This is a genomic window from Mycobacterium riyadhense (assembly GCF_963853645.1).
Classification (GTDB): Bacteria; Actinomycetota; Actinomycetes; order Mycobacteriales; family Mycobacteriaceae; genus Mycobacterium; species Mycobacterium riyadhense.
On record NZ_OY970456.1, the window covers coordinates 5400813 to 5631498 of the forward strand.

The 230686-nt window shown below is 65.6% G+C and carries 183 protein-coding genes, 1 tRNA gene and 4 pseudogenes (2 of these 188 only partly in view); 87 read left to right on the top strand and 101 right to left on the bottom strand.

Translation table 11 applies throughout. The features are described from left to right. Positions 1 to 1056, bottom strand: the 5' portion of a protein-coding gene (locus AADZ78_RS23805; protein WP_085249634.1) for a M18 family aminopeptidase. Its footprint begins 210 nt before the window's first position; the window shows 1056 of its 1266 coding nt (coding positions 1-1056); its start codon is at positions 1054 to 1056; its stop codon lies beyond the left edge, outside the window. A 6-nt stretch (positions 1057 to 1062) separates the two neighbouring features. Between AADZ78_RS23805 and AADZ78_RS23810 the strand changes: the two genes are divergently transcribed. From AADZ78_RS23810 to AADZ78_RS23825, 4 genes are read left to right on the top strand one after another with little or no spacing between them, the layout of a single operon-like run. Then, on the top strand, positions 1063 to 2100 hold the full coding sequence (locus tag AADZ78_RS23810) for a Dyp-type peroxidase (RefSeq protein WP_085249633.1): 1038 nt from the start codon (positions 1063 to 1065) through the stop codon (positions 2098 to 2100). After that, positions 2097 to 2903: a family 1 encapsulin nanocompartment shell protein gene (locus AADZ78_RS23815; protein ID WP_085249632.1), complete on the top strand. Its 807-nt coding sequence runs from the start codon at positions 2097 to 2099 to the stop codon at positions 2901 to 2903. The genes AADZ78_RS23810 and AADZ78_RS23815 overlap by 4 nt, the downstream gene beginning before the upstream one ends. Continuing rightward, on the top strand, positions 2878 to 3135 hold the full coding sequence (locus tag AADZ78_RS23820; protein WP_372510544.1) for an SDR family NAD(P)-dependent oxidoreductase: 258 nt from the start codon (positions 2878 to 2880) through the stop codon (positions 3133 to 3135). The genes AADZ78_RS23815 and AADZ78_RS23820 overlap by 26 nt, the downstream gene beginning before the upstream one ends. A 5-nt stretch (positions 3136 to 3140) precedes the next feature. Further along, positions 3141 to 3218: a hypothetical protein gene (locus tag AADZ78_RS23825; protein WP_239656391.1), complete on the top strand. Its 78-nt coding sequence runs from the start codon at positions 3141 to 3143 to the stop codon at positions 3216 to 3218. Between the two features lie 5 nt (positions 3219 to 3223). Here the strand turns inward: AADZ78_RS23825 and AADZ78_RS23830 are convergent, their stop codons facing one another. The 4 genes and pseudogenes from AADZ78_RS23830 to AADZ78_RS23840 form a co-directional block, all read right to left on the bottom strand. Further along, positions 3224 to 4588, bottom strand: coding sequence for an HNH endonuclease signature motif containing protein (locus AADZ78_RS23830; protein ID WP_085249631.1), 1365 nt, complete (start codon positions 4586 to 4588; stop codon positions 3224 to 3226). A 105-nt stretch (positions 4589 to 4693) separates the two neighbouring features. Next, the gene (locus AADZ78_RS29290; RefSeq protein WP_169726251.1) at positions 4694 to 4906 is read right to left on the bottom strand and encodes a 2Fe-2S iron-sulfur cluster-binding protein; all 213 of its coding nucleotides are present in this window, start codon (positions 4904 to 4906) and stop codon (positions 4694 to 4696) included. Continuing rightward, a pseudogene (locus AADZ78_RS23835) lies at positions 4890 to 5195 on the bottom strand (MOSC domain-containing protein); the annotation flags it as partial. The pseudogene AADZ78_RS23835 and the gene AADZ78_RS29290, both read right to left, overlap by 17 nt. Next, positions 5146 to 5454, bottom strand: a pseudogene (locus AADZ78_RS23840) (alcohol dehydrogenase); the annotation flags it as partial. The pseudogenes AADZ78_RS23835 and AADZ78_RS23840, both read right to left, overlap by 50 nt. A 153-nt stretch (positions 5455 to 5607) precedes the next feature. Between AADZ78_RS23840 and AADZ78_RS23845 the strand changes: the two are divergent. From AADZ78_RS23845 to AADZ78_RS23855, 3 genes are read left to right on the top strand one after another with little or no spacing between them, the layout of a single operon-like run. Then, positions 5608 to 5817: a hypothetical protein gene (locus AADZ78_RS23845; RefSeq protein ID WP_139828576.1), complete on the top strand. Its 210-nt coding sequence runs from the start codon at positions 5608 to 5610 to the stop codon at positions 5815 to 5817. 24 nt (positions 5818 to 5841) lie between these two features. Beyond that, positions 5842 to 6420 (top strand): hypothetical protein, encoded by a 579-nt coding sequence (locus tag AADZ78_RS23850; protein ID WP_085249629.1) that lies wholly within the window; start codon positions 5842 to 5844, stop codon positions 6418 to 6420. After that, entirely contained in the window at positions 6421 to 6717 is a 297-nt protein-coding gene (locus AADZ78_RS23855) for a hypothetical protein (protein ID WP_085249628.1), read from the top strand. A gap of 2 nt (positions 6718 to 6719) precedes the next feature. Here the strand turns inward: AADZ78_RS23855 and AADZ78_RS23860 are convergent, their stop codons facing one another. After that, a complete protein-coding gene (locus tag AADZ78_RS23860) occupies positions 6720 to 8582 on the bottom strand; it encodes a PPE family protein (protein ID WP_085249627.1) in 1863 nt (620 codons plus the stop codon). Between the two features lie 157 nt (positions 8583 to 8739). Between AADZ78_RS23860 and AADZ78_RS23865 the strand changes: the two genes are divergently transcribed. The 3 genes from AADZ78_RS23865 to AADZ78_RS23875 all read left to right on the top strand — a co-directional run bounded on the left by AADZ78_RS23865 (position 8740) and on the right by AADZ78_RS23875 (position 11285). Continuing rightward, a complete protein-coding gene (locus AADZ78_RS23865) occupies positions 8740 to 10215 on the top strand; it encodes a dihydrolipoyl dehydrogenase family protein (protein WP_139828574.1) in 1476 nt (491 codons plus the stop codon). A 14-nt stretch (positions 10216 to 10229) separates the two neighbouring features. Further along, positions 10230 to 10691: a cupin domain-containing protein gene (locus AADZ78_RS23870; protein ID WP_085249626.1), complete on the top strand. Its 462-nt coding sequence runs from the start codon at positions 10230 to 10232 to the stop codon at positions 10689 to 10691. A 123-nt stretch (positions 10692 to 10814) separates the two neighbouring features. Beyond that, complete coding sequence (locus AADZ78_RS23875; protein ID WP_139828573.1) at positions 10815 to 11285, top strand: hypothetical protein; 471 nt, start codon at positions 10815 to 10817, stop codon at positions 11283 to 11285. Between the two features lie 25 nt (positions 11286 to 11310). On the opposite strand, the gene purQ is transcribed toward AADZ78_RS23875, so the two are convergent. From purQ to AADZ78_RS23905, 6 genes and pseudogenes are all read right to left on the bottom strand, one after another. Continuing rightward, positions 11311 to 11985 carry a phosphoribosylformylglycinamidine synthase subunit PurQ gene (gene purQ, locus AADZ78_RS23880; RefSeq protein ID WP_085249625.1) on the bottom strand — a complete coding sequence of 225 codons (675 nt, stop codon included), beginning with the start codon at positions 11983 to 11985 and terminating at the stop codon, positions 11311 to 11313. Further along, positions 11982 to 12221 (bottom strand): phosphoribosylformylglycinamidine synthase subunit PurS, encoded by a 240-nt coding sequence (gene purS / locus AADZ78_RS23885; protein WP_085249624.1) that lies wholly within the window; start codon positions 12219 to 12221, stop codon positions 11982 to 11984. Before purS ends, purQ begins: the two co-directional genes overlap by 4 nt. A gap of 142 nt (positions 12222 to 12363) precedes the next feature. Further along, positions 12364 to 12855: a 6-pyruvoyl trahydropterin synthase family protein gene (locus tag AADZ78_RS23890; protein WP_085249623.1), complete on the bottom strand. Its 492-nt coding sequence runs from the start codon at positions 12853 to 12855 to the stop codon at positions 12364 to 12366. 42 nt (positions 12856 to 12897) lie between these two features. Next, entirely contained in the window at positions 12898 to 13335 is a 438-nt protein-coding gene (locus AADZ78_RS23895; protein WP_085249622.1) for a 6-pyruvoyl trahydropterin synthase family protein, read from the bottom strand. A 157-nt stretch (positions 13336 to 13492) separates the two neighbouring features. Then, on the bottom strand, positions 13493 to 14245 hold the full coding sequence (locus AADZ78_RS23900; protein ID WP_085249621.1) for an LLM class flavin-dependent oxidoreductase: 753 nt from the start codon (positions 14243 to 14245) through the stop codon (positions 13493 to 13495). 52 nt (positions 14246 to 14297) lie between these two features. Continuing rightward, a pseudogene (locus AADZ78_RS23905) lies at positions 14298 to 15022 on the bottom strand (ATPase). On the opposite strand from AADZ78_RS23905, the gene AADZ78_RS23910 reads away from it, so the two are divergent. Then, positions 14999 to 15637 (top strand): MBL fold metallo-hydrolase, encoded by a 639-nt coding sequence (locus AADZ78_RS23910; protein ID WP_085249619.1) that lies wholly within the window; start codon positions 14999 to 15001, stop codon positions 15635 to 15637. The pseudogene AADZ78_RS23905 and the gene AADZ78_RS23910 overlap by 24 nt on opposite strands. A 106-nt stretch (positions 15638 to 15743) precedes the next feature. Here the strand turns inward: AADZ78_RS23910 and AADZ78_RS23915 are convergent, their stop codons facing one another. Then, positions 15744 to 16448, bottom strand: a complete 705-nt coding sequence (locus AADZ78_RS23915) for a DUF2334 domain-containing protein (RefSeq protein WP_085249618.1) — start codon at positions 16446 to 16448, stop codon at positions 15744 to 15746. A 99-nt stretch (positions 16449 to 16547) separates the two neighbouring features. Here AADZ78_RS23915 and AADZ78_RS23920 point away from each other — a divergent pair, with 99 nt between their 5' ends. Beyond that, entirely contained in the window at positions 16548 to 18137 is a 1590-nt protein-coding gene (locus AADZ78_RS23920) for a DHA2 family efflux MFS transporter permease subunit (protein ID WP_085249617.1), read from the top strand. A gap of 5 nt (positions 18138 to 18142) precedes the next feature. Here AADZ78_RS23920 and AADZ78_RS23925 read toward each other — a convergent pair whose 3' ends face one another. Further along, entirely contained in the window at positions 18143 to 18706 is a 564-nt protein-coding gene (locus tag AADZ78_RS23925) for a TetR/AcrR family transcriptional regulator (protein ID WP_085249616.1), read from the bottom strand. A gap of 88 nt (positions 18707 to 18794) precedes the next feature. Here AADZ78_RS23925 and AADZ78_RS23930 point away from each other — a divergent pair, with 88 nt between their 5' ends. Continuing rightward, complete coding sequence (locus AADZ78_RS23930) at positions 18795 to 19241, top strand: DoxX family protein (protein WP_085249615.1); 447 nt, start codon at positions 18795 to 18797, stop codon at positions 19239 to 19241. Here AADZ78_RS23930 and AADZ78_RS23935 read toward each other — a convergent pair. Together AADZ78_RS23935 and AADZ78_RS23940 are read right to left on the bottom strand one after the other, a co-directional pair. Next, on the bottom strand, positions 19170 to 21332 hold the full coding sequence (locus AADZ78_RS23935; protein ID WP_085249614.1) for a S9 family peptidase: 2163 nt from the start codon (positions 21330 to 21332) through the stop codon (positions 19170 to 19172). The two genes, AADZ78_RS23930 and AADZ78_RS23935, sit on opposite strands and share 72 nt — an antisense overlap. Next, on the bottom strand, positions 21329 to 22222 hold the full coding sequence (locus tag AADZ78_RS23940) for a phosphoribosylaminoimidazolesuccinocarboxamide synthase (protein WP_085249613.1): 894 nt from the start codon (positions 22220 to 22222) through the stop codon (positions 21329 to 21331). Before AADZ78_RS23940 ends, AADZ78_RS23935 begins: the two co-directional genes overlap by 4 nt. A 52-nt stretch (positions 22223 to 22274) precedes the next feature. Here AADZ78_RS23940 and AADZ78_RS23945 point away from each other — a divergent pair, with 52 nt between their 5' ends. Further along, on the top strand, positions 22275 to 22895 hold the full coding sequence (locus tag AADZ78_RS23945) for a hypothetical protein (protein ID WP_085249612.1): 621 nt from the start codon (positions 22275 to 22277) through the stop codon (positions 22893 to 22895). Here the strand turns inward: AADZ78_RS23945 and AADZ78_RS23950 are convergent. The 3 genes from AADZ78_RS23950 to purB are packed head-to-tail and all read right to left on the bottom strand — an operon-like array spanning position 22876 to position 26515. Continuing rightward, complete coding sequence (locus AADZ78_RS23950; protein ID WP_085249611.1) at positions 22876 to 23856, bottom strand: tellurite resistance/C4-dicarboxylate transporter family protein; 981 nt, start codon at positions 23854 to 23856, stop codon at positions 22876 to 22878. The genes AADZ78_RS23945 and AADZ78_RS23950 overlap by 20 nt on opposite strands. Further along, complete coding sequence (locus tag AADZ78_RS23955) at positions 23853 to 25100, bottom strand: cytochrome P450 (protein ID WP_085249610.1); 1248 nt, start codon at positions 25098 to 25100, stop codon at positions 23853 to 23855. The genes AADZ78_RS23950 and AADZ78_RS23955 overlap by 4 nt, the downstream gene beginning before the upstream one ends. Beyond that, complete coding sequence (gene purB / locus AADZ78_RS23960; protein WP_085249609.1) at positions 25097 to 26515, bottom strand: adenylosuccinate lyase; 1419 nt, start codon at positions 26513 to 26515, stop codon at positions 25097 to 25099. The genes AADZ78_RS23955 and purB overlap by 4 nt, the downstream gene beginning before the upstream one ends. Positions 26516 to 26617: 102 nt before the next feature. Between purB and AADZ78_RS23965 the strand changes: the two genes are divergently transcribed. Next, the gene (locus tag AADZ78_RS23965; RefSeq protein WP_085249608.1) at positions 26618 to 27397 is read left to right on the top strand and encodes a DUF429 domain-containing protein; all 780 of its coding nucleotides are present in this window, start codon (positions 26618 to 26620) and stop codon (positions 27395 to 27397) included. Here the strand turns inward: AADZ78_RS23965 and AADZ78_RS23970 are convergent. Further along, positions 27350 to 27973, bottom strand: coding sequence for a TetR/AcrR family transcriptional regulator (locus AADZ78_RS23970; RefSeq protein ID WP_139828572.1), 624 nt, complete (start codon positions 27971 to 27973; stop codon positions 27350 to 27352). The genes AADZ78_RS23965 and AADZ78_RS23970 overlap by 48 nt on opposite strands. Before the next feature lie 55 nt (positions 27974 to 28028). On the opposite strand from AADZ78_RS23970, the gene AADZ78_RS23975 reads away from it, so the two are divergent. The 6 genes from AADZ78_RS23975 (at position 28029) to AADZ78_RS24000 (ending at position 36487) form a co-directional block, all read left to right on the top strand. Further along, entirely contained in the window at positions 28029 to 28940 is a 912-nt protein-coding gene (locus tag AADZ78_RS23975) for an alpha/beta hydrolase-fold protein (RefSeq protein ID WP_085249606.1), read from the top strand. A gap of 72 nt (positions 28941 to 29012) precedes the next feature. Next, positions 29013 to 30596, top strand: a complete 1584-nt coding sequence (locus AADZ78_RS23980; RefSeq protein WP_085249605.1) for a gamma-glutamyltransferase family protein — start codon at positions 29013 to 29015, stop codon at positions 30594 to 30596. Positions 30597 to 30694: 98 nt separating this feature from the next. Next, positions 30695 to 31486 carry a hypothetical protein gene (locus AADZ78_RS23985; RefSeq protein ID WP_239657037.1) on the top strand — a complete coding sequence of 264 codons (792 nt, stop codon included), beginning with the start codon at positions 30695 to 30697 and terminating at the stop codon, positions 31484 to 31486. Further along, entirely contained in the window at positions 31483 to 33627 is a 2145-nt protein-coding gene (locus AADZ78_RS23990; protein WP_085249604.1) for an Rv1355c family protein, read from the top strand. The genes AADZ78_RS23985 and AADZ78_RS23990 overlap by 4 nt, the downstream gene beginning before the upstream one ends. Positions 33628 to 33724: 97 nt before the next feature. Then, positions 33725 to 35242: a serine/threonine-protein kinase gene (locus tag AADZ78_RS23995; protein ID WP_085249603.1), complete on the top strand. Its 1518-nt coding sequence runs from the start codon at positions 33725 to 33727 to the stop codon at positions 35240 to 35242. A gap of 504 nt (positions 35243 to 35746) precedes the next feature. Continuing rightward, positions 35747 to 36487 (top strand): class I SAM-dependent methyltransferase, encoded by a 741-nt coding sequence (locus AADZ78_RS24000; protein ID WP_239656681.1) that lies wholly within the window; start codon positions 35747 to 35749, stop codon positions 36485 to 36487. On the opposite strand, the gene AADZ78_RS24005 is transcribed toward AADZ78_RS24000, so the two are convergent. After that, positions 36454 to 37233 carry a class I SAM-dependent methyltransferase gene (locus AADZ78_RS24005; protein ID WP_085249601.1) on the bottom strand — a complete coding sequence of 260 codons (780 nt, stop codon included), beginning with the start codon at positions 37231 to 37233 and terminating at the stop codon, positions 36454 to 36456. The genes AADZ78_RS24000 and AADZ78_RS24005 overlap by 34 nt on opposite strands. Before the next feature lie 126 nt (positions 37234 to 37359). Between AADZ78_RS24005 and AADZ78_RS24010 the strand changes: the two genes are divergently transcribed. Both AADZ78_RS24010 and AADZ78_RS24015 read left to right on the top strand, forming a co-directional pair. Further along, the gene (locus AADZ78_RS24010) at positions 37360 to 37710 is read left to right on the top strand and encodes a hypothetical protein (RefSeq protein ID WP_085249600.1); all 351 of its coding nucleotides are present in this window, start codon (positions 37360 to 37362) and stop codon (positions 37708 to 37710) included. Continuing rightward, positions 37691 to 38602: a hypothetical protein gene (locus AADZ78_RS24015; RefSeq protein ID WP_085249599.1), complete on the top strand. Its 912-nt coding sequence runs from the start codon at positions 37691 to 37693 to the stop codon at positions 38600 to 38602. Before AADZ78_RS24010 ends, AADZ78_RS24015 begins: the two co-directional genes overlap by 20 nt. A gap of 12 nt (positions 38603 to 38614) precedes the next feature. On the opposite strand, the gene purD is transcribed toward AADZ78_RS24015, so the two are convergent. The 6 genes from purD to AADZ78_RS24045 all read right to left on the bottom strand — a co-directional run bounded on the left by purD (position 38615) and on the right by AADZ78_RS24045 (position 43712). Further along, a complete protein-coding gene (gene purD, locus AADZ78_RS24020; RefSeq protein WP_085249598.1) occupies positions 38615 to 39886 on the bottom strand; it encodes a phosphoribosylamine--glycine ligase in 1272 nt (423 codons plus the stop codon). Positions 39887 to 39955: 69 nt separating this feature from the next. Beyond that, on the bottom strand, positions 39956 to 40390 hold the full coding sequence (locus AADZ78_RS24025) for a carboxymuconolactone decarboxylase family protein (RefSeq protein ID WP_085249597.1): 435 nt from the start codon (positions 40388 to 40390) through the stop codon (positions 39956 to 39958). Next, positions 40387 to 41259: an NAD(P)-dependent oxidoreductase gene (locus AADZ78_RS24030; RefSeq protein ID WP_085249596.1), complete on the bottom strand. Its 873-nt coding sequence runs from the start codon at positions 41257 to 41259 to the stop codon at positions 40387 to 40389. Before AADZ78_RS24030 ends, AADZ78_RS24025 begins: the two co-directional genes overlap by 4 nt. Further along, complete coding sequence (locus AADZ78_RS24035; RefSeq protein WP_204903313.1) at positions 41252 to 41365, bottom strand: uridylate kinase; 114 nt, start codon at positions 41363 to 41365, stop codon at positions 41252 to 41254. The genes AADZ78_RS24030 and AADZ78_RS24035 overlap by 8 nt, the downstream gene beginning before the upstream one ends. A 103-nt stretch (positions 41366 to 41468) precedes the next feature. Then, on the bottom strand, positions 41469 to 42221 hold the full coding sequence (locus AADZ78_RS24040; protein ID WP_423752177.1) for an SDR family oxidoreductase: 753 nt from the start codon (positions 42219 to 42221) through the stop codon (positions 41469 to 41471). A gap of 12 nt (positions 42222 to 42233) precedes the next feature. After that, the gene (locus AADZ78_RS24045; RefSeq protein ID WP_085249594.1) at positions 42234 to 43712 is read right to left on the bottom strand and encodes an aldehyde dehydrogenase; all 1479 of its coding nucleotides are present in this window, start codon (positions 43710 to 43712) and stop codon (positions 42234 to 42236) included. Between the two features lie 209 nt (positions 43713 to 43921). Here AADZ78_RS24045 and AADZ78_RS24050 point away from each other — a divergent pair, with 209 nt between their 5' ends. The 9 genes from AADZ78_RS24050 to AADZ78_RS24090 all read left to right on the top strand — a co-directional run bounded on the left by AADZ78_RS24050 (position 43922) and on the right by AADZ78_RS24090 (position 52433). Next, positions 43922 to 44536 (top strand): TetR/AcrR family transcriptional regulator, encoded by a 615-nt coding sequence (locus AADZ78_RS24050; RefSeq protein WP_085249593.1) that lies wholly within the window; start codon positions 43922 to 43924, stop codon positions 44534 to 44536. Next, positions 44533 to 45741, top strand: a complete 1209-nt coding sequence (locus AADZ78_RS24055; protein WP_085249592.1) for a cytochrome P450 — start codon at positions 44533 to 44535, stop codon at positions 45739 to 45741. The genes AADZ78_RS24050 and AADZ78_RS24055 overlap by 4 nt, the downstream gene beginning before the upstream one ends. Beyond that, positions 45742 to 46569 (top strand): SDR family oxidoreductase, encoded by an 828-nt coding sequence (locus AADZ78_RS24060; protein ID WP_085249591.1) that lies wholly within the window; start codon positions 45742 to 45744, stop codon positions 46567 to 46569. It abuts the gene before it with no gap. Positions 46570 to 46577: 8 nt separating this feature from the next. Then, entirely contained in the window at positions 46578 to 47918 is a 1341-nt protein-coding gene (locus AADZ78_RS24065; RefSeq protein ID WP_276063091.1) for a cytochrome P450, read from the top strand. 8 nt (positions 47919 to 47926) lie between these two features. Further along, positions 47927 to 48142 carry a ferredoxin gene (locus tag AADZ78_RS24070; RefSeq protein WP_085249590.1) on the top strand — a complete coding sequence of 72 codons (216 nt, stop codon included), beginning with the start codon at positions 47927 to 47929 and terminating at the stop codon, positions 48140 to 48142. Positions 48143 to 48144: 2 nt separating this feature from the next. Continuing rightward, positions 48145 to 48690, top strand: coding sequence for a nuclear transport factor 2 family protein (locus AADZ78_RS24075; protein WP_085249589.1), 546 nt, complete (start codon positions 48145 to 48147; stop codon positions 48688 to 48690). 152 nt (positions 48691 to 48842) lie between these two features. Continuing rightward, entirely contained in the window at positions 48843 to 49970 is a 1128-nt protein-coding gene (locus AADZ78_RS24080) for an NDMA-dependent alcohol dehydrogenase (RefSeq protein WP_085249588.1), read from the top strand. 18 nt (positions 49971 to 49988) lie between these two features. After that, positions 49989 to 51998, top strand: a complete 2010-nt coding sequence (locus tag AADZ78_RS24085) for an FAD-dependent oxidoreductase (protein WP_085249587.1) — start codon at positions 49989 to 49991, stop codon at positions 51996 to 51998. A 15-nt stretch (positions 51999 to 52013) separates the two neighbouring features. Next, positions 52014 to 52433 carry a ketosteroid isomerase family protein gene (locus tag AADZ78_RS24090; protein WP_085249586.1) on the top strand — a complete coding sequence of 140 codons (420 nt, stop codon included), beginning with the start codon at positions 52014 to 52016 and terminating at the stop codon, positions 52431 to 52433. Between the two features lie 4 nt (positions 52434 to 52437). On the opposite strand, the gene AADZ78_RS24095 is transcribed toward AADZ78_RS24090, so the two are convergent. Both AADZ78_RS24095 and AADZ78_RS24100 read right to left on the bottom strand, forming a co-directional pair. Beyond that, the gene (locus AADZ78_RS24095) at positions 52438 to 53856 is read right to left on the bottom strand and encodes a hypothetical protein (RefSeq protein WP_085249585.1); all 1419 of its coding nucleotides are present in this window, start codon (positions 53854 to 53856) and stop codon (positions 52438 to 52440) included. Positions 53857 to 53958: 102 nt separating this feature from the next. After that, the gene (locus AADZ78_RS24100; RefSeq protein WP_239656680.1) at positions 53959 to 54918 is read right to left on the bottom strand and encodes a C1 family peptidase; all 960 of its coding nucleotides are present in this window, start codon (positions 54916 to 54918) and stop codon (positions 53959 to 53961) included. Positions 54919 to 54970: 52 nt separating this feature from the next. Between AADZ78_RS24100 and AADZ78_RS24105 the strand changes: the two genes are divergently transcribed. Beyond that, entirely contained in the window at positions 54971 to 55375 is a 405-nt protein-coding gene (locus tag AADZ78_RS24105) for an HIT family protein (RefSeq protein WP_085249584.1), read from the top strand. An 8-nt stretch (positions 55376 to 55383) separates the two neighbouring features. Here the strand turns inward: AADZ78_RS24105 and AADZ78_RS24110 are convergent, their stop codons facing one another. The 3 genes from AADZ78_RS24110 to AADZ78_RS24120 all read right to left on the bottom strand — a co-directional run bounded on the left by AADZ78_RS24110 (position 55384) and on the right by AADZ78_RS24120 (position 58961). Beyond that, positions 55384 to 56826, bottom strand: a complete 1443-nt coding sequence (locus tag AADZ78_RS24110) for a sensor histidine kinase (RefSeq protein WP_085249583.1) — start codon at positions 56824 to 56826, stop codon at positions 55384 to 55386. A gap of 33 nt (positions 56827 to 56859) precedes the next feature. Further along, positions 56860 to 57582, bottom strand: a complete 723-nt coding sequence (gene phoP, locus AADZ78_RS24115; protein WP_085249582.1) for a two-component system response regulator PhoP — start codon at positions 57580 to 57582, stop codon at positions 56860 to 56862. A 209-nt stretch (positions 57583 to 57791) separates the two neighbouring features. After that, the gene (locus tag AADZ78_RS24120) at positions 57792 to 58961 is read right to left on the bottom strand and encodes an RNA-guided endonuclease InsQ/TnpB family protein (RefSeq protein ID WP_085249663.1); all 1170 of its coding nucleotides are present in this window, start codon (positions 58959 to 58961) and stop codon (positions 57792 to 57794) included. 113 nt (positions 58962 to 59074) lie between these two features. On the opposite strand from AADZ78_RS24120, the gene AADZ78_RS24125 reads away from it, so the two are divergent. Both AADZ78_RS24125 and AADZ78_RS24130 read left to right on the top strand, forming a co-directional pair. Continuing rightward, a complete protein-coding gene (locus AADZ78_RS24125) occupies positions 59075 to 59800 on the top strand; it encodes a hypothetical protein (RefSeq protein ID WP_085249581.1) in 726 nt (241 codons plus the stop codon). 28 nt (positions 59801 to 59828) lie between these two features. Further along, a tRNA-Thr gene (locus AADZ78_RS24130) sits at positions 59829 to 59903 on the top strand. Positions 59904 to 59957: 54 nt separating this feature from the next. Here the strand turns inward: AADZ78_RS24130 and AADZ78_RS24135 are convergent. Continuing rightward, positions 59958 to 60686: a SagB/ThcOx family dehydrogenase gene (locus tag AADZ78_RS24135; protein ID WP_211286223.1), complete on the bottom strand. Its 729-nt coding sequence runs from the start codon at positions 60684 to 60686 to the stop codon at positions 59958 to 59960. Between the two features lie 242 nt (positions 60687 to 60928). Between AADZ78_RS24135 and AADZ78_RS24140 the strand changes: the two genes are divergently transcribed. After that, positions 60929 to 61069, top strand: a complete 141-nt coding sequence (locus tag AADZ78_RS24140; protein WP_204081163.1) for a hypothetical protein — start codon at positions 60929 to 60931, stop codon at positions 61067 to 61069. Positions 61070 to 61514: 445 nt separating this feature from the next. Here the strand turns inward: AADZ78_RS24140 and AADZ78_RS24145 are convergent, their stop codons facing one another. Continuing rightward, positions 61515 to 62255, bottom strand: coding sequence for a DUF732 domain-containing protein (locus AADZ78_RS24145; protein WP_085249580.1), 741 nt, complete (start codon positions 62253 to 62255; stop codon positions 61515 to 61517). A gap of 178 nt (positions 62256 to 62433) precedes the next feature. Between AADZ78_RS24145 and AADZ78_RS24150 the strand changes: the two genes are divergently transcribed. Both AADZ78_RS24150 and AADZ78_RS24155 read left to right on the top strand, forming a co-directional pair. After that, positions 62434 to 63066, top strand: a complete 633-nt coding sequence (locus AADZ78_RS24150) for a nucleotidyltransferase domain-containing protein (protein WP_085249579.1) — start codon at positions 62434 to 62436, stop codon at positions 63064 to 63066. Next, on the top strand, positions 63063 to 63464 hold the full coding sequence (locus AADZ78_RS24155; protein ID WP_085249578.1) for a hypothetical protein: 402 nt from the start codon (positions 63063 to 63065) through the stop codon (positions 63462 to 63464). The genes AADZ78_RS24150 and AADZ78_RS24155 overlap by 4 nt, the downstream gene beginning before the upstream one ends. A 378-nt stretch (positions 63465 to 63842) precedes the next feature. Here the strand turns inward: AADZ78_RS24155 and AADZ78_RS24160 are convergent, their stop codons facing one another. Then, positions 63843 to 64745 carry a winged helix-turn-helix transcriptional regulator gene (locus AADZ78_RS24160; protein ID WP_085249577.1) on the bottom strand — a complete coding sequence of 301 codons (903 nt, stop codon included), beginning with the start codon at positions 64743 to 64745 and terminating at the stop codon, positions 63843 to 63845. Between the two features lie 56 nt (positions 64746 to 64801). Here AADZ78_RS24160 and AADZ78_RS24165 point away from each other — a divergent pair, with 56 nt between their 5' ends. Continuing rightward, entirely contained in the window at positions 64802 to 65623 is an 822-nt protein-coding gene (locus AADZ78_RS24165) for an enoyl-CoA hydratase/isomerase family protein (protein WP_085249576.1), read from the top strand. A gap of 18 nt (positions 65624 to 65641) precedes the next feature. Here the strand turns inward: AADZ78_RS24165 and AADZ78_RS24170 are convergent, their stop codons facing one another. The 6 genes from AADZ78_RS24170 to AADZ78_RS24205 form a co-directional block, all read right to left on the bottom strand. Further along, positions 65642 to 66517 (bottom strand): cyclopropane mycolic acid synthase family methyltransferase, encoded by an 876-nt coding sequence (locus AADZ78_RS24170; protein WP_239655037.1) that lies wholly within the window; start codon positions 66515 to 66517, stop codon positions 65642 to 65644. A gap of 299 nt (positions 66518 to 66816) precedes the next feature. Then, positions 66817 to 68505: a histidine phosphatase family protein gene (locus tag AADZ78_RS24180; RefSeq protein WP_085249574.1), complete on the bottom strand. Its 1689-nt coding sequence runs from the start codon at positions 68503 to 68505 to the stop codon at positions 66817 to 66819. A gap of 1402 nt (positions 68506 to 69907) precedes the next feature. Continuing rightward, positions 69908 to 70906, bottom strand: a complete 999-nt coding sequence (locus tag AADZ78_RS24190; protein WP_204805030.1) for an NAD-dependent epimerase/dehydratase family protein — start codon at positions 70904 to 70906, stop codon at positions 69908 to 69910. A gap of 104 nt (positions 70907 to 71010) precedes the next feature. Beyond that, positions 71011 to 72024: a 4-hyroxy-2-oxovalerate aldolase gene (locus AADZ78_RS24195; RefSeq protein ID WP_085249572.1), complete on the bottom strand. Its 1014-nt coding sequence runs from the start codon at positions 72022 to 72024 to the stop codon at positions 71011 to 71013. 85 nt (positions 72025 to 72109) lie between these two features. Next, positions 72110 to 73792: a thiamine pyrophosphate-binding protein gene (locus AADZ78_RS24200; protein WP_085249571.1), complete on the bottom strand. Its 1683-nt coding sequence runs from the start codon at positions 73790 to 73792 to the stop codon at positions 72110 to 72112. Next, positions 73768 to 74133 (bottom strand): cupin domain-containing protein, encoded by a 366-nt coding sequence (locus AADZ78_RS24205; RefSeq protein WP_085249570.1) that lies wholly within the window; start codon positions 74131 to 74133, stop codon positions 73768 to 73770. Before AADZ78_RS24205 ends, AADZ78_RS24200 begins: the two co-directional genes overlap by 25 nt. Before the next feature lie 90 nt (positions 74134 to 74223). On the opposite strand from AADZ78_RS24205, the gene AADZ78_RS24210 reads away from it, so the two are divergent. Next, positions 74224 to 75819, top strand: coding sequence for a DHA2 family efflux MFS transporter permease subunit (locus AADZ78_RS24210; protein WP_085249569.1), 1596 nt, complete (start codon positions 74224 to 74226; stop codon positions 75817 to 75819). Between the two features lie 31 nt (positions 75820 to 75850). Here AADZ78_RS24210 and AADZ78_RS24215 read toward each other — a convergent pair whose 3' ends face one another. Beyond that, a complete protein-coding gene (locus AADZ78_RS24215; protein WP_239655035.1) occupies positions 75851 to 76237 on the bottom strand; it encodes a hypothetical protein in 387 nt (128 codons plus the stop codon). Between the two features lie 239 nt (positions 76238 to 76476). Here AADZ78_RS24215 and AADZ78_RS24220 point away from each other — a divergent pair, with 239 nt between their 5' ends. Both AADZ78_RS24220 and AADZ78_RS24225 read left to right on the top strand, forming a co-directional pair. Continuing rightward, positions 76477 to 76860: a hypothetical protein gene (locus AADZ78_RS24220; RefSeq protein WP_139828570.1), complete on the top strand. Its 384-nt coding sequence runs from the start codon at positions 76477 to 76479 to the stop codon at positions 76858 to 76860. Positions 76861 to 76899: 39 nt separating this feature from the next. Beyond that, on the top strand, positions 76900 to 77163 hold the full coding sequence (locus AADZ78_RS24225) for a hypothetical protein (protein ID WP_085249567.1): 264 nt from the start codon (positions 76900 to 76902) through the stop codon (positions 77161 to 77163). Positions 77164 to 77177: 14 nt separating this feature from the next. On the opposite strand, the gene AADZ78_RS24230 is transcribed toward AADZ78_RS24225, so the two are convergent. Beyond that, positions 77178 to 78053: an alpha/beta fold hydrolase gene (locus tag AADZ78_RS24230; protein ID WP_204903311.1), complete on the bottom strand. Its 876-nt coding sequence runs from the start codon at positions 78051 to 78053 to the stop codon at positions 77178 to 77180. A gap of 162 nt (positions 78054 to 78215) precedes the next feature. Between AADZ78_RS24230 and AADZ78_RS24235 the strand changes: the two genes are divergently transcribed. After that, positions 78216 to 81266, top strand: coding sequence for a patatin-like protein (locus tag AADZ78_RS24235; RefSeq protein WP_085249566.1), 3051 nt, complete (start codon positions 78216 to 78218; stop codon positions 81264 to 81266). Between the two features lie 87 nt (positions 81267 to 81353). On the opposite strand, the gene AADZ78_RS24240 is transcribed toward AADZ78_RS24235, so the two are convergent. Beyond that, positions 81354 to 82043, bottom strand: coding sequence for a GAP family protein (locus AADZ78_RS24240; RefSeq protein ID WP_085249659.1), 690 nt, complete (start codon positions 82041 to 82043; stop codon positions 81354 to 81356). Positions 82044 to 82138: 95 nt separating this feature from the next. On the opposite strand from AADZ78_RS24240, the gene AADZ78_RS24245 reads away from it, so the two are divergent. Together AADZ78_RS24245 and AADZ78_RS24250 are read left to right on the top strand one after the other, a co-directional pair. Further along, the gene (locus AADZ78_RS24245; protein ID WP_239656679.1) at positions 82139 to 83377 is read left to right on the top strand and encodes a multidrug effflux MFS transporter; all 1239 of its coding nucleotides are present in this window, start codon (positions 82139 to 82141) and stop codon (positions 83375 to 83377) included. Positions 83378 to 83389: 12 nt separating this feature from the next. Beyond that, positions 83390 to 84790 carry an amidohydrolase family protein gene (locus AADZ78_RS24250; protein ID WP_085249565.1) on the top strand — a complete coding sequence of 467 codons (1401 nt, stop codon included), beginning with the start codon at positions 83390 to 83392 and terminating at the stop codon, positions 84788 to 84790. Positions 84791 to 84818: 28 nt separating this feature from the next. Here AADZ78_RS24250 and AADZ78_RS24255 read toward each other — a convergent pair whose 3' ends face one another. Beyond that, entirely contained in the window at positions 84819 to 85964 is a 1146-nt protein-coding gene (locus AADZ78_RS24255) for a TDT family transporter (protein WP_085249564.1), read from the bottom strand. 102 nt (positions 85965 to 86066) lie between these two features. On the opposite strand from AADZ78_RS24255, the gene AADZ78_RS24260 reads away from it, so the two are divergent. Together AADZ78_RS24260 and AADZ78_RS24265 are read left to right on the top strand one after the other, a co-directional pair. Further along, a complete protein-coding gene (locus AADZ78_RS24260) occupies positions 86067 to 86309 on the top strand; it encodes a hypothetical protein (protein ID WP_085249657.1) in 243 nt (80 codons plus the stop codon). 31 nt (positions 86310 to 86340) lie between these two features. After that, entirely contained in the window at positions 86341 to 86748 is a 408-nt protein-coding gene (locus tag AADZ78_RS24265; RefSeq protein ID WP_085249563.1) for an integrase, read from the top strand. 18 nt (positions 86749 to 86766) lie between these two features. On the opposite strand, the gene AADZ78_RS24270 is transcribed toward AADZ78_RS24265, so the two are convergent. Beyond that, positions 86767 to 87516 carry a DUF2510 domain-containing protein gene (locus AADZ78_RS24270; RefSeq protein ID WP_085249562.1) on the bottom strand — a complete coding sequence of 250 codons (750 nt, stop codon included), beginning with the start codon at positions 87514 to 87516 and terminating at the stop codon, positions 86767 to 86769. Between the two features lie 31 nt (positions 87517 to 87547). After that, positions 87548 to 88219 (bottom strand): LppP/LprE family lipoprotein, encoded by a 672-nt coding sequence (locus tag AADZ78_RS24275; protein ID WP_204801633.1) that lies wholly within the window; start codon positions 88217 to 88219, stop codon positions 87548 to 87550. A gap of 245 nt (positions 88220 to 88464) precedes the next feature. On the opposite strand from AADZ78_RS24275, the gene AADZ78_RS24280 reads away from it, so the two are divergent. Together AADZ78_RS24280 and AADZ78_RS24285 are read left to right on the top strand one after the other, a co-directional pair. Next, complete coding sequence (locus AADZ78_RS24280) at positions 88465 to 90000, top strand: LCP family protein (protein ID WP_085249560.1); 1536 nt, start codon at positions 88465 to 88467, stop codon at positions 89998 to 90000. Positions 90001 to 90366: 366 nt separating this feature from the next. Next, positions 90367 to 92025 (top strand): PPE family protein, encoded by a 1659-nt coding sequence (locus tag AADZ78_RS24285; RefSeq protein ID WP_085249559.1) that lies wholly within the window; start codon positions 90367 to 90369, stop codon positions 92023 to 92025. Between the two features lie 15 nt (positions 92026 to 92040). On the opposite strand, the gene AADZ78_RS24290 is transcribed toward AADZ78_RS24285, so the two are convergent. From AADZ78_RS24290 to AADZ78_RS24325, 8 genes and pseudogenes are all read right to left on the bottom strand, one after another. Beyond that, positions 92041 to 92832, bottom strand: a complete 792-nt coding sequence (locus AADZ78_RS24290; RefSeq protein ID WP_085249558.1) for an SDR family NAD(P)-dependent oxidoreductase — start codon at positions 92830 to 92832, stop codon at positions 92041 to 92043. Positions 92833 to 92835: 3 nt separating this feature from the next. Further along, a complete protein-coding gene (locus AADZ78_RS24295) occupies positions 92836 to 93669 on the bottom strand; it encodes an SDR family oxidoreductase (RefSeq protein WP_085249557.1) in 834 nt (277 codons plus the stop codon). 104 nt (positions 93670 to 93773) lie between these two features. Then, positions 93774 to 94721, bottom strand: a complete 948-nt coding sequence (locus AADZ78_RS24300) for an enoyl-CoA hydratase (RefSeq protein ID WP_085249556.1) — start codon at positions 94719 to 94721, stop codon at positions 93774 to 93776. A 75-nt stretch (positions 94722 to 94796) separates the two neighbouring features. Next, positions 94797 to 101309 (bottom strand): type I polyketide synthase, encoded by a 6513-nt coding sequence (locus tag AADZ78_RS24305; RefSeq protein WP_085249555.1) that lies wholly within the window; start codon positions 101307 to 101309, stop codon positions 94797 to 94799. Positions 101310 to 101543: 234 nt separating this feature from the next. Then, entirely contained in the window at positions 101544 to 102953 is a 1410-nt protein-coding gene (locus tag AADZ78_RS24310; protein WP_085249553.1) for a cytochrome P450, read from the bottom strand. A 420-nt stretch (positions 102954 to 103373) separates the two neighbouring features. Next, positions 103374 to 121112, bottom strand: a pseudogene (locus tag AADZ78_RS24315) (amino acid adenylation domain-containing protein); the annotation flags it as partial. Beyond that, complete coding sequence (locus tag AADZ78_RS24320; RefSeq protein ID WP_085252587.1) at positions 121109 to 124003, bottom strand: type I polyketide synthase; 2895 nt, start codon at positions 124001 to 124003, stop codon at positions 121109 to 121111. The pseudogene AADZ78_RS24315 and the gene AADZ78_RS24320, both read right to left, overlap by 4 nt. Before the next feature lie 257 nt (positions 124004 to 124260). Continuing rightward, positions 124261 to 125874 carry a DHA2 family efflux MFS transporter permease subunit gene (locus AADZ78_RS24325; protein WP_085252612.1) on the bottom strand — a complete coding sequence of 538 codons (1614 nt, stop codon included), beginning with the start codon at positions 125872 to 125874 and terminating at the stop codon, positions 124261 to 124263. Between the two features lie 222 nt (positions 125875 to 126096). Here AADZ78_RS24325 and AADZ78_RS24330 point away from each other — a divergent pair, with 222 nt between their 5' ends. From AADZ78_RS24330 to AADZ78_RS24340, 3 genes are all read left to right on the top strand, one after another. Beyond that, complete coding sequence (locus AADZ78_RS24330; protein ID WP_085252588.1) at positions 126097 to 127596, top strand: tryptophan 7-halogenase; 1500 nt, start codon at positions 126097 to 126099, stop codon at positions 127594 to 127596. Between the two features lie 93 nt (positions 127597 to 127689). Beyond that, positions 127690 to 127854, top strand: a complete 165-nt coding sequence (locus AADZ78_RS24335) for a hypothetical protein (RefSeq protein ID WP_139828972.1) — start codon at positions 127690 to 127692, stop codon at positions 127852 to 127854. Next, on the top strand, positions 127854 to 129323 hold the full coding sequence (locus tag AADZ78_RS24340) for an alpha,alpha-trehalose-phosphate synthase (UDP-forming) (protein ID WP_085252589.1): 1470 nt from the start codon (positions 127854 to 127856) through the stop codon (positions 129321 to 129323). The genes AADZ78_RS24335 and AADZ78_RS24340 overlap by 1 nt, the downstream gene beginning before the upstream one ends. 189 nt (positions 129324 to 129512) lie before the next feature. On the opposite strand, the gene AADZ78_RS24345 is transcribed toward AADZ78_RS24340, so the two are convergent. From AADZ78_RS24345 to AADZ78_RS24360, 4 genes are all read right to left on the bottom strand, one after another. Further along, positions 129513 to 129923 carry a PIN domain-containing protein gene (locus AADZ78_RS24345; RefSeq protein WP_085252590.1) on the bottom strand — a complete coding sequence of 137 codons (411 nt, stop codon included), beginning with the start codon at positions 129921 to 129923 and terminating at the stop codon, positions 129513 to 129515. Between the two features lie 2 nt (positions 129924 to 129925). Beyond that, positions 129926 to 130138, bottom strand: coding sequence for a hypothetical protein (locus AADZ78_RS24350; RefSeq protein WP_239655031.1), 213 nt, complete (start codon positions 130136 to 130138; stop codon positions 129926 to 129928). A 293-nt stretch (positions 130139 to 130431) separates the two neighbouring features. Further along, positions 130432 to 131238, bottom strand: a complete 807-nt coding sequence (locus AADZ78_RS24355; RefSeq protein ID WP_085252592.1) for an ABC transporter permease — start codon at positions 131236 to 131238, stop codon at positions 130432 to 130434. Beyond that, positions 131235 to 131924, bottom strand: coding sequence for a phosphate ABC transporter ATP-binding protein (locus tag AADZ78_RS24360; protein WP_204080524.1), 690 nt, complete (start codon positions 131922 to 131924; stop codon positions 131235 to 131237). Before AADZ78_RS24360 ends, AADZ78_RS24355 begins: the two co-directional genes overlap by 4 nt. A 194-nt stretch (positions 131925 to 132118) precedes the next feature. On the opposite strand from AADZ78_RS24360, the gene AADZ78_RS24365 reads away from it, so the two are divergent. Together AADZ78_RS24365 and AADZ78_RS24370 are read left to right on the top strand one after the other, a co-directional pair. Beyond that, positions 132119 to 132421 (top strand): PadR family transcriptional regulator, encoded by a 303-nt coding sequence (locus AADZ78_RS24365; RefSeq protein WP_085252593.1) that lies wholly within the window; start codon positions 132119 to 132121, stop codon positions 132419 to 132421. 524 nt (positions 132422 to 132945) lie between these two features. Further along, on the top strand, positions 132946 to 133527 hold the full coding sequence (locus AADZ78_RS24370; protein WP_085252594.1) for a hypothetical protein: 582 nt from the start codon (positions 132946 to 132948) through the stop codon (positions 133525 to 133527). A gap of 91 nt (positions 133528 to 133618) precedes the next feature. Here AADZ78_RS24370 and AADZ78_RS24375 read toward each other — a convergent pair whose 3' ends face one another. The 12 genes from AADZ78_RS24375 to AADZ78_RS24430 form a co-directional block, all read right to left on the bottom strand. Further along, the gene (locus AADZ78_RS24375; protein WP_139828974.1) at positions 133619 to 134101 is read right to left on the bottom strand and encodes a mammalian cell entry protein; all 483 of its coding nucleotides are present in this window, start codon (positions 134099 to 134101) and stop codon (positions 133619 to 133621) included. A gap of 11 nt (positions 134102 to 134112) precedes the next feature. Continuing rightward, positions 134113 to 134862, bottom strand: coding sequence for a mammalian cell entry protein (locus AADZ78_RS24380; RefSeq protein ID WP_085252596.1), 750 nt, complete (start codon positions 134860 to 134862; stop codon positions 134113 to 134115). Continuing rightward, positions 134862 to 136544 (bottom strand): virulence factor Mce family protein, encoded by a 1683-nt coding sequence (locus AADZ78_RS24385; protein ID WP_085252597.1) that lies wholly within the window; start codon positions 136542 to 136544, stop codon positions 134862 to 134864. The genes AADZ78_RS24380 and AADZ78_RS24385 overlap by 1 nt, the downstream gene beginning before the upstream one ends. A gap of 10 nt (positions 136545 to 136554) precedes the next feature. After that, positions 136555 to 137706, bottom strand: a complete 1152-nt coding sequence (locus tag AADZ78_RS24390) for a virulence factor Mce family protein (protein ID WP_085252598.1) — start codon at positions 137704 to 137706, stop codon at positions 136555 to 136557. Next, positions 137706 to 139109, bottom strand: coding sequence for a virulence factor Mce family protein (locus AADZ78_RS24395; protein ID WP_085252599.1), 1404 nt, complete (start codon positions 139107 to 139109; stop codon positions 137706 to 137708). The genes AADZ78_RS24390 and AADZ78_RS24395 overlap by 1 nt, the downstream gene beginning before the upstream one ends. Then, a complete protein-coding gene (locus tag AADZ78_RS24400; protein WP_085252600.1) occupies positions 139106 to 140167 on the bottom strand; it encodes a virulence factor Mce family protein in 1062 nt (353 codons plus the stop codon). The genes AADZ78_RS24395 and AADZ78_RS24400 overlap by 4 nt, the downstream gene beginning before the upstream one ends. Further along, positions 140157 to 141209, bottom strand: coding sequence for an MCE family protein (locus AADZ78_RS24405; RefSeq protein WP_085252601.1), 1053 nt, complete (start codon positions 141207 to 141209; stop codon positions 140157 to 140159). The genes AADZ78_RS24400 and AADZ78_RS24405 overlap by 11 nt, the downstream gene beginning before the upstream one ends. Beyond that, positions 141209 to 142411 (bottom strand): virulence factor Mce family protein, encoded by a 1203-nt coding sequence (locus AADZ78_RS24410; protein ID WP_085252602.1) that lies wholly within the window; start codon positions 142409 to 142411, stop codon positions 141209 to 141211. The genes AADZ78_RS24405 and AADZ78_RS24410 overlap by 1 nt, the downstream gene beginning before the upstream one ends. A gap of 4 nt (positions 142412 to 142415) precedes the next feature. Then, positions 142416 to 143258 (bottom strand): MlaE family ABC transporter permease, encoded by an 843-nt coding sequence (locus tag AADZ78_RS24415; RefSeq protein WP_085252603.1) that lies wholly within the window; start codon positions 143256 to 143258, stop codon positions 142416 to 142418. 61 nt (positions 143259 to 143319) lie between these two features. Beyond that, on the bottom strand, positions 143320 to 144084 hold the full coding sequence (locus AADZ78_RS24420; RefSeq protein ID WP_085252604.1) for an MlaE family ABC transporter permease: 765 nt from the start codon (positions 144082 to 144084) through the stop codon (positions 143320 to 143322). Between the two features lie 238 nt (positions 144085 to 144322). Beyond that, on the bottom strand, positions 144323 to 145231 hold the full coding sequence (locus AADZ78_RS24425) for a 3-oxoacyl-ACP reductase (RefSeq protein WP_085252605.1): 909 nt from the start codon (positions 145229 to 145231) through the stop codon (positions 144323 to 144325). 33 nt (positions 145232 to 145264) lie between these two features. Next, on the bottom strand, positions 145265 to 145456 hold the full coding sequence (locus AADZ78_RS24430; protein ID WP_085252606.1) for a ferredoxin: 192 nt from the start codon (positions 145454 to 145456) through the stop codon (positions 145265 to 145267). 161 nt (positions 145457 to 145617) lie between these two features. On the opposite strand from AADZ78_RS24430, the gene AADZ78_RS24435 reads away from it, so the two are divergent. The 5 genes from AADZ78_RS24435 to AADZ78_RS24455 all read left to right on the top strand — a co-directional run bounded on the left by AADZ78_RS24435 (position 145618) and on the right by AADZ78_RS24455 (position 154548). Further along, the gene (locus tag AADZ78_RS24435) at positions 145618 to 146799 is read left to right on the top strand and encodes an acyl-CoA dehydrogenase (RefSeq protein WP_085252607.1); all 1182 of its coding nucleotides are present in this window, start codon (positions 145618 to 145620) and stop codon (positions 146797 to 146799) included. 27 nt (positions 146800 to 146826) lie between these two features. Further along, on the top strand, positions 146827 to 147918 hold the full coding sequence (locus tag AADZ78_RS24440) for an acyl-CoA dehydrogenase family protein (RefSeq protein WP_085252608.1): 1092 nt from the start codon (positions 146827 to 146829) through the stop codon (positions 147916 to 147918). A gap of 5 nt (positions 147919 to 147923) precedes the next feature. Beyond that, the gene (fadD17, locus tag AADZ78_RS24445) at positions 147924 to 149429 is read left to right on the top strand and encodes a long-chain-fatty-acid--CoA ligase FadD17 (RefSeq protein WP_085252609.1); all 1506 of its coding nucleotides are present in this window, start codon (positions 147924 to 147926) and stop codon (positions 149427 to 149429) included. Between the two features lie 156 nt (positions 149430 to 149585). Further along, the gene (locus AADZ78_RS24450) at positions 149586 to 153800 is read left to right on the top strand and encodes a PE family protein (RefSeq protein WP_085252610.1); all 4215 of its coding nucleotides are present in this window, start codon (positions 149586 to 149588) and stop codon (positions 153798 to 153800) included. Positions 153801 to 153834: 34 nt separating this feature from the next. Beyond that, positions 153835 to 154548 carry a serine hydrolase gene (locus tag AADZ78_RS24455; RefSeq protein ID WP_085252611.1) on the top strand — a complete coding sequence of 238 codons (714 nt, stop codon included), beginning with the start codon at positions 153835 to 153837 and terminating at the stop codon, positions 154546 to 154548. 68 nt (positions 154549 to 154616) lie between these two features. Here AADZ78_RS24455 and AADZ78_RS24460 read toward each other — a convergent pair whose 3' ends face one another. Beyond that, positions 154617 to 154772 (bottom strand): hypothetical protein, encoded by a 156-nt coding sequence (locus tag AADZ78_RS24460; RefSeq protein ID WP_264033178.1) that lies wholly within the window; start codon positions 154770 to 154772, stop codon positions 154617 to 154619. 295 nt (positions 154773 to 155067) lie between these two features. Between AADZ78_RS24460 and AADZ78_RS24465 the strand changes: the two genes are divergently transcribed. Then, entirely contained in the window at positions 155068 to 165786 is a 10719-nt protein-coding gene (locus tag AADZ78_RS24465; RefSeq protein WP_341343622.1) for a PE family protein, read from the top strand. 19 nt (positions 165787 to 165805) lie between these two features. Here AADZ78_RS24465 and AADZ78_RS24470 read toward each other — a convergent pair whose 3' ends face one another. Further along, positions 165806 to 167350 (bottom strand): acetolactate synthase large subunit, encoded by a 1545-nt coding sequence (locus tag AADZ78_RS24470; protein ID WP_085252582.1) that lies wholly within the window; start codon positions 167348 to 167350, stop codon positions 165806 to 165808. Beyond that, a complete protein-coding gene (locus tag AADZ78_RS24475; RefSeq protein WP_085252581.1) occupies positions 167347 to 168180 on the bottom strand; it encodes an amidohydrolase family protein in 834 nt (277 codons plus the stop codon). The genes AADZ78_RS24470 and AADZ78_RS24475 overlap by 4 nt, the downstream gene beginning before the upstream one ends. A gap of 127 nt (positions 168181 to 168307) precedes the next feature. On the opposite strand from AADZ78_RS24475, the gene AADZ78_RS24480 reads away from it, so the two are divergent. Continuing rightward, a complete protein-coding gene (locus AADZ78_RS24480; RefSeq protein WP_204903308.1) occupies positions 168308 to 175030 on the top strand; it encodes a PE family protein in 6723 nt (2240 codons plus the stop codon). Positions 175031 to 175033: 3 nt separating this feature from the next. Here the strand turns inward: AADZ78_RS24480 and AADZ78_RS24485 are convergent, their stop codons facing one another. Both AADZ78_RS24485 and AADZ78_RS24490 read right to left on the bottom strand, forming a co-directional pair. Next, positions 175034 to 175801, bottom strand: a complete 768-nt coding sequence (locus AADZ78_RS24485) for a fructosamine kinase family protein (protein WP_085251104.1) — start codon at positions 175799 to 175801, stop codon at positions 175034 to 175036. Then, positions 175798 to 177444: an acyl-CoA synthetase gene (locus tag AADZ78_RS24490; protein ID WP_085251105.1), complete on the bottom strand. Its 1647-nt coding sequence runs from the start codon at positions 177442 to 177444 to the stop codon at positions 175798 to 175800. Before AADZ78_RS24490 ends, AADZ78_RS24485 begins: the two co-directional genes overlap by 4 nt. 140 nt (positions 177445 to 177584) lie before the next feature. Here AADZ78_RS24490 and AADZ78_RS24495 point away from each other — a divergent pair, with 140 nt between their 5' ends. Continuing rightward, complete coding sequence (locus AADZ78_RS24495; protein WP_239655310.1) at positions 177585 to 178319, top strand: crotonase/enoyl-CoA hydratase family protein; 735 nt, start codon at positions 177585 to 177587, stop codon at positions 178317 to 178319. A 74-nt stretch (positions 178320 to 178393) separates the two neighbouring features. On the opposite strand, the gene AADZ78_RS24500 is transcribed toward AADZ78_RS24495, so the two are convergent. Beyond that, the gene (locus AADZ78_RS24500; protein WP_085251107.1) at positions 178394 to 179605 is read right to left on the bottom strand and encodes a cytochrome P450; all 1212 of its coding nucleotides are present in this window, start codon (positions 179603 to 179605) and stop codon (positions 178394 to 178396) included. A gap of 28 nt (positions 179606 to 179633) precedes the next feature. On the opposite strand from AADZ78_RS24500, the gene AADZ78_RS24505 reads away from it, so the two are divergent. After that, on the top strand, positions 179634 to 180344 hold the full coding sequence (locus AADZ78_RS24505; RefSeq protein WP_085251108.1) for an acetoacetate decarboxylase family protein: 711 nt from the start codon (positions 179634 to 179636) through the stop codon (positions 180342 to 180344). A gap of 65 nt (positions 180345 to 180409) precedes the next feature. Here AADZ78_RS24505 and AADZ78_RS24510 read toward each other — a convergent pair whose 3' ends face one another. Continuing rightward, positions 180410 to 181441: an LLM class F420-dependent oxidoreductase gene (locus AADZ78_RS24510; protein WP_085251109.1), complete on the bottom strand. Its 1032-nt coding sequence runs from the start codon at positions 181439 to 181441 to the stop codon at positions 180410 to 180412. A 154-nt stretch (positions 181442 to 181595) separates the two neighbouring features. On the opposite strand from AADZ78_RS24510, the gene AADZ78_RS24515 reads away from it, so the two are divergent. The 7 genes from AADZ78_RS24515 (at position 181596) to AADZ78_RS24545 (ending at position 188518) form a co-directional block, all read left to right on the top strand. Further along, the gene (locus tag AADZ78_RS24515) at positions 181596 to 182588 is read left to right on the top strand and encodes a Zn-ribbon domain-containing OB-fold protein (protein ID WP_085251110.1); all 993 of its coding nucleotides are present in this window, start codon (positions 181596 to 181598) and stop codon (positions 182586 to 182588) included. A 16-nt stretch (positions 182589 to 182604) separates the two neighbouring features. Further along, positions 182605 to 183663 carry a thiolase domain-containing protein gene (locus tag AADZ78_RS24520; RefSeq protein ID WP_085251111.1) on the top strand — a complete coding sequence of 353 codons (1059 nt, stop codon included), beginning with the start codon at positions 182605 to 182607 and terminating at the stop codon, positions 183661 to 183663. Positions 183664 to 183712: 49 nt separating this feature from the next. Continuing rightward, positions 183713 to 184882 (top strand): thiolase domain-containing protein, encoded by a 1170-nt coding sequence (locus tag AADZ78_RS24525; RefSeq protein ID WP_085251112.1) that lies wholly within the window; start codon positions 183713 to 183715, stop codon positions 184880 to 184882. A gap of 8 nt (positions 184883 to 184890) precedes the next feature. Next, entirely contained in the window at positions 184891 to 185772 is an 882-nt protein-coding gene (locus AADZ78_RS24530; protein ID WP_085251200.1) for a TIGR03619 family F420-dependent LLM class oxidoreductase, read from the top strand. Further along, positions 185769 to 186173: a nuclear transport factor 2 family protein gene (locus AADZ78_RS24535; protein WP_085251113.1), complete on the top strand. Its 405-nt coding sequence runs from the start codon at positions 185769 to 185771 to the stop codon at positions 186171 to 186173. The genes AADZ78_RS24530 and AADZ78_RS24535 overlap by 4 nt, the downstream gene beginning before the upstream one ends. 289 nt (positions 186174 to 186462) lie before the next feature. Further along, entirely contained in the window at positions 186463 to 186603 is a 141-nt protein-coding gene (locus AADZ78_RS24540) for a hypothetical protein (RefSeq protein ID WP_169726333.1), read from the top strand. Continuing rightward, the gene (locus AADZ78_RS24545; RefSeq protein ID WP_085251114.1) at positions 186593 to 188518 is read left to right on the top strand and encodes a hypothetical protein; all 1926 of its coding nucleotides are present in this window, start codon (positions 186593 to 186595) and stop codon (positions 188516 to 188518) included. Before AADZ78_RS24540 ends, AADZ78_RS24545 begins: the two co-directional genes overlap by 11 nt. 485 nt (positions 188519 to 189003) lie before the next feature. Here the strand turns inward: AADZ78_RS24545 and AADZ78_RS24550 are convergent, their stop codons facing one another. Genes AADZ78_RS24550 through AADZ78_RS24560 form a run of 3 tightly spaced genes read right to left on the bottom strand, consistent with a single transcriptional unit; the run spans position 189004 to position 194970 of the window. Continuing rightward, positions 189004 to 189219, bottom strand: coding sequence for a DUF1778 domain-containing protein (locus AADZ78_RS24550; RefSeq protein ID WP_085251115.1), 216 nt, complete (start codon positions 189217 to 189219; stop codon positions 189004 to 189006). A gap of 26 nt (positions 189220 to 189245) precedes the next feature. Then, positions 189246 to 191936 carry a site-specific DNA-methyltransferase gene (locus tag AADZ78_RS24555; protein WP_085251116.1) on the bottom strand — a complete coding sequence of 897 codons (2691 nt, stop codon included), beginning with the start codon at positions 191934 to 191936 and terminating at the stop codon, positions 189246 to 189248. Beyond that, complete coding sequence (locus AADZ78_RS24560) at positions 191926 to 194970, bottom strand: BPTD_3080 family restriction endonuclease (RefSeq protein ID WP_085251117.1); 3045 nt, start codon at positions 194968 to 194970, stop codon at positions 191926 to 191928. The genes AADZ78_RS24555 and AADZ78_RS24560 overlap by 11 nt, the downstream gene beginning before the upstream one ends. 83 nt (positions 194971 to 195053) lie before the next feature. Between AADZ78_RS24560 and AADZ78_RS24565 the strand changes: the two genes are divergently transcribed. After that, positions 195054 to 195371, top strand: a complete 318-nt coding sequence (locus AADZ78_RS24565) for a helix-turn-helix domain-containing protein (RefSeq protein ID WP_085251118.1) — start codon at positions 195054 to 195056, stop codon at positions 195369 to 195371. 146 nt (positions 195372 to 195517) lie between these two features. Here AADZ78_RS24565 and AADZ78_RS24570 read toward each other — a convergent pair whose 3' ends face one another. Then, complete coding sequence (locus AADZ78_RS24570; RefSeq protein WP_085251119.1) at positions 195518 to 196042, bottom strand: gamma carbonic anhydrase family protein; 525 nt, start codon at positions 196040 to 196042, stop codon at positions 195518 to 195520. A gap of 116 nt (positions 196043 to 196158) precedes the next feature. Between AADZ78_RS24570 and AADZ78_RS24575 the strand changes: the two genes are divergently transcribed. Both AADZ78_RS24575 and AADZ78_RS24580 read left to right on the top strand, forming a co-directional pair. Continuing rightward, on the top strand, positions 196159 to 197316 hold the full coding sequence (locus tag AADZ78_RS24575) for a Rieske 2Fe-2S domain-containing protein (RefSeq protein ID WP_085251120.1): 1158 nt from the start codon (positions 196159 to 196161) through the stop codon (positions 197314 to 197316). A gap of 5 nt (positions 197317 to 197321) precedes the next feature. Continuing rightward, positions 197322 to 197765, top strand: a complete 444-nt coding sequence (locus tag AADZ78_RS24580) for a hypothetical protein (protein ID WP_085251121.1) — start codon at positions 197322 to 197324, stop codon at positions 197763 to 197765. A 138-nt stretch (positions 197766 to 197903) separates the two neighbouring features. On the opposite strand, the gene AADZ78_RS24585 is transcribed toward AADZ78_RS24580, so the two are convergent. From AADZ78_RS24585 to AADZ78_RS24615, 7 genes are all read right to left on the bottom strand, one after another. Beyond that, positions 197904 to 199058: a sulfotransferase family protein gene (locus tag AADZ78_RS24585; RefSeq protein WP_085251122.1), complete on the bottom strand. Its 1155-nt coding sequence runs from the start codon at positions 199056 to 199058 to the stop codon at positions 197904 to 197906. Next, positions 199058 to 199831, bottom strand: coding sequence for an SDR family oxidoreductase (locus AADZ78_RS24590; protein ID WP_085251123.1), 774 nt, complete (start codon positions 199829 to 199831; stop codon positions 199058 to 199060). Before AADZ78_RS24590 ends, AADZ78_RS24585 begins: the two co-directional genes overlap by 1 nt. 4 nt (positions 199832 to 199835) lie before the next feature. After that, positions 199836 to 200975, bottom strand: a complete 1140-nt coding sequence (locus AADZ78_RS24595) for a hypothetical protein (protein ID WP_085251124.1) — start codon at positions 200973 to 200975, stop codon at positions 199836 to 199838. A 285-nt stretch (positions 200976 to 201260) separates the two neighbouring features. Further along, positions 201261 to 203042, bottom strand: coding sequence for a PPE family protein (locus tag AADZ78_RS24600; protein ID WP_085251125.1), 1782 nt, complete (start codon positions 203040 to 203042; stop codon positions 201261 to 201263). A 111-nt stretch (positions 203043 to 203153) separates the two neighbouring features. Beyond that, complete coding sequence (dmpG, locus tag AADZ78_RS24605) at positions 203154 to 204194, bottom strand: 4-hydroxy-2-oxovalerate aldolase (RefSeq protein WP_085251126.1); 1041 nt, start codon at positions 204192 to 204194, stop codon at positions 203154 to 203156. After that, positions 204191 to 205108 carry an acetaldehyde dehydrogenase (acetylating) gene (locus AADZ78_RS24610; protein ID WP_085251127.1) on the bottom strand — a complete coding sequence of 306 codons (918 nt, stop codon included), beginning with the start codon at positions 205106 to 205108 and terminating at the stop codon, positions 204191 to 204193. Before AADZ78_RS24610 ends, dmpG begins: the two co-directional genes overlap by 4 nt. 11 nt (positions 205109 to 205119) lie before the next feature. Then, a complete protein-coding gene (locus tag AADZ78_RS24615) occupies positions 205120 to 205905 on the bottom strand; it encodes a 2-keto-4-pentenoate hydratase (RefSeq protein WP_085251128.1) in 786 nt (261 codons plus the stop codon). A gap of 84 nt (positions 205906 to 205989) precedes the next feature. Here AADZ78_RS24615 and kstD point away from each other — a divergent pair, with 84 nt between their 5' ends. The 3 genes from kstD to AADZ78_RS24630 all read left to right on the top strand — a co-directional run bounded on the left by kstD (position 205990) and on the right by AADZ78_RS24630 (position 208937). Then, positions 205990 to 207672 carry a 3-oxosteroid 1-dehydrogenase gene (kstD, locus tag AADZ78_RS24620; protein ID WP_085251201.1) on the top strand — a complete coding sequence of 561 codons (1683 nt, stop codon included), beginning with the start codon at positions 205990 to 205992 and terminating at the stop codon, positions 207670 to 207672. Position 207673: 1 nt separating this feature from the next. Next, a complete protein-coding gene (locus AADZ78_RS24625) occupies positions 207674 to 208534 on the top strand; it encodes a MaoC/PaaZ C-terminal domain-containing protein (protein WP_085251129.1) in 861 nt (286 codons plus the stop codon). A gap of 157 nt (positions 208535 to 208691) precedes the next feature. Further along, a complete protein-coding gene (locus AADZ78_RS24630; protein ID WP_139828778.1) occupies positions 208692 to 208937 on the top strand; it encodes an antitoxin in 246 nt (81 codons plus the stop codon). Positions 208938 to 209025: 88 nt separating this feature from the next. Here AADZ78_RS24630 and AADZ78_RS24635 read toward each other — a convergent pair whose 3' ends face one another. From AADZ78_RS24635 to AADZ78_RS24660, 6 genes are read right to left on the bottom strand one after another with little or no spacing between them, the layout of a single operon-like run. After that, complete coding sequence (locus AADZ78_RS24635; RefSeq protein ID WP_085251131.1) at positions 209026 to 210183, bottom strand: lipid-transfer protein; 1158 nt, start codon at positions 210181 to 210183, stop codon at positions 209026 to 209028. Next, entirely contained in the window at positions 210183 to 210572 is a 390-nt protein-coding gene (locus AADZ78_RS24640; RefSeq protein WP_085251132.1) for a MaoC family dehydratase, read from the bottom strand. The genes AADZ78_RS24635 and AADZ78_RS24640 overlap by 1 nt, the downstream gene beginning before the upstream one ends. Further along, entirely contained in the window at positions 210569 to 211498 is a 930-nt protein-coding gene (locus tag AADZ78_RS24645; protein WP_085251133.1) for a bifunctional MaoC family dehydratase N-terminal/OB-fold nucleic acid binding domain-containing protein, read from the bottom strand. Before AADZ78_RS24645 ends, AADZ78_RS24640 begins: the two co-directional genes overlap by 4 nt. Next, positions 211495 to 212658, bottom strand: a complete 1164-nt coding sequence (gene fadE29, locus AADZ78_RS24650; protein ID WP_085251134.1) for an acyl-CoA dehydrogenase FadE29 — start codon at positions 212656 to 212658, stop codon at positions 211495 to 211497. Before fadE29 ends, AADZ78_RS24645 begins: the two co-directional genes overlap by 4 nt. Next, entirely contained in the window at positions 212643 to 213680 is a 1038-nt protein-coding gene (locus AADZ78_RS24655; RefSeq protein WP_085251135.1) for an acyl-CoA dehydrogenase family protein, read from the bottom strand. Before AADZ78_RS24655 ends, fadE29 begins: the two co-directional genes overlap by 16 nt. Continuing rightward, positions 213680 to 214936, bottom strand: coding sequence for a cytochrome P450 (locus AADZ78_RS24660; protein ID WP_085251136.1), 1257 nt, complete (start codon positions 214934 to 214936; stop codon positions 213680 to 213682). Before AADZ78_RS24660 ends, AADZ78_RS24655 begins: the two co-directional genes overlap by 1 nt. Before the next feature lie 160 nt (positions 214937 to 215096). Between AADZ78_RS24660 and AADZ78_RS24665 the strand changes: the two genes are divergently transcribed. The 3 genes from AADZ78_RS24665 to AADZ78_RS24675 are packed head-to-tail and all read left to right on the top strand — an operon-like array spanning position 215097 to position 217119. Beyond that, positions 215097 to 216260 carry a steroid 3-ketoacyl-CoA thiolase gene (locus AADZ78_RS24665; RefSeq protein ID WP_085251137.1) on the top strand — a complete coding sequence of 388 codons (1164 nt, stop codon included), beginning with the start codon at positions 215097 to 215099 and terminating at the stop codon, positions 216258 to 216260. 6 nt (positions 216261 to 216266) lie between these two features. Further along, a complete protein-coding gene (locus AADZ78_RS24670) occupies positions 216267 to 216653 on the top strand; it encodes a hypothetical protein (RefSeq protein WP_085251138.1) in 387 nt (128 codons plus the stop codon). 10 nt (positions 216654 to 216663) lie between these two features. Continuing rightward, positions 216664 to 217119, top strand: coding sequence for a nitroreductase family deazaflavin-dependent oxidoreductase (locus tag AADZ78_RS24675; RefSeq protein WP_085251139.1), 456 nt, complete (start codon positions 216664 to 216666; stop codon positions 217117 to 217119). Between the two features lie 51 nt (positions 217120 to 217170). Here the strand turns inward: AADZ78_RS24675 and AADZ78_RS24680 are convergent, their stop codons facing one another. Next, entirely contained in the window at positions 217171 to 218085 is a 915-nt protein-coding gene (locus AADZ78_RS24680) for an SDR family oxidoreductase (RefSeq protein WP_085251140.1), read from the bottom strand. A gap of 17 nt (positions 218086 to 218102) precedes the next feature. Next, complete coding sequence (locus tag AADZ78_RS24685) at positions 218103 to 218891, bottom strand: SDR family oxidoreductase (RefSeq protein WP_139828782.1); 789 nt, start codon at positions 218889 to 218891, stop codon at positions 218103 to 218105. 63 nt (positions 218892 to 218954) lie between these two features. On the opposite strand from AADZ78_RS24685, the gene echA20 reads away from it, so the two are divergent. Genes echA20 through ipdC form a run of 4 tightly spaced genes read left to right on the top strand, consistent with a single transcriptional unit; the run spans position 218955 to position 222397 of the window. Further along, the gene (gene echA20, locus AADZ78_RS24690; RefSeq protein WP_085251141.1) at positions 218955 to 219698 is read left to right on the top strand and encodes a (7aS)-7a-methyl-1,5-dioxo-2,3,5,6,7,7a-hexahydro-1H-indene-carboxyl-CoA hydrolase; all 744 of its coding nucleotides are present in this window, start codon (positions 218955 to 218957) and stop codon (positions 219696 to 219698) included. Further along, a complete protein-coding gene (gene ipdA, locus AADZ78_RS24695) occupies positions 219698 to 220573 on the top strand; it encodes a cholesterol ring-cleaving hydrolase subunit IpdA (protein WP_085251142.1) in 876 nt (291 codons plus the stop codon). Before echA20 ends, ipdA begins: the two co-directional genes overlap by 1 nt. A gap of 1 nt (position 220574) precedes the next feature. Continuing rightward, complete coding sequence (gene ipdB / locus AADZ78_RS24700) at positions 220575 to 221327, top strand: cholesterol ring-cleaving hydrolase subunit IpdB (protein WP_085251143.1); 753 nt, start codon at positions 220575 to 220577, stop codon at positions 221325 to 221327. After that, positions 221327 to 222397, top strand: a complete 1071-nt coding sequence (gene ipdC / locus AADZ78_RS24705; protein ID WP_085251144.1) for a (3aS,4S,5R,7aS)-5-hydroxy-7a-methyl-1-oxo-octahydro-1H-indene-4-carboxyl-CoA dehydrogenase — start codon at positions 221327 to 221329, stop codon at positions 222395 to 222397. Before ipdB ends, ipdC begins: the two co-directional genes overlap by 1 nt. Before the next feature lie 13 nt (positions 222398 to 222410). Here the strand turns inward: ipdC and AADZ78_RS24710 are convergent, their stop codons facing one another. Then, complete coding sequence (locus AADZ78_RS24710; RefSeq protein ID WP_085251203.1) at positions 222411 to 222860, bottom strand: DUF488 family protein; 450 nt, start codon at positions 222858 to 222860, stop codon at positions 222411 to 222413. 85 nt (positions 222861 to 222945) lie between these two features. Between AADZ78_RS24710 and AADZ78_RS24715 the strand changes: the two genes are divergently transcribed. Together AADZ78_RS24715 and nrdF are read left to right on the top strand one after the other, a co-directional pair. After that, the gene (locus tag AADZ78_RS24715; RefSeq protein ID WP_085251145.1) at positions 222946 to 224964 is read left to right on the top strand and encodes a fatty acid desaturase; all 2019 of its coding nucleotides are present in this window, start codon (positions 222946 to 222948) and stop codon (positions 224962 to 224964) included. A gap of 91 nt (positions 224965 to 225055) precedes the next feature. Beyond that, complete coding sequence (gene nrdF / locus AADZ78_RS24720) at positions 225056 to 226024, top strand: class 1b ribonucleoside-diphosphate reductase subunit beta (protein ID WP_085251146.1); 969 nt, start codon at positions 225056 to 225058, stop codon at positions 226022 to 226024. Between the two features lie 76 nt (positions 226025 to 226100). Here the strand turns inward: nrdF and AADZ78_RS24725 are convergent, their stop codons facing one another. The 3 genes from AADZ78_RS24725 to kstR2 all read right to left on the bottom strand — a co-directional run bounded on the left by AADZ78_RS24725 (position 226101) and on the right by kstR2 (position 228840). Continuing rightward, positions 226101 to 226958 carry a hypothetical protein gene (locus AADZ78_RS24725; protein ID WP_085251147.1) on the bottom strand — a complete coding sequence of 286 codons (858 nt, stop codon included), beginning with the start codon at positions 226956 to 226958 and terminating at the stop codon, positions 226101 to 226103. 105 nt (positions 226959 to 227063) lie between these two features. Next, positions 227064 to 228239: a steroid 3-ketoacyl-CoA thiolase FadA6 gene (gene fadA6, locus AADZ78_RS24730; protein ID WP_085251148.1), complete on the bottom strand. Its 1176-nt coding sequence runs from the start codon at positions 228237 to 228239 to the stop codon at positions 227064 to 227066. 1 nt (position 228240) lies between these two features. Then, entirely contained in the window at positions 228241 to 228840 is a 600-nt protein-coding gene (gene kstR2 / locus AADZ78_RS24735; RefSeq protein ID WP_085251149.1) for a TetR family transcriptional regulator KstR2, read from the bottom strand. A gap of 134 nt (positions 228841 to 228974) precedes the next feature. On the opposite strand from kstR2, the gene AADZ78_RS24740 reads away from it, so the two are divergent. Continuing rightward, positions 228975 to 230543, top strand: coding sequence for a PPE family protein (locus AADZ78_RS24740; protein ID WP_085251204.1), 1569 nt, complete (start codon positions 228975 to 228977; stop codon positions 230541 to 230543). Positions 230544 to 230560: 17 nt separating this feature from the next. Next, positions 230561 to 230686, top strand: the 5' end (the start) of a protein-coding gene (locus tag AADZ78_RS24745; protein WP_085251150.1) for a PPE family protein. Its footprint extends 1479 nt past the window's final position; only the first 126 of its 1605 coding nucleotides appear in the window; its start codon is at positions 230561 to 230563; its stop codon lies off the right edge, out of view.

Here is a 230686-nt window from a genome sequence, read left to right on the forward strand (position 1 = left end):
CTGACAGGCGAGCGCGAATGCCGCCGCAGTGCGGCCATCGGTGGCATACCGCAGGTTCGGGTGCACCTTGAGCACCGGTCCACCGTTGACCTCGATCAAATGGCCGGGCTCGTGGCGCTCGGGGTAGTTGGGATGCGTGGCGTGTGCCATGTCGGCGGAGGCCAGCAGCGAAACGGGCAGTCGCCGCAGGAAGTCTTCCCGGCTGCCTCCGCCGGCGAGCACAATGCGTTCCAGCACGGTGATCAGCAGGTTGGACTGTGCGCCGTGGTCTGAGGTCGATCCCACCTCCTCATGGTCGAAGATCACCAGCACCGGCACGTTGTCGCGCGGCTGCGCGGCCAGCAGGGCTTCCAGACCCGCGTAGCAGCTCGCCTGATTGTCCAGCCGCGGCGCACTGAGCAGGCTGGCGTCGGCGCCGATAACCGCCGACGGGGTCAGGTCGTGCGTCATCAGGTCCGCGGCAAGCACGTCGGATGCGGGCACACCGGCGCGCTCGGCGACGTAGCCCACGAATGAACCCGTTTCCCGGCCGATCCCCCACACCGCGTTAATGTGCCGTTGCGGATCCAGCGTGACGGACTTGCGGTCCTCGGCCAGATGAATGGCCAGCTGCGGCACCCGCAGGATCGGATCGTCGATCCGAACCAGCCGGTGAGTGACCCGGGCGCCGTCTCGCACCGACAATCGTCCACTGATGCCCAGGTCACGGTCCAGCCAGGAGTTCAGCCACGCTCCCCCGTACGGCTGCAGGGCCACCACCTGCCAACCGGCGACCTGCCGGTCCGGGTGTTGCTTGACCCGCAGATTGGGGCTGTCGGTGTGGGCGCCGACGATCCGGAAGGCTCCGTGACTTTCTTGGTGTCCGTGGGAATTCCATGCCACCAGCGAGCCGGCGCGGACGATGAAGTGGCGGCCCGGTTGGCCCGGCCAAGGGTCGGCTTCGTTGAGTTCGATGTATCCGGCATCGAGCAACCGTCGGGCCACGGTCGCGCACGCGTGAAACGGCGAGGGGGACTCATCGATGAATTCGCATAAACCCTGTGCAGTGGCCGCCATGTAGCAATGTCTAGCATCAAGCCTGTGCCCGCTGTTCAGCCCCAGCCGGTTCTGGCACCGTTGACGCCAGCCGCCATCTTCCTGGTGGTCACGATCAACGACGGTGGCGAGGCGATGGTCCACGATGCACTACCGGACTTGTCCGGTCTGGTGCGCGCGATCGGCTTCCGTGACCCGACCAAACACCTGTCGGTGGTGGCCTCGATCGGGTCCGGCGCCTGGGACCGACTATTCAGCGGACCTCGGCCCGCCGAGCTGCATCCGTTCATCCCGCTGGCCGGGCCGCGGCACGTCGCCCCGGCTACTCCGGGCGACCTGTTGTTCCACATCCGCGCCGAGACGTTGGACGTCTGCTTCGAGCTGGCCGGCCGCATTGTCAAGTCGATGGCCGGCGCGGTGACCGTTGTGGACGAGGTGCATGGGTTCCGGTTCTTCGACAACCGTGATCTGCTGGGCTTTGTCGACGGCACCGAAAACCCTGGCGGCCCAATCGCCGTCAGCGCCACCACGATTGGTGATGAGGATCCCGACTTTGCGGGCTCATGTTATGTACACGTGCAGAAGTACCTGCATGACATGGCCTCGTGGGAATCGCTATCGGCCACCGAGCAGGAACGCGTGATCGGCCGCACGAAGCTGGATGACATCGAACTCGGCGACGACGTCAAGCCGTCGAACTCACATGTCGCGCTCAATGTCATCACCGACGAGGACGGCACCGAGCGCAAGATCGTGCGGCACAACATGCCGTTCGGGGAAGTTGGCAGGGGTGAGTACGGCACCTACTTCATTGGCTATTCCCGCACCCCGGCGGTGACCGAACAGATGCTGCGCAACATGTTTCTCGGCGATCCACCGGGCAACACCGACCGCATCCTGGACTTCTCCATTGCGGTCACCGGCGGACTGTTCTTTTCCCCCACCATCGACTTCCTCGACGATCCACCGCCCCTGCCCGGCGGGCAGGTGAGAGCCCCCGCAGATACTCCTGCTTCTGACGACGGATCACTCGGGATCGGCAGCCTGAAAGGAACATCTCGATGAACAATTTGTACCGCGATCTCGCACCGGTCACCGAATCCGCTTGGGCAGACATCGAATTGGAGGCCGCCCGCACGTTCAAACGCCACATCGCGGGTCGCCGGGTCGTCGACGTCAGCGAGCCCGGTGGACCGGTCACCGCCGCGGTCAGCACCGGGCGGCTGATCGACGTGCAGGCGCCCACCGACGGCGTGATCGCCCACCTGCGGGATAGCAAACCCCTGATCCGCCTGCGAGTTCCGTTTACCTTGTCGCGCAATGAGATCGACGACGTCGAGCGTGGTTCGAAGGACTCCGATTGGGAACCGGTCAAGAAGGCAGCCAAGAAGTTGGCCTTCGTCGAGGACCGCAGCATCTTCGAGGGTTACGCTCCCGCGTCGATCGAGGGTATCCGGCACGCGAGCTCGAACCCCGCGCTGACCTTGCCCGACGACCCGCGCGACATTCCTGACGTGATCAGCCAGGCGTTGTCGGAACTGCGGTTGGCCGGTGTGGACGGGCCGTATTCGGTGCTGTTGAGCGCCGACGTCTACACCAAGGTCAGCGAAACAACCGAACACGGCTATCCCATCCGCGAGCATCTGAACCGGCTCGTCGACGGGGAAATCATCTGGGCGCCGGCCATCGACGGTGCTTTCGTGTTGACCACTCGCGGCGGTGACTTCGACCTACAGTTGGGTACCGATGTGTCGATCGGTTACCTCAGCCATGACGCCGATACGGTGCAGTTGTACCTGCAGGAGACATTGACGTTCCTGTGCTACACGTCCGAGGCATCGGTTGCGCTCAGCCCGAAGCCGGAATAAATCCCAACGCCCGTGTGCTTTCGGGGAGCTGACAACAACATTTGCCGGCTCCACCGCACTGGTCACGGGTGCCACGGCGGGTATTGGTCGCGAAATTGCTCTACAACTGGCTGCTCTTGGCAGCGAAGTCGTCGTGCACGGACGAAGTGCCGAACGCGGCGCCGGTGTGGTGCGGGAGATCGAGAACGCAAGCGGCAAGGCACGTTTGCGCGCGAAATCGCCAACGCAGTAGTCTTTTTGGGCTCACCAGAGGCCAGTTACATTAACGGCGCGGTCTTGCACGTGACCGGCGGGCAGCAAGCGATCGCGCCCTAGCCTAGCTACGCTGGGTCCTCGTCATCCCCGTCGTACAGCAGCTTTTCGGGGTGGTGGAAGCTATTCGTTCGCGGTTGTCCGTGATCAAGGTGTGGTGGTGGGATCCATTCGGTGTCGCCTCTGGCGTTTTTGCGGGTGGTCCAGCCCTTTTCGGCCAGTGGGTGATGCCCGCCGCAGGCGAAGGTCAAGTCGTTGACATCGGTGGTGCGGCACTGGGCGTACGGGGTGAGGTGATGGACTTCGGAGTAGTAGCCCGCCACGTCGCAACCCGGCGCCGAGCAGCCACGATCCTTGGCATACAACACAATTCGCTGCCCCGGCGAGGCCAGCCGCTTGGTGTGATACAACGCCACGGCCTTGCCCTTGTCGAAGAGCGCCAGATAGTGATTTGCGTGGCGGCCCAAACGGATGACATCCGATATCGGCAAGATGGTGCCCCCACCGGTCAGGCCCCGGCCCGCCGCGGCCTCCAACTCTTGCAGCGTGGTGGTCGCGATAATGCTGGCCGGCAGTCCGTTGTGTTGACCCAGCTCGCCGCTGGCCAGCAGTCCGCGCAGGCCGGCCAGCAGCCCATCGTGATTGCGTTGGGATTGGCTGCGGGTGTCGCGGCGCACCGCCTCCTCGGTGGCTTCCCCGTCCACACACGGGGTGTCATCCAGCGGGTTGCACATGCCCGGGGCGGCCAATTTGGCCAGGGCGGCTTCCAGGGTGGCCCGTAGCTCCGGGGTGATCAGGCCGCTGAGGCGCGACATGCCGTCGAATTCCTGGTTGCCGATGGTGATCCCGCGCCGTCGGGCCCGGTCGTCGTCGGTGTAGGTGCCATCGGGATTGAGGCAGTCCAGGAGCACGCCGGCGTACTTGGACAGCTGATCGGGCCGGTACTTGCTGGCCTTGTCGGCAAGATCGGCTTCGGCGGCTTCGCGGGTGAACAGATCCACCGCGGCGGGCAGCTTCTTGAAGAACGTGCGGATCTCGCGCACGTGGCCCGCGCCGATCTGCCCGGCGCGCTGGGCCGCCGCGGTGGCGGACAATTGCGGGGGCAACGGCTCGCCCGTTAATGCGCGACGCTCACCCAGCTCTTCGGCTTCGGCGATGCGCCGGTTGGCCTCCTTTTGAGTGAGGCGCAGCCGATCGGCCAACGCCGAGCCCAGCGTGCCGCCCAGCTCCTCCTCGCTGGCCTGCGCAGCGAGTTGATTGATCAACGCATGCCCGGGCACCGGCAACCGACGCGCCACCCGCTCCAGGCGCTCCAACGCCCGCAACCGCTCGGGCGTCGTCAACACATCAAACGCCAGGCCGCACAAGCGATCCAGCTCGGCATCGAGTGCGTCGAAGACCTCAACAATGTCCTCACGCGTGCTCGAACTCATGCCTGCATACTACGAACGGCCACCGACAAGAACGCCTACGTTGAGACAGGTGAAACTAAAGTGACACAAGGGATTTTCCGGTCGGACCTGCCGACAAAACGCCGCCTAAAGATCCAGTACGAGTTCGGTTTCCGTTGCGGCAGAACAGATGAGTACCGATCCGCTGCCCGGCTGCTCGAGCGGCGATTGGACGTACTTGGCCCGTCCGGCAACAACCCTGGTGACACAGACATGACACACTCCGCTGCGGCAGGAGAACCGCGTCGGCACGTCGAATGCGTCAGCGGGTTCAAGGATGCTGCCGCGCAATGGCGTCACCGGCTCGGACCTCGCCCTCGGTGATGACCCGGAAGTAGAAGCCGGGGCGATGCTGCGAGACAAGCAGATTGGGCATCTCGGGTTCGCCCAGACCCATGCCAACCCGGAAGCACGTGACGCGCGGTTGGGTGACCTCGAATTCGGCGCCGTCGATGCGGTACCGGTCCCCAATGCAGACCTCGTCATCCGCGAGTCCAGTGACGGTGAAGTTCTCCCCGAAGTGCCCAGGTTTGAGATCGTCTCGATGCAGGTACGACTTCCAAAAGTCGTACGACTCCATCTGATACAGCCGTAGCGGTGACGCGGGCACCCGCGGCGACTGGCATTTTGAGTGCGGCCTGGCCGAAGGATGACGTGGCGCCGCGGATCACCAGTGTCTGTCGCGCCTTCAGGTTGAGATTGCGGGACAAGCAGGTCCACGCGACCGCATAGGTTTCCGGCAGTGCTTCCAACTGTGACCATGGCAGGTCGGACTCGATGAGGGCGACATTTGCCGCATGCACGCGGGTGTATTCGGCATAGCTGCCGTTGATGGTTCGACCGAGGCCCGCGCAGCATCAAACGGTTCTCCATGCTGGAAGAGCTGGGCGCGTCACGCGTCGAGGCAAAACGGACCGACCTGGCCGCCCACATCGCAGAAGCAAACAGAGTTCGGGCGGCGGTGGTGGTGAAACTGCCGGCTATTCCGCTACCCTCTGCTGGTGCGGAGCAACCGTTCCACCCGGCTGGCCCTGGTCACGGCGCTGTTGGCGTTCATCGTCTGCGTTTGGCCGTCTAAGCCACGCGTACAACCCGTGCGGCTCACCGACGCCGCCATCAAGGAGCCGCTGCGTGGGCTCATCTCCATGGGCGCCTACAAGTTCGCACCGGTCCTCGGCGAGCCCGACAACTCGCTCGACACGGTGCGCTAGAAGACCGGTCTGCTGCAGGGCATCGTGATCTTGGCGTCGTGGCGCTCGCTGGTGCCGACGGCCACGTCCGGCCTCGCGGACAACAACGAGATCGACCAGGGTCTGGCCGCCGTTCGAAAGTACAACCAGGACAATCCGAAAACGCCGCTCGCCGTGAAGATCCGGGTTTGGGGCGGCTTCTGGGCGCCCGACTGGGTCATGCAGGCGAGCGGCGGAAAAATCGGAGTAGTCCACACCAACGGCCAAGGCAACTCCAAGAACCGCGACCTGGGGCACGTGTGGAGCGACGCCTACCACAAGGCCTGGGCGCACCTGCAGGAGCTGCTCGCCGCCAAGTACGACGCCGACCCGCTCGTCCACGAGGTCGCGGTTACCTCGTGCATGATGTTCACCGCCGAGCCGTTTTCCATCGACACTCATCCGGGCGCGCTCGACCCGCTTCGGAAGGCCGGGATGACCGATGCAAACTACAAAGCGTGTCTGAACAACATCGTCGACGACTACGCACCTTGGAAGACAACGCGCTTCGAGACGCCACTGAACCCGTTCAAGGACACCGATAGCGGCAAGCCGGTGCACGATGTGAACTTCACACTCTCGTAGATGGCGGACCGCCGAAAGCGTGCCGGGGATCGCTGTGTGTTCGACAACCACGATCTCGATGTGCAGGCAAAGGTGGACAAGGACCTGCAGACGATCTACGCGGCGATGAAGCGCAGCGGCGCAGAGGTCGAATTCCAGACCGGCGCGGCATCACCATCCGACCTCGCCGGCGTCATCGCCTACGGCGTCTCCAACGGCGCGACAAGCATCGAGCTGTACCAGGACTACGGCGGATTCACGCTGGTGCCCGACGCGGACCTGCGCAAGTACTCAGCGATGCTGATCGACAACCACTGAGCTCACCGGTGGAAGAAGCCCGAGTGCCCGTGATCATCGGGGGGGAAGCTACTTACGTTTCCGACGCCCGAGTTACGGATGCCGGTGTTGAAGAAGCCAGAGTTCTGGAAACCCACGCCATTGTTGACGCTGTTGAAGAAGCCCGAACCGCGATCGCTGGAATTCTGGAAACCCGAGCCGCCGAAGCCCGAGTTGTTGAAGCCAGAAGCATCAGGCCCAGCGTTACGGGCACCCGAGGTGTCGTCACCAGCGTTCGTGAAGCCTGAGGCGTTGTTGCCCTGGTTAAAGAAACCCGATGTGCCAGTACCGGTGTTTGCGAAACCCGAGCTGAGCCCGGGGCCGTTACCCACGTTTCCGAAACCGGTGTTTAGGTTGCCCGAGCTGAAGCCGCCGGTGTTGGTATTGCCGGAGTTGCCGAATCCGGTGTTTACCGCACCGGCATTGGCCCACCCGGTGTTGGCATGTCCTGAATTGAAGAACCCGGTCGAGGACTTGCCCGAGTTGAACATGCCGGTGACCTGCTCGCCGGAGTTGAAGAAGCCCGTGGTGTAGCGGCCCGCGTTGAACGCGCCCGTGACTTCCCCGCCCGTGTTTCCGAAGCCTGTGGTGTTCAGACCCGTATTCCAGGCGCCGGTGACGGTGCCACCCGTGGTTTGGAAGCCCGTATTGTTCGTTCCCGAAATCTCAAAGCCCGTGTTGGCAAAGCCCGAGTTAAAGAAGCCCACGTTGTTGTTGCCGGAGTTGAAGAATCCGATATTGCCGCTGCCTGAATTGCCGAAGCCGATGTTGCCACTGCCGGTGTTCAGACCGCCGATGCCGATCTGATTGTTGCCAGTGAGCCCGATGCCGATGTTGCCGTTGCCGGTGTTGCCGAAGCCAATATTGCCATTGCCGGTATTGCCGAAGCCCCAGTTGCCATCGCCGGTGTTCCCGGAACCCCTGTTGAAGCTGCCGGTGTTTCCGCTACCGATGTTGGAGTGGGCCGCAGTGTCGGTAGGGCCGACGTTTCCGAAGCCAATGTTTCCGTCACCCTTGTTGCCACCGCCGATATTCCCTGTCCCCGCATTGCCGAACCCCACATTCTGTTTACCGCTGTTGCCGCCGCCCACGTTTCCGGTGCCGGAGTTACCACCACCGATGTTCGTATCGCCGTGATTGCCGCCACCAATGTTGGAATTGCCGTTGTTTCCGCTGCCCATGTTGGAATTGCCGGTATTTCCACTGCCCAGGTTGGAACTCCCGATGTTCCCGTTACCCGCATTCTGGTTGCCGGTGTTGCCGTTGCCGACGTTGTTACTGCCCTTGTTGCCGACGCCCCAGTTCTCGGGGATCCCGAGCAGGCTTTGCAGGGACTGTTGCCACGACGTCAACTGCGCAGCCGCCGCGGACGCGCCGGCGTGATAGCCGACCATCGCGGCCACGTCCTGGGCCCACATCTCCTCGTAGCTGCCCTCGACGGCCGCGATCGCGGGCGCGTTTTGCCCGAACAGGTTCGACAACACCAGCGAAACGATCTGAGAACGGTTGACAGCCACCGCTATCGGCTGGACCATCGCCGTGCGTGCCGCCTCAAAGACGCTGGCCACCGCCCGGGCCTGTCCCGCCGCGCCGGCAGCCCGTGCCGCGGCCGCGTCCAGCCAACCTGCATAGGGTGCGGCCGCCGCTACCATCGCTGCCGCCGCCGGACCTTGCCACGCCTGACTTGCTAAACCCGAAGTCACCGAACTGAACGAGGACGCCGCCGCACCCAGCTCGAAGGACAACCCATCCCAGGCCACCGCGGCCTCCAGCAGCGGCCCCGGCCCCGCACCGGTGAACATCAACGCCGAATTGATTTCCGGCGGCAGCAAAGCGAAATTCGCCATCACGACTCCTTGACTCGCCCCACCACGACATCCACTCCCGCAGTGGCAGCAATTAACCTAGCTGCACCGGGCCCACGGTGTGAGCGAATCGGCAATCGCTGTGTACCAGTGATGATTTGGCCTGCGGCGCGCTGGGGATGCGCGTAGCGTCACAGGGATGGCATACGACATGGCATCCGGCCAACAGGAACAGGGCTACGACGTTGTGGTGCTCGGTGCTGGGCCGGTTGGCCAGAATGTTGCCGACCGGGTCCGCGCTTCGGGTCTCAGCGCCGCGGTGGTCGAACGGGAACTCGTCGGAGGCGAATGCTCGTACTGGGCTTGCGTGCCGAGCAAAGCCTTGCTACGTCCGGTCATCGCCGTCTCCGATACCCGAAGAACCGAGGGCGCGCGGGAAGCGGTCAACGGTTCGATAAACCCGGCCGGTGTCTTCAGCCGCCGCGATCGCTACGTCAGCGACTGGGACGACACCGGCCAGGCCGACTGGGTGGCCGGCATCGGCGCGACCCTGATACGCGGACATGGACGGTTGGACGGCCCGCGACGAGTTGTCGTCACCACACCCCGTGGCGCCGAGGTGGTACTGACCGTCGGGCAGGCGGTCGTCATCTGTACCGGCAGCCGGCCAGCGCTCCCCGACCTGCCCGGCCTTACCGAAGCGCGGCCGTGGACCAACCGCGAAGCCACCGACAGCAGCGACGTCCCGAACCGGCTCGCCGTCGTCGGGGCCGGCGGCGTGGGTGTCGAAATGGCAACGGCCTGGCAAGGATTGGGTTCAAAGGTGACCTTGCTGGCTCGAGGATCTCGACTGCTGCCCCGGATGGAGCCGTTTGTGGGCGAGCTTGTTAGCCGCGGACTGGCCGAGGCGGGCGTGGACGTGCGCGTTGGCGTGTCAGTACGCGAACTCAGCCGGGCCTACCCCTATTGCCCCGTGGCCATCGCGTTGAGCGACGGGACCGAGCTCGAGGTCGATGAAATTCTCTTTGCCACCGGCCGAAAACCCCTCACCGACCATATCGGCTTGGAGACGGTGGGACTGACTCCGGGCGGTTGGCTCGACGTCGACGACACCTGCAGGGTGCGCGACGTCGCCGACGGTTGGCTCTACGCGGCCGGTGATGTCAACCATCGCGCACTGCTGACCCATCAAGGCAAGTACCAGGCCCGCATCGCGGGTGCCGCGATCGCAGCACGCGCAGCTGGCCGCCCGGTGGACACCGAGCCGTGGGGGGAGCATTCGACCACCGCCGACCATCACGCGGTGCCGCAGGCCTTCTTTACCGACCCGGAAGCCGCCGCGGTTGGGCTGACGGCGGAGCAGGCTGAGCAGGCCGGGCACCGGATCAAGACGATAGATGTCGAGATCGGCGATGTCGTGATGGGAGCCAAACTCTATGCCGACGGATATACCGGTCGGGCGCGCATGGTGGTCGATGTGGATGGGGGCCATCTGCTCGGCATGACATTGGTCGGCCCGGGCGCTACCGAGCTGCTGCACGCGGCCACGATCGCGGTCGCCGGACGGGTGCCCATTGAACGGCTGTGGCACGCCGTCCCATGTTTCCCGACAATCAGTGAACTATGGCTGAGACTCCTTGAAGCCTACCGGGATTCGTTTTTTGTGGTCGTTTAGCCAAAGGAGCACCCATGGCAACCTCGGACGGATTTCATCCCGATTTCCAACCCGATGCGACGGCGTCAGAAGCGACACGTAATCGGGTGCATCACATCAAGGGATCGGAAATCAGTTCCGACACAGCGCAATCGGATGGACTGCGGCGCTTCGCCGCGCTGAACGGGCGCTCGGTTGGAGCGGAAAAGTTGTGGATGGGCGAGACGCATGTCTCGCCGGAGACCGTCTCGGCTAACCATCATCATGGCGAGTCCGAGACCGCGATCTATGTGCGAAGCGGCAACCCGGAGTTCGTCTTCCATGACGGCGTCCAGGAAGTGCGCATCTCGACTCAACCCGGCGACTACGTCTTCGTGCCGCCATATCTGCCGCATCGGGAAGAGAATCCCGACCCGAAAACACCCGCCGAAGTGGTCATCGCGCGCAGCACCCAGGAGGCCATTGTGGTCAACCTGCCGGACCTGTACCCCCTCTAACCGGATAGCTTGCATCCTTTAGCCGCGCCGACGCGTCCGCTCAGGCAATTCTCAACTGATTCTTCGATGCCGCTTTGCTTGGCTCAAAGGATCTGCATAGGGGGCAGCCCCAGCATTAGTCCCATGATGACTGAGCCGCTCTCGGCAAACTTGATCGAACGCTACCTGCGCACCCGGGGCCGGCGGTATTTCCGCGGCCGGCACGACGGCGAGTTCTTCTTCGTCGCCGATTCGCACCCCCGTCGGCTGCACGTTCATCTGGAGGTCTTACCTGCACACCACAACGCGTTCGCGATCCGGGTCACTCCCGCGTGCTTCTTCCCCGCCACGGACTATGCCCGGCTGACGCAGTTCGCCGATCGGTGGAACGCACGGAACCACGCCGTCACCGCGATCGTGCACGGATCCTCTGATCCACGACGCGTCGTCATCGAGGCACAGCAGTGCCAATGGCTCTCCGAACCTATCCGCTTCGAAGATTTCGCCGACTCGGCCGACCGCACCATCACAACCGCAATCGATCTCTTCGCCGCGCTGGCTCCGATTGTTGAATTATCTTCAGCCACACAATCATTGCTGCTTGACGCCGGTTAGCGAATGGTTTGGCCGTAGCTCGCCGTCAGGCTGCCAGCACCGCGTCCAGCGCTGAATAGAACAGGCCGAGTCCGTCCTCGGACGGACCGGTCAACACTTCGATGGCGTGCTCGGGGTGCGGCATCAGCCCGACGACACGGCGGTTGGCTGAGCTGATGCCGGCGATGTCGTGCATTGAACCGTTGACCTTCTCGCGGTAGCGGAATACGACCCGGCCGTCGCCTTCCAGTTCGTCGAGCACGTCTCGGGGTGCCACATAGCGGCCCTCGCCAGACTTCAGCGGCACCAACAAGTCCGCGTCGGCTTCGAAACGTGATGTCCACGCGGTCGACGTTGACGCCACGCGCAGCCACACGTCGCGGCAGACGAAGTGCAGCCCCACGTTGCGGGTCAGCGCGCCGGGCAGCAGCCCGGCCTCGCACAGCACTTGAAACCCGTTGCAAATCCCCAATACCGGCATGCCGCGGCCGGCCGCGGCGACGACTTCGCCCATGACCGGGGCGAATCGGGCGATCGCACCAGCCCTAAGGTAATCGCCGTAGGAAAAGCCGCCGGGCACAATCACGGCGTCGACAGCCCTGAGGTCGGCGTCAGCATGCCACAGGCTCACCGCGTCGGCGCCGACCTGGCGCACCGCGCGCGCGGCGTCCACGTCATCAAGCGTCCCTGGAAATGTGATGACGCCGATCCGCGCCGTCATTGCGGGTCCCGGCTGATGGTCCAGTCCTCGATCACGGTGTTGGCCAACAGCGATTCGGCGATTTCGGCAAGCACCGAATCGTCAACGGCATCGTCGACCTCCAGCTCAAACCTCTTGCCCTGACGGACGTCTGAGATTCCGGGGTGTCCGAGGCGTCCCAGCGCTCCCACGATCGCCTGACCCTGCGGGTCGAGAATCTCCGCTTTAGGCATCACATGCACGACCACCCGGGCCACCGGCGCTCCTCCTCAGACCTGACCGCTCCGCCCGGCGATGGCAGGCGCCGGTATGGCGCGAGCAAGCAGCCGGGGCAGAGGTTCCGCGCCAACTCTACCGGCGATAGGCCCGGGCCTCGCCAGCTACGCGGTCTTACGCCCGCTAACTGCCCGAGTAAGTGGCCTCAACTGTCTGTTCGCCAAGAACCTTCATTTCTTTGATCCGCAGCTGGTCGGCCAGCCCTTTCTCGTCGATGACAGCCTGGAGGCGGTCGTAGAAGTGGCGTACCAACGCCTCAAAGGTGGGTGAAAAGTCCACGGTGCACAATTTGAGTCCGCCTTTTCGCGTAATCGCGGCGATGTCCTCGTACAGCGGATCATTCTTGTCAACGACAAATGCGTGGTCCACCTCGTCCAGAATCGGCCTAAATGCGTTCTCCAGCAGGTCCGTGTCCAAAAGGAAGTACTGCTCGTCAAGACTGTCCCCGGTAAGCGTTACGGAAACAAAAATCGTGTGACCATGCAGGTTGGCGCATTTATTGGCAACCAATTCTGGGGTATAAAGCTCACTTCCACCGCGGCTGGTCCGCATGTCGTGGGTCCACGTCCGATGCCCCATTTCAAGGCGGATCGTCTGCTTGATCGTGTAGGCCATACGTGCTCCTTGGGTGTATTGACGTGGACTGACTTGGCTTCGTTAGATTCCGTAGCTGGCATTGAGCGTCGACGCGCATCGGAGCTCTGCACGTTTTAAAATGCAGCCGTTGAGATGTAGCTTACCGTTTATCTGCTCGTATATATGCTGCACAAGCCCCTCGATGGTGGGGTTGAAATCAACGGGATACACTTTATCCGCCACGTCCGCAAGCTCGCAGACTTTCAGGAAGTCGTCATATATCGGATCTTCGGTCCAGATAATGAACGAGTGATCCAATGAGTCGATAATCGGCCGCACAACGACAGCGAGTTCATTCGTGTCGAAGACCGTCCTCATGCCATCCAATTCCAGCTGAGACTCGAGAACGAGTTTGAGCTCCCAGGTATGGCCGTGGATGGTTTCTTCTTTCTTATAGTCGAACCCTAGAGATCGATGGCCAGCGTCGAATCGAAACGTCTTCTCGATCGTACGGGCCATCGGGCTCCACCTCCGGGGCCAAGAGCGGAACCGCTCCCAAACGTTAGAAGCGATGACGAACCGACCGGCACAAAGGACCCGTTTCCGGACCCTCTTTACTGGCTTCGCCTAATGAATGTTAGATCCACATCCATGCACGGCCAAGCCCCCTTATCTGTTAGGCGACCAGTATCAACCGGTGGCCGCCCAGGTCCGCAATTCGACCTTGCGCCTCCCCGTCGGGATCGAGGGAGGCTTGGCTGTGTTCCGTCCACGCGCTGAGCTCCAAGGGAGCGCTGGGGTTAGCGGACTGCGCACGCGCATCTCGGGCGGCCTGGAAGAATTCGGCAATCCGAGGGTGGTCGAGACGGACGTTGACTGCATCGCAGCGGGCGCCGGCAACCTTGGCAAGGGCAACGCTATTGACCCCGAGTAGCACCGGCGGGCGGGGCAACGGCAGCGGAAAGCCGGTCCACTTGTCGGCTCGGTGCGGGTCCCACAGGATGTCGCACAGGTCGAGAATTGCGGCAAGGTGCTCATGCCGACGCTGCATCGAGTCATGCAACGGATTCCCAAGCACTTCGTGCTCTTGCGCCCAGTGGGTCCCAGGGGCGGCGCCCGCTCCGATGCCGAATATGAAACGTCCCCCGCTGATCTCTTGCACCGAGGCGGCCGCAACGGCCGTCACGCCCGCCGAACGGTTGGCGGCATTGACCACCAAGGTGCCAATGCCAATCGTGGAGGTGGCTGCGGCCAGAGCTCCGGCCAAGGTAAAACATTCCAGCATTCGGTTACTCGACAACACCGAACCGGACAGGTGGTCATAGACCCACGCAGTCCCGAATCCTTGAGCTTCGGCCTGCGACACCTTGGCCCGAATGTCCGGCCAGACGTGCTTGGCTGCGCTATAGAGAATGTCGAGTGTGACCATCTGCCGAACGTACAGCAAAATACCACTGCCAGAATCGATTTCCGGCTCGACCTCAGCACGAGCCGATGTAGGCCTCGCACAACGGGCGGGTCATGGCGTCCAGTACCGCGGTGTCGGAGCGCACCGACCACGGCACCTTCGGCGGCCCCGACGACCACAGCGTGAGTTCACTGAGCGTGCTGCTCGACACATGCGCGACCAGATAGGTGTGCATGACGACCGGTCCACTGATTACCGCGGCCATCCGGGTCGGTTCGTCGTCAGTGATTGACGGCGATTGCATTGGCGACCCCAGCTGGCAGGCGCGTATGGCGGTGACGGCGGCACCGAACACCGCTGCCGCGATCGCACCCCCGCGGGCTGTGTCACCGCGCCAGTGCAATACCTGAGCCTGCAACTGCCACTGACCGTCGAGGTGGACCACCGTCACTCGACCCGCGACCGCTGAATTGCGGCTGTCCTGTGGGAACGTCGGTGTGGCGCACACTTGCTCGAACTGAAATCGGGGCGTCGTCCCGGTCACCGCGACCGCCGCACCAGCCAGCGCCGGCCAGCCGTACACCGAGTCCAGTGGCACGTCCCGTCGATGGATCCACGCCGTGGCGGGGATCTGATCGCATACCGGCGGGCAGGTTTCCGGCTCCGCCTGTGCGGGTGCTGTCACCACGACAGCGACCACAACGCTGCTGGCGACCAGCATCGCCGCCAGGATCACCCGCATCTGCACCGCCTCATCAGGGCACAATCGTAAACATGCAACTGACGCATTTCGGTCATTCCTGCCTCCTCGCCGAGTTTGGTGAAACGAGCGTGCTTTTTGATCCCGGCACCTTCGCGCACGGCTTCGAGGGGATCACCGGCCTGTCCGCGATCCTGATCACCCACCAGCACCCCGACCACATCGACGTCACACGACTGCCGGCGCTGCTGGATGGCAACCCAAACGCCGTGCTGTATGCCGATTCGCAGACAACAGCGCAATTGGGTGCGCCGTGCCGAGAGGTGCATGTCGGTGACGAACTGTCGGTCGGCGAGCTGACCATCCGTGCAGTGGGTGGCCGGCATGCGGTGATTCATCCGGAAATCCCTGTGATTGAGAACATTTCGTATCTGGTGGATGACGGCGAACACCGAGCCAGGTTGATGCATCCCGGTGACGCACTGTTTGCGCCTGGCGAGCCGGTGGACGTATTGGCCAGTCCCGCCGCTGCCCCGTGGATGCGGATCGCGGAGGCAGTCGACTACCTGCGCGCGGTGTCGCCGGCCCGCGCGGTACCGATCCACCAAGGGATCATCGCCCCCGATGCACGCGGCATCTATTACGGCCGCCTGACCGAGATGACCAACACCGACTTCCAAGTGCTGCCCGAGGAGAGCGCGGTCACCTTCTAGGGCGAGCAGACGCAAAAGCCCCCGACACCCCGTGCGTGCGGGGGCTTTTGCGTCTGCTCGCCGTGGCTAGGTGACGACCCGGGCGCAGCGGGTCGCCGCAATCTGATTACGCAGCGTCGAGAATTGCCTTATCCGGCCGCCAGCGGTATACCGTCGGCGCGCATTCGTGCAGCAACGCAAGGTCGACGGCATCCAGCATGGCCTGCAATGGGCCCGGCTTGCGCAAATGATGGGCGGCTACCGCAACCCGCACGACGCCGCCGCGCCGAGCGATCCGCTGGGCGGACATCACGACCATCCGGCACCACCACGGCTCTGCGAGGAATCCTTCTCCGATGCCCAGCACGCGGGCGCGCACAGTGGTCTTGCGGACCAGGTCGGTAATTCCGTGGAAATCGGCGAGTAGCCGAAAGCCGTTCCCGGGCAACGCTTTGACAACACCGGGCGATACCAACCAGCCCGGCGCCGCAAACAGCCGGGTGCGCAGCCCGAGATGCTCGAGCACCCGGTCGGCGGCCATCAAACGCAGGTTGGCCTCATGTGCGTGCAGCGTCGCGAACTCGCCACGCCGCCTCTTGGTGGCCGCTTCGTCGTAGCCGTGCAGTACCAGCGCATCGCCGCCGGCGCGCCGCGCGGCCAGCCACTCAACGGTGCCCGGGTCGCGGTCGAGTCGGTACTCACCGCGCAGACGCGGAGCCACCAACAGCGATACCGGCACCGAGCGGGCATCCATTTGCCCGCAGAACGCGTCGACGTCGGCCAGGGTGTTGATCCCTATGCCCGAGACCGAGACGATCAGTTTTCCAGACACGCTTGTAGTTTGCCGATTCCAGGTTTCGGGACGGTGAAGTACACGCAGACAGCAGACATATATCCGGACCGCGACGGCCCCCGATATGCTCAAAACTCCATGGATGAGGCGCGTTCCGCACCGGCCGATGCCGCGTTACCCACCACCGCCACGGGCCCGCCCCGCCGCGGCGAACACGTCTACCCCGACAAGCTCGACGCTGGGATCTTTCGGATCGCCGGGGTTTGTGTGCTGGCGTCGCTGATGACGGTCCTGGACGCCACAGTCGTCGCGGTCGCACAGCGCGCCTTCACCGTCGAATTCGGTTCTACCCAGGCGGTCGTCGCATGGACGATGGCAGGCTACACGCTCGCACTGGCGATGGTAATCCCGCTAACCGGTTGGGCAGCCGACCGATTCGGCACCAAGCGTCTCTGGATCGGATCGGTGTTGGCGTTCACGCTGGGCTCACTACTGTGCGCGTTGGCGCCGAATATTGTGTCACTCATAGTGTTTCGGGTTGCGCAAGGCGTTGGGGGCGGCATGTTGCTGCCGCTGGGATTCGTGATCCTAACGCGAGTAGCCGGCCCGAAACGGCTCGGACGCATGATGGCGGTCCTGGGTATCCCGCTGCTCCTCGGCCCGATCGGCGGGCCCATCCTGGGCGGCTGGCTGATTGGCACCTTCAGCTGGCCGTGGATCTTCCTGGTCAACCTGCCGATCGGATTGACCGCGGCCATTCTCGCGACCATCTTGTTCCCCAAGGATCGCCCGGAACCTTCAGAGAGCTTCGACTTGATCGGCGTCCTGCTGTTGTCGCCGGGCCTGGCCACGTTCCTACTCGGGGTGTCGTCCATTCCGGGCCGCGGCACAGTGGCCAATCGCCACGTCTGGATACCGTTGACCATCGGGCTGGTCTTCATCGCAGCGTTTGCCATCCACGCCTGGTATCGCGCTGATCATCCGCTCATCGATTTGCGGCTGTTCAACAACTCGGTGGTCACTCGATCCAATGTGACGGCGCTGGTGTTGGCGTTCGCTTTTTACGGCACCGTGTTGCTACTCCCGAGCTATTTGCAGCAGGTCATGGATCAGACACCGATGCAATCCGGGATACACCTGGCACCGCAGGGAATTGGCGCCATGCTCACTATGCCGTTTGCCGGCGCATTCATGGACAAGCGGGGACCAGGGAAGGTCTGCGTGCTTGGCATTTCGGTGATGACCGCCGGCCTGGGCATCTTCACCTACGGCGTTTACCGGCACGCGGGATACGTCCCAATGCTGCTGGTGGGGCTGGTGATCTTCGGCATGGGCATGGGCTGCACCATGACGCCGCTTTCCGGGGCGGCAGTTCAGACGCTGGCACCACACGAGATAGCCCGTGGTTCTACGCTGATCAGCGTCACCTATCAGGTGGGCGCCTCGACAGGGACCGCGCTGATGTCGGTGATTGTGACCCATCAGTTCAATTGCAGCGAGAACATTTCGGCCGCCAACCAAGTCGCGGCGCTCCAACACGACGCCGCCCGGCGTGGGGTGCCCATCGACCCGTCGGCAATACCGCGGCGCACCCTTACCCCCGACTTCGCCGGCAATGTGCTGCATGATCTTGCACACGCCTACACGGTCGTCTTCGTGATAGGGGTCGCGCTCATGGCTTTGACGATCATCCCGGCGTCGTTTCTGCCGAAAAAGCCGGCCGGCTAGTGGCACTAACCCTCGAACAGCAGCCGAGCTATCCGCGCGACACTGTCCATCGGATCCACAGCCCTCACTTCCGGATTCACCGCGTCATTGAGCCACAGCATCGAAAAGCCGTGTACCAGTGACCAAGCCGCCAGCCGGGCGTAAGCCGGATCTGCCCGGGCGTTGGGGTCGCGCAGCGTCGCCACTCCGCGCGCCAATTCCGCGGCGGCGGCCGCCTCCGCTGCGGTCAGCTCGGCATCCGCGCCGTCAAGCAGCGACCTGTTGAACATCACTTGGTAGTGGCCGGGATGCTCGATGGCAAACCGTACATAGGCCAGAGCTGCGTCGGCGAACTGCGGACGGGCGTCCGCGAGCGCCTCGGCCAGCAGCTGGTATCCCTGAGTCGCAAGCGCGGTGAACAGACCTCGCCGATCGGTGAAGTGGTGCGCGGGCGCGGCATGCGACACACCCGCGTCACGGGCCAACTCGCGCAGCGACACCTGATCGGCGCCCCGTTCGGCCACCAGACGCGCGGCTTCGGTGAGGATCACGCTGCGCAAATCGCCGTGATGGTAAGTCGGCCGGTCCATAGGCCCAGCATAACGACCGAACTTGACACTGACTAGATTGAAGCATATGGTCGATCTTGTCAGTGTCTAGATGCTAGGAGGGGCTGGGATGGCTCCAGTGATCACTCTGCTGTTGGGCAGCATTGTCGCTTGGATCATCGGCTGCTTCGGCGTGGCTTACGTGAACAACTGGACCGCCGCGGTCGCCGTCGGGCTCGCGGCGATGTTCGTGCTCACCGGGGTTGCACACTTCGCGCCGCCGCTACGCGGTGACCTCATTGCGATCGTGCCGCCCCGGTTGCCCGCACCCGGCCTGCTGGTCAGCCTCACCGGCGTGCTGGAGCTGCTCGGCGCCGCCGGTCTGTTGTTGCCCGGCACCCGGGTCGCGGCGGCCGTGTGCCTGCTGGTGCTGATGCTGGTGATGTTTCCGGCGAACGTCTACGCCGCCCGGATGCCCCATCCGCCCAAGTCGATGACGACGCGACTATCCCTGCGTAGTGCCGAGGAGGTCGTCTTTCTGGGCGCCGCCCTTGTCGTGGCCATTGGCAGCATCTAACAACCAGGCGTATTGGAATGCGGTTTCTTTCCAACGCTCGTAGCGGCCGCTGATCCCGCCATGACCGGCGTGCATCTGGGTCTTCAACAGCACCGGGTTGCCGCAGGAATTGGCATCGCTATTGGTATGCCGCAAAGCCGCAACCCACTTGGCCGGCTCAACGTAGTACACCCGGGTATCGTTCAACGACGTCATGGCCAGGATCGCCGGATAGCGCTTGGCTGCGACGTTCTCATACGGCGAATACGACTTCATGTAGGCGTAAACATCGCCGTCGTCCAACGGATTTCCCCACTCGTCCCACTCTGTGACGGTCAACGGCAACGACGGGTCAAGGATCGTGGTCAGCGGATCGACGAAAGGTACCTGAGCCAGGATTCCGGCGAACAGATCCGGGGCCATGTTGGCGACGGCGCCCATCAACAATCCGCCCGCGCTGCCGCCGAAAGCCACCAACCGCTCCGGTCGAGTCAGTCCGGATTCCACCAGATGCTGTGCCACTGCTACGAAGTCGGTGAATGTGTTCTTCTTGTCCAGCAGCTTGCCGTGTTCATACCACAGGCGCCCCATCTCACCTCCGCCGCGAACGTGTGCGACGACAAACACCATCCCACGATCCAACAGCGACAGTCGGGCGATGGAAAACCGTGGATCCTCGCAGATCTCGTAAGCGCCGTAGCCGTAAACCAATGCCGGCGCTGGGAACTCGATACCGGCGCGGTGCACGATCGATACCGGGATCCGGGTGCCGTCGTCGGCGTAAGCCCAGTCGCGACGCTCGACGTAGTCTTCGCGCTGGTAGCCGCCGAGCACCGGCTGTTCTTTCAGCAAGGTGCGTTCGCCGGTGACCAGGTCGATGTCGTAGATCCGCGTCGGGGTGACGAAAGATCCAGCACCAACCCGCAATTTGGGCGAATCCCAGTTCGGATTGGTCCCCAGCCCGGCCGACATCAATTCGGAGTCGAACGAAATCTCCTCGGGCTCACCGTAACTGCCGTCGGACTGCACCGGCCACAGCTGAACCCGGGGCAGCGCCTCACGCCGGTAGCTGACCACCAGATGACTGGCGAAGGCGTCGACGCCGTCGAGTCGGACATCGTCGCGGTGCTGAATCAGGGTGCGTTGCTGCGTCGGATCGCCGACGGGGGCCTCGGCTAGCGTGAAGTTCACCGCACCGTCGTTGTGCAGGATCAAGAAGCGATCCTGCTCACCGACCACCGCGTGCTCTACCGAGTACTCGACGCCGTCACGCCGGGGCAGCACCACAGCGAATTGCGCGTTGGGGTCAGCCGAGTCCGCGTAGCGGACCTCAGAGGTAATCGACGAGCCCGCCGCGATCAACACGTAGGCGTCGCTGCGAGTACGGCCCACCGCGAGCCAGAACCGTTCATCGGCTTCGTGATAGACACGCTCCGACGATTCGCCGGAGCCCAGCCGGTAGCGCCATACCGTGTCCGGGCGCCAGGCCTCGTCCACGGTGACGTAGTAGACGGTCCGGTTGTCGGCCGCCCAGGTCGCTCCGGCGCCGATGCCTGCGATCTCGTCGGGATACTGCTCTGAAGTCCGTAAGTCCCTGAACCGCAAGGTGTATCGCTCGTCACCTACGACGTCGACAGAGTACGCGAGCAGGTTGCCGTCCAGGCTGACACTGGCTGCACCCAGCGCGAAGAAATCGTGGCCATCTGCTTCCAAATTTTCGTCGAGCAACACCTGTTCACCGGATATTTCGGTGTCTTCGTCGAATCTCGGCGGGTTCCAGTCGTCGGGATCAGCTACCGGGCAACGGCAGTGTACGCCGTACTGCTTTCCCTCGAAGGTGCGGGCGTAGTACCACCAATCACCACGTCGAGTCGGTACCGACAGATCGGTCTCCTTAGTACGCGCCTTGATTTCGTCAAAGATCCGTTGCCGCAACGGTTCGAGGTGCGCCGTGGCCTGGTCGGCATAGTCGTTTTCGGCCTCGAGATAGGCGATGACGTCGGGGCTGTCCTTATCGCGCAACCATTCGTAATGGTCAATGAAAACGTCACCGTGGTGCTCACGCCGAGTTCCCACCCGCTTAGCCATCGGCGGAATCGGATTGTCGGTCATGCGCCCGGGCCGATCCAGTCTGCGAAGCGCAGACCTGAAATCCGTTCGTAGACATCGATATAACGGCAGCGGGTGGCTTCGATGATGTCATCCGGAAGCGGCGGCGGTGGTTGGCCGCCGCCACGGTCCCAGTCCGATGCTCCGCTGGTGAGCCAGTTGCGGACGAACTGCTTGTCGAAGCTGGTCTGGACCACACCGGGTCGGTAGTCATCGGCCGGCCAGTACCGCGACGAGTCGGGTGTGAAGATTTCGTCGGCCAGCAGCAGGTTACCGGCGGGGTCGGTGCCGAATTCAAACTTGGTGTCGGCGATGATGATTCCTCGGGTCAGGGCGTGATCGGCGGCTTGCACGTAGATTTTCAGGGTACTGTCGCGCAGCTGGTTGGCGAGCACGCCGCCCACCATCTCGATCACCCGGTCAAACGAGATGTTCTCATCGTGATCGCCCAGTGCGGCCTTCGTCGCCGGGGTGAACAGCGGTGTGGCGAACTTGCTGGCCTCGACCAGACCCGGCGGCAAGGCGATGCCGCACACCTTCCCGGTGGCCTGGTAGTCCAGCAATCCCGACCCGGTCAGGTAGCCGCGGGCCACACATTCCACCGGGAGCATGTCCAGCTTGCGCACCACCAGCGCGCGGCCAAGCACCTCATCGGGGATGCGCGCGTCGTCCGGCGGCCCGGCCAGGTGGTTGGGGGCTTCCACGAGGCCGAAGAAGAACACGCTCATCGCGGTCAGGATGCGGCCTTTGTCCGGGATAGTGCTGTCGAGGACATAGTCGTACGCCGAGATCCGATCGGTGGCGACCAGCAGCAGATGGTCGTCATCGACGCGATAGATCTCACGAACCTTGCCGCTGGCCAGATGCGGGTAGTCGGCTAGTGCGGGGCGCATCGCGTCAGCCTATCCGCCGCTCGGACCGTGGACATGTGCTGGGATCAGCCCTATGAGATCGCGCTTCTTGCCCTACTCCACCAGACCCGTCCGGCTGGCCGCCCAACTATTGAGTGACATCGCCGTGACCGTCTGGACGATGATATGGGTGTTCGTCGGCCTTGCCGTACACAGCGCCATCTCGATAATCGCGGAGGCCGGCCGGCAGGTAGAGATCGGCGCGCACGGCGTCGCCGGCAATCTGGGGTCCGCGGGCCACGACGCGCAGCGTGTTCCGCTGGTGGGCGACGCGCTGAGCAAGCCGCTCACCGCGGCCGCCGACGCGGCCCTCGACATTGCGGGCGCCGGCCACAGCCTGGACACCACGGCGAGTTGGCTTGCGGTGGTGCTCGCGGTGGCGGTCGCCGCGACGCCGATCCTGGCCGTGGCCGGACCATGGCTGTTCCTGCGGCTGCGGTTCTTCCGGCGCAAGTGGGTCGTGACCGCGTTGGCCGCCACGCCGGCCGGCCGGCAACTGCTGGCATTGCGGGCACTGGCCAACCGGTCGCCGGCCAAACTGGCCGCCGTCAGCGCGGATCCGGTCGGTGCGTGGCGGCGCGAGGATCCCACCACCATCCGCGGGCTGGCCGCGCTGGAGCTCCGGGCAGCCGGCATCACGCTTCGCGAACAGTAAGCAGCCCGGCAATGACAACGATCAGCCAGGCCGCCATTGCGATCCAGAAGAACACCAGCGACACGGTGCTCAGCGAACGCTGACCGATCTCGGCTGCCATGGCGTCAGTGGCCGCCGCGTACATACCCAGCGGGAACACCAGGGCCCACCACACGCCAGCGAAGTGCAGCATGCCGGGCCGCCGGTTGATCCGCTGCAGGCCAAAGTAGATCAGCACGGGTATCCACAAGGTCGCCGCCACCCACGTCACCACGGTGATCACTCGCACCGCTGGAGCCAGCCAAACCGGCGCGAGGCTGTGGATGTTGGCGCCGGCCAGCGTCGCAATGGCCAACCCGCCCATCAAGATCCAGGAATCGGGTTCGAAGCCGTTGCGTTCGTGTCGCTCGACGCTCGCCCGCCACAAGATCAGCCACGTCATCAGGCCGTAGAGGCAAAGCGCCACCACCCAGACCGGCACGGCCACCACAAACCACCAGTGTTCGGGGGTGTGGCGGGCTACCTGGGTGGCCACGATCGCCAGGCCGGAGGTGCCCACGCTGGCGAGCTCCCAAGCGCCGTGGGCACGGTCCCGCAGCGTCGCCCACGGCTGCGCCAACATGTTTCGGGTGCTCAGCACCATCAGCACCAGCCACGCCGACAGCGCAACCGCTCCGAGCATGTACATCACCATGCGACGGGATGCCAGCCGGCTGTCAAGCACCGCGCAGGCGGCAACGAATGTGAACAATCGCAGTGTCACATCGGGATCGGTCAAGTCCCACAGGGAATTCCGCCTTCCTACCGCGGCGGCGATAACCAATCCGGCGAGGACTACCAGAGCGGTCGTGGCAAGCACACCCAAGGTGTCGCTGATCCGGACGTAGTGGTGCTGACCCGCGGCTATCGACAAAATCCCGGTCGCCATCACCGCGGCGAATACATCGGGTGCCGGCTCGACATCGGCGAGCCGGAATTTCATTGCGAACCGCGCAATTCCACAACGAGGTGCCGGATGCCGGTATGCCGGTTGCTGCGTGTCCATTCGACGGGCTGTACCACCCGCACGGTCGCGAATCGCGACAGCAGTTCCTCATAGAGCACCCGCAGTTCCAGCCGGGCCAGATTGGCGCCCAGGCAATAGTGCACCCCTTGTCCAAAGCCCAGGTGTGGGTTGGGCTTTCGTGTGATATCGAACTCGTCCGCCCGGTCGAAGACGAGGGCATCGCGGTTGGCCGAGCCCTCCCAGATCTGAACCTTCTGTCCCGCCTCGATCGAGTGCCCGCCGAGCGTGATGTCCCGCGTGGCGGTTCGCCTTTTCGACGGCGACGGCGACGTCCACCGTACGATCTCCTCGATCGCCGTCGGCAGCATGTCGAGATTCCCACGCAGCGCGTGCAATTGCTCCGGATGGTTGGCCAGCGCCAGCAAGCCACCCGCGACCGCGTTACGTGTCGTCTCCGCACCCGCGCTGAACAACAGGCTGAAGAACAGGTACAGCTCGAGATCCGACAGCGCCGGCGCGTTGACGTCGTCGAGCGTCGCGTTGGCGACTACCGACAACATGTCGTCGGTCGGTTCGGCCCGCTTGGCTGCGATCAACTCCTGGCCATAGGTGAACATCCGCGACCCGGCGTCTTCGGCCGACAGCTGGGATAGGGACGCCTTGCGTGAACCGCCGAAGTCGAATTGCGGCTCAATGGCCTCGAATAGCCAATGTCGTTCGGCTTCCGGCACACCCAGCAGGATGCAGATCATCTGCATCGGCAGTTCGGCCGCGATATCAACCAGGACGTCGAACGGTTCGCCTGGCGTCACACCATCCAACAGCCGGCACGCGCGGGCGCGCAGATCGTCCTCGACACGACGGATCATCCGCGGTGTGAGCCCCGAGCTGACCAGTCGCCGAATCTGCGCATGCCGTGGGTCGTCCATCATGTTGAGCACCTGGCCGGCAATGGCCAGGTCCTGCAACAGCGTTCCGCCGAACGGCCTCTCGCCGCCCGTGACTGAGGAGTAGGTCACCGGATCACGCAACACCTCAAGGGTTTCGGCATGGGTGGCCACCGACCAGAAGCCCTCGCCGTCTGGGGTATTGGCCGTTGGCGAGTGCCAGTACACCGGCGCCTCCCGACGATGAATCGCAAAGAGATCATGCGGGAAGCCGTGGGCGAAGTTGTCCAAATCGGTGAAGTCGATGCCTGAGAGCGCGCTGGCGAGAGTCATAGGATCACACCCGGTGTGTACTTGGCCGCGTCTGGGTAGCGGCCTACCAATGTGTCCACCAATGCGGCCATCTCGTCTACTTGATCGCCCGCCGCACCGGTGAATGTCTCCTTGTCGGCCAGCGCGGCATCCAGCGCGTCGCGGCCTAACGGCAGCCGGGGATCAGCGGCCAGCCGGTCCAAAAGGTCTGGCTCTGCCCCCAGTTCGCGCATGGCCAGCGCCGTCGCCACCGCGTGCTCGCGGATCACATGGTGGGCCGACTCGCGCCCCATGCCCGCGCGCACTGCCGCGATCAACACCTTGGTGGTAGCCAGGAACGGCAGATAGCGGTCCAGCTCGCGCTGGATCACCGCCGGGTACGCGCCGAACTCGTCGAGCACCGTCAAAAACGTCTCGATCTGCCCGTCGATGGCGAAGAAGCTGTCCGGCAACGCAACTCGGCGCACCACCGAGCAGAAGACATCGCCCTCGTTCCACTGTGCACCGGCCAATTCGGCCGTCATGGCGGCATAGCCACGCAACACCACCTGCAGCCCGTTGACCCGCTCGCAACTGCGGGTGTTCATCTTGTGCGGCATCGCCGACGAACCGACCTGCCCGGGAGCGAAGCCCTCGGTGACGAGTTCGTGCCCGGCCATCAGCCGGATGGTGTGCGCCAACGAGGACGGGCCGGCGCCGAGCTGTACCAAGGCGGACGCCACATCGTGGTCCAGCGAACGCGGATACACTTGCCCCACGCTGGTCAAAACCGTTGTGAAGCCCAAGAACTCGGCGATGCGACGCTCGAGCTCAGCCAATTTGGCGGCGTCGCCACCCAAGAGATCAAGCATGTCCTGAGCGGTGCCCATCGGACCCTTGATCCCCCGCAGCGGGTAGCGGTCGATCAATTCCCGCACTCTCGTCAGCCCGACAAGTGTCTCCTGGGCCGCCGAAGCGAACCGCTTGCCCAAAGTCGTGGCCTGCGCGGCGACGTTATGGCTGCGGCCGGCCATGACCAAGTCGCGGTAGGCCACCGCCCGCTCGGCAAGCCTCGCGACCACCGCCACCCCGTGGGCGAAGACCAGTTCCAGCGACCGTCGCACCTGCAGCTGCTCGACGTTCTCGGTCAGGTCACGACTGGTCATCCCCTTGTGCACGTGCTCATGACCGGCCAGCGCGTTGAATTCCTCGATGCGAGCCTTGACGTCATGGCGCAGCACCCGTTCCCGGGCTGCGATCGAAGCGAGGTCCACGTCGTCGAGCACCCGCTCGTAGTCGGCGATCGCTTGTTGCGGAACGTCGACACCCAGTTCGGCCTGCGCCCGCAACACGGCCAGCCATAGCCGCCGCTCGGCCACCACCTTGGCCTCCGGCGACCAGATCGCAACCATCTCGGCGCTGGCGTATCGGGTCGCCAGCACGTTCGGAATGCTCACAGACAGACAGCTTACGGTCGTTTCAGATCCCCAACGTCGACTTGTTGGGTAGATCAGCCGGAATCCCTAGAACGAGCCGACGTTGGGTGATTTGGTAAGGCGATGTACTTCGTCGGCGTGGACCTGGCCTGGGCGGGTCGCAATCCCACCGGTATCGCGGTTGTCGACGCCGACGGCTCTCTGGTGCATATTGGCGCAGCCCGCGACGACGCCGACGTGTTGGCGGCGCTACGACCCTACGTCCAGGGCGAGTGCCTCGTCGGCTTCGATGCGCCTCTGGTGGTGACCAACCCAACCGGGCAACGACCCGCCGAGACGGCACTCAACCGTGACTTCCGCAAATTCGAGGCGGGCGCGCATCCAGCTAACACCAGCAAGCCCGAATTTGCCGGGAGGCCACGCGCCGCCCGGCTGGCTGAGGCACTCCAATTGGATCTGGACCCATTTTCCGACGCCACCCGGCGCGCCATCGAGGTCTACCCGCACGCGGCGACTGTGGCACTGTTTCGACTGTCCCGCACACTGAAATACAAGGCCAAGCCCGGCCGTAGCGTCGATCAACTCAAGTCCGAGCTGCTGCGGCTGATGGGCGGCGTCGAGGGGCTTGCGCATGCCCCAGTGCCGCTGCGTGTAATAAGGAACGCGGATTGGGTTTCCCTGCGCCGGCAAGTGTCGGATGCCCACCGCAAGTGCGAGCTGCGTCGCGCCGAGGATCCAGTCGACGCCGTCGTCTGCGCCTATGTGGCGTTGTATACCGAGCGCTGCCCCGCCGACGTCACGATCTACGGGGACGTCGGCACCGGCTACATCGTTACGCCATCGCTACCCGGGGACCTAGATCCGTATAGGCCGCTGATCGACCGGCGCCAGCACGTCAATTAAATCGACCACGGTCGTCAGCGCCGCGGCCCGCGGATCCCGCCCCTCGACCAGCGCGGAGACCACCGAACCGTCGACGGCGCAAATAAGTGTGCATACCAGTTCGATGTGGACCGAACGCCCTGATCTTTCGAGGGCCTCGGCGACCGCCTCGGCGCGTTGGCGCAAGCTACGCCGCATGCTTTCGCGCAGGGCGGGAAAGCGGGTACAGGCGATATGTCGCTCATATCGCGATATCAGCTGCTCGGCGAGCCCCGGACCGGATACATCGCCCACAAGCAAGTCGACTAGCACTTCAGCGGTGGTCTCAGGCCCCCGGCGCCGCCGCGACAGGGCGTTGACCCGTGCCCGCAGCTGCGCTACCTCGATCATCCCGATGTGTTCGACCGCGCGGGCGATCAAATCGTCGAGCGAAGAGAAGTAGTAGGTGGTGGACGCCAGCGGCAGGCCAGCCCGCCGGGCGACCGCCCGGTGGCGTACCGCTTCGAACCCGCCCTCGCCAAGCAGCTCCGCGGCGGCGCTTACCAACGCATACCGCCGACGTTCTCCCTTTGGAGTCACTGCTGCCGTCACGCCCACCCATGCTGCCAGTCAAAGTGGTACTCCATTGCCATTTTGACGAAACGTCCATGGCATGATGACCCGCATGCCAGACTTGAGCCGCCGCGCCGTGCTCGGTCTTGGTGCCGGCGCGGTCTGCGGCGCGGCCGGCGCATATGCGCTCGACATGGTCTTTCAGCCACGAACATCACAGGCCATGCCGCCGTCAGTGACTGGCACAAGCGTTCCACTGGCGCCGGCACGACCGCTCGATCCGGCACCGCCGGCTCAGGCCGCGCCGACGATGGCGACCGGCTCGTTTGTGTCGGCCGCGCGCGGTGGGATTTCGACCAACTGGGCGATCGCGCGTCCGCCGGGCCAGACCAAGCCGCTGCGACCGGTGATCGCGCTACACGGAAAAGGCAGCGACGCATCCACCGTGATGGCCGGCGGCGTGGAGCAGGGACTGGCACAGGCCGTCGACGCCGGGCTGCCGCCGTTCGCTGTGGTCGCGGTCGACGGCGGCGGCAGCTACTGGCACAAGAGGGCGTCCGGCGAGGACTCCGGAGCGATGGTGCTGGACGAGCTCATCCCCATACTGAACTCCCATAGTCTGGACACCTCACGCGTGGCGTTCCTGGGTTGGTCGATGGGCGGCTACGGCGCATTGCTGCTGGGCGGCCGACTCGGACCGGCGCGCACCGCGGCCATCTGTGCGGTGAGCCCGGCGCTGTGGCTGTCCGCCGGTGCGGCCGCACCCGGCGCGTTCGACGGCGCCGACGACTTCTCGGCCAACTCGGTGTTCGGCATGCCCGCGCTCGGGTCCATACCGATCCGGGTGGATTGCGGCGACAGCGATCCGTTCTACGCCGCGACCAAGCAGTTCATAGCTCAATTGCCCAACCCGCCCGCGGGTGGCTTCTCGCCCGGTGGACACAACGGCGGGTTCTGGAGTTCGCAGTTGCCCGCCGAGCTGACCTGGATCGCGCCATTGCTGACGGCCTAGACTCTAGGCCGCGAGCGTAACCCCACTGCGAAAAAAACTCGCTCGATTTCGCAGTGCCGTTACGCTCGCGGGGTGAGCAGGCCTTTCGGTTGGAACTTTCCCTACGCGTGGCCGCGAATGCCTATTCTGGCGGAAAACGTTGTCTGTACGTCACAACCGCTTGCCGCTCAAGCCGGTCTTCGGATGCTTGCCGACGGCGGGAATGCCGTCGATGCGGCCATCGCCACCGCCATCACGCTGACCCTGGTGGAGCCGGTGTCCAACGGGATCGGCTCGGATGCCTTCGCGATCGTTTGGGATGGCGGGCGGGTGCACGGTCTGAACGGGTCGGGCCGTTCGCCTGCGGCGTGGACGCCGGAATACTTCGGCGGTAACGGTGTTCCCGCGCTCGGCTGGAATTCGGTGACGGTGCCGGGCGCGGTGTCGGCATGGGCCGCGCTGCATACCAGGTTTGGCAAGGTTGCATTCGAACGACTCTTCGCGCCCGCTATTTCTTACGGCCGCAACGGCTTTCTTGTCTCGCCGATCGTCGCCGCCCAGTGGGCGGCGCAGGTACCGCTTTTCGAATCCCAACCCGGATTCGCCCAGGCGTTCATGCCCGGCGGGCGAGCGCCGAAACCCGGTGAGCTGTTCAGGTTTCACGACCACGCGAGCACGCTCGAAAAGATCGCCGCAACCAACGGCGAAGCGTTCTACCGCGGCGAGCTGGCGGCAAAACTCGAGGCGCACGCGACGGCCAATGGCGGCGTCCTGCGAGCCAGCGACTTGGCCGCTCATCGCGCCGACTGGGTCGGCACGGTCACCGGAAGCTACCGCGGGTTCACGATCCACGAGATACCACCCAACGGCCAGGGGATCGTGGCCTTGATCGCACTCGGGATCCTTGAACAGTTCGATATACCGTCGTTGCCAGTCGATTCCGCCGATAGTGTGCATTTGCAGATCGAAGCGCTCAAGCTCGCTTTCGCCGACGCGCAGGCCTATGTTGCCGACGTCGACCACATGACAGTGAGCACGCAGCAGCTCCTGGACAGTGAGTATCTAAAGCAGCGAGCCTCGCTCATCGATCCGAAGCGGGCGAAGCCGGCAGCCGCCGGCACCCCCAGGGGCGGCACCGTGTATCTGACCGCTGCCGATGCGGCCGGGATGATGGTGTCGATGATCCAGTCGAACTACATGGGTTTTGGCTCCGGCGTGGTGGTGCCTGGCACCGGCATAGCGCTGCACAACCGCGGCGCGAATTTTACTGTGGAGCATGGACATCCGAATAGAATCGGACCCGGCAAGCGCCCCTATCACACGATCATTCCGGCCTTCGTGACCAAAGACGGCGCACCCGTGATGAGCTTCGGCGTAATGGGCGGCCCGATGCAACCCCAGGGTCATGTACAGGTGCTGGTGCGCATCGCCGACTACGGCCAAAACCCGCAAGCCGCCTGTGACGGCCCTCGGTTTCGCTGGGTACAGGGCCAGCAGGTCAGCTGCGAGCGGGGCCTCCCGCCATCAACCCTCGACGAGCTACGCCAGCGCGGGCACGACGTCATCACCACCGAGGACTACAACTCGTTCGGCAGCTGCCAAGCGATCTGGCGGCTTGACGACGGATATCTCGCGGCCAGTGACCCAAGGCGGGACGGCCAAGCCACGGCGTTCTGAGCACGGGGTCGAACGAAACCTCACAGACTAACCATTTACACGTGTTGAATCAAGCGATTGAACGCGTGTCAAGTTTGCCGTACGGTATTCCAGCAATCGTGAGCGCCACAACCACTCGGCAACTGACCACCCACAATGGAGCAACCGTGAGTATGCCCCTACCCCTAGCTGGTAACGACTTCCACCTCGACCGGAACCTCAGCTGGTGGGATGCCGATACCGAGTGCCAATTTGTCCTATCCCAACCGGCACTAGACCCGCACCTTTGGCAGGAATACGTCGCCGGCTCGTACCGCAGTTATCGCCGGCACGACGTCGAGTGCGCACTCGATCACGCCGCATTGAGAACCGGACATGACACTGTCATGTTTTTCGTCGCATTGGATAAGACCTTGCAGATGCTTGCCGGGGTGCGCGCGGTGGGACCGTTGCGGTCTCCGGACGACGCGCACGCGGTCGTTGAATGGACCGGTCAGCAGGAACAGCAGGCGGTGCGAGCCATGATCGCCGACCGGGTGCCATTCGGCATCCTGGAGATGAAAACGGCGTGGAAAGTCAATGACCCCGCCCGGAATTGTTCGCTGACCGAAATACTCGCCCGGATCGGCTTTCACATGTCAGCGCTGCTCGACGTTCAGTTCTTCATGGCCACAGCCGCGACGTTTCTGTTGGACAAGTGGCGCACATCGGGGGGCGTTGTCGCACCAATTCCCGATACGCCCTATCCCGACGAGCGCTTCCAAACAAGGTTGATGTGGTGGGACAGGCGCACTTTCGCTAAGCACGCGACGCCAGACCAGGCATCGAAGATCCATGTCGAGACCACCCAGCTGCTGCATGCCTTCTATCGACAACCGCGGGCAGGTAACGTTCAAGCGAGCCGGCCATGAATGACTACCCAGCTGAATTAGCATGCCGTGCAACTATTTTCGATGAAGACGATTGCGCCGATAGGCGTGTCTTGGCCGAGTATCACGCCGATCGGCAGATCGAGGTCATAGACCGATGGGAGGAACAGGTCGCCAACGTCCGGCGACTACGGCCCGCGCCCGATCCTCAGTTGCTCGCCGAGTCAAAGCGGTGGGCCTTCTACCCATGGCGTAGCACGCTCGTCAGCATCCTGGGGCCACGCGGGTTCCGCGCGCTAAGGCTGGACCGCAATCGAAATTTGATTACCGCCGCCGAGCAGGATCGCCTCGCCAGGCTACAGGTCGGAGTCGTTGGCTTAAGTGTTGGTCATGCCATTGCGTACATGCTGGCGGCCGAAGGCTTATGCGGCGGAATTCGACTCGCGGACTTCGACATCCTTGAGTTGTCCAACCTCAACCGGGTGCCGGCGACGGTACTCGACCTCGGGCTGAACAAGGCGATTGTGGCTGCCCGACGGATCGCAGAACTCGATCCCTATCTCCCGGTGGTCGTGGAAACGTCAGGATTGTGCGCAGACACCATCGACGGCTTCCTGGACGGACTCGACGTCGTCGTGGAGGAATGCGATTCACTGGATATGAAAGCCCGCGTGCGCACGGCCGCACGTGCATATCGAATCCCAGTGCTGATGGCAACCGGAGACCGCGGTCTGGTGGACGTCGAGCGATACGACTTGGAGCCGTCCCGCCACATCCTGCACGGTCTGCTGGGCGATATCGATGTCACCGAGCTTTCTGGCTTGTCCAGCCGGGCCAAGGTTCCGCATGTCCTGCGCGTCCTCGATGCGGCGCGACTGTCGGCGCGGTCGGCCGCCTCGATGGTCGAGATCGACGAAACCCTGGCAACCTGGCCACAATTGGCCGGTGAGGTGGCGCTCGGTGCCACCGCAGTCGCGGAAGCGGTACGCAGAATCGGTCTCGGCGAAACACTTCGGTCGGGCCGGGTACGTATCGACGTGGCCGAGGCGCTCGACCACCTTGCCGAACCGGATGTCCAAGCCGATGGCTGCCGGGTCGCTGAGCAGTGCGCCGAGCACGTCGAATCGCCGGCATCGTCGGACCTGTCCGGCATCGTTGCCGCCGCCGCAAGCCGAGCGCCGTCAGGAGGCAACTCGCAGCCCTGGCTCATCGAGACGGAGATGGACTCGGTGACCATCAGGCTGGCAGGTGAGCGCACGGCCACGATGGATGTCGACTTCCGGGCCAGCGCTGTCGCGGTTGGTGCGGCCTGGTTCAACGCCAGGGTGGCCGCGGCCAGGTACGGCATGCTTGGTCCGGTTGAACTTAGGGAGCCTGACGATTCGTCGCCCCTGGCCGCGGTGGTGCGACTTACCGGAGGCAGCGATCACGACCTTGCATGCCTCTACCGGCCGATGTTGCAGAGGGAATCGAACCGCCATCTCGGTGTGCCACTTCCCCTCGACGTCGAGCGTGCGGCAGCACTGTCGGCCGCTGCTGCCGCCGAGGGCGCACGATTGCAATTGTTGACCGAGAAGGACGATATCGAGCAGATCGCGGCGATTGTCGCTGCGGCAGACCGCATTCGATACCTGACGCCAAGTTTGCATGCGGACATGTTGTCGGAGATCCGCTGGTATGAAAACGAGTCCTCGGATTCAGGTATTGACGTACGCAGCCTAGAAATGGATCAAAGCGAATTGGCGGGCATCCAAATCGCGAAGCGACCCGACGTGATGAAGTTGCTGGCGGGGTGGGGAGCGGGAAGCGCACTGGGCAACTACTCTCGCGACCGCCTCTGTGCCAGCTCCGGCGTCGGCGTTGTTTCAATTAGTGGCCACAGTCTCCGCGACTACGCCCGCGGTGGAGCCGCATTGGAGGCGGTGTGGATAACCGCGCAGCAACTTGGACTGGGGGTACATCCGATGTCGCCGGTGTTCCTCTTCGCGCGCACCGACGATGAGTTGCAGCGATTGTCACCGACCTTCGCTGCCCCGCTACGCCAGTTGCAGCGCGATTTCCGCGATGTCACGCACACAAAACCCGATGACGTTCATGTGCTGATGCTCAGGTTTTCCTACGCGCCACGCGCATCAGTCCGCAGTCGCCGGCGCACCTGCACCGCGATCGTGTCTAATTGGTGAACCAAAGGTAGCGTACTGGTAAACTGCGGGTTACGTCAGTACACTAATCGCAGGCAGGCGCTGAGCTGCGCCGGCCATCACCGTAACGGGCGGTGCGATGATGGGTTTAGTTCATCGAGGCTCCGGTAGCAGGTTGAATGCCGGCGACGTGTTTGCCGGATACACGATCGTCCGGTTGCTGGGCTCGGGAGGAATGGGCGAGGTCTATCTCGCCCAGCATCCACGGTTGCCCCGCCGAGAAGCGCTCAAGATATTGGGCGATGAGGTATCGGCTGACAACAACTATCGCCGGCGATTCATCAGAGAGGCAGACGTAGCCGCCACGCTGTGGCATCCGAACATCGTGCGCGTCAACGACCGCGGCGAGTTCAACGGACAGCTATGGATCTCGATGGACTTCGTCGACGGAACCGATGCGGCGAGCCTGTTGCGGGACCGCTATCCGGTCGGCATGCCGGCAGACCAGGTAGCCACGATAATCGCAGCGATCGCAGGCGCACTCGACTACGCGCACCAGCAGCATGATCTGATGCACCGCGACGTCAGCCCGGCCAATATCCTACTTAGTAAGCCGGAGCACGGCGATCAGCGAATCCTCTTGGGCGACTTCGGAATAGCCCGGAACATCGGCGACACTGGCGGCCTGACAGCGACAAACATGACCATCGGCACGTTTCCCTACGCCGCACCTGAACAACTAGCGGACGAACCAATTGACGGACGCGCCGATCAGTACGCTCTTGCGGCCACCGCCTACCATCTGCTGACCGGATCGACACTGTTCCCGCACACCAGCCCAGCGGTTGTAATCAGCCGCCACCTGACCGCGGCACCTCCAGCACTCGCGGAGACCCGCGCCACGCTCAGGGCCTTTGATCCGGTGCTTGCCGTAGCTCTCGCTAAGGACCCCACCGATCGATTCGCCCGGTGCACCGATTTCGCCCGCGCGTTCGCACGGGCGGCCGACTCCGGCGGACACCCGACAGCTTTTGCGTGGACCATGCCCGCGCCTGCGGCGCACCGGCCACCACGATGCGCTGACACCGGCGCAGAGCAACGACGCGGTCGGTGGCGGATCTTTGCCGCGGCATCAACGGTGATCGCGCTCGCCGCCGTCGGCGCCAGTGGCTACCCGATCGACAATGACAACGCCGTCTCGCAAGCCGGGCCACCTGCCGCGTCGCCAACTTCGGCGCAGCCGCAACGGACCGCGGACTACATGCCACCACCCGCGCCGCCCCCGGAGCCATTGGCGCCAACGACCCCGAAGGCCGCTCCGCCACCGCCATCCCCAACTCCTGTGTACGTTCCGGCCGCGCCGGCCCCGAAAGGGCCGCGGCAGACGCCGCAGCCACCGACGCCCCCGCAACGACCGACGCCCGGCCCCGACCAGACCTTTCTCAGTCTCGTGTCCGAGATTCCCGGTGTCACCGTCACCGACCCCGCAACCGCCGCCGCCACTGGCCGCGGCGTGTGCACACACCTTCAGAACGGTGGAAGCCCCACTGATGTCGCCGCCGCGACCGTGAACAACAACACCGGGCTCACGCCCGCACAGGCTGCCGCCGGCGTCAACGCGGCGATCACCGCCTACTGCCCCCAATATCGGCAATAGGGAAAAGCGTTCCCCCGCCAGGCTGCTATCGGACGGACAGAATTCGGTAGCGGCCGGTACCGCTATATTTGCATTTTCAGCAATAGCATCTTGCGTTTGGTCGAATGGTGAAAGTGCGCATTACTGTGAGTTTACTGCGCACTCTTGACAGTCGCTCGCCAGTAGTCGATAAATTAGTCACAGCCTAATCAGGCCGTGACATCACAACAGAGTGAAAGGATGAAGCATGGCACGCGCTAGGAACCTTCTGTTGGCAATCATCGGAGTTAAGCAGGGTGGGGCGAGCGTCGAGCACCACCAGCTCGCCATTTTCTAATTTCATTTGCTTTGCGGACCCCTGTTGGTCCGCTATGCCGAACTAGCCGCTTGAGGAAAAACTTCCGACAATTTGTCGGCGCTGCGGATGGCTGGCCCGCATCGAAATCCTTAAGCGGCTAGCGGCGTTTTGACTGAACGCCGATCTTTGTGTCGAACGAATAGTGCCTGCCAACATTGGAGTATTGGGTGTCCAAGAAATATGCGATACGCGACACCAGCAGGGTGACGAATGACGGCACTATGGTTGAGAGCTTGCGTCGTCTGCCCGCGACCGGTCAGGTCGAACGAATCCGGAATCTGATCGAGCCAAAGTGTTGTCTGTTGGATCTCGGCGCAGGCGTTGGACGCCTGGCCAACCCGCTCGCCAAACTCGGCTATCAGGTCACCGCGGTGGACGACTCAGCGGACTTGCTCGCGGAAATTCCCCACGCCCGAAGGGTGTGCGCTCGCATCGAGAAGCTGCGGCTACCTGAGAAATTCGACGCCGTGTTGTTGGCTAGCAGCTTGATCAACTACCCCGGGGTCGAGCTTCGAAGGGGTGTATTGGCCACGGTCGCGCATCATCTCAAGCCGACCGGCAAGGCCGTCATCCAGTGGAGGTCGCCGCTATGGTTTGCATCGCTCAGACAAGGCGGTAGTTCCCAATGGGCTGATGGTCCGCTGGTGCGAATCGCGAACGTCCACACTGACGGTGACGGGTTGGTCAACGGCGACGTGACGTTCGAGTTTGACGGCCAGACGTGGTGCCAACCGTTTCGCCTCGAATACATGACGAGTGCCGAACTCAGAGACGAACTTGGCCGGGTAGGACTGCAATTGGATACGAGTGACCCGGATACGACGGAATGGCTCGAGGTCACTGTCGATGATGCCGGGCTGTCGCGACACCAAGTTCAGACGCAGACGACAACCAGCTGCACCGCGTAGGCCTCGTCGATGACTCCATCGGGAAAGAGCCCAAGCAACGCGGTTCGTTCGTCAGCAATAAGCCGGCTCAGGATGTCTGGCGGGAGGGCTGCGATGTTGGAGCGACTGGCCAGGTGATTCAGATGAGCATCAAGGCGTATCGAGCGCCTCCAGTGCACGTGACGTGTGACCGGGAGCGCACCCGGGTGGCAACGCCGCAGGACTTCGGCGACATTGACACCCGGGGGCAGATGACCGGGGTGCACTCCCGGGAATGCGGGAACCGGGGCATATCGCACCAGGCGGCGCTCCTGCTCGACAGCCCACTCGACATCGGGATCGGCGATATTCCAGAACAACACCATGGCGCCGCCAGGGCGCAACACCCGCACTGCCTCGCGCACCGACCGCGCAGGGTCCGTCCAATGCCAGGATTGGGCGTACGTGATCATGTCGGCACTAACGGCCTTGAACGGCAATGCCTCGCCGACAGCTCGTACCAACGGCACCTCGGGCAACGCGCGCCGAAGTTGAGTAGCCATCGCTGCCCCGGGCTCCGCAGCGACCACCCGGGCACCCCGCTTCAACAGAAGCCCGGTCGCGTGGCCTGTCCCGGCACCAACATCGATCACTTCGGCGCCAAGGAGCGGTCGAGCGGTCAACGCCTCGATCTCCTCGAAAAGACTTGGTGGATATCCGGGTCGGCTTGCCGCATAGGTATCAGCAATCGATTCAAATGCCGACACCCCGTCTCCACCAACAGCCATGACCCTTAGTGTCGCGGATCGATCCCCTCCCGATCACCTTGGGGCAAGCCCACCCGCCCGCTACACGCCGCGGCAACCGGGCCGCATAAATCGACGAAATCGAAATACAACTACGAGAGGTCCCCCATGTCGTCCGTACTTATCGTCACCGCCTGCACGGTGACCGCAGGACTGTTGGTCCGGATGGTCATTGCCGGGTTCATAACTCGTAGTGGGGTGATCTTTTCTTGGCCGATGTTCGCCAATCCTTCTTACTGCTATTTGGAGTTGTCGGTTGACAAACCGACCGGTTCGGAACCTGTCAACTTCTGGGATTACGCGATCAGTGCCGATGTAAGCCTCACATCCGCCGGCGCGCAACGGTTCCTCAACTATCTACGCGAGGTGAAATCGATGCACGTCAATGGCCGGGTGATCATCGACGACGCTCGAGGATTGCAAGAGATGAGAGTGTGCGATGGGCATCTGGTGGGTTGATGCCGTCACCACGGCATTCGACATGCGCGTGTCAGCGCTACCAAGCAACCTCTTTCGGATCGGGATCGCGCTGGCAGCCCTGCTGAAGTTCACCTCCGAGCACATGTCTGGCGCGTGGCACTATCTCGACGAGGGCGGCTACGTGCGGTTCCGCTACCTGGACGCCCACCCGCGCGGACCATTCCGCAGCGTCACGTTCTACCGGTTGGCTTACCTAGCAAAATGGTTGGCCGCCACCGGTCTCTTACTGGGCATCGCACCGCAACTGTGCGCGCTCGTCTTGGCGTGCTGGTTCGCCCTGGAAATCAGCTTCGATTGGAAGTATCACACCATCTTCCTGCTACTGGCCTGCGCTGTACTCAGTGTGGATTGGGGTTCGGGTAGCATTCTGCGACTCGACCGGATGCCGTGCTTACTTGACAGCGGCTGCCGCACCAGTTTGGTCAACGGCGCGACCACCTGGGTGTGGCCAAAATGGATAATCCTGCTGATCGTTACTCAGATGTACTGGGCGAGCGCCTATACCAAGCTGCGCTCGGCGCAGTTTCGATCGGGCAGCGTGCTGGTCAAACTGAGCCGATACCTGTACATTAACCGACCACTGCTGCGGCACTGGGAGTTTCACTACCCGAAGCTGATGGTGAACTACCTCATCGAGGCGCCGATCGCCGTCTGCCGAAGCCGATGGGTGTTGGCGACCTGGGGAACCATCGCAGGCGAGGCGCTACTGCCGATCGGACTGGCCACCCCTGTTCCTGCGATCTACTACGCGGCCTTTGGATTCGGCGCCATCATGCACACGGGATTCACCGTGTTGCTCCCACGTAGACTCATGCCCTTCAGTATCGCTTGCCTTGCCGCCTACCTCATGATCATCCCGATCCAAGGATGAGTCAGCCGCCTGCTAGCCGACGGCGATCTTGCCCGCTGCCGCCCTCAGCGCAATGTCGCTCCGGAAATGACTGCCCGGCAATCGAATCGAGCTCAGGATCGCGTACGCGTGCGCACGCGCGGCGGACAGGTCCGCACCGGTGCCGACCACCGACAGCACCCGCCCGCCCGACGAGACGATCACGCCGTCGTCGCGTTGGGTAGTTCCGGCATGCAACACCCCCTCGGCTTCGGAGCCGACGACGACGTCGCCAACCCGCGGGCGGCCGGGATAGTTTTCGGCGGCCAACACCACGGTCACGGCGGCGCCGCCGCGCCAACGCAACTCACCGAAGTCGGCCAGCTTGCCGGTGCCGGCGGCGTGCAGCAGCTGGCCGAGCGGCGAGTCCAGCAGCGCCAGCACCGCCTGCGTCTCCGGATCGCCAAAACGGCAATTGAATTCGACCACAGCCGGCCCGTTCGCGGTAATCGCGAGCCCGGCATAGAGCAATCCGCAAAACGGGCTCTCCCGCCGAACCAACTCCGCCGCAACAGGTTCGACGATCCGGCTGACTATTTCACGGCACACGTCATCGGGCAGCCATGGCAGCGGCGCGTAGGCGCCCATGCCGCCGGTGTTGGGTCCGGTGTCGCCGTCGCCGACACGCTTGAAGTCCTGCGCCGGCAGCAACGGCACCACGGTTGCGCCGTCGACCACGCAGAACAGCGAGACCTCGGGTCCGTCGAGATAGGACTCCAGCAGCACGGGGTGCCCGGATTCGAGCAGGCCGGCGGCATGGGCGCGAGCGGCATCGCGATCCGGTGTCACCACCACACCCTTGCCCGCTGCCAAGTGATCGTCTTTGACCACCCAGGCCGGGTCACCGGCGGGCGGTCCGAATCGATCGAGGGCGGTGTCCAAATGCGCCGGATTGTCGACGATTTCACCCCTTGCGGTGGGCACGCCCGCCGCGGCCATGACCTCCTTGGCGAATGCCTTCGAGCCCTCGATGCGAGCCGCGTCCTTGCCGGGCCCAAAGCAGACGATGCCAGCGGCCCGCACGGCGTCGCCGACGCCGAGCACCAGCGGCACCTCGGGGCCGATGACCACCATGTCCGCGCCGACCTCGCGCGCCAGGGCGACGACCTCGTCGCCGGCGGTGATGTCTACCTGATGCTGTTCGGCCAGCCGGGCGGTGCCGGCGTTGCCCGGAGCGATAATGAGTCCGGTCACGTCCGGGTCCCTGCTCAGCGCTAGCAGCAGGGCATGTTCACGGGCACCGGAACCGATCACCAGGACGCGCACGAGACGTCAGAGTAGCCGGAGACCCGGCTCCCCACCGGCCGCCCCCTCTCGGCCGCTGGGGAGCGCGAGCTAGTCCGCTTTACCGGCTTCCTTGGCCAGCACCTCGGCGACATTCGCTTTCGTATCCGGCTGGGCGCCGTTCTCGGCTGCCTTCTTGCGCTTGGCCGCCACCCGCTCGATCGCGCTGTTCAGCCTCGATCCGAGTGGGAAGCCGACATAGTGGGTTATGAATACGGCGAGTTCACGCAGCTCGTCGAGGGTGAACTCCTCGTTGTGCAGCACGGCGTTGACCTGGACCTCCAACAGGTCCGACTGACCCTGAGCGGTCAGGACGGCGATCACCGCCATCCGGCGGTCACGCATGGACAGTCCGGGGCGGGTCCAGATCTTGCCAAAGAGGTGATCGACGGTGAGGGCAAAGTATTCGCCCGGCATGTCGGGCATGTCCCAGGCGTACACCTCGTTCATCTTGTCTAGGCCCTTGCGGCGCAATTCGTCCATCACGTCTCCTTCGGCATGTCCGTGCGCGGCACTCCAAGGCCGTACGCCAGTCGCTGCAGGGCCACCCGGGCCAGCGGTAGGTCTACCGATACCGACTCACCCAACGCCAACGCAAGGCTCAGATCCTTCTCCCCCAACTCGCGGGTGTGCTCCAGCAGCGGGCGCAGCGGATCGTCGGGCTCCATCGGCGCCGTCGTCTGACGAAACATGATTGCCGACGCGCCGCCGGTGCGGGAGTCGGTGTGGCGGACCACTTTGGCAAGCGCCCGCAGGCTCAGGCCGCTTGCTTCGGCCAGCCGCTCCGCCTCGGCCGCGGCCGCATAGGAGATAAACGTCAACATGTTGCGCGCCAGCTTCATCCTGGTCCCCGCGCCCGGCTCGCCGGCGTGGATCACCACCGATGCCCACCGCGAAAACGGCTCTTTGATCCGTTGGAACGTCTCGTCGTCGGCGCCCACCATGGTTGCCAGATCACCGTTGGCGGCCGCGCCCGCGCCGCCGCTGACCGGGGCGTCCACGATGTGAATCCCTTGCGGCTGGAACTCGCGTGCCAGCTCAACGGCGGTGGTGTCACTGATCGTGGAATGGATCGCGATGATGGTCCCGGGCTTGGCGTGCGCCGCCAGTCCGTCGTCCCCGGTGATCACCTGGCGCACCTGCGCGTCGTCGAACACGGTGATGCTGATGACGTCGGCATCGGCGACTTCGGCGACGCTGCCCGCCGCGGTGGCGCCGCCGTCGACGAAGGGGGTCATGGCCTCGGCGCGCATATCGAAGACCGTCAGGCCGCCCGGCCAGTCGAGGTAGCGCTTGGCCATTGGCGCGCCCTGGTTGCCCAGGCCGATGTATCCGAGCTTTAGACCTTCAGCCATTTGCGCCGCTCCTCCTCATCACTTCGTTCTGCATCGTCGCCGGCGCGGGCCATTTGCGCCGCTCCTCCTCATCACTTCGTTCTGCATCGTCGCCGGCGGTGGCCATTTGCGCCGCTCCTCCTCATCACTTCGTTCTGCATCGTCGCCGGCGCGGGCCATTTGCGCCGCTCCTCCTCATCACTTCGTTCTGCATCGTCGCCGGCGGTGGCTCATGATCGGATGATCTGTCCGCCATCGACATTGAAGATCTGCCCGGTGATCCAGGAGGCCTGGTCGCTGAGCAGGAACAGGCACATGCCCACCAGATCGTCTGGTGTGCCCATCCGGGACAGCGGCATCTGCTTGACCATGTCTTTGACGAATTCGCCCGGCGTGACGTTCCTGGTCGCTTCGGTGTCGATCGGACCCGGCGCTATCGCGTTGATGCGGATGTTCATTCCGCCGAGCTCACGCGAAAGCTGTTGGGTCAGACCGTTGACGCCCACCTTGGCAAGTCCGTAGAAGTTCGAGTACAGCCACGCCGCGGTTGAGGACTGATTCACGATCGCGCCACCGCCGCGCTTGGCCATCTTCTTGTACACCGCGCGGGTGCACAGCAGCACACCGTCGTGGTTGACGCCCATGAACTTCTTGTAGTAGTCCAACGGCACGGTCAGCAACAGGTCGAGTTTCATGCCGCCGTAGATCGCGGCGTTGTTTACCAGGTAGTCAATGCCACCGAATTCGCTGACGGTGCGACCAGCCATGGCCTGTGCCGACTCCTCGTCGGAAACATCAACGGGCACATGGATTGCCGTGCCGCCGTCGGCGACGATCTGTTTGGCTGCCGACTCGGCAGCATCGGCATTGATATCGGCCACGACCACTGACGCGCCTGCGCGAGCCAGGGCCTCAGCATACGCCCGGCCGATACCCTGCGCAGCCCCCGTGACGATAGCCACCTTGCCGTCGAATTGTGCCACACCGCTCTCCATCTAATTTGCTGCCACCGCAACGAGTTTGGTTTCCAGGTACTCTTCGAATCCGGCAAGCCCCATCTCGCGACCGTTGCCGGATTGCTTGTAACCCCCGAACGGCGCATCAGCGGAATACCAGACACCACCGTTGACGTTGACGGTGCCCACCCGCAGCCGCGCCGCCACCCCCGCGGCCCGGTCCGGGTCAGCGCTATACACGGTGCCCGACAAACCGTACGGCGAATCGTTGGCGATCCGAATGGCGTCATCGTCGCCGTCGTGAGCGATCACCGTGAGCACCGGCCCGAAGATTTCCTCCCTGGCCGGCCGGGCGTCGTTGCTCAGCCCCGCGATCACGGTGGGCTCGATGAAGAAACCGACATCCCTGTCGGCCGGTCGACCACCACCGCAGGCGAACGTCCCGCCTTCGGCGATCGCTAGGTCGAGGTAGCCCTGTACCCGGTCCCGCTGGCGCGCCGAAATCAACGGTCCGCAAACGGTTCCCGGATCGTTGGGATCGCCGGGCTTGATCGACGACATGGTGCCCGCGGCGACGGCGACAGCCTCGTCGTAGCGGGCGCGCGGTACCACCAGCCGGGTGGTGATCGCACAACCCTGCCCGGCGTGCACGGCCGCGGTGAAAGCCGACACCCCACTGGCGGCGGCGAGGTCGGCGTCGTCGAGCACAACGAAAGCCGATTTGCCACCCAGCTCGAGGAACACCTTCTTGACGGTGGCGGCGGCATCGGCCATCACGCTGCGTCCGGTCGCCGTGGAGCCGGTGAACGAAACCATATCTACCCGAGGGTCTTTCGCCAACAAAGCCCCGAGGCTGTGGTCGCTGGAGGTGACGATGTTGACGACACCGGGCGGGAAATCGGTGTGCTCGGCGATGATTTCGCCGAGCACGGCCGCACACCACGGTGTGTCCGGCGCCGGCTTCAGGACGATGGTGTTACCCGCGGCCAGGGCGGGGCCCAGCTTGGCGAGATTGATCTGGTGCGGGAAGTTCCACGGTGTGATGGCGCCGACGACACCGACGGCTTCCCGGGCGATGGTGCGCCGGGTGGGGATTCCCATCGGCGACGCCTGACCAAGGTCCTGGTTCCACACATAGGACTCGGCGGTGTCTGCCGCGAACGCCAGGTCATTGACCGGGCCTTCCAATTGGGCGGCGGCGGTGAGCATCCGCGGTGCACCGACCTCTGCGATGGTCAATTCTCGCAGTTCTTCGATGTGGTGCTGCAGCGCGTCGCGCAGCTGCCGCACACACCGCACTCGCAACTCGGTGTTGCGCGACCAGTCGGTCTCGTCGAAGGCCCGTCGCGCCGCCTCGATGGCGCGGCCCATGTCCTCCGCGTCAGCGTCGGCGGCCAGACCCAGCACCTCCTCGGTGGCCGGGTTGATCGTCGGGAAGGTTCCCGCGCTGCCTTCCGACAGCTTGCCGTCGATGAAGAGTGCGCTCACGCCATTGGCCAATAGCGAGCTGTCGGCCATCTACCACTCCCGCCTGCCGCGCTTGTTATGCAAATGCTCAATAGTGGACAGCTGTCCGATATATCTTTCTCGAACCATAACTGTCGGAGCGCAACGGGTGCAACCTCCGATCTCGTCCGGCGCGCCGCGTCGCCATAAAGTTCGATATTAAGCTGCTTATTCGCAAGCCGTACTTGCCTCACGTCGCAACCATCATCTAGCTTGGACATGTGTCCAGCGATGCACTGGCTTCGGTCATACCCGACACCGGGCAAACACCACGCAACCGCCGCCAGGAGGAAACCTTCCGCAAGGTGCTGGCGGCCGGCATGGAGACCCTGCGGGAGAACTCCTACGCCGACCTGACCGTCCGCATGGTGGCGGCGCGTGCCAAAGTGGCTCCGGCGACGGCTTATACGTATTTCTCGTCGAAGAACCATCTGATCGCCGAGGTGTATCTCGATCTCGTCCGGCAAGTCCCGTTCTTCACCGACGTCAACGACCCGCTGCCCACCCGAGTAGAGCAGGCGCTACGGCATCTGGCCCTGGTGGTCGCCGACGAACCCGAGGTCGGCGCGGCGTGCACCGCTGCGTTGCTCGGCGGTAGCGCCGACCCCGCGGTGCGCGCGGTGCGTGACCGGATCGGCGCGGAGATACATCGCCGCATCGCATCGGCGATCGGTCCGGGGGCCATACCCGACACGGTTTCGGCGCTGGAGATGGCGTTTTTCGGCGCACTGGTACAGGCCGGCAGCGGACAGTTCACCTATCACGAGATCGCCGACCGGCTGACCGACGTCGTCGGCCTCATCCTTGCCGGTGCTGAAAGGGCCGGTGTGACATGACTGTCCGCGTCGACGACCCGGAGCTGGTCTTGGATCCCTACGACTACGACTTCCATGAAGATCCATACCCGTACTACCGGCGGCTGCGCGACGAAGCCCCGCTGTACCACAACGAGCAGCTGAAGTTCTGGGCGTTGTCGCGCCACCAAGACGTACTGCAGGGCTTTCGCAACAGTACCTCGCTATCGAATGTGTATGGCGTATCGCTAGATCCGTCCTCGCGTACCTCCGAGGCGTATCGGGTGATGTCGATGCTGGCTATGGATGATCCCGCGCATTTGCGACTGCGCGCATTGGTGTCCAAAGGATTCACCCCCCGCCGGATCCGCGAACTCGAGCCGCAGGTGCTCGAATTGGCCCGCACTCACCTGGATTCGGCCCTGCAGAGTGAAACTTTCGATTTCGTAGCGGAATTCGCCGGCAAGCTGCCCATGGACGTCATCTCTGAGCTGATGGGCGTTCCCGAACCCGACCGGGCCCGCATTCGCGAACTGGCCGACGGCGTGCTGCACCGTGAGGACGGGGTGGCCGATGTTCCGCCGTCGGCCATGCAGGCATCCGTGGACTTGATGCGGTATTACGTCGATCTGATCGCGGAGTTCCGTAGGCATCCGGCCGACAATCTGACCTCGGCGTTACTTGAGGCCGAGATCGACGGTGACAAGCTCACCAACGACGAGATCATGGCGTTCCTGTTCCTCATGGTGATCGCCGGCAATGAGACCACCACCAAGCTGTTGGCCAACGCCGCGTACTGGGGAGCCCGCAATCCCGACCAGCTGGCCGGGGTGTTCGCCGATCACTCGCGAATTCCGTTGTGGGTCGAAGAAACCCTGCGCTACGACACATCGAGCCAGATCCTGGCCCGCACCGTCGCACAAGACCTCACGTTGTACGACACCACGTTGCGCCAAGGTGACGTATTACTGCTGCTTCCGGGATCGGCTAACCGTGACGACAGGGTTTTCGACCACCCCGACGAATACCGGATCGGCCGCGAAATAGGTTCGAAACTAGTCAGTTTCGGCAGCGGTGCGCACTTCTGCCTGGGCGCGCATCTGGCTCGCATGGAAGCCCGAGTGGCGCTGAGCGAACTATTCAGCCGGATCCGCGGCTACGAGGTGGACGAAGACAACGCGATACGCGTGCACTCCAGCAATGTGCGCGGATTCGCCAATCTTCCAATCACGGTGGAGACCACATAAATGCCTCGCTTCGAACCTCATCCCGCCCGTCGACCCGCGATCGTTGCCGGCGCGTCGTCGGGCATCGGCGCGGCCACCGCGATCGAGCTTGCCGCCCACGGCTTTCCGGTGGCCTTAGGCGCACGCCGCGTCGAGAAGTGCCAGGAGATTGCCGAGAAGATCATCGCTGACGGCGGCGAGGCGATCGCCCTGCCGCTCGACGTAACCGACCCCGACTCCGTCAAAGGCTTTGCACACCAGGCCACCGAGCGGCTCGGCGATATCGAGGTTCTCGTCACCGGCGCCGGCGACACCTTCTTCGGACGGCTGCACGAGATGGACACCGAAGCCTTTGAATCTCAGATCCAGATCCACTTGATCGGCGCCAACAGATTGACCACCGCGGTGCTTGGCGGCATGGTCGAGCGCCAGCGGGGCGACCTGATCTTCGTGGGCTCCGACGTCGCGCTGCGGCAGCGCCCGCACATGGGGGCCTACGGCGCCGCAAAGGCCGCACTGGTAGCGATGGTGACCAATCTGCAGATGGAACTCGAAGGCACCGGAGTTCGCGCGTCGATCGTGCACCCGGGCCCCACCAAGACCGGAATGGGCTGGAACCTGCCGCTTGAGTCGGTCGGACCCGCCCTGGAGGACTGGGCCAAGTGGGGCCAGGCGCGCCACAATTACTTCCTTCGAGCGTCCGACCTCGCCCGGGCGATCACGTTCGTCGCCGAGACGCCCCGCGGGGGATTCATCGCCAGCATGGAGCTGCAGCCCGAAGCGCCGTTGGCCGAGACGAAGGAACGCCAGCAACTCAAGGTCGACGAGAAGGCGCTGAAGAAATCGTGACCACACCGATGGTGCCGCGGGTGTCCGGCGGCCACGAAGAACACGGACACCTCGAAGAGTTCCGCACCGATCCGATCGGGCTCATGCAGCGGGTCCGCGACGAGTGCGGTGACGTCGGATGGTTCCAGCTGGCCGACAAACACGTCATCCTGCTATCCGGCGCCGGCGCCAACGAGTTCTTTTTCCGATCCGCCGACGAGGATCTGGACCAGGCCGAGGCCTACCCATTCATGACGCCGATCTTCGGCAAGGGTGTGGTTTTCGACGCTAGTCCGGAGCGGCGCAAGGAGATGCTGCACAACTCGGCGCTGCGTGGCGAGCAGATGAAGGGCCACGCGGCCACCATCGAGGGCGAAGTCAAGCGGATGGTGGCCGACTGGGGCACCGAAGGCGAAATCGACCTGCTCGACTTCTTCGCCGAATTGACCATCTATACCTCGACGGCCTGCCTGATCGGTCTGAAGTTCCGCAACCAGCTCGACTCCCGGTTCGCGCACTACTACCACGAACTGGAGCGCGGCACCGACCCGCTGTGCTACGTCGACCCGTACCTACCGATCGAAAGCTTTCAGCGGCGCGACCAAGCCCGCGACGATCTGGTGGCGTTGGTGCAGGACATCATGCACCAGCGGCTCGCAAATCCGCCCCGGGACAAGAGTGATCGCGACATGCTCGACGTGTTGGTGTCGATCAAGGACGAAGCGGGCAATCCCCGGTTCTCCGCCGACGAGGTCACCGGAATGTTCATCTCGCTGATGTTCGCCGGACACCACACCAGCTCGGGCACGTCGGCGTGGACGTTGATCGAGCTGATCCGCCACCCCGAGGTCTACGCCGAGGTGCTCGCCGAGCTCGAGGAGCTCTACGCCGACGGCCAGGAGGTGAGTTTCCATGCGCTGCGCCAGATTCCGAAGCTGGACAACGTGGTCAAGGAGACCTTGCGGCTGCACCCGCCGCTTATCATCCTGATGCGGGTGGCCAAGGGCGAGTTTGAGGTCGAGGGCTTCGGAATCCACGACGGGGATTACGTGGCCGCGTCCCCGGCAATCTCGAACCGAATTCCGGAGGACTTTCCCGACCCCGACGCGTTCAACCCGGACCGCTACAACAAACCCGAGCAGGCCGACATCGCCAACCGATGGACGTGGATTCCCTTTGGCGCGGGCCGACACCGTTGCGTCGGAGCGGCTTTCGCGACCATGCAGATCAAGGCCATCTTCTCGGTGTTGTTGCGCGAGTATGAATTTGAGATGGCTCAGCCCGCCGACAGCTACCGCAACGACCATTCGAAGATGGTCGTGCAGCTGGCCAGGCCGGCCAAAGTCCGCTATCGCAAACGCAGCGCTTGAGGATCGACATGGGCTCGCGGGGCTTCAAAGTCGAAGCAGACCTGGAATTGTGTCAGGGCCATGCCATGTGCCAACTCGAGGCACCGGACTTTTTTCGGGTGCCCAAGCGGGGCAAGGTTGAGATCGTCGACCCCGAACCGCCCGAAGAAGCCCGCGACGACATCGAGCGTGCGGTCGAAAGTTGCCCTACCCAAGCACTATTCATTAAAGAGAAAGAAGATTGATCATGGCGTCACTCCCCCGCGAGGAACTGGAGGCTTGGGTCGAGCGCTGGCTGGAAGCCAACCGGGTTGCCGAGCGCGAAGGCGACTGGAAGCGGCTGGCAGAGTTCTACGCCGAAGACGCAACCTACGGCTGGAACATCGGCCCCAAGGAAGACGTGATGTGCGTCGGTATCGACGAGATCCGCGACATCGCCCTCGGCCTGGAGATGGAGGGCCTGGAGAACTGGCAGTACCCGTATCAGAAGGTCATCATCGACGACAAGCAGGGCGAGATCGTCGGCTTTTGGAAGCAGGTCGCCACCGACTCCGACGGCACGCAGTCCGAGATCTACGGCATCGGAGGCAGCTGGTTCCGCATCAACGCCGACGCCAAGATCGAGTGGCAGCGAGATTTCTTCGACTTCGGCCACGTCCAGTCGCTCTACCTGGACCTGATGAAGGCGGGCAAGCTGTCCAAGGGCATGCAAAAGCGAATCGAGCGCAGCCTTGCGGGGGAGAAACTGCCTGGTTACTACCCCCTGGGTAAGGCCCCGGTACCCATCTGGTGAGCCCACCAGGACAGCCAACCAAGCATTTGTTTTGTTGCACACGCTATGCTGACGCAAAATGGAGTGTCTGTGGCACTCGTCACTACGCTGTCGGGCATGACGGAGCCCGGCAGCTCTGATCAGTTCAAAGGCGAAATGGGGTCAGGTACAACGTGAAGACAAAAGGCGCGCTGCTCTGGGAGTTCAACCAGCCCTGGTCCATCGAGGAAATCGAGATTGGCGACCCCGTTAAGGACGAGGTCAAGATCCAGATGGAAGCGGCGGGCATGTGCCACTCCGACCACCATCTGGTCACCGGTGGCATCCCAATGCTGGGCTTCCCGGTGCTCGGCGGACATGAGGGCGCGGGCATCGTCACCGAAGTTGGACCCGGCGTGGAGGACATCGCCCCGGGCGACCACGTGGTGTTGTCGTTCATCCCGTCCTGTGGGAACTGTGCAACATGTCAGGCGGGCATGCGCAACCTGTGCGACCTGGGCGCGGGGTTGTTGAACGGCGCAGCGGTCTCCGACGGCACCTTCCGCATCCAGGCCCGCGGCCAGAACGTCTACCCGATGACCCTGCTGGGCACCTTCTCGCCGTACATGGTGGTGCACCGCAGCTCGGTGGTGAAGATCGACCCGTCGGTGCCCTTCGAGGTCGCCTGCCTGGTCGGCTGCGGCGTAACCACCGGCTACGGCTCGGCGGTCCGCACCGCCGACATCCGCCCCGGTGACGACGTCGCCATCGTCGGCGTCGGGGGAGTCGGCATGGCTGCGTTGCAGGGCGCGGTCAACGCCGGTGCGCGCTTCATCTTCGCGATCGACCCGGTGGAATGGAAGCGCGACCAGGCCCTCAAATTCGGCGCCACCCACGTCTACCCCGATATCGACGCGGCGCTGGCGGGCATCGCCGAGGTCACCTACGGCTTGATGGCCCATAAGGTGATTCTCACCGTCGGCGAACTCAAGGGCTCCGACATGGAGGCTTACCTGACCATTACCGCCAAGGGCGGCACCTGCGTGGTGACGGCGATCGGCAGCCTGCTCGACACCCAGGTAAACCTCAACCTGGCGATGTTGACCCTGATGCAGAAGAACTTGCAGGGCACCATCTTCGGCGGCGGCAATCCGCAGTACGACATCCCGAAGCTGTTGTCCATGTATAAGGCGGGCAAACTGAACCTGGACGACATGGTCACCACTGCCTACAAACTTGAGCAGATCAACGACGGCTATCAGGACATGCTGGACGGCAAGAACATTCGCGGAGTGATCCGGTACACGGACGCTGACAGGTAAGCGGCGCCCGGTCCATCAGTGACCCGCTTTCCGCACCTGTCGGCGCCGGGACGGATCGGCGCCATGACGGTGCGCAACCGCGTGGTCATGGCTCCCATGGAGACGATGTACGGCACCCCGGACGGGCTGCCGTCGGCGCGGACCCGTGACTATTTCGCCGCCCGCGCATCTGGTGGTGTCGGGCTAATCACGTTGGGCGCCACTGGAGTCGACAATCAGCACCCGGAGACACCCGGTGGCCTGCATCTGGCCACCGACGCTGCCGTCGATGCGCACCGCGCTCTGGTCGACGTGGTGCACGAACATGGCGCCAAGATCCAGCCGCAGATTGTGCACGCCGGACCCGACGGCCTGGGACCGGAGATATTCGGTGTCACGTCGCTGGGGCCGTCGGTGATTCCGTCGTATCTGACCGGGCGTCCGTCGGCCGAGATCACCGCCCAGCAACTGGCATGCGTAATGGACTTGTTCAAGGCCGCGGCGCGGCGCGCGGCCGAGGCCGGCTACGACGGTATCGAGCTGCACGCGGCGCATGGCTACATGCTGCTCGGGTCTTTCCTTGCCCCACAGCGCAATCGGCGTACCGACGACTACGGGGGATCGTCACGACGGCGGATGCGGGTGGTGTTGGAGACGCTGACCGCCATTCGATCCGAAATCGGCGACGCGATCCCGATCACGTTGCGCATCTCGGGGTACGAACGCGTTGCCGGGGGCCGACCGATCTACGAAACCGCCTTAGTCGCGCCCGAACTCGTCGCCGCCGGGGTTTCCGCGTTCCATGTCAGCGGCGGCGTCATCGATCGCCTCGTCACCGGCATGGTCAACGGCGCCGACGACGGCGACGAGCTCAACGTGGGCGCCGCGGCCGCCGTCAAGCAGGTGGTCGATGTGCCGGTGATCGCTGTCGGCCGGATCCACGACCCCACCAGGGCCGAGCGAATCCTGGCCGACGGGCGCGCGGACTTCATCGCGATGGGACGGCCGCTGCTGGCCGACCCCGACCTGCCGCGCAAACTGTGGTCCGGACAGGCACACCGGGTCCGCAAGTGCATCTCGTGTGAAAACTGCATCGACGCGATGGAACAACGCTTCTCGGTGGACTGCGCGGTCAATCCCCGCACCGGCAAGGAGCGGGCGCTGGCGGGAGGTCGCGCTGTGCACGCCAAACGGGTGGTGATCGTCGGCGGTGGTCCCGCCGGACTGGAGGCCGCACGCGTGGCCGCCGAACGCGGCCACCAGGTAACGCTCTTCGAGCGTGGCGGGCAACTGGGCGGCGCGCTGCGCTGGGCGTGCGTGCTGCATCCGGAAAACCAGCCGTTCCTGCGGTACCTGCGCGACGAGATCCGGGTGAGCACTGCGAAAGTGCTTTTAGATCACCGTGTTTCAGCAGAGGACGTCGTGGCAACAGCGCCTGACGCTGTCGTGGTAGCCACTGGTGGCCGTGTTACGGTGCCCGAGATTCCCGGTGCTGACCTGCCACACGTCCGCACCGGGCCTGGGCTGCGTGAATTGCTCGATGGCCAGCTGTTCGCCGGCTGGCGACAGCGGTTGGTGCGCCCGGGTCCGGTTCGGCTGGCCACACGGGTATGGATGCCGGTCGGGCGACGCATCACCATTATTGGCGGCGACCTCGTCGCCCTGGAGCTCGCCGAGTTTCTGGCCAGCCGCGGCCGCTTGGTGTCGATACTCGAGGCCGGCAGGGATATCGCCCCGGAAGTGGGCAACAAACGCAAGACCGAACACATGAACCGGCTGGACCACCTCGGCGTTGCCGTTCACGTTCGTGCCGCCGTCGAACGGATCACGCGCGAAGCCGTGGTGTTCACCCCCGCCAGCGGCACCAGCCGCGAATTAGCCGCCGACAGTGTGGTGATCGCCGGAACGGTTGAGCCTGATACATCCCTGTTCGACGAGCTGATAGCCGCATTGCCCGAAACCCAAGTGCACGCCGCCGGCGACTGCAGCGGCCTGGGCCTGATCCGCAAAGCCACCGAAGACGGCGCCCGCGCCGCGTGCGCCATTTAACGACAGGAGATAACCATGACCCAGACAGCCCAATCACCCGCACTCGCCGCATCGCAGTCCTCGTGGCGCTGCGTGCAAGCCCACGACCGCGAGGGCTGGTTGGCGCTGATGGCCGACGACGTCGTCATCGAGGACCCGATCGGCAAGTCCGTCACGAATCCGGACGGTACCGGGGTGAAGGGCAAGGACGGGGTCGCCAGCTTCTACGACACCAACATCGCGGCCAACCAGCTGACGATCACCTGCGAGGAGACCTTCCCGTCCAGCTCACCCAACGAGATCGCCCATATCTTGGTGTTGGACAGCAGGTTTGAGGGTGGGTTCACCAGTTCTGTCCGCGGGGTGTTCACCTATCGCGTCAACGACGCCGGGTTGATCACGAGTATGCGCGGGTACTGGAACCTCGAGACGATGACGTTCGGCAAGCAGGAGTGAGGCCTCAGCCGATACGGCCCAGCCCGGTGATGTTGCCCTGCATGATCTTGTTGTCCATCAACACCATGGTGGCGGTCTGAATCGGGTCGCTGAGGATGCTGGCCGATTTTGGTTGCTGCAGTATCACTTCTCCCGAGGTGGGATCAAGGACGGCGAAAGAAAAGATGTCAGCCGGTGTCGTTGTGTCGAATCCGAAGCGGGTGATGGTGTAGATCAGGCCGTCCCCGATGGACAGGTGCGGTAACGCGGCACTGCGAATGTTACTGTCCCACACGGTATGACAGCCCGGGTTGTCGACGTCCACCCTGGTCATCCCCCCGATGAATGGGGCCGTCGGCGGAACGGCCGGTCCGGCGTCCGGCGGAACCGCCGGATAGGGGTAGCCGTAGGTGCTGGCGATGAACATGGTGCTGCCCACCCCGATCGGGGAGTTCTCACTACCGGGCCCACCCTTGGTCAGGACCGGTTGCTGGCAGATCAGGTTGCCGGTGCCGGACTCGTAGACAAGCGCATGCACCACCGGGTCGGCGTTGTCGACGATGGTCAGGTAATCGGCGCCGGTAGGGCCGAAATACGTTGGGGTAGAACCTGTTCCCCAACTCAGTTGTCCCGGCTTGCGCGCCGGGCCGCGGTCGTAGGCCTGGCGCCATAGGATCTGCGGGTTGCCACCGCCGTCGAGATTCAGCTCGTAGAGGGCAAAGGTGGTGGCCACCCCGACACGATTGGCGGGTGACGACGAGATGCTGTTCGCCACCTGTTCGCCGGGGTCCAGCTGTACGCCGGCAACCCCGCCGCCGACCTTTGACACTCCCACTACCCCGGTGCCGGTGGCGAACCAGACGTTGCCCGCATAGTCGGGTACCACGCCGACGGATTGGTCGCCGGGCGGTATCACGCTGGATACATCGATGGACTCGGCGACGGCCAGGTGCCACCGTCCTTGGCCGTCCTGGCTATGCGCGATGCGCAGTAGGTGGTTGGTGCCGTCGATCATCACCAGTTGGTTGTTGTTGTCCAGGTAGGCGTAGACACCGCCGAGGAGGCCGCCCTTGGCGACCGGCAGGCTAGCCAGCGGGACCACATGCGGGAGGATCCCTCCCGGATCGATCAGGTGGACGGTCGGGGCCTGGTCAACGATGGCAGTACATAGCGCCAACACCAGGCCATCGGTGCCCTGCGTGATCGTCGGACACGCAGCCAACAGCGGGTAGGCGAAGATCGGGACAAAGCGCTTGCCCGGACCCGGAAGCGGTCCCGCGTCGGCCGATCCCGCGTCGTTGTGCATCGACGCCAGGCCGTTGGGAGCCATGAACGGGTTGGGCGGCGCCAGCGGCCCAAACATCGCGGCCGCCCTCGCGGGTGCCGGGACGAGGGTCGTGGCGCACGCGGTTAGTACAGCCAACATAGCCGCAGGTATGCGCACCTAAGACCCCTTCCGTGAATTGGGTCATCGTGGATTTTGGCGGGCATTCAGTACGACATGGACACGCGGCGTTAACGATTCAGCTTCAGCAGTAGCGCTGTGTTATGCAGATTCGGGCACGTACACCCCGTATCCCTGGGCGAGCGATTCCAGGGTGTCATAGGCCATCCATGCGAATCCCTTTTCGCCCCAACGTGTCCCCCAACTGTTCTGAATCCGAACGGCGCCGCTGGATTTCGTGTAGTCATCGTCGTAAGCGACGATGAGCATCACATGGCCGGCTTGCTTGCCGCCCTTGTTCTTGACGAACTGCTTGTTGCCGACGTAGGGAGAGGGCCTGCCGCGGTAGTGCATGAAGTCTGTGTAGAGGGACGTTCCGAAAACGATTGGCATGCCCGACGCGATGACGGTCCGTAGATTAGTCAAACCATCCGGACCGGTGATCTTTGTCGCCTTGTACTCGGGAATCAGGAAGCTGGGTTCCGGCGGTATCGTTTGCGAACCGTACACCGACCAGTTGACTCCACACGACGGTTTGGATGGCCGTCTACCGTGGTTTGGGGCTGCGGCCAACGACGGCGTGCCACCGTTGGATCGAAGCCAATTGAGACACCTGGTGATTTGGCCGCCTTGACAGTTTTCCTCTTTCATCTTGTTTGCGATTTCATACCGAATGTAGGCGTAGTCGGGACCCGCCTGTCGAGCGGGACTGGTCGGCGGAACACCGCTTTTGCGGGCCGCATAGAACGTCGCAAGACCGTATACGGAACCCCAGACGAAACAATTCGGCATGGTCTGCCTGCCAACCGGGGGCAACCATTCGGTTCGAACGGACGCAGCCGACGGCACTTTACCGCGGCGCAGGGGCGTTTCCGGCGTCGCCGTTTCCGGAACGTCGGGATCGTATCCGTAGTCATCGAGCTCGACGGGCTCCTGGTCACTGTGGTTGGGCTCTTCACTGTCCTGGAGCGGCTGCGCGCTGCGGCAGGATGGCAGTGCCGCCGTGAGGGCGCCGACCGCTGAGAACGCGAGCATCGAACGCCTGTCGATCCGTGCCGTCATGCGCACGACCGTACCCAGGGGCCCGCCACCATTACGCACATATGCTTGTCGAATGGCATCGATCTTCACCAAGATCATCAACCGCGAACTTCCCGGGCGCTTTGTTTACGAGGATGACGAGGTGGTGGCGTTCCTGACGATTGAGCCGATGACGCACGGGCACACGCTGGTGGTGCCCCGCGCCGAGATCGATCAATGGCAGGACGTGGATCCAACGGTATTTGGTCGCGTCATGGCGGTGAGCCAACTAATCGGAAAGGCCGTGTGCAAGGCGTTTCGAGCCGAGCGTGCCGGGGTGATCATTGCCGGGCTGGAAGTGCCCCATCTGCATGTGCACGTCTTCCCCACCCGCAGTCTGAGCGACTTCGGTTTTGCCAACGTCAATCGCAACCCGTCACCGGAATCGTTGGACGACGCGCAGTCCAGGATCAAGGCGGCGTTAGCTCAGCTCGCTTAGGGCTGGGCTCAGCTGACCGGCCCACTGACCGGGATGGCCACGTCGCTGACGCGCGGGAGCGTGACCTGAAAGCAGCAACCCTGCCCCGGGGCGGTCGTGACCGTGACGGCGCCGCCGTGGGCGTTGACTAGCGAGTCGACGATGGACAGCCCCAGTCCGGTTCCGCCGCTGGCTCGCGCCCGCGACGAGTCGGTGCGATAGAACCGCTCGAACACCCGCGCCGCATCCTCCTGGCTCATACCCGGACCCTTGTCTGCTACCTCAATCACCGCGTCGTCACCCTTAGTGCCAACCCGCACGGTGACATCGGCGCTTTCCGGGGTGTGCTGCAAAGCGTTCGCCACCAGATTGCTCAGCACCTGTCGAAGGCGCGGTTCATCACCAAACACTTCCGGGGTGCCAGGACCGTCGAGGACTTCCAGGGTGATGGTGCGCTTGGGATCGATCGCCCGTGCGTCGTGCACCGCGTCGCTGGCCAGCACCAGCAAGTCCACCCGGTCGCGTTCGAGTGGCCGTTGCGCATCCAGCCGGGCCAGCATCAACAAGTCGTCCACCAGCAGGCCCATCCGGCTCGCTTCGCTTTCGATCCGCGACAACAGCATGGAAACGTCGCGGGCCGCGCCCTGGCGATACAACTCGGCGAAGCCGCGAATGGTGGTCAACGGGGTGCGCAGTTCGTGGCTGGCGTCGGTGATGAACCGTCGCATGCGGTCCTCTGAACCGCGGGCGGTTTCGGCCGACGACTCCGAGGATGCCACCGCCTGTTGGATCTGGGCGAGCATTCCGTTGAGCGCCGACGAAAGCCGGCCCACCTCGGTGCGGGGATCGCGTTCCGGAACCCGGCTATCCAGCTGACCCGCCGCGATCGCCGCGGCGGTCTGTTCGACTTCGGACAGCGGCTTTAGGCTGCGGTGCACGACCGCATAACCGGCGATGCCAACGACAACCAGCACCGCCACCCCGATGCCCACCTGCAGCCACACCAGAGACCGTACGGTGTGCTGAACATCAGATAAATCGATGGCCACAGTGGTCAGACCGCCCTGCGGCACCCGCACAGTCACTGCGCGCCACTCGATGTCAGACCCGTTCACCGAGGGAAGCGTCGTCGGATCGGGGCCGACATCATTGTCGGCAGGCAGCGCCGGCTCGGCATTGCGGTCGTTGATGGCAACAAAAGTGCGGCCGTCGGGGCTGATGCCCCGCACGTAAAACTTCGATGGTGGCCGGGCCGGGTCGGGGCCTTCTGCGTTGGCCGGGGGCTGCCAGGGGGTTTGCGCCCAGGTGCGGGAGGCATCGAGCAGGGCCGAGTCGATCCGGCTGATCAAACTGTGCTGCAGGATCGAGGTGACCGCGACACCAGAAACCAACAAGCCGCACAGCACCAGCACCAGGGTCGCGGCGACCAGGCTTACCCGCAGCGGCAGTCCACCTCGGCGAAATGTGGCCATTCGTCGCCACCTAGCGGGTCGAGCGGACCATGCTCATCGCGGCTCCCGCAACACATAGCCCACCCCGCGCAAGGTGTGCAGCAGTCGCTTTTCACCGGTGTCGATCTTGCGACGCAGATACGACACGTAAGACTCCACGACGTTGACGTCGCCACCGAAGTCGTAGCGCCAGACGTGGTCGAGGATCTTCGGCTTGCTCAGCACCGTTCCGGCGTTGATCACGAAGTAGCGCAACAGCGTGAATTCGGTGGGCGACAACGACACCGGCTGGCCGGCCTTCCACACCTCGTGGGTCTCCTCGTCGAGTTCGATATCGGCGAACGTCAGACGGGAATTGCGAGGTTCCGCGCTGCCCTTGCCGGCGCGTCGCAGAATGACCCGCAGCCGGGCGACGACCTCCTCCAAACTGAAGGGCTTCGTCACATAGTCGTCGCCACCCAACGTCAGGCCCGCGATCTTGTCCTGCAGCGAGTCTCGGGCCGTCAGGAACAGCGCCGGCGCATCGATGCCGTCGGCGCGCAGCCGGCGCAGCACTCCGAAGCCGTCCATTCCGGGCATCATCACGTCGAGGATCACCGCGTCGGGCCGGCATTCCCTGGCGCGGTCCAGCGCCTGTGCTCCGTTGGTTGCCGTGTAGACCTCAAAACCCTGGAACTTGAGGCTCACGGACAGCAGCTCGACAATGTTGGCCTCGTCGTCGACGACGAGGATGCGGGCCTCCGGTGTGGAGTTTTCGCCTGGGAGTCCTACGGTCATGGGGCCAACCCCATCAGCACTCGGTTTAAAGCTAGCTTCACAATCATTGAGTACTTCCTGCGAGCTCGGTGTCCATAATCTGGTAATAGTCTGCCAGGAAACATCGAATCGGCTTGGACCCATGCGGGATCATCGGGGCGCGCCGTGAATACACTCGCAGGTTGACGTCCTCCACCGGCTAAAGCCGGTGGATTCCAACCCCGTCGGAGCTAGGCAGCAGGAGAACAGAGTTGAGGTTCACGGTTCACAGACCGGCTAGCGCCGAGGTCTCCCCGTGCTGTCACCGCCCGCCCGGCGGCGATATTGCGTGCGGCGTTCACGTCAGCACTACACGGCCCTGCGCCGCAGGCCACGCACTGGAAAACCGCTTGGCTCTTGCGGTTTTCCGGCGCGACGTGCCCGCAGTAAGAGCATCGCTGCGACGTGTACGCCGCCGGGACGAATTCCAGCCGTCCCACGGCCTTGTGCTGCAACCGGGCCACCAGCAGTCCCCATCCCTGGCGGCTGATCTCCCGGTTGAGGCCCCGCTTCTGCGCGACATTGCGCCCGAGGCGCTCCCGAGTACCGCGCGCCGAGCGGGTCATGGCACGCACTTTCAGATCCTCGACCCGGATGGTATCGAAGCGACGCGCCAGGTCGGTGGTGGTCTTTTCCACCCAGTCACGGCGGCGATCGGTTTCCCGGGCGCGCAACCTGGCGATGGCCAGCTTGGTTCGTGCTCGCCGGCGGCATCCGCGTTGCGCCCGGGCCAGACACTGCTGCAGTCGGCGGAGTCGCTGGGTTTCACCCGCGCTCAGGCCCGCAACGCACAGCAGCTCGCCGCTGGACAGTGCCACCGATACCGCCACGCCGCGATCCACACCCACGACGCTGCCATCCTCGGGTCCCGCGATCGGTTCCGGGATGGCCGCAAAAGCGATGTGCCACCGACCCGACCGATCCAAAGTGACGCGGTAAGACTTCACCGTGGCCGGTACGTCGCGGGTCCGCCGAAACCGCACCCAACCAATCTTGGGTATCCATACCTGCCCATAGCGACCGCTGAGTCGCCTAATGTGGCGCGGTTTGAGTCCGACCTGCCGAAACCCTTCGTGCTGGCCGGCTTTACGCCAGGTCGGGCGGCGGTGGGTGCGGTTGCAGAAGTTGCGCATCGCTTGGGCGAAGTCCCGCAGCGCTTGCTGCTGCACGGTCTGCGATCCGGCGGCCAGCCAGTTGTATTCGGCGCGGGCCGCAGTCAACTGGGCACATTGCTCGTGGTAACCAGGCGCGTGCCGGCCCGGCTGCCGGTGCCGCTGTTGCTCGACGGCCAGGTTCCACACAAACCGCGCGTGGCGAGAGTGTTCGGCCAACGCCGCTGCCTGCTCAGGGCTGGGAAACAACCGAAACCTGCACACATCAACAACCTAGGTGTGACTACCGACAACATCTCGAAAGGAGGGAAGCGGCGATTCCTTCCCCGGCTAAAGCCAGGGATCTCCACGCCGCAAATCTGATGAATCTCGCCAAAACCCTCGTGGCCATCGCTACCGCCCCCGCGCGGACGGGGCTGGCGGCCGCCGAGGCGAGCCTCAACTTTGCGGGCGCTGCGGTTGGTGTGGCCAAGAGGTCGCTCGGTGACACCAGCGGCCCGAGCGGGTCCACCGCGATGGCGAACATGTTCGGGATCGACGACGCCCTCGCGCGAGCAAACCGGCTCGCCCGGTTGTTGGACGACGATATGCCACTGGGACGTGCGGTGGCTCCCGACGGGCCGATGGACCGGCTGCTGCGTCCCGGCGGGTTGGTTGACCTGGTGACAGCGCCCGGCGGTTTGCTCGACCGGCTGACCGCGGAGGGCGGCGCGCTGCAGCGGGCTCTGCAACCAGGCGGGCTGGGCGATCGGCTGCTTGGCGAGGACGGGATGGTCGAACGGTTGCTGGCCGAGGATGGGGTAGCCGAGCGGCTGCTCGCCGAAGGAGGCCTGATCGACACATTGACGTCCAAGGACGGACCGCTCGAACAACTTACCGACCTTGCCGACACCCTGGCTCGACTGGCGCCCGGGATGGAGGCGCTGGAGCCCGCCATCGCCACCCTGCAGGACGCGGTTACGGCGCTGACCCTGGTGGTCAATCCGCTCAGCAATATCGCCGAACGCATACCGCTGCCGCGCCGGCCACCGCGACGCTCATCGTCGCGATCGGTGCGTACCGAGCGCGTCATCGACAGCGAAGGGTGAGCCGCTAGGCTTGCACCCGGTTAATCCGGCCTCCTTAGCTCAGTGGTAGAGCACTCGCCTTGTAAGCGAGCGGTCGTCAGTTCAATCCTGACAGGGGGCTCCACTACGAGCTGCACCGCAGGTCAGCGTGTTACTTGACGGCACCTCGCTGTCTTCCTTACCGGCGAGCCCGCGGCCTGCCCACTGGCATCAAACCCAACGCTTGCTCATCCTCCGCCAAACCAAGGGTTGTTTTTACTTGTTCGTCGGAAAATGCGCCTATAAGGGCGGTTCCCAGGTCCAGTGCGGTGGCCTGGAGGTAAACATTTTGGGTGGCGCTGCCGACCTCCATATCTACGTAGCGCTGCGCTCTATCGCCGTATTTGACCTGTGTGCGTTGGTAGACTGCCGCGAATACGATCACAATTGGTGCTTTTCGGATCGGCTCTTGTTTTAGAGCAGCCAAGTAGAGGTCGCCCCGCTTGTCCTGGCTGGATACCTTTAGCAGTTGGTGTCCGGATGGCAGGTACTTATAGATGCCAGTTTCGAGACCATCCACTGCGCCGACCAGCAGGTAAACTTCCAGCGGATAAAGCGCTCCGGCTGAAGGAGCTGTTCGGTAAACGCCCTTGAGGATGATGCCCTGGGCCGACCACAGCAACTGCGAGACTTCTCCCAGGAACAGCGGTGTGTCTGCATAGTTCCGCGTGGATCGCCGGTGTTGCATAGCTGATTCGAACGAGACCGGGCTGTCAAGGCGCACGGCCGGGAGCTGGAGGTGATTCCGGATAGGTTCTGCCTGTTGATTAACTCCCGTGTTGTCCCTGTTTTCTATCAGATAATGCGCCCCCAAAATAGCCATTGTGGTCAAAACCGCCCCAAGCGCTAACCGCCACTTATTCATCATCGCCGATCCTAATAACGTTTCCAGGTTCTGGTTCTACAGGGTGATCGGATATCAGCGATTCTCGATCTGATGCCGTTTCCCGTTTCGGCAGGCGGTGCTGCGCACAAACACCGGGCAGCCGAGGCGTTCGGGAACCTGACGTTCAATTTCAAATTGGCTGCTTCGTATTCCAACGATGCTCGTGGGGCCTTTCTATGTCAAGCTTTTTGGCCGCCAGTTGTATGGTGGCGGGGCGTGGCCCGGTGAGTGACTGGTCCGAAGTGCCGGTGAAGGGGTGTGAGCCGACCGCGCTGGACAGTAGAGCCGCCCCCGCGTCCCGCCGGGCCTGCCCCTACTTCTGGTTTGGCGTCGTGTACGAGTTGGCGGTAGACGACGTTGAGTAGGCATCGTTTCAGGCAGCGCAACGCTTCTCGCAGGCGCTTGCCAGGCGGCTCGTTTTCGTCGGTAGTACGCACATCCGGGGGTGTCGCGGGCGATTTGGGTGAGCGCCATGGTGCCCGGTGACCTCGCGGTGTGGGATGGCTGGTCCGAAGACTGCCAGTCTGGCCGGGCAGTTCAACAGTTCAATCCTGACTGGGGGCTCCAATTCCCGGCGTGCTGATGTCGTCCTCAGGCATCAAAGGTCATCGTCCCGTAAGAAGAAGGGCTATAGGAGAGGTAGATCGGGTTAATGAGGAAGGGCCAAATTCCGGTATCGACCCGACATCCGAATCGCCGGACGACGGGGTTCGGCGCTCCGAAATGGATCTGCCGGCGCAGCAAACGCTAGGGATGCGCCCTTGAACAATCCGTGAGTAATGGTTGAGCGACCAACCGTGCCCGGGGTCACTACTCGCCTGGGAGGGCCGGCAAATGGTCGCGGATACTTTGCAGATCACCTTGGATGCTCTGCATGTCGCGCTGGATGGCTTGCAGATCGGATAGGGAATTCTGCAGGCCTGGCTGCATCGGCGGGGTTGCGGATACGTACTGCGGGCAGTAGGTGACAACGGCCCCAGCGGCGAAGTGGGCGCTTTGATCGGCGTCCCATATCGACGACTGCTGTACGAAGCGGACCGCCTCGGCGAGGTTGGGCTGGCGCTCGAGGAAACCGCAGACCGAATGCGCCTGGGCCGTCGCGTATTCGTGGCTGGGAACCGGCACGCCTTCCTTGTTCAACACGTCGAGGAAGACCCTGTCGGCGAGGTCAATCGGCGTTTGAGCTTGCGGTACTGCGGTTTTGGTTTGCGAAATCGACGGCGGGAGGACTTCCGCCGGCGCCGGCTCTGCCGACTGTTGGTTGTGCCCGCCGAACATCGCTACCAACGCGGCGCCGGCGGCCAGCAGTGATAGCGGCAACAGCGAGAGAGGCCCGAAGCGGCGCGGCACACCTGCACGCATGTGCGGCGTGACGTCGCCGATCGGGTCACCCGCGGCCTCGGTCTTGGACGCCTCGGCGCGATGGCCTAGACGTTCGTCGAGCAGTTTGTCGACCTGTTCGGACGACGGCTGACCGCCCTGCTCACGGACTGATTGGCGCCGCAGGGCAAGAAGTCGCAATTCTGAGTCGATCGTCTCGCGATCGCGCATTCCGTCAGTCTGATGGCGTCCCGGTATCGCCACAAGTCCCACAGACCGCACCGTCGACTCACTTTCTTGCCGTCGCGCCAGCGGTTCCGCCGACCCCAGGGATCGGAAGTACTATAGTACGCTAAAGCGAACTATAGTACGGATAAGACAATGATAGTTGGGGTGAGGAGGGTCTCTGATGCAATTGGACCGGCCCTTTGCGACGGTTACACCGACCCTCGACGGCGACGTGCTGGCGGTCTTGGCAACGCACGATGTCACGTTCACCACAGGTCAGGTTCATCGCATCCTGAACAACTTTTCCGAGGAAGGTATCCGAAAGGTCCTCACCAGACTGGTTGTGCAAGGGGTGGTACTCGCTGATCGGGTCGGCAATGCGTTTGCATACCGGCTGAACACCAATCATCTTGCGGCGGAGCCGATACAGGCTCTGGCGAAGCTGACAAGTACGTTCTTCACACGGCTCGAGCAGCACCTTGAGGGCTGGCAGGCGCCGCCGGTGTACGCCGCAGTGTTCGGATCCGCGACGACAGGAACTATGACGCCGCACAGCGACGTGGACATCTTGCTCGTGCGCGACCACGACTGCTCGGACACCGTCTGGTCAGAGCAAGTTGGCGAACTTGCCACGACGGTTACCGGATGGACAGGCAACGACGCACGCGTCATCGAGTACACCATCGACGAGCTGCGCGCCGCGCGCGCCGAGCCGATGATTCGGGATGTGGTGGATCACGGGCTCACCGTGGCAGGGTCACGAGCCTGGTTGATCAAGCTGCTCCGAGCGCCCAACGAAGCACGATCACAATGACTGGACGCACAAGGAAGAGCTCCGACGCCGTTCGGGCGGGACGGCTGAATAAGGCGACAGAGTTCCACGATGCCGCGACGTTGATTGAAGACCATGCACCGAACGCCGCGATCGATCTCTTCGTCGATGCAGGCATCGCGGCAGCGGACGTCATATGTTGTAGCAAACTCGGCGAGTACTCGATCAGCGAGAACCACAGTGACGCGATCGCCCTGCTCGCGAAGGCCCAGCCCGACGTAGCAAAGTATCTCCGCGCGCTACTGAACGTGAAGTCCAAGGTCGCATATACGCACCAATCGGTAAGTTCGGACGACCACAAGAAAGCGAGCCGTGCCGCCTCGAATCTTGTCGAGGCGGCGCGCCGCATCGCAAAGCCCGCGGCCAGCGAAGAGCGATGACTGCGATAACGCACCAGCTCGCGTTCTTGCCGTCAACTAGCTTTCTTGCCGTCGCGCCGGCTGTTCCGCCGACGCCCGCGCGCGAGACGGTGGGGAACCAGATTCCGTCGAACGCGTTGCGCACCAGCGCGCGGTACATGGCCCGGACGGGTCGCCACTTACGCTCCGACAACTGCGCCGTCGGATCGACGTTGTCGCGGAAGTCTTGCAGCACACCCAAATGCAGCGCGTGCCCTTTCCAATAGACGAGTCGGGCCAGTGCCGCGGACGCCGCGTCAGCGAGCGGAGCGGGCGTCAGTCGGTAGAACGCCGAGCAACGTCAGCGCACGCGCCAGCAGCGAGACTTGGGGCCGGCTGGGCTCTGACACCCGGGTCAGTTTAGGCATTGCTAGTGACTGCAAGATCGGCGCGGGTAATTGGGCTGGTGCAGTTTGAGCAGCTGAGGATCGCGCGCAGCCGGTGTCGGCACGCTTTGTGGCTGAGCATGATCGGCGGCTCGCCGGCGGCGAGCCAGCGGTCTCCCCAAGTGAGCATTGCCAAGGGCACGGGATACAGGTCAAGGCCCTGGTCGGTGAGTTGGTAAGTGTGGCGCGCCCCAGTGGTGGCCGAACGGGTCAGCACTCCTCGCTCGACAAGCCGAGATAGCCTCTGGGACAAGATGTTTGACGCGATCGAGAGCCGCTGTTGGAATTCGTCGAAGCGGTGTGTGCCGAAGAAGCACTCCTGGATGATCAGCGCGCTCCACAGGTCGCCCAGGACCTGCATGGTTCGGGCGATGGACGACGAACGGTTGCGCTCGAGCAGATCGAGCCCCGGCATGCGCTGTCGGCCTACCGATCCGTCGGGGCGTCGCATCGGTTCGGGTGTTCGATCGAACGCGACGTCGCGCGCGACTACCGGTTGTCCGCAATGCTCACAACACATTTCGGCGTGCATTGACCGCCCGCAGCCGAGATGCGTGACCCGCACGGGGGCCACGTCGGCGTCCCCGCACCACCGGTCACCCCAGTGCATGGCGGTCAACAGGCAGCCGAGGAAATCGTCCCCGCGTGCCGTCAGCACATAGTCGGAGCCGCGACGTTCCAATAGCCCCGAGGTGATCAGTTGGTCGAGCCGGGCGGTCAGCGTTGAGCGGGCAATACCCAAGCGCGCCTGAAACTCGTCGAAGCGGCATACGCTGTCGAAGATGGCCTCCCGCAACACCATCCACGACCAGGCATCGCCGACGGCGGCGACGGCGCGAAACACCGAGCAATCCCGCTCCAACCGCACCTGCCGCATCAACCGATCCTATCGAAAAGCTTGCATAACAAGACTAACCGTGCTTGAGTCTCTTTATGCAAGTTAATTCCATGTACCAGAAGCTGCTCATCGACCGGTCCGGACCGGTCACCACGATCACCCTCAACCGTCCCGACGTGCACAACGCGCTCGACCGGGAACTATCCGCCGAGCTCAACCGAGCCGTGCGAGAGATCCGCGACGACCGCGAGTGCAGGGTGGTGATCCTGCGCGGCGCCGGGGAAACGTTCTGCGCCGGTGACGACATCACCGAGTTCAACACCTGGACCCCGGAGGACCCATACTGGCAGGTCCGCAAGTATCAGGAAACCGTGCAGATCATCGAGGACCTCACCCCAATCACCATCGCCGCGGTCGACGGCGTGTGCACCGGTGGCGGACTCGAACTGACGCTGGTGTGCGACTTCGTCATCGCGACCGACCGGTCCCGATGGGGCATGCCCGAAATCGACTGGGACATCACACCGGGCTGGGGTGGCACATCGCGGCTGGCCCGCTTCGCCGGCCGACGTAAAGCCAAGGAGTGGAACCTACTCGGCGCGCTATTCAACGCCGATACCGCCGAACGCTACAACCTGGTGAACCGAATCTGTTCCCCTGAAGACCTCGAGCGTGAGGTCGTCGCACTCACCGAAGTCGTCCTCGCCAAGAACCCCATCACGACTCGGCGGACGAAGTTCATCCTCAACCACGGCGCCGACCTCCACATCTCGGGAGCGCTCGCGTTCGAAGTCCCGATCACGCCCTTTCCCAACGAATCTCAAGGCATCCGGGACTTCACCGATCCACAAGCGCGCGCTGACCGCCGCCGCCTGTCCAAGAACTTCTGGCAAGACCCGGTACGGCAGTCGGACTAAAGCCCCAGCGCCGCTGAACTACCTCTTTACCAGCGTGAACTGGCACAAATCGGTGTAGCCGTCGCGGAACAACTCCGAACAGCCGGTCAGGTACCTCATGTAGCGGTCGTAGACCTCTTCCGACTGGATCGCGATCGCCTCGTCCTTATGCGCCTCCAGGGCCGCCGCCCACATGTCGAGCGTCCGCTTGTAATGCAGCCGCAGCCGGTGGGTCCGGGCAATTGTGAACCCGACCTTCGCGGCGTGCTCCTCGATCATTGCCACCGTCGGCAGCCGGCCGCCGGGGAAGATCTCCTCCAGCAGGAATTTGACGAAATGCATATGCCTGATCGTCAACGGCAGTTGGCGCTCCTCGATCTCCTGTCTGCTCAACACCACGATCGTGTGGAGCAGCATTGTGCCGTCGGGCGGCAGCAGATCGTAGACCTTCTGGAAGAAATGGTCGTAGCGGTCGTAGCCGAAATGCTCCAGCGGGCCGATCGCCACGATCCGGTCGACCGGCTCATGAAACTGCTCCCAGCCCTGCAGCAGTATCCGCTTGGAACGCGTGCTATCCGATGCCGCGAGCTGCTCTTCCACGTAGGCGACCTGGTTCTTGCTCAGCGTCAGACCTACGACATTGACGTCGTGCTTGTCCAACGCTCGCAGCATCGCCGGCCCCCAACCGCAGCCGATGTCGAGCAGCGTCATACCCGGCTGCAGCCCAAGCTTTCCCAGCGCTAGGTCGATCTTGGCGATCTGGGCCTCTTCCAGCGTCATGTCATCGCGCTCGAAGTAGGCGCAGGTGTATGTCCGCGTTGGGTCCAAGAACAGCGCGAAGAAGTCATCGGATAGGTCGTAGTGAGCCTGCACGTCCTCGAAATTTGGCCGCAGGTTCTGTGTTTCTGCTGTCACTGTCGTCCTCGTGTAAACGGCTCGGGCGGGAATCATCGGGTTCCATGGCCCCGCGGACTCCACGCATACATTCCGCACCACCCGGTAAGGGGAGGTTACACGGCTTGCCGTGCAGAATCGCGATGCCGTGACCACCGGCGCGGCGGTCGTGCGTAACCCGCGCGCGAACCTTCCCACGTGGCCTACTTGTGGTGCCGTCGGCGCATCATCTCGGTGATCCAGATGGGCGCGAACGAAGACGTGCAGCCCGGGGAAGTCGGGTAGTCCACCACCCGTTCGGTGGTCAGCGCCACCCATGCTCAGCCGCCCAGAGCGTCGGCCACGTCCTCGGCGACCGCAACGGGGAAGTTGATCGTCGCCGCGCCGACCCGCTCGATGCCGTCTCGAATCGCGACCGCGACCGCCGTCGGATCGCCGGTAAACATGGACTCAATAATGTTCCACGTCGCATATTGCGGCGCCGTGATCAAGTTACGTACGTCGACGAATAGCGCGGTGGGCAACGACGCCGGCGGAACGGGTCTCCCGTCCCAGCTGACCAGCGTCCAGCCATCGTGGGGATTGCCCTCCACCACGACCGTGCCGGTGTTGGGCAGCGTGTGAGCGAGTAGGAGGGGATCGGGGTTGTTGACGTTCATCAGCGTCCCGACCTCGATAGTGAATGCGCTTGAGTAGGCCACCCCGGTGATCTTGCCGTCCGCGCCCACGACCGGGTTCGTCATGGCAGTGCCATAGATCGTTTGAAGCGCGTTGGTGAAGCCCTGGTCGAAAACCACCCCGTTGACGGTGGTGGAGCCCGGGGTCAGCATCGGCACGAGGGGAAATCCGAGCGTCCACGCGATCGGGCCAACTAGATAGAGGAGACCCGCTGGACTGATCTGCGGCAAGCCATCGAAGACGCCGGCACTGATCTCGTTAAGCCCCGGCAACACCTGCACGTTCATCCCCAGCATGGCGCCCAACGGTGCGCCGGTCTGCTGCGTCCTCATCAACTGCGAGTCGAAGAGCCCGGAGAAGGCGCCTTGCGGCGCAAGCACATTGGCGAGGGCCTGCGCCTGTTGCTGGCCCAGCGCAGTGAGCGGAGGTCCCGGCACATTCGTGTCGATCAACCCCGCCGCATTGCTCGCCGTCTGCCCGTGCCGCACGAATTCGATCACGATCGACTGCCCGGTGCCACCGGTGTCGGGGAGCCAGCCGGCGCCAGGATTGCCGATGAATAGCCCCGCACGACCACCTGTCCCGCCGCCCCCGCCAGCGCCGCCGTCGCCGAAGAATATCGCCTGGCCTCCGGTACCACCGGGACCGCCAACACCGCCCATGCCGCCGTTGCCCATGAGCCAGCCGCCGGTACCGCCCGCGCCGCCGGTACCGCCACCGAAGCCGGCGCCACCGGCGCCACCGTTACCGATGAGCCCGGCATTGCCGCCGATGCCGCCGGCCACTGGCCCCATGCCCCCGGTCGGCGTGTAGCCGGCCCCACCGTCGCCGAACAGGATCCCGCCGGCACCGCCATTGGGGTTGGCCGCCGTTCCGGGAGCACCGTTGCCGATGAGACCACGGCCGAACAACGCGGTGGTGGGCGCATTGACAATCGGGGCGAGCACCTGACCGACCGGGCTGCTTATCCAGGCTTCGCCGGCCGTGTGAATCGGACCGTAGACGAACGTCTGGAACCCATCGGAAGCCGCTGCACCCATCGAAGTCGCGATGGTCGCCTCTGCACCCGCATACGATGCCGCCGCTGCACTCAAGGTGCGCAGAAACTGCGCGTGATACGTCGCCGCCTGCGCCGCCGCCGCCTGATACTGCTCGGCGTGCGCGCCAAACAGCGCCGCAATGGCCGCGGACACCTCATCGGCAGCCGCTGCCGCCACCTCGGTCGTCGGGATGACCGCGGCAAGATTGCCGGCCCGCACCGCCGAACCGATCTGCGCTGCATCGGCCGCGGCCGTCGCCAACATGTCCGGCACCACGAGTACAAACGACATCGCCTACCCCCGTGCTATCAAGTACTAGCCATCATGGCGTCCAAAGCCGGAAAAAACGCGTGAATCGATGCGAATGAAGCGGGCGTCGGCGATTGAGATCTCAGTCGCGGGATGCTAGCTGTCGCGCTGGCTGGCAGGCGATGGCCACCCGATGGGGCGCTTCTGCGGGCGAACTAAGCGCAACGCCGGCTCCCGCGGGGCTCGGTTTGTCGTGTCAGCCCAGCGCTGCTGCCGTCAACGCCGCTCACGCCGAAATCACAGCCTTCACAACGGCATTGGCCGGCGTCATGGCGCTTTCGGGCCTCTCAGCACTACTGGCCCGACCCACCGAGCATTTGACGGAAGCAGCTGGCTACTGGGAGTCCATTGGCGAGCGCTGCTATGGCGTAGCCAACCAGGTCTGGCGCGATGCGCTATCGGTCGATTGGCAAGGCGCCACTGCCGACGCGCCGCGCAATGCGAAGCACGCCGACATGCTCACGACCAGCGAGGTGGCCGATCAGTTGCATGAGGCGGCCAAGGTTGCCCGGAGCGGGGCGTCGGATTTGTACGCGGCGCGCTCACGCATCCGGTATGCCGTGAGGAACGCCCGCACGGCGCGATTCCCGACTTGGCTCAATTTGGTGCGCACCATAAATCGGTTACATCGCACGGTCGCAATAGTCACATGTTTCGCTGCGCCCGGGGTACACCCGATGTGCCCGGCTGTGAGCGACAATCGCTTGACCTGCGGCGTTGCGCACAGGTGGGTGGTGACTGTGCGGGTCTCAAGGTGGCGTTGACCTGCAGAAACCGCGTTGTCGCGGTGAGGTGGGCAGCGAGACCATAGCCTGCGGCACAGGCCAGAGTTGCCGATGTGACTAAATAGCAATACAGACAGCTGGAGCACAAACGCGCGTCAATTGAATCATGTGGCGCGCCACCGTAGTTCGCAGTAGCCCCGCTGTGGGCGCTTGACCTTGAGCGCGAATACGGTCATAGCCGACAGGCAGGGGCCGGTACGAGGTCAAGGGGCGAAAAGGCCAAGGACTCTCACCCGTTGCGAGGGTTCCAACACGCAAGAAGTTGTCTCGAAAATGTATCCGCTCAATGGAAGGCAGTGGAGTCGTTGAAGTAGAACTGGGCGTGATGCTGACTCCGCCGTGGGTGAACCACAGTGTGCCCATCAACTGAGGCCACTGCGCGACGTCAGTTCACTGCCGATATGCTGCGAACCATATTGCACCACAGCGATATTGAAACGTGAAAGAAAGCTACACCCTTTCGGGTGACACATGTTTGGACCGAGGGACCGCTGATGTACGTGGCGTACACGGCACCGACGGACGTCGGGTGCATCCCCGGCCTCTGTCTTCCCGGGCTCTAGCAACGAAAGCAAGGCCGAAACCGTTGCTGCGCAGGGCTATACGGTGACACTAGCCACAGGCTCAAATACACCCAGGTGGTAGGGGCTGTTGGCGTATTCCTTGGAGCCCACTAGTTGCGACAGCGGCGTGTGCACCGACTCGCCGTTGGCGAGCCTGGCGGCAATCGCGTTCAGGTCGAACCGCGGGCGCCAGTCCAGGTCACGTCGGGCCCGAGCGTTGACGTACACGCGGTCCAAACGGTCGGGAAACCGCCACCCGAGCTCATTCCACACCGCCGCGGCCAGTGGCACCCGACGCTCGAATACCGTTGCCGCGTCGGTCCGTAGCTGCGCCATGTCCGCGTGGCTGAAGGGTGTGGTAGCGGATATGAGATAGCGCCCGAAGCCGATGCGGGAGGCCCGCTGGGCCGCCTTCAGATGGGCGTCAACGACGTCTTCGAGCGCGATCCGGCGATATGCGTATTCGTTGGCTTTGATGTTGTCCTCGCTGCGGCCGTGGTAAAGGTCTGGCATGTCGTCGCCCTCTACGAAGAATCGAGAGGCGCGCAGTACGACGCAGGCCAGCCCGTCGTTGCGATGGGCCAACTGGCAGAGATCCTCGGCGCTGGCTTTGGTGACGCCGTAAATGTTCTTGGGAACCGGACGGACCGACTCGTCGATCCAGGCCGCGGGCTGGTCGGCCGGCGGTATCAGCGCATCGCCGAAAACCGTTGTCGAAGACGTCATGACGAAGGCACGAACGTTCGCGGCGACGGCGGCATCTAACACCGTCTGAGTACCGATGATGTTGCTGTCCAGGAAGGCCTGACGTGGCAGGAAGGCCAGCTGCGGCTTGTGGTGAGCCGCGGCGTGGAACACCACCTCCACGCCTGCCATCACTTGGCGCATGAGCTCTGTATCACTAATGGAGCCAACAGCATTCGTGTATGCCGAAGGCCGGTTATCGAGGCCGATGACGTCGGCGCCACGCGCGCGCAGGGTGCGCACCAACGCCTCGCCAAGGTGGCCGGAGCTGCCCGTAACGAGGGTGCGCATCCCGGCTTCGGCCGTGAAAGTCGTCGGAGGATCGGCGACGTGTAGCAGCAGCGGGGTGGATCGCATACCGCGCATGCTGGGCGCGGGGAGCATCTGTGTTCCCTTCAGCATGTCCGCATCCCGGCTACCACTCGGTCGATGTCTGCCGCCGATAACCACGGCCCATCAATGGTTTTCGAGGTCTCACGGATGACACGGGACACGGAAAGGTTCGCCATTTCCGCTGACGCGCGGATGTGGTCGACGTGCAACGAATCGAGGCCGTGGAATCCAAACGAGATCTCCCACGGATCGATGCCGTAGCTCTCCGGGGCTCGTCCCAGCATGTCCGACCGCGCCGTATCGAAAATGCGATCCAGGTCGATCCCCGCCAAGTACCCGCGCCGGTGCAGCGCAGCGATGAGGCACTCGGTCTGGCAATTGCCGGCGCCCCGACCGAAGCCCATCAGGGTCCCGTCCAGGAAGTCGGCGCCGGCATCGAACGCCTCCAAGGTGTTCGCGACGGCCATACCAAGGTTGTTGTGTCCGTGGTAGCCGACCGTGACATCGCTCGCGTTGCGGAGGGCTTGGACGTAGCGGCGTACGTCCTCCGGCAGGAAGGTGCCCGTCGTGTCCACCACGTAAACGATCCGGACTCCCAGTTGACTGGCTTGCTTCGCGGCACAGGCCAGCAGATCCGGCTCGAACAGGTGCGACTTCACCAGCTGCACGGAGACCTCGAGACCCTTTGCCTGCGCCCGCTCGACGAAAGGCACCACCTTCTCAAATTCGGTGGCAATCACGCACATACGCAGAAAGTCGAGGTAGTCCCCCGCCAGGTCCACCGATGCGATCGGCACCAGGGCTGGGACGATCACCGCGCCAAGTTTCGCGTTACGCACCACCGAGCGTGCGGCGCGGAAATACTCCTCGTCCGTCTGGGCTGCGATGCCCTGCGCCGCCGTTGCTCCGATGGTGACGCCATGGCCGATTTCAATATAGGGGACACCGGCGGCGTCGAGATCTCCGACGATCCTGCGGACATCGGCTTCGGTGTATTGGAAGTTCACCGCGTAACTGCCGTCACGGACGGTGGTATCGAGGATGACCGGTTCTCGTTGCGTTGTACTGGTGAACATCTGTGTCTCCCTTTGGTCGCTGCGTAAAGGTTGCGTCGGCCGGCTTGCCGGATCCTTGGTGGATTCTTGGAACCGCCGCGCCGCCTTACTTGCCGACGCCGATGTCGGGCTTGTTGACCGCTGGGTCGATCGCGACATCGAGCACGCAGGGGCCGGTGGCGGCCAACGCCTTTTCGATACCAGCGCGAAGCTCGGCGCGCATATCAACCCGAATCCCGTGCGCGCCAAGGGCGCTGGCCATCGCCGCCAGATCGTTCGCGCCGATCCGGGCGACCGACCCAACCGCCGCGGGATCCATCCGCCCCTGGATTGGACCGCTGCTTGCGGTCATTTGTCCGTCGTTCAGAATGACCCACGTCACCGGGATCCCCTGAGCGACCGCGGTGGAAATCTCGGTGCCATGCATCAAGAAGGCCCCGTCCCCGGCGATGCAGATGACCCGCTCGTTGGGTCGCGCCAAGGCCACGCCTATGGCACCCGCGATGCCGCATCCCATGGGCGAAAAGTCAGTGGTTGCAAAGAATCCGCCGGGCCGGCGTACCGGAATGCCGCGAAAGGCCCAATAAATGCAGGTACCAACATCCACGCAAATCGTGGCCGTCCGGCCAAGTTTCGAGTCCAACTCGCGCATGACTTGCAAAGGATGGATGGCTTCTCCCTGGGTTTCCGGGACCGTCAGGGGTGTCGGCGGCGGCACAGCGGCCCGCCGCCGAGGTTGCGACGACCGCCCGGAGCGCACCGATTCCACGAACGCACGACTGGATGTGTTGATCCCGAGCGACGTTTCGACGAGTCGGCCGAACGCCGACGGGTCTGGATCGACGTGGATGACGTCGGCTTTGAGTCCGTTCCAACGGGGTGAAAACGAGCGGGTGACCAAGCCGCCGAACGAGACGCCAACCGCTATCAACAGATCGCACGGCGTATCGAAGAGATAGTCTTCAGCCCTGCCGTCGCCGAATAGGCCAAGCACGCCGAGCGAGAGCGGATGCGTTTCTGGGACGACCCCCCGGCCGTTCGGAGTTGTCGCAAACGGGAGCCCGGCTTGCTCGCAGAACGCGACGATTTCGGAGTGGATGGCGTCGCTGCGGCAGCCATTTCCCAGCAAGAGTAAGGGGGCGGCGGACCGATCTAACCTGCCGATCACCTCATCGGCCAGCTCGGGACCGCAGGGCGCCAGGATTCTCGGGGCCCCAGGACCTGCCACAGCGGCGCCAATCTGATCGACCGGCAGCGGCTCGTCCACCAGATCGCGCGGCAGCGCGATGTGCACAGGTCCCCTCGGCCCGCTGGCCAATGCCCGAAACGCTCGATCGATCTTGCTGCGCGCATTGGCGACCGATTCGATCGACACCGAACAGCGGCACAGTCGGCGGAAGGCCGCACCCAGGCCGAGGCCGTCGTCGCTGGTGTCCTGCTGCGAGCAAAGACCGAATTCTGCGACCGACACCTCGCCGGTGAGGACAAGCATGGGCACGTGGTTCACCGAGGCGTTCGCGACGGCGCTGATGACGTTGGTCGCCCCAGGGCCTGCCGCAAAGACCGCCGCGGGCCTTCCCGACGCCCGGGCGAAGCCGTCGGCCAGGTAGCCGGCGCCGCCCTCGTGCCGCGCCAGCACGATCCGGAAACCGGGATCCTGCGTGACACGAACCAACAACGAGTCGAGCCTAGACGTGGGGAGCCCGCAAAGGACGGATATGCCCGCCTCGCGCATCCGGTGGACAAGATGATCGCCAATGGTGGTCACGGCACGACTCGCTGATCGCATTCCGGCACATAGGCCGGACCACAGGCGCACAAGAACGCCAACGGACCTGGACCGACATTCTGGATCTTTTGCGGGGTCCCCGCCGGTATCCAGACCGTGTCACCGCGTCCCACCATTCGCGACTCGTCACCCACTGAAATGAGCCCACGTCCGGAGAGGACGAAATAGATTTCGTCGGTGTCATCCAAGCGATGCCACATGGTCTCGGCACCGGCGGCCACGGTTGCATGGGCCAGACTGACCGAAGCGATCCCCATGGTGGCCCGGTCCACCAAGAGCCGGATCTCCGACAAGTCCGCCGCCACAAACGGTTCCGCTTCCCTGGCGTTGCTCACGAACATGTCAACAGGGTCTGGCCGCGATCTATATGGATGCTTGGCAAATCCTTGTAACCCCGGCTAGCGCCGCATTTCTGCAGATAGAGTGACACGATGCGCAGCCAGGCGGATCGGCCGCCGCGCGAGGCGGCCCGCACCGGGGATCACCCCGCCACACTGGATTCCAGGCTCTTGATGATCACGGCGGTGTGCACGCTGCTCCCGGTGATGGTGACCCTGGATGCCACCGTCGTCAATGTGGCGCAGCGGACCTTCATCGACCGATTCTCATCGACGCAGGCGGTCGTCGCATGGACCGTGACCGCCTTCACGTTGGCGTTAGCCGCGGTGATCCCCCTCACCGGCTGGGCCGCCAACCGGCTGGGCACTAAGCGGCTGGTTTTGGGTTCGGTGTTGCTGTTTTCCATCGGATCATTGCTATGCGCGCTGGCGTCGAACATCGTGCTGCTGGTGGCTTTTCGGGGTTTGCAAGGTCTTGGTGGCGGAATGCTCCTCCCGCTGCAGCTCATCATCCTGGCTCGTGCGGCCGGCCCCCAACTGTTGGGGCGGGTGTTGACGATCGGCATGGTTCCGGTGTTGCTGGCCCCGATCTGTGGCCCCATTCTCGGTGGATGGTTGATCGACGCGTTCGGCTGGCAGTGGATTTTTCTGATCAACATTCCGATCGGAGTGCTCACGCTGGTATTGGCGGTAAGCGTGCTCCCCCGGGACGTTCCGGTGCCCGCCGAGCCGTTGGACATGCTCGGCATGGTGCTGCTGTCCCCCGGGCTCGTCCTGCTTTTCTATGGCATGTCATTGCTACCCAACCGCGCCGCGATCGCCGACTCCTACATCTGGGTACCAGCGGCCACTGGTTTGCTGCTGATCGTCGCTTTCGTCGTCCACGCACTGCGCCGCGCCGATCATCCGCTGATCGATCTACGACTACTCAACAATCGGGAGGTCGCAGCGGCCAACGCGATCAGATTCCTGTTCGCCGCCAGCTTTTTCGGGTGCTGCCTATTGTTTCCCGGGTACTTCCAACAGGTGCTGTCCAAGACGCCATTGGAGTCTGGGCTGCTCCTGATTCCGCAAACCTTGGGTGCTGCCGCGGTGGTTCCGATTGTGGGACGGCTACTCGAACAGCACGGGGCGCGCGGCATCGTGCTGACCGGGACGACGTTGACCGTCATGGGCATGGGTGTGTTTGTCTACGGAACAAGCCGAGACCATGTGGACCTGTCAGTGCTGCTGACCGGGCTGGCGATGTTTGGCGTCGGCAGCGCCTGCATGATGACTCCGGTTTCCTGGGCGGCGGTGCGCACGCTCAAGCCGAGCGAAGTGGCCCACGGCTCAACGCTATTGACCGTCAACCACAATACGGCTGCATCCATAGGCGCTGCGTTGATGTCGGTGATCCTTACCGCTAGGTTCAACGGCAGTGCCGATATCGCGGCGGCCAATCGGGCGGCTTGGATTCGCGACGAGGCGGCCCGACGGGGCGTGCCGGCCGACCTGTCTAAACTGCCGTCGCACGTTCTCGCGCCGGATTTCCCAGAGCGCCTTGCCAACGACTTGTCCCGCGCTTACGCCGGGGTGTTCGCAGTCGCCTTGATCCTGCTGGCGGCAACCGTCATCCCCGCCTTGTTGCTTCCGAAGATGCCGGCGCATCGAGAGAACCTGATGCACGCCGATCCGCTGCAGACGTAACAGTGGTGCGGGCCAGGCACGGCGGCGCGTCTTAGGTGCCTGTCTCCTCCGATTTGAAGCGGGAGTCGACGACCTCGGCCATTTTCAGGACCGCGTTGGCCAAGGGGTAGTCACCATCCTTGCGTGATTCGATGTACCGTCGAATCCGTTCGTTGGCGAACAGCGCGACACCGGCCTGCTCCAAGTACTGACGCATCTCGTCGATGTCAAGCAGGATCAATTCGTCCTCTCCGCGCCAGCCGAAGGCGATCTGCAGCACGCGCGCGGAGAGGCCAAAGTGTTCTCCGAGCGAGATCAGTTCGGCGTAGCTTGGGAAATCATCGGCGTCCTTGCGCCTGGAATAGGTGGCCTTCGCCAGGTTTAGGGCGGATGCGATTTCGCCGTCTGGAACATCCCGGTTCAGCAGCCACTCAAGCACGCGACCAAGTTCCTTACCGGTCCGCGTTAGTCTCGGCATACCACAAACGGTAGTAGGTGACTCGAAACCAGTCAAAATGGCCTCGCCCGCGGATCTTCTACTCGTGTCCAGCAACTATGATTGATTTCAAGAATGATGTTCCATTTCTGAAATCTATGTCTTATAGTGGGAGCACGGGGCCCCTACTTCGGTACAGAAGACCGATGCGGGAACCGGCACTTGACAACCAGGGAGACGCCATGACGCAGTACATAGCGACCGACCAATCACAGCCGTCGCGTCGGCGCATCACCTCGAGACCGCTGCTGGCTCTGGCGATCGGTGGCTCGCTCGGTGCGGCACTTGTTGCCGCAAGCAGTGCTCAGGCCGACACCACCGACACGACCAGCCCGTCTTATCAGCTGGGCTACAGCAAGGCGATAAAGGACGGCCAACTCACGGCCACCCGCATGCGCGCCGAGGGCTTTTCGATGGAACACATCCCCGTTTCCAGCCGGATTCCCACGATCTGCGCCAAGGAGGCGGCATCTGTCGAGACGTTCCCCAGCCTGGACCACGCCGACTTCCTGCGCGGCTGCGCCGCTGGGGTGCAAAGCCTGGTGGCATCGGGCCTTGGGTCCTGAATCTGGGCGTGCCCGCAGTCGAACGCCTACGATGCCGACGTGGCCACCCCAGAAGATCTCGACGGCACCCTGCAAAGCCTCAGAGCCCGCATCGCGGCCTTAGAGGCATCCCAGGCCGACTTGCACGCAATGTCTGAGGCGATCAAGGCCTTTGGAGACACTCAACAAATGCTTGCCGACGTGCTGCGCGGATTTGGCGGCGGGATAAGAACCACGGTCGACGACTCCAACGAACGCATCCGCTCCATCGAAGCGTCGGCCGCCGAAATCAAAACGCTCCTCGCTCGGGCACTGGAGCGCTGACCACCGCAATCACGTCATCTGGCGTCGGCGTGCCGAGCCAGGAAGTCCAAGACGGCCGCGGCGAAAATATCGTTGCGGTCGCCGGCGACCATGTGTCCCGCGCCGTGCACATCGGCGAACTCGACCTGAGGGAACCGCGCGAGGAATTCGTCGGCGCTCTCCTGCCGGACGAGGTCACTCATCTGGCCGCGAATGAGAAGCATCGGCACGCCGTCGCGCAGGACCGAGGCGACGGCTGCATACAACCGCTCGGCGTCGGTGACCTCAATGGGCGGAAACGCCGCCGTGCCACTGATGAACTGCGGATCCCAGTGCCAGTACCAACGATCACCGCGACGGCGCAGGTTCGTGGTGAGACCTTCTAGATCAGTGGGCCGGGGCCGATGCGGGTTGTACTCGGCAATCACGTCCGCGACCTCGTCGAGTGAGCCGAACCCCGATTCCACCCGGTCGGCCATGAAGGCGTGAATTCGGTTCGCCCCGGACTGGTCCATGTTGGGCACGATGTCCACCAACACGACCGCGCTGGCAATACCCCGCGAGAGCTCCCCCGCCAGCAGCATCGCGGTAAACCCGCCCAGGGATGCCCCCACCAGCACGGGTTGTGCGGGTAAGGCGCGCAGCACCCGTTGGACATCGCGGGCGAAGCTGACAACGCGGTAGTCGCCGTCACTTGACCAGTCCGATTCCCCGTGGCCGCGCAGGTCGATAGTGACGGCTTGCCAACCATGCTCGGCCACCGCGGCCGCTGCCCGGCCCCAGGAGCGGCGGGTTTGCCCACCGCCGTGCAAAAACACCACGGCACGCGCATCCGGATCCCCACAGCGGTCGGCGACGATGCGCACACCGTCACTCCCCTGTATCGAGAACTGTTCAAGTGGTGGGCTCATTTACGAGATCCTAGAACCGACTCAAGCGACGGCCTCGCCGCGCCGACGACGGGGGACCAAATCGGCTGCAGGCGTTAGGCTTAATGTCGATCAAGCTGCGCTCTGGCAAATTTGGCCCAGGGGCCCGGCTCCATCGTGGACCCCGCTACTCGAGGGGTGCGCATGTTATTCGACAGGCCCTCGCCGGTAACGGAGTTGACTCAGGAACTGCGGCTGGCCACCACCATGACGGGTGGAGTCAGTCTCGCGATCTGGATGGCCGGAGTGGCGCGCGAGATCAACCTTCTTGCGCAGGCATCACAGTGGCGCCGAGCGGGGGGAACCTTCCCGACGGACAACCGACTCAGCAAGGAGTCGACCACCTCCCTCAAGCTCTACGCCGAACTCATCGACCTGCTCGACATGGTCGTCGACGTCGACATCCTGTCCGGGACGAGCGCGGGTGGTATCAACGCGGCCTTGCTTGCGTCGTCGCGAGTCTCGGGATCTGACCTGGGCGGGCTGCGCGACCTCTGGCTCGATCTCGGGGCTTTGACCGATCTGCTGCGGGACCCGCGCGACAAATACACACCATCCCTGCTGTACGGCGACGAACGGATGTTCGCCGCGTTGGCGCAGCACATTCCCAAACTCGCGACCGGGCCGTTCCCGCCCGCGCACTTCCCGGCGGGCGCCCGCACCCCGTCGACCACCCTGTACGTCACGACGACGCTGCTCGACGGTGAGACAAGCAGATTCACCGACTCGTTCGGCACGCTCGTTCAAGATGTTGACCGACGCGGACTTTTCACCTTTACCCAGACCGAGCTCGCCAAGGCGGGCACAGTCGGCGCCCTGGCGTTGGCTGCCCGCAGTTCCGCGTCGTTCCCGGTGGCCTTCGAGCCGTCGTTCCTACCCTTCAGCGAAGGAACCGCCGCCAAGGGCGACGTGCCGGCTCGACCCCCGATGGCGCCCTTCACCAACATCACCCGGGCACACTGGGTCGCCGATGGCGGACTGCTCGACAACCGGCCGATTGGCGTGCTGCTCAGGCGGATCTTCGATCGTCCAGCCCGTCGCCCGGTGCGCCGAGTGCTGCTCTTCGTGGTGCCGTCCTCCGGACCGGCGCCGGATCTGGCGACGGAGGTCCCCCAGGCCGATGTGGACGAGCCGCTCGGACTGGTCGACGGGCTGCTCAAGGACCTGGCGGCAATCACCACTCAGTCGATCGCCACCGACCTCCGGGAGATCCGCGCCCATCAGGACCGTATGGACGCGCGAACAGAGACCAAACTTCGCCTCGCGGAGCTCGCGGCGACGCTGCCCGAAGGCCTGCGGCTGCTCACCCCGTCGCTGCTGACGGACTATGCGACTCGCGAGGCGACCAAACATGCCCAAGCCCTTACCGATGCTCTGCTACGCCAGCTCAGTTCCTGGCCACCGGAGTCGGGGCCATCAGCCGAATGCATTCCGCGGCACTGGGAACCCGAACTCGGCGTCGGCAGCGACGCAGAGAAGTTGTGCGGCCGGCAGATCACCGAGTCGATCCTGAGTCGTTGGTCGCAACCGCCCGACCGGCCACTGCCCGACCGTCCAGCCGACTTTGCCCGCTATGGCCAACCGGCGTACGACCTCGCAAAAGGGTGCGCGCTCAACGTGGTTCAGGCGGCATACCAGCTCGCCGAGTCCGATGCCGATATCGCCACATTGGCGGAGCTCACCAAGGGAATCCACCAGGCCTGCCCGCCGCCCGCAGCAGTCGATTTCGGTGCTCTTGTTCGCACGGTGTGCTCAGGTGAGGCGGTCCGGCGAGGTTCGCTGGCCAGCGCCGCCCGCCTGGTGGCCGCGGATTATCTCCAACAGTTGAAGGTGCAAGACGACGTTTGGGAAAGGCTGGGCGGCGTCTTGGCCAACAACTACCAGACCTTGGCGCGGCTGGCCGCCACCGCGGCGCCGGCCAGCCCGCTGCATACCTACCTCGACTACCTGGGGTCGAATGGCGACCCGCCAACCCTGGCAGTGAAATTGTTCGATCTGGCCACAACCCAGCGGGCGATGCTTCCGGCCGAGGCAGACATCGACCAGTCCGTAGAGCTGGTGCAAGTGAGCGCCGATACGCGCAGCCTGCTCGCGCCCGATTGGCAGACGGCTCAGCAGAAGCTAACCGGCATGCAGTTTCACCACTTCGGCGCCTTCTACAAGCGGTCCTGGCGAGCCAATGACTGGATGTGGGGCCGGCTCGACGGAGCGGGTTGGCTCGTCCACCTTCTCCTGGATCCGCGACGGCTGCGGTGGATCGCGCAGACCCGCGCCGTCGCCAACGGAGCCGAAAGCAACGCGCAATGGCTTCTCGATCAGCTCAAAGCTATTGGGACACTCGAGCTTCCGAGTTCAGATGAGGCGCGGCAGATGCTGCTCGGTGAGCTCGCGTTCCTAGACGACCCGGCAACGCCGTTACCGCCCAGCGTTCCCCGCACCTCGATGTGGCTGGCGCAAGCGTGGCAGCAACGGGTTCTCGACGAGGAGCTGGACGGGTTGGCGAACACCGTGATCGATCCCCGGCCGGGACAGCGGCCGGACTGGAGCCCGACGACCTCGCGCACCTGGGCCCAGAAGGTGCTGGCCGCAAGCCCGGGACAGGCCAAATACGCGCTGTTGAACGAAAATCCCGTCGCCAGCGAGACGTTCCTCACCGACAAGGGCTCGCCACTGATGGCACATACCGTCGCCAAGGCCGCTGCGACTGCATCCGGCGCGGCCGGGTCCGTCCGGCAACTTCCCAGCGTGATCAAGCCGCCGGTGGTCACCTTGCGAACGTTGACGCTGGGCGGCTATCGAGTGGTTTCGCTAACCAAGGGCGTTGCAAGGTCGACCATCATGGCCGGCGCGGCGCTGCTCGTGCTCGGCGTTGCAGCCGCGATTCAATCGGTCACGGTCCTGGGTGTGACGGGTCTGATCATGGCGGGAACCGGTAGTTATCTCATCGTCTTGGGAACGTGGCAGTTGTCGAGCCGGCTGTTGTTCGCGCTGCTGTCGGTAACGCTTGTCGGAGCGGTGCTTTCGCTGGCGACGCCGGCCGTCCGCGACTGGTTGTTTGGCGATGAGAAGCACCCCGGCCTGGTTGGCGTTAATGCCTACTGGCTGGGCGCGCAGTGGTGGCACCCGCTGGTTGTGGTGGGAGCGATCGCCTTGGGCGTGACCGTGATCGCCGCCGCCAAGCCCAGGCGCCGGTAAGCTCTGCCGAGCAGACGTAAATTCCCCTAATTCGGTGCCGAATTAGGGGAATTTACGTCTGCTCGCGCGGGGAACTCGCGCGGGAAGTTACAGCGCGTGAATTCCGTTGTAGAGCACCATCAAACCGATCAAGATCAGCACCACCGCGAGCATCGCGGCGTGGTTTTTTTCCATCCAATTCTTGAGCCGGGTCAGCGGTTCGTCGAGGCGATCACCACCGCCGACGTAGGCCAAGATGGGCGCGGCGACCGTCGATGCCGCCACGCCGACAAAGATCACCGCCCCTAGCCACCTGCCCCCGAGGCCGAGCCCGCTGGTGCCGACGGCCAGTCCGGCCGCCACGCACATGATCGATACTTCGGGCCTGACCACCGACAGCACTGCCGCTGTGACCCCCGCGCGTCTCGGGGTGATCGTAGAAAACGTCCGCATCCAGCGTGGCGATTCGCCGTGGCCGTGCCGGGTCAGCCACCGGTATACACCGAACGCGATGAGCGCCGAACCCAGTACTACCCGCACCCAGGAGGCCCACGTCGGGGGAGCCTTGTGCAGACCGTGCAGCGCACCGGATGCCGTGACGAAGGTCGCCGTCAGCGCGGACAGCCCCAACACCCAACCTCCGAGGAAGGCCAGGCTAGCCGGCCGTGGGCGCGGCGCATGTAAGACCAGTACGGCCGGGATGACCGTCAACGGCGAGACGGCGATGACCAGCGCGAGCGGCACGAGATGGGTCAGCACTGGCGCCAAATTTCCTATCACGGGCAGCAATCTTCGCATTACCACCAACGGATCGCGCATCGAACCCGCCCGTACCGGCGACATTGACGCAAAACCTCAAATACTGAGGAGCCGGCATGCGATGATCCGGGCTTGTGGCGGAAATTGTGGGGGACGCCGATCCCGAATCCGGGCTCGCGGCACCACTGCGGCGGCTCGTAGCGATTTTGCTGTTCGTGGTGCCGCTGAGCCAGATTCCGCTTGACCTGTACACACCGGCGCTCCCGCAGATGGTCGTCGACCTACATTCGTCATCGGCGGCGATGCAGCACACGGTCGCGGCCTACGTACTGGGTATGAGCTTGGCATTCATCCCGGTGGGAGTCATCGCCGATGCCCGCGGGCGCAAACCGGTGCTGTTGACGTGCCTGGCCATCGTCGTGGCCATGAGTCTGGTGTGCGCGGCCGCCGATAGTGTGACGCTCCTGCTGGCGGCGCGCTTCGTGCAGGGCGCAGCCGCTTGCGCCTGCATGGTGGTGACCTTCGCGATCGCCGCTGATTGTTTCCGCGGCCCCCGACTGACGTCGGTGTCGGGTCTGCTCGGCACCGCGTGGGGGCTGGCGCCGGTGCTGGCACCCGCTGCTGGCGGCATCCTGGTCCAGTATCTTTCCTGGCGCCTGGTGTTTGTCTGCATTGCCGCCCTCGCCTTACTCGCGGCGGCGATAGTCCTCCTGGCGCTGCCCGAAACTCTTGCACGCCAGGATCGTTCACCGATCAACATCGCAGCGATCGCCCGGGTTATCGCCGAGGCGATCCGCAACCGGGTGTTCCTGTGTTTCGTGCTGGTGTTCGGGCTCATCGCCTCGGCGCAGCTGGCCTTCGGCGTTGCCGGTCCGTTCCTCTACCAGGAGAACCTCGGCTTCTCGCCGGCGGCCTACGGACTGATCGCACTGATTGTCGGGGTGGCCAATCTGTGCGGCGAACTGGCATGCGGCATCTTCGCCGCGCGGCTGTCTACGCGGCGACTGGCCATGGGCGCCCTGACGGTCTTCGGACTTGGCACCGCGGTGCTGCTCGGGTCCGGCTTGCTCGTGGGAAACCATGCCTTGGCGATCACGATCGGCGCGTGCCTAGCGCTGTTGGGTTGCGGCGAGCTTTGTCCGCAGATGTACGGCGAAGCGCTGGGACTGTTCAGTCGCAACCTCGGATTGATCGGTGGCCTCATCAGTGCCGGCACCTACCTGATCATCACCATCGCCATGTTCGTCGTCGGCGCCCTCCCCGAGCATTCGCAGGAACCCATGGCGTGGGTGTTCGTGACTTGCGGCGCAACCTCATTCGCTCTGCTCGCCTGGGCGACATCCAGTCGTCGGCACGCCCGCCAACAAACCTAGTGGGAGGATCGGGTGGCAAGTCGGATTCATCTGGGGCACGTCTTTCACCTCGCCGGCGCTCCGTTGGTGACCGACGCCGCCAACGCCCTGGTGTCAATTCCCGACGGCGCGTTGGTCATCGGCGATGACGGCCGCATCGCCTTCTGCGGCGAGCGCACAGGCATCCCGTCGCAATTTCAATCCGCGCCCACATCCGATCACCGGCCCGGCTATTTGCTGCCCGGCTTTGTGGACACCCACGTGCATTTCCCGCAGACCTATGCCGGTGACTCCTACGGCGGCGGGCAGCTGCTGGAGTGGCTGACCCTGTGCATCTACCCCTCGGAATCCCGGTTCGCCGATGAGAACGTCGCCGCGCAGGCGGCGATCGAGTTCTGCAACCGGCGCATCGCCGCGGGAACCACTGCCGCCATGGTGTTTGGGTCCGCGTTTCCCCACGCTCAGGATGCGTTGTTCACCGAAACCCAGCGTCGTGGACTACGGATCGTCAGTGGGCGCGGTATCCAGACAACCGGCCCCGCGGCGGCGGCACGACTGCTCACCTCGGAACAAGACGCCATCAGGCTGACCCGCGAGGAGATCGACAAGTGGCACGCCGCCGACTCCGGCGATGTGAAGACCGCTCGATTGCACGTCGCGGTCGTCCCGCGCTTCTCGCTCGCGGTGACCACACAGACCCTGAAAAGCCTTGGCGAGCTGTATGACTCAGTACGCGATCGGGGCGTGTATTTCCATACACACCTCAACGAGAACAATCGCCCGGGCACCGGTGAAGTGGACGCAACCAAAGAGAGGTATCGGGTCAGCTCATACCTGGACACCTACGACGGTAAGTTCCTGCCGGGCTCGGCCGTTGGCGGATCAAGCCTGCTTGGGCGCCGCAGCATCATGGCGCATTCGGTGCACTGCCAGGACGCGGAACTGGAGCGGATGGCCGAGACGGGCACTTCGATCTCGCACTGCCCGATTTCTCAGCAGTTCCTGGGATCCGGCACCATGCCGTGGCTGCGGACCGTGGCTTCCGGTGTAAACATCTCCGCCGGAACGGATTTCGGCGGCGGAGACGAGTGGCTCATCCCGCAGGTGATCGGTGCGGCATTCAAGGTACACATCTCCGAACCGGGCCCGGCCGGGGTTTCCATGCATCCGGCCGAGATGCTGTTTATCGGAACCGTTGGCGGCGCACGCGCACTCGACATGGAGGACCGCTTCGGCAACTTCGACGTCGGCAAGGAAGCCGACTTCGTCGTTATCGACCCGAGCCGGACCCCGGCACTGCAGGCCGCTCTGACTTACGGGGCGCGCTCGGACGACCCCATCATGGCTCGTGACCAAACCCTGTTCGCGTTGCTGATGGGAATCCGCGAGACATCCGTCGCCGAAACCTACGTTCAGGGACGCCGGCTGCAGTAGCCCACTCTCGGCAGCCAACGCAGCCCGGTTATCGCGACTTGCTGGCCTTGACCGGTGTGCTGCTGGGCGGCACCTTGAGCAGGTTGCCCCGCAAGCTACCGCGCGCGGTGCGGACGGCAACCAGAATCCAAGTGGCTAACAAACCTAGATACGCGACGGCCGCGGCGACCTTGAATGCGGGCAGGTGAGTATGCGCCGACAGTTGCGACGTGCCGGTGACGAAGGTGCCGACCGGGAAGGTGAGGCTCCACCAGGTGAGGGCGAACGGCATCCCGCGGCGCAGCGTGCGCACCGTCAGCGAGGTGGCCAACGCGATCCACAACACCGCGAAACCCCACACCGGAACTCCAAACAGGATCGCGAACGCGTTCATATCCTCGGCCAGCCGGTGATCAATCGCCCCGTTCGCCGCGGCCGCCCCGAGAAGTCCTGCGGCCGTGATGGATTGGCCCAGCGGACCCAGCACTATCCAAAGTGTCGGCACCCGCGCGGTGCCCGAGGTGCCGTAGTGAGTAAGCCGAGTCCAGATCATCGCGATGATGTTCAGCGAAGCCACCAACGACAAGCCGAACATCGCGTAACAGCCGTAGAGCATGGTCTCCCGGCCGGTTCCCGGCGGCAGGTGCGGGAGCAGCATCGCGCCCGTCGCGGCCGACACCATCGGCGGAACCACCGGCATCAACCACCCACCGAAGGCCGCATCGGGCTCGACCTCGTACTGCGTGAACATGAGGAAGGGGATGCTGACGGCGGTGAACAGCCCGCCGAGGGTCCCAAGGGTCCACAGCACCCAATCGAGGTCGACGGCGACGCGTTGCCCAATGAGATCCCCGCCTATCAGCACCGCTCCAGCGCCGACCGTCATCAGCGCCATGGGCGCCGCCCCGTAAAAATGCGCCATCTGCGAATTGCGGACGTGGCTGCGTGCCACGGTGGGGTGGCGTAGCCAGTGGCCCCCAACCACGACGATCAGGCCTACCAGCAAGACGGCGGCGATTATCCAGACCACCTCGGCAAATCCGCGCAGTCCGGGCACCCGGACGGGCAGCGTGGCGCCGGCAACGGCCACGATTCCGGTACCCATGACCGAGGCGAACCAATTGGGACCGATGTTGCCTAGCACCTCGACGCGCGTTGGCGACGACGGCGTGCCGTCCGGGCTTGCAGTAACCATAGTTGACAGACCCTACTGGCCCGGATGTTCACCGGCGCAAGGCCAGCCCCGGTCGCCTACACTGCCATCCGTGCTGCATCCTGCTTGAAACGAGGTTGGTACTTGAGGAGAGCGCCACTGGTGATCGCGATCGCCCTCGTGCTGGTGATCGCCGCACTCGCGATGCCGATCAAGCAACGATGCGGCGCTCCGGGCCGCACCTGTGCCACTGCAGTGGACGCGCATGGTTTCGTGCATTACTACTACGAAATCGAACCACTCGGCGGAGTCATCATCGAAGACGTATTTGGCTCCAACATTCGGCTGTGCTACATGTCCGGAGAGGAGGTCGTCAACACGCGGTAGCCTTTGGTGTCCGAATGCCCCAGGAGGCAACATGCGCATCAGCAGACGTGTCGGGCGGATCGGCTGCGCCGCGATCGTGGTACTTTTCGTGTTGGCATGCGGTGCCGGCGCACCGACGGCACCCGTGATTGACGTCGCGCTCGTCACCGCAAGCCAAAGTATTTGTGGTGCAACGTATCTGTGCGCCGCAGATCCGGCTCCCGACGCTGGCGACCAAGCCACGGCGGAGCAGCGGATCATTGATGGCTACGTCAAGAAGCAGATCGGTTGCACACCCGACATGCCATCCAATCCACAGTCGGTCACCTGGGATCCGCCCGGCTTCCGGCCCTACGTTGGGGGCTCCGGAAACATCAACGACTCCGATCCGCGGCTGGGCGGCCACTTCACGGCCGACTATGTGAACGGCCGCTGGCACATCGCGTACCTGTACTGTTAACTGCCAGAACAGCTTTCGTTAGCCGCGGCAGACTTGCGTGGCGAACTTTACCGTTGTGGTCGACGGCGTGTTGTACTGCGACTCGATGGTGAGTTCGGGATTCACCTGTTGGCGATCGATCCCCAGCCGCTTGAGCTCGAGGTAGATCTGCATGGTGTCGGGCTCGGTCCGGCGGGCGTTGGTGTCTCGGTCCGGCCGCATGGATGCCTCACCGGAGTTGGCCGCCAACGTGCTATCGATGGCAAGGTCATCGGTGTCCTCTTCCGGACCCAGCTCGACGAACTTTTTGCCATTGTTGGCGACGCTGTAGTTCAGGACGTAACCGACAAAGCCCGAAGCGTGCGAGCCCGTCGGTGACTGCGGTAGCGGCTGGGCGAATCGAACCACCAGCTCCAGCACGCTGGTTCGGGGGTGCTTGACGTCGACCGCTGCCACGGTAATGCTGCCCGGCGGCTTTGGCCCGGCTTGCAGCTGGCAGTTGAGTCGCTGCGGTAGCCGCGCCCAGTCGTCGGGCGGCGACGGCATCCAGACGACGAAGCCGATCCCGACCAGAATCAGCACCAACGCAATGGACAACGTCAACCGCAGTGCCGCGGGAACTCCTAACCAGCGCCGGCGCACACCGGCAGCGAAGGCCGCCAACGGCGATCGGGCCGAAGGATCCGGCCGGCGGTGCTTAGTCCAGTGGTCACCGCCCCAATATCGTTGGCCCCCTGAACCGTCGGGATCGAAATACCATCCGGCCGGCGGGGAAGTCGGCGCGGTCATGCTCCATCCGTGTTCGGTTCGGGGGTCGGGATCACGGCGGCGAATCTACCGTCTGAGGCAACGGATCGAGGACCTGGACGTGGTCACCTTGCCACTGAAACCCTACGATCGTCAGGGTGCCGTCGTCGCAAGTGTCACAGCTCTGCCGCGATCGATAGGTAAGGACAACGAGGTCGGCGGTGGAGGCGGGCTCCTCGATTTGGGTGAACGGATATGCCTTGGGCGTGGCGGTCCCAACGAACGTTCCACGATGAAACATCAGCGCTTGGTCGGGTGAACTGCGCGTCGCGTCCTGGACCGTCACTACGACCGCGGACAGGTCATCGCAGGGGCCGTAGTTGCTGGACTCAGGCCTGGGGTTCCACGGCTGGCCCGTCTTGGTATCGGGTGGGATTTTGGCGAGCGCGGCGAACACCGCGGTTGCCTCGTCGGGTCCGCACCCGGCTGCGTTGGCGGCGGGCGACGTCGTGGCCGTCGGGGCAGTCGTAGGCGGCGGCGACGTCGGATTGGCATTCGGGCGACCACGATCCTCGCCCGTGAACATAACGGCCGCCAGGGCCGCGATACCTATCAGCACCACCACCGCGGCCACCACCCAGCGGATGCGCCCGAGCGGGGATTCCGCCGGCGGCGGGGTGGTGTCGATATCGTCAGTTGGCTCGTAGGCCGGCGGAGGCCAGTTAGGGTCGATCTGGTCAGACACCATGCGTCCTGAGAGCCTCCCAAGTACTTCCGAACTTGGCGAATTGTAGCCAGAACGCGCTGGTAGCGGAAATGAACCGGCCGTGCGGTGGACAGGACACCGCGGGTGAATCTGCCCACATCACAGGGTCTGGAGTGGGGGCTCCACAGCAATCTGCCGCATACTGGACGGCATGCCGCAAGTGACATCACCGCAAACCGCTGGGCAGATGCCGGTTGGTTGGCTGGTGGTTGGTCAGGCTGCCAATGGCGGGTAGTCATCGGCTTCGCACCGCTCCTCAGCCGTCGCGGGTACGTCGACGGCTGACGCGCAGCTTTATGACGCTGGTCTCGGCCGTGGCCCTGCTGATGACGGGGGCCGGCTACTACGTCGCCCACGGCGCACTGGGCGGCATCACCATTTCGCAGGCCCTGACCGCGGAAGATCCGCGTTCCACCGGCAACAACATGAACATCCTGCTCATCGGGCTGGACTCGCGGAAAGACCAGGAGGGCAACGACCTGCCCTGGTCAATCTTGAAACAGCTACACGCCGGCGACTCCGATCAAGGCGGCTACAACACAAACACCCTGATCCTCGTGCACGTCGGCGCCGACGGCAAAGTTGTCGCCTTCTCCATTCCCCGCGACGACTGGGTGCCCTTCACCGGCGTTCCGGGATACACCCACATCAAGATCAAAGAGGCGTACGGGCTGACCAAGCAGTACGTCGCGGAGCAGCTCGCCAACCAGGGTGTGAGCTCCCAGCGCGAGCTCGAGATGCGGGGCCGCGAAGCCGGCCGGGCCGCGACCTTGCGCGCCGTTCGCAGCCTGACCGGCGTCCCGATCGACTACTTCGCGGAGATCAACCTGGCTGGTTTCTACGATCTGGCGCAGACCCTGGGCGGCGTCGATGTCTGCCTGAACCACGCCGTCTATGACCCATATTCCGGAGCCGACTTTCCCGCCGGGCCCCAGCGGTTGAACGCGTCCCAGGCGCTGGCCTTTGTACGGCAACGTCACGGCCTGGACAACGGCGACCTGGACCGCACCCACCGCCAGCAGGCATTTCTGTCGTCGGTCATGCGGGATCTGCAGGATTCGGGCACCTTCACCAACCTGGACCGGCTCAACAGCCTGATGACCGTGGCCCGCAAAGACGTAGTGCTATCTGCCGGTTGGGACGAGAACCTGTTCCGCCGAATGGGTGACCTGGCCGGTGGGAACGTCGAGTTCCGGACGCTACCCGTGGTGCGCTACGACAACATCGACGGCCAGGACGTCAACATCATCGATCCGGCCGCGATCAAGGCCGAGATAGCGGCGGCCATCGGTACCGCCCCACGGGCAACAACCACCACTACTGCCGCCAAGCCGAACCCAGCCACCGTCGTCGACGTGATCAACGCCGGCAGCATCAGCGGCATGGCCTCCCAGGTCTCCAGCGCGCTGAAAAAACGCGGCTACACCGCGGGTCAGGTCCGTGACCGCGAATATGGCGATCCGTCGGCGACCACGATCGCCTACGGCGCCGGTGCGCAGACCGACGCCCAAAACGTGGCGACGTTGCTCGGCATCGATGTACCCAACAAGCCGGACGCCAGCATCGCGCCCGGACACATCCGGGTGACCGTGGACACCAACTTCTCGCTGCCCGACGATGACGAAGCCACGACCACTACCACCACCACAACGACTTCGGCCAAGCCCAACACGTACTACTACAACGGGACCACAACGACCTACCCGACGCCCGATCAGGGCAAGCCGATCGATGGTGGCGGCGTTCCCTGCGTGAATTAGGGCGCGTAGAGCGCGCGGCGTGGAATTTGGGCGCGTAGAGCGCGCGGCGTTGAATTAGCCCGAAGTTGCGACGGCAACTTCGGATTAGCGCAAGGAAAGCGCGCGGCCGCGGCATCCGACGTTCCAGGGTTGGAGGGCCGCACTCGGCGGCTTCTGTTGCGCTGCAACGGGTTAACGCCGTGGCCCGGCTCGCGCACCCGGCCAGCATCATCGATCCGCCCAGATCGGCGAATCAGGCCTGCCACATTTCGCAAAACCCAATGTCGGCGCGGCCGCCGTCATAGCATCTATGACGCATTACTCGATTCCGAGTCGGGCGCGAGTCGCCTCGGCGGCGGCCGGTGGAAACGGGCAGGAGGGTCAGTCATGGCTAACTTTGCGGTGTTGCCACCAGAGATCAACTCGTTGCGGATGTACCTAGGTGCCGGTTCGGCGCCGATGCTGGACGCAGCGGCGGCGTGGAACGGGTTGGCGTCGGAACTGGCGACGGCGGCGTCGTCGTTTTCCTCGGTGACCTCGGGGCTGGCGGGGCAGGCCTGGCAGGGTGCGGCGTCAGCGGCGATGACGGCTGCGGCCGCCCCCTATGCGGCGTTTTTGGGTGCGGCCTCCACCCAGGCGCAAGGGGCGGCCGGGCAGGCTAAGGCGGTGGCCAACGTTTTCGAGGCGGCGCGGGCCGCGATGGTGCATCCGCAGCTGGTGGCGGCCAACCGCGACGCGTTCCTGCAGTTAATCCGGTCGAATCTGTTGGGGCTCAACGCCCCAGCGATCATGGCCGTTGAGGGCCTGTACGAGCAAATGTGGGCCCAGGATGTGGCCGCAATGACGGGCTATCACGCCGGGGCGTCGTCGGCGGCAGCGCAGTTGCCGTTGCCGACGAGCCTGCAGCAGTTCCTTAACAGCCTGCCCAGCCTGGGCATCGGCAACAAGGGCAACACGAACCTGGGCAGCGGCAATACCGGCAACGGCAACGTCGGCGACGGAAACAACGGCAGCTCCAACGTGGGCGGCGGTAACCTCGGCGACCGAAACATCGGCAGCGGCAACCGTGGCAGCGACAACGTTGGGTCCGGAAACCTCGGCGCCGGAAACATCGGCTTCGGCAACCGGGCCAGCGGCGTAACGCTGGGCCAAAACGTGGGCATGGGCAACACCGGCAACAACAACATGGGCTTCGGCAACACCGGCAACGGAAACCAGGGCGGCGGTAACACCGGCAACTTCAACACCGGCGCAGGAAACACCGGCAACGGCAACTTCGGCTTCGGCAACACCGGCAACAACAACATCGGGATCGGGCTCACCGGCGACAATCAGGTGGGCATCAACTTGGCCGGCCTGCTGAACTCGGGCAGCGGCAACATCGGCTTCGGCAATTCGGGCACCAACAACATTGGCTTCTTCAACTCCGGAAGCAGCAACGTGGGCATCTTCAATGCGGGCACCAATACCCTAGAGCCGGGCCACCTGAACAACCTTGGCTTCGGGAACTCGGGTGCCGAGAACATCGGGTTCGGAAACGCGTTCCGTGGAAACACCGGCTTCGCAAACGCGGGCCAGTTCAACACCGGCTTTGGCAACGCGGGCAGCGAGAACACGGGCTTTGGGAACGCGGGCGGCATCAACACGGGCTTCTGGAATTCGGGCGGGATAAATACCGGCAGCGGGAACTCGGGTTCCACGAACACGGGGTTTTGGAATTCGGGCAATGTGAACACCGGTTTCGGGGCCACCACCGACACCGGCCTGATTAACTCGGGCTTCAACAACACCGGCGGAAGCGCTGGCTTCCCGGGCGGAATTTCGGGCTTCAACAACACGGCCACCGGCGCGCCATTCAACGGCGCCGTCTCGGGCTTCTTCAACACGATCAGCGGCGCCACCGTCCAGAACACCTTTACCTCGGGCATTGGAAACACCGCGGTCCCGGGCTCCTTCCCCCCCAATCTGAGCGGCTTCAGCTCCGGCTTCTTCAACATGGGCACCGCGATCTCGGGCTTGTTCAACCTCAATCGGCTGGTGCCGTAGCCGATCAGGCTACGGTCAGGCGTGCGTGCCGCCGTCGATGCGGATTTCGGTGCCGGTGATAAAAGCGCCGTCTTGCGACACCAGCATCGCGATCACGCCGGCCACCACAGACGGATCGGCCATTCCGGTGCCGCTGGATTGCACCGTGGTTGGCAGGATCGGCAGCAGCCGGGAAAACAGCTTCCAGTCGGCGTCCTGCGGAATGTATCCGCCGGTCGCGTCGGTGATCCCGGATTTGATGCTGCCCGGCGCCACGCACACCGCGCGCAGCCCTTGGCCGGCGTATTCCAGCGCTAACGAATGGGTGAAGGCCTGGACGCCGCCCTTACTGGCGGCATAGGCCGCCATGTATGGATGCGCGAACGAGGCCGACGTGGAGCTGAAGTTGACGATCGCGCTGCGCGGGTTGGCCAGCAGCGCCGGCAGCGCTTCGCGGACCACCAGAAAGGTGCCGGTCAAGTTGACCGCGATGATCTGGTTCCACTGCTCGGCGCTGGTCTGGTGAGTGTGCGCGGCGCGCAACATGCCCGCCGCATTGACCAGCGAATCCAGGCCGCCGAGGGCGTCGACGGCCTGACGCACGCCGTCGACCACCGCTTGCTCGTCGGCGACGTTCATTTCTAGCGTGCTCAACCGGTCACCGGTGGCCGCCTCGTCGGCTCGGGCCCGGGTCTTGGCCAGGCCATCGGTTGCGATATCGGCGCCGACCACCGCGGCACCCTCGTCCAGCAGCCGCAGTGCGGTGGCCTGGCCGATCCCCGACCCGGCGCCGGTCACCAGAACCCGATTGCCCGCTAGTCGCTTCATGGCTCAGACCACCCCGCGTAGCCCGTCCGAGCCGAACACCGGCTCCAGCATCGCCGAAAAGTCCGGGCCGCGCCTTAGCATCTGGCCGCCGTCGACGTTGATGACCTGTCCGGTGACGAAGCTGGCCGCATCGCTGAGCAGAAACATCGCCAGGTTGGCAACGTCGGTGACCTCGCCGTGCCGTGGCAGCGGCGTGCAGATGGCGTAGTCCGAGCTCAGTTCCGGCGAATTGGTAACGGGTGCAACAAGTTCCGTACGAATCAGGCCCGGGCGGATGCTGTTGACCCGCACCCACGAGGCGCCGAGTTCGTCGGCGGCCAACTGCATCAGGTGATCGACGGCCGATTTAGTCACCCCATAGGCGCCGAACCAGCGGTGGGTGTTGCTGGCCGCGATCGACGAGATCCCGACGAAGGATCCGCCGCCGCCGCGCACCATGTGCTGCGCGGCGTGCTTGAGGACGTACATGGTGCCGTTGACGTTGAGGTCGACGGTTCGTCGCCATGCCTCGGAGTCGATGCGGGTGATCGGCCCGATGGTCTCCGAGCCACCGGCACAATGCACGACGCCATGCAGCCGGCCGTGCCACGCCGTCGCCGCGTCCACCGCGCGTGCGATCTCGTCCTCGTTGGTGACGTCAGCAGGCTCGTAGCGGATTGCGCCGCCATTGGATGCTTCCGCCTCGATTTCTTGGACCGCCGCCGCCAGCCGGTCCGGATTACGCCCGATGATCATGACGAAGGCACCGGCCGCGACCAGCCCGGCAGCGACCCCCTTGCCAATTCCACTGCCACCGCCGGTGACCAGGTAAGTGCGGTCCTGGAATGAGAGCTGCATGTGAGCCATAGAACCATGCCAGCCGAGCAGACGTAAAAGCCCCCAAATTCGGCTCGAATTGGGGGCTTTTACGTCTGCTCGGCGGTGTAAGGTGCGCGGCGGCTCTAGGGCGCGTCGCGGCGGGCGATCTTCGTCGGCTTGGCGGTGCGCCAATCCTCGACGTCGGGCGGCAGACCGACCGGAAACCTGTTTTCGTTATGGGCCGCCCAGTGTGCATGACCCAGCTCGTGGACGTGAAAGGCGTGCCGCAGCGCCTCGGTGAAGCCCATCGCGTCGGAGGCGGCGTTGACCGAGTCCTTGACCAACAATGCGGCCATCGTGGGCCGCTCGGCGATGCGCCGCGCGAATTGCAGAGTCTTGTCGGCCAGTTCGTCTACCGGGAAAACCTTGGACACCATGCCAAGCCGGTAGGCCTCGTCGGCGTCCAGCGAATCACCGGTCAACAGCAGCTCTTTGGCCTTGCGTGGGCCGAATTCCCAAGGGTGGGCATAGTATTCGACGCCGGGCATGCCCAGCCGTACCGCTACCACGTCGCTGAACCTCGCATTGTCTGCTGCCACTATCAGGTCGCACGCCCAGATCAGCATCAACCCCGCGGAGATGGCGTTGCCCTGCACCTGGGCGATGGTGATCTTGCGCAGATCGCGCCAGCGGCAGGTGTTTTGGAAGAAGAAATGCCACTCTTGGTGAAGCAGCTTTTCCGCGATGGGATCCAGGGTGGCGCCGTGCGAGCGGTACGTCGGATGCTGCGCAGGCCCGGGTTTGCGCTCCAGCATCGCCGCATCCGAGCCGAGGTCGTGACCGGCGGAAAAGTTCTTGCCGCGCGCCGCCAGGATTACCACGCGCACGGTGTCGTCGGCCTCGGCGCGGCGGAATGCCTCGTCGAGCTGAACCAGCAGGGTGCGGTTCTGTGCGTTGTGTTCGTTGGGCCGGTTGAGCCAGATCCGGGCGATGCGTCCCTCGTCGAGGGTCTCATAGATCACCGGCTGATCGGCGGCTGAGCCAGCCGCCTGCGAACCCGCCGGAGCGCCGGCTTGGTCGGAGAGAGTCATTCCGCCTACCTCGTTGGTTGTCAGATCGACCTTGTTTACACATTACGGGCAGTGTGTAAGAGGGGCGTCGCTGGGTCAACCTGGGAGGTTATCGGTGCCCGTCACATCGGCTGTGGAGGCTTCGAGGGCCATCGCGAGCAGTTGTTCGGGGGTTGAGGAATCGATGAGACGTTCCAGTTCCTTGCGGTCGCGGTCGGTTCGATCTGGCCCTGGCGTTGTTCTCGCATTCGCCAGGTGCAACAGTTCGTTCAGCAGGCCCGCGGCTCGAAGGTCGCTGATCGGGATGCCGGTGATAATCGACCGCAGCTGCTCGTCCTCGGATTCGGGAATCCCCAATTCGCTGCCGTTGACTTGGCGATGGCCGTTGCCGTCGAGTTGGTACCCGAGGTGGCGGGCGAGCTCGGTGGGGGTGGGGTGGTCGAAGGTCAGGGTGGGCGAAAGAGTCAGTCCGGTAGCGGTTTTGAGTCTGTTTCGGAGTTCGACGGCGGTGAGCGAGTCAAACCCGAGGTCTTGGAAGGTGCTGTCGGGGTTGATGTCTCGGGGGCTCGGGTGGCCCAGGACCAGCGCGGCTTGCGCACACGCCACCTCGGTGAGCAGCTCATGTCGTTGATCGGGGGTCAGTCCGTGCAGCCGGTCAGCAAATGCCGATTCGGATGCCGTGCCGTCGCCAGCGGCGGCTCGCCGCAGAGACCGGCGCGTGACCAGCCCGTCGAACACCGGTGGTAGTTGAGCGTTCCGGGCGGGGTTAGCCAGTGTGTTGTGGTCGAGGCGAGTGGCCACCACCGCGGGGTGAGCGGCGATCAGTGCGGCATCAAAGAATTCGATGGCCTGCGCACTGGTCATTGCCGCCAGCCCCGTGCGGCGCATGCGATCCTTGTCGCGGTCGCTGAGGTGAGCGGTCATGCTGCTGGCCTTTTCCCATAACCCCCATCCGAGCGAGGTCGCAGCCAACCCGCTGCTGCGCCGATGGTTGGCCAAAGCGTCTAAGAACGCATTGGCCGCCGCGTAATTGCCCTGTCCCGGAGATCCCACCACGCCGGCGATCGAGGAGCACAACACGAACATCGACAACGCAAAATCAGCGGTGGCCTCATGCAGATTCCAGGCGCCGTCGACCTTGGCCCGCAACACCGCATCCACCCGATCGGGAGTCAACGAATCGATCAGCGCATCATCGAGTGTCCCGGCGGCATGAATCACCCCCGTCAGTGGTGGGCACTGAGCGGCCAGCCGGGCCATCAACTGCGCCAGCGCAATCCGATCGGCCACATCGCAAGCCGCCACCACCACCCGAGCTCCGGCACTCTCCAACTCCGTAACCACCTGGTCCACACCCGGGGCCTGCTCGCCATGGCGGCTGACCAACACGACATGACCCACCCCGTAGTGGGTCACCAGATGACGGGCCAAGGTCATGCCGGCCATCCCGGTCCCCCCAGTGATCAGCACCGTGCCGGCGGCCAGGTCATCGGCGAGCACCTGAGGCATGGTGAGGACCACTTTGCCGATGTGGTTGGCCTGGCTCAACAACCGGTAGGCCTCGCGGGCGCAGCGGATATCCCGGGTCGTGACCGGCAACGGATGCAGCGTGCGAGTCTCGAACAGTCCCCTGAGCTCCCCCAACATCTGCGCCAGGCGCGCCGGTCCGGCGTCTAGCACATCGAATGCCCGATACTTCACTCCGGGATGTTGCCGGGCGATCGCATGTGGATCGCGGATGTCGGTCTTGCCCATCTCGATGAAGCGGCCCCCCTTGGCCAGCAGGCGCAGCGAAGCGTCGGTGAACTCGCCGGCAAGGCAATTGAGCACGACATCGATCCCGCGACCGCCGGTGACCGCCATGAATTTGCCCTCGAACTCCAGCGTGCGCGAATCACCGATGTGGTCGTGGTCAAAACCCATGGCACGCAACGTGTCCCACTTGCCGCGGCTAGCGGTGGCGAAAACCTCCAACCCCCAGTGCCGAGCCAACTGCACCGCGGCCATGCCCACCCCGCCGGTGCCGGCATGAATCAACACCGACTCGCCCGGCCGTACTTCAGCTAGATCCGCTAACCCATAGAACGCGGTCAAGAACACCACCGGCACAGCGGCGGCCTGGGCAAGCGACCACCCCGTGGGGACCTTGACGAGCAACCGCTGATCCACCACCGGTTGCGACCCGCCACCGGTTAGACCCATCACCGCGTCCCCGACGGCCAACCCGCTCACTCCGGCACCGACCTCAACCACCAGCCCCGCGCCTTCCGCGCCGAGCGCCGGGGCGGAGCCCGGATACATTCCCAGCGTCACTAACACATCGCGGAAGTTGACCCCCACCGCGGCAACTGCCACCCGCACCTGCCCGGCCCCCAACGACGACGGCGGGCACGGCTCCACCACAACATCGTCGACCGTGCCGCTACCGCCCAAGGCCAGCCGCCACGCTGACGTTTCCTCCGGTAGCTGCAGTGCCGAGGCGACGGGCACCAGCCGAGCCGCATACGCCGTGGCGTTGCGCACCACCAACTGGGGCTCCCCCGAAGCGACCCACCCCGCGACGCCCACCGTCATTTCGGTGCTGGTTGCGGGAATGTCCGTGTCGATCAACACGATTCGGCCCGGGTGTTCGCTCTGCGCTGTGCGCACCAACCCCCACACCGCCGCAGCGGCCGGGTCGGTGACCTGCTCGCCGGGTAAAGCCACGGCGCCGCGAGTGCAGATCGCCAAGGTGCCCGACCGGTCGGCCGCCAGCCAGGACTGCAGTACCTTCAGCGCCGCATGAGTGTGTTCGTATACCGAGTCCACCACGGCTTCCCCGGCCGAGACGCATTCCCAGACCACCACGTCGCCAGCATCGCCGCGGTGGGCAGTACCGACGGCCGGACAGCTCGGTAGTGGTGACCACAGCAGGTTCAGCAACGGATCGGCTGTCCCGTCAGTAGCCCTGGCCACCGCCGCACCCAACTGCTCGGCCGAAACCGGCCGTGTGATGAGCGAACCCACCGACAACACCGGCAACCCCGCCCGATCAGCAAGCTGGAGTGTGACCGCGCCCTGCCCGGCCGGGGCCATCCGAACCCGCACTCGTTCGGCACCCACACCGTGCAAGGACACCTGCTGCCAGCAATACGGCAACATCATCTGCTCGGAGTCTGCCTCCGATTCAGCCAGATGCATCCCGGAATGCAAGGCGGCATCCAACAGCGCCGGATGAATCCCGTAACTACTGACCGCCATCCCGGCACCGTCAGCAATGGCGACTTCGGCGAAAATCTCCCGCCCTCGTCGCCACATGGCCCGTAAGCCTTGAAACGCCGGACCATAGTCATACCCGCGTAGCGCCAACTGCTGATAGACATCGGTAACATCCACGGCCGTCGCGCCCGCTGGCGGCCACACAGCCAAATCCGGTATCGGTGCTGCCGGCTCCGCCTTAGCCGCTAAGATGCCGTGGGCGTGCAGCACCCACTGGGAATCCGGCTGGCTACCAAGGCTGTACACCGCCAGTGAGCGCTGCCCCGACTCCTGCGCGCCGTCGACGACTACCTGTACCGCCACCCCGGAGCGTTCGCCGAGCACCAGCGGCGCGGCCAGAGTCAACTCCTCCACCACGGGACAGCCGACCTGATCACCCGCGCACAGCGCCAACTCCACGAAACCGGTACCGGGAAACAACACCGGCCCACCGACCGCGTGATCGGCCAGCCACGGCACCGCTGCCAGCGACAGCCGTCCCGTCAACACCACCCCACCGGTGTCGGGCAGCTGCACCGCCGCCGCCAAGAGACCATGCGCAACCTCAGCCAGCCCCAAGGCGGCCGCATCAGCTCGGCCCGCAGATCCCGACGTCGACCAGAACCGCTGCCGGGCAAAGGCATACGTTGGCAACTCCACCACACGTCCACCGCTGGCGGCGAACAACCCTGACCAATCAACCCCCACCCCAGCCACAAAGGCTTGGCCCACCGACATCCAGAACCGCGCCAACCCGCCCTCGTCGCGGCCGAGCGTCGGAACCGCCACCACTGCATCGAGGTCGGGGTGGCCACCATCGGCGACGGTATCCTCGATACCGGCCACCAACACCGGATGCGAACTGGCCTCCACAAACACCCGATACCCCTGCTCGCGGCACCGCCGCACCGCCTGTTCAAACAGCACCGTCTGGCGGATATTGCGGTACCAATACTCGGCATCCAGCGCGGCGCCATCAACAATGTCGCCGGTGACCGTCGAGATGAATGTCACCGCGGATGAACTCGGCCGGATATCACCCAGCGCCTCAACGAGATCGGCGCCGATCACCTCCACTTGGGCGGAATGCGAGGCATAGTCCACCTCAATACGTCGAGCCCGAACGCCTTCGGCATCACAGCGTGCCAGCAGCTCCTCGATCGCATCCAACTCACCAGAAACCACCACCGCCGACGGGCCGTTGAGCGCGCCGATACCGATCCGATCACCCAAGGGCGCCAACAGCGTTGCTGCCTGCTTCGCACCGCACGCGAGCGACACCATGCCGCCGCGCCCGGTCAGTGCCTTGAGCAATGCGCTGCGGGCTGTGACCACCCGTGCGGCGTCACGCAGCGACAACGCACCAGCGATGTAGGCCGCGGCGATCTCACCCTGCGAATGTCCGATCACAGCATTGGCAACCACGCCCACCGACGCCCACAAGCGGGCCAGCGACACCATCACCGCGAACAACACCGGCTGCAGCACATCCACCCGATCCAGCCCCGGCGCCCCGGGCGTACCCCGCAACACCTCGGTCAGAGACCAATCCACAAACTCTGAAAGGGCCTCCGCGCACGCCTCGATCTGTTGCGCGAAAACCGGTGCGCAATCAAGCAATTCGACACCCATTCCCACCCATTGGGTTCCCTGGCCGGGAAACACCATGACGGTCTTGCCCACCGAGGCCGCCCGTCCGGTCACCACGCCCACCCCCGGCTCTCCGCCAGCTAGACTGGCCAACCCGGCCAACAACGCGGTGCGGTCCTGACCGACCACTACCGCGCGATGCGCGAAGGTGGACCGCCGCGCCAGGGTGCACCCCACGTCACCGGGATCCAGTTGGTCATTGGCCTCGAGATGGGCCAACAACCGGCCCGCCTGAGCGACCAGCCCCGCCGCGGTCTTACTCGAGACGACCCACGGCAGCGCCGCGGATGTATTGAACTCACTTGGTTCATAGCTCTTTTCGGGCTGGACATACTCGGCCGGCGCCTGCTCGACGATCACATGCGCATTGGTGCCGCTTATCCCGAACGCGGAGACCCCAGCCCGGCGCGGCCGGCCTCCGTCGACCGCCCAGGGCCGCGGCTCGGTCAACAACGCCACCGCTCCCGCCGACCAATCCACATGCGGTGTCGGTTCATCCACATGCAGCGTCGCCGGCATTACACCATGACGCATCGCTTGGACCATTTTGATTACACCGGCGATGCCCGCCGCGGCCGCGGTGTGGCCGATATTCGACTTGATCGAACCCGTCCACAACGGGTGCTCCGCGGGGCGGTCTTGCCCGTAGGTAGCCAATAAGGCTTGAGCCTCAATCGGATCACCCAATGTAGTGCCCGTCCCGTGAGCCTCGACCACGTCCACCTCCGCCGCCGAGATCCGCGCGCTAGCCAACGCCGCCCGAATCACCCGCTGCTGAGCCGATCCGTTGGGTGCGGTCAATCCGTTGCTGGCTCCGTCGTGATTGATTGCGCTGCCGCGGATTAACGCCAACACCGAACGTCCGTCACGACGGGCATCCGATAGCCGCTGCAGCACCACCACCCCGGCACCCTCACCCCACCCGACTCCGTCGGCGGCGGCGGCAAACGCTTTGCACCGACCGTCGGCCGCCAGCCCTCGCTGTCGGGAAAAGGCCACTAGAAGGGCCGGAGTGGCCAGCACGGTCACCCCACCGGCCAACGCCACATCGCATTCCCCCGATCGCAACGAAGCCACCGCCAGATGCAGCGCGACCAACGACGACGAACAGGCCGTATCCACGGATACCGCAGGGCCCTCCAACCCCAACGCGTACGCGATGCGCCCGGAAGCCACGCTGGCCTCGGAACCGGTCAACCCGTAGCCCTCCACCGCCTGCAATCCCTGCCCCGCCGCGTAGTCGGGGTTCATCGTCCCGACGAACACCCCGGTAGCCGAGCCGCGCAACGACAGCGGGTCAATACCGGTGTGTTCCAACGCCTCCCATGAACACTCCAACAGCAGCCGCTGCTGCGGATCCATGGCCAGCGCCTCACCCGGAGCGATCCCGAAAAAGCCGGCATCAAACTGCCCGGCGTCATACACAAACCCGCCCCGTCGGCAGTACGTCTTGCCCACCGCATCCGGATCAGGATCGAACAGTCCCTCCACATCCCAACCCCGATCGGTGGGAAACTCCGACACCGCGTCCCCACCACGGGCCACCAGATCCCACAACCCACGCGCCGAATCCACCCCACCGGGATAGCGGCATCCGATACCCACCACCGCGACTGGCTCGTTGATGCGTGAGAGCAGCGCATCGTTCTGCCGCTTCAGCCACTCCAACTGCGTTACCGCTTTTCGAAGGGCCTTGGTTGCCTTGGCAAGTTGCGTATCCATCTCTTTCCGTCCAATTCCGACTCGCCGCGACGCGATAGAAGATCTCCATGCCCTCAACGACCCTGCTGGCGTTGAGCGGGCAGCCCAGAATCGACGCCAAGCCACGGAAGGAGCTACCCGCGGTAGAAATGAAATGCGTCCCCGGTCAGCGCGTGGGAGCCAGCATCCGTGTGCAGCAAAAGCTATTACACGAGCGCGACACTTACCATGGACAAGCCGCCCTGCTCTGACGCCCTACGATTCAGCACACCGCACAGTGGACCGCTCCGGGCGTGATGTCGGCGTGACCCGTACACAGATTGGCGCGGGGGCGATTTTGCTCCAAGGCTCGGGGACTGCGAATTCGTCGTCGAGAGAACGAATTTCTGCGTGTCGGATGATCGTGCCGAGCGCCAGGGCAACTTCGAGCATCGCAAAGTGGTTGCCGATACAAGAGCGCGGTCCGGCGCCGAAAGGTAGGTACTGCCAACGATCGCGGCCAGCCGAGTCCTCCGGGCCAAATCGGTCAGGGTCGAAGGTCAGTGGCCGGTCCCACGCCGCGGGGTCGCGGTGCAGGGCCTGGACGCCGACGCTGCACGTCGTACCGGCCTCGACCCGGTAGCCAGCCACTTCGATGTCCCTGGTGACCATGCGGGAAATCGCCACGGTGGGGGGACACAGCCGCAATGCCTCGTGGATTACTCGGACCGTGTAACCCAGCCGCGGCAAGTCCTCAGATGACAGCCCCCGGTCGCCGATGTCGGCAATTTCGGCGCGGACTCGCTCCTGAATCTCGACGTGGTGGCCAAGCGCCCACAGCGCGTAGCTCAGTGTTACCGCTGTGGTGTCGACCCCGGCGTACATGAAAATGATGAGTTCGCCGCGGATCTCGTCGTCGGACAGCTTCCTGCCGGTGGCAGGATCGGTAGCCTCGATCAACGCGCGCACCAGCGGCGCGTCGCGGGTAGGGTCGGCGCGGCAGGCCTGCAGGATCGTGTCGGCGAGGTCATGCAACGTGGCACGGGCTGCGCGAGCGCGGCGACGCGCCGGAGTCGCCAGCCAGCGCGGCGCCCGAATGGGCCGCATCGCCCGGGAGGTGACGTATTCGAGCGCGACCCGCAACGCCACGTCGGCGGCCTCGGCCTCTTCGTCCAGGTCGATACCGAGAACCGAGCGGCTGAGCGCCCGCATCGCGAGTCGTCGGCACTGGCTGTTGAGGTCGACCACCGTATCTTGCCAAGTGGCAGAGATTGTTTCGGCGACTCCGGCCATGTGGCCGCCGAAGGCGCGGACGTGCTGTTTAGTGAAGGGCGGTTGCAGGGCGCGTCGCCGCGGCAGCCAGCGTTCGTGTCTGAGCACCAGCAGGCCCGAGCCGAGCAGGTGCCGCAATTCGTCTTGAAAAAGTGTCACCTCGGTGCTGGTTCCAGTGGCTCCAAGAATGTCGCGGGCCGCCTGCGGCGACGTGGCCAAGACCAGTTCAGGCAGTAACCATTTCGGGCCCATCTTCAGCCGGGTCACCGCTCCGCCGGCGGCGCGCAGCGTTTCGACGCCGGTGCAAAAGGTCTTGAGCGCCATCATCTGTTGCCGGTACGGCAGCGGATTCCTCGGAGCGAGGGGTAACGCAGCGACATCGGTGGGCACGCTGGTCTCGAGCGAATCGATCATGCCTGTGAAGTCCTTTGGCTGGTGGGACGGTTATGACGGTTCTCTTTAGCGCGGCGACTAAAGCAGATAGGAGGCGAGCTGCTCGCCGAACGTTTTCAGCGACTCCGGATTCAGCATTTCATCGTGACCGCACTCGACGAAGTGCTCGGTGATGTTGCCGGCGACGAATGGCTGCCAGATCGGCTGCAGCGCTGCGGCGTCGCCTCCGCGGCCCGAGAAGATGATCATGTCGCCTTCGAATACGTCCGGAACATGTTGTGCCTGAATCCGAATGCTGATGTTCAGGTTCGTGATCAGGGTGTCCATGATGCGCTTGGGCGGCAGCGGGAAATCCACCGCCTCGCGCTGCCCAAACAGTTCCGCTGCCTGCTGATAGGTAAGGGGTTCTGACTGTTCGCCAATGTCGACGCCATTCATTTCCAAGAATCTGCGGACGATGTCGCTTTCTGGGATGGGATCTGAGTCAACGCTCTCCAGCGCGTCGGCGGCATCATGGTTGAGACGAGGGTCGAGCGCGAGCAGGCGTCGCACGACACATCCTCGCCGCTGCAGCTCGATGGCAAGGTGATGGGCGACGATGCCGCCAAAAGACCAGCCGATGAGATGGTATGGACCGTCGGGATGAAGTTCCTGGATCTTGTCGGCGTAGTCCGCGGCGATCTCGCGAACCGACCCAAGCCAAGAGTCCCCATCGGGTGGCAGTTGAAAGCCAATGATGGGACAGTCCACATAGCACGCCAGGTTTCGGAATTGCCAGGCCAGTCCGCCCCCAGGAGGAAGACAAAACAGCGGAATCCCGTCACCGCGCTGGAACACCTCGACGGGAACGATTTCGACCGAGTCCCCTGCCGAGGCCAGCCGTTGGCCGAGACCCGCCACGGTCGGGGCCTCGAACATCGCACGCACCGGAAGGTCAGCGTCCAACGCCGTGTTGATCGCGGCGATCACCCGCATCGCGAGCAGTGAGTCGCCGCCTAGGTCGAAGAATGAGTCGTCGACGCCGACCCGGTCGAGTCCGAGCACCTGGGCGTAGATGTCGGCCAGGGTTTCCTCGACCGGGTTCGACGGCGCCCGATACCGGTCGGCGTCCCCGTATTCGGGGGTGGGCAGGGCGCGGGTGTCCAGTTTGCCGTTGAGTGTCAAGGGCAATTCGTCCAGCGCCACCACCGCCGCGGGCACCATATGCTGTGGCAGCCGATCCGCCAGCGCCGCGCGGATGCTGCTGGCCTGCACGCTGCCGGTGACGTAGCCCACCAGCCGCTTGTCCCCGCGACGATCCTCGCGCACTATTACCGCCGCCTGCTCGACCCCGTCCAGTTGGGCCAGCGCTGCGCTCACTTCACCGGGTTCGATGCGGTAGCCGCGGATCTTGACCTGCTCGTCCGCGCGGCCCACGTAGAGCAGCTGCCCGTCGGTGTCCCAGCGCACCAGGTCTCCGCTGCGGTACATGCGAGCCCCGGGCGCGCCGAACGGGCAGGCCACAAACCGCGAGGCCGTCAGCGAACCCCGCCGCCAGTATCCAGAACCGACTCCGGCACCGGCGATGTACAACTCCCCGACCACGCCGGGAGGAACCGACCGTAATCCGTTGTCCAGCACGAACAACGCCGCTCCGGGAACCGGTGATCCGATCGGAGCCACTCCCGAACCCGCGACGAGCGGTGCACTCATCGAGGTGTACCACGTCTCGGTCGGACCGTAGGCGTTGATCATCACCCGCCCGGGCGCCCACTGGTCCACCAGCTCGGCCGGGCAGGCTTCACCGGCCACGACCAACGTCGTCGACTCCAATCCCTCAGGCGACAATCCGCTAGCAGCGGAAGGGGTTTGGGCCAACACATCGACGTGTTCCCGGACGAGCAAGTCGTGCAGCTCTGCCGGGGACCGGGTCATGGCTTCGGGAATGACCACGAGCCTCCCGCCAAGGAGCAATGCGTTCCAGATCTCCCACACCGAGACGTCGAAGGCATACGAATGCCACTGGCTCACGGTCTGCCCGGGCGAGGGAGCGAACGAGGCCGGCGCGGTGAAAAGTTGGGTGATGTTGTGGTGGTTGATGGCCACGCCTTTGGGGGTTCCGGTGGTGCCTGAGGTGTAGATGATGTAGGCGGTGGTGTCGGGGGTTGGTGTGGGTAGGCCGGTGCTGGGTTGGGTGGTGATGGCGGGGTCGTTGAGGTCGATGGTCTTGGTGGGGTGGCCGGTCAGCCGGTCGGCCAGGGCGGTGGTGGTGAGCACGGCCGCTGGGGCGGCGTCGGTGAGCATGAAGTCGATCCGTGGCTGTGGGTGGGCGGGGTCGATGGGTAGGTAGGCGGCCCCGGTTTTCAGTACCGCCAGGATCGCGATGATGGCCTGGGCGCAACGCTCGACCAGCAGCCCGACCACGTCCCCGGCACCGATGTGGTGGCTAACGAGTAGGTGCGCCAACCGGTTTGAGGCCTCGTCTAGCTCGCGGTAGCTGTAGGAGCGGTGTTGGTCAACCAGCGCGGGGGCGTGTGGGTGGTGGTGGACCCGGGCGGCGAACAATTCCGGCACCGACACCGCGGTCGGCGCCGGCGCGCGCAACACCGCCCGGTTGCCGATCCGATCCAGACGCGCACGCTCGGCCTCATCGAGTAGATCGATCGAGCACAACCGCCGCGCGGGATCGGCGGTCATGGCCATCAACACCCGTTGCCACCGCGAAACCAGCGCCTCGATGCTGGCCGCGTCGAACACATCGGTGCGAAACTCCACCACACCACCGATCCCGGCGGGCTCACCGGCCTCGGTGAAACGTTCAGCCAACGACAACGTCAAATCCATCCGCGCGCTCTGGGTATCGACGGCCACCGGGGTGACCTCCACCTCGCCCAGGGTCAACCCCGCGGCGGGATCAGCATGGCGGCCGGCGAAGTTCTGCCAGGCCAACAACACCTGAATCAGCGGATGATGGGTCAACGACCGCACCGGGTTGAGCCGCTCCACGAGCACCTCAAACGGCACATCCTGATGCTCCAACGCCGCCAGGCTGCGCGCACGCACCTGGGCCAACAACTCCGCGAAACTCGCCTGGGCATCGACGTGCACCCGCAACACCAACGTGTTGACGAAAAAACCCACCAACTGCTCAAGAGCGGGATCATTGCGACCGGCCACCGCAAACCCCACCGCCACATCACTGGTCGCCGCCAGCGTGGACAACAACGCCACCAGCGCGGCCTGAATCACCATGAAACTGGTCGCGTTATGCTCACGAGCCACCCGAGTCACCTGCTGCTGCAACCCCGCCGGCCACTGCAGCGTCACACTCGCGCCGCGATGATCGGCCACCGGCGGATAAGGCCGATCGGTGGGCAACTCCAACCGCTGCGCCAACCCCGCCAATTCCTTGACCCAATACGCCAATTGAGCCCCAACACCGCTATCACCATCGGCCAACTCACCCAAATTGGCCCGCTGCCACAACGTGTAATCGACATACTGCACCGGCAACGGCGCCCACCCCGGCGCCCGCCCCGCACACCGACTGGCATACGCCACCGCCAAATCAGCGGTCAACGGACCCAACGACCACCCATCAGCGGCGATATGATGCACCACCACCGTCAACACATACTCATCGGCACCCACCCGGAAAAGCCGCGCCCGCACCGGAATCTGAGCCGCCAAATCAAACGCATAACACACCTGCTCGGCGACCGCTGCCTGCAACCGAGACTGCGACCACCCCGTGGCATCGACAATGCACCAACCAAAATCGGCCCACCCCACCGGCAAAACCACCTGCGACGCAACCCCATCAACAGCGACAAACACCGTACGCAAACTCTCATGACGACCCACCACATCAGCCATCGCCCAACCCAACGCATCCCCATCAAGGCGCCCCCGCAACCGCAACACCCCCGCCATGTTGTACATCGGCGAAGGCCCCTGCAACTGATCCAAAAACCACAACCGAGACTGCGCAAACGACAACGGCACCACCGCAGGCCGCGCCACCGCCACCAACGGCGCACACCCACCACCACCACCCACACCCACACCCACACACCGCGCCAACCCCGCCACCGTCGGCGCCTCAAACAACACCCGCACCGAAACCTGCGTCCCCAACACCTTATTGACCGCCGCAACCACCCGCATCGCCGACAACGAATCCCCACCCAAATCAAAAAACGACTCATCCACCCCCACCCGACCCAACCCCAACACCTGACCATAAATACCGGCCAACAACTCCTCCACCACCCCCGACGGAGCCCGATACCGCTCCACATCCCCAAACTCCGGCGCCGGCAACGCCCGAACATCCAACTTGCCGTTCACCGTCAACGGCAACTCACCCACCACCACCACCACCGCCGGCACCATATACCCCGGCAACCGCTGCCCCAACAACCCACGAACCACCGAAACATCCACATCCCCAACCACATAACCCACCAACCGCCTATCCCCCACACGATCCTCACGAGCAACCACCACCGCCTGCACCACCCCCTGCACCTCACCCAACACCGCAGCCACCTCACCCAACTCAATCCGATACCCCCGAACCTTCACCTGCTCATCCACCCGCCCCACATACACCAACCCCCCATCAACACCCCACCGCACCAAATCCCCACTGCGATACATCCGAACCCCAAACCCACCAAACGGACACGCCACAAACCGCGACCCCGTCAACCCCGCCCGCCGCCAATACCCACACCCCACCCCCGCACCAGCCACATACAACTCCCCCACCACCCCAACCGGCACCGGCCGCAACCAACCATCCAGCACGAACAGGCCCAGGTTGGACAGCGGCACCCCGATCGGGCTGACCGCGCTGCGGGCGTCGTGCTCAACGATCTCCCGAAACGTTGCATGCACGGTGGTCTCGGTGATGCCATACATGTTGATCAGCCGCGGACGTTCCCGATGGTTGGTCAACCAATCCCGAAGACGTTGCGGCTCAAGGGCCTCACCACCAAACACCACCGCCTCGAGCCGCAGCCGGCGTCCCAGCTCCGGATCCGCCGCGTCGGCGGCCACCAATCCGTAGAACGCCGACGGGGTTTGGCTGAGCACGCTGACCCGTTCGTCGACCAGCAACGCCAACAACTCCGCCGGGGATCGGGTGACGGCTTCGGGCACCACCACTAACCGGCCACCACGCAGCAGCGGCCCCCACATCTCCCACACCGAGATGTCGAAAGCATACGAATGGCATTGGGTCCACACCTGTCCCGGCCCGGCCGGCACCTTGTCGGCATCCAGCGCATCCAACAGTTGGGTGATGTTGTGGTGGTTGATGGCCACGCCCTTGGGGGTTCCGGTGGTGCCCGAGGTGTAGATGATGTAGGCGATGTTGTCGGCGGCCGGCGCCGGCAACCCGGTGCCGGGTTGGGTGTCTATCGCGGGATCGTCGATATCGACCACCACCACGTCATGACCGGCCAGCCGGTCCGCCAACCCGGCGGTAGTGATCACGGCCACCGGCTCGGCATCGGCGAGCATGAAGTCAATCCGCGCCTGCGGGTGCGCAAGATCGATGGGTAGGTACGCCGCCCCGGTTTTCAACACCGCCAGGATCGCGATGATGGCCTGCGCTGATCGCTCGACCAGCAGACCCACCACATCCCCGGCGCCAACCCGATGACCAACCAGGCAGTGCGCCAACCGGTTTGACGCCTCATCAAGCTCCCGATAACTATAAGAATCATCCCCATAGACCAACGCGGTCACCTCCGGGGTCTGATTCACCTGCGCGGCAAACAATTCCGGCACCGACACCCCCACCGCGGCGGGTGCGATCAACGCGGCCCTATTACCCCACGCGTCCAGCCCGACACGCTCAGCCTCACCCAGCAGATCAATCGACGACAACCGCCGGTGCGGATCCACCGTCATCGCCACCAACACCCGCTCCAACCGCGAAACGAGCGCCTCGATACTCGCCGGGTCAAACACATCGGTGCGAAACTCCACGCGGAAACCCAGTTCCCGACCCGGCATCACTTGCACCGTGATCGGGTAGTGGGTGGATTCGCGGCTGGCAATATCGGCGATGGCGAACTCGTCAGCACTCTGGGTTGCCGCCGCGTCGATCGGGTAGTTTTCGAAGACGAAAAGGGTGTCGAACAGCCTTTCGCTGCCAGTGATGTGCAGGATCTCGCTGAGCCCTAGGTGTTGGTGCTCGACGGTTTCGTTGTGGAAGCGCTGCAGCTGACCAACAAGGTCAATGGCGGTAGTCGCGGGTTCGATGCGCGCCCGGACGGGCAGCGTGTTGATCAGTAGGCCCACAATCGATTCCGCGCCGACCACCTCGGCTGGCCTGCCCGAGACCACGACGCCGAACGCGACGTCGTGCTGGCCGGTCAACCCGACCAGCACCTGCGCCCAGGCCGCCTGCAGAACGGTGCTGACGGTGGTGTGGCACGAGCGAGCCAACGTGGTCAGCGCATCGGCGGTCCCTGCGGGAGCGTGGAACCATTCAATGCCTCGACTGCCCAGCCCCAACCGATCCGGAGGGCCAACCAGTGTGGGGTTTTCAAAACCGTCGAACACCGAACGCCAGGCTGCGTGGGCGGCATCGATGTCCCGTCCGGCGAGCCAGGTCAAGAACTTGCGATACGGGACGGGTGCGGGCAGCGATCGTCCGTTATAGGCGGCGAATATCTCTTTCAGCAGAATCGGCACCGACCAGCCGTCAAGCACGATGTGGTGATTGGTCAGGACCAACCGGTGCCGATCTGCTCCGGTGCGGATGAGGGCGGCGCGGAAGGGGAGCTGGTTGCTGATATCGCAAACGGCGGCGCGTTCGGCGGCACATACCTGCTGGATGTTTTCGTCGACGGCTTCGCTGCCGATGGCTCCGCTGAGGTCCAATTCCTGCCAGGGCAGCGCGGGGTCGCGCGGGATGATCTGAACCGGTTTGCCGGCCTGTTGCCACACGAATCGCGCCGCCAGATTGGGATGCCGGGTTAGCGCGGTTTGGATGGCGCTGCGCAGGCGGCGACGGTCGAGCTGACCGGTGATGGCGATGTCGAGCTGCACCGCATACGGATCACTCGTGTCACCCTGCGCGGTGCTGGCCGCGTGGAAGAGCAGTCCCTCCTGCAGGGGCGTCAGCGGCACAACGTCGGCGACGGCGTATTGCCGCTCGAGCGCGTCGATCTGCTGCTGGCTCAGCCGAACCGGCAGCACGTCGGAAGGGGTCAGCCCACCGCCGCCCTCGGCGACATGTTTGGCAATACCGCGGAGCGCGTCGAACCACAGCTGACTCACCCGCGAGATCTGGTCGCGGTCGAGTTTGGACGACGCCCAGGTCCAGTTGGCGTGCAATCGCGGGCCGTCACCGGGATCGAGAGTGACGGCGTTGAGCTCCACCGTGTGCAGCAGCGGCATGGGTAGGCCCGCGTTGCTGTCTTCGGTGAACACCGAGTCCCACGGGCTCATCCGCCAGACGTCGGCAGCGGCCGAAGCCGGTACGGCGGGTCCACCCAGACGCCCCAGGTAGTTGAACCCGATCGCCGGCTCGTCGCCAGCGAGGTCAACGTCGGGATTGAGGTAGCGCAGCAAACCGTAGGTCAGGCCGTCCGGAAGGGCTCGAAGTTGCTCCTTGGCGTTCTTGATCACCGCTCCCAGCGCAGCCTCGCCCGCGGCGACCTGCGCCCAAGACAGCTCGCCCACGGCCAGCGACACGGGGTATTTGGTGGTGAACCAACCGACGGTATGCGACAGGTCGATGCCGGGGTTCACTTCTTCATGGCGCCCGTGGCCCTCCACGTCTATGCCGATCGGCGCGCCCGACGTGCCCAAAAATTCCGACCATGCCAAACCAAAGGCGACGAGCAGGATGTCTTGGACGCCGGCACGAAACGCCGCGGGTATCTCACCGAGCAGCATGCGGGTTGTCTCGACATCCAAGGTTGCCGACAGGTGCTCGGCGGTAGCGAAGGTATCTACCGTCGGCGACACCGCGGGCAACGCGGCGGGCGCCGACGCCACCTGGCGCCAGGCGTCGGCCTGGTCGTTCACCGTTGCGCTGCAAGCGTGCTCGGCCAGTACCGACGCCCAGCGCCGAAACGACGTTCCCCGCGCCGCCAATTCCACTCGCTGGCCGCGGCGGTGTTGGTCCCAGGCGCTGTTGAGGTCGTCCAGCAAAATCCGCCAGGACACCCCATCAACCGCGAGGTGATGGATGATCAACACCAGCTGAGCCGTGGCGGCCACCCACAACGCGCTCAGCATCACGCCGGCACCCGGATCCAGCCGGGTTCGGGCCGCCATCGCCGCGTCGTCGGACAATGCCGCTACCGACTGCACATAATCGGCCGCATCGACCGAACCGGCTTCGGGCACCGACAGTGACCAACCCCCGGCGCCGTCGTCGGCGACCCGCAGCCGCAGCATGGGGTGGCGATCCAGCAAAGCTTGCAGCAACACCACCACGTCGTCGTCACGCATACCAGCGGGAGCTTGCAATAGTGCGGACTGATTGAACTGTCCTACTGGGCCGTCGACGGTTTGCAGCCAACGGATGATCGGTGTTGCCGGCACCTGGCACGCTGCATCATCGCCGTCGTCAATCCAGCCATCGTCGACGTCACCGGCGACATCGGCCACTCGGGCTAGCCCGGCCACGGTTTGTTCGGTGAACAGATCCCGTGGTCGGCACACCACACCCGCGGCCCGCGCCCGCGCGACCACCTGGATCGCCAAGATGCTGTCGCCGCCTAGGTCGAAGAATGAGTCGTCGACGCCGACCCGGTCGAGTCCGAGCACCTGGGCGTAGATGTTGGCCAGGGTTTCCTCGACCGGGTTCGACGGCGCCCGATACCGGTCGGCGTCCCCGTATTCGGGGGTGGGCAGGGCGCGGGTGTCCAGTTTGCCGTTGAGTGTCAAGGGCAATTCGTCCAGCGCCACCACCGCCGCGGGCACCATATGCTGTGGCAGCCGATCCGCCAGCGCCGCGCGGATGCTGCTGGCCTGCACGCTGCCGGTGACGTAGCCCACCAGCCGCTTGTCCCCGCGACGATCCTCGCGCACTATTACCGCCGCCTGCTCGACCCCGTCCAGTTGGGCCAGCGCTGCGCTCACTTCACCGGGTTCGATGCGATAGCCGCGGATCTTGACCTGCTCGTCCGCGCGGCCCACGTAGAGCAGCTGCCCGTCGGTGTCCCAGCGCACCAGGTCTCCGCTGCGGTACATGCGAGCCCCGGGCGCGCCGAACGGGCAGGCCACAAACCGCGAGGCCGTCAGCGAACCCCGCCGCCAGTATCCAGAACCGACTCCGGCACCGGCGATGTACAACTCCCCGACCACGCCGGGAGGAACCGACCGTAATCCGTTGTCCAGCACGAACAACCCCAGGTTGGACAGCGGCACGCCGATCGGGCTGACCGCGCTGCGGGCGTCGTGCTCAACGATCTCCCGAAACGTTGCATGCACGGTGGTCTCGGTGATGCCGTACATGTTGATCAGCCGCGGACGTTCCCGATGGTTGGTCAACCAATCCCGAAGACGTTGCGGCTCAAGGGCCTCACCACCAAACACCACCGCCTCGAGCCGCAGCCGGCGTCCCAGCTCCGGATCCGCCGCGTCGGCGGCCACCAATCCGTAGAACGCCGACGGGGTTTGGCTGAGCACGCTGACCCGTTCGTCGACCAGCAACGCCAACAACTCCGCCGGGGATCGGGTGACGGCTTCGGGCACCACCACCAACCGGCCACCACGCAGCAGCGGCCCCCACATCTCCCACACCGAGTAATCGAAAGCATACGAATGGCATTGGGTCCACACCTGTCCCGGCCCAGCCGGCACCTTGTCGGCATCCAGCGCATCCAACAGTTGGGTGATGTTGTGGTGGTTGATGGCCACGCCTTTGGGGTTTCCGGTGGTGCCTGAGGTGTAGATGATGTAGGCGGTGGTGTCGGGGGTTGGTGTGGGTAGGCCGGTGCTGGGTTGGGTGGTGATGGCGGGGTCGTTGAGATCGATGGTCTTGGTGGGGTGGCCGGTCAGCCGGTCGGCCAGGGCGGTGGTGGTGAGCACGGCCGCTGGGGCGGCGTCGGTGAGCATGAAGTCGATCCGCGGCTGTGGGTGGGCGGGGTCGATGGGTAGGTAGGCGGCCCCGGTTTTCAGTACCGCCAGGATCGCGATGATGGCCTGGGCGCAACGCTCGACCAGCAGCCCGACCACGTCCCCGGCACCGATGTGGTGGCTAACGAGTAGGTGCGCCAACCGGTTTGAGGCCTCGTCTAGCTCGCGGTAGCTGTAGGAGCGGTGTTGGTCAACCAGCGCGGGGGCGTGTGGGTGGTGGTGGACCCGGGCGGCGAACAATTCCGGCACCGACACCGCGGTCGGCGCCGGCGCGCGCAACACCGCCCGGTTGCCGATCCGATCCAGACGCGCACGCTCGGCCTCATCGAGTAGATCGATCGAGCACAACCGCCGCGCGGGATCGGCGGTCATGGCCATCAACACCCGTTGCCACCGCGAAACCAGCGCCTCGATGCTGGCCGCGTCGAACACATCGGTGCGAAACTCCACCACACCACCGATCCCGGCGGGCTCACCGGCCTCGGTGAAACGTTCAGCCAACGACAACGTCAAATCCATCCGCGCGCTCTGGGTATCGACGGCCACCGGGGTGACCTCCACCTCGCCCAGGGTCAACCCCGCGGCGGGATCAGCATGGCGGCCGGCGAAGTTCTGCCAGGCCAACAACACCTGAATCAGCGGATGATGGGTCAACGACCGCACCGGGTTGAGCCGCTCCACGAGCACCTCAAACGGCACATCCTGATGCTCCAACGCCGCCAGGCTGCGCGCACGCACCTGGGCCAACAACTCCGCGAAACTCGCCTGGGCATCGACGTGCACCCGCAACACCAACGTGTTGACGAAAAAACCCACCAACTGCTCAAGAGCGGGATCATTGCGACCGGCCACCGCAAACCCCACCGCCACATCACTGGTCGCCGCCAGCGTGGACAACAACGCCACCAGCGCGGCCTGAATCACCATGAAACTGGTCGCGTTATGCTCACGAGCCACCCGAGTCACCTGCTGCTGCAACCCCGCCGGCCACTGCAGCGTCACACTCGCGCCGCGATGATCGGCCACCGGCGGATAAGGCCGATCGGTGGGCAACTCCAACCGCTGCGCCAACCCCGCCAATTCCTTGACCCAATACGCCAATTGAGCCCCAACACCGCTATCACCATCGGCCAACTCACCCAAATTGGCCCGCTGCCACAACGTGTAATCGACATACTGCACCGGCAACGGCGCCCACCCCGGCGCCCGCCCCGCACACCGACTGGCATACGCCACCGCCAAATCAGCGGTCAACGGACCCAACGACCACCCATCAGCGGCGATATGATGCACCACCACCGTCAACACATACTCATCGGCACCCACCCGGAAAAGCCGCGCCCGCACCGGAATCTGAGCCGCCAAATCAAACGCATAACACACCTGCTCGGCGACCGCTGCCTGCAACCGAGACTGCGACCACCCCGTGGCATCGACAATGCACCAACCAAAATCGGCCCACCCCACCGGCAAAACCACCTGCGACGCAACCCCATCAACAGCGACAAACACCGTACGCAAACTCTCATGACGACCCACCACATCAGCCATCGCCCAACCCAACGCATCCCCATCAAGGCGCCCCCGCAACCGCAACACCCCCGCCATGTTGTACATCGGCGAAGGCCCCTGCAACTGATCCAAAAACCACAACCGAGACTGCGCAAACGACAACGGCACCACCGCAGGCCGCGCCACCGCCACCAACGGCGCACACCCACCACCACCACCCACACCCACACCCACACACCGCGCCAACCCCGCCACCGTCGGCGCCTCAAACAACACCCGCACCGAAACCTGCGTCCCCAACACCTTATTGACCGCCGCAACCACCCGCATCGCCGACAACGAATCCCCACCCAAATCAAAAAACGACTCATCCACCCCCACCCGACCCAACCCCAACACCTGACCATAAATACCGGCCAACAACTCCTCCACCACCCCCGACGGAGCCCGATACCGCTCCACATCCCCAAACTCCGGCGCCGGCAACGCCCGAACATCCAACTTGCCGTTCACCGTCAACGGCAACTCACCCACCACCACCACCACCGCCGGCACCATATACCCCGGCAACCGCTGCCCCAACAACCCACGAACCACCGAAACATCCACATCCCCAACCACATAACCCACCAACCGCCTATCCCCCACACGATCCTCACGAGCAACCACCACCGCCTGCACCACCCCCTGCACCTCACCCAACACCGCAGCCACCTCACCCAACTCAATCCGATACCCCCGAACCTTCACCTGCTCATCCACCCGCCCCACATACACCAACCCCCCATCAACACCCCACCGCACCAAATCCCCACTGCGATACATCCGAACCCCAAACCCACCAAACGGACACGCCACAAACCGCGACCCCGTCAACCCCGCCCGCCGCCAATACCCACACCCCACCCCCGCACCAGCCACATACAACTCCCCCACCACCCCAACCGGCACCGGCCGCAACCAACCATCCAGCACGAAAACCGCCGCCAGCGGCGCCGGTGAACCAATCGGAGGCGCTCCCCGACCCGCGGCCAGCGGCGCGCTCATCGTCACATACATCGTGGTTTCTGTCGGGCCGTAGGCATTGACCATCACCCGCCCCGGCGCCCACCGGTCGACCACATCGGCCGGGCATGCCTCACCGGCCACCATCAACGTCGCTGATTCCAACCCCTGTGATGACAAAGCACCCGCCGCCGAGGGGGTTTGGCAAATCACGCCGACCTGTTCGGCGACCAACAGGTCGTGCAACTCCGCCGGGGAGTGGGTGACCGCTTCAGACACCACCACCAACCGCCCGCCATGCAGCAGCGCACCCCACATCTCGAGCACCGAGGTGTCGAAGCCAAACGAATGGCATTGGCTCCAAACCTGTCTCGGCGCGGATGTCAACCAGCTCGGTGCGGCGAACAATTGGGTGACGTTGCAGTGGCGCGTCGCCACACCTTTGGGAATCCCGGTGGTGCCCGAGGTGTAAAGGATGTAGGCGATGTTGTCGGCGGCCGGCGCCGGCAACCCGGTGCCGGGCTGGGTGTCTATCGCGGGATCGTCGATATCGACCACCACCACGTCATGACCGGCCAGCCGGTCCGCCAACCCGGCGGTAGTGATCACGGCTACCGGCTCGGCATCGGCGAGCATGAAGTCAATCCGCGCCTGCGGGTGCGCAAGATCGATGGGTAGGTACGCCGCCCCGGTTTTCAACACCGCCAGGATCGCGATGATGGCCTGCGCTGATCGCTCGACCAGCAGCCCCACCACATCCCCGGCGCCAACCCGATGACCAACCAGGCAGTGCGCCAACCGGTTTGACGCCTCATCAAGCTCCCGATAACTATAAGAATCATCCCCATAGACCAACGCGGTCACCTCCGGGGTCTGATTCACCTGCGCGGCAAACAATTCCGGCACCGACACCCCCACCGCCGCGGGTGCGATCAACGCGACCCTATTACCCCACGCGTCCAGCCCGACACGCTCAGCCTCACCCAGCAGATCAATCGACGACAACCGCCGGTGCGGATCCACCGTCATCGCCACCAACACCCGCTCCAACCGCGAAACGAGCGCCTCGATACTCGCCGGGTCAAACACATCGGTGCGGTATTCCACGATCCCGTGAATTCCGGCGGCATGACCAGTCTTGGTGAAGCCTTCTGCCAGTGAGAACGCCAGGTCCGTGCGGGCAGCCTGGGTGTGCATCGGCAAACGTGTGACGTCCAGATCGCCTAGCACCAGATCGGTCGGCCAGCTGCTCTGCCAGGCCAGCATCACCTGGAATAGCGGATGGTGGGCCAGGCTTCGGGTGGGGTTGAGCCGTTCCACCACCACCTCGAACGGCACATCTTGATGCTCGAAGGCCGCAAGGCTGCGCGCGCGCACCTGCCCGAGCAATTCGGCAAAGGTCGAAGCGCCGTCGACGTCAACCCGCAGCACCAATGTGTTGACGAAGGAACCGACCAACTCGTCCAGGGCGGGGTCACTGCGACCGGCCACCGCGAATCCCACCGCCACATCGCTGGTCGCAGCGATCATCGACAACAGCGCGCTTAGCGCGGCCTGAATCACCATGAAACTGGTCGCGTTGTGCTCGCAGGCCAGCCGGGTCACCTGCTGCTGCAGCTGTGCGGACCAGTGCACCGGGACACTGGCGCCGCGGTGATCGGCCACCGGCGGGTAAGGGCGATCGGTGGGCAATTCCAACCGCTCCGGCATGTCCGCCAATTCCTTGACCCAATAAGCCAATTGAGCGTTCGCGGCGCTGTCGCTGTCAGCCAGCTCACCGAGGTTGTCGCGCTGCCACAACGTGTAATCGGCATACTGCACGGCCAATGGGCTCCAGTTCGGGGCGTCCCCACCACACCGGCTGGCATAGGCCACACCCAAGTCGGAGGTCAACGGCCCCAACGACCAGCCATCAGCGGCGATGTGGTGCATGACCAGGACCAACACGTGTTCCCGCTCGCCTACCCGGAAAAGCCGCGCCCGCAAAGGGATCTCGGCTGCCAGGTCGAACGCGTGACGCGCCTGCTCCGCTATCGCCTCGTGCAGTTGAGGTTCCGGCCAGCCGCTGGCATCGATGACTTGCCAGCCGATATCTGCCTGCTCGGCCGGCACGATCACCTGCTGGGCTACCCCTTCAACGGCCGCAACGACGGTGCGCAAGCTCTCATGGCGGCCCACCACATCGGCCACCGCCGTCGCCAACGCAACCGCATCAAGCTGCCCACGCAATTGCAGCGCCCGCACCATGTTGTAGATCGGTGAAGGACCCTCGAGTTGATCGAGGAACCACAACCGGGATTGGGCAAACGACAACGGAATAACCGCGGGCCGCTCCATCGGCAGCAGCGGCGTGCGCCCACTCCACACCCCGCCTACACCCACATTCGATGCCAACTCGGCCACCGTCGGCGTATCGAACAACACAAAAACCGAGACGTCGGCATCCAACGCTTTGTTGATCGCGGCGATCACCCGCATCGCCGACAGCGAATCACCGCCCAGTTCGAAAAATGAATCGTCGACCCCGACCCGATCCAGCCCCAACACCCGGGCAAAGATTCCGGCCAAGATCTCTTCGACCGCATTGGACGGGGCCCGATACCGGTCCAGATGCCCGTACTCCGGGGCGGGCAAGGCGCGCGTGTCCAGCTTGCCGTTCACGGTGAGCGGCAACTCGTCCAGTACCACCACGGCAGCGGGCACCATATAGCTCGGCAACCGCTGGGCCAGCGCCGCGTTTATCTCGCTCGCCGGCACGCTGCCGGTGACATAACCCACCAGCCGCTTGTCCCCGGGATGATCCTCGCGGGCGATCACCACCGCCTGATCCACCCCATCGACCCCGGCCAGGGCCGCGGTCACCTCGCCGAGCTCGATGCGATACCCACGCATCTTGACCTGCTCATCGGCACGCCCCACGTACCGCAACTGCCCGTCGGGACCCCAGCGCACCAGGTCTCCGGTGCGATACATACGTGTTCCTGGGGCTCCGACCGATTCCGCCGTTCGCTCGACCGCTACGCGCTCTCGCTCACCGGCTCCCGCGCCGCCAGCCTTGCCGAACGGACACGCCACAAACCGTGACGCCGTCAACCCGGGTCGCCGCCAATACCCGCACCCCACCCCGGCACCGGCGACATACAGCTCCCCGACCACCCCGGGAGGCACCGGTCGTAGCCACCCGTCCAGCACCAGCAATGCGGCCTTGGGCACGGGGAACCCGATCGGCGGCATCTCCGCGCCAGCCGTCAACGGGGCGCTCATGGCCACGTACATCGTGGTCTCGGTCGGGCCGCACTGGTTGACCATCACCCGCCCCGGCGCCCACCGGTCGACCACCTCGGCCGGGCACGCCTCACCGCCGACCACCAACGTCGTTGATTCCAACCCGTGCGTCGCCAGCGCCCCTACCGCTGAGGGGGTTTGGCACAGCACGGTGACTTGTTCAGTGACTAGCAAGTCATGCAACTCCGCGGGTGCGCGCGTGAATGCATCGGGTACCACGACCAACCGCCCGCCATGCAGCAACGCACCCCAGATCTCGAACACCGAGAGGTCGAAACCAAACGAATGGCATTGGCTCCACACCTGCCCGGGCAGCGCCGGGATCACGTCCACATCCAGCGAGTCGAAGATCTGGGTCACGTTGCAGTGGCGGGTCGCAACGCCTTTCGGAGTCCCGGTGCTGCCCGAGGTGTAGAAGACGTAGGCGATGTTGTCTGCGGCCGGCGCCGGCAACCCGGTGCTGGGCTGGGCGTCGATCGCGGGGTCGTCGATGTCGATCACCACGATGTCATGGCCGGCCAGCCGGTCGGCCAGCGCGGCGGCGGTGATCGCGACCAGCGGACCGGCATCGCCCACCATGAAGTCGATCCGCTGCTGCGGGTGCGCGGGATCGATGGGTAGATATGCTGCCCCGGTCTTGAGCACCGCTAAGATCGCGACGACGGCCCGGGCCGAACGCTCCAGCAGCAGCCCCACCACATCACCCGCACCCACGCCATGGCCAATCAGCAAGTGCGCCAACCGGTTTGAGGCTTCGTCGAGTTCGCGGTAGCTGTAGGCCGCACCCCCCTGGCCCAGGTAGACCAGTGCGGTTGCCTCCGGGGTCCGCACGACCTGCGCGGCAAACAACGCCGGAATCGACGCCTCAGACTCTGGTAGGGTCACGGCCGCGAGGTTGCCGATCTTATCCAGGTAGGCACGTTCCGACGATGCGCGACCATCCATGCGGTGGTCGTCGAACAGCACGCCCACGTCGCGCAACGGGCGGTCCCACATACCCAACAGCCGAGGCAGGATGGTCAGCAGGCGCCGGCCCAGCGTCTCGGCGCTGATCTCACCCAGTGCGTTGTCACTGGTCACTATCGTCAGCATCAACCGGCCAGCGCTGTGTTCGGCTTGGATGCCGACGGGGAAATGCGACCGGCTCCGCAACTCCGGTGAGCGGAAGGTGACCGACCCCGTCCCTAAGGCTTCATTGCCGCTGAAACCGCCCGCGGGAAAGTTTTCGAACGCCAGAACGGTGTCGAACAGCTCGCCCAAACCGGCCAAGGTACGGATCTGCGAATGACCGAGATAGGCATGCTCGCGCAAGCGTGCAGCCTCCTGCTGCATGAGGGCACATTGCTGACCTACCACCGTCTTTGGGTCCAGGCGCACCCGCAATGGCACGGTGTTGATCAGCAGACCGATCATCGATTCCACACCGGTCAGTTCTGCGGGTCGGGTGGATACCGTGACCCCAAACACCACGTCTTGGCGGTCGGTGAGCACCGACAGCAATAGCGCCCATGCTAGCTGCGTCAACGTGCTAACCGTGACACCGCGGCTACGGACGCCCTGGACAAGGCGAGCCGTGGCAGCTTCGTCCAGGCTCACCTGTGTGGTCGTGGGCGGATGGTTTGGTTGCGCGCCGTTCTCGCGCAGTGGCGCTGCCGACAACAGGGTCGGCGCCGGCAAGCCGGCGAGATGTTCACGCCACTGCCGTTCGGCCTGGTCCACGTTGCGGCTGGCCAGCCAACCGATGAAGTCACGATATGGCCGCGGTGGTGGCGGCAGCGAGTCGATGCTGCCGCCGGCCTTGTACAGCGCCAGTAGCTCGTCGATGAAACGCACCATCGACCATCCGTCGACCACGATGTGATGGACGGCGACGCGGAATCGCCAACGCGCATCGGGCAATTCGATGAGCAAGAACCGGATCGGCGGACCTATTCGGAGGTTGAATCCCCGACCCCGCTCGTCGGCCTCCAGGGCGACCGCCGCCTCCCCGGTGGCGGTGACGTGTTCCCAAGCTAGGTCTACCGAAGACGGCACGACCTGGACTGGATGCGGCAAGTCACCGCCGATGAAACGCGCCCGCAAACTCGGGTGGCGCTTGAGCATCATGAGCGCGCAATTGCGCAACAGTTCAACGTCGAGCGGCCCGAATACATCGAAGCCGATCGCCATCGTGTATGGATCATCCGCCGGCGCCTCGCTGGCCATGGCCAGTGCGAACAGCCCTTCCTGGAGTGGGCTAAGGGCCATCACATCCTGGATGCCGGCGGGATTGCTTATCTGGGTCATGACAGCGCCGCATCGATCTTGGCCAGGACGTCCGGCAACGCGGCCAGCTCCGCCAGCGATAATCCCGACATGCTCATCGCCTGAGAACTATCGGCATCGACCACCCCGACATCGCCCTCGTGTTCAGCGTCGGTGGCAAGTTGGTCTAGCGCCGCCGCCAGCCGCCGCACTGTGGGATGGTCGAAAATCATCTGGGCGCTCAGCGGCAGACCTGCCGCTCGCACCCGAGTTGCCAGCTGCATCGCGGAGACACTGTCGCCGCCGAGCGCTAAGAATCGGTCCTCGCGCCCCACTTGCGTGATGCCCAGAACATGCTTGATCGCCTCAGCCAGCATCCGCTCGGTCTCGGTCGATGGCGGCCCGCTTGACTCGCCGTCGCCGACGCTCGACGTCCAGAGATCGACGGCATTCGGAACGACCGTCCGCGACTTGGGGCTCACGACGGTTTCGGGCCAGAGCCGCTGGCGCTGAAATGCATAAGTGGGCAGATCCACTCGCCGGGCACCCGAATCCGCAAACGCACTGGCCCAATCAATCGGCGTACCAACGACATACGCAGATGCCAGCGCGTTGACGAATGCTAGGTCGTCATCGACGCAGCGACCAACGTCCAGGAAATTGGCGACGCCCTCCTGCCACCGAGCCCAGTGCACCGCTTCCACAAAACGGCCGGGTTGCGTTACCTGGTCAACCCAATATTGCGGAGAACTCCAAACATTCGCGTCGATAGCCGCACCGGTGAGCCCTGATATGACCCGGATTGTCGGGACGTGATATGTCAGCCCGCGGCAGAGCCGAGAAAACTCCGAAAGCGCCGGTTCCGTACTCGGCGTTTCCCCAAGCTGACCGCGTTTCGCGACAAGATGGCAGGCATCCTCGAGTGACCATAGGCCCGCGACGTAGGCCGCCGTCACCTCACCGAGCGAATCGCCAATGACCAGATCAGGCCGAAGCCCCCACGATTCGGCAAGGCGAAACAGTGCGACCTCAACGGTGAACAATGCCGGCTGTGCGTAGGCGGCTTGAGTCAGCATTGCTGCGGCTGGTGAGCCAGGCTCGGCAAAAATCAAACCGCGCAGCGATGTGTCCATCCGGGGGTCGAAGATCGAGCACACTTCGTCAAATGCGTTGGCATACACCCGAAAACGAGAGTAGAGCTGTCGTCCCGCACCCAGCAACTGCGCACCGTCACCCGCAAACAGCATCGCTGTCGTCGCCGGAACCTCCGTTACACCGCGCACCACCGCCGAGGATGTCCCGCCGGCAGCCAACGATCGCAGCCCATCGAGAAGTTCGTCGCGATCGCGTCCGACCACAACGGCCCGATGATCGAACGTGGCCCGGGATGCAGCCAGCGAAAGCCCGACGTCGATCGGACGAAAGTCGGAATTCTGTTCCAGATGGGCCGCCAGCCGAGCGGCCTGCATCGGCAATGCCTGCGCGGAACGCGCGGTAATGACCCACGGTACGACCGGGATGCTGGTGCACGAAGGACCGGTCATCTCGCCCGCTGCCGAGGGTTCCGGCACGGCCTCTTCCACGATCAGGTGCGCGTTGACACCACTGGCGCCGAACGCAGATACCCCGCCCCGGCGCGCACCGTCGCTGTGCCAGGGGTGCGCCTTGGTGGCCAACCGAACGCGACCCGACGACCAATCTACGTACGGATTCGGTTCATCCGCGTGCAAGGTCGCCGGTATGACCCGATGGCGCACTGCCTCAACCATTTTGATCACTGCGCCCACCCCAGCGGCTGCCAATGTGTGGCCCACATTCGATTTCAGCGACCCCAGCCACAACGGCCGACCCTCCGGCCGGTGCCGCCCGTAGGTTTCCATCAGCGCTTCGACCTCGGTGAGATCACCCAGTGGAGTCCCCGTGCCGTGCGCCTCGACCACATCGACTTGAGACGCCTTCAGGCCGGCGTCGGCCAGTGCCTGGCGGATCACTCGCTGCTGCGCCATCCGGTTGGGGGCATCCGGGCCGTTTGCCGGCCCGTCGTGATTGACCGCCGAACCCCGGATTACCGCCAACACCCGATGCCGGTTTTCCAGCGCATCGGACAGCCGTTCCAGCAGCAATATGCCCACACCCTCACCCCACCCAGCCCCATCGGCCGACGCAGCGAACGACTTGCATCGCCCCTCGGCGGCAGATCCCTTGCCGGCCGCCAACCCCGCAAAACCTTCTTGCGTCAGCACGGTGACGCCCCCGGCGAGCGCCAGCGGGCACTCCCCGGACCGCAGCGACCGGACCGCCTGATGAATGGCCACCAGCGACGCGGAGCATCCGGTATCGAGCGTGATAGCCGGGCCACAGAGACCGAAGAAATATGAGATTCGACCACTGGCCATGCTCGACGCGCCGCTGGTCGCTCCCAACGGACGCGGACGGTCCAGGTCCTCAGACGCCAAACCGTTTGGAGGGCCGCCCAGAATCGAGGCCATCCCGAGGAAGACCCCCGTATCGCTACCCCGGACGGTCGACGCATCAATGCCTGCGTGTTCGAACGCCTCCCACGCGGCCTCGAGCGCAATGCGTTGATGGGGATCGATCGCCAGCGCCTCGCGCGCGCTGATGCCAAAAAAGTCGGCGTCGAATCCGGTGACATCGGATACGAATCCACCAGCCGGGGCGCCCGACCAGCCATCAGAATTGGCGATATCCCAGCCACGGTCGGTTGGCAATTCCGCTACCAGGTCCCGCCCCTCGCACACCGCGCGCCACAAGTCGGCGGGCGAGTTCAGTCCCCCGGGAAATCGACATGCCATACCCACAATCGCGATCGGCTCACGAATTCTGGCTTCCATTTCCCGCAAGCGCTGGCGCGTCTTCTCCAGCTCCAACACCGCCTGCTTGAGGTATGAATGGAGTTCTTCACTATTTGCCATCGAACAGCCTTTCAGGAAAGGGTAAGCTGCCCACCAAGACACGAAAGCCTGCTGGCGCGCATTCAAAGCCGCTCGTCGTCGATAAAGCCGGGTCGCAGATCCACATCGCCGCTCGTCGCAACCTGTGGCGCCAAGAAAAAGCTAGTGCAGTACCCCGACCTTGAACATGGACATATGGCCTTGTTCTGCGTGCTGCGACGCAGCACACCGCACATCGACGCACACCTGCTCCCGACATCGAGACCACGCTCCGCGGGCTACGGGCGGGCTGCTGGATGGGTGGATCCAGGCTTACGCAACAGCGCCGCGGGAATGAGCGTCAACGCCGTCAGCGCAAAAGCAACGACGAAGACGACGGTGTATGCATGGGACAGGTCACGCATGACACTGACCGCGAAATCGGGGCTAAGAGCTCGCCGGGGAATGACGGCCGGGTCGGGGGGCACTTCAAACCTATTTCGCTTTTGTAGGTTCGCAATTTTGTGTGCGGTCGAAACGTTTTCGCTGCGGCTGAATTGAATGGTCAAGATCACCGACATCAGCGCGTAGGCCACCGAGGCGGCTATTTGCTGATTCACGCTGACCAGGGCTGAACCGCGTGCGATCTGATGCGGGGCCAAGGACTGCACGGCGGCTACGGATGCCGGCATCTGCATGAAACCCACACCCAGACCCACGATCGTCATCCCGGCGACCAGGATGGGAAAGTAACCGACCCGGTTGGCAACACCGTAAGCAAAGATGCCCGCACCCGTGCTGACCAGTATGGCGCCCACCATCAGGACTTTCCCTGGTCCATGCTTATCCAGGGACCTACCGGCGAGCGGCACACCCACTAACGCGCCGAGTCCGACCGGGATGGTGGCCAATCCAGCCTGCAGGGGCGTGTGGTGCAGCAGCTCCTGAAAGTAGCTGGGATATATCAGCCCAGAACCGCAAAACGCGACGATAAACAGAAACATCACGGCGTTGGCGAGGGTGACCACACGGTTGGCGAACAACCGCATATCGATCAGCGGATGATCGGTGCGATAAAGGGCATGGAAGACGAAGCCCGTGATCAACACCACGCCGATGGTGGCCGGTAGGCACACCTCGGGGTCGGCCGCGGTACCCCGACCGGGCAGGGACGATAGGCCATACAGTAGTGTCGCCAAGCCGGGCAACAGCAGCAGCACGCCGATGAAGTCGAAGACTTCCGACGGTCTCGGTTGATCCTTCGCGAAGACGATCGCTGCGAGGACCGCCGTGCCCAGGCCCACCGGAAGGTTGATCAAAAAGATCCATTTCCAGCCGTAGGTGTGGACCAACCAACCTCCCAGGATCGGCCCACCGATTTGGCCGAGCAGTGCCGGTACGCCGACCACCGCCATGACCCGACCGGCGCGCCCAGGACCGGCCTCGCGAGTCACGATGGTGAGGATCAGGGGCATCAAGACGCCACCACCGAAGCCCTGACACACGCGAAATATGATGAGCAACATGATGTTTGGTGCTGTCGCACAGAGCACCGAACCCACTGTGAAGGTCAGAACTGAACCAATGAATAGTCGTTTGGCACCGAATCGATCGGCTGCCCATCCGGCCAGCGGGGTAACCGTGGCCAGCGCGAGCACGTAGCCAGTCATCGTCCAGGCAACGACGGCTTCGGTGGAGTTGAACACGGTGACAAACGTGCGTTGGGCGACAAAGACGACCGTCGTGTCCAGACATACGATCATCAAAGCCAGCACGCATACGCCGGCGATCCGGAGCAACCGGGCGTCGACGTGCCGCGGATAGTCGGGTTCGTAGCGGCGCTGAGACCCAGACGTTTCGATGTCCCCGCTGCCAATAGCGACACGGCTTGCAATCCGCTGGACGTGCTCCATCGCGATTCTCCATTGGTCCTGGGTGTGCAGCTTCGAGAAGTGCACCAGGAGCGCGCGGCCGGCGACATTGCAGCGATGCCCAGAATTCGGCCCGTATGACGGTCAAACTGCACATTGCGCCAATGCGCATTCGTCGTACCAAATTGACTACTGTGAGCCGTCCCGACGACTGGCAGCGGTCATGACAACACTCCCGAAAGGAAGTCGAGAGGAACAAAAGAGATGGCCCTGACGAATCCGGAAGAGTTCGATGTGATCGTGGTCGGCGGTGGTCCCGCCGGCTCGACATTGGCGGCTCTGACGGCCATGCAGTCGCACCGGGTTCTGGTATTAGAAAAGGAATTCTTTCCTCGCTATCAGATCGGTGAATCCCTGCTACCGTCCACGATCCACGGGGTCTGCCGTCTGACCGGAGTGGCCGACGAGCTCGCTAAGGCGAACTTCCCCCGGAAGCAGGGCGGCACCTTCAAGTGGGGAGCCAGTCCCGAACCATGGGCCTTCTCCTTTTCGGCCTCTCCGCGGATGGCAGGCCCGACCTCCTTCGCTTACCAAGTCGAGCGTTCGAAATTCGACGAGATCTTGCTCAACAACGCCCGCCGTGTCGGAGCCGAGGTTCGCGAGGGCTGCGTGGTCACCGACGTCATCACTGCCGACGGCCGAGTGCTCGGAGTGCGATACACCAACGGTGACGGCAGCCCACGCGAAGCTCGTGCGCGGTTCGTGATCGACGCTTCGGGAAACAAAAGTCGCCTGTACCAACGCGTGGGCGGAACGCGGAGGTATTCGGAATTCTTCCGCAACCTGGCTCTTTTTGGTTACTTCGAGGGCGGCAAGCGGATGCCGGAACCGAACAACAACAACATTCTCTGTGTGGCGTTCGACAGCGGATGGTTTTGGTACATCCCGTTAAACGAGACGCTGACGAGCGTCGGCGCGGTCGTGCAGCGGGAGATGGCCGAGAAGGTGCAGGGCGACCCCGAGACGGCGCTGAAATCCCTCATCGAGGAATGTCCCATGATCTCGGACTTCCTGTGCTCGGCCGAGCGGGTAACTAGCGGCCAATACGGGAAAATCAGAGTCCGCAAGGATTACTCCTACCACCAGACGACGTTCTGGTGCCCGGGCATGCTGCTAGTCGGCGATGCGGCATGTTTCGTCGACCCGGTGTTTTCTTCGGGTGTGCATCTCGCGACCTACGGCGCTCTGCTGGCAGCCCGGAGTATCAACAGCGCGTTGGCCGGGCTCGTCGACGAGCAAACGGCGATGAACGAGTTCGAAGCCAGGTACCGGCGCGAATACAGCGTGTTCTATGAATTCCTGCTGTCGTTTTACGAGATGCATCACAGCGAGACGTCGTACTTCTGGCAGGCCAAGAAGATCACCAAGAATGACAGACCTGAGCTCGAGGCGTTCATCGAGCTCGTCGGCGGTATCTCGTCGGGAGAGTGCGCCTTGACCAACGCTGACGCCCTCGCGGAGCGCTTCCAGTCACAATCTGCGGAGTTTGCCGGTGCGGTGGACAAGGCCGGACCAAACGGGAGCATGGTGCCGATGTTGAAGTCCTCGCTCGTCCGCCGGCTGATGCAGGCGCTGTTTGAGGGCAGCGCCCAGGAACAGATCCAGGGCCTGCTCGGCAAGGATGCTCCGCGGGATCGGCCACTGTTCCCCGGTGGCCTGGTGGCGTCGCGTGACGGCATGTTTTGGCTTCCGGCAAATCAATGATGCGTCGGTCAGCGTCAGTTCCCTGGCCCGCACCGTCACCCTGGCCGAGTGCCGCGGCTGCGGCCGGATCTTGATCTCATTTACAGTTGTGTAATGCCTACCAAATCTGACCATGGCGAAATCGGTGATGTGGAACCGGTGGCCGACAGCACCGCGAGCCAGGCCAGGCGTGTTGTCGCCGCATATGCGAACGACGCCGATGAGTGCCGCATTTTCTTGTCCATGCTTGGTATTGGGCCGGCCAAGCTCGAAAGCTAATGACTCCCAGGGGAGGCCCCAAGACAGGCGGCGACTCCGAATTTGTGGTGGTCGCCAACCGGCTACCCGTTGATCTGGAGCGACTTCCCGACGGTACGACGACCTGGAAACGCAGCCCAGGGGGGCTGGTCACTGCTTTAGAGCCGTTGCTCCGCAAACAGCGCGGGGCCTGGATCGGCTGGCCCGGATTGGTGGATGGCGACGCAGACGCGGCTGCGGAGCCGGCCGTCCAGGATGACCTACGGCTTCACTCGGTACATCTGTCCGCCGAAGACGTTGCTGACTATTACGAGGGGTTTTCCAACGCCACACTGTGGCCGCTGTACCACGACGTCATCGTCAAACCGATCTACCACCGCGAATGGTGGGAGCGCTATGTCGACGTCAACCGCCGCTTCGCCGAGGCCACGTCGGACGCGGTCGTCCAGGGCGGGACCGTATGGGTGCAGGACTACCAGCTGCAACTCGTGCCGAAAATGCTTCGCGAGCTGCGGCCCGACCTGACCATCGGCTTCTTTCTGCATATTCCGTTCCCGCCGGTGGAACTGTTCATGCAGATGCCCTGGCGCACCGAGATCGTCAAGGGTTTGCTCGGTGCCGACCTGGTGGGTTTCCATCTGACCGGCGGCGCCCAGAACTTCCTGTACCTGTCCCGCCAACTGCTCGGCGCCAACACTTCTCGGGCATTGGTGGGCGTGCGATCGCGGTTCGGTGAGGTGGAGCTCGAGTCCCGCACCGTTCGGGTCGGGGCGTTTCCCATTTCTATCGACTCTGGCGCACTCGACCACGCCGCCCGCGACCGCAACATCAGGCGACGGGCCCGGGAGATCCGGGCGGAGCTCGGTGATCCCCGCAAGATCCTGCTCGGCGTGGACCGCCTCGATTACACCAAGGGCATCGACGTCCGGCTGAAGGCTTTTTCTGAACTGCTCGCCGAAGGCCGCGCAAAGCGCGATGACACGGTTCTCGTGCAACTTGCGACCCCGAGCCGCGAGCGGGTGGAGAGTTACCAGATCCTGCGTAACGACATCGAACGCCAGGTCGGCCACATCAATGGCGAATACGCCGAAGTCGGTCACCCGGTGGTGCACTACCTGCATCGTCCGGTTCCGCGGGACGAACTCATCGCGTTCTTCGTGGCCAGCGACGTCATGCTGGTCACCCCGCTGCGCGACGGAATGAACCTGGTGGCCAAGGAGTACGTCGCCTGTCGTAGCGACCTGGGCGGCGCCCTGGTCCTGTCCGAATTCACCGGTGCCGCAGCCGAACTCCGGCAGTCCTATCTGGTCAACCCGCACGACCTCGAAGGCGTCAAGGATGCCATCGAGGCCGCGCTCAACCAGACCGTCGAAGACGGACGGCGGCGGATGCGGGCACTGCGACGGCAGGTGCTCGCCCATGACGTCGACCGCTGGGCCCGGTCGTTTCTCGACGCCCTCGCCGAAGCGCACCCTAAAGGCCAGAGCTAGTGTCTGGCACGGAATTTCGGTGACGTATTCGCAGGGGCTGTCAAGCGGCGGGCGTGAGGGAGGTGTCTTCGTGGGCGGCCGTGCCGGGGGCCCCGCACGGCGCGCGGTGTGATCGAGGACCAGCAGCGCAGGTCAGTTGGCCAGCGCAAAGTGGCTCTTCCGTGCGAGACCATCGCCGCCATTGGGTGATCATCCGAACGGGTTGCGCACGCGAACGCCCTCTATGAGCTGGCCGTCATTGAGATCCTCCGACCAAAGGGTGCCACAGTGCAGCTCAGCGGCGCTGCGCACGATCATCGCATCCCAGAACGACAGCTGATGCCGGTGCGACAGCAAGGCCGCCGCCACGACATCGTCTGCTAGTGGCGAATGAACGCGCCAGCGAGACAGGCTACGAAGTCGATCGACCGCCGCTTCCAGTGTGACCGGAGCAGCGACCTTCCGGGTGGCGTTGACGAAGAACTCTTGCAGCACCTGCACGCTGATTGCACCGCTTCGTTCCTGCCAGAGACGGCCCACAAGGTCGGCGGCACGGTCATGACGATGTCCTGCAGCAGTGTCGTAGGCGTACAGCAGGACATTCGTGTCGACGAAGTCCATGGTCAGCGTTCGTGAACCTCGTCGCGTGACCAGGTGATTTCACCCACGCGCAGACCGATGCCCTCTTTCATGAGGCGGCGTTCCTCCACTGCCACGTCGTCGTAGTCGCGGACGTCGCCGACGAGCTGTTCCAGCAGCCGCGCGACCAGCCCGGACACCGATGTATCGCGCTGCGCCGCGAGGATTTTCGCGCGACGGACGAGTTCGTCTGGCATCGAAAGCGTGATATTCCTCGTTGCCATGTGAATTAGTGTAGCACTGAATCACGGGGATTTTGGTTACTAACCAGCTCGCGCAACTATATGGAAGCTGCGCCCGGCTGCGCCGCGCTTGCGATCGCCACTAGGCACGATGGTGGCGACCCGCTGCGCCCGGCTGCGCCGCGCTTGCGATCGCCACTAGGCACGATGGTGGCGACCCGCTGCGCCCGGCTGCGCCGCGCTTGCGATCGCCACTAGGCACTGGTGGCGACCCGCTGCGCCCGGCTGCGCCGCGCTTGCGATCGCCACTAGGCACTGGTTCGGGTCGGCGCGGAGGTTTCGGGTCGCTGCCTCAGCGGCAGTAATCGATGGTCCCGAGTGAACACCAGGCGGACGAGCCCGAGGGCGACGACGACAGTGGTGGCTGCGACCGAGCCGAGGATGAGGAACATCACCACCGCCTGCACGAGCACTGCCTGGACCGGGGGTACTCCGGCGAGGATCAGTCCGGTCATGGCGCCCGGCAGGAACACCAGTCCGGTGGCTTTGGTGGTTTCGATCTGCGGGGATATCGCCGACCGCAAGGCGGTTCGCAGGTATGGGGCGGCGGCCTGGCGAGAGGGTTGACCGAGGGCCAGCCTAGCTTCGACCTCGTCGCGCTTGTCGCGCAGCTCGTCGACCAGGCGCCACGCCACCAACACCATCGCGGTCATCGAGTTGCCGATCATCATCCCGGCGATCGGCACCAGGGTTCGTGCCTGCAGCGGGAACACCCGCAGCCCAAATATCACGCCCAGGCTGATCGCCGCCGCCGCGGTGAACGCGGCGATCGCGAGCGGCGCCAGCCGGGGCACCTCCGGCGCCCGTCGGCGGGCCACGTCCCCGGCATACGCGATCATGCCTGCGGTCCACGCCCATGACCACCACAGCGAACGGCCTGGCTCGAGTATCAGCGTCAAGGCACCGCCTACCAGCAACAACTGGACCAGCGCGCGAGCCGCCGCCCACAGCACTTGACGCTGTAGGCCCAATCGCTGCCACAACGAAATCGCCGCGGCCAATACCACCAGGGCCAGCGACGTCGCCAGCCCTATCCAGCCGACCTGCCCGTTCACCGCGTGCCCGGTCCGTTGTCGGAGTCCATGGGGCCGAACCCGGTACACCGGCCCCGCTCCATGTGCAGAACGCGGTCAGCGACCCGCTCCACTTGCGCCGGGTTGTGAGTGACCCACAGGGCCGGAATGCCATCCTGCGCCAGCTCCCGCACCGCACGCTCGATCACCTCGGCCGCATCCGCGTCGACGGCCGACGTGGGCTCATCCAGCAGTAACACCTGGGGCTGCGCCATCAGCGTGCGGGCCAGACACATGCGCTGCGCCTCGCCACCGGAGAGCGCCATCGCGTCGCGGTCCAACCACGACCCCGCCAACGCCACCCGCTGCAGCGTTTCCCGCATCCGTGCCTCCGAAGCCTCCGGCTCGGCGACGCGCAGGTTGTCGGCCACTGTGCCGGGAAACGGCGTCGGACGTTGGAAACACATCCCCACCCGGCGCCGCAGCCAGAGCGGGTCGATCCCCGCGACGTCCTTGCCGCGGAACGACACTCGTCCGCTGGTCGGCACGTCCAGGCGGTTGCACAAGCGCAGCAGGGTCGATTTGCCCGATCCCGATGGTCCAAACACCGCCGTCACCCCCCGCGCCGGAATGGTGGCGGTGAATCCGTCCAACGCGCGCACCTGCTCGCGTTCGACGACGACGTCGACAAAGCCGAACACCGAATTCTCGTCCCTGTCCTGGTCCACCAGTGCCTCTCCACCCGTCCGGGACCAGGTCGGCTTGGTCCCGAAAAACTATCGGAAAACGATATCGGAGTCCGAGTTGTCTGCTACACGCTGTCGACGTCGGTTTCATGATGCTGTTGCGGCGCTGGTGAGCCCGCACACGGTAGAATCGCTATCCGATATCGGTTTCGTCACCGGCGTGAGGTGGTCTGGGGTTGCGGGAGTTTCAGCGGGCCGCGGTGCGGCTGCACATCCTGCATCACGCCGCCGACGACGAAGTCCACGGCGCGTGGCTGACCGAGGAGCTGGGCCGCCACGGATACAAAGTGAGCCCCGGCACGCTGTATCCGACCCTGCACCGCCTCGAGGCTGACGGCCTACTGGTCTCGGAGCAGCAGGTCGTGGCCGGCCGCACCCGCCGCGTCTACCGGGCGACCCCGGCTGGGCGCGCAGCGCTGGACGAGGATCGCCGCGCGCTGCGCGAGCTGGCGCGCGAAGTCCTGGGAAACGAGGCCTGACCTTTTTCCGGTCCTATTTGTAAACATGTTTGACATTATGAGACCTATGTTGTATTCACAAATTTTGTACTCAGAAATAGTTCCGCTGCGCAAAATGTGGCGGTAGCATCGGAACTTCCAAGCAAATGAAGGGAATGGTCAATTGGGCGCACAAAAAAGCACCACGATGCGTACGGTCGGAGCGGTGGCCGCGCTGCTGGGCGCCGTGCTGGCGATGCTGCTTACGGGCTGCACACAGTTTCAAAGCGGCGACTTAGGCCCTGGTCGGTCCCCTTCGATCGGTATGTCATCGCACTCGCTCGACGCGGCACCCGGAGTGAATTCAGTTAATTATCAATGACGTAGTAATCGCATTGCCAGGCGTGTCAAAAGAATTGACAACCTGAGGTATTGAAATCGCTTGGTAATAACGAAGCAGGTCCACCAGACAGCGTCCGCGACTATTCGGCGACTGACGAACCCATGGTTTTCCCGCCCGAACGCTGTGATACTCAATGCAGCTTGGGCGTGAAGGGAGGATCGAGGTGAACATCCGTCGCGGGCTGGCCGCTGGCGCCGGCATCGTCTTTGCCGTTGGCACTGGAATCGCCCTGGATTCGGGCGAACCGGCACGCGCGCTGGGACCACCGCCGGACGGCGCCTACGCCTTGAGCGAGGCGGGTGTGCCCGGGGCGACCTGGACGATTACCGCGCTGTGCGATCAGCCATCCGGAACCCGCAACATGAACGACTATTCCGACCCGATCGTGTGGGCGTTCAACTGTGCGTTGAACGTCGTGAGCGCGACGGCGGGAGCGCCGATCACCCGCGAGGATCGCTTGCAGAACTACAGCGGCAGGGCTCGAATGTCCAGCATGCTGTGGACCTTCACGGTGAGTAAGCCAGAAGGCGTTTCGTGTCCGGGTGGCGGCACCGCGCCCACCACCGATACCTATGCGTTCAGCGACGAAACGCTGAGTGGCACCCACACCACCCTGCACGGCGCGGTGTGTGGCCTGCAGCCGGACATGAAGAAGGAACCGTTCTCGCTGCAGATGACCGGGCCGCCACCCAGCCCGATCGAGCGTTACCCGTTGTACTGCAACGGCATTGCGATGTGCTATTAGCGCTGGGGACTACCCCCGGCCGCCGAGACTCAAGCCACGCACATCCGTCGCGGCGTGCCGTGTACCTGGTGTCAGTGTCGCGGTTGCCGCATTAGATCGGGGTGATGTAGGCGATGAGCCATTTGCCGTCGATCCGCTTGAAGTCCACCCGCAGTCGGCTGCCGTCGTAGAGCGGCTGCCGTGACTTGTCGGTCACGGTTCGGTTCATGTAAACCATCACCGATGCCGAATTACGTTTGGCGGCCATAACTCCCACGCCGACGACATTGGCCTGGACCACCACCTCGCGCTTCTTGGCCTCCGGGATGATCTGCGCGTTGGCGCTCTTCTGGAACTCCTGGCGATAGTCGGGCGTCAACAACGGATACGCCTCGTTGAGGCTGCGTTCGACGGTCTGGTAATCGTAGGCGAAGACTTGGGGTATTTCCTTGGCCGCCAACGCCGGCAACACCGCTCGGGCCGCCTCTTCGCCCCGGGTCTCCACCCGGTCCCAGTAGAACCACCCACCGGCCGCGGACAGCCCCACGATCGCGATGAGTAGCAGGCCGCTGGCGACGGTGAGCAGCCCGCGCAGCCACCGACGCATCAGTTGCCCCCGTCGGGATACTTGAGGTCGTATCCGGTCATGTGCCCAGCCTCGTCCTCGTGGACGATGACCCGCAGCCGGTAGGGCATGGATGGCTTGTTGACACCGTCGATGTCGGCGACCGTCACCCGCACCGACACCAACACCGACGCGTTGTCGCTGACCGCGTCGATGCCTTCCAGGGCGGCGCCATTCACGACGGCCTCCGAGGTCGCGTTGGTGGAGCGAAACAGGCCCTTGAGGTTGTCGACGTTGTTGTTGGCGCTGAGCATGCCACGAAGCGGGCCGCTGGTGCCGTTGACGAATCTGTTCACGCTCTCGTCGATGGTGTCCGGCGTGTAGCTGAACATGTTCACCACCGTCTGGGTGGCGGTGTCGACGAAACGCTGTTCCCGGGCTTGCTCGGCGTCGGCCTTTCGCTGCTGCAAGGCCAGCACGGTCACACCGACGGCCAACGCGACGACCACCAGCAGGCCGCCGGCGGCGGTGATCCAGCCGACCAGTGTGCGATGAGCGGGCCGCCGTGGTGGCGGCCGGAGGGTCGTCAACCGTTTGGCGGACTTGGCTTTCGGCTTCGCCTCGCCCTTGAACTCGGCCTTGAGACCAGCCTGGGCCTCGGGCGGAACCTGGACGGCAACGGGGGCCGCTGAGCTGGCACCCGATTCAGTTTTGGCCGGGCCCGCCGCGCGGGACGCCCGCCTGCGCACGCGTTGCGTCGTCGACTGCTGTTCTGCCACTACAGGATCCACTACATCGGCTTCGGAGCGAGCATCAGGTCCACCCAATTCTCGGCGCTTGATGCGCCGACGATTCCGGACGCGAAGATACCAGTGCCGCCCGCCGGGTCCTTGAACAGCCCGGTGGTCGGGTCGTAGGTGGTATAGGCCGTACCACTGGCCTGCGGTTCCGGACCTGGCGCCGGTCCGGTGCCCAACGGCGGGGGCGGCGGCTCAAGGTACTTCGGGAATGGAACCTGCGGCGGTTCCGGTGGATACCCCGGCGGCATCCACGACGTGAACGGCGGCGGTGGGCCATTGTCGTTGGGCGGCGGCGGAATGTACGCCGGCTGGTTCGGCGCCGGCCCCGGACCGGGTGTCACACCGGGCGGGGGCGGTCCAACAATAGGAATGCCCGGGTCCGGATCGGCTCCCGGCGGTATGTACGGGAAATGGTTGGGCGGCAAGATGTTTAGCCCATTTGTGACGGGCGTGTCGTACGGGATCGGCGGGCCCCGCCACGGGTTGGTGCCGATCGGCACATAGCCGCGCGGGTCGCGACACAGCGCGACCGTCGGCGCCCGTTTGCCGGGGAACTCCTGGCACGGGTAGTTACGGGCACCACGCACGTCGGTGGGGTCGTTCTGAGCTGTCTTGCAGTACATGTCGGTGGGGATCTCCCGCACCGACTCGTCGGCGGGCGTCCGCATCAGCGGCGGGGGCAGGAAGCCGGTGTTGCACGGCGGTGGGTCGTTCAGGTCGAGCTTGAAGTCCAGCTTGGCGCCCTCGTCTTGGGGTGCGCCGCCGGCAGAGGTGGTGATCGCGGCGAACAGCGCCGGGAAGACCACCAGGAGCTGTTCGATCGTCTTGTGATAGATCACACCTACCCGGCCCAGGTTGGCCAAACTGGCGGCCAGCGTGGGAAAGGATGGGCGGATGCCGGAGAACGCGGTGTTGGCCTCGTCGATCGCGCCCGGAGCGGTAGCCAGCGTGTCGCGCAGCTGTGGGTCGGCACGCCGGACCTCGGAAGTGAGCCGGGCCAGCCCGTCAGCGAGCGCCTTGATGTCGCCGCCGGCGCGAACCTGTGCCTGCAGGAACGGGCCCGCCTGGTCGATCAGCTGCGATACCTGCGGGTAGTTGGTGTTGGCCTCGTCTACCAGCAATCGCGCGGATTCGACCAGCCGGGCCAATTCCGGACCGGTGCCATTGGTTGCGGTGAACGCCTCGTGCAGTAGCTCGCGCAGCCGGGTGTCGCCGATGCTACTGACCAGCGTCTCGGCCTGCTTGAGCAAGTCGGCGACGTCTTGGCCGATGCGGGTGTTCTGCCGCTCGATGCGAGATCCGTTGCGCAACTTGGCCGGCGAGGGATTGTCCGGCGGCACCAGATCGATGTACTGCTCGCCGATGGCCGAAACACTCTTCACGCTGGCGGTGACATTCGACGGAATCGCGGTGCCGCTGTTCAGGCGCATCTCAGCGGTAACCCCGTTGGGGTTCAACTCCACCGATTCCACGCGCCCGACGGCGACACCGCGGTAGGTGACATTGGCGTTCTTGTACAGACCGCCGCCCGCGACGAAATCGGCGCTCACGCCGTAGGTTCCGATGCCGAACGTGGCGGGCAGGCGCAGGTAGAAGATCGCCATCACGGTCAAGGTGATGGCGGTGATCACCGCGAAGATGGATAGCTGAATCTTGGTGAGTCGGTCGATCATCTTTCCGCCCCTACTGTGTCGCCGTACCGGGCGGAATCTTGAACGGGTCGGCGGCTTGTCCGGACAGGTTGGCCAGTTCGCCGACGAGAAAGTCGGGCGGGTTGACTATCTCGGCCATGTGCGCCATGTTCGGGTCGAAATAAGCCGTGGTGAAGAACGTCTCACCGATCCGGCGCAAGGTCAGATCGAACGTGGTGAACACGTTGAGATAGTCGCCGCGCACGGCCTGCTTGATGCCGAAGTTGGGGAACGGGAACGTCAGCAAAATCTGCAACGAGGTGACGAAATTCTTGCGGCTGTCGTTGAGGGCCTTGACAACCGCATACAGGTCTTTGAGGTCGGCGGCGAAATCCACCTTGGTCTTGGCGAGCACGTGCGAAGTGACCATCGCCAGCTTCTTCAACGCGGCGAATGCGTCGACGATGTGGTCCCGGTTCTTGTTAAGCACCCGAACCGCTTCCGGCAGCGTGTCCAGCGCTCGGCCCAGATTGTCCTTGTCACGCGCCAGGATTGCGGAAAACCGATTCAGCCCGTCGACCGCGTCGATGATATCGTTGACCTGCCTGTTGAGGCCCGCCGTCAGCTCCGCGAGCCTGGGGACCAGGTCGATGAACTGGCCCTTCCGGCCGACCACCGCTTGGTAGGCCTCGTCGGTGATCTCTTCCAGCGCACCGACATTGCCCTTGTTGACGACCACGCCGAGTGCGGAGAACACCTCCTCGGTGGTGGGATAGCGGCCGGTGTGGGACTCCGCAATTCTCGACCCATCGACCAGCCTGCCCTTCGGGGGTTGGTCGCTCGGCGCGGCCAGGTCGATGTGCAGCGAACCCAAAAGTGACGTCTGGGAGACCTTGGCGATCGCGTTGGCCGGCAGCACCACGTTCTTGTCGAGCGCCAACTTCACTGCGGCATAAAACGATCCGTCGGGCCGTTGCTCGGCGGATATTCCGGCGACACTGCCCACGGTGACATCGTCGACCATGACCGGCGAGTTCTGCGGCAGCGTCGCCACATCGGGCAACTCGATGGTGATCGAATATGCGCCACCTCCATGGCCGGCGGTACCGGGTAGCGGCAGCGAGTTCAGCCCGCCGAAACTGCAACCGGCCAGCAGTACGCTACCGGCAGCTAATGCGCTGCCACGCAACCAGATTCGGCTCATCAGCCGCCCCCCTGCTCGGCGGGCGCCGGCCCAGGCGCCGACGGCCCGGGCGCGGGACCGGGCGCCGGCCCTGGCGCGGGACCGGGCAACGGGCCGTACCCCGGCGGGGATCCCGGCGCTTGCGGGACCAGCAGGGCTTGCAGATCTGTCTGATTCGATGCCGGATGCGTTGGCTGCGCCGGTATCCACGTCAACTCCGGAATCGGTGTCTCCGCTTTTGCCTGCGTGGCCGGGGTGTCGTAGATGATCTGGCCCTTGTACGCCGTAATGGTGTTGATCGGGTGGAACATGATCGGCGGGTAGTTCACGGTGAGCCGGCGCAGCACCGGTCCCAGCCGCTCGCGACAGAGCTCGGCGCGCCGGAAGTAGTCCGGCGCCGACGGCCCGGCCGCGGTGTCGAAGGAGCCCCCACAGATGAATTGCACCGGGTTCATGAAGTTGGGCAGCGACAACAGGCCGTTCAAGGTGCCCTGCGCGGGGTCATAGATGTTGTAGAAGTTGGCGATCCCCGGGCCCGCCACATGCAAGACCTGTTCGATGTTCTCGCTCTGGTCGCTGAGGGTCTGGGCAAAGTCGTTGAGCTGGTTGACCGTTTCGATCAACGTCGAGTTGTTCTCGTGCAGGAACCCTCTGATGTCCGAGAGCGCCTGGTTGAGCGTACCCAGCGTGTGGTCCAGGTTGCGCGAGCTGTCCGCGAGCACCTGCGACACCGATGCCACGTGTCCGGCGAACTGCACGATCTGTTCGTTGCTGTCCGCCAGCGCATCGACCAGTACTTGCAGATTCTTGACGGTACCAAAGATATCGTTGCGCGAATCCCCAAGGCGCCCAGCCACTTGCGAAAGTTCCTGCAGTGCGCTGTGGAACGAGTCGCCCTTGCCGTCGAGGGTGTCGGCGGCCTGGTTGATCGCCGCGCCCAGCGGGCCCTGCAACTCGTCGGCCGCCGGACTGAGTTGAACGGACAGTTTGGTCAGCGCTTCCTTGACCTCGTCCCATTCCACCGGGACCGCGGTGCGGGTCAGGTCGATGCTGGCGCCGTTGGGCAGTGTCGCTCCGCCGGTATATGCCGGGGTGAGCTGAATGAACCGCGCCGCCACCAGGTTTGGCGACATGATGACAGCCTGGACGTTCGGGGGAATCTTGAGATCCTTGGACACCGACATGGTGATCTTGACGTCGGACGGGCGCGGCTCGATGCTGTCGATTTCGCCCACTGGCACGCCGAGGATGCGGACCTGATCTCCGGGGTAGATCCCGACGGCAGAAGTGAAGTAGGCGGTGATTTTTCGGCCGGCGCTACCCGCGGAGAACAGCGCGTAGGCGCCACCGATCAGCGCCACGACCAACACGACGATGGTGACGGTGCGCAGCCCCTTGCTGCCGAAACGTCGCGGCGCCGTCATGGTGACTTCGGCCTAATGATCCAGCGCTCTTGAATCATTCCCCGCAGATTGTCAGCGAGGCTATCCGGCAGCTTGCCCGGCTGGAAGACGGCGTCGAACATTACCCCTACCAATGGGGCCGGGATCGCCCCGAAGACGTTGACATTGAATCCGGGCCCGGAGCCGACCACCTCGCCTAGCGTGGTCGCATACGGGGGCAGCCGCTTGAGGGCCTCGGTGATGTAGTCGCGGCGCTCGTTGAGGTTGCTCAGCACCAGGTTGAGCTTGTTCAGAGCCGGGCCGAACTCCTTGCGGTTGTCGGCGACAAAGCCGGAAATCTGTGCTGAGACATCGTCGATCCCCGCGATCAACGCGCCCAACGCGGCACGTCGCTCGTCGAGTGCGGCGAACAGTTGGTTGCCGTCATCGATGAGCTTGTTGACCTGGGCGGCGCGTTCGGACAACACCGAGGTCACCGTCTTTGCGTGCGCCAGCAGCCCTTTCAGCGCCTCGTCACGGGTGTTCAGCGTGCGAGAAAGCGTCGTCACGCCGTCCAGAGCGCCGCGCAGGCTCGGGGTGGCGTCGTGCAGCGTCTCGGTCAGCACCTTCAAGGCCTGCTCAAACTGGGGTTTGTTCAGGTTGTTCGCGTTTTCGCCGAGATCCTCAAGGGCGCCGGCAAGCGTGTAGGGCGTCGTGGTCCGGCTCAACGGAATCGTCGTCGCACGGCCGGTGCCGGCCGGGGTCACCGAAATCGAGCGCTCACCGAGGATGGTGTCGGTCCGGATCGCGGCCAGGGACTGGTCGCCGATGACGACCTTGCGGTCCACGTTGAAGGTGACCTTGGCGCTGTTGCCGGCCAGGCTCACGTCCGACACCTTGCCGACTTTGAAACCTGACACCAAAACCGCGTTACCGGGTGTGATACCGCCCGCGTCGGAGAAGTAGGCCTCGTACGTCTTGCCCTGCGGCCAGAACGGTAGCCCGCTGTAACCGAACGCGATGAGCACGACGAAGATCACCACCGCCAACCCCAAGATGCCGGTGCGAAGTGGGTCGCGGTCTCGCTTGCTACTTGGCAAAAGCGCACCTCCCCTTACTGGGATCCACCTGGCCGCCAAAGGGGATCAAGATGTCGCTACCGGCCGGCCCATTGATCTTGATCGTCACGGTGCAGAAGTAGATGTTGAAAAACGATCCGTAGGCGCCAAGCGCGGCCAGGCGCAGGTAGTCCTCGCCCAGTTGCTCGACGTCGTTGTTGATCTCTGCCTTGCGGTTATCCAGTTCGGTGGCCAGCGGCCGGGCATTTTCCAAGATGCCTTGCAACGGCCTGCGCGAATTCCTCAGCAGCTCAGTCAGATCCGTCGTCGTTGACGAAAGCGGTTGGATAGCACCGGCGATCGCGTCCTTGTTCTTGGCCAGTCCGGTAATCAGCTGCTGCAGCTGGTCGACGCTCGCGCTGAATTGAGCGCTGCGCGCATCGATGGTACCCAGCACCGTGTTGAGGTTGTTGATCACGTCGCCGATGAGCTGGTCACGTCTACCCAGCGCCGACGAGAAGGCACTGGTATCGGCGAGCACGTTGGCCAACGCGCCACCTTGACCCTGCAACAACTCGATGACGGCGCTGCTGATCGTGTTGATCTTGTCGGCGTCCAGGCCCTTGAGCACCGGCTTCAGCCCGCCCAGCAGCGCATCGAGATCCAGGGCCGGCTGGGTGTGTTGAGAGTTGATCGTCCCGCCGGGGGGCAGCTTGCGCAGCTCGCCCGGCCCCGACGTGATCTCCAGAAACCGGTCGCCGACCAGGTTTTCGTACCGGACCACCGCACGCGTCGACGAGTACAGCGTGTAGCGCTTGTCGACGCCGAATGTCACATCAATGGTGTTGTCCGGGTTGAGCTTGACGCCCTTGACCGCGCCGACCGGTACTCCGGCGATGCGCACCTTCTGGCCCGCCTTCAACCGCGACACGTCGGTGAAGGTGGCGTGATAACTGGTCTCCGGGCCGAACCGGAAGTCACCGAATACCACCACCAGGGCCGCGGCCACCAGCAGCATGACCACCGCAAAAACGCTGACCTTGATCACCATCGACCGATGCGACGGCATGCCCCCGCGCGCCATCAGAAGTCGTCCCGTTCCGCGAAGGCGCCGTGGAACAAGAACTGCAACGTCGACGGCGCGTCGACCTGAACCTCGGTGAACGGCTCATAGGGAATCAAGGCGTTGTCGGTGACCAGGAACGGCGCCCGGTAGAACGACCCGCCGGTCTGCTTGGTCGGAATGTCGGGCAACCCACGGCAGTTCGGCCCCCCGGAGGCGTTGACGATCGGCAGGCTCTCCGGATAGGTATACGCGGGCGCGCCCAACACGAAGCTCGACGACGTGAACAGGCCGGCCTTGCGGACGCCGATCAGCGGCGCGAACTCTCTGACACCGCGATCGATGCCGGCGAACAGGCAGCCGAATTCCGGTGAATACTCGCCGGCCACCTTGAGCGGGGCCCGCAGCCGGTTAATGGCGGCGATGAAGTCCTGTTCGGCCGGCTCCAGCGTCTCGTAGGCGTTGTTGGCCAGGCCGATGGTGGCCAACAACGTGTTGTTGAGGTTGTTCTGCTGGTCCACGAGGGTCTTGTTGATCGTCGGCAGGTTGTCGAACACGGTATTGAGGTCGGGGGCGGCGTCGGCGTAGTAGCCGGTCACGATGCCTACCTTGCGGAAATCCTCCTGCAGGGTGGGCAGCTTCGGGTTGGCTTGGCGCGTCAGGGTATTCAGTCCAGACAGCAGCGCACCCAGATCGTCGCCGTGGCCACGCAGCCCCTCCGACAACGCGCTCAGCGTCCCGTTGAGTTCGACGGGGTCGATCTTGTGCAGCAGGTCGATCAGCGACTGGAACAAGGTGTTGACTTCCAGCTGGACCGCCGAGGCCTCGACGCGCGCACCCGGACGCAGCGAGCCCGCCGGCGCGCCGGTGGGCGGGATGAATTCCACCGACTTGGCGCCGAAGATGGTGTTGCCGGCGATGTGCACCGTGGCGTTGGACGGGATGAAGTGCAACTCGTTGCTGTTGATGGCCAGCCTCAGCCGCGCCTGCTCACCGCTGTAGCTGATGTCTTCGACCTTGCCGACCTGGATGCCCCGGTACTTGACCTTGGCATCCTTTTCCATCACCAGCCCGGCCCGCGGCGACGAGACCGTGACAGTTTCGGTCGAGGTGAAGGCCGCGGTGTAGGACAGGTACGTCAGAACCGCGGACGCGACAAGCAGGCCACCCAGCAGCGCCGCCGCCACCCGCACAGCCGTGCGTCGTGATCCGGTGCCTGCCATGGTGTTACCCCGAGAGATTGAAGTTGCCGGACGCTCCGTAAACGGCGAGCGAGATAAACAAGGTAATGACCACCACGACGATCAGCGAAGTACGCACCGCCTGACCGACGGCGATACCGACGCCGACCGACCCGCCGCTGGCGTTGTAGCCGTAGTAGGTATGCACCAGCATCACCGCGATAGCCATCACGATGGCTTGCAGAAAAGACCACAACAAATCGGATGGGATGAGGAAGGTGTTGAAGTAGTGGTCGTACAGACCCGCGGATTGTCCATTGATGAACACCGTGGTGAACCGGGCCGCGAAGAACGCGGCAAGCACCGACAGCGAATACAGCGGGATGATCGCGATCAGGCCGGCAACCAGCCGGGTGGACACCAGGTACGAAACCGAATGCACCGCCATGCATTCGACCGCGTCGATCTCCTCGGATACCCGCATGGCGCCCAGTTGTGCGGTGGCGCCGGCACCGATGGTGGCGGCCAACGCGATCCCGGCAATCACCGGGGCGACCACCCGCACATTGAGGAAAGCCGAGAGGAATCCGGTGAGCGCCTCAATACCGATGTCGCCCAGCGACGAATAACCCTGCACCGCGATCACACCACCCGACGCCAGCGTGAGAAACGCCGCGACCCCGACCGTGCCGCCGATCATCACCAGCGCGCCTGCGCCCAGTGTCATCTCGGCAACGTTGCGGATCGTCTCCTTCCGGTAGCGGGTGATCGCGTTGGGGACGTAGCGCATGGTTTCGCCGAAGAACAACGCCTGCTCGCCAAAGCTGTCGACCGGCCCCTGAAGCCGCGACATGAATCGGCGAAAGCGGATAGTGGCGTCGTAACTCATCCCATGCTCACCATCGCGCTCCCGCCATCGTCTGTTACTTCGCCTACTTCGCCTACTTCGCCTACTTCGCCGAGATTCGTACGCCGATGGCAGTCATCACCACGTTGATCACGAAAAGGCAGATGAACGCGTAGACAACCGTTTCGTTCACGGCGTTGCCGACGCCCTTGGGCCCGCCCTTGACGGTCAGGCCACGATAACAGCCGACCAGCCCGGCCATCACACCGAACAGCAGAGCCTTGACTTCGGCAAGGATCAACTCACGCAATCCAGTGAGCACGGTCAACCCGTTGATGAACGCTCCCGGGTTAACGCCTTGAAGAAAGACCGAAAATACATAGCCACCGGACAACCCGATGGCGCACACCAAGCCGTTGAGCAGCAGCGCGACCAGTGTGGAAGCCAAAACCCTAGGCACGACGAGCCGCTGGATCGGGTCGATGCCCAGCACCCGCATCGCGTCGATCTCCTCGCGGATGGTGCGGGCACCCAAATCGGCGCAGATCGCGGTGGCACCGGCACCGGCCACGACGAGCACCGTCACCACCGGGCCCAGCTGGGTGATGGTGCCGAATGCCGTTCCGGCGCCGGAGAGGTCGGCGGCGCCGATTTCGCGCAGCAGGATGTTGAGGGTGAACGCCACCAGGACGGTGAACGGGATGGATACCAGCAGCGTGGGGACGAGCGAAACGCGAGCGACCATCCAGGTCTGATCTAAAAACTCGCGAAATTGAAACGGCCGCCTGAAGGCGGCACGTACAGTATCGAGCGACATTTCAAAAAACCCGCCGACGGCCCGGGCCGGAACGGCAAGTTGTTGGATCAACTTGGTCCCCCCGTCTGCTGCTCGCGGCGAAGTCGGTATAAGGGTTGGGTGCGTCCTCAGTTCGCACGTTGCTCGGTGTGAGCCGGCTCATATTAACCCAGAACAACTTCGCCGTGTCAATGAACTATATGTCTATATCAACTGCGTTAATTTCGCTGGTTACGCCCCATCTCGCGGTCTCATTCTGACACCTGTTCTAGCCGTCTGCGAGCCCTGGCAAACGGCCTCGATCCGCTCACTAAGTCATTAGACGGGTGGCGGCGAAGTTGTGTTCCGGATTCCGGCCAGCAAAGTAGTCCTGCAGCGTCGCGCTCAGCTGAGCGGGCTTCCAAGCCGGGCCGTCCGCGCTGAATTGACGCTCCGCGCTCGGCGGGGCAACCAGCGTCACCCGGGGGCCATACACGATGAACACCTGACCGTTGACTTCCGCGGCCGCCGGCGACGCCAGGAACTGGACCAGGGTTACCACATGCTCCGGCGACAACGGATCAATGTCGCCGTCCTCGGGCGCTTCGCCGAAGACGTCGGCCGTCATCGCGGTGCGCGCCCGCGGGCAGATCACGTTGGCGCGCACCCCGTAGCGGCCCAGCGCCCGCGCGGCCGACAAGGTAAGCGCGGTGATACCCGCCTTGGCGGCGCCGTAGTTGGCCTGCCCCACCGGACCGACCAGGCCAGCCTCCGACGAGGTGTTGACGATCCGACCATAGATAGCGCCCTCTTTGGCTTCCTTGGCTTTGGTGCGCCAGTAGGTCGCCGCGTTGCGGGTGAGCAGGAAATGGCCACGCAGGTGCACGGCGATAACGGCGTCCCAATCCTCGTCGGACATGTTGAACAGCATCCGGTCGCGGGTGATGCCGGCGTTATTTATCACGATGTGCAGTCCGCCCAACCCGTCGGCCGAAGCGATCAGCTCGTCGGCCGTGGCACGCTGGCTAATGTCACCGGCCACCGCGACCGCCTTGGAGCCGGCGGCACTGATTTCGTCGATGACGTCGGAGCCGTCCAGGGCGGTGGCAATGTCGTTGACGACGACGGTGGCGCCGAGCCGGGCGAGGCCGATCGCCTCGGCGCGGCCCAACCCCGCGGCCGCGCCGGTCACCACCGCGACCCTTCCGGATAGATCGGTCGCGTTCGTGCTGCTACTCAATTTATGAATACCTCTAGTCTGGGCTAGTCATCGCTAGTCTTCGCGCAGCAATGCCGCGCGCGGGCATTCGGCGATCGCCTGTTCGGCCAGATCCTCCTGGTCCGCCGGAATCGGATCGGTCTTCACGACGGCATAGTCCTCGTCGTCCAGATCGAAGATATCCGGCGCAATTCCCAAGCACACCGCGTTACCCTCGCATCGGTCACGGTCCACCTTTACTCGCACGGCACCCTCCTTGACCTTTCGACCGCGGTTCAGTACCTACCCCACCATACGACGATGGGTCCGGCGAAACAGTCGCTGGACCCTCAGACTAGAACGTGTTACAACCGGGAGAACGAATGGGTAGTCGTTGGCATGAGTGACTATGACCGGAGGCGGCTGGAATGCGCATCAGTTACACCCCTGAACAGGAGGAGCTGCGTCGCGAGCTGCGGTCGTACTTCACCACGCTGATGACCCCGGAGCGTCGCGAGGCGCTGAGCTCGGTGCAGGGCGAGTACGGCGTTGGCAACGTGTACCGCGAGACGATCGCCCAGATGGGCAAGGACGGGTGGCTCACCCTGAACTGGCCCACGGAGTACGGCGGCCAGGACCGCTCCCCGATGGACTCGCTGATCTTCACCGACGAGGCGGCCATCGCCGGTGCACCGGTGCCGTTCCTGACGATCAACAGCGTGGCGCCGACCATCATGGTCTACGGCACCGATGAGCAGAAGAAGTTCTTCCTGCCCAAGATCGCGGCGGGGAACCTGCACTTCTCGATCGGCTACTCCGAGCCGGGCGCCGGCACCGACCTGGCCAACCTGCGCACCACCGCCGTGCGCGACGGCGACGACTATGTGATCAACGGCCAGAAGATGTGGACCAGCTTGATCCAGTACGCCGACTACGTCTGGTTGGCGGTGCGCACCAATACCGAGACCAAGAAACACCGTGGCATTTCGGTGCTGATCGTGCCGACCACGGCCGACGGCTTTTCCTGGACGCCGGTGCACACCATGGCCGGTCCCGACACCAGCGCCACCTACTACTCCGATGTCCGGGTGCCGGTGAGCAACCGGGTCGGTGAGGAGAATGGCGGCTGGAAGCTGGTGACGAACCAGCTCAACCATGAGCGCGTCGCACTGGTGTCGTCGGCGCCAATCTTCCTGTGCCTGCGCGAGGTTCGCGAATGGGCACAGAACACCAAGGACGACAGCGGCGCCCGGCTCATCGACTCGGAGTGGGTGCAGCTCAACCTGGCTCGGGTATATGCCAAGGCCGAGGTGCTCAAGCTGATCAACTGGGAACTGGCGTCCTCACAGGACGAAGCGCCGTCACCGGCGGATGCGTCGGCGGCCAAGGTGTTCGGGACCGAGCTGGCCACCGAGGCGTATCGGCTGCTAATGGAGGTGCTGGGCACCGCGGCGACACTGCGCCAGGATTCGCCAGGGGCATTGCTGCGCGGGCGGGTGGAGCGCATGCACCGGGCGTGCCTGATCTTGACCTTCGGGGGCGGCACCAACGAAGTCCAGCGCGACATCATCGGCATGGTCGCGCTGGGACTGCCCCGCGCCAGCCGCTGACCATCTTTGGGAAAAGGACTCAGATACATGGATTTCACGACCACCGAAGCGGCACAGGACCTTGGCGGTCTGGTCGACACCATCGTGGGTGCGGTATGCACACCGGAGCATCAGCGAGACTTGGACACGCTCGAGCACCGGTTTGACCGCGAACTGTGGCGCAAGCTGATTGACACCGACATCCTGACCAGTGCCGCGGCGCCCTCGCTGGGCGGCGAGGGTTTCGGGTTGCTCGAGCAAGTGGCGGTGCTGGTTGCGCTGGGTCACCAACTGGCCGCGGTGCCGTACCTGGAGTCGGTGGTGCTGGGTGCGGGTGCGCTGGCTCGGTTCGGGTCTGAGCAGCTGCAACAGGACTGGGGCGTGCCTGCGGTCAACGGCGAGAAGATCCTTACCGCTGCCCTGTATGGCGAAATGGGTGAGGGGCCGGTGCAGGCCGCCCAGGCCGGGGGCGGCCTCCGGCTCACCGGAACGCGCACTCAGGTGCCCTTCGGTCCGGTGGCTGACGCCTTCCTGGTGCCTGTCGAAACCGGTTTCGGCACAAGGGTTTTCCTTGTCGGCGCCGACGACCCCGGGGTTTCGGTGACGGCGCTGCAGACCACCGGGCTGGGTAGTGTCGGGCATCTGAAACTAGACGGCGTTGATGCCACCCGATCGGTCGGTGGGGGCGAAGTGGCCGCTTGGCTGGGGACACTAGCGACCCTGGGCCGCACCGCGTTTCAGCTCGGGCTGCTGGAACGAGGATTGCAGCTGACCGCAGAGTACGCGCGTACCCGTGAGCAGTTCGACCGCCCGATCGGCAGCTTCCAAGCCGTTGGGCAGCGGCTGGCCGACGGCTACATCGACGTCAAGGGGTTGCGGCTGACGCTCACCCAGGCCGCCTGGCGGGTATCCGAAGACGTTCCCGCCGACATTGACGTGGCAACCGCAGCGTTTTGGGCGGCCGAAGCCGGGCACCGGGTGGCGCACACCATCGTGCACGTGCACGGCGGTGTCGGTGTCGACACCGATCACCCGGTGCATCGTTACTTCTTGGCCGCCAAGGAGATTGAGTTCGGACTGGGCGGTGCGACCGGGCAGCTGCGGCAAATCGGTCGTGAGCTGGCAGAGGCTCCCGCCTGAGTAATGTGAGTCCGACCGATCCGACCGTCAGCCGGCTGCTGGTGCCGCTGGCCGAAATCGACGACCGGGGAGTCTATTTCGAGGATTCATTCACCAGCTGGCGCGACCACGTACAGCACGGCGCCGCGATCGCCGCGGCGCTGCGTGAGCGTCTGGACCCGGCGCGTCCGCCCCACGTCGGCGTGCTGCTGCAAAACACACCGTTCTTCTCGGCGATGCTGGTGGCCGCCGGGATGTCGGGAATCGTTCCGGTAGGCCTCAACCCGGTGCGCCGCGGCGCGGCAATGGCCCGCGACATCAAGCACGCCGACTGCCAACTCGTGCTCGCCGACACGGAATCCGCCGCGACACTAGGCGATCTCGAGCACGTCAACGTCGACTCCACCGGGTGGACCGAAGCGGTCGCCGCGCAAGTCCCGCCAAGGGATACCGAGTTACGTTTTCAATCCGCCACGCCGGCTGACCTTTTCATGCTGATCTACACCTCTGGCACCAGCGGCGATCCGAAGGCGGTGAAATGCAGCCACGGCAAGGTGGCGATCGCCGGCGTGACGATGACGCAGCGTTTCGATCTCAGCCGCGACGACGTCTGCTACGTGTCGATGCCGTTGTTCCATTCCAACGCGGTGCTGGTCGGCTGGGCGGTGGCCGCGGCATGTCAGGGCTCAATGGTGTTGCGGCGCAAGTTTTCTGCCTCGCAGTTTCTGGTCGACGTGCGCCGCTACGGCGCCACGTACGCCAACTACGTGGGCAAGCCGCTGTCATACGTGCTTGCCACACCCGAACAACCCGACGATGCGGAGAACCCGCTGCGGGCGGTGTACGGCAACGAGGGCGTGCCGGATGACATCGAGCGGTTTGCCCGCAGGTTCGGCTGCGTCGTTCAGGACGGCTTCGGATCTACCGAAGGCGGGGTGGCAATTACGCATACCCCCGATACCCCGGTGGGCTCGTTGGGTCCGCTGCCGGACGGGATCGCGATCGTCGACCCCGACACCGGCGAGCAGTGCCCGGTCGGGGTGGTCGGCGAACTGGTCAACATCGCCGGGCCGGGCCGCTTCGAGGGCTACTACAACGACGAGGCCGCCGAGGCCGAGCGGATGGCCGGCGGTGTTTACCACACCGGCGACCTTGCCTACCGCGACGAGGCCGGCTATGCGTATTTCGCCGGCCGACTCGGCGATTGGATGCGGGTGGACGGGGAGAATCTCGGCACCGCACCGATCGAGCGGGTCCTGCAGCGCTACCCCGGCGCCGCCGAAGTTGCGGTGTATCCGGTGGTCGGCGACCAGGTGATGGCCGCGGTGGTGATGGCCCCCAGGGCGGAATTTGATGCCGATAAGTTCCGTGCCTTCCTGGCCGAACAGCCAGACCTCGGGCCCAAGCAGTGGCCGTCGTACGTCCGGATCAGCGCGACGCTACCGCGCACCATGACGTTCAAAGTGCTCAAGCGGCAGTTATCGACCGAGGGCGTCGACTGCGGTGATCCCGTCTGGCCAATTCGGCGCTAATCCGCACGCGGCCTGATCCACTTATTTGACACACATATATCGCCGGAATGGCCCAATGAGCTGCCCGGACACGATACGATCCGCGCCTAGCCGATTGCATCGATGAACTGCCTGGCCGCCGTTGCCGGACCGCCTTCCATTGGAGCGAGGTGTCGGATGTCGTATGTAGTTGCTGCGCCCGAGACGGTGGCGGCGCTGGCCACCGAATTGGCCAGTATCGGCTCGACGATCACCGCGGCCAACGCCGCCGCCGCAGCACCCACAACGGCATTGCTGAGCGCTGCCGCCGACGAGGTGTCGGCCGCCGTAACCGCGTTGTTCTCCCAGCACGCGGCGGGCTATCAAGCGGTGGCGGCGCACGTGGCAGCGTTTCACAGCCACTTTGTGCAGGCTCTCAACGCGGGTTCCGCGGCGTATGCAACGGCCGAGGCGGCCAACGTGTCATCGCTGCAGGCGGCCCTCAGCGCGGCGGCGGCGCCGGCGCAGACGTTGCTGTCGCGTCCGCTTATCGGCAACGGCGCCAACGCGACCACACCGGGTGGCGACGGTGCCGACGGCGGGTGGCTGTACGGCAACGGCGGCAACGGCGCTGCGGGCGCTGCAGGCCAGCCCGGCGGCAGGGGCGGGTCGGCCGGGTTGTGGGGCAACGGCGGCGCGGGTGGTGCCGGCGGCAGCGGCGGCGCCAGCGGCGGCGCCGGCGGCAACGGCGGCCTGCTGATCGGCAGCGGCGGCGCGGGCGGCATGGGCGGTCCCGGCAGCGCCGGCGGCGGCGTCGGCGGCACCGGTGGACACGGCGGCAATGCCGCACTGTTGATCGGCAGCGGCGGCGCCGGCGGGGCCGGCGGCATTGGTGGCACAGGCGGCGGCGTTGGTGGGCATGGCGGCGACGGCGGCAACGCCGCCTTCCTTCTCGGCACGGGCGGAACAGGCGGCGCGGGCGGCATCGGCAGCCCCGGTGCGGCGGGAGGCGGCATCGCCGGTAACGGCGGCAGCGGCGGAAATGGCGGAGCCGGCGGCTTGTTCATGAACGGCGGCGACGGCGGCGCCGGCGGACAAGGCGGCGACGGCGGCGCCGGCATCGCCGCCCCCGGTATCGGCGGCCTCGGCGGCAACGGCGGCCTCGGCGGCACCGGCGGCGCTGGCGGAGCTGGAGGCGCCGGCCCCGTGCTGTTCGGCCACGGGGGTGCCGGCGGCCAGGGCGGCCAGGGCGGCACCGGCGGCACCGGCGGCACCGGTGGCAACGGCTCCACTGTCATCGCGGCCGGCACCGGGGGCGACGGCGGCATGGGCGGCGCGGCCGGGCCCGGTGGGGCCGCCGGCGCCCGTGGACTGCTCACCAGCGCCGGCCTGCCCGGCGGCGTCGGCGCCGGCGGCACCGGCGGTACGGGGGGCACCGGCGGCAATGGGGCGGCCGCCGTTGCTGCCGTCGGCGACGGCGCCAACGGCAACAACGGATTCTCGGGCGGGGCAGGCGGCAAAGGCGGCGTAGGCGGCGCGGCGGTGACCGGCGGCGTCGCCGGTAACGGCGGCACCGGCGGCACTGGCGGCCTGGGCGGGAACGGCAGCGACGGCAACGATGGGGCCGCCGGTGGCAACGCCGGTGGCAAGGGCGGCGCCGGCGGACAAGGGGGCACCGGCGGACAAGGCGGCTTGGCCGGCGCCGGCGGCGGCGGCCACAACGGCAGCACGGGAGCCGGTGGCAACGGCGGTCTCGGCGGCGATGGCGGCAACGGCACCGCCGGCGGCCCTGGCACCGACAACACTGGCGTCCCCAACGCCGCGGGCGGAAGCGGTGTAGCGGGCGGCGCGGGCGGCGACGGTGGGGCGGGCGGCGCCGCGGGCGGCCCCGGCGGAACCGGCGGCAAGGGCGGCACCGGCGGCAACGGTGGCGATGGCGGCACCGGCGGGCACGCAGGCAACAACAGCACGAACGCGCCCGTTGGCGGTAAGGGCGGCGACGGCGGCCAAGGCGGCGCGCCCGGTGCTGGCGGGGCCGCCAACGGCGGCACCGCGGGCGCCATGGGTACCGGCGGTAACGGCGGTAACGGCGGCAACGGCGGTGACGGCGGCACCGGCAAGGTCGGGTCCGACGGCGCCGTGGGCGGCAACGGTGGCCCGGGCTTCGAGGGCGGCGCCGGCGGCCAAGGCGGCGACGGCGGGGCCAACGGCGCTAACGGCGGCATCGGGGGTAGTGGCGGGGCCGGAGGAAATGGCGCCGCCGGCGGCAATGGCGGTACCGGCGGCACCGGCTTGGCTGGCACGGGCGCCGCGCCGGTTGGCGGCACCGGCGGCAGTGGCGGCGAAGGCGCTATCGGCGGCGGCGGCGGAGCCGGCGGCAATGCCGGCGGACCCGGAGGTAGTGGTGGCAAGGGCGGCACCGGGGGCCAGGGCGGCGTCGGCGGCGCCGCCGGTCAAGGCGGCAGCGGCTTCACCCCCAACGTCGGCGTCATAACCGCACCCGATGGCGGCACGGGCGGCACGGGCGGCAACGGCGGCACCGGCGGCCAGGGCGGCACGGGCGGGTCCGCCGGAGCGGGCGGCACCGCCGGTGTCGGCGGCACCGGCGGCCAGGGCGGCGGCGCCGGCCAGGGTGGCAACGGCGGCAACGGCGTCACCGGCACCAACGAGGCAGCGCCCGGCAGTGGCGGTGCCGGCGGCAATGGCGGCAATGCCGGCGCAGGCGGCCAGGGCGGCACCGGTGGAGCCGGCGCCTCTGGGACGGTCGCCGGCAACGGCGGTGTTGGCGGGAACGGCGGCAATGCGGGCGCTGGCGGCAACGGCGGGACCGGTGGTGTCGGCGGCGGGGATGGCACGGGGGCACAACCCGCCGGCTCCGGCGGCAACGGCGGCAATGCCGGCCTTGCCGGCAGTGGCGGCCAGGGCGGCACCGGCGGGGCGGGCCTGAGCGGCGGCAACGGCGGCAAGGGCGGCAACGGCGGCCTCGGCGCCAACGGCGGCACCGGAGCCGACGGCGCCAATGGCTCGCAAACCATCTCACCCAACTTCGGCGTCACGCCCAACGGTGGGAGCGGGGGCAGCGGCGGCAACGGAAGCAACGGCGGCGCGCCGGGCTCCGGCGGGGCTCCCGGCGCCGGCACCGCCGCGAGCCCGGGCGCCACCGGCATTGGCGGCAATGGCGGCAACGGTGGCACCGGCGGCAAGGGTGGGGCTGGAGCCGCCGGCGTCAACACGACGACCATCCCGACGGTGCCGCAGGCTGCAGCGGGCAGCCCAGGCATGCCGAATGGCACCACCCCGACCGGGGGTGACGGCGGCGCCGGTACCCCCGGCAGCCCCACGACTGGTCCCCCTCCGGTCAGTCAAATCCAGCAGGGAGGTGACGGCGGAGCCGGCGGCGCCGGCGTCAACGCGAATAACAACGAGTCCGCCGCGGGCGGGAAGGGTGGAGCGGGTGCGGTCGGCAGCTTCTTTGCCGGACCCGGCGGAAACGGCGGCGCCGGCGGGGCCGCGACAGAAAGTGGCACCGGCGGGACGGCCACCGGCGGCGCCGGCGGAATCGGCGGCGACGGCGGCCCTGGCGGATTCGGGGCCGGCGGCAAGGGAGGCAACGGAGGCAACGCGACCGCGAACAACACCAACGGTCAGGCCACCGGCGGCGAGGGCGGAGCCGGCGGCAACGCGACCAACAACGCAACCCTAGGTGGTAACGGCGCCGCGGGTGGGGCCGGCGGCAACGGCGGCAATGCATCGGCAACCGGCGCCGGCGGCAAGGCCGTTGGCGGCAATGGCGGCAACGGCGGCAATGGCGCCGGCGGCGCCGTGAGCGCAGGCAACGGCGGCGCGGGCGGCGCCGGAGGCCAAGCCGGCGGCGGCGGCGCCAACGGCGGCAGCGGCGGCACCGGCGGCACCGGCGGGGCCGGCGGCGCCGGCGGCAACGGCGCCGGCGGTGGAGTCGGCGGCACCGGCGGCAATGGCGGCAGCGCCAGTGGTACCAGCGCCATCAACGGCAATGGCGGCGACGGCGGCAACGGCGGGATTGGTGCCGTCGGCGGTCAGGGCGGCGACGGCGGCCCCGGCGGAGGCGGCGGAATCGGCCTAGGCGGCGGAACGTCCGGCAATGGCGGTGCCGGCGGCACCGGCGGCAATGGCGGCACCGGCGGCACCGGCGGCAATGGCGGCGCCGGCGGCACCGGTCTCCTATCCGGCGACAGCGGCGACGGCGGTTTCGGTGGCAGCAGCGGGAAGGGTGGCCAGGGCGGCGCCGGCGGGCAGGCCGGCAACGGCAATCAAGGCAGCGGCGGCGGGGGCGGCGGGACCAATGCGGGCAACGCCAACGTCGGCAGCACCGGCGGCACCGGCGGCACCGGTGCCGGCACCGGCGGCGCCGCTGGCACCGGAGGCGTCGCGTGAGTTGAGCCGCACCAGGCCGTCGTAGCCTCGGTCCGTGACCACGACTTCGCTCGACGCGAGCTTCGCCGAGTTGCGGGCCTCGATCCCGGCGACCATCGGCATCGCGATCGCACGCCCAGGCGCTGCCGAGGCATACTCGCTGGGCCCGTGGTCAACCGGCGTCGCCTGGTCAACCATAAAGGTGCCGTTGGCGATCGCGGCGTTGCGCCGAGATCGCACACACGCAGAACCCTTGGTAGTCAAGGCAATTACCGAATCCGACAACCCTGCGTCGGAAGCCTTGTGGTCGCTACTGGGAGAGCCCGCGGTCGCGGCTCGCGACGTGCAGACCGTCATCAGAGAGGCGGGCGACCCGGCCACCGTCGTCGAGGCACGACGACTTCGGGTCGGTTTCACCGCATTTGGCCAAACACAATGGACGCTGAGCCGGCAAGCGCAGTTCGCCGCAAACATTGCCGATATCCCAGGCTCGGCGATCGTGATCGACCTGATGCGCCGGCTCACCGCCGACCAGCGCTGGGGTCTAGCCACCAAAGGCATTGCCACGAAGGGCGGTTGGGGTCCCGGTGTAGCTGGCGACTACCTGGTTCGGCAGTTGGCGATCGTGCCTACGGACTCTGCACAGCTCGGCGTGGCGCTGGCGGTCCAGGCGCAAGCGTTCCAGAGCGGCGTGGCGGTATTGACCACGGCGGCGGATTGGCTTGTTGGGCGTCTGCCAGACATCTCCGATCGGATTTCGTTGCTATAGCGACGTTGTCGCCGCCTCTGGCGACGGCACCAATGGCGCAGCCTCGGGTCACCTCCTAGCCTCAAGGGTTACGCGCACCACCACGCGGTAGGACCGGACTCCCGCGCGATCTCGTGCTTGAAACTCGGCACGGCGTGAACCCGTTCGGACTCACGATCGTCACGAAATGTGCTCAACGCCTCCAAAGCGCCTGCAGCACCGCCCGATTCCACGAGCGCGCGCATCCAACCGAGCCTCCATCAGCATGCCCGGGCAAGGCAAACGTCACCTGGCTTGTGTACAGGCTGATCAGCATCGTCTCACGCGCGCACGGCCGGCTGGCCGTCGACAAAGCACAGCCCACGCCGACGGCTGGAGCGCCAGCTCCGCCGCCCCCACCGAACACGTCCTGTGCAGCAATCGCACACATGTAGTTGTCACGCAGGGATTACGTATTGGGCTTATGACGAATAGACTCCCGGCCTACCACCGCGTCAAATACGTTGACAACGCTGTCCCGAGACCGTTGGGAGCTGTGCTATGTCGTTCGTGTCGATCTCACCGGAACTTGTCGCAGCCGCCGCCGGGAATTTGGCCGGCGTTGGATCGACAATCAGCGCGGCCAACGCGGCGGCAGCGGCTCCGACAACACAAGTTCTGGCGGCGGCCGGCGATGAGATATCGGCCCAGATCGCGGCGTTGTTTGGCGGCTTTGGTCGGGAGTATCAGGCGCTCAGCGCGCAGGCGATGACCTTCCAGGAACAGTTCGTACAATCCCTGACCGCTGGTGCGGGGGCGTATGCGTCCGCCGAGGCAATCAACGTCGAGCAGGCTCTATTGGACCTGATCAATGCGCCCACCCAGACGCTACTGGGGCGCCCATTGATCGGGGACGGCGCCAACGCGACCACCCCGGGTGGCGCCGGCGGAGACGGCGGGATCCTGTGGGGCAACGGCGGCAACGGCGCCGCCGGCGCGACCGGCCAGGCCGGCGGAGCGGGTGGGTCGGCGGGGCTGTGGGGCAACGGCGGAGCAGGTGGCGCCGGCGGAGCCGGTGGGGCCACCGGTGGGGCGGGCGGAGCCGGCGGGTGGTTGTCCGGTGTCGGTGGCGCCGGTGGGGCCGGCGGCATCGGTGGGGGATCCGGCGGAGTCGGCGGTAAGGCCGGTTTGTTCCTTGGCGCCGGCGGGGCCGGCGGCGTCGGCGGTGCCGGTGCCGATGCCGGACCCGGTGGCGGAAACGGCGAAGCCGGCGGACAAGGCGGAGCCGGTGGGGCGGGCGGATGGATAACGCCCGGTGGGGCCGGCGGAAACGGCGGCTCCGGTGGTGCCGGTGGCGCCGGTAGCTCCGGGACGGCGGTCGGCGGCACCGGCGGGAATGGCGGCAGCGGCGGCACCGGCGGGGCCGGCGGTCAGGGCGCACTACTGTTCGGCGCAGGGGGACAGGGCGGCCTCGGCGGCGCCGGCGGCCTCGGCGGCGCCGGCGGTGCCGGCGCCGATGGCAGCGGCGCCGGCCTGGGCGGAATCGGTGGCACCGGCGGCGTCGGTGGCACAGGCGGCGATGCCGGCCACGGTGGAGCCGGCGGCGCGGGCGGCTTGTTTAGCGCGAGCGGTGCCGCGGGTAACGCGGGTACCGGCGGCCAGGGCGGGGTTGGCGGCACGGGCGGAGCTGGCGTCGCAGGCGCGGCCGCTATCTCAGGCACGGGTGCTGTGGGTGGTGCTGGTGCAGCCGGCGGCGCGGGCGGGGCCGGTGGCGCGGGCGGTAATTCGAGCGCTGGCGGCTTCAACGGCTCCGGTGGCGCCGGCGGCGTGGGAGGTCTGGGCGGTGCGGGTGGTGCGGGCGGCTCGGGCACCGTCGCGGGCTCCGATGGCGGCGCCGGCGGCGTCGGTGGCGCCGGCGGCAGCGCCGGCGCGGGCGGTGCGGCCGGAACCGGCGGCACCGGCGGTGCCGCAGGCAACGCGGGCACAGGTGGTAACGGCGGCGCCGGTGGCACCGGCGGGGCCGGCAGAAACGGCACCAACGCCGCCAGTGGCTCCGGCGGCGCCGGCGGCAGCGGGTCCGCCGGCGGGGCCGGCGGCGCCGGCGGCGCCGGCGGCAACAGTCTCGCCGGCGGGATCAACGGATCCGGCGGAGCCGGCGGCAGCGGTGGCGTCGGCGGGACAGGCGGCGCGGGCGCGAACAACCTCGCCGGCGTCGGCGGGGCGGGCGGCGCGGGCGGCGACGGCGGTGATGCGGGCGTCGGTGGCGCGGCGGGAACGGGCGGATCTGGCGGCACGGTGGGCAGCGCGGGCAGCGGCGGAAACGGCGGGGCTGCTGGGGCCGGCGGGGCCGGCAGCGGCGGTCTCGGTGTGGGCTTGGCCGGCTTTGCCGGTGGTCAGGGCGGCGTCGGCGGCAGCGGCGGTAGCGCCGGCGCGGGCGGCGTCAACGGCAGCGGCGGGGCCGGCGGGGCCGGCGGAGACGGCGGGGCCGGGGCCGCCGGTGCGGCGGGTGTGGGCTTCATCGGTGGCACGGGTGGTGCTGGCGGGGCTGGCGGGGGCGGCGGCGACGGCGGCAGCGCGGGCTCCGGTGTCGGCGCGGCCGGAAGCGGTGGTGCGGCAGGCGCTGGCGGCGACGGCGGGGCCGGCGGGGCCGGCGGGACGGGTGCCGCCACCTTCGACGGCGGTCAAGGAGGTGCCGGCGGGCAAGGCGGTGCTGGCGGCGTCGGCGGTGTGGACACCGGCTCAATCAGTAGCGCCAACGGCGGTGCCGGCGGTAACGGCGGCCTAGGTGGGGCCGGCGGTACCGGCGGTGCGGGAACCTTCACTACCGCAGGCGCCGGCGGCGCCGGTGGCGTTGGTGGCGACGCGGGCGATGGCGGCCTAGGCGGCGTCGCCGGCAGTGCGGGTATTGGCGGCGATGGTGGCGTCGGCGGGGCTGGCGGCAATGGCAGCGGCGGTCTCGGCGTGGGCTTGGCCGGGTTTGCCGGCGGTCAGGGCGGCATGGGTGGTGCAGGCGGCAGCGCGGGTGCCGGCGGCATCAATGGCAGCGGCGGTGCCGGCGGTCACGGCGGGAACGGCGGGACCGGCGCAGCCGGCGCGGCCGGTCTCGGCTTCACCGGTGGCGATGGCGGGGGCGGCGGGGCTGGCGGGGCCGGCGGCGACGGCGGCAACGCTGGGTCTGGGGCCGGTGCGGCCGGAAGCGGAGGTGTCGCGGGCGCTGGCGGCGACGGCGGGAGCGGTGGGGCCGGCGGCACCGGCGCCGGCGCTTTCGACGGCGGTCAAGGCGGTGCCGGCGGGCAAGGCGGTGCTGGCGGCGTCGGCGGTGTGGACACCGGCTCAATCAGTAGCGCCGACAGCGGCGCCGGCGGTAACGGTGGCCTGGGTGGGGCCGGCGGTACTGGCGGTGCGGGAACCTCGAGTACCGCAGGCAACGGCGGCGCCGGTGGCGTTGGTGGCGACGCGGGCGATGGGGGCGCGGCCAACATTGGCGGGACCGCGGGCAGTGCGGGTAGCGGCGGTAACGGTGGCGCCGGTGGGGCCGGCGGCACCGGCGCCGGCGGTATCGGTGCGGGCGCCTCCGGCTTTGCCGGCGGTAGCGGCGGCAAGGGCGGGGCCGGCGGCAGCGCGGGTGCTGGCGGTGTCAACGGCGCCGGTGGGGCCGGCGGTGCCGGCGGCGACGGCGGGGCCGGGGTGGCAGGTGCGCCGGGAGCGGGCTTCACCGGCAATCCCGGTGGCAGCGGTGGGGCCGGCGGGTCCGGCGGCGAGGGCGGCAATGCTGGGTCTGGGACCGGCGCGGCCGGCAGCGGCGGTGTAGCGGGCACCGGCGGCAGCGGTGGGGCCGGTGGAGCCGGTGGGGCCGGTGCCGCCACGTTCGACGGCGGTCAAGGCGGTGCCGGCGGCCAAGGGGGTGCTGGCGGCCAAGGCGGCCTGAGCAGCAACGGCATCAGCGCCAATGCCGGCGACGGGGGCGACGGCGGCCTGGGTGGGGCCGGCGGCACCGGCGGGGCCGGCATCGGCAACACCGCCGGCAATGGCGGCATCGGCGGCGCGGGCGGCGACGCCGGCGCAGGCGGTGCGGGCGGCTTCGGCGGTCTCGCGGGCAGTGCGGGTGTCGGCGGCGACGGTGGCGCCGGCGGGGCCGGCGGCACCGGCGCCGGCGGTATCGGTGCGGGTGCCTCCGGGTTTGCCGGCGGTAGCGGCGGCAAGGGCGGGGCCGGCGGCGGCGCGGGTGCTGGCGGTGTCAACGGCGCCGGTGGGGCCGGCGGTGCCGGCGGCGACGGCGGGGCCGGGGTGGCAGGTGCGCCGGGAGCTGGCTTCACCGGCAATCCCGGTGGCAGCGGTGGGGCCGGCGGGTCCGGCGGCGAGGGCGGCAATGCTGGGTCTGGGGCCGGCGCTGCGGTCGGCAGCGGCGGCGTCGGCGGGACCGGCGGCAACGGCGGGACCGGCGGGGCCGGCGGCACCGGCGCGGCCACCTTCAACGGCGGCGATGGCGGGGCCGGCGGCCACGGCGGCTTCGGCGGGGCCGGCGGCCTGGGCAGCAGCGGCATCAGCGCGAATGCCGGCGACGGGGGCGACGGTGGCCTGGGTGGGGCCGGCGGTATGGGCGGGGCCGGCATCGGCAACACCGCCGGCAATGGCGGCATCGGCGGCGCGGGCGGTGACGCCGGCGCAGGCGGTGCGGGCGGCTTCGGCGGTCTCGCGGGCAGTGCGGGTGTCGGCGGCAACGGTGGCGCCGGTGGGGCCGGCGGCACCGGCGCCGGCGGTATCGGTGCGGGCGCCTCCGGGTTTGCCGGCGGTAGCGGCGGCAAGGGCGGGGCCGGCGGCAGCGCGGGTGCTGGCGGTGTCAACGGCGCCGGTGGGGCCGGCGGTGTCGGCGGCAACGGCGGAGCCGGGGTGGCCGGCGCGCCGGGCGCTGGCTTCACCGGCAATCCCGGTGGCAGCGGTGGGGCCGGCGGGTCCGGCGGCGAGGGCGGCAACGCGGGCTTAGGGGCCGGCGCGGCCGGCAGCGGCGGCGTCGGCGGGACCGGCGGCAACGGCGGGGCCGGCGGCCACGGCGGGGCCGGCGCGGCCACCTTCAACGGCGGCGATGGCGGGGCCGGCGGCCACGGCGGCTTCGGCGGGGCCGGCGGCCTGGGCAGCAACGGAATCTTCGCCGACGGCGGCGACGGCGGCGACGGCGGCCTGGGTGGGGCCGGCGGTACCGGCGGGGCCGGCATCGGCAACACCGCCGGCAACGGCGGCATCGGCGGCGCGGGCGGCGATGCCGGTGTGGGCGGCTTCGGCGGGGTGATCGGCAACGCCGGTGACGGCGGCGACGGCGGTGTCGGTGGGGCCGGCGGCACCGGCGCCGGCGGTATCGGTGCGGGTGCCTCCGGATTTGCCGGCGGTAGCGGCGGCAAGGGCGGGGCCGGCGGCAGCGCGGGTGCTGGCGGTGTCAACGGCGCCGGTGGGGCCGGCGGTGTCGGCGGCAACGGCGGAGCCGGGGTGGCCGGCGCGACCGGTCAGATCGGCGGGGCCGGCGGGATCGGCGGCACCGGCGGCGACGGCGGCAACGCGGGCACCGGCACGGGCGCCGCGGCCAGCGGCGGGATCGCCGGTGACGGTGGTAACGGCGGGGCCGGCGGGGCCGGCGGCACCGGCGCGGCCAACAGCAGCGGCGGCACCGGCGGGGACGGCGGCACCGGCGGCACCGGCGGCGCGGGCGGCCTCAACACCGATCTCCTCAGTAGCGCCGCCAACGGCAACGGCGGCAACGGCGGGGCGGGCGGGACCGGCGGCACCGGCGGGGTGGGCACCATCGGCATCGCGGGCTCCGGCGGCACCGGCGGGGCCGGCGGCAACGCCGGCGCCGGCGGCACCAACGGCTTCGCGGTCACCGGCAACGCCGGCATCGGCGGCGACGGTGGGGCCGGTGGCACCGGCGGCAACGGTAGCGCCAACGCTGGCGCGGGCAGTTTCGGATTCACCGGCGGTAGCGGCGGCAAGGGCGGGGCCGGCGGCAGCGCGGGTGCTGGCGGTGTCAACGGCGCCGGCGGGGCCGGCGGTGTCGGCGGGGACGGCGGAGCCGGCAAGGCCGGTGCGACCGGTCAGATCGGTGGGGCCGGCGGGATCGGCGGCACCGGCGGCGACGGCGGCAACGCGGGCACCGGCGCGGGCGCCGCGGCCAGCGGCGGGATCGCCGGCGACGGCGGTAACGGCGGGGCCGGCGGGGCCGGCGGCACCGGCGCGGCCAACAGCAGCGGCGGCACCGGCGGGGACGGCGGCACCGGCGGCACCGGCGGCGCGGGCGGCCTCAACACCGATCTCCTCAGTAGCGCCGCCAACGGCAACGGCGGCAACGGCGGCCTCGGCGGGGCCGGCGGCACCGGCGGCGTCGGCACCACCGGCATCGCGGGCACCGGCGGCACCGGCGGGACCGGCGGCAACGCCGGCGCCGGCGGCACCAACGGCTTCGCGGTCACCGGCAACGCCGGCATCGGCGGGACCGGTGGGGCCGGCGGAGCCGGCGGCACCGGCGCCGACGCCACCGTCGCGGGCCAGGCAGGCCTTGCCGGCGGGCAAGGTGGCAAGGGCGGTGCCGGCGGCGCCGCCGGCGACGGCGGCATCAACGGCGCCGGTGGGGCCGGCGGTGTCGGCGGCAACGGCGGAGCCGGGGTGGCCGGCGCGACCGGTCAGATCGGCGGGGCCGGCGGGATCGGCGGCACCGGCGGCGACGGCGGCAACGCAGGCACCGGCGCGGGCGCCGCGGCCAGCGGCGGGATCGCCGGCGACGGCGGTAACGGCGGGGCCGGCGGGGCCGGCGGCACCGGCGCGGCCAACAGCAGCGGCGGCACCGGCGGGGACGGCGGCACCGGCGGCACCGGCGGCGCGGGCGGCCTCAACACCGACACCCTCAGCAGCGCCGCCAACGGCAACGGCGGCAACGGCGGTGCCGGCGGGGCCGGCGGCACCGGCGGGGTGGGCACCACCGGCGCTGCGGGCACCGGCGGCACCGGCGGGGCCGGCGGCAACGCCGGCTCCGGCGGCACCAACGGAGTCGCGGCCACCGGCAACGCCGGCATCGGCGGCGACGGCGGGGCCGGCGGCACCGGCGGCACCGGCGCCGACGCCACCATCGCGGGCCAGGCCGGCTTTGCCGGCGGGCAAGGCGGTAAGGGCGGTGCCGGCGGCAGCGCCGGCGACGGCGGCACCAACGGCAACGGTGGGGTCGGCGGTGTCGGCGGCGACGGCGGAGCCGGCAAGGCCGGCGCGACCGGTCAGATCGGCGGGGCCGGCGGCGACGGCGGCACCGGCGGCGACGGCGGCAACGCGGGCACCGGCACGGGCACCGCGGCCAGCGGCGGGATCGCCGGCGACGGCGGCAATGGCGGCACCGGCGGCAACGGTGGGGCCGGCGCGGCCAACAGCAGCGGCGGCACCGGCGGGGACGGCGGCAACGGCGGCACCGGCGGCGCGGGCGGCCTCAACACCGATCTCCTCAGTAGCGCCGCCAACGGCAACGGCGGCAACGGCGGTGCCGGCGGGACCGGCGGCACCGGCGGGGTGGGCACCATCGGCATCGCGGGCTCCGGCGGCACCGGCGGGGCCGGCGGCAACGCCGGCGCCGGCGGCACCAACGGCTTCGCGGTCACCGGCAACGCCGGCATCGGCGGCGACGGTGGGGCCGGTGGCACCGGCGGCAACGGTAGCGCCAACGCTGGCGCGGGCAGTTTCGGATTCACCGGCGGTAGCGGCGGCAAGGGCGGGGCCGGCGGCAGCGCGGGTGCTGGCGGTGTCAACGGCGCCGGCGGGGCCGGCGGTGTCGGCGGGGACGGCGGAGCCGGGGTGGCCGGTGCGACCGGTCAGATCGGTGGGGCCGGCGGGATCGGCGGCACCGGCGGCGACGGCGGCAACGCGGGCACCGGCGCGGGCGCCGCGGCCAGCGGCGGGATCGCCGGCGACGGCGGTAACGGCGGGGCCGGCGGCAACGGTGGGGCCGGCGCGGCCAACAGCAGCGGCGGCACCGGCGGGGACGGCGGCACCGGCGGCACCGGCGGCGCGGGCGGCCTCAACACCGATCTCCTCGGTAGCGCCGCCAACGGCAACGGCGGCAACGGCGGGACCGGCGGGACCGGCGGCACCGGCGGGGTGGGCACCACCGGCGCCGCGGGCTCCGGCGGCACCGGCGGGGCCGGCGGCAACGCGGGCGCCGGCGGCACCAACGGCTTCGCGGTCACCGGCAACGCCGGCATCGGCGGGACCGGTGGGGCCGGCGGAGCCGGCGGCACCGGCGCCGACGCCACCGTCGCGGGCCAGGCAGGCCTTGCCGGCGGGCAAGGCGGTAAGGGCGGGGCCGGCGGCAGCGCCGGCGGCGGCGGCATCAACGGCGCCGGCGGGGCCGGCGGCACCGGAGGTGACGGTGGGGCCGGCAAGGCCGGCGCGACCGGTCAGATCGGCGGGACCGGCGGCGACGGCGGCACCGGCGGCGACGGCGGCAACGCGGGTACAGGTAGCGGCGTGGCCGCCAACGGCGGCATCGCCGGCGACGGCGGCAACGGCGGAGCCGGCGGCGCCGGCGGCACCGGCGCGGCCAACAGCAGCGGAGGCACGGGCGGGGCCGGCGGCAACGCCGGCAACGGCGGCGTGGGTGGCCTCAACTCCGACACCGTCAGCGGCGCGGCCAACGGCAACGGCGGCAACGGCGGCCTGGGCGGGACCGGCGGCACCGGCGGCGTGGGCACCACCGGTCCCGCCGGCTCCGGCGGTACCGGCGGGGCCGGCGGCAATGCGGGCGCCGGCGGCACCAGCGTCTTCGCAGCCACCGGCAACGCCGGCATCAGCGGCGACGGCGGGGCCGGCGGCACCGGCGGCACCGGCGCCGACGCCACCGTCGCGGGCCAGGCCGGCAACGCCGGCGGGCAAGGCGGCAAGGGCGGAGTTGGCGGCAGCGCCGGCCTCGGCGGCATCAACGGCAACGGAGGGGCCGGCGGCACCGGAGGTGACGGTGGGGCCGGCAAGGCCGGCGCGACCGGTCAGATCGGCGGGGTCGGCGGAGCCGGCGGCACCGGCGGCGACGGCGGCGACGCGGGCCTTGGTTTCGGCGGCGCTGCCGGCAGCGGCGGCGTGGGCGGTACCGGCGGCAACGGCGGGGCCGGCGGCGACGGCGGCAACGGCGCGGCAGACCTCGCCGGCGGCGCAGGCGGGGCCGGCGGCACCGGCGGCGACGGCGGCGTCGGCGGCCTGGGCACCAACGCAATCGGCACCAACAGCGGCGACGGCGGCAACGGCGGCCTGGGCGGCGATGGCGGCACCGGCGGTGTCGGCACCACCGGCATCGCGGGCACCGGCGGCACCGGCGGGGCCGGCGGCGACGCGGGTGAGGGCGGCATTGCCAACCCGTTCGGAATCGGTGGCACGGCGGGTAACGCGGGTGTGGGCGGCGACGGCGGGGCCGGCGGGACCGGCGGGACTGGTAGCGCCAGCGCTGGCGCGGGCAGTTTCGGATTCACCGGCGGAAGCGGCGGTACTGGCGGGGCCGGCGGCAACGCCGGCGACGGCGGCACCAACGGCAACGGCGGGGCCGGCGGGGCCGGCGGCGACGGCGGAGCCGGCAACGCCGGAGCGACCGGTCAGATGGGCGGGGCCGGCGGGATCGGCGGCACCGGCGGCGACGGCGGCAACGCGGGCACCGGCACGGGCGCCGCCGCCAGCGGCGGGATCGCCGGTGACGGCGGTAATGGCGGAGCCGGCGGAGATGGCGGGGCCGGCGCGGCCAACAGCAGTGGCGGCACCGGCGGGGACGGCGGCACCGGCGGCACCGGTGGCGCGGGCGGCCTAAACAGCGACCTGTCCAGCGCCGCCGCCAACGGCAACGGCGGCAACGGCGGCCTCGGCGGGGCCGGCGGCACCGGCGGCGTGGGCACCACCGGTCCCGCAGGCACCGGCGGCACCGGCGGGACCGGCGGCAACGCCGGCGCCGGCGGCACCAACGGCTTCGCGGTCACCGGCAACGCCGGCATCGGCGGCGACGGCGGAGCCGGCGGCACCGGCGGCACCGGCGCCGACGCCACCGTCGCGGGCCAGGACGGCATCGCCGGCGGCCAAGGCGGCAAGGGCGGAGCCGGCGGCAACGCCGGCGACGGCGGCACCAACGGCAACGGCGGGGCCGGCGGTACCGGCGGCAACGGCGGAGCCGGCAAGGCCGGCGCGACCGGTCCGATCGGCGGCACCGGCGGGGCCGGCGGCACCGGCGGGGCCGGCGGCGCCGGCGGCGACGGCGGCAACGCGGGCACCGGCACGGGCGCCGCCGCCAGCGGCGGCATCGCCGGCGACGGCGGCAACGGCGGCGACGGCGGCGACGGCGGCAACGGCGGTGACGGCGGGACCAACAACAACGGCGGCACCGGCGGCAACGGCGGCAAGGGCGGTGACGGCGGCATCGGCGGCCTCAACACCGACACCGGCAGCAGCGCCGCCAGCGGCAACGGCGGCAACGGCGGCCTCGGCGGGACCGGCGGCACCGGCGGCCTAGGCACCACCGTCGTCGCAGGCACCGGCGGCACCGGCGGGGACGGCGGCGACGCGGGTGAGGGCGGCGCGGCCAACATCGGCGGGACCGCCGGCCATGCCGGCATCGGCGGCGACGGCGGGGACGGTGGGACGGGCGGCACCGGCGACGTTGGCATCGGTTTCGGCGACCCGGGCGTTGACGGTGGCCTGGGCGGTACCGGCGGAGCCGGCGGCAACGCCGGCGCCGGCGGCACCAACGGCAACGGCGGCGACGGCGGCGACGGCGGGACCGGCGGCCCAGGCCAACACGGCGACGACTTCGCCGGCGGGAACGGCGGGACCGGCGGGACCGGCGGGACCGGCGGCGACGGCGGTAACGCGGGCACCGGCGTGGGCGCGGCCGGCGTCGGCGGCGCTGCGGGCGACGGCGGCAACGGCGGAGACGGCGGTATCGGCGGCGACAACCCCAATCTCAACGGGGATGGTGGCCAAGGCGGCCAAGGCGGCCAGGGCGGCCAGGGCGGCCAGGGCGGCCAGCCCACGGTGGGCGGTACCGGCGGAGCCGGCGGCAACGGCGGCGTTGCCGGTAACGGAGGCAAGGGCGGCAACGCCTTAGACGGCGGCAACGGCGGCGACGGCGGCGACGGCGGCAATGGCGGCAATGGCGGCGACGGCATTGGCGCGCCCGGCGGCCTAGGCGGCCCCGGCGGCACCGGCGGCAAGGGCGGCACCGGTAACGTCAACGGCACCGACGGCACCGACGGCACCGACGGCACCGACGGCACCATCATCTAGCGCGACGCGCCGCCGATCCCTACCCCAGCAGCGACGGCACCACCGCGTCGATCAGGTGCGGTCCGGGCTCGGCGAAGGCGGCGCGCAACGCGTCGGCGAATTCCTCGCAAGTTGTGGCGCGCCGCGCCGACACCCCCATCCCTTCGGCGATCTTGACGAAATCCATTGCAGGCCTAGAGATATCAAGCAGGTCCAGAGCCTTGGGCCCCGGAGCCGACCCGGCGCCGACGCGTTGCAGCTCGATCCGCAGAATGTCGTAGGCGCCGTTGTTATAGATCACGGTGGTGACGTCGAGGTTCTCCCGCGCCTGCGTCCACAACCCCGAAATCGTGTACATTGCCGACCCGTCGGATTCCAGGCACAACACCGGACGCTCAGGGGCCGCGACCGCGGCACCCACCGCGGCCGGGATGCCGTAACCGATCGCTCCCCCGGTCAATGTCAGCCAATCGTGTGCCGGCGCCCCGGCGGTCGCCTGCTCCAGCATCAACCCAGAGGTGTTGGATTCGTCGACCACGATCGCCCCTTCGGGCAGCAGCGCCCCGATCACGTCGGCGGCTGCCAGGGAGGTCAAGGCCCCCGTCGGCAGCTGCGGGCGCGCCGCGGCCGCCACCGGCGCAACCGTCCCCGGCGCGACCTCGTCGGCCAAAGCCGCCAACGCCTCAGCGGCACCGCAGGGTCCGGCGAGCACGTGCACGTCACAACCCGCCGGGACCAGGTCACTGGCCGTGCCCGGGTAGGCGAAAAACGACACCGGAGACTTCGCGCCGGCCAGCACCAGATGTTTGGCTCCATCGAGTTGGGCTGCCGCGGCCTCGGCGAAATAGCCCAGGCGCTCGACGGCTGGCACGCCGGCGCCGCGCTCCAACCGCGTCGGGAACGTCTCGCACAACAATCGGGCCCCGGTCGCCTCGGCGATCCGAGCGGCCGCGGCCAGCCCCCGCCCGCGGGTGGCGTCGCCCCCTGTCAGGATCGTTGCCGGTTCTCCCGAGCGCAGCACCTTGGCTACCGAGCCGATGTTGACACCCTCGGGGGCCGACGGCGCCGGCACAGCGGCGGGCTGGGCGCCGTCGGACCAGGACACGTCCGCCGGCAGGATCAGCGTTGCGACCTGCGAGCCGCACCGGCTCGCAGCGATCGCATCGCCGGCGTCCACCCCGACATCGGCGGCTGAACCCGTCCGGCGCACCCATCCTGAAACTGTGCCGGCGAGCGCATCGATGTCGGATTCCAGTGGGGCGTCGTACTTCTTGTGATAGGTGGCGTGATCGCCAACCACCACGACCATCGGAACACCGGCACGACGCGCGTTGTGCAGGTTGGCCAGGCCGTTGCCCAATCCCGGACCCAGGTGCAGCAGTACCGCCGCCGGCCGATCGGCAATCCGCGCGTAACCGTCGGCCGCGCCGGTGGCCACACCTTCGAAAAGTGTTAACACACCGCGCATTTGGGCGACGGTGTCCAGTGCCGCGACGAAGTGCATCTCGGAGGTCCCGGGGTTTGCGAAGCAAACGTCCACTCCCCCGTCGACCAACGTGTTGATCAGAGCCTGGGCACCGTTCATCTGTGAACCTCTCGTTGGGCGAGCCTGAAGACCCGCTCGGCATTGGCATGCAGGAAGTCATGACGAGCGTCGTCGGACAGCCCTAGATCGTCAAGCCCCGCAAGAGCGTGCGCGTGGCCGATCATCGGGTAGTTGGTGCCGAACAAGACTTTGCGTTGTCCCGTACCGGTTTTCATGAACCGAATCAGCTCATCCGGCAGTCGCTTGATCGTATAGGCCGAGGTGTCGATGTAGACGTTCTCGTGTTTGCGGGCCACCGCGACCATCTCCTCGGTCCACGGATAGCCGACGTGCCCGCACACGATCACCAGCTCCGGAAAGTCGAGGGCCACCTGGTCGATGTAGGGAATCGGGCGTCCGGTCTCCGACGGCCGCAGCGGCCCGGTGTGACCGACCTGCGTGCAAAACGGCACCCCCGAGTCCACGCATTCGGCGAACAGCGGATAGTAGCGGCGGTCGGTGGGAGGCGCGTTCCACAGCCAAGGCACCACGCGCAGGCCGACGAAACCCTCATTGAGCCGGCGCCGCAGCTCCCGGACCGCCACCATCGGTCGATCCAGATCCACCGTCGCCAAACCGGCAAACCGGTTGGGCTGCACCATAATCCATTCGGCGACCTCGTCGTTGGAGATCAAATCCTGGCCATTCGGACCGCGCCACGCGCAAAGCAGACCGAGGTCGACGCCCGCGACATCCATCGCCGCGATGGTCACCTCGATCGCGATATCGGCATCCGGGATCGACCCGCCGGTCCAGCGTCGCAGCGAGGCCAACATCTCGCTACGCAGAAACCGCTGCGTCGGATGCTGCATCCATACGTCGATCGTCATCGCGATTCAGACTGTAGACGCGAAACCCAAGACGTTAAGCGGGCGAGCGCGATAAATTCTGCAAGATCTGCCAATTGTGTCGAGGGTGGCGACGCAATTCACCTTTTACGGTGCTCGGAGCCGCCTGATGTCGTACGTATTCGCCTCGCCAGATCTCATCGCGGCTGCGACCGAAAACTTTGCCGGCATCGGCTCGGCCGTCAGCGGCGCCAACGCAGCGGCAGCGGCCTCGACAACACAGCTGCTGGCAGCGGGCGCCGACGAAGTGTCCGCCCGCATCGCGGCGTTGTTCGGCCTGCACGGCCAGGAATACCAAGCACTCAGCGCGCGGGCGGCGGCGTTTCATGAGCAGTTCACCGCCGCGTTCGCCAGCACCGCCAACGCGTACGCCACCGCGGAGGCGACCAATGTCGGACAAATCCTGCTGGACCTGATCAATGCGCCAACCCAGTTCCTGTTGGGGCGTCCTCTTATCGGCAACGGCAGCAACGCGACCACACCCGGCGGCAACGGCGGGGACGGCGGGATTTTGTGGGGCGACGGTGGCAATGGCGCGCCCGGCGCAGCCGGTCAGGCCGGCGGGGCCGGCGGATCCGCCGGGTTCTGGGGTAACGGGGGTGCCGGCGGGGCCGGCGGTGCGGGCGGGGCCACCGGCGGGGCCGGCGGCAATGGCGGGTGGTGGGTCGGTGTCGGCGGCGTGGGTGGCACCGGCGGAACCGGCGGCGGCACGGGCGGGGCCGGCGGTCACGGCGGGTTGATCTGGGGCGGCGGCGGAGCCGGAGGTACCGGCGGTTACGGCGGCGGCACCGGCGGTGCCGGCGGCCGCGCGGAGTGGCTGTTCGGTGGCGGCGGCACCGGCGGAGCTGGAGGTGCCGGCACCGACGGTGCTGCCGGCGGCGGAATGGGCGGGCCGGGCGGACAGGGCGGCGCCGGCGGGGCCGGCGTCTTGTTGGCTCCCGGCGGGACCGGCGGGGCCGGCGGGATTGGCGGTGCCGGCGGCGTGGGCAGTGTGGGCGCGGTAGGCGGCGCGGGCGGGCTTGGCGGTGTCGGCGGCAACGGCGGCGCAGGGGGCCAGGGCGCGCCGCTGCTGGGCGCCGGCGGACACGGCGGTGCCGCTGGTGCCGGCGGGGTCGGCGGGGCGGGTGGGGCCGGCGCCGACGGCGCCGTCGCGGGCCTGGGCGGCATCGGGGGCGACGGCGGTACCGGCGGTACGGGCGGCACCGCCGGTCAGGCCGGGCCCGGCGGAGCCGGTGGCCTGTTGAGCTCCGCCGGCGCGGCGGGCAGCACCGCTGCCGGTGGGACGGGCGGGGCCGGCGGCGCCGGTGGCGCCGGAGCGGCCGGCGCCGATGCCGCCGTGGCGTCCGGGGCCGTAGGTGGTGCCGGGTTCGCCGGCGGGAACGGCGGGACCGGCGGTCACGGCGGCAACGCGGCCCACGGCGGTGCCAACGGCTCCGGCGGGGTCGGCGGGGCCGGGGGCGTCGGCGGGGCCGGCGGGACGGGTGGGTCGGGCACCGTGGCCGGCAGTGTCGGCGGGGACGGCGGCACTGGCGGTACCGGCGGAATGGGCGGGGCCGGTGGCGCGGCCGGCACGGGCGGCACCGGAGGCACCGCCGGCGGCTTCGGCATCAGCGGGCAGGGCGGCCAGGGTGGCCGCGGGGGGCTCGGCAGTACCGGCAGCCACGCCGCCCCCAACAGCGGCGCGACCGGCGGCACCGGCTTCGCCGGCGGCAACGGCGGTACCGGCGGCCAGGGCGGCAACGCCGCCCCCGACGGCATCAACGGCAACGGCGGTATCGGTGGCATTGGCGGCTTCGGCGGGTTCGGGGGCCAGGGTGGGTCGGGCACCCTGGCCGGCAGCGTCGGCGGCGACGGCGGCATGGGCGGCGCCGGCGGAGCAGCCGGGGCCGGCGGCGCGGCGGGCACGGGCGGCACCGGTGGCATCAACGGCCGCGGCGGCACCGGCGGGCTCGGCGGCCATGGCGGTGTCGGTGGGGCCGGTAGTGATGGCGCCAACGCCGCCCCCAACAGCGGCGCGACCGGCGGCGCCGGCTTCGACGGCGGCAACGGTGGCGCCGGCGGCAGTGGTGGCAACGCCGCCCCGGGCGGCTTCAACGGCAGTGGCGGCATCGGCGGCGCCGGCGGCGCCGGCGGCCAGGGCGGCCAGGGCGGGTCCGGCACAGGCGCCGGTAGCGCCGGCGGCGCCGGCGGCAAGGGTGGCGCTGGCGGGCACGCCGGAGCCGGTGGCGTGGCCGGCACGGGCGGTACCGGCGGGGGCACGGGTCCCGCTGGCGTCGGCGGTACCGGCGGCGACGGCGGCGTCGGCGGAACCGGCAGTATGGGCGCAAGCGCCGCCCCGAACAGCGCGGCGACCGGCGGCACCGGCGGCGCCGGCGGTGCCGGCGGCCAAGGCGGCCAGGGCGGCAACACCGGATTCGGCGGCGTCAACGGCAGCGGCGGCACCGGCGGCCGCGGCGGCTTTGGCGGGCTCGGGGGCCAGGGCGGGTCCGGCATGCTGGCCGGCAGCGCCGGCGGCACCGGCGGCACCGGGGGCGCGGGCGGGGACGCCGGAGCCGGCGGCGCGGCCGGCACGGGCGGCGCCGGCGGCATCGACGGCAGCGCGGGTAACGGCGGCACCGGCGGCCAGGGTGGTCTCGGGGGATCCGGCAGCGCCGGTGCCAACGCCGACCCCAACAGTGGCGAAACCGGCGGCACCGGCTTCGCCGGTGGCACCGGCGGCCAAGGCGGTCAAGGCGGCAACACCGGTGTGGGCGGCAGCAACGGCATCGGCGGCCGCGGCGGCCAGGGTGGATTCGGCGGCACCGGCGGCACCGGCGGATCGGGCACGCTCGCCGGCAGCGTGGGCGGTGCCGGCGGCACCGGCGGGGCCGGAGGCGATGCCGGTGCGGGCGGCGCCGCCGGCACCGGCGGGATCGGCGGCGGGGCGGGAACTGCGGGCACCGGCGGCCAGGGCGGCCTCGGCGGCTTTGGCGGCAGCGGTAGCGCGGGCATCGCCGCCCCCGACAACACCGGCACCACCGGTGGCGACGGCTTCGCCGGCGGTGCCGGCGGCGCGGGCGGCCAAGGCGGCAACACCGGTGCGGGCGGTATCAACGGCTCCGGCGGCAAGGGCGGTGCCGGCGGCACCGGCGGCAGTGGCGGCCAGGGCGGATCGGGCACTCTGACTGGCAGCGTCGGTGGTGACGCCGGCACCGGCGGCGCCGGTGGCGCAGCCGGCGCTGGTGGCGCGAAGGGTACTGGCGGAACCCACGGGAACACCGGCACTTCGGGCTTCGGCGGCTTCGGCGGCCAAGGGGGCTCCGGTGGGCAGGGCAGTGCGGGTAGCAACGCCGCTGCTAACAGCGCCGCAACCGGCGGCACCGGCTTTGCCGGCGGCGCCGGTGGGGCGGGCGGCCAAGGCGGCAACGCCGGGGCGGACGGAATCAACGGATCCGGAGGCACCGGCGGTGCCGGCGGAATCGGCGGCATGGGTGGCACCGGTGGGTCCGGCACCCTGGCCGGCAGCGTCGGTGGCGACGGCGGCGTCGGTGGCACCGGCGGTCACGCCGGCGTAGGTGGTGCCGCCGGCACCGGCGGCACGGGCGGCACGGCGGGCAGTTACGGCATCGGGGGTACCGGCGGAATCGGCGGTACCGGCGGGATGGGCAGCGCGGGCACCGACGCCGCGGGCAACAGCGGCGCGAAGGGCGGCATCGGGTTCGCCGGCGGTGTCGGCGGTGCCGGCGGCCAAGGTGGCGACACCGGGGCGGGCGGCGTTAACGGCGATGGCGGCCGCGGTGGCACCGGCGGCACCGGCGGCACCGGCGGCGATGGCGGGTCGGGCACGCTCGCCGGCAGCGTCGGCGGCGACGGCGGCGTCGGCGGCACCGGCGGTCACGCCGGAGCCGGCGGCGCTACCGGCACCGGGGGCACCGGCGGAGCCATCGGCGACGCCGGCAAGGGCGGCACCGGCGGACTCGGCGGCACCGGTGGAACCGGAAGCAAGGGCCTCGACGCCGCCGCCAACAGCGCCGCGACGGGCAACCCCGGATTCGCCGGCGGTGCCGGCGGTGTCGGCGGTCAAGGCGGTGACACCGGGTCGGGTGGTCTCAACGGCGACGGCGGCACCGGCGGCTTCGGCGGCAGGGGCGGCATGGGCGGCTCTGGCGGGTCGGGCACACTGGCCGGCAGCGACGGCGGCGACGGCGGCATCGGCGGTCAAGGCGGCACCGCGGGCGTAGGTGGTGGTGCCGGCGCCGGCGGCACCGGCGGCGCAATCGGCGCGGCGGGCACAGGTGGCACCGGTGGCCGGGGCGGCTTCGGTGGATCCGGGAGCAAGGGCCTCGACGCCGACCCCAACACCGGCGCTACCGGCGGTGCGGGTTATGACGGTGGTGCCGGCGGTGCGGGCGGCCAAGGCGGAAATTCCGCGCCAGGCGGTTTCAACGGCTCCGGCGGAGCCGGCGGTCTCGGCGGCACCGGCGGCTTCGGCGGAACCGGCGGGTCGGGAACGCTTGCTGGCAGCGTCGGTGGCGATGGCGGCGTCGGCGGTCAAGGCGGAGATGCTGGCACAGGTGGCGGTGCCGGCACCGGCGGCACCGGCGGCACGACCGGCCCAGGTGGTATCGGCGGCCAGGGCGGCACCGGCGGCTTCGGCGGGACTGGGAGCGCGGGTAGCGCCGCTGCCGCCAACTCCGGCGCGGACGGCGGCGACGGCTTCGCGGGCGGAGCCGGCGGGGCTGGTGGCAAGGGCGGCAATACGACCGCCGGCGGGTTCAACGGCAGCGGCGGGTTCGGCGGGATCGGCGGCAACGGTGGCAGCGGCGGCACCGGCGGGTCGGGCACACTCGCCGGCTCGGCCGGCGGCGACGGCGGCGGCGGCGGAGCGGGAGGGGCCGCAGGTGCGGGCGGCGCCGCGGGCGCCGGCGGCACTGGCGGCGTCGCCGGCGGCTCGGGCGTCGGCGGGACCGGCGGCAAGGGCGGCACTGGTGGGTCCGGCAGCAACGGCACCAGCGCGGCTGTCGATTCCGGCGCCGCTGGCGACGACGGCTTCGCCGGTGGCGCGGGCGGGACCGGCGGCGTCGGCGGTGACGGCGTTGGCGGCATTGGCGGCGGCACCGGCGGTCTCGGCGGTAACGGGGGCTTCGGCGGCAACGGCGGCAACGGCGGCAGTGGCACCGCTGGCGGCTCCGACGGCGGAGTTGGTGGAACCGGCGGCAAGGGCGGCAACGCCGGCGCCGGGGGTACTGGAGGCGCCGGCGGCGGCAACGGCGGCCAAGGCGGCACAGGTGGACTCGGCGGCAATGGCGGCATGGGCGGCAGCGGCAACGTTGACGGCTCCGACGGCGGAGACGGTGGCGCCGGCGGCGCAGGTGGCAATGCCGGCGCCGGCGGGGCCGGCAACGGCGGTAAGTCTGGCGACACCGGCACCGCCGGTAGCGGCGGCACCGGCGGCGACGGTGGCACCGGCGGCACGGGCAGCAACGGCGTCGTCGCAACCGCCGGCGCCACCGGCGGCGATGGCGGCACCGGCGGAAACGGCGGCGCCGGCGGCGACGGTGGCGCCGGCGGCGACGGCATCGGCGGCGTCGGCGGCGGCAACGGCGGCCGCGGCGGCAACGCGGGCAGCGGCGGCACCGGTGGAACCGGCGGCACCAGCACCGGGGCCGCCGCCGGCGGCATCGGCGGCGACGGCGGCATGGGTGGCGCCGGCGGAAATGGCGGCAACGGCGGCCTCGGCGGCGCGGCCGGCGACGGCGGCGGCATCGCCGGCGCCATGGGCACCGCCGGAAACGGCGGCACCGGCGGAGCCGGCGGTCAGGGCGGCACCGGCGGCGCCGGTGCCAATCCCACACCCATCGCGGGCGGGCAGGCAGCCGACGGCTCCAACGGCGATCCCGGTATGCCCGCGGGTGAAAACGGCGAGCCCGGCGCCAACGGTGTCACCGACGGCGAGCGCGGCGGCGCCGGCGGCGCTGGCGGCACCGGAACCAGCACCAGTCCGTTAACCGCCCAAGGCGGCGACGGCGGCAAGGGTGGCAACGGCGCCACCGGCGCGGACGGGGGCATCGGCGGCCGGGGTGGTGACGCTGAGCAAGCGCACGGCAACGGCCCCGCCCAGGGCGGCACCGGGGGCGACGGCGGCGACGGCGGCGCCGGCGGCGACGGCGGCAATGGCGGCGACGGCGGCGACATCGTCAGCCCAGGTTCGTTCGATCCAGACCTCGACAGTACTGGCGGTGACGGCGGCAACGGCGGCAACGGCGGCGCAGGCGGCATCGGCGGCAACGGCGGCAACGGCGGCAAAGGCGGCAACTTCGAACCCGGCGGCAAAGGCGGCAACGGCGGCAACGGCGGCACCGCCAACGGACCCACGAGCGTGGGCGGCACCGGAGGCAACGGCGGCAAAGGTGGGACCGGCGGCAACGCCGGTACCGTCGGTGATCTCACCGGCGTCGTCGGTGGCGTTGGTGGCGTCGGCGGGGCGGGTGGCACCGGTGGTGTCGGGGCGGCCGGCAGCGCCGGCGGGGCCGGAGGAACCGGAGGCGCGGCCTTCACTGCCGATGGCGGCGACGGCGGCAACGGCGGTAACGGCGGCGCCGGCGCCAACGGCGGTTTCGGGGGTAACGGCGGCGACGGCGGCGCCGGCGGGCTCGGGCCGAACGGCACCGCCGTCGGCGGAGCGGGTGGTGCCGCCGGCGTCGGCGGCGACGGCGGCGACGGCGGACTCGGAGGCGTCAGGGGTGCCGGCGGGAATTCCTCTGGCGCTAACCCCGGCGCTGACGGCACGGACGGCATTGACGGCGCCGATGGCATAGTCGGAGCCGACGGCTTCCCAGGCAATCCGGGTTAGCGCCTAAACGGCCAGCGCGGCCCGGGCGGCGGCATGCGTGCGCCGCGCGTGCCCACCGCCGAACAGCACCACATGCGCCAGCAGCGGAAACAGCTGGCGCAGCCCAATGCGATTGCGCCACCCGGGTTTCAGCGCTCGCACCCGCTGGTAACCGTCGAGGATGGCGTCGTAATGCGGGCAGCCGAATAGCGCCAGCATCGCCAGGTCGGTCTCGCGGTGGCCGGCGTGTGCAGCGGGGTCGATGAGCACCACCCCATCGGGCGTCCACATCACGTTGCCGCCCCACAAGTCCCCGTGCAGCCGAGCCGGCGCGTCATCGTCGTCGAAATCGCCTGCGCGGCACCGGTCTACGACGGACTCGATCGCGCTCCGGGTCGCAGCATCCAGTCGGGATGCCGCTGACTCGGCCATCGGAATCAGCTGCTCTTCGGCGTAAAAGTCGCCCCACCGCCGGTGCCGCCGCAGCGACATCGGTAAGGGCTGCGATAACGGACCGAAGAAGCCGGACCCCTCCCAGCCGTCGGGTCCGGCGCCGAACGCCGGCGCGCCCGCGTCGTGCATGACGGCCAGCCGACTTCCGAACACCTGCGCCGCCTCGCGGCTCGGAGGCACCGAATCAAGCCGTCGCAAGGTGAGGCTGGTGGCGTCAGAAGAAAGGACCTGCGCGCAGGGCACACCGCCGTCGACACTCGAAAGCCATTGCAGCCCTGCAGCTTCCCACGCAAAGTAGCCGGCGGGCGCACCCGGGTGGTGTTTGACGAAGACTGTCACGCACCGGTCGTCACATGACTCGCCCGCACGTCGTCGGCCGGTCGTGCCTCGGTCTGCTCCTTGGCCCATCGGTAGTCCGGCTTGCCGGCGGGTGAGCGCTTCACCTCGTCGACGAACCAAACGCTGCGCGGCACTTTGTATCCGGCTATCTCGGAGCGCACAAACTGATCCAGCTCGGCCAGCGACGGCCGGCAACCAGCCCGAGCCTGCACGACGGCGGCCACCTGCTGGCCGTAGCGCGGATCCGGCACACCGACCACCAGGGCATCGAAGACGTCGGGATGACCCTTCAAAGCCGCTTCGACTTCTTCGGGGTAGATCTTCTCGCCGCCGCTGTTGATCGACACCGAGCCGCGCCCCAGCATGGTGACCGTGCCATCTTCCTCGACCTGCGCGTAGTCGCCGGGAATCGCATAGCGCACACCGTTAATGGTGCGGAAGGTGTCGGCGGTCTTCTTCTCGTCCTTGTAGTAGCCGATCGGGATGTTGCCCTTCTTCGCGATGAAACCGCGCACCCCTGAGCCGGGCTTCACCTCGTTGCCGTCCTCGTCGAGCACGACGGTGCGGTGGTCGATGCTAACCCGCGGGCCGCCGGTGTGCGCCTGACCCGCGGTGACGATGCTGGTACCACCAAATCCGGTTTCCGACGCACCAATTGAGTCCGTGATGACTCGATTAGGCAGCAGCTCAAGGAGTTTCTCCTTGATGCTCGGCGAGAACAGCGCCGCGGTGCTCGCCAACAAGAACAGCGACGACAAGTCGTAATCGTTTTCCGCGGACAGCGCGTCCAGCAATGGACGGGCCATCGCGTCACCGGTAAAGAACAGCAGGTTCACCTTGTGCTCGTGAATCGTGCGCCACACCGCATCGGCGTTGAATTCCGGTGCCAGCACGGTGGTTTGACCCGAGAAGAGTGACATCCAGGTGGCCGACTGGGTGGCGCCGTGAATCATCGGCGGGATCGGATAACGGATCATCGGCGGATTCGCCGCCGCAGCCTTGGCCAGATCGTATTCGTCCTTGATGAATTCGCCTGTCGCGAAGTCGGTTCCGCCGAACAGCACGCGATAGATGTCCTCGTGACGCCACATCACGCCCTTCGGGAAACCGGTTGTGCCGCCGGTGTAGAGCAGATAGATGGCGTCGGCGCTGCGCTCGCCAAAGTCGCGCTCGGCCGAGCAGTCAGCGAAGGCCGAATAGAACTCGATGCCTTCGTAGCGCTGATAGTCCTTGTCGCTACCGTCCTCGACCACCAGGACCGTCTTGACGTTGGGGGTGTCCGGTAACACGTTGGCGACGCGGTCGGAGTACTGGCGCTCGTGCACCAGCGCGACCATGTCGGAGTTGTCGAACAGGTAGCGCAGTTCGCCCTCGACGTAGCGGTAGTTGACGTTAACCAGGATGGCGCCCGCTTTGACGATGCCGAGCATCGCAATCACGATCTCGATGCGGTTGCGGCAGTACAGTCCGACCTTGTCGTCCTCCTGCACACCCTGGTCCATCAGGTAGTGCGCCAGGCGATTGGCTTTCTCTTCCAGTTGGGCGTAGGTCAGCTGCTCATCACCGCAGATGAGGGCTACCCGGTCGGGCACAGCGTCGATGGCGTGCTCAGCGAGATCGGCAATATTCAGGGCCACGGCCACTAAACTAGAACGTGTTACATTTCTTGACAAGCGAATGCCCAATGTCGAGCGAGAGGCGGTAGCCCGTGTCGGAGGCTCCAGCAAACGAATCCGGGCCCGACGCGCTGGTCGAGCAGCGTGGTCACACCCTCATTGTCACGATGAACCGGCCGCACGCACGCAACGCGCTGAGCACCGAAATGATGCAAATCATGGTCGACGCCTGGGACCGCGTGGACAACGACGACGACATCCGGTGCTGCATTCTGACCGGGGCCGGTGGCTACTTCTGCGCCGGGATGGACCTCAAGGCGGCGACCAAAAGGCCGCCCGGCGACTCGTTCAAAGACGGCAGCTACGACCCGTCGCGCATCGACGCCTTGCTGAAGGGTCGTCGGCTAACCAAGCCGCTGATCGCGGCCGTTGAAGGGCCCGCGATTGCCGGCGGCACCGAGATCCTGCAGGGCACCGACATCCGGATCGCCGGTGAGAGCGCCAAGTTTGGCATCTCCGAGGCCAAGTGGAGCCTCTACCCGATGGGCGGTTCGGCGGTGCGCCTGGTGCGACAGATCCCCTACACGCTGGCCTGTGACCTGCTGCTGACCGGACGGCACATCAGCGCCGCCGAGGCCAAGGAGATCGGCTTGATCGGGCACCTCGTGCCCGACGGACAGGCGCTGACCAAGGCGCTCGAGATCGCGGAGATCATCGAAAGCAACGGACCCCTCGCCGTACAGGCGATCCTGCGGACCATCCGCGAGACCGAGGGTATGCACGAGAACGACGCGTTCAAGATCGACACCCAGATCGGGATCAAGGTCTTCCTATCCGACGACGCCAAGGAAGGCCCGAAGGCGTTCGCCGAGAAGCGCAAGCCCAACTTCCAGAACCGCTAGCCCTCCCGCGCGAGCAGACGCAAAAGCGCCCATTTCGGCACGAAAATGGGCGCTTTTGCGTCTGCTCGCGCGGGCTAGCCCAACGGCGCGGTCGGCGTAAACACCACCGGCATCGACTCCAGGCCGCTGACGAAGTTTGCCGGCCGCAGCGGCAATGCCGATTCGGACGAGGCCAGCCGCAGGTCCGGCAGCCGCTTGAGCACTTTGCCCGTCATGATCGACAACTCCAATCGGGCCAGCTGGTTGCCCAGGCAGAAATGCGTGCCGAAGCCGAATGCCAAGTGGCTGTTCGGGTTTCGCCGAATATCAAACTTTTCCGGCTGGTCGAATACCGCTTCATCGAAATTGGCCGACTCGAACAGCAGCATCATCTTCTCGCCCTCACGCAGCGCGGTGCCGTGAAAGTCGGTGTCGGCGGTCAGGATTCGGCACATGTTCTTCACCGGCGCGGTCCACCGCAGCATCTCCTCGATGGCGCCCGGCAGCAACGACGGGTCGCGCTGCAGCAGGTCCCACTGGTCGCGGTTGCGCAGCAACTGCTCGGTGCCACCGCTCAACGTGTGCCTTGTGGTCTCGTCGCCGCCGATCAGGATCAGCAGCGTCTCCATAAGGAGCTCGTCGTCGGTCAGCCGCTCCCCGTCGACTTCGGAGCTCACCAATACGCTCACCAGGTCGTCGGTCGGCTGCTCGCGGCGGGCCGCGATCGTCGCCCTGGTGAAGTCGTTGTAGGCGGCAAACGCGTCCATGGAGACCTGGAAATCCTCTTCGGACACATGCGAACTCAGGAATGTCACCAGATCGTCGGACCATCGCAAGAACATTTCCCGCTGCTCCGGTCGCACGCCGAGCATGTCGCCAATAACCGCCATCGGCAGCGGCGCGGCCAGGTCGCGCACGAAGTCACACTCGCCGCGTTCACACACCGCGTCGATCAGCGCGTCGCACAGCTCACCGATCGATGCCTCCTTGTCCTTGACCCGCTTACGGGTGAAACCGGCGTTAACGAGCTTGCGCCGCAACAGATGTGCGGGATCGTCCATATCGATCATCATCGGCATGGCCGGCTGGTCGGGCCGGATGCCGCCGGCGTTGGAGAACAGCTCCGGCTGGCGTTCGGCGTCGATCACGGCCTGGTACGTCGATGCCGCGGCCAACCCATTGCGATCCCGAAACACCGGCTGATTGGCGCGCATCCACCGATACGCCGCACGAGCGTCACGACTGCCGTAGAACGTGCCGTCGGTCAGATCCACGTCGGGCTTGGTCCCAATCACGGCTTCAGTCATTCCATTCCTCCGCACTACAGTGAGCGTCATGTCCGTCTCGCAACACACCATTGCCGGCACCGTGCTGACCATGCCGGTCCGCATCCGCACCGCCAATCTGCACTCCGCGATGTTCTCCGTGCCCGCCGCCGCGGCGCAGCGTCTCATCGACTACAGCGGGCTCAACGTGTGCGAATACCTGCCCGGCAAAGCGATCGTCATGCAGATGCTGGTGCGCTACGTCGACGGGGATCTGGGGAAGTACCACGAATACGGCACCGCGGTCATGGTGAACCCGCCGGGCAGCCAAGCCAAAGGACCGAAAGCCCTCGGCAAGGCGGCCGCATTCATCCATCACCTGCCGGTGGACCAGGAATTCACCCTCGAGGCCGGCCGCACAATCTGGGGCTTCCCCAAGATCATGGCCGGCTTCAACGTCACACAGGGCCGCAAATTTGGCTTCGAGGTCAGCGCCGACGGCCAGCTCATCGCCGGCATCGAGTTCAGCCCGGGCCTGCCGCTGCCGACCGGAAAATCGCAGGTGCTCAAGACCTACTCCCACCAAGACGGCGTCACTCGGGAGATTCCCTGGGAAATGAAGATCTCCGGCCTGCGTGCCCGACTCGGCGGCGCTCGCTTGCACCTCGGCGACCATCCATACGCCAAGGAGCTCGCCTCGCTGGGTCTGCCGAAGCGCGCGCTGATGTCGCAGTCGGCGGCCAACGTGGAGATGACCTTCGGCAACGCACACGCCATCTAAAGGCAACCCCATCCGGCCAATCTAGAACGCGTTCTAACGCCCTGGCAAGGACTGCTTAGACGAGCTTACACAAGCTCGGCAAGGTCGCGGACCTGCTCAACACTGCGGGCAGCCACCACCATCATGGTCACGCCGGCGGCCTCCCAGGCCACGATCTGCTTACGCACGTAGTCGAGATCGCCGACGATCATGGCGTCGTCGACGAGTTCGTCGGGGATGATTTCGGCGGCTTTGTCCTTCTGGTTGGACCGGAACAACTTGGTGACCTCGTCGACCACCTCCGCGTACCCCATCCGGCGATAGACGTCGGCGTGGAAGTTGGTGTCTTCGGCACCCATGCCGCCCATGTAGAGAGCCAGGAACGGCTTGATTCCCGCGAACGCGGCCACCCGGTCCTCGGTAACGACGATCTGCGCGGTCGCACAGATCTCGAAGTCCTCGCGGCTGCGCCGGGCGCCCGGCCGGGCGAACCCCTCGTCCAGCCATTCGTTGTACGTGTCGGCCATCCGCGGCGAATAGAAAATCGGCAGCCAGCCGTCGCAAATCTCGGCGGCCAGCGCCACGTTCTTCGGTCCCTCGGCGCCCAGCATGATCGGGATGTCAGCACGCAACGGATGGGTGATGGGCTTCAAAGCCTTGCCCAGTCCAGTTGTCCCCGAGCCCGTCAGCGGCAACGGGTAGTGCGGACCGTCGCTGGTCACCGGCGCCTCCCGGGCCCACACCTGCCGGATGATGTCGATGTATTCGCGGGTGCGCGCCAGCGGCTTCGGGAACCGCTGGCCATACCAACCCTCGACCACCTGCGGGCCAGACACCCCCAACCCCAGAATGTGCCGGCCACCGGACAGATGGTCGAGCGTCAGCGCGGCCATCGCGCAGGCCGTCGGGGTGCGCGCGGACAGCTGCACCACCGAGGTGCCCAGCCGCACCCGCTGGGTCGACGAACCCCACCAGGCCAGGGGTGTGTAGGCGTCGGATCCCCACGCCTCGGCGGTGAACACGGCGTCGAATCCGGCGTCCTCGGCCGCGGCGACGAATTCCGCGGTGTGCTCCGGCGGTTGCGCGCCCCAGTACCCGAGCTGCAGTCCGAGCTTCATCCCTGCCTCCTTGATTGTCGCGACCCGCCGCGCCCGGCTTCGCCGCGCTTGCGATCGCTCCTCCTTGATTGTCGCGACCCGCCGCGCCCGGCTTCGCCGCGCTTGCGATCGCTCCTCCTTGAAACGATTCTTAGAACCTGTTCTACTCGAAGGCGTGACAGCCAGCTCGAGCGGCCCGACCCTGATCGATCACCCAGAGCCGCCTCTCTCCGCCCCGTTGACGTTGTCCTTCGACTACACCCGTTCGGTGGGCCCCACGCTTGGCAAGTTCTTCACCGCGTTGCGTGAGCGCCGCATCTTGGGCGTGCGCGGAACCGATGGCCGAGTGCATGTGCCGCCGGCGGAATATGACCCGGTTAGCTATGAACCGCTGGGCGAGATGGTACCGGTGGCAAGTGTCGGCACCGTCGCGTCCTGGACCTGGCAGCCCGAGCCGCTACCGGGCCAGCCGCTGGATCGCCCGTTCGCCTGGGCGCTGATCAAACTGGATGGCGCCGACACGCTGCTCATGCACGCCGTTGACGCAAAGACGCCCGACGCCATCAGTACCGGCACCCGGGTGCACGTGCACTGGGCCGACGAGACCGTCGGCGCCATCACCGACATCGCCTACTTCGCACTCGGTGATAAACCCGAGCCCGTCCAGGAGCCGGACGGCAATCAGGACCCGGTCACCATGATCGTCACGCCGATCGAACTGACCATCCAGCACACCGCCTCCCACGAGGAAAGCGCCTACTTAAGGGCCATTTCCCAGGGCAAACTGTTGGGCGCTAAAACTGGCGAAACAGGAAAAGTGTATTTCCCACCGCACGGTGCCGACCCGGCCACCGGACTGCCGACCACCGAGTTCGTCGAGCTGTCGGACAAGGGCACCGTGACGACGTTCGCGATCATCAACATCCCGTTCCAGGGCCAGCGCATCAAGCCTCCGTACGTGGCGGCCTACGTGTTGCTCGACGGCGCCGATATCCCGGTCCTGCACCTCGTTGCCGACGTCGACGCGCACCAGGTCCGGATGGGCATGCGCGTCGAAGCGGTGTGGAAACCTCGCGAGGAGTGGGGATTCGGCATCGACAACATCGAGTACTTCCGGCCCACCGGAGAACCGGACGCCGACTACGACACCTACAAACACCACCTGTAAAGGGCCTACTCGCACAATGAGCACTCGCAATGTCGCGGTGGTCGGCTTCGCCCACGCCCCGCATGTCCGCCGCACCGACGGCACCACCAACGGCGTCGAGATGTTGATGCCCTGCTTCGCGAAGCTGTACCAAGAGCTGGGCATCAGCCAGAAAGACATCGGCTTCTGGTGCTCGGGGTCGTCGGATTACCTTGCCGGACGGGCGTTTTCCTTCATCTCGGCGATCGACTCGATCGGCGCCGTACCCCCGATCAACGAGTCGCACGTCGAGATGGACGCCGCATGGGCCCTCTACGAGGCCTACATCAAGATCCTCACCGGCGAGGTCGACACCGCGCTGGTGTACGGCTTCGGCAAGTCCTCCGCGGGCACCCTGCGCCAGATCCTGTCCCGCCAGACCGACCCGTACACCGTAGCGCCACTATGGCCCGATTCGGTGTCGATGGCCGGGCTACAGGCTCGCCTCGGCCTGGACCAAGGCAAGTGGAGCCACGAACAGATGGCGCAGGTCGCCCTCGACTCCTTCGCCCAAGCCGAACGCAACGACTCCGAAAAGCCGGCCAAGAGCATCGACGAACTGCTCAACCGGCCGTTCTTCAACGATCCGCTGCGCCGTCACGACATCGCGCCCATCACCGACGGCGCCGCCGCCATCGTGTTGGCCGCCGACGACCGCGCCCGGGAGTTGCGTGAGAAACCTGCCTGGATAACGGGTTTCGAACACCGCATCGAGTCACCTTCGCTCGGCGTGCGCGATCTCACCACCTCGCCGTCCACCGCGGCTTCGGCCAAAGCCGCCGGTGGTAACACCGGAATCGACGTCGCCGAGATCCACGCCCCGTTCACCCATCAGCACCTGATTCTCACCGAGGCCATCGGGCTGAACGGCTCAACCCAAGTCAATCCCTCCGGCGGCGCACTGGCGGCCAATCCGATGTTCGCCGCCGGTCTGGAGCGCATTGGCTTTGCTGCACAACATATCTGGAATGGCACCGCGAAGCGGGTACTGGCGCACGCCACCAGCGGCCCTGCGCTGCAACAGAATCTGGTCGCGGTCATGGAAGGACAGCAGTAATGGCGCGTCGGCGACGAGCAGAGCGCAGCGATGAGGAGGAGCGGCGCTGATGACTAAGCAGCTTGCCGCGGTGCTTGGCACCGGGCAGACCAAGTATGTCGCCAAGCGCCACGACGTTTCGATGAACGGCCTGGTGCGCGAGGCCATCGACAAGGCGCTGCAAGATTCCGGGTCCACCTTCGACGACATCGACGCCGTCGTGGTCGGCAAGGCACCCGACTTCTTCGAGGGCGTGATGATGCCGGAACTGTTCATGGCCGACGCCATGGGCGCCACCGGCAAGCCGCTGATCCGGGTGCACACGGCGGGTTCGGTCGGTGGATCCACGGCGGTGGTCGCGGCCAGCCTGGTCCAGTCCGGCAAGTACCGCCGCGTGCTGGCGATGGCCTGGGAGAAGCAGTCGGAATCCAATGCCATGTGGGCCCTGTCGATTCCGATTCCCTTCATCAAGCCGGTCGGTGCGGGCGCCGGCGGGTATTTCGCTCCGCACGTGCGGGCCTATATCCGCCGCTCGGGCGCGCCGACGCACATCGGGGCGATGGTCGCGGTCAAGGACCGGCTCAATGGGAGCCGCAACCCGCTCGCGCACTTACAGCAGCCCGACATCACCCTGGAGAAGGTGATGCAATCCCCCATGCTCTGGGATCCGATCCGCTACGACGAGACCTGCCCGTCCTCGGACGGTGCCTGCGCCGTCGTCATCGGCAACGAGGAAATCGCGGATGCGCATCTGGCGCAAGGCCAACCGGTGGCCTGGATACATGCCACCGCGCTGCGCACCGAGCCGCTGGCGTTCTCCGGACGCGACCAGGTCAACCCGCAGGCGGGCCGCGACGCGGCCGCCGCGCTGTGGAAGGCCGCCGGAATCACCAGCCCGATCGACGAGATCGACGCCGCCGAAATCTACGTGCCGTTCTCCTGGTTCGAGCCAATGTGGTTGGAAAACCTCGGATTTGCCCCGGAGGGCGAGGGCTGGAAGCTTACCGAAGCCGGGGGCACGGCGATCGGTGGACGGCTGCCGGTCAACCCTTCCGGTGGTGTGCTGTCCTCGAACCCGATCGGCGCATCCGGGCTGATTCGGTTCGCGGAGGCGGCCATCCAGGTCATGGGCAAGGGCGGCGATCACCAGGTTCCGGATGTTCGAAAAGCCCTGGGCCACGCCTATGGTGGTGGCTCGCAGTACTACTCGATGTGGGTGGTCGGAAGGGACAAGCCATGACCGGCCGGATGAAATACACCTGCAGCATCGCCATGGGGCCGATCGACCAGCTGATCGGCATCGCCAAGACCGCAGAGGAAGTCGGGTTCGACTCGATCGCCTTGCCCGACTCGCTGTTCTTCATGGAGAAGGCGGCCGCCGACTATCCGTACACCCCCGACGGGTCGCGGATGTGGAACGAAAACACCCCCTGGGTCGACCCCTTGATCGCCGCCGGCGCGATGGGCGCCGTGACCTCGACACTGCGGTTCTACACCAACGTGATGAAGCTGGGATCGCGCAACCCGCTGCTGTTGGCCCGTCAGGTCGGCTCGGTGGCCAACCTGACCAATAACCGATTCGGATTCGGAGTCGGGATCGGCTGGGCACCGGAGGAATTCGAATGGTGCGGGGTCCCGTATAAGCGGCGTGGCGCGCGAGTCGACGAGATGATCGACGTGATCAAACTGGTACTCGCCGGCGGCATGGTCGAATTCCACGGCGAATTCTTCGATTTCGACCGGTTGCAGATGAGCCCGGCTCCCAGCGAGCCGGTGCCGTTCTACGTCGGCGGGCACACCGACGTGGCGCTGCGGCGCGCGGCCCGCATCGGCGACGGCTGGACCAGCGCCATGATGACCGGCGACCAGCTGGCCGAAACCATTACCAAGCTCAACGAATCGCGCGCCGAATACGGCCGCGCCGACCAGCCGTTCGAATTTCAGGCGGTTTGCATCGACAAGTTCGGCGTAGACGGTCATCGGCAGCTCGCCGAGATCGGGGTCACCGACAATATCGTGATCCCCTGGGTCTTCGACGGCCTGGGCTTCGACGCGCCGCTGGACAAGAAGCAGGACTCACTGAAACGCTTCGCCGACACCTACATCCACTCCGGCTGGCAAGACAAATGACCAATCTCGCACACGAGGCCGGCCGGCGGTCCCGCGAAGCGGTCCAAGCCCGCGACAAGGAAGCCTGGTTGGCGATATTCGCCGAGGACGCGATCGTCGAAGACCCGGTCGGGCCATCGGCTTTCGATCCCGAAGGCAAGGGGCACCGGGGCCGCGACGCGATCTCGGCCTTCTGGGACCTGGCCATCGCGCCCACCAGCAAGATCGAGTTCGTCTTCCGCGACACCTATCAGTGCGGCAACGAGGAAGCCAACGTCGGACACATCCTCATCACGACGGGCGGATACCAGATCACCGCCGAAGGCGTGTTCACCTACAAGGCCAACAACCGGGGTCAGCTGGTGGCGCTGCGCGCCTACTGGGAGATGGACAAAGCCGCCGCAAGCAGCCGAAAGGTCTAACGGCGACTGTGACCTGGCGACGCGGGCCCCTCACCCAGGTTGACAGAGAAGGTGCAGCGTTATCAGTAGCGAAGCGGGCTAACTCCGAGGTCGAGCCGATCGAAACGTCAGTGTCATGCGTAATGCCTCGCCGCCAGTGCGGTGTCGTGGTGCACATGCAGCCGGCGGTGCCACGGACGCGCCGCAACTCCTTACGGTACTTCGGCGATGCCACCGGGCCTGGACTTCTTCCAACTGCCGACGAAAATTCGCTAGCTGGTTGTCAGCGTGCTTCCGTAGCCTTGACTACATGCGCACTCGTGACAACACCGACGCCGAGTCGAGGTTGCTCGCCGCCGTGTGCCAGTCGATCCGCGAACAGAGCGGCGAACCGTCGAGCTGTCCGATCAACGAGTTGCTCGATGAGAGGGCCGACGCTCATGTCGGGTAAGTCTCGCTACCGGGGGCCGCGCGGCGGCAAGAGCACGCCCAAGCCCAACCCTCTGTTCGCTGCGGGCCGGGTGCCCGCTGCGCCCGGAAATCGGCCGCCGCCGTGGCTGCCGCCGCTCGGAAATCCGGTGACAGATGACCTGATGTCACACACCATGTCCTACTTGACGTCGCAGCCGCAGCTGATCGTCTGCGGACTGCTTGGATTGAACCCGCTGACAGAAGACGAGCGGCGCGAACTACTCGCCAGCATCAACCTTTACGACGCTCTCGAAACTGTTACCCGCCTGCAGGCGCAGTGGGACGTGGCCTACACGACCACTCAGGGCGTACGCGACGTTGAGGGGGATTTCCTCGCTGGCGGCGGCACCGGGGGTGTTTGCGAGAAGGCCCTCAACAGGATCGTCATTTACAACGACATGCTCATCTCGCCCCGTGCGACCGCGCAGCTTATGCGCGAGATCATCGAGTACGCCACAGCAGCCGACGCCGCACCGGTCATCGACCGCAACATACTGACGCACATGCTGCTGTCGATCACGACGGAACAGAACCTCAACTCCGAGTTCTCAGGCGACGTGCCCACCGCCGCCGAAATCGCGAAGCTTCAGTGCAAGCTGCCGAAGATGGGCGCTGAAGAGATGCACGAGTACGCCAAGCCGCTCATACAGGAGGAAATCGCGTCGGCGCTCTTCAACGCGCCGCTGAGATTGGAGATCGTGCTTTCGAACTCCTTCGACTTGTGGTTCACGGAGTGGGCGTCGAGGTCGAAGACGACCGGCCTGGGGGCGACGCCCGCGGAGGCCTTTAAGATCGCCACTGGTGTCGAACTACTCGACGTCATGCGTCTCGGACGCCGGATCATCAAGCGCAGCACCAAGAGCCATCAGGTCCAGTTCACCCGCGATGAACTACTGGCCGACGGCGCGCCGGAGTCCGCGATCGACTACCTTTTCGCGAACATGGCGCCGCGACTGGAGGACTTCAAGGCAAAGTTGCAGGAGGATCGCAACGCTGGGCCAATCAGCCATCAGCGCTACACCCTCACGCAGTACCCATTCCTGGCCGTCGATGACAACACATTCGTCGCCATCCGCCATCAATGGGCCCTCGACCGGCTATGCGGTGCACAGCTCTACTTCGAAGCGTGGGCCAGTTTCCGAGGAGCGCTGCGCAATCGGTTCAAGACTGCGATGAATGACACGTTCGAACAATTCGTCAGCGGGATTCTCCATCGCATCCACGACAAGTGCCCCCATCTGCGAGCGATCGTCGACGAAGACGAAATGCAGGCCGCGTGGACGCAGAAGAAGGGCGAAGCGCCGTCGGTCTGTGACTGGATGCTGTTCGGCAAAGACCATTGCATCGTGATCGACGCCACGAACCACGCGGTGAAAGCGGATGCGGCGCAAGGCCTTGCGAGTTGGGAAGAGTACAGCGCCGACGTCGAGAAAATCTTCATGGACACCGACAGCGGCAAGTACAGGCAACTACTCTCCACCATCGACCTCGTCCAGAAGCACGGCGGCTGGGAAAACGAAAAGGTCGACAACAAGACGATGTACGCCCCGCTCGTCATCGTGCCCGACGCCGGCGTCGTCACCGGACTGCTGGCTCAGTTTGACATCAATCTCCGAAGCATTAACGCGTTCAAGCATCTTCAGCCGCAGGTGTACGCCCCCGGGATCGTTCCGCTGTCAGACCTTCAGTTGCTCGAAGGGATGGCCGACATAGGGGCGAAGGGCGGAATGAATCCCAACATGATGGACTTGATCGCGAAATGGCGCACCGCCGCGTCCAAAGGTGTTGCGTCGCTGCAACTGTACTTGCTGAGCTATGGGATACCGATACTGCCCGTCAGTGACCACATAATGCACAACAGCCGTAGGATGATGAAGCTTCTCGACAAGCGCTAGCTACCATGGCCCAGATTCACGCGGAGCGGACGATCGCAGCATCGCCGGAGCAGGCACCAACGTCGGTGACACCCCTACAGATAACACTGTTACCCACGACGAAACCTAGCCCGTAGCGCCCAAACGCACGTCGGTAACAGCCCTACACACCCCAAAATCGGTTACAGATAAGGCCACCAAACCCCTGGCCATGGAGTTACCTGTGCAAGGCCTGCCGACCAACGAGGCACGCGGGAATGCGCGAGTATCCTCCCGACAATTCCCGCGAAACTCCGTCAGCGTCACGGATGCCCTAGGTGGGAGCTAATGAAAGATAGACCGATATCGTGTCGGCTGCCCGTCGGTCCAGACACACGTCTGCGCAGTTCCGGCACGCTGCGTGCGAAGGGCAGCGACGGCCAACTACTCTTCGAGAGAGCTCCTTCCGCAAGTGAACTCAGAGAGATCGTGCGCCTCGGTCAATCGCGTCGATTCATACATCGCCGCTACCGGCGGGTGACCTTCCTGGGTTCCCTTGCGGCAGCAGCCAACACAGCTGCATCATCGGCCACGTCAAGCGATGCAAGTAGAGCGTCGAACTGAGCGGCAGGCATAACAGTGATCTGGTCCTGCGCGAGCACCCGCCCGGCCCTTTCAGCAACGGCTCGTCGGACGAACTCCGACACCGGTTCATGAACTTGCTCCGCTGCCCGCGCGATCAGGTCGACGCTGTACGTTCACCGCTCGTTCACACGTTAACAACCTTCATCGCTTCGTCCCCGTAGTCGTTGATAACTTTGACGGCAATCTTGCCGGTCTGCGGAGGTTCGAACGGGAGGGAGACGGTACGGTACAGAGCCGCCCAGGCATCCGACTGTATGTCGGCCCGTAACGCCGTCTTTAGCTTCTTGTACGGGTCGTTGCCGCCAGTGAAGTAGCAGTGCCGAACGAAAAACGATGTCTCGTCATAATCGGTGTCGATCATCCACAGTGCGATCTGCCCGGTGTCGTTGCTGCGGACCACCCCGCTGGTGGGATCATAGACGTCGACCCCCTTGAGATCGACCACAAGCTTGCCATCGTCCACCTTGCGCACTTCGAAGTCGGGCTCTCCGAAAACGGTAAACAAGTTCGCCGAATCGGTCTTCTTGAGGTCTTCACCCATCAGCAGATCGGCGTTCATTCGGACCATCAGCACCTGGATGCGTCCCAGGCGGCGCTGGCCAGTCACATTCGCGAATCCTTCGTCGGAAGCGTCGACTGTGACTCCATCGTCCTCTGTGACCCCGGTGGCCTGCGGATCGAAGGCGAACGCGAGGACACACAATAGGTCAATGTCACCCGCCTTGATCGCTTCGCGCGCTGCGTCTCTGATAAATGCCGCGCCTACAGTGCCGTACTGCGGGCCGATCGCAAGCCCGATGCGCGCGCTGTCGGGGTCGTCGCGCCGCTCTCCGACCGCCTGGATGTAGGTGCCTGCGTAGGCATCAACCGACGCGAACTCGATCCGCTCACGACGCCTGCCGTTCTGGATGCCGGCCTTGGCCAGGTTGTCGAGGATGGTCTGCTCGAACGTGGGCGAATCCGGGTCGATCGCTGCCGCGGCTTCACTGATCGTCTCAACGGCGTAGTCATCCATTATTCCGCCGAAGGCCAAAGACCTGTGCGGCGACAGACTTTCGACGGTGAATCTTCCGGCGACCCGAACCTTGACTTTCTCCTCGTAGGGCTTGTCGTACAAGTACTCGTATTCGGCATGGCGCTTGATCGCCGCATCAATCTCCTCGCGCGTCATCCCTTCCTTGATGTCGGGATTGTTGGCGATCGACTTCAAGGTGATGTGCTGGACACGCTCGTAGACGAACCCGTGCCGAATGTCGTTGGTAACAGGCTCCGAGGAAGCCGGCTTCCCGGTTAGCTCCGCTTCTTTCCGACGGCCTTCCTTAGAGTCAGCCAGAAGGTAGTGCGGAAATCTTGCGCTCATCAGTCGCTGGCGGGCTAGTGCGAGGGCAACCCGCGAGGTGTCGATGGTGATCCACCGACGCCCCCACTGCTCGGCCACGAAAGCCGTTGTGCCACTGCCGCATGTCGGGTCCAGGACCAAGTCACCTGGGTCTGTGGTCATGAGTACGCAACGCTCGATCACCTTAGGTGAGGTTTGGACCACATATGTTTTCGCGTCGGCGTAACCACTGATTACGGTGTCGTCCCAAAGATTCGTGAATGGTACCCACGGAAAATCCGACTCGAGCCGAACATACCGCAATCGCTTACCAATCCCAACCAGACGGTTCGCGATCACGAGGCGATCTCGTCCTACTTTGTTGGTCTTCCAATGAGTGTTTGGCGGAAGACTCCACCTCTGACCATCGAACTCGTAGTCTTCGCTATCGCCAGTGACACCTGACGATGACATATCCCCCGGCATAAACCGCACGGCTCCGGTTGGGAGCGGGTCAACTCCAAGTCGTTCCTCCAAAGTAGCAGCGCGCATGACGCCATCGACGGTGTGTATCCGGGTGTACTGCTCTCGGAGGGTGCGGCTCGGCCGGGGCTTCAATAGGTTCCGATATTTTGCCAGTGGCCGATCTTTGGCATACCAGATCAACGAATCGCTGACAAGGTCAAGAAAGTCCGAGGCCCGCCCGCTCGTCGTAAAGTAGTTGATATGTGCGACGAAATTGTCACTGCCGAACACTTCATCCATCAGACACCGCACCAAATGCACATTCTCATCGCCGATCTGGACGAAGCACGACCCGGACTCGGTAAGTAGGTCGCGCGTAACAACCAACCGATCACGAAGGTAGGCCAGATACGAGTGGATGCCCAATTCCCAAGTGTCGCGGAATGCCTTGATTTGCTCGGCTTCTCGCACAAGATCTTCGAGCTTACCGTCTTTGACATCGCGGGTGCGCGCCGACACCTGCCAATTGGAGCCGAACTTGATTCCGTATGGCGGGTCGATGTAGATCATCTGCACCTTGCCCCGCAACGATTCTCGTTCGACGAGCGATGCCATGACGTTTAGCGAGTCACCAAGAATCATACGGTTGGCCCAATGCACCGGATGCTGGTAGAACTCGATCTGCGACAACTCGTCAAGTCCGTCGAAGTCGTCAAACAACGTCAACTCCGGCTCGTCTTCAGGCCGCTCGGCGGTACGGCGGAGGTTCTCGATCAGCACCTGAGGTTCGATCTTCTCCTGAATGTAGATTGGCGGAGCGTCGGCAGTGAGATCCGACGAGTCCTGCTTATCCTTTCCGCGCCACACTAGCTGCGGGTCCAGGCTCGGATCACGTTCGTAGTGCAGCTGTTTCGGCCTTGTCCACTCTGGATCGACGAAATCCTCGGCATCAGCTGTAGGAATATTGGTCCGGGTGTCGTAATGCTGGATCGCTCCAACAACGGTCGGTCCCACCGCTTTCTTACGCGCCACGGCGAGCCCTGAAGTCGAGCAAGTCCTCGTCCCCAATTATGGCGGCGTCGTTGTAGAGGTTGTCTATCGCGCCATTCAGCACATCGCGTACCGTGTTCATGTCGATCACTTCGACAAATCCCCAGCGCCCAAAACCGCCATGGTTGTTCACCGCGGGAACCCATTTCTCCTTCGCGGTGCGTGCCTTCTCCCGCGTTGGTCCAGGATCTTTTCGCCTGCCGGATACCTCGACGATCAGCGTGCGGTCAATGTCCTCGCCGTCGGCGCGGCGCAGGCGCAACAGGAAGTCGGGCACGTACGAATGCGTGCGGCCCAAATGGACGTAAGGGATGGCGAATCCAAGGTGGTCGTTCTTGACGTAAGCCGCCACACTGGGGTTGAGCTCACATTCCAGTGCGACGATTTGTTCCCAGGTGTTGCCATCGGCGCCGTCGTAAACGACATGGCTTACTTCAGACTTATCGGTTTCCGTATGCGCCTTGCGAGTGAGGAACCGAACGTCGCCGGTGCTGCCGACCGAGTCGAATGGTCGGAGCATGGCGCGCAGTCGGCCGCGTTGTGACCCGACCTGACGGACGATCGCCGCCATCAGGTCTTCCGCAGCCGAATTCTGTAACTCTGCGTTGGTCAGCAGGCAGCCGATGGTGCGCCCATCCCTGACTTCGACGCATTGCTTCACCCAACGAGAGCAGATCCGCGCCAGCTGCGGGAAGAGCCATGGGCGTCGATCGGAATTGAGCTCGAAGTGGCGGACGAGCAAGCATCGAGCCATGTGGAATGCCACTTCCTGCGGCCTGACATCCCGTAGTGCCGCTACCCGCTCGCTAACCCCGACAACGGGTGCCGTCTCGGTCCAGGTGGGCACTTCGTCCTCTCCAATCACAAACGGCCTAAGCGCGTCCAGATCGAGATGCAGTGGGTCATCCGGCAATTCGATGCGGTAACCGTCGAGCTTGGGGAACCAGATCCGCAGGTGTTCGCGCCCCCGTACGGCGTGGACCTCCAAAGCCGGACGTGCGGGCGGCGACTCCTTGATCGCCCGGTCGGATGGAATGAACGCGAACGGTATCCCATAAATGTTGGCGTATTCCGGTTCGAACAGCCCGTCATCGTTGGCAACGTAGGACCTGCGTCGCAACCCGCGCCCGACTACCTGTTCGCACAACAGTTGGCTGTTGAATGCGCGGATACCCAGGATGTGGGTAACGGTGTTGGCGTCCCATCCTTCGGTCAGCATGGCAACACTGACGACGCATCGGATCTCGGCGCCGAGCATCCCTGGTTTGCCGACTGTGTTCATCACCTCGCGCAGGATGTCCGCGTCGGTGAGTTTGTCGACGTCTGCGCCGGGATGATCCAGCCGGTATTGCGTTTTGAACGAAGTGATCTCAGCGGCGGCCGCTTCCTTGAAGTCACCCTTGAGCACTTCACCGCTTTCGAGCTGGGCAGAGTCGACCAAGATCGTCCGCGGCCGCGCCAAGAGGGTCCCGTCTTCGACGTTGCTGAACAGCGCCAGGTTGCCAGCCCGACGGACCAGTGCCCCGTCCACCTCGACGTCACGGCCCGCGATCCAGTCGTAAACCAACTTGGAGACAAGGGTATTCGGGCAGACAACGATAAACACCGGCGGTGTTTCGCCGAGCGACTCCCGGTTAGCCTCCCAATAGCGAAAGGCGCGCTGGTAGCTCGTATAGAGACTATTCAGCGCACCTTGCAGAACGCGAGGTGGATCCCACTCAGAATAGTGGGCTCCCTTGGACTTTCGCCTCGGCAGCTGATCGCCCACGTGTTGCCAGAGCATCAGATAGCTCACGAGATTGCCCGCGGCATCATCGTCGACCGGAATGCGCGGAACCTTCACGATCCCCGATTCGATGGCGTCCATCAGCGAGAAGTCGCTGACGGTCCAGCCGAAAATGAGACCCTCGGGGCGGCCAGACCCGGACAGGTAAAACGGTGTCGCGGATAGGTCATAGATCTGCTTGACGCCAACGCGGCTCGCAAGTGCCTGGATCCCGCGGAACCATACCCTCGCCTCTTCGTTGGCCTCGTCCTCTTCACGGGACAATCGATTGGCGACCGACCTTTCCTGATAACAATGGTGGGCTTCGTCATTGAGGATGACGATTTCGTTCTTTACCGTGGATCCGCTCATTCCGAGATCGCGCAGTACCCGGGCCACCACGGCGTCGGGACTCTCTTTAAACGGATCGTTGGGCTTGCTCGCTACCAAAAGCTTTCGCGTGTTGCTGCTTACGCCCTTCATCTCCTTGGCCATGCGCGGGAGGAAGGCGTGGTAGTTGGTGATTCCGATCACCGCGTGCTGCAGTGCGCCTAGCAGATCGGGCGGGATGAGATCGCGTTGTCGGTAATAGTTTTCAGGGTCGCCGGGTCGCAACACCCGTAGCCGGTCACGGATCGTGATGCCGGGAGTGATGACCAAGAACCGGTTGGTGAATCGCGAGTCGCGTGGCGCGTAGACCTTGTTGAGGGTATGCCAGGCGATCAGCATTGCCATCACAACGGTCTTTCCCGACCCGGTCGCCATCTTCATCGCGATCCGGGGAAGACCCGCGTTATGTTCGTCGTTGGCCTCGCCGAGGCGAACCCGCCAGTCGCTGTATCCGTGTCGGCCCGCGACCTCAGCCAGAAAGATCGCGGTCTCGGCAGCCTCGCGCTGGCAGAAAAGCACGCGATTTTCCCTTCGCGGGTCTGCCCAGTGCTGCATGAGTTTGCGGCTGATCGGTGTCGCTCGCTCATAGTCCCGACCACGCCATCGCTCTATTTCGCGACGCAGGTCGTTGATTAGAGTGTTGCGCTCGCGCCTTTCACCGGTGATGTCGAAGTCGAGGCGTTGCTGGACCCCGTCGCCATTGCGCCGGACCTTTCGGGTGGCCGGAATGGGGATGTACGACTCGCTAGGCCGACGCCCCGCCAGGATGACGCCCGTCGGACCGCTAGGACCAATCTCGAAATGCCGCGTCGGCGCCTCGTAAGGCGAATTCAGGATCGGGTTGGCGATCGGCTCAGCCAAGTCGCGCTCCCCTCGTCAGTTGCTCATTGCTGCCATCTATACATGGCACGACCGACACGGACGCATCCTAAGGCCATCTATAGATGGTCGACCAGAGGATTCGCCGTCGGCATGTTGCGGGAGTGCCGGAGTCTGCGATCGAGCGAGAGCTGGCGCGCGCACTCGGTCGAAAGTTGGCTGAACTCCGGCTAGAGCGGGGGTTGACGCAGGAGATCGTTGCTCAGTCCGCGGGTATCAGCCGCAACCACTACCAGTTGCTGGAGTATGGACTGGGCAAACGCAGCGACCGCAAGCCCGCGAATCCACGTTTGTCCACGCTTGTCGCGCTCAGCGAGGTCCTCGGCACCACGGTTCCGGAGCTAATCGACGCCGTGTTCGCGGGGTCAACCGACGCGGAATGATTTGCCGACGCATCCTGCGGGATCGGGCAAGCCGCATCGACTGTGAAGCTCGCGACGCGACACGCCGAGTGTGAGCGTAGCGTAGTTCACATTCGGTGGCGGCGACGGCGGCGCCATCGCGACCGGCGCGCCCTGAACCAGCCCAGCTACATCAGCTCCAGCCCGGCCAGATGCCGCTGAGCCAGATCGCGATAGGCCTGCGGATTGACGTTGACCCACATCTCCGCGCCCGTTCCTGCAATCGGCCCCTTGACCTTGGCGGGCGCGCCGACCACCAGCATCCCCGCCGGAATCTGGGTGCCCGCCACCACCAGCGCCCCGGCCGCCACCATGCAGCGAGCGCCGATCACCGCGCCGTCCAACACTGTGGCGTGGTTCGCAATCAGCGCCTCCTGCCCCACGTGCGCCCCGTGGATGCAACACAAATGCGCCACCGTCGCCCCCGGACCGATGTCAACCGGAATACCGGGCGGCGCGTGCAGCACCGCCCCGTCCTGCACATTGGCGCCCTCCCGCACCACCACCGGCGCGTAATCGCCGCGCAACACGGCGTTGAACCAGACCGACGCCCCCGCCTCAACCGTGACGTCACCGATCAGCGTCGCGGTCGGGGCGACAAAGGCGGTGGGATCAACTTTGGGCGCTCGACCCTCAAAGGCAAACATCGGCATCGTTTAGATATACGCCCACCACGCAAATCCCTTGGCCAGACCCGCCGTCGTTGCGCTTGCCAACCGAAAAACTGTAACGTGTTCTAGTTAGAGGCTTAGTGAGTTGGAGGTGACAGGTGAGTACCGACACAAATGGGGTCGGCATCCGGGAAATCGATTCCGGCACCTTGCCGACCAGGTATGCCCGCGGCTGGCATTGCCTCGGCGTCGCCAAGGACTTTCTAGATGGAAAACCTCACGGGGTAAATGCGTTCGGCACCAAGCTGGTGGTTTTCGCCGACTCACACGGGGACTTGAAGGTTCTCGACGGCTACTGCCGGCATATGGGCGGCGACCTGGCCGAGGGCACCATCAAAGGCGACGAAATCGCCTGCCCCTTCCACGACTGGCGCTGGGGTGGCGACGGCCGCTGCAAGTTGGTGCCGTACGCCAAGCGCACCCCCAGAATGGCGCGCACCCGGTCGTGGACGACGGATGTGCGCAGCGGTCTGCTGTTCGTCTGGCACGACCACGAAGGCAATCCACCCGACCCCGCGGTCAGGATTCCCGAGCTTGCCGAGGCCGCCAGCGACGAATGGACCGACTGGAGGTGGAACAGCATCCTCATCGAGGGATCCAACTGTCGCGACATCATCGACAACGTCACCGACATGGCGCACTTCTTCTACATCCATTTCGGTTTGCCGACGTACTTCAAGAACGTCTTCGAGGGCCACATCGCCTCGCAGTACTTGCACAACGTGGGCCGGCCCGATGTTGACGATCTAGGGACCTCCTACGGCGAAGCACACCTGGACTCCGAGGCGTCCTATTTTGGGCCGTCGTTCATGATCAATTGGCTGCACAACCGCTACGGCGACTACAAGGCCGAGTCGATTCTGATCAACTGCCACTACCCGGTCACCCAGAATTCCTTCATGCTGCAGTGGGGCGTCATCGTCGAAAAGCCCAAGGGGATGGACGAAAAGATGACCGACAAGCTGTCTCGGGTGTTCACCGACGGTGTCAGCAAGGGCTTCCTGCAGGACGTCGAGATCTGGAAACACAAGACCAGGATCGACAACCCGCTGTTGGTCGAGGAGGATGGCGCCGTCTACCAACTGCGTCGCTGGTATGAGCAGTTTTATGTAGATGTAGCCGACATCAAGCCAGAAATGGTGGAGCGCTTCGAAATTGAGGTCGACACCACACGTGCCAACGAATACTGGAACGCCGAGGTGGCCGAGAACCTGAAGGCAAAAGAAGCCGACGAAGTACCCGCCGAGCAACACTGACGGACATGTCCGACGATCAGGCAGTCCCTGACGTCGATTGGCTAGCCCGATCGATGCTGCTGTTGCACGGTGACCATCACGGCCACGACGATGCGCCCACGTCTAACGGCGGCTCCGGAACCTGGTCGAAATCAAGGGATTTCGCCGACGACCCGCAACGCGCCGCGGCCGTGCAAGCGGCCTCCCGCGCCGACCGCGAGCGCTACCTCACGGCGGGGCTGATGCCGGTGGACTGCCGCTTCTGCCATGTCACGGTGGCCGTCAAGAGGCTCGGGCCGGGTCACACCGCCGTGCAATGGAACACCGAGGCGTCGCAGCGTTGCGCGCACTTCGCCGAAGTGCGCGCCGGTGGCGGCGATACCGCACGCACCAAGGCGTGCCCGAGGCTCAGCGACAGCATCGAGCACGCCGTGGCCGAAGGCTACCTGGACGCCCGCGACCCCGACTAATCACATCAGCCCCATTGGCCTCTCTGCGTACGGGCACTCTTTTTGCCCGCCTCGTAGCGACAACGAATTTTTTGTCGCTACGAGGCGGGCGAACTGTGGGGTCACCAACGCAGAGACGCATGTGACAGCTGAGACCAATTACAGCCCGGCAAACCGCTCCTTGACGGTTTCGACGGTTAACCCGTAGTCGGCCAACGAGTACTTATGCTTGGGCGCGCGTGCACCGGTCTGGCTCTCGGCGTGAATCGTCGCCATGGCCCGTCGAGCTTCGTCGGTCAACGTAAGCCCGAAGTGCCGGTAGATGTCGGCCACCGTGCCCAGCGGGTCGGCAATCAGGTCGTGGTAGTCGACATCGTAGAATTGCGCCGGATTGTATTTGACGCGAGCGGTATTGAACCGCTCCAAACCGCGCGACCAGGTTTCCATTGCGTCAGCACCGATCTGGGCGCCAACGAACGTCGTCGACCACCCGTCGGTGGTGTGCTGGGCCAGCGAGCACATCGAGGCCATGATGGTTTCGACCGGCCGATGGGTCTGTATCACCAACGCATCGGGATAGGTCGACATCAGGGCGTCCAGCGCAAACAGGTGGCTGGGATTCTTGAGCACCCAACGCTTTTCGGCGTCATTGAGCCCGATCAGCTGCAGGTTGCGACGGTGCCGCCGATACGACGGTGTCCAGTCCTGGCGCGACAGCCATTGCGCGTAGCTGGGCAGGTGCGCCAGGGTCTCGTAGGAAACCGAATGCAACGACTGCCGAAGCAGCTGCCAACACTCCTCCAGCTCGTAGGCGGCCATGAAATGCAGGCCGGTGTAATCGGGATTCTCCTCGTGGTGCTGGGTGAACTGCGCGTCGAGCTGGCGGTACAACGGATTTGATTCCCACGTCTCGCGGGGTGGGCGCGGCTGCGGAAACTCGGCCAACCACATGTGCAAACCCTGATGCGCCGGGTCGGCGCCCAGTAGCCGGTGCAGCGCCGTAGTGCCGGTGCGCACCAAGCCGGTTACGAACATCGGCCGCTTGATGGCGACGTCGGCATGCTGCGGGTACTGCTTCCAGGCCGCTTCCGATAACAGCCTGGCCACCAGCGCACCGCGCAGGAAGAAGCGATTCATCTTGCTGCCCAACACCGTAAGACCGGCTTCCCGCTGGTAAGAGTCGAGCAGCACGCCCAAGGCTTCGCGGTAGTTGTCGTCGTCGGTTCCGAAGTCGTCGAGGCCCACCAACCTACTAGCCGAGGCGTGCAGTTCGTCAACGGTGGCCACATCGGTCCGCTCGGTTCGATGGGCCATCAGGTGTGGTACTCCCCGCAATTGACGTCCAGGGTTTGCCCGGTGATGCCGCTGGACAGATCGCTGGCGAGGAAGAGAATCGCCGACGCCACCTCGTCCTCGGTGGGCAGCCGCTTGAGGTCGGAGTTGGCCGCGGTGGCCTTATAGATCTGATCCACCGTGGTGCCGTACCTTCCGGCCTGATGCTCGAAGTAGGCCTTCAACGTATCGCCCCAAATATAGCCAGGCACAACCGAGTTCACCCGAATTCCTTTTTCGCCGAGTTCGGTGGCCAGCGATTGTGACATAGCCAGCAGGGCCGACTTGGCCATCTTGTAGGCACCGAATTTTGCCTGGGAGTGGCGGATCACCATGGAATTGACGTTGACCACGGATCCGTGCGCCTCAGCCAAAGCCGGGGTAAAGCCCTGGATGAGCCGTAACGCCCCCAGCGCGCTGAGCTCGATCGCATCACGGATGTGATGAAATGTGGTGCTGGCCAACGGTTTCATCGACGGCACCCGGAACGCGTTGTTGATCAGCACATCGACCTTGCCGTACGCCTCCAACGTGGCGTCGACGAGATTGGTCACCTGGTCATCGTCGGTGATGTCGGTGGGCACCGTCACGGCTTGCCGCCCAATGTCGGTGATCTGCTTGGCGACATCGTCGAGACGGTCGGCACTACGAGCGGCCAGCACCAGGTCGGCACCGTCTCGCGCACACCGCTGTGCCAGCGTGGTGCCTAGCCCGGGGCCAACACCACTGATCACGACCACCTTCCGTTTCAGCATCCCGTCACCCCAGCATCCTGGCTGCAATTTGCTGCTGACGTACAGCAATTCGCGTGCGCCAATCGTCCTCGGAAATCTTGTTATACGGGAAATAAGGCAGCGCCTCTGGAATTGCGTCGAACTCCACCAGCTCGACGGTGGGCCCGTCGGCCTCGGTGAGTTGGCGGGATACCCGCTGCCAGCGGAACTGCAAGAACCCGCGGCGATGGCCGAGCGTTTCAACCCAGTTGGTTACACCCGGATTCTGGTCGGCGACGACGATGCGAACCTTGCCATCCGGATCCGCCTGGGCCTGAGTGTTATTCAGAGAGGTCTGGTGGTTGATGTAGTCCAGCGAGATGTACCACATACTGCCCAACTGGAAGCCCAGGTAAGGCGCATCGGAGACCGGCACCGTGATCACCAGCGCCTGATCGGGTCGCAGATCGAAATGCCCGGCCGACGAATACTGGGTCGACAGTCCGCCCGGAGTCAGCCTGGGCGCCACCATGGTGTTGACCGGGATGTTGAGATAAAACCACTGCGGGAACTGCAGCCACGTCTTCACCCGGTTGACAAGTTGCTTTCCGGCTGTGGCGTAACGCTTTTCGATGGTCTCGCGGGTCAGCGGTGGCGGCGCGGTGCCAGCGGTGTCCAGCCTGGAGATGGCCAGCGTGCCGCGTTGCTGTGACCAGTCGCCGTACACCTCGCGGATCACCAGTTGCCCGGGACTCGCGGGCCGCAGCCGCCACTCGAAGCTACCGTCGGCGGCGATGTCCAGTTCCCGGTCGTCGAACGCGACCTGGCTGGCAGGGACGTTGTCGTCGGTGTACTCGCCGCCGAGCAATTGGAAGCTCAGGTCGGTGGTGGTACCGCGTCTACCGGTGACCACATAGTCGCGGTCGGGCTGCACGCGGGTGCCGAAGTAGAGGGTGTCGGGGTTGTCGAGGGCCATCTTGGTGAACGGCCCGGTTCCCGACTGCAGGAACGGGTGGTCGCGCTCGTAGTCGAAAGCAAGGTGCATGCAGCCCGCGATGCACCCGGCCAGGTACTGCAGCCCTTCGAGTAGGTCGGCCTCGGTCTCGATGTGGGGGGCGGCGGCCACGAGATTCTCAGCCTCCGCGATCGCTGAGCTGAGCGGGCCGGAGACGGGACTAGAGAACACTCTTCGACGCTAGAACGTGTTCCTGTTTTGAGTCAACCGCGAACATTTGCGCGTGTCGTGGCGGCGCCCGCAAACGAGGCCCGCTCATTACGAAGCACCCCGGTTGGCCAGGGCTGCGTGTCGAGAACCCGCCACTGGTGCCAATTTTTGACGCCTACCAAGGGTCACACGCGGGGACGGACACTAACCCCAAACCGCTGAAGGCGCCGACCGATCGCGATAGCCTGCGAATCGCCAACCGGCCAGGACCCGGTTCACACCGTCAGGCCGCATGCAAAATCGAGGCTAGTGTCCGAAGCCGGATTGCGAATCTTCCGTATTGAAGCCGCCCGACGTGTTTGCGCCCGAGTTGTAAAAGCCGGTGCTTAACATGCCCGAATTCCCAATTCCCACGGTATTGGGGCCACGGTTGCCGATGCCCGCCGCGGCCTGGGCACTGAGCGCATTAAAGTAGCCAGTGTTGTTCGGCCCCGCATTTTGGATGCCTGAGCCGCCATCACCCGAGTTGAAGAAACCCGAGCTGCCAACGCCGGTATTGCCGAAGCCTGAATTCGGCCCAGGACCAGTGCCGATGAATCCAGCACCGGTATTGAGCGTGCCCGCGTTGAATACACCAGTGTTTGTGCTGCCAGAGTTGGCCCAGCCGGTATTGAATACACCTGAGTTAAAGTCGCCGGTATTGTAACCACCCGCGTTGAAATTGCCAGTATTGAGGACTCCCGCATTAAAGCTGCCCGCATTCAACTGGCCCGAATTCCCGAAGCCAAAGTTTGCTATGCCGGCACTTCCCCCGCCCGTATTCAGGACGCCGGCGTTTCCGAAGCCTGTGTTGAGGGAGCCCGAGTTCCCAAAGCCCGTGTTATGGCCACCCACGAAGCTGCCGAAACCAGTGCCGGAGTTTCCGATACCGACGTTTCCGCTAGCCGTGTTGCCAAAGCCGATGTTGTTGTCGCCGGAGTTGAAGAAGCCGACATTGCTTGTGCCCGAGTTGAACAAGCCAATGTTTCCGCTGCCCGAGTTCAGCCCGCCAGCGAAGTTGATGCCCACCTGGTTGTCACCGGTGAGCCCAATACCGAAATTGTTGTTGCCGGTGTTTCCGAAGCCAATGTTGCCCATGCCGGTGTTGCCGAAGCCCCAGTTCTGACCACCGGAATTCCCGGCGCCCACGTTGTTGCTCCCGCTGTTTCCGATGCCCATATTGCCTAGGCCGGTATTTCCGAAGCCGGTATTAGCGTTTCCGAAGTTGCCGCTGCCGACATTGTTATCGCCAAAGTTTCCGTTGCCGATATTTCCACTGCTCTTTCCAGCGCCAAAGTTTCCGTTACCGAAACCGAAGTTAGCGTTGCCATAATTGCCGCTGCCGACATTGTTGTTGCCGAAGTTGCCGCTGCCGATGTTTCCGTTGCTGGTCTCGGTAGTAATCGAGAAGCCGTTTCCGCTGCCGAAGTTAGAGTTGCCGAAGTTTCCGCTGCCCACGTTGAGGTCGCCCGTGTTGCCGCTGCCCAGATTCGAGTTACCGATATTGCCGACGCCCAAGTTGGGCAGATCCTGCAGCGCCTGCGCCCACGGCGTCAACTGCGCCGCCGCCGCCGACGCCCCAGCGTGATACCCGGCCATCGCCGCCACGTCAGCAGCCCACATCTCTTCGTACAGGCCCTCAATTTGAGCGATCGCGGGCGCGTTGAACCCGAACCAATTCGACAACACCAACTGCACCAACGCATTCCGGTTGGCCGCCACCAGTAGCGGCTGCACCGTCGCCGCCTGCGCCGCCTCGAAGACACTGGCCACCGCCCGGGCCTGCCCGGCCGCCCCCTCGGCTCGGGTGGCGGCCGCGCTCAAGAATCCCGCATACGGAGACGCCGCGGCCGCCATCGCCGCCGACGCCGCACCCTGCCACGCCTGACCGACCAACCCTGAGGTCAGCGACGAAAACGACGCGGCCGCAGACCCCAATTCCGAAGCCAATCCCTCCCACGCGGCCGCGGCCTCCAGCATCGGCACCGAGCCCGCACCAGAAAACATCCGCAGCGAATTGATCTCCGGCGGCAACATCGAATAGTTCATGAGACCCCGTCCGTAGTAAGCCTGACCACCCAACTACAGAACGTAGGACAGCCGGCGACGGACCATGTCGTTTTCCGCCGAATTCGACTGGACTGACCGCGCAAAGACAACTCAGTGCGTTACCGCGGCGCCACTGTCATGCTCGCGTTTGATTTCCAGAGCAATGTCGATAAGTTGGTCTTCTTGGCCGCCGATGAGCTTGCGCTGGCCAGCGCGGTACAACAACGCCGACGCGGGCACGCCGTAGCGTTCGGACTGACGGATGGCGTGCTTGAGGAAGCTCGAGTAGACCCCCGCGTATCCCATGATCAACGCGTTGCGGTCGAGTAGGCATTCGGCGGGCATGGCCGGGCGCACCACGTCCTCGGCGGCATCGGCAATGTCGAAGAAGTCGATGCCCGTCTTGACGCCGATCTTGTCGAACACCCCGATCAAGGCCTCGACCGGCGCATTGCCCGCACCGGCGCCAAACCTCCGGCAGGATCCGTCGATCTGCTTCGCCCCGGCGCGCACCGCCTCCACGGAGTTCGCCACCCCAAGCCCCAGGTTCTCGTGGCCATGGAAACCGACTTGCGCATCGTCGCCAAGCTCGGCAACCAGGGCCGAGACCCGGTCGGCCACACCGTCGAGCACCAGGGCTCCGGCGGAATCGACCACGTACACGCACTGGCACCCGGCGTCGGCCATGATGCGCGCTTGGGCGGCCAGCTTCTCCGGTGGAATGGTGTGAGACATCATCAAGAACCCGACGGTCTCCAGACCCAGCTCGCGGGCCAGCCCAAAGTGCTGGATCGACACGTCGGCCTCGGTGCAATGGGTTGCGATCCGGCAGATCGAGCCACCGTTGTCCTGCGCCTCTTTGATGTCCTCTTTGGTGCCCACCCCGGGCAGCATCAAGAATGCGATCCGGGCGTCGTGTGCCGTCTCGGCGGCGAGTTTGATCAGTTCCTGCTCGGGGGTCTTGGAGAACCCGTAGTTGAACGACGAGCCGCCCAGACCGTCGCCGTGGGTCACCTCGATCACGGGCACCCCCGCGGCGTCCAGAGCCGCCACGATGCCGCGGACCTCGTCTTTGGTGAATTGATGCCGCTTGTGGTGCGAACCGTCGCGCAACGACGTGTCGGTGATCCGCACGTCCCAAATGGTGGTCATCGCGTGCCTCCTACCGCCTCGGACAGCGTCTCTTTGGCGATCTCCTCGCCCACCTTGGTGGCCGCGGCAGTCATGATGTCGAGGTTGCCCGCATACGGCGGCAAGTAATCCCCGGCGCCCTCGACTTCGATGAACGTGGTAACCACGGCCCGACCCCCCGAGTTCATCGACGGCTCGTCGAACTGCGGCTCATTGAGCATCCGGTATCCCGGCACATAGGTCTGCACCTCGGCGACCACCTCGTGGATGGACTTGGCGATCGCGTCGCGGTCGGCGTCCTCGGGGATGGCACAGAAGATGGTGTCGCGCATGATCATCGGCGGCTCGGCCGGGTTCAAGATGATGATCGCCTTGCCGCGCGCAGACCCGCCGATGGTCTCCACACCGCGCGCGGTGGTCTTGGTGAACTCGTCGATGTTGGCCCGGGTGCCCGGTCCCGCAGAAACCGAGGCAACTGAAGCGACTATCTCGGCGTACGGCACGGTCACCACCCGAGAAACCGCGTACACGATGGGAATCGTCGCCTGTCCCCCGCAGGTGATCATGTTGACGTTCGGGGCGTCGAGGTGCTCGCGTAGGTTTGCCGGCGGGATCACCGGTGGGCCCACCGCGGCCGGCGTCAAGTCGATGGCGCGGATACCGGCCGCGGCATACTTCGGCGCCGCGTCCTTGTGCACGTAGGCACTGGTCGCTTCGAACACCAGGTCCGGCTTCTCCGGTTGCGCCAGCAGCCAGTCGACGCCTTCATGGGTGGTCTCCAGACCCAGCTGGCGGGCCCGCGCCAAGCCCTCACTCTTCGGGTCGATGCCCACCATCCAGCGCGGTTCCAGCCAGTCCGACCGCAGCAGCTTGTAGAGCAGGTCGGTGCTGATATTTCCCGACCCGACGATTGCCACACTTGCCTTAGACGGCATTCGAACGCTCCTTACTCAAACGACAAACGAACGGCGCCCAAGCCGGCGAATTCGGCGACAAACTCGTCGCCTGCCCGCGCGTCGACCGCGAAAGTGCACGATCCAGGTAACACGACGTCACCCTTTTTCAGCCGTACTCCGAAGCTATCCACCTTGCGCGATAACCAGGCCACCGCGGTGGCCGGATTGCCCAACACCGCATCGCTTCGGCCCTCGGCGATCAATTCGCCGTTGCGAGTCAGCTTCACATCGATCGCCTGGACGTCGATCTCTGTCGGTGGTACCCGCGCCGCACCCAGCACGAAACCCGCGGCCGCAGCGTTGTCGGCGATGGTGTCGCAGATCTTGATCTGCCAGTCCTTGATCCTGGTGTCGATGAGCTCGATCGACGGAACCAAGGCCTGCGTCGCGGCCAGCACGTCATCCTCGGTGCACCCGGAACCCGGAAGGTCATCGGAGAGAATGAAGCCAACCTCAACCTCCACCCGCGGATACAGATATTTCCCCGCCTTCACCGCAACGTCTTCAAACACCTGCATCTCATCGAGCAGATGCCCGTAGTCCGGCTCGTCTACGCCCATCATTTGCTGCATCACCTTTGACGACAGGCCCACCTTGTGACCGACCACCCGAGCACCCTCGGCGACCCGTTGCCGGATATTGATCAGCTGGATCTCGTAGGCATCGACGACGTCGATATCGGGGTGGGCGGCCGTCAACGGCCCGATCGGCTCGCGGCTCCGTTCGGCTTGCGCCAAGTCGGCGGCAAGCTCGTCGCGGGTCTCAACAGTGAGCATTTACCGGAAGTCCCCTCGCCCTAGACTGATACGTGTGACCGGGTCGGTAGCGCCCGACCCGGGCAATTCTATAACGTGTTCTACATGACAGCACAGGACGTCGACGTCGTCGTAGTCGGCAGCGGCGGCGCCGGCATGGTGGCAGCGCTCGCCGCCGCGCACCGAGGTCTCTCCACAGTCGTCATCGAGAAGGCTCCGCACTTCGGCGGTTCCACCGCGCGCTCCGGCGGCGGCGTTTGGATTCCCAACAACGAGGTCCTCAGGCGGGCCGGTGTGCGCGACACTCCTGAGGCGGCGCGGACCTACCTGCATGGCATCGTCGGCGATGTCGTCGAACCGGAGCGCATCGACACCTACCTCGACCGCGGGCCCGAGATGCTGTCATTCGTGCTGAAGCACACCCCATTGAAGATGTGCTGGGTGCCGGGCTATTCCGACTACTACCCCGAGGCGCCGGGCGGGCGCCCCCGCGGCCGTTCCATCGAGCCAAAGCCGTTCAACGCCCGCAAGCTTGGCGTAGATGAAGCCGGGCTCGAACCCGCGTATGGCAAGGTGCCGCTGAATGTGGTCGTGATGCAACAGGATTACGTGCGACTCAACCAGCTAAAGCGACACCCTCGAGGCGTGCTGCGTAGCCTGAAGGTCGGCGCCCGCACGATGTGGGCGAAGGCAACCGGCAAGAACCTGGTCGGCATGGGCCGAGCGCTCATCGGACCACTGCGGATCGGGCTGCAGCGTGCCGGGGTGCCGGTCGAGCTCAACACCGCACTCACCGACCTATATGTCGAGGACGGCGTGGTGCGCGGAGTCTATGTGCGAGACGCCGCCGCGCCCGAATCGACTGAGCCGCGGCTGATCCGGGCTCGACGGGGCGTCATCCTCGCCTGCGGCGGCTTCGAACACAACGAGCAGATGCGGGTCAAATATCAACGCGCGCCCATCACCACGGAGTGGACGGTCGGCGCCAAGGCTAATACCGGTGACGGCATTGTTGCCGGCGAAAAGCTCGGCGCCGCATTGGATCTCATGGAAGACGCGTGGTGGGGGCCAACGGTGCCGTTGGTGGGCGCGCCGTGGTTCGCGCTTTCGGAGCGCAACTCCCCCGGTTCGATCATCGTCAACATGTCCGGCAAGCGGTTCATGAACGAATCAATGCCCTACGTCGAAGCCTGCCACCACATGTACGGCGGCGAGTACGGCCAAGGCCCCGGTCCCGGCGAGAACATTCCCGCGTGGCTGGTGTTCGACCAACGGTACCGGGATCGTTACATCTTCGCGGGACTGCAGGCCGGACAACGCATTCCGCGCAAGTGGTTGGAGTCCGGCGTGATCATACAAGCCGACACGCTCAACGAGCTGGCCGACAAGGCTAGCCTGCCGGCAGACGAATTCGTCTCGACGGTAGAGCGTTTCAACGGCTACGCCCGATCGGGCGTTGACAAGGACTACGGGCGCGGGGAAAGCGCCTACGACAGGTACTACGGCGATCCGACCAACAAACCCAATCCCAACCTCGGCGCGATCAGCCACCCGCCCTACTACGCCGCCAAAATGGTGCCCGGAGATTTGGGCACGAAAGGCGGCATCCGCACCGACGTGCACGGGCGTGCCCTACGCGACGACGGCAGCATCATTGAAGGCCTTTACGCCGCAGGCAATGTCAGCGCCCCGGTGATGGGTCACACCTACCCAGGTCCGGGCGGCACCATAGGACCCGCAATGACTTTTGGGTACCTAGCGGCACTGCACATAGCGGAGAACTGCTGACATGCCCATCGATGTCGAAGTCGCGCTGGCCGCCGAGTTGGATCCCATCGAATTCTCTTGGTCCAGCACCGATGTACAGCTCTACCAATTGGGATTGGGCGCCGGCTCCGATCCGATGGACCCCCGCGAGCTGCGCTACCTGGTGGACGACACTCCCCAGGTGCTGCCGACGTTCGGCAACGTTGCCGCCACCTTCCACGCGACCAAGCCGCCGACCGTCCAGTTTCCCGGCATCGACATCGAGCTGAGCAAGGTGTTACACGCCTCGGAGCGGGTGGAAGTGCCTGCGCCGCTGCCGCCTTCGGGCTCAGCCCGGGCGGTCACCCGATTCACCGATATTTGGGACAAGGGCAAGGCGGCGGTGATCTGGAGCGAGACGACGGTGACGACCCCCGACGGCGCGCCGCTGTGGACGCAGAAGCGCTCCATCTTCGCCCGCGGCGAAGGCGGATTCGGCGGCGAGCGTGGGCCATCATCGTCGGATACGGCACCGGAGCGGGCGCCCGATCTAGAGCTTACGATGCCGATTTTGCCGCAGCAGGCGCTGCTGTACCGGCTCTGTGGCGACCGCAACCCGCTGCACTCGGATCCCGAATTCGCAGCTGCCGCAGGGTTTCCCGCGCCCATTCTGCATGGGCTGTGCACCTACGGCATGACGTGTAAAGCCATCACCGACGCGCTGCTGGACGGTGATGCCACAGCCGTCGCGGCCTACGGTGCGCGCTTTGCCGGTGTGGCATACCCAGGCGAAACGCTCACAGTAAGGGTATGGAAGGACGGCGGTCGCGTCATGGCCAGCGTTGTCGCGCCTTCGCGCGACAACGCTGTGGTGCTCAGCGGCGTCGAATTCACCCCGGTCTAGCCACACTCCCGGCCGCACACACGTATTCGGGCTGCTTACCGCTCGGCGAGCGGGGCTTGCCCGTCGGTACGACGGCCTATCCCTCGCCCCGTGTACCGCACGGTTTGCATCATGACAGCATCTGCATTGCTGCTACGACGCCGATATGCGTACCACAGTGACGCTGGATCCTGATGTTGTCGCCGCACTACAACGCTTCGCCAGGGAACCAGGAACGTCGTTCAAAGCGGCGCTGAACGACACTGTGCGGCGTGGATTGAGTGGCGAGCCCAATCGGCGGCGCTATCGCACACCGAGTCGCGACATGGGACTGCGGACGGGATTCGATATCGACAAGGCGTTAACGCTCGCCGCAGCAGACGAGGATACCGAGATCTTGCGTAAGCTTGCGCTTCGCAAATGAAACTGCTTGCGGCCCAGAAGTAGAGCGAGCAGGCGCAAAATCCCGCAAAACCACGAGGTTTTGGGGGATTTTGCGCCTGCTCGCGCCGCTAACCCAGGATCAACCCTGACGTCGGCACACCCGTCCCCGCGGTGACCAGCACGTGCTCCACGTCGGGCACCGGGTTCACCGAGGTACCCCGCAATTGCCGAACGCCCTCCGCGATGCCGTTCATGCCGTGGATGTAGGCCTCACCGAGTTGACCACCGTGCGTGTTGATGGGCAGCCGCCCGCCCACCTCGATCGCGCCGTCGGTAATAAAGTCCTTGGCCTCGCCGCGACCGCAAAACCCCAACTCCTCCAACTGAATCAGCGCGAACGGAGTGAAGTGGTCATACAAGACAGCGGTCTGAATGTCGGCGGGTGTCAGTCCCGACTGTTGCCACAGCTGCCGGCCTACCACACCCATCTCGGGTAAGCCGAGCTCCGGGCGGTAGTAGCTGACCATCGTGTACTGGTCGGGACTTGATCCCTGCGACGCAGCCTGGATCACCGCCGGACGATGCTTGAGGTCCCGCGCCCGCTCGACCGATGTCACCACGATCGCCACCGCGCCGTCGGTTTCCTGGCAGCAGTCCAGCAGCCGCAACGGCTCGGCGATCCACCGCGAATTCTGATGGTCGTCAATGGTTATCGGCTTCTCGTAAAAGTACGCCTTCGGGTTCTTGGCGGCGTGCTTACGATCGGCCACCGACACCGCGCCGAAGTCGCGGCTGGTAGCGCCCGACAGGTGCATGTACCGCCGGGCGATCATTGCGACTTGCGCGGCCGGCGTGGAAAGCCCGTGCGGGTACGAGAACGAATTGTCCACACCGGTCGAATCAGCGTTCTCCGTCAGCCGCGTCTGCACCTGGCCGAACCGCATGCCGGACCGCTCGTTGAAGGCCCGGTATGCCACCACCACGTCGGCCACGCCGGTGGCCACGGCCATCGCCGCGTGCTGGACGGTCGCGCACGCGGCGCCGCCGCCATAGTGGATCTTGGAAAAGAACTTCAGCTCGCCGATGCCCGCCGCGCGCGCGACGGCGATTTCGGTGTTGGTGTCCATCGTGAACGTGGTCAACCCGTCGACGTCAGATGGCGAAAGACCGGCGTCAGCAAGAGCGTCCAACACCGCCTCGGCCGCCAGCCGCAGCTCGCTGCGTCCGGAGTTCTTCGAAAAGTCGGTGGCGCCAATGCCGACAATGGCGGCTCGACCCGGCAACACTACGCATCCCCCATCGTCAGCGTCACCGTCGCAATGACATGATCGCCAAGGCTATTGCGGCCCAATACCTTTACCGTGATCAAGCCGTCCGCCACGGCGGTCACCTCGCCGGAAAACGTCACTGTGTCGTAGGCGTACCACGGCACGCCCAGCCGCAGCCCGATCGACTTGATCAACGCCGACGGCCCGGCCCAGTCGGTGACGTAGCGCTGCACCAGGCCGGTGTCGGTCAGGATGTTGACGAAAATATCCTTCGACCCCTTGGCAATGGCCTTGTCGCGGTCGTGGTGCACGTCCTGAAAGTCCCTGGTGGCCAGGGCCGTTGAGATGATGAACGTCGGATCCCCGTAGAGCTTGAGCTCGGGCAGTACGGTGCCAACAGCCGTCATTCGTCAGGCTCCCACGCGTAGAGGCTCCAGTCCGGAAAGTCAATATAGATTGCGCGGACCGGCATTCCGATCCGCACTTGCGCCGGATCGACATTACGCAATTCGCCCAGCATGCGTACGCCTTCCTCGAGCTCTACCAACGCAATCACGAAAGGTAAAGTGCGGCCAGGCACTTTCGGCGCATGGTGTACGACGAAGCTGAACACGGTGCCGCTGCCACTGGATACGACGTAGTCGATCGGCACCGACTTGTCCTGCCACACCGCCGGCACCGGCGGGTGCTGCAGGCTGCCGTCGGGCCGCTTCTGGATCCGCAGCTCGTGGGAGTTTACGCCTTCCCAGAAGAATGCTGTGTCACGCGACGACGACGGCCGCATCATCGTGTCCGGGTCAAGATCATCGGGAACAACCGGGCCAGACGATGCGGCCGGCTTGAACTTGAGGATACGCCAATTCATCTCGGCCACATCCTCGTCACCAACCCGCCACACGATGTGCTGGTTGATGAAATAGCCCTCGCCGAGAGCCGTTTGCTTGGGCCCCACTACGTCGCCCAGCTCGGCGGTGACGCTGACTTCCTCACCGGGCTGCAGATAGCGGTGATAGGTCTGCTCACAATTGGTGGCAACCACACCGATATAGCCCGCGTCGTCGAACAGCTTGATGATGGGTCCCAACGGATCGTCCTTCGGACGGACGCCGCCCAGCCCGAACATCGTCCACACCTGAATCATCGCCGGTGGGGCGACAATTCCCGGGTGACCGGCAGCGCGCGCGGCGGCCTGGTCCACATAGATGGGGTTGCGGTCGCCGATCGCCTCGACCCAGTTGTTGATCATCGGCTGGTTCACCGGATCCCGCGCTGCGCGCGGTTTGCTACTGCCCGCCGCCTTGATCTGAGCGACGGTCTCTTGAATGTCGGTCATCGTGGCACCCTCGGCACTTGGAGGCCAGAGGCCGCGATCATCTCACGCATTACTTCGTTCACACCCCCGCCGAATGTGATCACCAGATTGCGCTTGGTCTGGGAATCCAGCCAGCCCAGCAGCTCGGCGGTGTCCGGCTCGGCAGGGTTGCCGTACCTGCCGACGATCTCTTCCGCACGCCGACCTACGTACTGAACACGCTCGGTGCCAAAGACTTTCGTTGACGCGGCATCGGCGACGTTGATGTCCTCGCCCGCGGCGGCCACCTGCCAGTTGAGCAACTCGTTGATCCGCCACATGGCGTGGATTTCACCCAGCGCGCGCTTGACGTCGTCGTGGTCGATCGGTGTGAGCCCGTCCGCACCGGGCTTGGAAGCCCACCGGTGCACGCGGTCGTAGATGGCGGCGAACCGGCCCGCCGGACCGAGCATCACCCGCTCGTTGTTGAGCTGAGTGGTGATCAGTCGCCAGCCACCGTTCTCCTCGCCGACCAGCATGTCGGCCGGCACCCGCACATCGTTGTAGTAGGTGGCATTGGTGTGGTGGGCACCGTCGGAAAGGATGATTGGCGTCCAGGAGTATCCGGGATCCTTCGTGTCGACGATCAATATGGAAATGCCTTTGTGTTTCACGGCTTCCGGGTCGGTGCGGCAGGCGAGCCAGATGTAGTCGGCGTCATGAGCGCCCGTGGTGAAGACCTTCTGGCCATTGACGATGTACTCATCGCCATGACGCACCGCGGTGGTACGCAACGACGCCAGGTCGGTGCCCGCCTCCGGCTCCGTATAGCCAATCGCGAAATGCACCTCACCGGCCAGGATCGCCGGCAGGAACTTCTTCTTCTGCATCTCGCTGCCGTACACCTGCAGCGTTGGACCAACCGTCTGCAGCGTCACCGCGGGCAGTGGCACGTCGGCCCGATGAGCCTCGTTGACGAAGATCTGCTGCTCGATCGGGCCAAAACCCAGCCCGCCGAACTCTTTTGGCCATCCGACACCGAGCTTGCCGTCCCGGCCCATCCGCCGGATCACCGCGCGATAGGCGGCGCCGTGCCGATCCTTTTCCATCTCCTTTCGCTCGTCGGGCGAGATCAGATTCGAAAAGTATTGCCGCATCTCGGCTTGCAGCTGCCGCTGCTCGACAGTCAGGTCGATGAACATTGCGCTCCCACCAGCTCGCGGTCTCCGATGAGGTCCAGGCGCAGAGCGGGCCCACCCAGCAGCCGGGTCAGGTCCTTGATCGTGGAGTAGTACCGCGGCATTGGGTAGGTGATGTCCATGCCCATGCCGCCGTGCAAGTGGTGGCAGATCTGCATCGCCGGCGGGGCCTGCGACGTCAGCCAATAACCGAGGACATCCGAGTCGTCGGAAGCATCCCGGTCTTCGGCGAGCCGCCATATCACCGATTTGGACGCTAAATCGATGGTGCGCGAAGCGATATAGACCTCGGCGAGCTGCGCCGCCACGGTCTGAAAGGTCGACAACGGCTTGCCAAACTGCTTGCGGTTGGCCACGTAGTCGGCGGTCAACCGCAGCGCCCCGGCGACCAGCCCGGCGGCGTAGGCGCCAATCATCGCCAACGCCAACTGGTTAGCTCGACGCGCGCTAACACCCACCAAAACGTCGGAGCCAGGAACGGGCACGCCGTCGAACGAGACCACGTACTCGTCGGAATCATTCGACGTCGGCGTTTGGACCAGCTGCACACCGTCGGCCTTGGGTGACACCACCACGACCGCGTTGTCGGCCGTGACGATCATCCAATCCGCGGACTCGGCATATCCCACACCAATCTTGGTGCCCGACAACCTACCGCCCACGAAGGTCGTAGCGGGCCGGTCGGGCAATGCCGCACCCGGTTCATTGAGCGCCGCGGTCAACACCGCGCCCTTGGCCACTCCGGCCAGGTAGCGGTCCTGCTGCTCAGCCGACGCCAGATCAAGCAGCGGGACCACACCGAGGCCCAGCGTTGCCAGTGCCGGTGTGATAGCGCCGTGGCGCCCCACCTCGGTCAGCACCGTCCCCACCTCGGACAGCCCAACGCCGTCGCCGCCCAGGCGTTCGGGCACCGGCAACGCCGTCACGCCACCCTGGACAAGCGCCTCCCACGAGATGTCTCGCTCCATAACCGACGTGACGACATCGGCGACGGCTTGCTGTTCTGCGGAAAGGTCGAAATCCATTAGTGAGCAACCGGGCACTTGCCGCCGGTGTAGTCGACCTGCCAGTGCTTGATGCCATTGAGCCACCCCGACCGCAGCCGCTCGGGAGCCGAGATCGGCTTCAGGTCGGGCATGTGGTCGGCCACGGCGTTGAAGATCAGGTTTATCGTCATCCGGGCCAGGTTGGCGCCAATGCAGTAGTGCGCCCCGGTACCGCCGAAGCCGACATGCGGGTTGGGATTACGCAGGATGTTGAAGGTGTACGGATCCTCGAAGACCTCTTCGTCGAAATTGGCCGCGCGATAAAACAGCCCCACCCGCTGGCCCTTCTTGATTTGCACGCCGGAGAGCTCGTAGTCCTCCAGCGCGGTGCGCTGGAAACAGTTGATCGGGCTGGCCCAGCGCACGATCTCGTCGGCGGCGGTCTCCGGGCGCTCCCTCTTGAACAGCTCCCACTGGTCCGGGTGATCGGCGAACGCCATCATCCCCTGGGTGATGGAATTGCGGCTGGTCTCGTTACCCGCCACCGCGAGCATCACCACGAAGAAGCCGAACTCGTCGTCGGAGAGCTTTTCGCCGTCTATGTCGGCTTCGATCAGCGTTGTCACGATGTCGTCGCTCGGATTCTTCGCCCGCTCCTCGGCCATCTGCATCGCGTAGCCGATCAACTCTGCCGACGACATCTTCGGGTCGATATGCGAGTACTCCGGGTCCTCGTTCCCGGTCATTTCGTTCGACCAGTGGAACAGCTTGCCGCGGTCCTCCTGCGGCACGCCGAGCAAACCGGCGATTGCCTGCAGCGGCAGCTCACACGACACCTGCTCGACAAAGTCTCCGGAACCCGCGGCCGCCGCCGCTTTGGCGATCTGGTGGGCGCGCTCGCTGAGTTCGTCGTGCAGGCGTCCAATGGCTCGCGGCGTGAAACCGCGGGAGATGATCTTGCGCAGCCGGGTGTGGTGTGGTGCGTCCATGTTCAGCATGACGAACCGCTGGACCTCGATATCTTCCCTCGCGATGTCGTTGGGGAAGCGCGGGATCACCCCGTTCTCATAGCTGGAGAAGATGTCGCTGCGCCGCGAGACCTCCTTGACGTCGTTGAGTTTGGTAACCGCCCAGAAGCCGCCGTCGTGGAAGCCGCCACCGGTACCAGGCGCCTGTTCGTTCCACCAGATCGGTGCGGACGCCCGCAACTCGGCAAATTCTTCGACCGGCAGTCGCTCGGCATAGATATCCGGGTCGGTGAGATCGAACCCGGGCGGAAGATTGGGGCAGGGCACGCTACTTCTCCTTACTACAGTCCTCGTTGACCGGTGGGTCCCCGGACACTAGCTGTCCTAGTGATGCTCTGATGCCAGTAAAACATGCCTTCACCGCAGACAAAAGGCATCGAAGTATCGTTGCTTGTCATAGTAATGAAACGTGTTCTAGCCTTGCCACATGGGTAACCCGGTAATCGTTGAGGCCACTCGGAGTCCTATCGGCAAACGCAATGGATGGCTATCGGGGCTGCATGCCACCGAGCTGCTCGGCGCGGTGCAAAAGGCGCTGGTGGAAAAGGCCGGGATCAACGCCGGCGATGTCGAGCAAGTCATTGGTGGTTGTGTTACCCAGTTCGCCGAGCAATCCAACAACATCAGCCGCGTTGCCTGGCTGACCGCTGGTCTACCGGAGCACGTGGGCGCCACCACCGTCGATTGCCAGTGCGGCAGTAGCCAGCAGGCCAACCATCTGGTTGCGGGGCTAATCGCGACCGGCGCGATCGACATCGGCATCGCCTGCGGCATCGAGGCGATGAGCCGCGTCGGCCTCGGCGCCAACGCCGGCCCGGACCGATCCGCGATCCGCCCGCAATCTTGGGACATTGACCTGCCGAATCAGTTCGAGGCCGCCGAACGCATCGCCAAGCGGCGCGGCATTACCCGCCAGGACATCGACGCATTTGGTTACGCGTCCCAGGCCAAGGCAAAGCGAGCTTGGGACGAGGGCCGGTTCGACCGCGAGATCTCGCCGATCGAGGCGCCGGTGCTCGACGAGCAGAAACAGCCCACCAGCGAGCGCCACATGGTCTCCCGAGACCAGGGCCTGCGCGACACCACCATCGAGGGCTTGAGCGAGCTCAAGCCGGTGCTCGAGGGCGGCATCCACACGGCGGGCACGTCATCCCAGATCTCCGACGGCGCGGCAGCCGTGCTGTGGATGGACGCGGACAAGGCCAGGGCCCTTGGCTTTAAGCCGCGGGCCCGAATCGTCGCCCAGGCACTCGTCGGAGCCGAGCCCTACTACCATCTGGACGGCCCGGTGCAGTCGACGGCGCGGGTGCTGGAGAAGGCCGGCATGAAGATGGGTGACGTCGACATTGTCGAGATCAACGAGGCGTTCGCGTCCGTGGTGCTGTCCTGGGCGCGGGTACACGAACCCGACATGGACAGGGTCAACGTCAACGGTGGCGCGATCGCGTTGGGCCACCCCGTGGGCGCCACCGGCAGCCGGTTGATCACCACCGCCTTGCACGAGCTGGAACGCACCAACCAAAGCACCGCGCTGATCACCATGTGCGCGGGCGGCGCGTTGTCCACCGGCACCATCATCGAACGCGTCTAACCCAAGGTGCTGGTTTCCGACGAGAGCCGCATCGCTGCGGCGCAGGCCTACATCGATGCGCTGGTCAGTCACGACGGTGACGCCGTACCGTTCGCGGCGGGGTGCACCCGAATCGAGCAGGGCGTCAAGAACGGGTTCTCCGGAAACCACCTGCGTCGCAGCCTCAATCGCGGGCCCCAGTACCGGGTCATCGCCTATACGACGCCACCGCGGTACCGCATCGTCGGCGATCAAGTGCACGCGGCCTACGACGTGTTGACCAAGGCAGCGTTCGGCCGCCGCCGGATCGCCTCGCGGGTTAACGAAACCTTCGTCATTCCCGCTCAGAGTGCCAGCGGAAAGGCCGAGATCCATCACATCAGGGTTCGCTTCCGTCCGTTCATTCAGCGCTAGGGTTACTGTTATGCCGAAATCACCACCGCGGTTTCTGAATTCGCCGCTGTCCGATTTCTTCATCAAGTGGATGTCGCGCGTCAACGCGTGGATGTACCGCCGCAACGGCGGGGAGGGCCTTGGCGGCACCTTTCAGAAGATTCCCGTCGCCCTGCTGACCACCACCGGCCGCAAGACCGGTGAGCCCCGGGTCAGCCCGTTGTACTTTCTCCGCGACGGAGACAGGGTCATCGTCGCCGCATCCAGAGGCGGTTCCGCGAAGAACCCGATGTGGTATCTCAACCTGAAGGCGAATCCCAAGGTAGGGGTGCAGATCAAAAAAGAGGTGCTCAACCTGACCGCCCGCGACGCCAGCGACGACGAACGCGCACAGTACTGGCCGAAGTTGGTGGACATGTACCCCTCCTATGAGGACTACCAGTCCTGGACCGACCGGACGATCCCGATCGTCGTCTGCGAGCCCTAACTCGCCGGACGTGCAAGCACTGCGAAAGTACGTGCACGTTCGGCGAATCGGCTACGCCCCGTAAACCGGGACCGGCTTGCGTGACTTGGCTAGCAAATCGGTGACGACAGGCCCCAACTCGGCCGGATCCCATTTCGCGCCCTTGTCGATCTGTGGGCCATGCGCCCAGCCCTCGGCGACCCGGATCAGACCGCCTTCGACCTCGAATACCTTGCCCGTGACGTCACGAGATTCGGTGCTGCCGAGCCACACAACCAGCGGAGAGACGTTTTCCGGCGCCATCGCGTCGAATCCGCCGTCTTCGGGTGCAGCCATGGTCTCGGCGAACACCGCTTCGGTCATCCGGGTGCGGGCCGCCGGCGCGATGGCGTTGACGGTGATTCCATAGCGTCCCAATTCGGCGGCGCCGACCAGGGTCAGCGCGGCGATGCCGGCCTTGGCCGCCGAATAGTTACCCTGTCCGACGCTGCCCTGCAGTCCAGCGGCCGAGCTGGTGTTGATGACCCGGGCGTTGAGCTCGTCCACACCGGCCGCACCGGACTTGACCTCGCGCCGCCAGTACCCGGCGGCGTGGCGCAGTGTCGCGAAGTGTCCCTTGAGGTGAACGCGGATGACCGCGTCCCATTCACTTTCGCTGGTGTTGGCCAACATTCGGTCGCGGATGAAACCGGCGTTGTTCACCAGCACGTCGAGGCGCCCGAAGGTCTTGGTTGCCGTCTCGATCAGGCTCTCGGCGCCCGACCAGTCCGCGATATCGTCGCCGTTCGCGATAGCCTCCCCGCCGGCCGCGGTGATCTCATCGACCACCTGCTGTGCCGGGCTTTCGCCGGCGGACCCGTCCAGCCCCACACCGATGTCGTTGACCACCACGCGCGCCCCCTCCGCGGCGAAGGCCAAGGCGTGCGCGCGGCCAATGCCGCGGCCCGCTCCGGTGACGATGACCACCCGGCCGTCGACCAAGCCCATTCCCAGTTCTCCTTTCGTTATTTGTTGGCACTCGAGGCAGCCAGATACGGCGGCGGCTCACCCCCACCGTGCACCTCTAGCGTGGCCCCGCTGATGTATGAGGCCACGTCGGAGGCCAAAAACGCTGCGGCCCAGCCAATATCGGTGGGTTTGGCCAAGCGGCCCAACGGCACGGTGGCAGCGACCCGGGCGATCGACTCGGCGTCACCGTAGAAGAGTTCGGACTGTTCGGTTTCCACCATGCCGACCACCACCGCGTTGACCCGGATCTTGGGCGCCCATTCGACCGCAAGTGTGGTCGTGAGGTTTTCGAAGCCGGCCTTGGCCACACCGTAGGCGGCCGTGCCGGGGGTGGGCCGGCGACCGCTGACGCTGCAAATGTTGACAATCGAGCCGCCGCCCGGCTGTTCTTGCATCAGTGCGTACGAGTGCTGTGAAACCAGCAGCGGCGCAAGCACATTCAGCTCCACGATCTTGCGATGAAAATTGTGTGTGGCCTCGGCGGCCAGGGCGTACGGCGATCCGCCGGCGTTGTTGACCAACACGTCAAGACGACCATGCCGCTCCCGAATCGTGCCAATCAGCTGCTTGACCGAATCCTCGTCGCGGATGTCGCAGGCATGGAATTCATACGGCAATCCGTCGACAGCTCGTCTGGCGCAAGTAATTACCGTCGCGCCCTGCTCGGCGAAGACCGAGCTAATGCCGACACCCACCCCGCGAACTCCGCCGGTCACCAATACCACTCGTCCCGTGAGCCCAAGATTGATGGCTTCTCCGGATAGGGGGTCTGATCCCGCGCAGATCACTGTGGTAGTGTACCAAGCAAGTGCTTGCTTCGGTAGTCGATCCGTCTATAGGGAAGTGCCATGACGATCACGTCCACCAATCCCGAACCGGGCATAGTCGCGGTCACCGTCGACTACCCGCCCGTCAACGCCATCCCCTCAAGGGGATGGTTCGAACTCGCCGACGCCGTGACCGCGGCAGGCGCCAACCCCGATACCCGCGCGGTGATCCTGCGGGCCGAGGGCCGCGGCTTCAACGCCGGCGTAGACATCAAAGAGATGCAACGTACTCAAGGGTTTACGGCCCTTATCGACGCGAACCGCGGCTGCTTCGCGGCCTTCAAAGCGGTCTACGAATGCGCGGTTCCGGTGGTCGCCGCGGTGAACGGATTCTGCGTCGGCGGCGGCATCGGGCTCGTCGGAAACGCCGACGTGATCGTGGCCTCCGACGACGCCACCTTTGGACTTCCGGAGGTGGAACGCGGCGCACTCGGCGCGGCAACGCACCTATCGAGGCTAGTGCCGCAGCACATGATGCGACGGCTGTTCTTCACCGCCGCCACCGTGGACGCCGCCACGCTGCAGCAGTTCGGCTCGGTGCACGAGGTGGTGCCCCGCGACCAACTCAACGAGGCCGCCCTTAAAGTGGCGCGCGACATCGCAGCCAAGGACACCCGGGTCATCCGGGCCGCCAAGGAGGCGCTCAACTTCATCGATCTGCAACGCGTCAATGCGAGTTACCGCATGGAGCAAGGCTTTACGTTCGAGCTCAACCTCGCCGGGGTCGCCGACGAGCACCGCGACGCATTCGTGAAGAAGTCATAATGACCAATAAGCTGACCACCCTCGACGAGGCCGTTGCCCAATTACGATCCGGCATGACCATCGGCATCGCCGGCTGGGGATCTCGGCGCAAGCCCATGGCCTTCGTGCGGGCCATCCTGCGGACCAAGCTCACCGATCTGACCATTGTTACCTACGGCGGACCCGACCTTGGGTTGCTGTGCTCGGCCGGCAAGGTTAAGCGCGTCTACTACGGGTTCGTCTCGCTGGACTCGCCGCCCTTCTACGACCCGTGGTTCGCCAAGGCTCGTACCACCGGGGCGATCGAGGCCCGGGAGATGGACGAAGGCATGCTGCGCTGCGGCCTGCAGGCGGCGGCACAGCGACTGCCGTTCCTGCCCATTCGCGCCGGGCTAGGTAGCTCGGTGCTCGACTTCTGGGACGGCGAACTGCAGACCGTAACGTCGCCGTACCCAACCGACGGCGGCCACGAGACACTGATCGCCATGCCGGCACTGCGGCTCGACGCCGCTTTCGCCCACCTCAATCTTGGTGATGCACAAGGAAATGCCGCATATACCGGCATCGACCCCTACTTCGACGACCTCTTCTTGATGGCCGCCGAGAAACGTTTCCTCTCGGTGGAGCGTGTCGTGTCGACCGAGGAACTGGTCAAGGCGGTGCCACCACAAGCCCTGCTCATCAATAGGATGATGGTCGACGCGGTCGTGGAGGCGCCGGGCGGTGCCCACTTCACCACCGCCGCACCGGATTACGGGCGTGACGAGAAGTTCCAGCGGCACTACGCCGAGGCCGCGTCAACCGAGGAAGGCTGGCAGCGGTTCGTCCAGACCTACTTGGCCGGCGGCGAGGACGACTACCAGGCGGCCATGCGCGCGTTCGCAGAGGAGGCTTGATTTGACCGAAAAAGGGAGCACTCGAGCCGAAGTGTGTGCGATCGCGTGCGCCGAATTGTTCCGCGACGCCGGCGAAATCATGATCAGCCCGATGACGGTCATGGCCTCCATCGGAGCCCGGCTGGCGCGTCTCACCTTCTCCCCCGACATCTTGCTCACCGACGGTGAGGCCCAGTTGCTGGCGGACACCCCAGCGTTGGGTGAGACGGGAGCCATCGAGGGCTGGATGCCGTTTGGCCGGGTGTTCGAGACGCTGGCCTGGGGACGGCGGCATGTCGTGATGGGCGCCAATCAGGTTGACCGCCATGGTAATCAGAACATTTCGGCGTTCGGGCCGCTGCAACAGCCGACCCGGCAGATGTTCGGAGTCCGCGGCTCGCCCGGCAACACCATCAACCACGCGACCAGCTACTGGGTCGGCAACCATTCCAAACGAGTGTTCACCGAGACCGTCGACATAGTCTCGGGCATCGGCTACGACAAGGTCGCCCCCGACAATCCGGCGTTCCGGTTCGTCAACGTCTACCGGGTGGTGTCCAACCTCGGCGTGTTCGACTTCGACCGCCCGGACCACACCATGCGGGCCGTGAGCCTGCACCCCGGAGTGTCGCCCGACGACGTCCGCGAGGCCACCTCGTTCGAGGTGCACGAACTCGACGAAGCCGGCGAGACCCGGCTGCCGACGGAGGATGAACTGCACTTGATCCGCGAGGTCATCGATCCGAAAGCGCTGCGCGACAGAGAGATCCGGTAGTGAGGCTTGAGACACCGCTGACCGAGCTGGTCGGCGTCGAGCACCCGGTGGTGCAAACCGGGATGGGCTGGGTGGCCGGCGCCCGGCTGGTGTCGGCGGCGGCCAACGCGGGCGGGCTCGGCATCCTGGCCTCGGCCACCATGACGCTCGACGAGTTGGCGACGGCCATCAAGAAGGTCAAGGCCGCCACCGACAAGCCATTCGGGGTGAACGTCCGCGCCGACGCCGCCGACGCCGGCGACCGCGTCGAGCTGATGATCCGCGAGGGCGTGAAGGTGGCGTCGTTCGCACTGGCGCCCAAACAGGAGCTGATAGTCCGGCTGAAAGAGGCTGGTGCCGTGGTCATTCCGTCGATCGGCGCCGCCAAGCATGCACGCAAGGTCGCAAGCTGGGGCGCCGACGCAATGATCGTGCAGGGCGGCGAAGGCGGCGGCCACACCGGGCCCGTCGCCACGACGCTGCTGCTGCCGTCGGTGTTGGACGCCGTCAAGGGCAGCGGCATCCCGGTAATCGCGGCGGGTGGCTTCTTCGACGGCCGTGGCCTTGCCGCGGCCCTGTCCTATGGTGCGGCCGGCGTCGCGATGGGCACCCGGTTTCTGCTTACCTCGGACTCCACCGTGCCAGACGCCGTCAAGCGGCGCTACTTGGAGGCGGCCCTGGACGGCACAGTGGTCACGACCCGCGTCGACGGCATGCCGCACCGGGTGCTGCGCACCGGACTGGTGGAGAAGTTGGAAAGCGGTTCTCGAGCAAGGGGTTTCACTGCGGCCGTGCGCAATGCCGCGAAGTTCAAGCAGATGTCGCAGATGACCTGGCGCTCGATGATCCGCGACGGCCTTGCCATGCGCCACGGTAAGGAATTGACCTGGTCGCAGGTGGTGATGGCGGCCAACACCCCGATGCTGCTCAAGGCCGGGCTGGTTGACGGCAACACGGAGGCCGGAGTGCTGGCGTCGGGCCAAGTGGCCGGCATCCTCGACGACCTGCCGTCGTGCGCCGAACTGATCGAGTCGATTGTCCGCGACGCGATCACCCACCTACGGGCCGCGTCAGCGCTGGTGGTCGACTGACCAACCGAACCGCTTAGACCTCGACGACCGACACTGTCGGCGCACGACGCTGGACATGCTCGACGACCAGATGGCGATGACATTCCGCCTGTTCGCGCTCAAAACACAACAACGCCACGACTCCGCCTTCGAGCAATTCGACCACTTGAGAAATCGCGCGCTGCGCATCGTCGGTTGATAGGACGGCGTCTCGGAACCGTGCGACGCTCTCCAGATCACCGGCGCGGAATCCGTCGCGATTGTCCCGTGGATTGCCGAGGGCGCGGTGATGGACGTACTCGATTCCCACGGCAGCAACTGCCGCGGAGAGCTGGCGCTTCGATAACCCCGGCTTACGCGACACGGGAGTGAGCCTGACGTCGACGAGTACGTCGACATTGTTGTCGATCAGGTGGCGCACCAACTCGTCGACTGTCCTTCCCTGATACCCGATGCTGACAAGAGATTGGACACGCGGCCACATGCCGACATGATGCACCGTCGAGTGTCATGCGGTCCCATCAACGCCGATGGAGTAGTTGACGCATGCCCATTAGGCTGTATCAGCTATGTCGACCATCGAGATGCACGAAGCGGCGCCGGACGCGTCCGCGCACCACGCGCTGCCCGATCCCGGTGAGGCGGTACCCAGAATCGCGCTACCCACCGTCGGGATCTTCCTCGCGGCGTTGACCGCATTCGTCGTGTCGACAACCGGCTATATCAGCGGATGGGCGCCGGTGTGGGTCACGATCCCGGTCAACGCCGCGGTGACCTTTGTGATGTTCACCGTCGTCCACGACGCGTCGCATTATTCGATCAGCTCCACCCGCTGGGTGAACGGGCTGCTCGGGCGGCTGGCGTGGCTTTTCGTCGGGCCCGTGGTCGCGTTCCCGTCGTTCGGGTACATCCACATTCAGCATCACCGCCATGCCAACGACGACGACCAAGACCCCGACACCTTCGCCTCGCACGGCAAGTGGTGGCAGCTGCCGCTGCGCTGGTCGCTGGTCGAGTACTTCTACCTGAAGTACTACCTGCCCCGCGCGCGCAGCCGACCCGTCAAAGAGGTTGCCGAGACGTTGTTGCTGCTCACCCTGAGCGTCACCGGCCTGACCGTAGCGATCGTCACCGGAAACCTCTGGACGCTGGCGGTGGTCTTCCTGATTCCGCAGCGCATCGGAGCCACCGTCCTGGCCTGGTGGTTCGACTGGCTGCCCCACCACGGGCTGGCGGACACCCAGCGCACCAACCGCTACCGAGCCACCCGCAACCGCGTTGGCGCGGAGTGGCTATTCACCCCCGTGCTGCTGTCGCAGAACTATCACCTGGTGCACCACCTGCATCCCTCGGTGCCGTTCTACCGATACCTGCGGACCTGGCAGCGCAACGAGGAGGCCTACCTGGAGCGCAATGCCGCGATCTCCACAGTCTTTGGCCAGCAACTGAATCCGGATGAGTTTCGGGAGTGGAAGGAGCTGAATGGCAGGCTCGCACGACTGTTGCCGGTGCGGATGCCGGCCAGATCGAATTCGCCCCACGCGGTGTTGCACCGCATCCCAGTCGCCTCGGTGGATCCCATTACCACCGATGCCACCCTGGTCACTTTCGCCGTCCCGGAAGCGTTGCGGGACGCGTTCCGTTTCGACCCGGGTCAGCACGTCACGGTGCGCACCGACCTTGGCGGCCAAGGCATCCGCCGCAACTACTCAATCTGCGCGCCGGCTACCCGCGCCCAGCTGCGGATCGCGGTCAAACACATTCCCGGCGGCGCGTTTTCGACATTTGTGGCCAACGATCTCAAGGCCGGCGACGTACTTGAGCTCATGACTCCGACCGGCCGGTTCGGAACGCCACTGAATCCGCTGAGCGGCAAGCACTACGTGGGCCTGGTGGCCGGCAGCGGGATCACACCGGTGCTGTCCATCGTGGCGACCACGCTCGAGATCGAGACCGAAAGCCGGTTCACGCTGATCTACGGCAACCGCACCAAGGAGTCGACGATGTTTCGGGCGGAGCTCGACCGTCTCGAGTCCCGGTATGCCGATCGGCTGGAGATCCTGCATGTGCTGTCCAGCGAGCCGTTGCACACTCCCGAACTGCGCGGCCGGATCGACCGGGAAAAGCTCACCATGTGGCTGGCGAGCAGTCTTCAGCCCGACACCGTGGACGAGTGGTTCATCTGCGGTCCGATGGCGATGACCACCACCGTGCGCGAGACGTTGCTAGAGCATTGTGTGGACCCCGAGCGCATTCACCTGGAGCTGTTCTACGGCTACCAGACGGCGCCGGCCACCGAACACTCCCATGCGGCGGCAACCGTCACCTTCACGCTGTCAGGCGAGCAGGCAACGTTCGATCTGGTGCCCGGCGACACGATTCTGGAAGGCGCGCTGCAGCTTCGCAGCGATGCGCCGTACGCGTGCATGGGCGGTGCGTGTGGCACCTGCCGGGCCAAGCTCGTCGAAGGCAACGTGGCGATGGACCACAACTTTGCCCTGGGGCAGGCCGAACTCGACGCCGGCTACATCCTGACCTGCCAGTCACACCCGACGACGCCCTTTGTGGCCGTGGACTTTGACGCCTGAGCCGTCTGATGTAGGACACCCACATTAATTTCTTCGGGTAACCGAAACATCGCGGTATGGTCGAGAGCCAGCCCACAATGGAGAGGGAGCGATGACTACCCGATCGATCGACAAGACGCAAGCGATCAACTGGAACCGCGTGCTCGATCCGAAGGACGCGCAGGTTTGGGAGCGGTTGACCGGCAACTTCTGGTTGCCCGAGAAGGTGCCCCTGTCCAATGACCTGGCGTCGTGGCAAACGCTGACCACGCCGGAGCAGCAGACAACGATCCGGGTGTTCACCGGGCTGACTCTGCTCGACACCGCGCAGGCAACCGTCGGCGCGGTATCGATGATCGCCGACGCGATCACGCCGCACGAAGAGGCGGTCCTGACCAACATCGCCTTCATGGAGTCGGTGCACGCCAAGAGCTACAGTTCGATTTTTTCGACGCTGTGCTCGACCCGCCAGATCGACGACGCGTTCGACTGGTCTGAGCAGAACCCGCATCTGCAGCGCAAGGCGCAGATCATCGTCGATTTCTACCGCGGTGACGACGCCCTGAAACGCAAAGCGGCGTCGGTCATGCTGGAATCGTTTCTGTTCTACTCGGGTTTCTATCTGCCGATGTACTGGTCTTCGCGCGGCAAGCTCACCAACACGGCCGATCTTATTCGGCTGATCATCCGCGACGAAGCCGTGCACGGGTATTACATCGGTTACAAGTGCCAGCGCGGGCTGGCCGAGCTTACCGACGCGGAACGCGCCGACCACCGCGAGTACACTTATGAGCTGCTACATGCGTTGTACGCCAATGAAATTGACTACGCCCATGACCTATACGACGAGCTGGGCTGGACCGACGACGTTTTGCCTTACATGCGCTATAACGCAAACAAGGCGCTCGCCAACCTCGGGTACGAGGCCGCGTTCGGCCCGCAAGAATGCGTGGTGAACCCGGCGGTACTCTCCGCGCTCGATCCCGGTGCCGGTGAGAATCACGACTTCTTCTCCGGCTCGGGCAGCGCTTACGTCATTGGCACGCACCAAGCCACCGAGGACGCCGACTGGGATTTCTGACGGCTTGACTGCGCCGACTGTGAATCTCGCGACGCGACACGCCGCTTCGCCGTCGGGTGGTTCACTCTCGGCGCGATCACGGCCGCCAGCCGGCGGCTGAAAGCGCCGCGTCAACCCGTTGCATCAGCGTGCCCTGGCGGTATCTGAGCAAGTCGCTCCCGACGCGGATGATCGTCCAACCGCATTCGGCAACTTCGGCCCAGCGGTCGATGTCACGGGTTCGCTGCCGAGGGTCGATCCAGTGTTGAGCCCCGTCGTATTCCACGCCCACGCGCCATTCCTCCCAACCCATATCGACGCGGGCCACCAGATATCCACTCGGATCTAGTATCGGGATCTGCGTGCGTGGTGCGGGAAACCCGGCGTCGACCAACGCTAGCCGGGTTCGGGTCTCCTGCGGGGAGTCCGCACCACCGTCTACCAGCGGAAGCACCTCAAGCAGCCGGCGCACTCCACGAGCACCAGGGTGCTGGGCCGCGAGCACCTCGACGTCTAGCATCTTGACATCGGTGGCGTTCGCGAGCGCATCGAGGCGCTGCACAGCCTGCAGCCGCGACGTACGTCGACCGATGTCGAAGGCAGCGCGGGCCGCGGTGGTCACCGAAATGCCGCCGACATCGATCACTTCCGACTCCAACAACGTGTCGGCATGCACCGTTATCAACGGCGGCGGATGACGGTTGACGTGCACCAATTCGGCTGGCGCCCAGCCATTTACCCACTTTGCGCCGAGTAGCGCGGCCGCCGAATTGCCCGCAACGACGTCTCGCCGTCGCGACCACAACCATGCTGCGTGCGCCCGCTGGCCCGCCGTCAACTCGATGCCGGACGGGACATAGACGCCCGGATAGACCGCCTCGTACAGCGACCGCATCGCCCGCTCGGGTAAGGCCTTCGCCGCCAGGGCTTCAGAACCAAGAAACGGCCAGTCCATTCGCGCATGGTGTCATCCCCCACCGACACCGCCACCGAGTGTGAATCTCACGACGCGACACGCCGATTCAGCGTCGGCTGATTCACACTCGGCGCCAATGAGCGGCTACAGCCGCTCAATGATAGTCACGTTGGCGGTGCCGCCGCCCTCGCACATCGTCTGCAGTCCGTACCGACCGCCAATGCGCTCTAACTCGTTCAGCATCGTGGTGAACAGCTTTGCCCCGGTGGCGCCCAACGGATGTCCGAGCGCTATCGCGCCGCCGTTGGGATTGACTTTCTCCGGGTCGGCCTTGATTTCCTTGAGCCAGGCCATAACTACCGGCGCGAACGCCTCGTTGATCTCCGCGGTGTCGATGTCTTCTATTGAGATCCCGGTCTTTTCCAGCGCGTGACGGGTGGCGGGTATGGGGCCGGTGAGCATGAAGACCGGGTCGGCACCGCGGGCGCTGATGTGGTGGATGCGCGCGCGGGGCGTCAGTCCATGGTCTTTGACGGCCTGAGCGGACGCCAGTAGCACCGCACTGGCACCGTCCGAAATCTGACTGGCCATCGCCGCCGTCAGCCGCCCCCCCTCGACCAGCGGCTTGAGGCCGGCCATCTTCTCCAACGACGACTCGCGCGGGCCCTCGTCGACCCGGAACGGACCCGATTCGGTTTCGACAGTGATGATTTCGTTGTCGAAGTGACCAGCCCGGATCGCGGCAAACGCGCGCTCGTGGCTGGTCAGCGCGTACTGCTCCATCTCTTCCCGCGACAGGTTCCACTTCTCGGCGATCAGCTCCGAGCCGCGGAACTGCGAGATCTCCTGATCACCGTAGCGGTGCAGCCACTGCTTGGACTCGTTAGTCGGTGAGGTGAACCCGAACTGCTCGCCAACCGTCATCGCCGACGAGATGGGGATCTGGCTCATGTTCTGCACGCCGCCGGCCACGATGAGGTCTGCTGTGCCGGACATGATCGCCTGAGCGCCAAAGGAAATCGCCTGCTGGCTAGAACCGCACTGCCGATCCACGGTGACACCGGGAACCTCTTCCGGATAGCCAGCGGCCAGCCACGACAGTCGGGCGATGTTACCCGCCTGTCCGCCGATGGCGTCTACACAACCGGCGATCACATCGTCAACGGCAGCGGGGTCCACATCGGTCCGCTCGAACAGTCCGCGCCACGCTAAGGCACCCAGGTCGACGGGATGTATACCCGCGAGTGCGCCGTTGCGCTTGCCGACCGCGGTACGGACAGCCTCGATGACATACGCGGCATCGTCGCCGACACGGGGCATTTCAGACTCCTTCTTTGGTGATCCCGCCAAGCACGATGGCGAGGTATTGCTGACCCACCTGCTCAGCGGTGAGCGGCCCGCCGGGTTGATACCAGCGCACCGAAACCCAGGTGGTGTCACGAATGAATCGGTAGACCAGGTCAACGTCCAGATCAGGCCGGAAGTACCCCTCTTCGATACCCTGATTCAGCACGTCGACCCACATCTTTCGCTGCTGTTTGTTCAGGTCCTCAATGTAGGAAAACCGGGACTGCGACGACAGCCGCTGGGCTTCGTCCTGGTAGATGACGACCTGGGCATGCCGGTGCTCTATCGCCTCGAACGACGCCATGAACAAGCCCTTGAGCCGCTCTAACGGATTGTCCTCGCGATCCACAATTTGGCGGTAGCGGGCGAACAGCCAATCCAGAAACCCCCGCAGCAGGTCGTCGACCATCTCCTCCTTGGAGGCGAAATGGTGATAGAGGCTGCCGGACAGGATGCCGGCCCCGTCGGCAATATCGCGCACGGTGGTTGCGCGCAAACCACGCTCGGCGAACATCCGCGCGGCGAGTTCTAGCAACTCGTCTCGTCTGCTGTTAGCCTGACCGACTCGGTCCACTGGATCACAGTATCAACCAAGCGCTTGCTCGGGCAATTTGCCTGGGCAGATATCCGGCGAAAGCGCGGGTGTGCACCGCGGCCTGGTCGTAGTGTCTCTGACGTCGGACGACGGGCGGTCAGGTGGAGGTCAACATTGTGCACTTCGTGACGCTACCGCCGGAGGTCAATTCTTTGAACATGTTCGTCGGCGCGGGTTCGACGCCAATGTTGGAGGCCGCCGTGGCCTGGGAAGGGCTGGCCGATGAACTGCGGGCTGCGGCCAACTCGTTTGCGTCGGTGACCTCAAGCCTGGTGGCTCATTCGTGGCAGGGTCCGGCGGCGGTAGCGATGGCGGCGGTGGCTGCCCCATATGCTGGGTGGCTCAGCGAGGCGTCGGCCCGGGCCCAGGGCGCGGCCGGCCAGGCACGAACGGTGGCCGGCGCGTTCGAGCAAGCGTGGGCGGCGACGATCCATCCGGCGGCGGTCGCGGCCAATCGCAATGCTTTTGTGCGGCTGGTGATGTCGAATCTGTTCGGCCAGAACGCGACGGCGATCGCCGCCGCGGAGAGCCTCTACGAGGAGATGTGGGCCGCGGACGTGTCCGCGATGGCCGCGTACTACTCCGGGGCGTCAGCGGCGGCGGCGCAGTTGACCCCGTTCGCAGCGCTTTCACTGGCCTCCCCGATCGAGAACTTGGGCCTCGGAAACATTGGCGTTGGCAATCTGGGCAATGGAAACACCGGCAACCAGAATCTCGGCAATGGAAACAAGGGCGACTTCAACTTTGGCAGCGGGAACCGGGGTAACCAGAACTTCGGCGTCGGGAACAACGGGACCACAAACTTCGGCGCCGGGAACCTCGGGAGCAACAACATAGGCTTTGGTAACGGCGGCACCGGCGTTCCGCCGACGGCGGTCACCGGAAACGTCGGGATGGGGAACACCGGCAGCTATAACTTCGGCCTGGGAAATCTGGGCAACGGCAACATCGGCGGCGGGAACGCCGGTAACTCCAATATCGGCGCCGGCAACTCCGGCAACGGCAACTGGGGCTTCGGCAACTCCGGCAACAACAACATCGGCATCGGGCTCACCGGCAACAATCAGGTGGGGATCGGCGGCCTGAACTCGGGCAGCGGGAATATCGGACTTTTCAACTCGGGCAACAACAACGTCGGGTTCTTCAACTCGGGCAACGGCAACATCGGCTTGTTCAGCGCCGGGACCAATAACGTTGTGTCGGGCGCCCTCAACAGCTTCGGGATTGGCAACTCGGGGACCGGGAACCTCGGCATCGGAAACGCGGGCATGGGCAATACCGGCTTCGGCAACGCGGGTGACGTCAATACCGGTTGGGGAAACAGTGGCAGCTGGAACACCGGCGGTGGCAACGCCGGTAGCTTCAACACCGGCTGGTGGAACGGCGGCGACACCAATACGGGCAGTGGCAATTCCGGCGCCACCAACACTGGCTTCTGGAACTCGGGCAACGTCACCACCGGCATCGGGGCGACCTTCGACACCGGCGATCTCAACTCGGGCTTCGCCAATACCGGCACCGGATTGTCGGGATTTGCAAACACCGGCACCAACACGTCGGGCTTCCAAGTCACCGGCGCTACGGGTAGCTCGGGGGTGAGAAACTCCACCGACCTCAACTCCGGCTACCTCAACTACGGCACCTATATCTCGGGCTTATTTAATCTCAGTCGGCCGTCGTAAAGCTAACGAAGGGCAGGATCGTGAACTTCTCGGTGCTACCGCCAGAGATCAACTCGTTGCGGATGTTTGTCGGTGCGGGTTCAGCGCCAATGCTGGACGCCGCGGCAGCCTGGGAGGGACTGGCATCGGAATTGGGGTCCGCG

Excerpts from the sequence above, each read along its gene's own strand:
- AADZ78_RS23815 (WP_085249632.1), top strand. The coding sequence starts at position 2,097 with ATGAACAATTTGTACCGCGATCTCGCACCGGTCACCGAATCCGCTTGG.
- AADZ78_RS24585 (WP_085251122.1), bottom strand. The coding sequence starts at position 199,058 with ATGGCCCATCGAACCGAGCGGACCGATGTGGCCACCGTTGACGAACTG.
- AADZ78_RS24240 (WP_085249659.1), bottom strand. The coding sequence starts at position 82,043 with ATGCGAAGATTGCTGCCCGTGATAGGAAATTTGGCGCCAGTGCTGACC.
- AADZ78_RS24615 (WP_085251128.1), bottom strand. The coding sequence starts at position 205,905 with ATGCTCACTGTTGAGACCCGCGACGAGCTTGCCGCCGACTTGGCGCAA.
- AADZ78_RS24270 (WP_085249562.1), bottom strand. The coding sequence starts at position 87,516 with ATGACCGCGCCGACTTCCCCGCCGGCCGGATGGTATTTCGATCCCGAC.
- AADZ78_RS24385 (WP_085252597.1), bottom strand. The coding sequence starts at position 136,544 with ATGATCGACCGACTCACCAAGATTCAGCTATCCATCTTCGCGGTGATC.
- AADZ78_RS24015 (WP_085249599.1), top strand. The coding sequence starts at position 37,691 with ATGGGCATCTGGTGGGTTGATGCCGTCACCACGGCATTCGACATGCGC.
- AADZ78_RS24035 (WP_204903313.1), bottom strand. The coding sequence starts at position 41,365 with ATGGCCACCGCCGGCGACGATGCAGAACGAAGTGATGAGGAGGAGCGG.
- AADZ78_RS24200 (WP_085249571.1), bottom strand. The coding sequence starts at position 73,792 with ATGCGATCAGCGAGTCGTGCCGTGACCACCATTGGCGATCATCTTGTC.
- AADZ78_RS24410 (WP_085252602.1), bottom strand. The coding sequence starts at position 142,411 with ATGGCAGGCACCGGATCACGACGCACGGCTGTGCGGGTGGCGGCGGCG.
- AADZ78_RS24640 (WP_085251132.1), bottom strand. The coding sequence starts at position 210,572 with ATGACGGCTGTTGGCACCGTACTGCCCGAGCTCAAGCTCTACGGGGAT.
- AADZ78_RS24300 (WP_085249556.1), bottom strand. The coding sequence starts at position 94,721 with ATGACTCTCTCCGACCAAGCCGGCGCTCCGGCGGGTTCGCAGGCGGCT.
- AADZ78_RS24435 (WP_085252607.1), top strand. The coding sequence starts at position 145,618 with ATGCGCATCAGTTACACCCCTGAACAGGAGGAGCTGCGTCGCGAGCTG.
- AADZ78_RS23940 (WP_085249613.1), bottom strand. The coding sequence starts at position 22,222 with ATGCGCCCCGCACTAGCCGACTACCCGCATCTGGCCAGCGGCAAGGTT.
- AADZ78_RS24710 (WP_085251203.1), bottom strand. The coding sequence starts at position 222,860 with ATGTGGCCGCGTGTCCAATCTCTTGTCAGCATCGGGTATCAGGGAAGG.
- AADZ78_RS24405 (WP_085252601.1), bottom strand. The coding sequence starts at position 141,209 with ATGGCGCGCGGGGGCATGCCGTCGCATCGGTCGATGGTGATCAAGGTC.
- AADZ78_RS23830 (WP_085249631.1), bottom strand. The coding sequence starts at position 4,588 with ATGAGTTCGAGCACGCGTGAGGACATTGTTGAGGTCTTCGACGCACTC.
- AADZ78_RS24580 (WP_085251121.1), top strand. The coding sequence starts at position 197,322 with ATGTCCGACGATCAGGCAGTCCCTGACGTCGATTGGCTAGCCCGATCG.
- AADZ78_RS23950 (WP_085249611.1), bottom strand. The coding sequence starts at position 23,856 with ATGAAATTCCGGCTCGCCGATGTCGAGCCGGCACCCGATGTATTCGCC.
- AADZ78_RS24475 (WP_085252581.1), bottom strand. The coding sequence starts at position 168,180 with ATGACGATCGACGTATGGATGCAGCATCCGACGCAGCGGTTTCTGCGT.
- AADZ78_RS24125 (WP_085249581.1), top strand. The coding sequence starts at position 59,075 with ATGAATCTCGCCAAAACCCTCGTGGCCATCGCTACCGCCCCCGCGCGG.
- AADZ78_RS24570 (WP_085251119.1), bottom strand. The coding sequence starts at position 196,042 with ATGCCGATGTTTGCCTTTGAGGGTCGAGCGCCCAAAGTTGATCCCACC.
- AADZ78_RS24150 (WP_085249579.1), top strand. The coding sequence starts at position 62,434 with ATGCAATTGGACCGGCCCTTTGCGACGGTTACACCGACCCTCGACGGC.
- phoP (WP_085249582.1), bottom strand. The coding sequence starts at position 57,582 with ATGACCGTAGGACTCCCAGGCGAAAACTCCACACCGGAGGCCCGCATC.
- AADZ78_RS24005 (WP_085249601.1), bottom strand. The coding sequence starts at position 37,233 with ATGGCTGTTGGTGGAGACGGGGTGTCGGCATTTGAATCGATTGCTGAT.
- AADZ78_RS23865 (WP_139828574.1), top strand. The coding sequence starts at position 8,740 with ATGGCATACGACATGGCATCCGGCCAACAGGAACAGGGCTACGACGTT.
- nrdF (WP_085251146.1), top strand. The coding sequence starts at position 225,056 with ATGACTACCCGATCGATCGACAAGACGCAAGCGATCAACTGGAACCGC.
- AADZ78_RS24105 (WP_085249584.1), top strand. The coding sequence starts at position 54,971 with ATGGCATCGATCTTCACCAAGATCATCAACCGCGAACTTCCCGGGCGC.
- AADZ78_RS24055 (WP_085249592.1), top strand. The coding sequence starts at position 44,533 with ATGACTGTCCGCGTCGACGACCCGGAGCTGGTCTTGGATCCCTACGAC.
- purQ (WP_085249625.1), bottom strand. The coding sequence starts at position 11,985 with ATGACGGCGCGGATCGGCGTCATCACATTTCCAGGGACGCTTGATGAC.
- AADZ78_RS24590 (WP_085251123.1), bottom strand. The coding sequence starts at position 199,831 with ATGCTGAAACGGAAGGTGGTCGTGATCAGTGGTGTTGGCCCCGGGCTA.
- AADZ78_RS23870 (WP_085249626.1), top strand. The coding sequence starts at position 10,230 with ATGGCAACCTCGGACGGATTTCATCCCGATTTCCAACCCGATGCGACG.
- AADZ78_RS24655 (WP_085251135.1), bottom strand. The coding sequence starts at position 213,680 with ATGGATTTCGACCTTTCCGCAGAACAGCAAGCCGTCGCCGATGTCGTC.
- AADZ78_RS23925 (WP_085249616.1), bottom strand. The coding sequence starts at position 18,706 with ATGGACCGGCCGACTTACCATCACGGCGATTTGCGCAGCGTGATCCTC.
- AADZ78_RS24505 (WP_085251108.1), top strand. The coding sequence starts at position 179,634 with ATGTCCGTCTCGCAACACACCATTGCCGGCACCGTGCTGACCATGCCG.
- AADZ78_RS24305 (WP_085249555.1), bottom strand. The coding sequence starts at position 101,309 with ATGGATACGCAACTTGCCAAGGCAACCAAGGCCCTTCGAAAAGCGGTA.
- AADZ78_RS23900 (WP_085249621.1), bottom strand. The coding sequence starts at position 14,245 with ATGGTCACACTCGACATTCTCTATAGCGCAGCCAAGCACGTCTGGCCG.
- AADZ78_RS24030 (WP_085249596.1), bottom strand. The coding sequence starts at position 41,259 with ATGGCTGAAGGTCTAAAGCTCGGATACATCGGCCTGGGCAACCAGGGC.
- AADZ78_RS24195 (WP_085249572.1), bottom strand. The coding sequence starts at position 72,024 with ATGTTCACCAGTACAACGCAACGAGAACCGGTCATCCTCGATACCACC.
- AADZ78_RS24715 (WP_085251145.1), top strand. The coding sequence starts at position 222,946 with ATGTCGACCATCGAGATGCACGAAGCGGCGCCGGACGCGTCCGCGCAC.
- AADZ78_RS24540 (WP_169726333.1), top strand. The coding sequence starts at position 186,463 with ATGCGCACTCGTGACAACACCGACGCCGAGTCGAGGTTGCTCGCCGCC.
- AADZ78_RS24465 (WP_341343622.1), top strand. The coding sequence starts at position 155,068 with ATGTCGTTCGTGTCGATCTCACCGGAACTTGTCGCAGCCGCCGCCGGG.
- AADZ78_RS24350 (WP_239655031.1), bottom strand. The coding sequence starts at position 130,138 with ATGCCAGACGAACTCGTCCGTCGCGCGAAAATCCTCGCGGCGCAGCGC.
- AADZ78_RS24335 (WP_139828972.1), top strand. The coding sequence starts at position 127,690 with ATGCCTACCAAATCTGACCATGGCGAAATCGGTGATGTGGAACCGGTG.
- AADZ78_RS24310 (WP_085249553.1), bottom strand. The coding sequence starts at position 102,953 with ATGATCGATTCGCTCGAGACCAGCGTGCCCACCGATGTCGCTGCGTTA.
- AADZ78_RS23855 (WP_085249628.1), top strand. The coding sequence starts at position 6,421 with ATGGCGGACCGCCGAAAGCGTGCCGGGGATCGCTGTGTGTTCGACAAC.
- AADZ78_RS24075 (WP_085249589.1), top strand. The coding sequence starts at position 48,145 with ATGGCGTCACTCCCCCGCGAGGAACTGGAGGCTTGGGTCGAGCGCTGG.
- AADZ78_RS24450 (WP_085252610.1), top strand. The coding sequence starts at position 149,586 with ATGTCGTATGTAGTTGCTGCGCCCGAGACGGTGGCGGCGCTGGCCACC.
- echA20 (WP_085251141.1), top strand. The coding sequence starts at position 218,955 with ATGACGATCACGTCCACCAATCCCGAACCGGGCATAGTCGCGGTCACC.
- fadE29 (WP_085251134.1), bottom strand. The coding sequence starts at position 212,658 with ATGTTCATCGACCTGACTGTCGAGCAGCGGCAGCTGCAAGCCGAGATG.
- AADZ78_RS24100 (WP_239656680.1), bottom strand. The coding sequence starts at position 54,918 with ATGACGGCACGGATCGACAGGCGTTCGATGCTCGCGTTCTCAGCGGTC.
- AADZ78_RS23875 (WP_139828573.1), top strand. The coding sequence starts at position 10,815 with ATGATGACTGAGCCGCTCTCGGCAAACTTGATCGAACGCTACCTGCGC.
- AADZ78_RS24135 (WP_211286223.1), bottom strand. The coding sequence starts at position 60,686 with ATGATGAATAAGTGGCGGTTAGCGCTTGGGGCGGTTTTGACCACAATG.
- AADZ78_RS24045 (WP_085249594.1), bottom strand. The coding sequence starts at position 43,712 with ATGGCCGACAGCTCGCTATTGGCCAATGGCGTGAGCGCACTCTTCATC.
- AADZ78_RS24090 (WP_085249586.1), top strand. The coding sequence starts at position 52,014 with ATGACCCAGACAGCCCAATCACCCGCACTCGCCGCATCGCAGTCCTCG.
- AADZ78_RS24220 (WP_139828570.1), top strand. The coding sequence starts at position 76,477 with ATGACGCAGTACATAGCGACCGACCAATCACAGCCGTCGCGTCGGCGC.
- fadA6 (WP_085251148.1), bottom strand. The coding sequence starts at position 228,239 with ATGCCCCGTGTCGGCGACGATGCCGCGTATGTCATCGAGGCTGTCCGT.
- AADZ78_RS24295 (WP_085249557.1), bottom strand. The coding sequence starts at position 93,669 with ATGCAGCTCTCATTCCAGGACCGCACTTACCTGGTCACCGGCGGTGGC.
- AADZ78_RS23990 (WP_085249604.1), top strand. The coding sequence starts at position 31,483 with ATGAATGACTACCCAGCTGAATTAGCATGCCGTGCAACTATTTTCGAT.
- AADZ78_RS24340 (WP_085252589.1), top strand. The coding sequence starts at position 127,854 with ATGACTCCCAGGGGAGGCCCCAAGACAGGCGGCGACTCCGAATTTGTG.
- AADZ78_RS23935 (WP_085249614.1), bottom strand. The coding sequence starts at position 21,332 with ATGACCGACAATCCGATTCCGCCGATGGCTAAGCGGGTGGGAACTCGG.
- AADZ78_RS24230 (WP_204903311.1), bottom strand. The coding sequence starts at position 78,053 with ATGAGCCCACCACTTGAACAGTTCTCGATACAGGGGAGTGACGGTGTG.
- AADZ78_RS23920 (WP_085249617.1), top strand. The coding sequence starts at position 16,548 with ATGGATGAGGCGCGTTCCGCACCGGCCGATGCCGCGTTACCCACCACC.
- AADZ78_RS24255 (WP_085249564.1), bottom strand. The coding sequence starts at position 85,964 with ATGGTTACTGCAAGCCCGGACGGCACGCCGTCGTCGCCAACGCGCGTC.
- AADZ78_RS24180 (WP_085249574.1), bottom strand. The coding sequence starts at position 68,505 with ATGTCGTTTGTACTCGTGGTGCCGGACATGTTGGCGACGGCCGCGGCC.
- AADZ78_RS24110 (WP_085249583.1), bottom strand. The coding sequence starts at position 56,826 with ATGGCCACATTTCGCCGAGGTGGACTGCCGCTGCGGGTAAGCCTGGTC.
- AADZ78_RS24290 (WP_085249558.1), bottom strand. The coding sequence starts at position 92,832 with ATGAAGCGACTAGCGGGCAATCGGGTTCTGGTGACCGGCGCCGGGTCG.
- AADZ78_RS23945 (WP_085249612.1), top strand. The coding sequence starts at position 22,275 with ATGAGATCGCGCTTCTTGCCCTACTCCACCAGACCCGTCCGGCTGGCC.
- AADZ78_RS23975 (WP_085249606.1), top strand. The coding sequence starts at position 28,029 with ATGATGACCCGCATGCCAGACTTGAGCCGCCGCGCCGTGCTCGGTCTT.
- AADZ78_RS24625 (WP_085251129.1), top strand. The coding sequence starts at position 207,674 with ATGCCCATCGATGTCGAAGTCGCGCTGGCCGCCGAGTTGGATCCCATC.
- AADZ78_RS24060 (WP_085249591.1), top strand. The coding sequence starts at position 45,742 with ATGCCTCGCTTCGAACCTCATCCCGCCCGTCGACCCGCGATCGTTGCC.
- dmpG (WP_085251126.1), bottom strand. The coding sequence starts at position 204,194 with ATGACCACCATTTGGGACGTGCGGATCACCGACACGTCGTTGCGCGAC.
- AADZ78_RS24235 (WP_085249566.1), top strand. The coding sequence starts at position 78,216 with ATGTTATTCGACAGGCCCTCGCCGGTAACGGAGTTGACTCAGGAACTG.
- AADZ78_RS24395 (WP_085252599.1), bottom strand. The coding sequence starts at position 139,109 with ATGACGGCGCCGCGACGTTTCGGCAGCAAGGGGCTGCGCACCGTCACC.
- AADZ78_RS24525 (WP_085251112.1), top strand. The coding sequence starts at position 183,713 with ATGACTAAGCAGCTTGCCGCGGTGCTTGGCACCGGGCAGACCAAGTAT.
- AADZ78_RS24155 (WP_085249578.1), top strand. The coding sequence starts at position 63,063 with ATGACTGGACGCACAAGGAAGAGCTCCGACGCCGTTCGGGCGGGACGG.
- AADZ78_RS24680 (WP_085251140.1), bottom strand. The coding sequence starts at position 218,085 with ATGGGCTTGGTCGACGGCCGGGTGGTCATCGTCACCGGAGCGGGCCGC.
- AADZ78_RS23995 (WP_085249603.1), top strand. The coding sequence starts at position 33,725 with ATGATGGGTTTAGTTCATCGAGGCTCCGGTAGCAGGTTGAATGCCGGC.
- AADZ78_RS24495 (WP_239655310.1), top strand. The coding sequence starts at position 177,585 with ATGAACCGGCCGCACGCACGCAACGCGCTGAGCACCGAAATGATGCAA.
- AADZ78_RS24265 (WP_085249563.1), top strand. The coding sequence starts at position 86,341 with ATGCGCATCAGCAGACGTGTCGGGCGGATCGGCTGCGCCGCGATCGTG.
- AADZ78_RS24390 (WP_085252598.1), bottom strand. The coding sequence starts at position 137,706 with ATGAGCCGAATCTGGTTGCGTGGCAGCGCATTAGCTGCCGGTAGCGTA.
- AADZ78_RS23910 (WP_085249619.1), top strand. The coding sequence starts at position 14,999 with ATGCAACTGACGCATTTCGGTCATTCCTGCCTCCTCGCCGAGTTTGGT.
- ipdA (WP_085251142.1), top strand. The coding sequence starts at position 219,698 with ATGACCAATAAGCTGACCACCCTCGACGAGGCCGTTGCCCAATTACGA.
- AADZ78_RS24210 (WP_085249569.1), top strand. The coding sequence starts at position 74,224 with ATGCGCAGCCAGGCGGATCGGCCGCCGCGCGAGGCGGCCCGCACCGGG.
- AADZ78_RS23895 (WP_085249622.1), bottom strand. The coding sequence starts at position 13,335 with ATGGCCCGTACGATCGAGAAGACGTTTCGATTCGACGCTGGCCATCGA.
- AADZ78_RS24190 (WP_204805030.1), bottom strand. The coding sequence starts at position 70,906 with ATGCGCACCCTCGTTACGGGCAGCTCCGGCCACCTTGGCGAGGCGTTG.
- AADZ78_RS24320 (WP_085252587.1), bottom strand. The coding sequence starts at position 124,003 with ATGGCAAATAGTGAAGAACTCCATTCATACCTCAAGCAGGCGGTGTTG.
- AADZ78_RS24070 (WP_085249590.1), top strand. The coding sequence starts at position 47,927 with ATGGGCTCGCGGGGCTTCAAAGTCGAAGCAGACCTGGAATTGTGTCAG.
- AADZ78_RS24500 (WP_085251107.1), bottom strand. The coding sequence starts at position 179,605 with ATGACTGAAGCCGTGATTGGGACCAAGCCCGACGTGGATCTGACCGAC.
- AADZ78_RS23965 (WP_085249608.1), top strand. The coding sequence starts at position 26,618 with ATGTACTTCGTCGGCGTGGACCTGGCCTGGGCGGGTCGCAATCCCACC.
- AADZ78_RS24530 (WP_085251200.1), top strand. The coding sequence starts at position 184,891 with ATGAAATACACCTGCAGCATCGCCATGGGGCCGATCGACCAGCTGATC.
- AADZ78_RS24330 (WP_085252588.1), top strand. The coding sequence starts at position 126,097 with ATGGCCCTGACGAATCCGGAAGAGTTCGATGTGATCGTGGTCGGCGGT.
- AADZ78_RS24280 (WP_085249560.1), top strand. The coding sequence starts at position 88,465 with ATGGCGGGTAGTCATCGGCTTCGCACCGCTCCTCAGCCGTCGCGGGTA.
- AADZ78_RS24645 (WP_085251133.1), bottom strand. The coding sequence starts at position 211,498 with ATGACCGACATTCAAGAGACCGTCGCTCAGATCAAGGCGGCGGGCAGT.
- AADZ78_RS24610 (WP_085251127.1), bottom strand. The coding sequence starts at position 205,108 with ATGCCGTCTAAGGCAAGTGTGGCAATCGTCGGGTCGGGAAATATCAGC.
- AADZ78_RS24440 (WP_085252608.1), top strand. The coding sequence starts at position 146,827 with ATGGATTTCACGACCACCGAAGCGGCACAGGACCTTGGCGGTCTGGTC.
- AADZ78_RS24415 (WP_085252603.1), bottom strand. The coding sequence starts at position 143,258 with ATGAGTTACGACGCCACTATCCGCTTTCGCCGATTCATGTCGCGGCTT.
- AADZ78_RS24545 (WP_085251114.1), top strand. The coding sequence starts at position 186,593 with ATGTCGGGTAAGTCTCGCTACCGGGGGCCGCGCGGCGGCAAGAGCACG.
- AADZ78_RS24165 (WP_085249576.1), top strand. The coding sequence starts at position 64,802 with ATGCAAGTTAATTCCATGTACCAGAAGCTGCTCATCGACCGGTCCGGA.
- AADZ78_RS24345 (WP_085252590.1), bottom strand. The coding sequence starts at position 129,923 with ATGGACTTCGTCGACACGAATGTCCTGCTGTACGCCTACGACACTGCT.
- AADZ78_RS24600 (WP_085251125.1), bottom strand. The coding sequence starts at position 203,042 with ATGAACTATTCGATGTTGCCGCCGGAGATCAATTCGCTGCGGATGTTT.
- AADZ78_RS24145 (WP_085249580.1), bottom strand. The coding sequence starts at position 62,255 with ATGCGCGATCGCGAGACGATCGACTCAGAATTGCGACTTCTTGCCCTG.
- AADZ78_RS24065 (WP_276063091.1), top strand. The coding sequence starts at position 46,578 with ATGGTGCCGCGGGTGTCCGGCGGCCACGAAGAACACGGACACCTCGAA.
- AADZ78_RS24675 (WP_085251139.1), top strand. The coding sequence starts at position 216,664 with ATGCCGAAATCACCACCGCGGTTTCTGAATTCGCCGCTGTCCGATTTC.
- AADZ78_RS24160 (WP_085249577.1), bottom strand. The coding sequence starts at position 64,745 with ATGCGGCAGGTGCGGTTGGAGCGGGATTGCTCGGTGTTTCGCGCCGTC.
- AADZ78_RS24470 (WP_085252582.1), bottom strand. The coding sequence starts at position 167,350 with ATGAACGGTGCCCAGGCTCTGATCAACACGTTGGTCGACGGGGGAGTG.
- AADZ78_RS24460 (WP_264033178.1), bottom strand. The coding sequence starts at position 154,772 with ATGCGCGCGCTCGTGGAATCGGGCGGTGCTGCAGGCGCTTTGGAGGCG.
- AADZ78_RS23930 (WP_085249615.1), top strand. The coding sequence starts at position 18,795 with ATGGCTCCAGTGATCACTCTGCTGTTGGGCAGCATTGTCGCTTGGATC.
- AADZ78_RS23810 (WP_085249633.1), top strand. The coding sequence starts at position 1,063 with ATGTCTAGCATCAAGCCTGTGCCCGCTGTTCAGCCCCAGCCGGTTCTG.
- AADZ78_RS24565 (WP_085251118.1), top strand. The coding sequence starts at position 195,054 with ATGGTCGACCAGAGGATTCGCCGTCGGCATGTTGCGGGAGTGCCGGAG.
- AADZ78_RS24665 (WP_085251137.1), top strand. The coding sequence starts at position 215,097 with ATGGGTAACCCGGTAATCGTTGAGGCCACTCGGAGTCCTATCGGCAAA.
- kstD (WP_085251201.1), top strand. The coding sequence starts at position 205,990 with ATGACAGCACAGGACGTCGACGTCGTCGTAGTCGGCAGCGGCGGCGCC.
- AADZ78_RS24480 (WP_204903308.1), top strand. The coding sequence starts at position 168,308 with ATGTCGTACGTATTCGCCTCGCCAGATCTCATCGCGGCTGCGACCGAA.
- AADZ78_RS23890 (WP_085249623.1), bottom strand. The coding sequence starts at position 12,855 with ATGGCCTACACGATCAAGCAGACGATCCGCCTTGAAATGGGGCATCGG.
- AADZ78_RS24285 (WP_085249559.1), top strand. The coding sequence starts at position 90,367 with ATGGCTAACTTTGCGGTGTTGCCACCAGAGATCAACTCGTTGCGGATG.
- AADZ78_RS24520 (WP_085251111.1), top strand. The coding sequence starts at position 182,605 with ATGAGCACTCGCAATGTCGCGGTGGTCGGCTTCGCCCACGCCCCGCAT.
- AADZ78_RS23860 (WP_085249627.1), bottom strand. The coding sequence starts at position 8,582 with ATGGCGAATTTCGCTTTGCTGCCGCCGGAAATCAATTCGGCGTTGATG.
- AADZ78_RS24725 (WP_085251147.1), bottom strand. The coding sequence starts at position 226,958 with ATGGACTGGCCGTTTCTTGGTTCTGAAGCCCTGGCGGCGAAGGCCTTA.
- AADZ78_RS24510 (WP_085251109.1), bottom strand. The coding sequence starts at position 181,441 with ATGAAGCTCGGACTGCAGCTCGGGTACTGGGGCGCGCAACCGCCGGAG.
- AADZ78_RS24535 (WP_085251113.1), top strand. The coding sequence starts at position 185,769 with ATGACCAATCTCGCACACGAGGCCGGCCGGCGGTCCCGCGAAGCGGTC.
- AADZ78_RS24205 (WP_085249570.1), bottom strand. The coding sequence starts at position 74,133 with ATGTTCGTGAGCAACGCCAGGGAAGCGGAACCGTTTGTGGCGGCGGAC.
- AADZ78_RS24010 (WP_085249600.1), top strand. The coding sequence starts at position 37,360 with ATGTCGTCCGTACTTATCGTCACCGCCTGCACGGTGACCGCAGGACTG.
- AADZ78_RS23955 (WP_085249610.1), bottom strand. The coding sequence starts at position 25,100 with ATGACTCTCGCCAGCGCGCTCTCAGGCATCGACTTCACCGATTTGGAC.
- AADZ78_RS24325 (WP_085252612.1), bottom strand. The coding sequence starts at position 125,874 with ATGGAGCACGTCCAGCGGATTGCAAGCCGTGTCGCTATTGGCAGCGGG.